Consider the following 209,917-nt stretch of genomic DNA (forward strand, 5'->3'; position numbering starts at 1 on the left):
GCTACGTCGGCCACTGTGGGTACGTCGGCTACGTCGGCCACTGTGGGTACGTCGGCTACGTCGGCCACTGTGGGTACGTCGGCTACGTCGGCCACTGTGGGTACGTCGGCTACGTCGGCCACTGCGGCCACGCCGACCGCTCAGGCCACTGCGGCCACGCCGTCCGCCGCAGTCCGGGCTCACACCAAGTTTGCGCCGCGTGCACCGCTGACCCGCGAAACTCTCCTAGGAGAGTTTTCGGCACGACAGTGGAGGATTCTGCCCGCCATACGGAGGAAAACCCTCCACTGATGCGGCTCCAACAAGCCTAGGCCCCATCGCCCCGGGCCTTCATCGCTCCGGGCCTTCATCGCTCCGGGCCCCCATCGCTCCACGCCCCCATCGCTCCACGCCCCCATCGCTCCACGCGCCCATCGCCCCACGCGCCATCGGCCCAGGTCCTCGTCGCCCCTGGCCACCATCGCGCAGGCCCCTAACGCCTGTAGGCCCTCAGCAGCGCAGCCATCTCTCATGCCGTCGGCTCACGAGCCTCCCACTTCCGGCAGGACCCACCCACACCTCAGTCAGACGAGGGGATATCCGGCTCTTGTGACCGATCCGTGGGTGGTTCTGGGTGCCCGAGTCGGCGCCCGCGCTCGACGACCGCGCTTGTCCCCGCGCGGTGGGTTCACCCATCGCGTTGTGGGTTCCTGACCCGTGTGAAGGGTGCGGAACCCACAACACCGTGGGTGAACCCACCGTGCGGCGGAAGCCCGGAAACCCCTTACGACCACACCGCGCCATCACGCCACGCCACGCCGCGACGCCGCGCCATCACGCCACGCCACGCCGCGACGCCGCGCCATCACGCCACGCCACGCCGCGACGCCGCGCCATCACGCCACGCCACGCCGCGACGCCGCACCATCACGCCACGCCACGCCGCGACGCTGCCACGCCGCACCATCACCGCGTGCTGAACACCGACCAGGTCGCCGCCGGCTGCTCCACGGCACGGCATACGAGCGGATAACCGCTGGTGTTGGGGGTCCTCTGCTCGTACACCAGCAGAGAACCCCCAACCCGAGGGGTTACCCCCTCGGGTTGGCCCGCACGATCGGCCGACGACCGCCGTACTCGACTCGTTGGCCGCCACCCAGGGCACGCGGGCCGGCGCCCAGGGCATACCGGCCGGCACCCAGGTCACGAGGATGGCCAGCCAGGTCACGGGGTGGCCGGTCGGGGTGTGGCGGCTGTGGCTCTTGGATGGGGCGGGTGGGTGGGGCGGGTGGGTGGGGTGGATTTCCACCGGGACAGGCGGGCGTGGCAGACTAGTTGGCTGGTTCCGGTTCACGTTCGCACCGTGCGGACGACCCGGGGCGCCTGAAACCTAGGAGACTGTTTTGAAGAGCGACATCCACCCGACGTACGTGGACACCACGGTGACTTGCACCTGTGGCGCCACGTTCCAGACGCGCTCGACCGCGGAGAACGGCGTGATTCACGCCGACGTGTGCTCGCAGTGCCACCCCTTCTACACCGGTAAGCAGAAGATTCTCGACACCGGTGGCCGGGTGGCCCGCTTCGAGAAGCGGTACGCCAAGAAGTAGCTGTCACGCCGCGCGCCGGTCCCGCCTCACGCAGGCGGGACCGGCGCGCGGTTTGTCGTCTGTGGGGACACTGGAAGGGAGGAGTGCGGTCGTGTTCGAAGCGGTGCAGACGCTGAAGGCGGAGTATGCCGAGCTCGAGCGGCAACTGGCGGAGCCGGAGCTGCATTCCGACCAGGCCAACGCCCGCCGGGTCGGCAAGCGGTACGCCGCGCTGGCGCCGGTGGTCCGGACGTACGACGAGTGGGTGCAGGCCGGTGACGACATCGAGGCCGCGAAGGAGCTCGCCGCGGAGGACCCGGCGTTCGCCGATGAGGCCGCGCGGCTGAGCGAACGGCGTGCCGAGCTGGCCGAGCGGCTGCAGACGCTGCTGGTACCGCGGGACCCCAACGACGACAAGGACGCGATCCTCGAGATCAAGGCGGGCGAGGGTGGCGACGAGTCTGCGCTGTTCGCCGGCGACCTGCTGAAGATGTACCTGAAGTACGCCGAATCGCAGAACTGGAAGACCGAGGTCCTCGACTCCGCCGAATCCGACCTCGGTGGGTACAAGTCGATCACGGTCGCGGTGAAGGCGAAGGGTACGCCGGAGCCGGGCGAGGCGCCGTACGCGAAGCTGAAGTTCGAGGGCGGCGTGCACCGTGTCCAGCGGGTGCCGGTGACCGAGTCGCAGGGGCGGATCCACACGTCCGCAGCCGGGGTGCTGGTGCTGCCGGAGGCGGAGGACGTCGACGTCGAGATCGACCCGAACGACCTGCGGATCGACGTGTTCCGGTCGTCAGGGCCGGGTGGGCAGAGCGTCAACACGACCGACTCGGCGGTGCGGATCACCCACCTGCCGACCGGGATCGTGGTCTCGATGCAGAACGAGAAGTCCCAGCTGCAGAACCGTGAACAGGCCATGCGCGTTCTGCGCGCCCGCCTGCTCGCCGCGGCGCAGGAAGCCGCCGACCAGGAGGCGTCGGACGCCCGCCGGTCGCAGATCCGGACCGTCGACCGGTCGGAGCGTGTCCGCACATACAACTTCCCGGAGAACCGGTTCTCCGACCACCGGGTCGGCTACAAGGCGCACAACCTCGACCAGGTGCTCGGGGGCGACCTGGAGCCGGTCATCAAGGCCCTCACGGACGCCGACCTGGCCGCCCGCCTCGAGGCCGTCGAGACGCAATGAGCACCAGGTCACTCGTCTCCGAGGCGGCCGCCCGGCTGCGCGAGGCGGGTGTTGCCTCGCCCGAGTACGACGCCGCGGAACTGCTCGCCTTCGTCACCGGCTCGAGCCGGTTGCACCTCAGTGAGCCCACGGAAGAGCAGCGGGCGCGGTACGACGACCTCGTCACCCGACGCGCCGGACGCGAGCCGTTGCAGCACCTGACCGGTACGGCGACGTTCCGCTACCGGGACCTGGTCGTCGGACCCGGCGTGTTCGTGCCGCGGCCGGAGACCGAGGTGATGGTCGGCTGGATCCTGGACCAGCTCGCCGGCGTGCCGAATCCGCTGGTGGTGGATCTGTGCACCGGGTCCGGAGCCATCGCGGGGGCGATCGCGACGGAGCGGCCGGACAGTACGGTCCATGCGGTGGAGCTGTCGTCCGAGGCGGCCCTGTGGGCCCGGCGCAACCTCGAAGGTACGGGCGTCGCCCTGCACGAGGGCGACATCGACGGGTGCTTGCCGGAGCTCGACGGCCAGGTGGACGCGGTCGTCTCGAACCCGCCGTACATCCCGCTCACGGCCTGGGAGTCGGTGACCGCGGAGGTCCGTGACCACGACCCGGCGCTGGCGCTGTGGTCCGGCGACGACGGCCTCGACGAGATCAAGGTCGTCGCCGCGACGGCCGCCCGCCTGCTGAAGCCCGGCGGCTGGTTCGCCTGCGAACACGCCGACGTCCAAGGCGAGTCCGCGCCCGCTGTCTTCACCGCGACCACCCTGTTCACCGAGGTCCGCGACCAGCACGACCTGGCCAACCGCCCCCGCTTCACCACCGGCCGCCGCATCTGACGTCAGCTCGGCTCGGCGTGGGCCGGCTCGGTCAGCGCGTGAGACCCCGGCGGCCGCTGGGGCCGGCGGGACGTGTGGGCGGCCGCGCGAGGTCCTGTTCCTGGATCAGGCCGATCGGGCGGGAGTCGGGCTGCCGGCGCGCGAGTCGGCAGACCACCGGGAAATGGTCCGCGCCGGGCACGGGGACCACCTCGACGTCGCGGGCCACCAGGTCCGGTGTGGAGAACAGGCGGTCGATCGAGCGACCGTCCGGTGTGGTGACCGGCGGCGGATCGCCGAACGCGTCGACCAGACCGAGCGGCTCACCGAAGACATCGCGTGGGTTGGGCATGTTCAGGTCTCCCGCGACGACCGCTCGCCGGATCCCGCGCGCCGCGAACTCGTCCCGCAAGTACGCCGACAGCTCCACGCCGTACTCGCGCCCCGGCCCCTCCTGATACGTGTACTCGACGCCCGCAGCGCTGCGGAACATGTGGATCGGACACACCTGCCCACCCACCAGATCGATCTCACCGAGCGCCCCGAACTCACCGCGCGCGACCAGGAACCCTTTCGGATGCGGATCCATCGGCGCACCGGTGCGCCAGTGCAGGAAGTCGATCGACGGGTCCGGGAGGTCGATCCGCTCGAGTTCCGTCAACGGGTACGTCGACGCGATCCCCACCCCCAACCGCGCCACACCGGGAATGTGCGAAGGTGAGAACCCGTGCCGCACGAACGACGCCGTACGCCCGGGCATCGCCGCGGCGGCGAGACGCTCGAGCTGATCGCCGTCCGAGTCGAGCTCGGTGACGATCAGGACATCCGGCTGCAGTCGCGCGAGCGCCTGGCCGAAGTCCTCCGTCCGGTCGGCGGCCTCGTACCCCTCGGGGCCGACGAGGCGGCCACCGGCCACGTTGACGAACGCGATCGAGATCATTCGTAGATCACCAGCTCCGGGCGCGGTTCGAGGGCAAGTACCTGGGCGGGCGTCATCAGCGGGCCGTGGCGGGTGTCTTCGGTGTAGAAGAGTTTGAAGCCGGCGTGGACGCCCGCGGGCAGCGTAGTGGTGAGCTTGGTCCACGTCTTGAGTTTGTCGACGCGGGCGCCGATGCCGTCGACCGACTTGATGATCACCACGCCCCGGTGCTGCTTCAGCGCCTGCTCGTTGGTGACGATCCGCGCCGACAGTTGATGGAACACGAACACCTTCTCCGGCAGGTCGTTCGCGGTGACAAGACCCGACAGGTACGCCGCGATGCTGTTCAGCTCGGCGCCTGTGGTGTGGCCGAAGACGCGGCCCGGGACCTGATTCGGACCGACCGCCCACTCGGGGTCGAACGCGAGGCCGACGTCCGGTTCCTTCAGCCAGCGCTCGAGGCGCTTCACCTCGGGCAGGATCTTCGCGCGGCCGGGCTGGACGTTAAGCAGCAACAGCATCTTGTGCTTGCGTGCGACAACCAGGTACTCCGCGATCTTCGCGTCGTCGAGCCGCCCGCGGTACAGCCGGTCCTTGCCCGGTGACGCCTTCGCGACCACAGTGATGAGTTCCATCACCGGCAACGGTGTGCGGCCGGCCGCGTACGAACGGGCGAGCTTCTCCAGCGCGGCCGCCTTCGCATCCAGGTTCTTGTCGAGGGGGCCGAGCGCCGGTGAACCCGGCAGGCCGACGTACCCGACCAGCTGGTACTTCGGGAAGATGACGCGACCACCGCGCGGCAACCCCTCCGGTGCCGGCGGGGGAGTGGGGACGGGAGTCGGCGTGAGACTGGGACTCGACGCGGCGCGGCTTGCCGAAGGCTGACCGCCGGGCGCCGGTTCGTCGCTACAGGCCGCCAGGCCGAGCAGTACGGCGGCCAGTGCTCCGCAGACTCTCCACACCGCACCAGCCAACCACACGCCGCACGCCGCCGGGACAGCTCGCCGCCAGCCGTCATCCCGTCGGTTCGTCACGCAGCCAGCCGTCATCCGGCCGGTCGTCACGCCGCGGGGGCGGCTCGCTCCAGTCCGGCTGCTGCACGCCGTACTGTCGCCTCCGCGCCCTCTTCGACCGCCAGCTCCAGCGCCCGCGCGAAGTGCGGTCGTGCCTGGGTCAGATCGCCCTTGGCCAGCAGCGTCTCCGCGAAGCGCAGATACGCGTTCAGCTGCGACTGCTTCGAGTCGCTGTCCAGCGCCAGCTCCAGCGACCGCCGCCCGACCTCTACAGCGTTGTCCCACCGGCGCTGGCGCGCGTACGCCGTACCCAGGAAGGCATATGTGTAGATCAGGCTGTAGTCGGCGCCACGGTCGACGCCAAGGTCTCTGGCCGTCGCCAGCGCGGCTACGGCTTCCTCCACGCGGTCCAGCTCGAGCAGGCACTCGCCGATCCCGTTCAGTACCTCAGCGCGTACGGCGGGATCGCCCAACGCCAGCGACTCCTCGTACGCCGCCAGCGCCCGGGTGAACTCACTGCGGTCCCCGTACGCGACACCGAGGTACGCCAGTACCCGCGACGCGACGCCGACCTCGCCGGCCTGCTTGGCGACTCGCAGCGCCTCCTCGAGTACGCCGAGTGCGTCGTCGTCCGGACGCAGCTTCGCCCGGCTGTACCCGAGCGACGCGAGCACCCGCGCCCGCAGCCCCAGATCTGCGTCTGGCGGCGTCAGCTCGCGGGCCCGCTCCAGCGCATGCAGACTGTCCTCAGCGCCGCGCCGGTACCGTCCGAGGCTGCCGATCGACAACAACACCCGTGCCTCGGCCGACGGGTCCGGAGCAGCACGCAGCGCCAGCTCCAGCGCCTCGTTCATCTCGTCGACCCTGCCGCGCTGGAAGAACCCGGACGCCACCACCACACCGAGCCGCCACGCATGCTGCGACGCGCCACTGGACTCGGCGTACCGGATCGTCGCCAGAACGTTCGCACCTTCGGTGTCGATCCACTCCAACCCGTCCGAGGCCGACGCGAAGGCAGGCAGACGCACCGGCGACGGCTCGTCCAGCGGCAGCACGGGGCTGCTGAAGATCGCAGTACTCGCGGCCGCGGTCGCGTAGAGGTAGTAGTCGAGCAGACGCCGTACGGCGACCGGTTCTGCACCCAGCGTCCGTGCGTACTGTCGCAGCAGGTCGTGGAACTGGAAACGCCCAGGACGCAGCTGCAGCAGCAGGTTGGCGTCGACGAGTTGTTCCAGCAGGTCCTCCGCCTCGAGCGGATCCACATCGGCCAGTGCAGCCGCGCCGTACGGCTCGATGTCCGGACCGGTCATCGCACCGAGCAGCCGAAACAGGCGCTGCTGCTCCGGCGGGAGGTGCTCGTACGACAAGGCGAAAGCAGGGGAGACCCCACCGCCGTCCGTGCTGAGCTCAGCGAGCCGCCTGTCCTCGGCGTCGAGTCGGCGACTGAGGTGCGCGATCGTCCAGCTCGGCCGATGACGCAGCCGCGAGCCGGCCACGCGAATGGCCAGCGGCAGGTGACCGCACCGGCTCACGACCTGCGCTGCAGCAGCTGCGTCACGGGCACGGTCCGGTCCGACGATCTCGGTCAACAACGCCTGGGCGTCTTCAGGCCGCAGGACGTCGAGTGCAACGCGACCTGTCGCGTCCAGACCGGTCAGCTGGCGACGGCTGGTCACTAGTACTCCACAGTCCGGGCTCCCAGCCAGCAGTGGCCGTACGGCGGCGCTGTCCGGTGCGTTGTCGAGGACAACGAGCACACGGCGACCTGCCAGCTCAGAACGCCACAGTGCGGCCCGCTCCTCGAGCTCTGCCGGGATGCGGTCCGCTGGAACGGACAGAGCACGCAACAGCCGGTCCAGGGCCTGTAGCGGCGACACCGGCTCGTGTCCGGGCGTATAGCCCTGCAGGTCGATAAAGAGCCGACCGTCTGGATACAGGTCCGCCAGCTGGCGTGCAGCACGGACAGCCAGCGCGGTCTTGCCAACACCTGCCATACCGTCGATCGCGACGACAGCAGGACCGGTGCGATGCAGTGCGTCGACCACCTCCTGCAGTACGTCGTCACGCCCGACGAAGGCCGCACCGTCGTACGGCAGCTCGTCACGGATCGCAGGACGGGCAGCGCGCTCGTCGTTGCGCAGGATGCGCTGGTGGATCTCGCGCAGCGCCGGACCGGGTTCCACACCGAGCTGGTCGATCAGCTCGCGTCTGGTACGCGTGTAGGTCTCGAGGGCCTCGGAGCTCCGGCCGCTGTGCCAGTACGCGAGCATGAGCTGTCCGGCGAACTGCTCCCGCAGTCGATCCGCCTCGACCAGTGCGACCAGCTCCGGCACCAGATCGGCGTACCGGCCGCGCTTCAGGTCGAGGTCGATCCGCTGTGCCAGCACCTTCAGGCGGCGCTCGGTGAGCCGGTGTCGCTCGACACCGAGGTAGTGCCCGGGCAGAGCGCTCAACGGCTCACCTGTGAACAACGCAAGGGCTTCCGACAGCAGTGCGGCCGCTTCGTCGAGGTCGTTCGACGCATCGGCCGCACCGACCAACTGCTCGAACCGCGCCAGGTCGAGCGCGTCCGGAGCGAGCTGCAAGCGGTACCCGCCCGGCGCGGTCACCAGTACGTCCTTGGGCAACAGCCGCCGCAGCCGGTACACGTACGTCGCGACGATCTGCGTTCCACTGCCCGGAGGTGCGTCGTCCCACACCAGCTGGAGCAACTCGTCGGCGGTGACCACCTGGTTCGGGCGGAGCGCCAGTACGGCCAGGAACGCCTGCTGCCGCAGCGGACCGAGCTCGAGCCTGCGCCCGCCCGACCAGCCGCGCACCGGACCAAGGAGGTCGATGCGCAGCTCGTCCGTCACACAGGACAGTCTTTCAGCTACACGGCGTTTTCGCTCAGGTAGGTGTCGATGTCGGACAGCAACGCCGACTTCACCGAGTCCTCGGCGAACGAGACGCGGACGGCGGTCTTCGCGAGCTCGGCGACACCGGCCTCGTCCAGGTCGAGCAGCCGCGCGGCGACGGCGTACTCGTTGGTAAGGTCGGTACCGAACATCGGCGGGTCGTCGGAGTTGATCGTCACGACCAGACCGGCGTCGGCCATCGCCCGCAGCGGGTGCTCGTCGTACGACGCGACCGCGCGGGTGGCGATGTTCGACGTCGGGCTGACCTCGAGCGGGATGCGGTGCTCGCCGAGGTACTCGACCAGCGCCGGGTCCTGCACGGCCGACGTCCCGTGGCCGATCCGCTCGGCCTTCAGCACCTGGACCGCGTCCCAGATCGTCTGCGGACCGGTGGTCTCGCCGGCATGCGGCACGCTGTGCAGACCGGCCGCGCGGGCAGCCTCGAAGTGTGGCTGGAACTGCGGCCGCGGGACGCCGATCTCCGGGCCGCCGAGACCGAAGCCGACCAGGCCTTCGGGGCGGATCTTCGTGGCGATCCGCAGCGTCTCGTCGGCGCTCGCGATGCCGTCCTCGCCCGCGATGTCGAAGATCCACCGCAGCACCAGGCCGAAGTCCCGCTCGGCCGCCACCCGGGCGTCCTCGATCGCCTCGCAGAACGCCTCCGCGGCGATCCCGCGGATCACCGACGTGTACGGCGTGACTGTGAGCTCGGCGTACCGCAGGTTCTGCTCGGTCGCCATCTCGCGGGCGATCTCGTAGGTCAGCAACCGGACGTCCTCGGGCGTCTTGATCAGGTCGACCACCGACAGATAGATGTCGATGAAGTGCGCGAAGTCACTGAACTTGAAGTACTCGGCCAGCGCGGCCGGATCGGCCGGCACCGACGAGCCGGGATGCCGGGCGGCGAGCTCCGCGACGATCCGCGGCGACGCCGACCCGACGTGGTGGACATGCAGCTCGGCCTTGGGCAATCCGGCCAAGAACTCACGCGACACGGGCATGGGGCCTCCCGGCCTGGACTGAGGAGCGGAGGGAGCGAAGCGACCGGAGCGACAAGGCAAGGCCGGGAGTCACAGCTCCAGGTCCCGTCGCGACGGAGCCGCGACCATTCAATTCGGTCATGGTCGGGATCCTAGGGAATGGTGGCCGGTGCCCGCTGGGAAGTTGACAAACGTTTGTCAGCTACAGCCCGGTTGGAGACGCGGACCACGCGAGTGGCACGATTCACTCCGTGAGTGAGCGCTTCGACTTCACCGGGGACGAACTGGCACCGGCCTACCGCGCTGCGGTGGACGCCATCGAGGCCGGTGACCTGGTCGTCATGCCGACCGACACCGTGTACGGCATCGCCGCGGACGCCTTCAAGGCCGACGCCGTCCAGCGGCTGCTGGACGCCAAGGGTCGTGGCCGGGACGTCCCGCCGCCGGTGCTGATCTCGGTCGTCGAGTCGCTGGACGCGCTCGCCACCGACATCCCGGACAGCGGCCGAAAGCTCTGCGAGGAGTTCTGGCCCGGGCCACTGACCGTCATCTGCCACGCGCAGACGTCGCTGATGTGGGACCTGGGGGAGACCCAGGGCACTGTCGCGCTGCGCGTCCCGAACCACGAGAACACCCGGGACCTGCTGTCGCGAACCGGTCCGCTCGCGGTCAGCTCGGCCAACGCGTCGGGCAAGCCGGCCGCACTGGACGTGTACGACGCCGAGGAGCAACTGGGTGACGCGGTCGCGGTCTACCTGGACGGCGGCGAGGTGGCCGGGGGACTGCCCTCCACCATCGTCGACCTGACCGGTGACACACCCCGCGTGGTGCGCATCGGCGCACTGTCGGTCGCCCAACTCCGCGCGATCGTCCCCGAAGTCACCGTCGACCCCGAAGCTGACCCGTCGGCGCAAACCGACGACGAGCCCGCCGAGCAGCCCGCCCAGCAGCCCGACGAGACGCCGGCGGAGGCCTCCGACGACAAGCCGGCCGCGGAGCCGGGGGACAAGCCGGCCGAGGTGGCGGCTGAGCAGGCTGAGCCAACCCCGAGCCCGGTTGAGGCGTCCAACCAGGACGTGGCGAAGAAGACCGAACCCGATACGAGGCCTGCCGACCGAGGCCATGACTCCTGAGTCCACAGCTACCGCGCGGCACTCGGCGCGGCGTCTCGCCGCACGAGCGCGAAGGGCAAGATGCTCCGCATCCAACCCTTCATCCTCGCACGCCGAGCTACCACACCGAGCACCTAGTCGCTACGGTGTGAAGTCAGGAGACATGGCCTAGTGCGCGAGTACCTGCTGGTCCTGTTCGTGGCGATGGCCACGACCTTTCTGCTGACCGGCGTCGCCCGGCAGATCGCGCTGCGGTACGGCGCGGTCGCGAAGGTCCGGGCCCGTGACGTCCACAAGGTTCCGATCCCGTACTTCGGCGGCCTGTCCATTCTCGGCGGCCTGATCGCGGGCTTCGCCGTCGCGTCCAGCCTGCCGTTCCTCGGCAACAGCTTGCAGGTCGCGCACGACGCCCGGGCGATCCTGGTCGGCGGCGTGGTGATCTGCGCGGTCGGCGTGGTCGACGACCTGTACGAACTCGACGCGATCACCAAGCTGGCCGGCGAGGTGCTCGCGGTCGGCGTACTCGTTGTCCAGGGCATCCAGTTGTACTGGCTCCCGCTGCCTGGCGGCGTGATTTCACCGTCGCCCGCGCAACTCGCCGTGCTGACCGCGGGCATCCTGCTGGTGTCCTGCAACGCGGTGAACTTCGTCGACGGCCTGGACGGTCTCGCAGCCGGCGTCACGGCGATCGGCGCGACCGCGTTCTTCACGTACTCGTACCTGCTGAACGTCCACGAGAACCTGGACCGCGCGACCACCTCGACGCTGATCACGGTCGCGCTGGCCGGCGCCTGCCTCGGCTTCCTGCCGCACAACTTCTTCCCCGCAAGGGTTTTCATGGGCGACTCCGGCGCCTTGCTGATCGGCCTGATGCTGGCCGCGTCGACGATCAGCCTCACCGGCCAGATGGACCCGAACGCGGTGCCGTACGAGGTCGGCGGCTCGAGCCTGCTGCCCGCGCTGCTCCCGCTGGTGCTGCCGATCGCCATCCTCGCGATCCCCGCGCTGGACCTCACGATGGCCTACATCCGCCGTACCAAGGCCGGCCGCTCACCGTTCGCCGCGGACAAACAGCACCTCCACCACCGCCTCATGCAACGCGGCCACTCGCACCGCCGGGCCGTCCTGCTGATGTACCTGTGGACCGCCCTGATCGCGTACGGCGTGGTCGTCCTGGGCCTCGTCCTCACCTGGTGGACCGCGCTGATCGTCTTCGCTGTCGCGGTGACCGCGGTACTCCTCACCACCGGCCTCCCCAGACGCCCCGGGAAACCGCTCGCCAAGGTCTGACTGCCGCGAACGGGGACCAGACCACTCGCGTGCGTGGGCTACCGATAGGGTGTGCTCGTACAGCGGGAGATGCCCCGTTTTGCTGACTTTGCAGACTTTGTGCTAGTTTTCACAAGCACCAGCGAAGAACAGTGACACCCCTGACCCCGCCCACCCGACGAGTTGGCCGCGAGACCAGCCCGCCTGCAGGACGGAACCACCAGATGGCTTCCACGGCCCACAGCCCCGAAACCGCCGGACAAGCGACCAGGCATCCGGCGCTGGCGATGTTGCGTGGCGCTCTGGTCGCCGCCGTGGTCGTCGGGGTCAACGCCGCCGCGATCTCCGCGGTCGCCGCCGGTCTGCGCGGTCTGTGGGGTGCGTTGCTGGGGTTGTTGATGGTGGTCGTCTTCTCCGGCGCCGGTCTGTTCGCGCTGCACCTGTCCCGGAAGACCTCGCCGACGATGCAGCTCGCCGTCGCGATGGCGTCGTACACGGGCCGGATCGCGATCTTCGGCGGCTTCCTGGCGATCGCCCTGAACTCGGACGGCCTGGAAAAGCACGTGAATCTGACCGTGCTCGGGCTGTCCGCGATGGTGGTCGTGATGGGCTGGATGGCCGGCGAGATCTGGGCCTGGTCCCGGCTCCGGGTGCCGATCTACGACCTCGACCGCGAGGTGACCGCGTGACCACGGCTGGTAACAACGCCCTTGCTGTGGTGGACGTTACGGACCCCGATGTGACCACAACTGTCGCTGACTGGTACGTTTCGGGTGCCAATGAGCGAGCATCAGGATCCGAAGCCATCACCCGGAGGGGGCGACGGCTGGCGGGTCCTGTCCTACTTGATCGGCGGTCTCGTCGTGTACGGCGGGATCGGGTTCGGGCTGGATCGCTTGTTCGGCACCCAGTTCTTGCTTCCGGTGGGCATCGTGCTCGGTGCCGGGCTCACCATCTTGATGTTGCACTTCCGGTACGGGTCACGGTCCTGACCTCGGATCCGATCCTTACCGGGTCTGACGTTGTTGACCGCCATGCCCTGAGCCGCCCTGCCCTTAGCCACAAGGCGTCCGACTTGAGCACGACGCGAGAGGAGACCCGGTGACCGCCGGCGTTCCGACCGAGTTCATCGCACCCGGTCCACAGAGCTTCGACACCCCGCCGATCATCGACGGCGTGGACTGGTTCACCAAGCCCGTGCTGGTGGCCGCGCTGTCCGTCGTCGTCATCGTGTGGTTCTTCTGGGGTGCGTCCCGCAAGGCCGCTGTCGTCCCGAGCAAGCTGCAGTTCGCCGGCGAGCTCGGGTACAACTTCGTCCGCAACTCGATCGCCCGCGACGCGATCGGCAGCCAGGAGCACATGAAGTACGTGCCCTACCTGTGCGGCCTGTTCTTCTTCATCCTGCTGAACAACGTCGCCGCGACGATCCCGCTGATCCAGTTCCCGACCTTCAGCCACATCGGCTGGGCGTACGTGGCCGCGGTCATGAGCTGGGTCATCTACAACGCGGTCGGTATCCGCAAGCACGGCGTCTGGGGCTACTTCAAGCACCAGACGATGCCGGCCGGCGTCCCGGCCTGGCTGATGCCGCTGATGATCCCGATCGAGTTCATCTCGAACATCATCGTCCGGCCGATCTCGCTGAGCCTGCGGTTGTTCGCGAACATGTTCGCCGGTCACATCCTGCTGCTGGTGTTCGTGCTCGGCGGTGAGTACCTGGTTTTCGAGACCGGCAACATCGGTCTCGGCGGCGTCGGCATCCTGACGTTCCTGATGGGCATCGCGATCGCCGGCCTCGAGTTGTTCGTCCAGTGCATCCAGGCCTACATCTTCGTGGTGCTGACCGCGCAGTACATCGGCAGCGCGATCGCCGAGGACCACTGACCCGCAGTACCCCCAGACCCGTAGTAACGGAAACCCGGATAGCCCCTATCCGTACCGAAAGGAAACACCTGAAATGGCTCTCGAGATTGCCGGCAACATCGCAGTCCTCGGCTACGGTCTCGCCGCGATCGGCCCGGGCGTTGGCGTCGGCCTGATCTTCGCTGCGGTGATCAACGGCACCGCGCGCCAGCCGGAGGCCCAGAGCAAGCTGCAGTCGATCGCCTGGATCGGCTTCGGCGTGACCGAGGTGCTGGCGATCATCGGTATCGCGCTCGCCTTCGTCTTCCGCCAGTGACGCCCCTTTTCCTCTGACTGACAGGACTCAGATATGACGACGTTGGTGCTACCGCTCAGCGCAGCGGCCGGCGAGGAAGCCAACCCGCTGCTGCCGCACACTGCCGAGATCATCTTCGGTTTCGTCTTCCTGGTCCTCTTGGCCATCGCCTTCGCCAAGGTCGTCGTACCGAAGTTCGAGAAGGCGTACGCCGATCGGACCGCGGCGATCGAAGGCGGGATGAACGAGGCCAAGGCGGCCCAGGCCGAGGCGAAGGCGGCCTTGGAGAAGTACAACGCGCAGCTGGCCGAGGCCCGGCAGGAGGCTGCGAAGATCCGCGAGGACGCCCGCGAGCAGGGTGCGGTGATCATCGCGGAGATGCGCGAGCAGGCGAACGCCGAAGCCGAGCGGATCGTCACCCACGCCCGCGCGCAGATCGACGCCGAGCGGGCGCAGGCGGTGGCCCAGCTGCGCAGCGAGGTCGGCACCATGGCGACGACGCTGGCCGGCCGGATCGTCGGTGAGTCGCTCGAGGACGAGGCCCGGCAGCGCCGGACCGTCGAGCGCTTCCTGGCCGATCTGGAGGCGTCGGAGTCCGCTCGTCAGGCCGTCGGAACGGACGGCTGATGCGCGGCGCGTCGAAGGAGTCACTCGCCCGGGCCGAACAGGCCCTGGCGAGTACGGCCCCGGCCGAAGGGCTGGGCAGCGAGCTGTTCGCGATCGCCAAGCTGCTGGACGGCAACGGCGCGCTCCGGCGCGCCCTGACCGACCCGGCGCGGCCGGCCGAGACCAAGACCGCACTGGCCCGGCAGCTGTTCGCGGGCAAGATCTCCGACAGTGCGCTGGAGATCCTGTCCGCCGCGGTGGCCGGTCGGTGGGTCAGCGGCCGCGACCTGGGTGACGCCCTGGACCAGCTCAGCGTCGAGGCCGAGATCGCGTACGCCGACTCGCGCCGGAAGCTGGACGAGGTCGAGGACGAGCTGTTCCGGCTGGACCGCGTGGTCGCGGCCGAGCGGGACCTCGCCGAGAAGCTGGGCGACCGGCGCCTCCCGGTCGACCGTCGGCAGGAGCTGCTCCGCGGACTGCTGCAGGGCAAGGCCGACGACACCACGGTGCGGCTCGCCGAGCGGGCCGTGGACGGTCGCGGCCGGAGCTTCGCGGCGTCGATGCGGGCCTACCAGGTCGCCGCGGCGGCCCGGCGGAACGCCAGCATCGCGACCGTGCGGGTGGCCGTCGACCTGACCGCGGCCGAGCGCGACCGGCTCGCCGCGGCGCTCGGACGGCAGTACGGCCGGGACATCCAGCTGAACGTGATCGTCGACCCGTCCGTGGTCGGCGGCGTCCGGGTGGACATCGGCGACGAAGTGATCGACGGAACCATCGCGGCCAGGCTCGACGACGCGCGACGGCGCATCGCGGGCTGAACGCCCCTTAACGACATAAGCGGCGCTAAGGGTCGGGAAAGCCTTTAGAGCCACAACAGGCCAGCAAGGGTCAAGGAAGCAGGAAACACAATGGCTGAGCTCACGATCAGGCCGGAGGAGATCCGGAACGCCCTGGATCGGTTCGTCACCGAGTACCAACCGGCCGAAACCGCTGCCGAAGAGGTCGGCACCGTCATCGACGCGGGTGACGGTATCGCCCACGTCGAGGGCCTGCCCTCGGCGATGACCAACGAGCTCCTCGAGTTCGAGAACGGCACCGAGGGCATCGCGCTGAACCTCGACGTCCGCGACATCGGTGTCGTCATCCTCGGTGAGTACGACGGTATCGAGGAGGGCCAGCAGGTCCGCCGGACCGGCCGGATCCTGTCGGTGCCGGTCGGCGAGGGCTACCTCGGCCGCGTGGTCGACCCGCTGGGCAAGCCGATCGACGGCCTCGGCGAGATCCAGGGCATCGAGGGCCAGCGCGCGCTCGAGATCCAGGCCGCCGGCGTGATGGACCGCCAGGAGGTCCGCGAGCCGCTGCAGACCGGTATCAAGGCGATCGACGGCATGATCCCGATCGGCCGCGGCCAGCGCGAGCTGATCATCGGCGACCGCAAGACCGGCAAGACGGCGATCGCGGTCGACACGATCATCAACCAGAAGGCGAACTGGGAGTCCGGCGACCCGAACAAGCAGGTCCGCTGCATCTACGTGGCGATCGGCCAGAAGGGCTCGACGATCGCGTCGGTCCGCGGTGCGCTCGAAGAGGCCGGCGCGATGGAGTACACCACCATCGTGGCCTCCCCGGCGTCCGACCCGGCCGGCTTCAAGTACGTGGCGCCGTACACCGGCTCCTCGATCGGTCAGCACTGGATGTACCAGGGCAAGCACGTCCTGATCGTCTTCGACGACCTGACCAAGCAGGCCGAGGCGTACCGCGCGATGTCGCTGCTGCTGCGCCGCCCGCCGGGCCGTGAGGCGTACCCGGGTGACGTCTTCTACCTGCACAGCCGCCTGCTCGAGCGCTGCGCGAAGCTGTCCGACGAGCTCGGCGGCGGTTCGATGACGGGCCTGCCGGTCATCGAGACCAAGGCGAACGACGTGTCGGCGTTCATCCCGACCAACGTCATCTCGATCACCGACGGCCAGATCTTCCTGCAGTCCGACCTGTTCAACGCGAACATCCGGCCGGCCATCGACGTCGGTATCTCGGTGTCCCGGGTCGGTACGGCCGCGCAGATCAAGGGCATGAAGAAGGTCGCCGGAACGCTGAAGCTGGACCTCGCGCAGTTCCGCGCGATGGAGGCGTTCGCGATGTTCGCCTCCGACCTGGACGCCACCTCGCGCCGGCAGCTCGACCGCGGTCAGCGGCTCGTGCAGCTGCTCCGTCAGCCGCAGTACTCGCCGTACCCGGTGGAGGAGCAGATCGTCTCGATCTGGGCCGGTACCAACGGGCACTTCGACGAGGTCCCGGTCGGCGACGTGCTGCGCTTCGAGCGGGACTTCCTGGACTACCTGCGCCGGGAGAGCAAGGTGCTCGACGCGATCCGCGAGTCCGGGCAGTTCGGCGACGACGAGGCGCAGGCCGTGACGGACGCGCTGAAGGCCTTCAAGCCGACGTTCCAGACCTCCGAGGGCACGCTGCTCGGCACCGAGGCTCCGGCCGAGGCGATGGACGAAGAGGACGTCGAGCAGGAGCAGATCGTCAAGCAGAAGAGGGGCTGACGCAATGCCGGCCAATCTGCGGGAGCTACGCGATCGGAAGGCTTCGGTCACCACGATCAAGAAGCTCACCCGTGCGATGGAGCTCATCGCGGCGTCCCGGATCGTCAAGGCGCAGCAACGTGCCGGGGCGGCCGCGCCGTACGCGCGTGAGCTGACCCGTGCCGTGTCGGCGGTGGCGACGTTCTCGAACGTCGACCACCCGCTGACCACCGAGAAGGAGAACCCGCGCCGGGCCGCGGTGCTACTGATCACCTCGGACCGCGGTCAGGCCGGTGCCTACTCGGCCAACGTGATCCGGGAGGGTGAGCGGCTGCAGCAGCTGCTGCGCGAGGACGAGAAGGACATCGTCCCGTACATCAGCGGCCGCAAAGGCATCGCGTACTACACCTTCCGGCAGCGCGAGATCGCGCAGTCGTGGGGCGGCGAGTCCGACAACCCGAGCTACGAGCGGGCCCGGGAGATCGCCGACGCGCTGATCGAGGCGTTCCTGACCCCGACCGAGGAGGGCGGCGTGGACGAGATCCACATCGTCTTCACCCGGTTCGTCTCGATGCTGACGCAGCGGCCGGACGTGATCCGGCTGCTGCCGCTCGAGGTCGTCGAGGGTGCGGAGCCGCCGGCGCCGGACGACGTCCTGCCGCTGTACGAGTTCGAGCCGTCGGCCGCGGAAGTGCTGGACGGGCTGCTGCCGAAGTACGTCGCCAGCCGGATCCACTTCTGCATGCTGCAGGCGGCGGCCTCCGAGCTCGCCAACCGGCAGCGCGCGATGAAGTCCGCGACGGACAACGCGCAGGACCTGATCGAGAAGCTGACGCGGGACCTGAACCAGGCCCGCCAGGCGCAAATTACCCAGGAAATCAGCGAGATCGTCGGTGGCGCGAGTGCGCTGGCCGACGCGACCGCCGGGAGCGAGTGAGAGAGATGACTGCCACGGTTACCGAGAAGAACAACGAGGCCGGCGCCGCGGGCGTCGGTCGCGTCGCCCGGGTGATCGGCCCGGTCGTCGACGTCGAGTTCGCGGCGGACGCGATGCCCGACATCTACAACGCGCTCGAGGTGGACATCACCCTCGGCGACGCCACCCAGACGATCACCCTCGAGGTGGCGCTGCACGTCGGCGACAACATCGTCCGGGCGATCTCGATGAAGCCGACCGACGGCCTGGTCCGCGGCGCCGAGGTGCGCGACACCGGCGCGGCGATCTCCGTGCCGGTCGGTGACGTCACCAAGGGCCGCGTGTGGTCCGTGACCGGCAAGTGCCTGAACCAGGACGAGTCCGAGTTCGAGATCACCGAGCGCTGGCCGATCCACCGCAAGGCGCCGGCCTTCGACCAGCTCGAGTCCAAGACCGAGATGCTGGAGACCGGTATCAAGGTCCTCGACCTGCTCACGCCGTACGTGCAGGGTGGAAAGATCGGCCTGTTCGGCGGCGCGGGTGTCGGCAAGACCGTTCTGATCCAGGAGATGATCTACCGGATCGCCCACAACTTCGGTGGTACGTCGGTGTTCGCCGGTGTGGGCGAGCGGACCCGGGAGGGCAACGACCTCATCAACGAGATGGAAGAGGCCGGCGTCTTCAAGGACACCGCGCTGGTGTTCGGCCAGATGGACGAGCCGCCGGGCACCCGGCTTCGGGTCGCGCTGTCGGCGCTGACGATGGCGGAGTACTTCCGCGACGTCAAGCAGCAGGACGTGCTGCTGTTCATCGACAACATCTTCCGGTTCACCCAGGCGGGTTCCGAGGTCTCCACGCTGCTCGGCCGGATGCCGAGCGCCGTCGGTTACCAGCCGAACCTGGCCGACGAGATGGGCGTGCTGCAGGAGCGGATCACGTCGACCCGCGGTCACTCGATCACCTCGATGCAGGCGATCTACGTGCCCGCCGACGACTACACCGACCCGGCGCCGGCCACCACGTTCGCGCACCTGGACGCGACCACCGAGCTCTCGCGTGACATCGCCGCTCGTGGTCTGTACCCGGCCGTGGACCCGCTGACCTCGACGTCGCGGATCCTCGACCCGCAGTACATCGGCCAGGAGCACTACGACGTGGCCGTCCGGGTGAAGCAGATCCTGCAGAAGAACAAGGAGCTGCAGGACATCATCGCGATCCTCGGTGTCGACGAGCTCTCCGAAGAGGACAAGATCACCGTCGCGCGGGCGCGCCGGATCGAGCAGTTCCTCTCGCAGAACACCTACATGGCCGAGAAGTTCACCAACGTGCCGGGTTCGACCGTGCCGCTGAAGGACACCATCGAGTCCTTCAAGAAGATCGTCGACGGCGAGTGCGACCACATCGCCGAGCAGGCCTTCTTCAACGTCGGTTCGCTCGAGGACGTCGAGCGCAGGTGGGCCGAGCTGCAGAAGGAAAACTGAGATGGCCGACGAGTCTGCCAAGCACCTCGAGGTCGCGCTGGTCGCGGCCGAGCGGACCGTGTGGCAGGGCCAGGCCAAGATCGTGATCGCCCGGACCACGGACGGTGACGTCGGCATCCTGCCCGGCCACGCGCCGTTGCTGGGTCTGCTGCAGGGCGGCACCGTCCAGGTGCGGACCGTCGACGACGAGTACTTCGTCGCGGCCGCGCCGGACGGGTTCATCTCGGTGGCCAACGACCGGGTCTCGATCCTGGCCGAGAACGCCGAGATGGGTCACGACATCGACCTGGAGGAGGCGCGCCGCGAGCTCGAGCAGGCGTTGGCCGCGGGTCTGGCCGACGTCGACGCCGACGAGCTGCGCCTCGCCGAGGCCAGGGTTCGGGCCGCCGAGCAGACCTCCTGACCGGACCTGCCATAATCGAATATCGTCACGCAGTACGGTTCTCCGGGGTGCCCGGGGCAGTACCGAACACGGGCACCGGAAATGAGGTCGGCAAGGTATGAGGGTAGTCCTCGATGTCGTCGGGGTCTGTCTGCTTGCCGCCGTACTGTTCATTGCGCTTGTCGCGTTCCGCCGTCGCTGGTTGTCCAGGGACGGCGGAACTTTTGATTGCAGCCTGCAACTGGCTCCCAAGGAGCACGGCCGCGGCTGGGCTCTCGGCCTGGCCCGGTACGTCGGCGACGACCTGCAGTGGTTCCGCGTCTTCAGCCTCGCCTGGTGGCCGAAGCTCGTCGTCAACCGCCGTCAGCTCGAGGGCATCACCACCCGCCGCCCGATGGGCAACGAGCCGCTGGTGACGTACGCCGGCCACGTGATCGTCGACGTCGAGCTCCGGGATCGCACCGTGCATTTCGCGATGACCGAGGAAGCCCTCACCGGCGTCCTCGCCTGGATGGAGTCCGCTCCACCCAGCACCCAGACCTACCTCTGAGATCTCACCCCACGCGGAGCCTCGGCGCGGTACCGGCCGGTTCGTGGTGGGCGCGGAGTGCCGCGGGGAGCTTGGCGGCAACCAGGACCGCACCAACCACTTGCCAACCGGCAGCGACCGCAAGCGGCTACTTTGGTCGCGTTGCGGCCGAAGCGTTCAGCTGCTCACCTTCCTGGAGTCGCGACCCGGCCGCGAGAGCTGCCTGGTCGTCACCCGCACCCCGGTCAGCTGACTCGGAGCGCTGTCAGCAGCATTGGGAGCGAGGCGTGCAGTTCGCGCTGCCAGTACGCCCAGGCGTGGGTACCCGGTCCGTAGAAGTTGGTGGTCAGGTGCTTGGCGCCGAGGCGTCGGAGCTCTGCGGCCAGGGCGTGGTTCTGACGGTTGAAGTCCGCCTCGAGCGCGTCCGTCTTGCCGGGCGGGTCGAGCGGTCCCGCCGTACCGTCGCCGCAGGACAGGTAGACCGGGATCGACTTGAGGCGGTGTGCCAGGTAGTACGGGTCGTGCGCCTCCCAGATCCCGCGCTGCGCGACCGGGTCGCCCCAGATGCGGAGCGGGTCGTTGCCCTGGCGCGCGAAGAACCCCATGATCCGGTTGGTCGCCTCGTCGTTCAGCAGCGGATGGGCCGAGCCCGAGTACGCCGCGGCGGCGCGGAACATGCCCGGATGGCGCGCGGCGTACAGCAGTGCTCCCTGGCCGCCCATCGAGAGACCGGCCACGACGCGGTTGGAGCTCGCGCCCCAGTCGCGCTCGAGCAGGTGCCGCAGTTCGACGGTGTGGAAGGTGTCCCACGCGGGGTCGCCGCCGGCGCCGTAGTTCCACCAGTTGCTGTACCAGCCCTGGTAGCCGGCCTCGGGCATCACGACGAGGACCTTGCGCAGGCTCGCGATCTCCGCGATGTCGGTGCCGGACCAGGACGTGTAGTCCCCGCAGCACCCGTGCAGCAACCAGAACGTCGGCCAATGCTGCCGGCGGTCCTCGGGTTTCCAGCCGTCGGGGGTGAGGAGGCGGACCGTCACTGTCCGGCCTCCCAACGCCTGAGACCGCACACTCAGATCCACCATCCGGTCCGCGACCTGCTCAACCCCCACGACCTCCGCCCCACGCGGACTAGCCTGACCGGCTTGGGCGAGCTGAGCCGTTTGGGTGGTTGGTGGGGGTGGGGCGGCCTGGGTGGGTGCGAGGGGCGAGAGTCCGAGCAGCAAGGCGACGCCGAGGACGAGCGATGGGCGGGCGACGCGGGACAGTTTCACGTGCACGAGCAACCTCCGAGGGCGGATGGACGGAATCCTGCTCACAGCAACGCCCAGCAGTTGAAACCTTCCAGCCTCCCTGCTCAACCCCTCGCCCTGCCGCGTCGACCGACGGCCCGAGATCTGCGCCGAACGGTCTTCCGGGGACCGGCGCACGCGTGGCTGGACGTGCAGGTATGCAGAAGTCGTGGTTTCGGGTGGTTGCAGCGTTGGAACGCGGGGTTCTGCATACCTGGAGGTCCCCGCGGGCGAGACCACGACCACGGCTGAGCGGCAGTAAACCGGTAGGCAGGCCTGCACGAGTTTGGGAGGATCCGCGCATGCAGAGCTTTTTCTTTCGCGTGGGCTGAGCTCCGTCGGCCCGTGTGTGGCGTAGTGCCCTTGGCCGGCGAGGCGGGGGCGGCTGTTCGGCTGCCTCCGGGTGCTCACCGGGAGATTTGGCATGCGCGCATCCGTGCTGGTGCGAACTGTGGCGGGACTGGAAGGACTGGCGGCCGACGAGGTCGCGGCGGCGGGGCACCGGGTGGTCGAGGTGTCCAAACGGCAGCTCATCGTCGAGGGTGAGGCGGGGGCGCTTGTGCGGCGGCCGCCGCGGGTGGCCGATGACTTGTTCGTGGTGGTCGGCTCGGCGCCGGACCCGGGACGGGCGAAGGCAGGGCTGGCTGCGGCGGTGAGAGCCGCGGCGCGGACTGCGCCGGCTGGTGAGGGTGCGTTGGCGGTGTCGGCGTCGTTTGTGGGGGAGCGGAACTTCAATCGGTATGACGTCGAGGACTGCGTCGGGGAGCGTTTGGCGAGGCTGACGGGTGGCGCGTACTACTCCCGCCGGGGTGGTGCGAAACCGCCGGAGCTGCGCACCGACTGGAGAGTGGTGCTCGACGGGAAGACGCTGTGGGTCGCCCGGCGCCCGTACGCCGAACCGCTGCATCGGCGCCCGTGGCGACGGCGGACGGTACAAGGCAGCCTGCATCCGCCGGTGGCGGCCGCGATGGCGCGGCTCGCGGACCTCGCGCCGGATCACGCCGTACTCGATCCGTTCTGCGGCGCGGGAACGCTCCTGCTCGAGGCGCAGGCGATCGAGCCCCGGGCGCGGTACGCCGGCGTGGACCGCGACCGCGAAGCCGTCGCCGCAGCCCGTGCCAATGCCGCCGCCCACTCCGCTGCTCGAGCCGGCACCTACGCCACTGACCGTGGCGATCGTGGCGACCGGGCGATCGACTGGGTCTGTGCCGACAGCGCGACTCTCACCGCCAGGGCGGACCGGATCATCACCAATCCGCCGTGGAATCGGCGGCGGTACATCGGGGATCTGGCACCGTACCTGCGTGCCTGGCGGCGGACGCTGAACGGGCTGCTGGTGGCGTTGGTGATGCCGGAGCAGGTGGCGGGACTGCGGCGGGGGTGGCGGGTTTGTGCGCGGTACGAGATTGCGGTGGCCGGGCAGCATCCGATCATTGTTGTTGCTGACTCGTCACGGTAATCGAAAATGGTTGACGGTTTCGGCCCGCACAGCCGACCCTTGATCACGGCCGTCGGTACGAGGGAGGGCGCGTGATTCGTTCCCGAGCAGCTCGTGTGGCCATTGCTTTGCTGGCCGGTGTCCTGGTGGTTCCGGTGGTTCCGGCGGTCGCGTCCCGTGAGGTCAGGCTCGAGGTCCTGTCCGGCCGGCCGGACATGGTGACCGGCGGCGACGCGCTGGTCCACGTCGCCGTTCCGGACGGAGCCGAGCGCGTTCGCGTGACCCTGAACGGCAAGGACGTCACGTCGACCTTCGCCGAGGACGGCACCGGTCTGACCGGCCTCGTCGGCAACCTCGAACCGGGCAAGAACGTGCTCCGCGCCGAGGTGGACGGTCACCGTACGACGCTGGACGTGCGGAACCACCCGCGCCAGGGACCGGTGTTCTCCGGGCCGCACGAGCAGCCGTTCCGGTGTGAGACCGAGAAGTTCACGCTTCCGGTGATCGGCGGGACGCTCGGCGCGCCGCTGGACGCGGACTGCACGATCACGCCGCGGGTCGACTACTTCTACCGCACCACGGCCGGCACGTACGCGAAATGGCCGGCCCGCGCGAGGTCGTACCCGGCGGACCTCGCCGAGACCGACGCAGGCGATCCGTTCATCGTGCGGATGGAGACCGGCAGCGCGAACCGTGCCGTCGTCCAGACCGCGATGTTGCACGACCCGTTGCGTGAGCCCGCGCCGACGCCGACGCGGCGCTCGTCCAGCTGGAACGGGCGGGCGGTGTTCACCCTCGGCGGCGGCTGTGCCGGCGGTTGGTACCGGTCGGGTACGACGACCGGTGGTGTCACCGACCCGTTCCTGCTCGGCCGCGGGTACGCGCTGATGTCCTCGTCGTTGAACGTCTTCGGCCAGAACTGCAACGACCTGACCGCGGCCGAGTCGGCCATGACGACCAAGGAACTGTTTGTCGAGCACTACGGCCGGCCGGAGTTCACGATCGGGTTCGGCTGCTCGGGTGGGTCGTACCAGGCGCACCAGATCACCGACAACTACCCGGGCGTCTTCGACGGTATCGTCGTCGGCTGCTCGTTCCCGGAGGTCGGCTTCGGGACGGTGTCGTTCATCAGCGACGCGTGGCTGCTGGACTCGTACTTCGACAGCGCGAAGATCGACTGGACACAGGAACAGAAGCGCAAGGTCTCCGGTTTCCAGACGTACGCGACGCTGCCGAGCATGGCGGTGAGCGCGAACCGGATCGACCCGCGCCGCAACTGCACGCATCTGCCGGTCGAGCAGCGCTACGACCTGGTGACGAACCCCCACGGCGCCCGCTGTGACGTGTTCGACCACACGATCAATGCCTACGGCAAGGACCCGTCGACCGGGTTCGCGCGCCGGCCGCTGGACAACGTCGGCGTGCAGTACGGCTTGAAGGTGCTGAAGTCCGGCGCGATCACGCCCGAGCAGTTCCTCGACCTGAACGCGCGGATCGGCGGCTTCGACGCGGACGCGAACCTGGTACCGTCCCGCACCGTGGCCGATCCGCAGGCGACGAAGGCGGCGTACCGGACCGGGCGGCTGACGTACGGCGGCGGCGGGCTGAAGGACGTGCCGATCATCGATTACCGGGCGTACTACGACACGCAGGCGAACGGCGACATCCACGTGCGGTACCACACGTTCTCGATGCGCGCGCGGCTGGAGAAGGCGAACGGTACGTCGGCCAACCACGTGAGCCTGCTCGAGGACGCGAAGTACGGGCTGTTCAGCACGAAGAGCCCGCTGCTGCGGCACGCGATCGACGCGATGGACGCCTGGCTGACGCAGCTGACCGCCGACACCACGCCGCGCCCACGGATCGAGAAGATCGTGGCGGCGCGGCCCTCGTCGCTGGTCGAGGGTTGCCGGGTGCCGAAGTCGACCGAGTTCGTCGAGCAGCCGCTGGATCGCAATCCGGCATCGCGCTGCGAGAAGCTGTTCCCGTCGGCGTCGTTCCCGCGCGAGGTGGCCGGCGCCGGTGTCGCGGCCGACATCGTCAAGTGCAAGCTCCGCGACCCGGTCCGCTCCGAGTACCGCGGTTTCACCGACGCCCAGTGGAGCCGGCTGCGCTCGATCTTCCCGCACGGCGTGTGCGACTGGTCCAAGCGCGGCATCGGCCAGGAACCGCTGGAAGGTACCTGGCTCAGCTTCCCAAGCTGAACCGGAAGCGGCACCGCTGGGGTTGGAGGTCGTACGGCGGGAGGATCGGCGCACCGCTGGTCGGACTGCCGAGACCGTGGTGCAAGGCGTCCACCGTGATCCAGACCTGGTCGCCCGCTCGCAGGTCGGCCGGATGATCGGCGGCGGCAAGTTGCGCCGTTGTCCACCGGCGTACGGTCAACGCAACACAGGGGTCGCCGGCGAGGTGAAGCCGGCCCGCTGATCCGGACAGCTCGGCCCACCGTACGTCGGCGCGCGCACCGTTCTCCTGCGGGTAGAGGTACGGGACCTGGAGGTCGTCGATCGTGCTGGTGTACCGCCCGACCCGGACGGCAGCGCGCGCATCGGGATACGCCTGACCCGGTCCCAATCCGTACCACGTCATCGTGTGAAACCCGCCCGGCACACCGAAGTCGACGCCGACGCGCGCCCACGGAACGGTCCACTCACCCAGCGGCTCGACCTCCACGTCCGCCACCAGTCGATGACCGTCGCTGGTCCAGCGGTACGTCGTCAGCACGCGAGCGTCGGTCGCAGCGGCGCCGACCATGGTCACCACTGTCAGCTCGTCGTCGGTCTGCTCCACGGAGACGGTGCGGTAGCGCAACCGATCGAGACCGGCGTTCGCCCAGCGCGTCATCCGGTCGAGTGTCGTGGCGTCCCAAGTCCGCGCGTCATGCTGCGTCGGAGCCCGCCACAACTCCAGTGGGACGTGTTCGACCGCCCATCCGTGCAGCCGCGTCAACCGCCCGGTCGCCGGATCGAACACACCCGGTCCCACGCGTACCCCCGGTCCAGGTGATCGCTGAACCAGGGGAGAGGCCAGGGCACGAGTGCCCGGCCGGAGCTGGCTCTGGGCGAAGGTCAGCTCATGACCGGCCTCCGACCACGCGGTCGGACGTGCCAGCACTGCGCGCACCGTCAACCAGCGCTCCCTGTTCTGAGCGGCCGGGAACTGCGGCAGCCGAACGGTCGCAGTGCCACCGGCAGGCACCACCGGCGCCGCAAGCGTGCCTAGGGCAACCACTTCACCTTCGTCTGCCACCTCCCAGTGCAGAGCAACGTGCGAGGTGTCAAGGGTGGAGTACCGATTGGTGATCGTGAGGATGTCGCCGCTCACCGACAGCCGGACGGGTTCGAAGGCCTTCTTCACCTCGGCAAGCACGGGTTGTGGTGTCAGATCCGGAAAGACCAAACCGTCCAGCACATACGTGCCGTCGTGCAGCTGCTCCCCGAAGTCCCCGCCGTACCCGTAGGAACCGTCGACCCGCAGGATCCCGTGCTCCATCCACTCCCACAGGAACCCGCCCTGGCAGCGCTCGTACCGGTCGAACAGTGCCTCGTACTCCGGCAAACCACCAGGACCGTTGCCACCGGCATGCGAATACTCACAGAGCACGAACGGCATCGCCCGGCGTCGCGCATCGAGCACAGGATCGGCCAGCGGCTTCTCCGCTCGCTTGCCGATCGCTTCGACCTCGGCGTGCGACGCATACATCCGGCTGTACACGTCGACGTCGGCACAGGTCGGATCGCCCTCGTAGTGCACCGGCCGGGACGGGTCCCGCTCTCGGGTCCAGGCGGCCATCGCGGTCAGGTTGGACCCGACGCCGGCCTCGTTCCCGAGCGACCACATCACCACGCACGGGTGGTTCTTGTCGCGCTCGACGGTCCGCCGCATCCGATGCAGTGAGGCCTCCAGGAAGCGCGCATCGTCGGCCGGGTTGCCGGCCCAGTCGAGCAGGTAGAAGCCGTGCGTCTCGTAGTCGCACTCGTCCATCACCCAGAACCCGAGCTCGTCGCACAGTTCCAGCAACCGCGTGTCCGGCGGGTAGTGGCTGGTCCGGATCGCGTTGATGTTGTGCCGCTTCATCCCCAGCAGCTCCGCCCGCAACCGCTCGTACGGTACGGCGCGACCGAACACCGGATCGTGCTCGTGCCGATTGACGCCGCGGAACACGATTCGCCGCCCGTTCACCCGCAGCACCCCGTCGACGATCTCCACGGTCCGGAACCCGATCCGCAGGAACACCTGCTGATCCGGCAACTCCACGACCGCGTCGTACAACCGCGGCACCTCCGCCGACCACGGCTCGACGCCCGGAATCCGCACCGCCTCCCCGACCGGTGTGACGACGTCGAGCTCCGGGATCCGTACCACTCCGGCCGCGGACGAGAGCCGCAGTACGCCGATCCCGTCCGCAAAGCCGGCGTGCACGAACACGTCCACCGGTCGCGAGATCAAGCTGACGTCCCGGAAGATCCCCGGCAGCCACCACATGTCCTGGTCCTCGAGGTACGACCCCGACGACCACTGGTGGACCCGGACCGCCAGCACGTTCCGCCCCGGCCGCAGGGCGTCGTCAACCGCGAACTCGGCCGGCAGCCGCGAACCGCGCGTCACCCCGAGCTCGACCCCGTTCAGCCAGACGCGCGCGCACGAGTCCACCCCGTCGAACCGCAGCACCGTCGGTCCGCTCCACGATGCCGGCAGCTCGAAACACAGCCGATGATCGCCGATCGGGTTCTCGTCCGGTACGTACGGCGGATCGACCGGAAACGGATACTTCTGGTTGGTGTACTCCGGCCGCCCGAACCCGTGCAGCGGCCACGAGGAAGGGACGGGCAACCAGTCCCAGTCCGAGTCGTCGAAATCCACCGCCTCGAACCCCGCCGGAGCCACCGTCGGCGAAAACCGGAACCGCCACTGCCCGTTGAGACTCAGCCGCGGCGCCGACGACCGTACGGCGGCGCGCGCCGGCAGCACGCCGTACCCCGGACCGGGATCCTCCCAGTACTTCACCAGGCCTCCCGGATCCACACGGTCATCGGGCCGACCTGGCGGTTCGCCCACGCGAAGTACGGAATCGCGGTCAACGGACCGTCCCGCCCCGGCACCTCGACGGTGGTGACGCCGCCGAGGAGGCCGGGCCGTTCGCGCTCGGTCAACGGGCCTGCCACTACTGCGGTCGCGTCGAGGACGACGTTGGTGTCCTGCTGCTCGAAGCAGTACACCAGCGGTCCGCGTTCGATCGCGACACAGCCGCGGACCGAGTCGATCCGCTCGTCGGGAACGGTCCGCCGGGCCGCGACCGGCAGCTCGAGCACGACCTCGTCACCCACCGACCAGACGCGCCGCAGCGGACCTTCGTGCCCGTTGATCGTCAGCCGATGGCTGTCCGTCCACGACGGGATCCGCAAGCCGAGGGTCCACGGCGTCGCCGGCGACGCCGTGATCCGGACCCGGACAGTGCCGTGCCACGGATAGTCGGTCTGTACGTCGAAACCGATTGCCCCGACGCGCACCGAACCGGGCGCATAGAGCTGCAGTTGTACGCCGTCCTCGTCCGACGTGGCGATCAGCTGATCGAGCGACGACAGCGTGCGCATCACGTTCGGCGGACAGCACGCGGTATCGAACCACGGCTGCCGACCGCCGGCCGCGGAGCGCTGGTCGTCCGCGAAGGCGTTGTGTCGCACCTTGAGCGTGTTCACGTAGAAGAAGCGATCGCCGTCCAGCGACACCCCGGAGATGACCGCGTTGTAGAGCGTGCGCTCGATCAGGTCGGCGTACTTGCTCTCCCCGGTCGCGAGCAGCAGTCGCCAACTCCACTGCACCGACGCGATCGCGGCACACGTCTCGCAGTACGCCGCATCGGGTGGCAGCTCGAACGGATCGCCGAACGCTTCGCCGTACCACCTCGACCCGGCCCCGCCGGTCAGGTACAGCTGGCTCTCGACCATGGCCGCCCACGTTGCCTGCAGCGCGTCGAGCAACTCGGTGTCCCCAGTCTCCACCGCAACGTCCGTGGCGCCCGCAGCGAGGTAGAGCGCGCGCACCGCGTGCCCCGCGATCGTCCGGACGTCGCGCACCGGCAGATGGTCCTGGAAGTACGCCGGACCGTGGTGACCGGGCGGCGTCAGCAGTCCGTGCCCGCGCGCTCCGACGAAGTACGACGCGAGATCGAGGTACGACGTGGCGCCGGTCTCGCGGTACAACTCGACGAGCGCCATCTCGATCAACGGATGCCCGTCGATGCCCTCGCGCCGCCCCGGTCCGAACGTCTTGCACAAGTGGTCGGCAAACCGGCAGGCGACGTCGAGCAGTGCGCGATCCCCGGTGGCCCGGACCTGCGCCACGGCAGCCTGGAACAGGTGCCCGGCGCAGTACAGCTCATGCCCCTTCTCCAGGTCGCCGTACCGCTGACCGTTCAGCGCGAGCCGCGTGTGGGTGTTGAGGTAGCCATCGGGTTCCTGTGCCGACGCGACCAACGCGGTCGCGTCGGTCTGCCATCCGGCCAGCCGCGCGGACGGTTCACGGGCCTGCTCCCAGGCGATCGCTTCGAGCCACTTGTAGACGTCGGTGTCCGCGAACAGCTTGCCCGCGAACGTTGCGCCCGGTTGCTGTCCCGCGGCCCGGCGGAAGTTCGCCAGCGTGCCGGTTTCCTCGAGGCGTCGCGCGGCGGCCGGGATGGTGATGTCGCGGTTGACGCGCTGGCGTTCCAGCCAGAATCCGCCGTTGATGGTGGTGCTGCCGTGGGGGAGTGGGCGCAAGGGCATGGGCGCAAGGTAACCACCACCGGCAGCCTCCGGCAAGATCTCGTGCAAACGATTGCGGCTTGAAATCGCGCAGAATGCAAACGATTGCAACTTCTCCGCGTCACGCCCTTGACATCCCGTTGTCACCTCCTCGACCATGAGGCCGTCGTTCCATTCGGACTTGACTAGATATTCAGCTGCGCGATCTGTCAGCAGCCGCCCCCTGCCGAGAGCGAGGCCTGTGCGATGAGACCTGGACGAACGACCGAGACATCCCCTCCGACCCCTTCCGGGTGGTCGCGCCGTGGCTTCGTCGGCACCGGTGCGGCGGCGGTCGGCGCCGCCGCCTTCGGGATCACGCCGATGGGCGTTGCGAACGCCGCCACTGGCGCTGCGGCGGGCGACGACGATCGCTTGCCGGCGTTCCCCGGTGCCGAAGGTGCGGGCAAGTGGTCCAAGGGTGGCCGCGGCGGCAGCGTGTACGAGGTCACCACGCTGGCCGATTCCGGACCCGGGTCGCTGCGCGACGCGGTGTCGGGCTCCGACCGGACGGTCGTGTTCCGCGTCTCCGGCACGATCCAGCTGGAGTCCGGACTGAAGATCGCCGGCAACAACCTGACGATCGCCGGACAGACCGCTCCCGGTGGCGGGATCTGCGTGGCGGGCTACGGCACCAACATCGCCGGCGGTGCGCACGACATCGTGATCCGCTACCTGCGCTTCCGGCTCGGGGACGCGAACGCGGTCGCGGACGACGCGTTCAACACCAACGTGCCCGGTTCGGTGAGCCCGCAGATCCGCAACCTGATCATCGACCACTGCTCGTTCAGCTGGGCGGTCGACGAGTGCCTCTCGCCGTACGGCAACTTCGACGTCACGGTCCAGTGGTGCATCGTCGCCGAAGGCCTCGCGTTGTCGGCGCATCCGAAGAGCCGGCACGGGTACGGCGGCATCTGGGGTGGCGAGCGGAACACCTACCACCACAACCTGATCGCGCATCAGGGCGGCCGGCAGCCGCGGTTCGGGTACACCGAGGGCATCAACCTCGAGGTCGACCACTACAACAACGTGGTTTACGACCACGCGTACACCTCGGTGTACGGCGGCGAGTGGGCCAACGGCATCAACATCATGAACAACTACTACAAGCCGGGCCCGACCACGCTGGACGAGGTCGCGCCGGTGGTGGTGAGCGCGAACCGCGGCGGCCAGTGGTACATCGCCGGGAACCATGTCGACGGTCGTCCCGACGTCACCGCGCACAACCGCCGCGGTATCCGCTACCCGATCGGCGGCATCGTAGAACTCGCGCAACCGCAGCCGATCCCGGGCCGCGGTGCGGTCGAATCGGCGCGCAAGGCGTACGACGCCGTACTGGCGAACGCCGGCGCGATCCTGCCGAAGCGGGATGCGGCCGACGCCCGCGTGGTCGCCGAGGTCCGCAACGGCACCGGGCGGCTGATCAACTCGCAGAAAGAAGTCGGCGGTTTCCCGGAGTTGGTGCAGACCGAGGCGCCGGTGGACTCCGACCACGACGGCATCCCGGACTGGTGGGAGGAGGCGAACGGCCTGGACCCCAACGACCCGTCCGACGCGCAGCGGATCGCCCCGAACGGCTACACCTACCTGGAGAACTACCTCAACTCACTGGTTCCGGACCCGGTCGGCAACCCGACCGTCCGGATCACCGGCCCGGCGTACGACCAGGTGATCGCGGGCCGGACCGCGCCGACCGTGACGCTCAAGGCCGACGCCGCGCCCGCGAAGGGCGGCCGGCTCGCGAAGGTCGAGTTCTACGTCGGCGATCAGCTGGTCGGCACCGCGACCATGGCGCCGTACCAGGTCCAGTGGAAGAACGTTGCCGACGGCTCCTACTGGCTGACGGCACGAGCCACCGACGAGAACGGTACGGCGACCCAGTCGAGCGCGATCCAGGTGCACGTGAACCGCCAGACCGGATCTCCCGGCTGGACGTCCGCGTCGGTCGGCAAACCGCCGCTGCCGGGATCGGGCAACCTGGACAGCGGCGTGCTGACCATCAAGGGGTCGGGCCGCATCTACGGACGGACGAGCAACTTCCACTACGTCTACCGCAAGCTTCAGGCCGGCGGCGCCGGCGCGGTGTCGCAGCTGACCGCCCGGCTGGACAAGATCAGCAAGATCGCCAACGGCCTGACCGCGGGCCTGATGATCCGCGACTCGCTGGACCCGGCCGCCCCGTACATGTACGGCGGGATCGGCTTCGGTGTCGGCGGCGGGTACGGCACGGTCAACGACAACGCGAACGCTTCGCCGACCGCCACCGACGACGGCGGGATGAAGGCGCAGGCGATCCGGATCCAGACCCACGGTGCGGTGCCGAGTGTCGGCCCGTGGCCGTGGGACGACAGCTACCTGGACCCCGCGAAGGTGTACTGGCTTCGGCTGCTGCGGCGCGAGCGCCCGCAGGCCCGCGAAGTCGAGTTCGAGGCCTTCATCTCCACGGATCAGGTCACGTGGGACCGCTTCGGCTACGAAAAGATCATGATGCCGAGCCGGTCCTTCTACATCGGTTTCGCCATCGACGGCGGCCAGGCCGGCAACGGCCTGGTCGACTACGGGACCGCGCAGTTCAGCAACATCACGCTCGAGCAGCAGTGAGGTGGACGCCATGTCCGACAAGATTCAACGCACGATCGACCGGCGCCGGCTGCTGCAGGGCGGACTCGGCCTGCTGGCGGTCACGGCCGCCGGCGGGTGCAGCTTCTTCGACACCGCGCCCAGCGGCGGCGGCGCCCAGGCCGCCGCGACCGGCGAGAAGGAGTCGCCGATGCTGAAAGCTCTGGTGGACAAGGGATCGCTGCCCGCACTCGCGGACCGGCTGCCGAAGAATCCGCCGGTGATCACACCCGTCGAGGGCAAGGCGCAGTACGGCGGAACCTGGCGATCCGCCATGCTGACGCAGGAGGACACCCAGTGGCTGTGGTACGCGATGAACTACGAGCCGCTGGTGCGCTGGAAGCCGGACAAGACCGGCAAGCCGGGGTACGACGAGATGGAGTCGAACGCCGCCGAGTTCACCGTCGATGCCGACAGCAAGGTGTTCACCTTCACGCTGCGCGAGGGCCTGAAGTGGTCCGACGGGAAGCCGTGCACGGCCGACGACATGATGTTCACGATCCTCGAGGTGCAGTGTGACGCGGGTCTGCACCCGGACGGCATCTACGACGCGTTCCTGTCGCCGGACACGCAGAAGATCGCCACGGTGGAGAAGGTCGACGCGCGCACCGTCCGGCTGACCTACACCGCGCCGCAGCCGTCGCTGCTCGGTCAGATCGCCGACGGCATCTTCCTCCGCGAAGGCGCCTACGGGATGCTGCTGCCGAAGCACTACTTCCAGCAGTTCCACCTGAAGTACAACAAGGACGCGAATGTGCTGGCGAAGAAGGCCGGCGTCGGCAGCTGGACCGACCTGTTCAACCAGAAGCAGAACCCGTGGACGAATCCGGACCAACCGACGCTCGGACCGTGGCACGTGACCACGCCGCTCGGCAAGGGCTCCGCGGTCACCCTGACCCGGAACCCGTATTACTGGAAGGTCGACGACCAGGGGAGGCAGCTGCCGTACATCGACAGCTGCCGCGTCGAGGTCGTGCAGGACGCCCAGGTCGAGCTGCTCAAGGTGATGAACGGCGAGTTCGGCATGCAGTACCGCAACTTCGGGACACCGCAGAACAAGCCGGTCGTCGCGCAGAACCGGGAGAAGGGCAACTACCGGATCTTCGAGGTGCCGACGGTGCTGACCAACACGATGGTCATCGGCATCAACATGACGCACAAGAACCCGGCCAAGCGGACGCTGTTCGCGAACAAGGAGTTCCGGGCCGGCCTGTCGCACGCGATCAACCGCAAGGAGGTCATCGACGCGGTGTACGCGGGGCAGGGCGAGCCGTGGCAGGGCGCCCCACCGAAGGATTCGCCGTACTACAACGAGCAGCTGGCCACCCAGTTCCTGGAGTACGACGTCGCGAAGGCGAACCAGCACCTGGACGCGGCCGGCCTGACGAAGAAGTCGCCGGACGGCAAGCGGCTCGCGGCGGACGGCAAGCCGGTCTCGGTCACCGTCCTGGTCAGCGAGTCGTTCCCGGATCACGTCGAGGCGGTCGAGTTCGTCAAGAAGCGCTGGGCGGCGGTCGGGATCGAGCTACGCACGCAGGCGGTCAGCGAGGACCTGTACAAGGAACGGGTCAAGGCCAACGATCACGACGCCGGGACCTGGACCTGCGGCACCTTCGTGCTGCCGACCGGCACCGGTGGTGACCACTACTGGGTGCCCACGAACGACGGCAGCGCGCGGTACGCGATCGAGTGGGCGCAGTGGTACCAGTCCCGCGGCGAGGAAGGCACCGAGCCGCCGGCGGAGGTGCAGAAGCAGATGGAGCTGTTCACCAAGGCGCGGCAGGAGCCGGACCCGGCGAAGACGCTGGAGCTCGGCAAGGAGATCCTGCAGATCGCGGCCGACCAGTTCTACTACATCGGCATCAGCTCGGTCCCGAACACCTACGGTGTGGTGAAGAACGACTTCCACAACGTGCCCGAGACGATGATCGAGGCCGTCGCCCCGGGCATCGTCCACCCCGAGCAGTTCGCGATCGGGCAGTAATGCTGCGGTTCGTGGCCCGGCGGCTGGTCTGGATGGTGATCACGCTCGCGGCGATCTCGTTCGTCACGTTCGTGGTGATCAAGTTGCCGCCGGGCGACTACACCACCACGGTGATCGCGAACGCCGAGGCGCGCGGCCAGGACATCCCGGACTCGCAGATCGCCGAGCTGAAGCGGCACTACGGGCTCGACAAGCCGTTCCTGGTGCAGTACTTCACCTGGATCTCGGGGGTGGTGCTGCACGGTGACCTCGGGCAGTCGTTCGCCTGGAACCAGTCGGTGGCCAGCCTGATCGGCAACCGGGTGCTGCTCTCGATGGTGCTGTCGCTCGCGAGTCTGTTGTTCGTCTGGTCGATCGCGTTCCCGATCGGCATCTACAGCGCGCTGCGGCAGTACTCCGGCGGCGACTACGTGGCGTCGTTCCTCGGCTTCATCGGGATGGCCGTCCCGGAGTTCATGCTCGCGCTGGTGATGATGTACATCGGGTTCCGGTACTTCGGCCAGAGCGTCGGCGGACTGTTCTCCCCGGAGTACGCCGACGCGGCCTGGAACCTGGGCAAACTGCTCGACCTGCTGTCGCACCTGTGGATCCCGATCGTGGTGGTCGGGGTCGCCGGGACGGCGGGGCTGATCCGGATCACCCGGGCCAACCTGCTCGACGAACTCCACAAGCCGTACGTCGCGACCGCCCGGGCGAAGGGTCTGCCGGAGTGGAAGCTGTTGCTCAAGTACCCGGTCCGGATGTCGCTCAGCCCGTTCTTCAGCACCGTCGGCTGGTTGCTGCCCGGGCTGATCAGCGGCGAGACGATCGTGTCGGTCGTGATGAGCCTGCCGACCAGTGGTCCGCTGCTGCTCGGGGCGGTGAAGAGCCAGGACATGTACCTGGTCGGCAGCTTCGTGCTGATCCTCAGCACGCTCACGGTGATCGGCACGATGCTCAGCGACCTCGCACTGGCCTGGTGGGATCCGCGGATCCGCGCCCGGTTCCAGAAGGGATAGATCCGCATGGCGCAGCAGACCGAGACGATCGCTCCGGCTCCGCAGGAAGAGGTGGTCAAGAGCCTGCGGGACCACGGCGCGCTGCCGCAGTGGCGGCTGATGTGGCGGCAGTTCCGCCGGCACCGGCTGGCGCTGATCGGGTTGATCGTGCTGGTCCCGATCTACTTCGTCGCGATCTTCGCCGGGTTCTTCGCACCGGCGAACCCGGACACCGCGCACACCGCGTTGCCGTACGCCCCGCCGCAGCGGATCCACATCGACGCCGAGCACGGCATGTTCGTGTACGGGTTCTCGTCGACACGCAACGCGGAGACCTTCGAGCAGACGTTCACCGTGGATCGCTCGAAGATCGTCGACATCGGATGGTTCGTCCGCGGTGACGAGTACTCGATCCTGGGCCCGATCAAGTCCGACATCCACCTGATCGGTCCGGCGACGGCCGGCGAAGCGTTCTTCCTGGTCGGGGCGGATCACTCGGGGCGGGATCTGTTGTCCCGGCTGATCCACGGCGCCCGGGTGTCGTTGTCGATCGGTCTGGTCGGGGTGTTCGCGAGCTTCGTGCTCGGGATGCTGATCGGCGGCATCTCCGGGTACCTCGGCGGGACCACCGACAACATCATCCAGCGGGTCATCGAGTTCATCATGTCGATCCCGACGCTGCCGCTGTGGATGGCGCTGTCGGCCGCCCTGCCCGGCAGCTGGGGGCCGTTGACCAGGTATTTCGCGATCACCGTGATCCTGTCGCTGATCGGGTGGACCGGTCTGGCCCGGGACGTCCGCGGCCGGTTCCTGAGCCTGCGCGAGGAGGATTTCGTGATGGCGGCCCGGCTGGACGGGGTCGGCCGAACCGGGATCATCTTCGGGCACATGGTGCCGTCGTTCGCCAGTCACATCATCGCGTCGGTGTCGATGGCGGTGCCGCGGATGATCCTCGGCGAGACCAGCCTGTCCTTCCTCGGCCTCGGGCTGCAGCCGCCGGCGGTCAGTTGGGGGGTGCTGCTCGAGGGTGCGCAGAACGTACGCGCCATTGCCACCGCGCCCTGGCTGCTGACCCCGGGCCTCGCGGTCGTGGTCGTCGTGCTCGCCATGAACTTCGTCGGTGACGGCCTGCGCGACGCCGCCGATCCCTACAAGTAGGAGCTCCCATGCAACCGTTGTTGGAAGTCCGTGAGCTTCGGACGCATTTCGAGCTCGGGGACGGTGTGGTGAAGGCGGTCGACGGCGTCAGCCTGACCGTACGGCGCGGGCGCACGCTGGCCGTGGTCGGTGAATCGGGCTGCGGCAAGAGCGTCACCGCACGGTCGATCCTGCGCCTGGTCGAGAAGCCGGCCCGGATCGTCGGCGGCGAGGTGCTGCTGTACGACGACGCGAGCGGCGAGCCGCTGGACCTGCTCGCGGCCAAGGACAAGCGGCTGCGGCAGGTGCGCTGGGCCGACATCGCGATGGTGTTCCAGGAGCCGATGGCCTCGCTGAGCCTGGTCCACACGGTCGGCGACCAGATCGTCGAGGCCGTCCGGCTGCACGAGAACGTCGGCAAGCAGGCCGCGCGGGAGCGGGCGATCGAGATGCTGCAACGCGTCGGCATCCCCGATCCGCAGCGCCGGGTCGACTCGTACCCGTTCGAGCTCAGCGGCGGGATGCGGCAGCGCGCGATGATCGCGATGGCGCTGTCCTGCCGTCCGCGGTTGCTGATCGCCGACGAGCCGACGACCGCGCTCGACGTCACCACGCAGGCGCAGATCCTGGACCTGCTCCAGGATCTGCAGCAGGAGCTGGGGATGGCGATCATGCTGATCACGCACGACCTCGGCGTCGCGGCGCAGGTCGCGGACGAGGTCGCGGTGATGTACCTCGGCGAAGTGGTGGAACAGGGGCCCGCGTCCGCCGTACTGAGTCGGCCGAAGCACCCGTACACGCAGGCGCTGGTGCGCTCGGTGCCGCGGCTCGGCCTGCGCGGGCGGGAGCGGCTGGTCGCGGTGCGGGGGACCGTGCCGCCGCCGTACGAGCGTCCGTCGGGCTGCCGTTTCCACCCGCGCTGCGACGCATTCATGGCCGGCACCTGCGACACCACGGTCCCGGCCCGGGTCCGCAGCGACGGGATCGATGTCGCGTGCCTGCTGTACGGCGAGGAGGGGCGATGAATCTGCTCGAGACCCGTGAGCTGTCCATGCACTTCCCGATGCACGGCGGGTTCTTCGGACGCAACCGCGGGGTCGTGAAGGCGGTCGACGGTGTCGACCTGTCGATCGGCGCCGGCCGGACGCTCGGGCTCGTCGGCGAGTCGGGGTGCGGCAAGACCACGCTCGGTCGCTGCATCGTCCGGGCGTACGAGCCGACCGCGGGCAGCATCATGTTCGACGGTGTCGACCTGGCGCCGTTGAGCGAGAAGGAGTTGAAGCCGTACCGTGCGCAGGTCCGGCTGATCTTCCAGGACCCGCACTCGTCCCTCGATCCGCGCAAGACGCTGCGCGACATCATCGCCGAGCCGTTGAAGGTCCAGGAGGCGGGTTCACGCGACGAGATCGACGACCGGGTCGCCGCGCTGCTGCGTCGCGTCGGGCTACGGGCGGAGTACGCGCACCGCTACCCGCACGCGTTCAGCGGCGGCGAGCGGCAGCGGGTGGTGATCGCGCGGGCGCTGGCGACCGAGCCGCGGCTGGTGGTCGCCGACGAGGCCGTCAGTGCGCTCGACGTGTCGGTCCGGGCGCAGATCCTGAACCTGCTGCGCGACCTGCAGGAGGAGTCCGGGCTGACCTACCTGTTCGTCTCCCACGATCTGGGCATCGTCGAGCACGTCGCCGACGACGTCGCGGTGATGTATGTCGGCAAGCTCGTCGAGAGCGGCTCGACCGAGCAGCTGTACGCCAAGCCCTTGCACCCGTACACCGAGGCGCTGCTGAGCGCCGTACCGGATCCGGATCCGGCGTCGCGCGGTCTGCGCGAGCGGATCAAGCTGCGCGGTGAGATCGCGGATCCGTCGAAGGTGCCGGCCGGCTGCCCGTTCCATCCGCGGTGCGGGTACGCCGAGCAGCGGTGTGCGACCGAAGTCCCACAGCTGCGCGAGCTCGGCGGCCGCAAAGTCGCGTGCCACCTCGCCGAACAGCTGGACCTGAAGGGTGTCCTCGCGGACACCACCGCCCCGTGAGAAAGGTCCGTCCATGTCCGAAGGAAATCTGTCCCGTCGTGGTCTGTTGCGCAACGGCGCACTGATCGGCGGCCTGGCCGCGTTCGGCGGCGCGCTGCAGAGCACGGTGCAGGCCACGCCCGCCGCGGCCGGTTCGACGACCGCTGTCCCGCGCGCCGGTGCGCGGTCGGCGGCCGGTGTGGTGGAGATTCCGAACAAGTACGGCAAACCGTTCTCGGTGGCCGACGACGAACTGTTCGTGTTCGCGGCGAACTTCAAACCGTTCGAGCTCGGCGGTGACGACGACGGCCGCGAGGCGACCCGGTTCTTCGACGCGGTGTTCGGGGACGCGATCCGGGCGAAGTTCCCGGACGTCAAGCTGAAGTACGCGACCTGGGACTACCCGATCCGCTACGAGGACATCGCCAAGGCCGGCCGGGTGCCGGACCTGATTCTGGAGGACCCGCGGCTGCGGATCGACCGAGATCTCGAACCGCTTGGCTGGACCCAGGACATCACGGCGCTGGTGCAGGGCGCCGGGATCGACCTGAACGCCCTGAACCGCGGCGCGGTCGAGCAGATCAGGTCCCGCTCCGACGGCGGACTGTACGGCGTCCCGCTGTGGATCGACGAGAGCCTGCTGTTCTACAACAAGCTGATCTTCGACAAGTTCGGCGTGCGGTACCCCTCGGTGGGTTCGACGTACGACGAGATCTACCGGCTCGCGCAGAAACTCACGCGGCAGGTCGGGATCGACCACTACAAGGGCTACATGCAGCACCCGGACAACTATCTGGCGATGAACCAGCTGGGGCTGTACCCGTTCGTGCCCGGCGACAGCGAGCAGCCGGCACCCGAGGACGTACGGGTCAACCTGACCAGCGCGGAGTGGAAGCAGGTCGCGAACAACCTGTACCGCTTCCTGATGATCCCGCGGAACAACTTCACCACGGTGGACGACTTCTTCAAGGGCGACATGAGCTTCCCCGGCCATCTCGCGATGGCGGTGAACAACCTGTCGAAGCTCAACGCCTACGCGCTCAGCCCGTACTACGTCGAGGAGGACGACGCCGAGCAGTTCGCCGAGTGGGCGAAGAGCGTCAAGATCGGCGTCACCTCGATGCCGGTGCTGTCCCGCGGCTCGACGACGATCTACCAGCCGGACACCCGGGCGGCATTCATCCCACCGCAGTCGCAGCACCAGGCGCAGGCGCTGGACGTGGTCAAGTACCTGGTCTCGGAGGAGATGCAGACGCGGATCTCGTCGTACGGCATGAAGTCCGTGCTCAAGACCGACGCCGTCGTGGACGCGTTCGGTACGGCGATCCCGGAGCTGGCGAACATCGACACGTCGGCCGTGTACTGGGGGGAGAACGCGGTGATCAAGAACTACCGGAACACGGAGTTCTGGGACATCCCGCTGTACAAGGTGTTCCGGCAGCACGTCCTGAAGGACGGCATGGACGTCGACTCGTCGCTGCTGGTCACCGAGACCCAGGACGTCCCCGACTACATCCAGGCGCAGGTCGCGCGCGGGCTGACCTGGTGACCGAGCCGATGACGACCGATCCGAGGTTCGACGGCCGCATCCGCGACGACGCGGCCCTGCTGCCCACGATCCATCCTGGCGACAGCCACGCCGCGACGCTGGTCGAGACCGCGGCCGGTGACCTGCTGTGTGCCTGGTTCAACGGACCGGGGGAGGGCGAACCGGACACCAACATCGTGCTGTCCCGCCTCCCCGCGGGGTCCGGCACCTGGCAGCCGCCGGCCCAACTGTCCAGCGATCCGCGCCGCTCCGAGCAGAATCCGCTGCTGTTCGTCACGCCGGAGGACGACATCTGGCTGCTGCACACATCGAACGAGCCCCATGACCAGTCGACGTCGCGGGTGATCCGGCGGATTTCGCGGGACGGGGGGATCAGCTGGGACCGCAGCGAGGTGTTGTTCGACCACCTCGGCAGCTTCATCCGCAACCCGGTCGTGGTGTTGAGCAACGGTGACTGGTTGCTGCCGGCGTACGACTGTGACAGGACCGCCGAACGGACGGTGCTGAAGCTGAGCACCGACCGCGGCGAGACCTGGTCGACCGTCGAGGTGCCGGACGCGGTCGGGCAGGTGCAGATGAGCATCGTCGAGCTGACGCCCGGCGAGCTCGTCGGGTACTTCCGCAGCCGGGCCGCCGACCGCATCCATCGGTCGGTGTCGAAGGACAACGGCCGCACCTGGACCTCCCCGGAGCGGACCGCGCTGCCGAACAACAACTCCGCGATCCAGGCGCTGCGGCTGGCCGACGGTCGCCTGGTGATGGTGTTCAACGACTCGTCGGCCGAGCGGGACCAGTTCCGCTGGGTCGACGACGGGCAGGGCGGCGTCCGGCGCAAGACGCTGCGCACCCCGTTGACGCTGGCGATGTCGGAGGACGACGGTGCGAGCTGGCCGTACTGGCGGAACCTGCAGGTGCAGGACGAGGAGTACCGCGAGAACGAGTTCGGCTACTCGTACCCGACGCTGCTGCAGACCCGGGACGGCCGGCTGCACGTCGCGTACTCGTACCTGCGCAAGACCATCAAGCACGTGATCTTGGCGCCCGAATGGATCCAGGCAGGAGACCGACTGCCATGACGATCGAGAAGTGGGGCCTGCACGAGCTCACCCTGACCGGCCCGTCCGGCACTGCTGGGGGCAACCCGTTCGCGGACGTCGAGTTCCAGGTCACCTACCAGTACCGGAACCGGAGGGTGACCGTCGACGGCTTCTACGACGGGGACGGGACCTACCGGGCCCGGTTCTCCCCGGACCGCGAGGGTGAGTGGTCGTACCTGACATCCAGCTCGGCCGCCGAACTCGACGGCCACCGCGGAGTGTTCGAGTGCGTGCCGCCGGCCCCCGGGAACCACGGTCCGGTCGGGGTGCTCGGCAGGCACCACTTCTGCTACGCCGACGGCACGCGGTACGACTGCATCGGGACGACCTGCTACCACTGGACCTACGAGTCCAAGGACCTGCAGGAACTCACGCTCGCATCGTTGCGCGCGGCACCGTTCGACAAGGTCCGGATGTGTCTGCTGCCGACGGACGGGATGCGCCCCGAGCGCACCCCGTTCGCCGGGGCGGCACCTGGTGCGGTCGATGTCGAGCGGTACGACCCCGACTTCTTCCGGCAGTTCGAGAGCCGGGTCGCGGAGCTGCTCGCCCTCGGCATCCAGGCCGACCTGATCCTGTTCCATCCCTACGACCGAGGTGTGTGGGGTTTCGACCGGATGACGCCCGCGCAGGACGCCGCCTACCTGCGGTACGTCGTCGCGCGCCTGGCGGCGTACCGGAACGTCTGGTGGTCGCTGTCGAACGAGTACGACTTCAACCACGAGAAGACGATCGCGGACTGGGATCGGCTGTTGCAGCTGGTGCAGCGGTACGACCCGTACCAGCGGCTGCGGTCGATCCACAACGGCACGAAGATGTACGAGGTCTTCACGCCGTACGACTTCGGCAAGCCGTGGATCACGCATCAGAGCGTGCAGCACTGGGACGGCGCCGAGACGGCAACGTGGCGGGACTGCCCGAAGCCGGTGGTGATCGACGAGATCGGCTACGAGGGCAACGCCGGCCGCCGCTGGGGGAACTTGACCGCGGACGAGTTGGTGCACCGGTGCTGGCAAGGCATGGCGCTCGGCGGGTACGTCGGGCACGGCGAATCGTTCGTCGATCGGGAGACGCGCGCGTGGATCTCCGTCGGCGGACGGCTGTACGGCGAGAGTCCGGAGCGGATCGACTTCTTGCGCGGTGTCTTCGCCGGACTGCCCCGACGACCGGACGGCGAGATCGACCGCGAGCGCTGCGTCCTGCACTACCTGGGCGATCGGCAGCCGGCCGCGGTCGAGTTGGCGTTGCCGGACGGCGATCCGTTCCAGTTCGACCTGATCGACACGCGCGCGATGACCATCACGCCGCTGTCGGAGTACTCCGGGCCGAGCCGCATCCCGCTGCCGGCCACGCCGTACCTCGCACTGAGAGGCACCCGATGACGTCAGTAGCTCGCTGGGACGTTCTGGAACTGCCGGTCGCCGGTCCCACCACTGCCCACTTCCGGCACGCGACCGGCGCGTCGGCTTGGGTCGAATCCTTCCGCTCTGGCGACGGCTGGCTCATCAGGTTCAGCCCGGACCTCGAGGGGCGTTGGACGTACGACGGTGGTGAGGTGGAATGCACGCCTGCCACGTCCCACGGACCGGTGCGCCGCGCGGGGACGACGGTTCGCTGGGCCGACGGCACGCCGTACCATCCGCTGACCACCGAATGGTTCGGCCGACCGGACCAGTGGCCGGCTGCTCGCGCCGCGCTCACGGCCTCGTCGTTCAACCGGGTGCGGCTGCGAGCGTCCGAGGCCCTGGAGCAACAGGTGCACGACCTGCTGGCTGCTGACATGGTTGCGGACGTCCTGCTTCCCGACGATGAGGACGTGATACGGCACGTGGTCGTCCGGCTGGCCGCGTACCGCAACATCACCTGGTGCCTGGAGTCTGGCTCGCGCGCGCCGGCCGAGCTGATCGCCGAACTGGACCACGGCCACCATCTGATCTCGTTGCATGAGGCAACCGATCCGGGACCGCCGTGGCTGACCCATCTCAGTGTGCGGCTGGAGAACCTGCGCGCCGTCTCGGCCTTGCGCCGCGACCACGCAAAGCCGGTGTTCGTCGACGCCTGCGGGCGCGAGGGCGACGGTACGACGCCCGACACCAGCCTCCGGCCGGAGGAACTGCTGACGCGCATCTGGGAGGGCACGGTCCGCGGCGCATACGTCACGCACGGAGAGTGGTACGTCGAAGCGCCCTGGTCCGGCGGCGGGAGCCGGCCGACGGGGGTGGTCGCGCAGCGGCTGCGACTGCTGCGGGAAGTGCTCGACGAGCTTCCGGACGGTGCCGAGCCGATCGACGACTACCGCGACGCACCCACCCTCGCGGTGCCGGGGACCTACTACCTGCAGTACCTCGGCGAGCATCAATTCCCCGACCGTACGTTCACGCTCCCGAAGGGGGTGTACGACGTCGACGTGCTCGACGTCTGGAACCACACGGTCCGCCGGACCCGGGAAACCGTCTCGGACACGCTGACGGTGCGGCTGCCGGGAGCGCAGTACCAGGCCATCCAGATCCGCCGGGCCTGCTGATGCCCGCGCTCACCTCGGGTCCGCGGCAGGCCGAGCTCCGACGAACGCCGGACGGCGTCGTCCTGCACCTCGGGCTCGTGGCGGGACCGGTGTATCTGGAACGCCCAGTGGCCGACCTGCTGACTTACTCGATCGGACGTCCGTGGCAGGTGGCTGCGCCGGACCCGGACGGGTTCTGGATATCCCGGCGTCCAGGCGAGCATCGGGCCGGCTGCCGGACCGGACCGCTGGCGGTCGAGTTCCGGTTGGCCTTCGACGAGGGCGATCGCCTGCGACTCGACCTCAGTTGGCGCAACACGAGCCGGCGCCGGCTCGCCGACCTTGCCGTCGGGGTGCTGCTCGACCTCGGGCGGGTGAAGGACAGCCAGTTGACCGTCCCGGGCCTGATCTACAACGACAACCCGTCCGCCGACCCGGCCCGGCCCGTTCCGCGGGTCGGGCACACACCCGGCGGGGGATTCGTCGCCGAGGAGGATCGGCTGCCGATCCCCGGCGTCAACCTGGAATGGCGCGAGGGCCGTGATCGCCGGCAGCTGTCGGTCTTCTCCCGGCCACAGGCGCGGCGCTCGGCGGACGGGCAGGTCCGGTACGGCTCGCTCGGTGTGATCCGGCAGGACGGACCTGTCGTCGCGGCCCTGAGCGGCGTACTGATGTTCGACGGCAAGCAGGACGTCCGGTACGTCAGCAAGGCGGCGACTGAGGCCACCGACGACGGGTACCTGACGTTGCGGCCGGGTGAGGTCTACACGCAGCAGTTGGTGCTCGACTGGGGACCGCAGAGGATTCGCGGTCATGCATTCCGTGAATTGGTTGCCGGCGGCCGGGCGCTGTTCGCCGAGCCAGGTGCGAGCGCGCTGACGACGGCCGAGCTCGTCGCACTCAAGACAGTTGCCCTCGACAACAGGTGGTATCAGGCCGGGACCGTTGCCGGGTACACCAAGTTCAGCGAGATCCCGGGCAACGGGCCGCGCAAGACGGCGCACTTCCTGTACGGCTGGACCGGTCAGGGGCTGAAGCTGGCCTGGTGCGACGCACAGCTCGGCTTCACCGCCGGCGACCGGTTGCGGATCGATCGCTGCCGCGCGGCCGTCGAGTTCTACCTGGGCGGCAGCTCGACGCCGACGCCTGGCTTGCGGCACAACGCCTACCAGGTGACGACGCGCCGCTGGACAAGCTTTCGGACCGGCAGCCGCCCGATGATCGCGAGTCGCGCGTACGGCGAGACGCTCAGCGACCTGGCTGACATCGTCGCGCTGTTCCGCCGCCACGGCGAGCCCGTGCCGCCGTCCTGGCCGGCCGCACTCACCGAGGCCGCGGCGTTCCTGCGGCGTTCCCAACTGCCGGACGGGACGTTCCCGATCGGCTGGCGGCTCGACGGCACGCCCGCATCGACGGCGATCTCCGCTGCCGGTCTTCCGTGTGTGCTGGCGGCTTTGAAAACCGCCGACGTCCTCGACGCCGACGATCTGTTGGCCGAGGCAACCACCTGGATGTCGCGGTACCACGACCAGCACGCGCGGACGTTCGACCGGCCGTTCGCGCGCTCGACGCTGGACGCGGCCTGCGAGGACAAGGAGGCCGGCATGTATTACTTCATGGCGGCCTACGAGCTGTTCCGCCGCACCGGCGATCCGCTGTACGCCTCCTGGTGTGAGGTGGCGGCCGACTGGTTGCTGACCTGGGTGTACGTCTGGTCGCCGGAACAGGACGAAGGTACGCCACTTCACCGGTCCGGCTTCAACGCGATCGGCTGGCCGTCGGTGTCGGTCCAGAATCACCACCTCGACGTGTTCTTCCCGACGTACGAACTGCTGTCCTTCGGCCTCCTCAGCGGCCGGCCGCACTATGCGGACGCGGCACGGACGACGTTGCACGCCCTCACGCAGGGCGTCGCGGTGAGTCCGGGCGATTGGGACTTCCCACTGCCGGGCGAGCAGGGCGAGGCGGTCTTCCAGACGTACTGGCAGCGCCGGGGCCACACCAACACGTGGAACCCGAGCTGGGTGATCGCGGTCCCACTGGCCAACGCGTTGCGGATTCAGGCCGATGGCTGACTACGTCATCACCGACTACGGAGCAGCTGCCGGCATCGACAGTACGGTGGCGATCGCGAAGGCGGTCGAGGCGTGCGCACTGACCGGTGGACGGGTCGTCGTACCTGAAGGCTCGTTCTTGACCGGACCGATCCGGCTGCGCAGCAACGTCGAGCTGCACGTGTCGGCCGGCGCGATACTGCGCTTCCTGACCGACGCGTCGGCGTACCCGATCGTGCGGACGCGCTGGCAGGGGATCGAGTGCTTCAGCAACTCGCCGCTGATCTACGCCCACGACGAGACCGACGTCGCGGTCACCGGCACCGGGACACTGGACGGCGGTGCGAGTACGGCGAACTGGTGGAGCAGCACGAAGCCGCGCGCGGACTGGGAGCGGCTGCTGCGGATGGTGGCCGACGACGTACCGGTCGAGCAGCGTGTGTTTCCGCCGGGGCACGGGTTCCGCCCGAGCTTCATCCAGCCGTATGCGTGCCGCCGGGTCCGGATCGAGGACGTGCGCATCGTGGACGCACCGATGTGGGTGGTGCATCCGGTGTACTGCAGCGAGGTCCTGGTGCGCGGCATCACCGTGCACTCGCTCGGCCCGAACAACGACGGCTGCAACCCGGACTCGTGTACCGATGTCGTCATCACGGGGTGCTCGTTCAGCACCGGCGACGACTGCATCGCGATCAAGTCGGGGCGAGACGACGACGGGCGTCGCGTGGGACGCCCGTCGCGCAACATCCTGGTCGAGTCCTGCCGGTTCACGGCGGGCCACGGCGCGCTGACGATCGGCAGCGAGGTCTCCGGCGGCGTCCAGAACGTCCAGGCGCGCGAGCTGCACATCACCGGGTCCGCGGTCGACTACGCGATCCGGATCAAGACCAACTCCGAGCGCGGCGGTCTGATCGAGGACGTCACGGCGTCCGACATCACGGTCGACGCCGTCACCACGTCCGCGGTCTTCGTCACCACCCGGCACGCGGAGCCGGACCAGTTCGGCGGCCACGCTCCCGTCGTCCGCAACCTCACCGTCAGCAACCTGACGGTGGGATCCGCACCGGCCCACGACAACGGAGGGTTCCCATCGTGATGCTTCCGGCGACGCTGCTGCTCGAGGAACGGGCGGCGCTGGCCATGAACGCGGTCACCGGTCTGGCCGACGACGACCGGGACGGCATCCCGTTCTTCAGCGCGAACCTGCTGGTCCGGCCGGCGCGGATGGATCACGGCGACTGGGACTACGGCTCCAGCCACGGCCGGCTCACCGACGCTGCCCTGCTGGCCCGGCAGATGACCGGCGGCAAGGACTGGGACGCGCGGTGGACCACGATCGCGGACGGCTACCGGCAGCGGCTCTTCACGTTCCTCGGCGAGGACGGCCTGACGTATCGGCAGACCCATCCGAAGGGACACTGGCTGCCCAACGCCAACCTGATCGACCAGCGCGCCACCCTGCTCGCGCTGACCACCGCGGTCGTCGCCGAAGACGACCCGCGGGCACGACGGGCCGCGGACCGGCAGGTGGCGGCTTTGAAGCGCATCGCGATCAAGGAGCGCGACGTCTGGTTCTACCCGGCGTCGGAGTACACGAAGACCGGCTGGCCGTCGTCGAACGCGATCGACCTGCACCTCGCGCCGGACCCCGCGTCGTTCTCCGGCCGCCTGATCATGCCGCTGCTGCGCTATCACCAGGCGACCGGCAACATCGATGCGCTGGAGCTGTGCGAGTGGTTCGCCCGGCTGATCGTCGAGAAGAGCGGCGTCTTCAACGAGGACGGCAGCTTCAACGCGGCCCGCGCGTACCGCAGTGGTCACTTCCACACCCGCGTCGGCACGCTGGAAGGTCTGGCGCGCCTGGCCCGGCACACCGGCGATCACGGTCTGACGGAGTTCGTGCGCCGCAGCTACGACTGGGTGCTCGGCGAAGCGACCGGCTTCGGCTGGACGCCGGGTGACCTGGCCGATCAGCAGTACGAACACGAGACGTGTTCGCTGGTCGATCTGATCGGTTTGGGTGCGACTCTCGCCGGGAGCGGCCGCACGCAGTACTGGGCCGTCGTCGAACGTTTCGTGCGCAACCACCTGGCCGCGTCACAGTTGCAGGACGTCAGTTGGGTCGAGTCGGCGCCGGATCGCTCTCAGGACGAGCCGGGCTGGCGAACCTACGCGAACGTGGGGGAGCGCGTGCTGGGCGCGTTCTGCGGGTACGGCGCTCCCAACGACTACGTGTCCGACGTGCCGCTCGGCCGCGGGCACACGAACGACGTCCAGGCCTGCTGCGTCGGGTCCGGGGTTCGCGGGCTGTTCTGGGCCTGGAACAACATCGTCACCGCCGACCGCGGCGTGACCCGCGTGAACCTGCTGCTGACCCGCGGGCAGCACGCGGTCGACGTGATCAGCCACCTACCGGTCGAAGGCACCGTCGAATTGCTGGTCAACGAGCCGATGGACGAGCTGCGGGTCCGGATCCCCGAGTGGGCCGGTTACGCCCGGCTGCGGCTCCGGCGCGGCCAGAGTGAGCGCAGCGGTGCCGAGCGGATCTGGGCTCCCGACGGCTACCTGTCGATCCCGAAGCCGCGGCCGGGCGAGCGCATCACGGTGACGTTCCCGATGGTGGAGCAGACCACCGTCGAGACCGCGGCCGGCAGCGAGTTCCGGACGCGCTGGCGCGGTGACGACGTGATCGCGATCGATCCGCCGGGGACGTCGCGCCCGATGTACGGCGACCGCCCCGAGCATGCCGGCGGTGTCCGTGAGTACGAACTCCATCGACCCGAAACGGAGTGGTCCTGGTGACAACCGAACCTGAGTGGGTGCTGGCCGAACCGCCCGCGGCGGCAGCACTGACGGCGTACGACCTGCGCTGTGAGCATCGGGTCGGGCCGATCGGCATCGGTACGGCGCGACCACGGCTGAGCTGGCGCCTGGCGTCGCCGATCCGCGGTGACCGCCAGGACGCGTTCCGCGTGCAGCTGCTGCGCGACGGCGTACAGGTGTGGGACAGCGGATGGCGGACCGAGCCGAACACGTACCTCGACCACGGCGGCGCACCACTGACGTCGCAGACCGACTACGTGTGGCAGTTGTCGATCCGTGATGCCCGCGGCGTGGTGTCCACGGCGGAGTCGACGTTCGCGACCGGGCTGTTCCACGACGACGAGTGGGAAGCGCACTGGATCGAGCACGACTACGAGACCGATCCGTACTTCGAGCCGCCGGTCGACCGCGCCGAGCCGCGAACGGTGCGGCAGGCAACCATCGCTCCGCCGCGCTACTACCGGCGGTCCTTCGAGCTGACGCAGCCTGTCCGGCGCGCCCGGGTCTACGTGACGGCCCACGGGCTGTACCAGTTCAGCGCGAACGGGCAGCGGGTCGGCGTCGACGAGCTGACGCCGGGATGGACCGACTACCGCGCGCGCGTCACCTACCAGGCCTACGACGTGACCGGCCTGCTCCGCGAGGGCGAGAACGTGATCGGCGCGATCCTCGGTGAGGGCTGGTGGTCCGGGTACGTCGGCTGGGACACGCGCAGTCACGCGCACCACTACGGCAAGAAGCCGCAGTTGCTCGCGCAGCTGGTCGTCGATCATCCCGACGGTTCGCGAACTGTGGTTGCCACCGACAACCGCTGGGTCGAGCACGTCGGGCCGATCCGGTTCGCGGACCTGCTGATGGGGGAATCGTACGACGCCCGGCTCGAACTGGACGGCTGGTCGAGCCCGGGGTACGACGCGAGCGACTGGGCGCCGGCCGGTGACGTCGGCGGCGACGTGTCGACGGTGATCGCCTCGACGACCGAGCCGGTCCGCGTGACGTCCGTCCTCCCGGCCGTCGAGGTGACGACGCTGGGGGCCGGCCGGTTCATCGTGGACCTGGGACAGAACCTGGCCGGCCGGGTTCGGCTCCGGGTGCGTGGGGCCGAGGCGGGTGATCGGATCCGGCTGCGGCACGGGGAGATGCTCCAGGCCGACGGCGAGCTCTACACGGCCAATCTGCGGACCGCCGACGCGACGGACTACTTCGTCAGCGCCGGCGTCGACGTGGAGTACTTCGAGCCGATCTTCACCGTGCACGGCTTCCGGTACGTCGAGATCGACGGGTATCCGGGCGACTTGACCGCCGAGGACGTCGTGGGCCGCGTGCTGCATTCGGACACGCCGGTGGCCGGCCGCTTCGACTGCTCGGACCCCGGAGTGAACCAGCTGCTCAGCAACATCCGGTGGGGCCAGCGGGGCAACTTCGTCAGCGTGCCGACCGACTGCCCGCAACGCGACGAGCGGCTCGGCTGGACCGCGGACGCGCAGATCTTCCTGCCGACCGCCGCGTACCAGGCCGACGTGCTGACCTTCTTCGAGAACTGGCTGGCCGACCTCGCGGTGGCGCAGACCTCCGAAGGCGCGATCCCGGACGTGATCCCGCACGTCATCACCGGTCGGCACGGGACGCCGGCCTGGGCGGACGCGGCCACGATCGTGCCGTGGACCCTGTACCGCATCTACGGCGACGAGCGCGTACTGCGGTCCGCCTGGCCGGTGATGCGCCGCTGGGTCGATTACGTGCACCGGGCGAATCCCGATCTGATCTGGCGCAACCGGACGAGTGGTCATTACGGCGACTGGCTGCAGGTCGGCGTACGAACGGATCGGGATGTGCTCGCGACGGCGTACTTCGCACGGAGCGTCGAGTTCACGGCGGCAGCGGCTCGGGTGCTGGGGTACGTGGACGAGGCGGCGGCGTACGGCGAGTTGTGGGAGCGGATCGCGGCGGCGTTCGTGGCCGAGTTCGTGGATGCCGAGGGCAAGGTTCGCGGTGACACGCAGACCGGGTACCTGCTGCCGTTGGCGTTCGGACTGCTGCCCGTGTCGGCCGAGCAGGTCGCGGTGAAGCATCTGGTGACCGATCTCGAGCGGCGCGATCGGTCCCTGACCACCGGATTCGCGGGCGTCGCGTTGCTGTGCCCGATCCTGACCCGGTACGGGTACTCCGAGCTCGCGTACGACCTGTTGCACGACGATCGGTATCCGTCGTGGGGGTACTCGATCAAGCACGGCGCGACCACGATCTGGGAGCGGTGGGACGGGTGGACCGAGGAGAACGGGTTCGGTCCGGTCGCGATGAACTCGTTCAACCACTACTCGCTCGGGTCGGTGGGCGAGTGGCTGTACGCCGATGTCGCGGGTATCAGCCAGGCGCCGGACTCGGTCGGCTTCGGCTCGGTGGTGATCAGACCGACTCCCGGCGGCCGTCTGACCTGGGCCGAAGCCGCGTACGACACGCCGACCGGGCGCATCAGCACTCGCTGGTCGGTTGCTGACGCGACGTTCGCTCTGGACGTGACCGTCCCACCGAACACCGAAGCCACCATCCACCTGCCGGCCGGCACTGCCCTCGAGTCCGGCCGCCCGCTGTCCGACGCCGAGGGTGTGACGCCCCTGGAGTCCGAACCGAACGTCACCTGCCGGGTCACGTCTGGCAGCTACCACTTCACCAGCCCCGTCAGCGCGAGCGGCGAGATCCCCAGTTAGCGCGAGGAGCCCCATGCGAATCCGCCCCCTGAGCTTGTTTCTGAGTCTGTGCCTGGCTGTGCTCGCCGGAGCTTCGCTGCCGGCCACTGCCTTGTCCCCGAGCAGCGCCGTCGCAGCGGCCGCGGCGAATCCCGCCACCTACGGACCGTTCGACCCACGCGTCGAGCTCGACGGCCATTGGGGTCGCGACGACGACGTGGCGATCACCGTGAACTCCGGCTCGACCGCCCGCTTCCGGTTCACCGGATCGCATCTCGGCGGCCTGTTCGACACCGCATCGATCACCGTGCCGGCCCAGCTGTCCGTGTCGATCGACGGGGCCGCGCCGACAGTGCACTTGGTCGACGCCGGCCACAAGGTGTTCGCCGGCAACCTCGATCCGGCGGTGGCGCACACCGCCGAGATCGCGGTGAAGGACGTGAACGAGTACGAGAACCGGTGGAACCTGCCGCTGCAGAGCGGCGTGGTGTGGGAGAAGATCGAGCTTGCGCCTGGTGCGAAGCTGATCCCGCTGCCGACCACGACCGAGCGCCGCATCGAGTTCTACGGCGACTCGATCACCCAGGGTGTGATGGCACTGTGCCCCGAGCTCGGCAGCGACTGCGCGGACGGCACCAAGGCGTACCCGCACCTGGTCGGCGCGGCGTTCGGTGCCGACACCAACCAGGTCGGCTTCGGCAAGCAGGGCATCCTGCAACCCGGCCACGGCAACGTCGGCACGGCCGAGGAGTCGTACGGCCGGCATCTGGCCGGCTTCCCCGCCACCGGGTTCGACCCGGGCGCGATCGTCGTCAACTTCGGCACGAACGACGCGGCGTACAGCAGCGCCGAGTTCACCCCGGCGTACCTGCGGTACCTGCGCATGGTCCGTGCAGCCGAACCGCAGGCACTGATCGTTGCCCTCCGCCCCTTCAACGGCACGCACGCCGACGACATCAAGACCGCCGTCACCGCCGTGAAGGACCGCAGGATCGTGTACGTCGACACGACCGGCTGGCTCGGCCCGGACGACTTCAACGGCACCACGCATCCGAACATCCGCGGCCACCAGGTCGCCGCCGCCGAAATGACGGCGGTCCTCGAACGCCTGACGGGCTGGCGAGGCTCCCGGCCCGGCGACGCGACCCGGCCCACGCTGTCCCCGAGCGGTCCCGCCGATGCGACCTGCACGGACACCCCGCTGACGATGACCTTCCCGGGCCCCGTGCGCTTGGGCACCAACGGCAAGCTCCGGATCCACGCCGCGAACGGCGCGGTCGTCGACACGATCGACCTCGCGGACCTCACGACGTACCAGCGAACCGTCGGCGACGCGCGCACCGACTTCGACCAGCTCCACGTCTGGATGTACCAGGCCGTCATCGTCGACGGCCGCACGGTCACGATCCATCCGCATCACCGGCTGGCCCCCGGCCAGGTGTACTCCGTGACCGTCGACCCCGGTTTCGTCGTCGGCAACCCGGGCATCACGAACTGGCGCATCCGCACCCGACACGACCCCAAGACCGACACGAAGCTGCACGTCGACGGTCGCGGTGGCGGAGATTTCTGCACTGTCCAAGCGGCGATCGACTTCGTGGCTGCAGGGCACAAGGCGACGATCGACGTCGCGGCCGGGCGGTACCGCGAGCTGGTCTGGGTGCCACCCACCAAACCGGGCCTGACCATTCGCGGCGCCGGCGCCCACCGCACGACAATTGGATACCCCAACAACAACCTGCTGAACGGCGACTCCGCGATGGGCAGCGTGCCCGAGGAGCAGTCGTTCTGTCAGCGCCGCGTGATCCCGCAATCGGACCGGTTCAACTGCTGGCGCGCCGCGATGGCGGCGTTCGCGGACGACTTCACGATGACGGACCTGACCGTGCAGAACCTCACGCCGTACCGCGGCTCGCAGGCGGAGGCGTTCTTCGGCAACGGCGACCGGATCGTACTCGCACGGGTCCGCATCGTCGGGTACCAGGACAGCCTGCGCCTGCAGGGCAAGGCCTTCGTGACCGACAGCTTCGTCGAGGGTGACGTGGACTTCGTCTGGGGGACCGGTGGTGTGTTCATGCAGGACTCGGAGCTGAAGGCACTGCACGAGGGCTACTACAACCAGGTCCGCAACATCGACGACGGCCCCGGCAACATCTTCGTCCGCGTCCGGTTGACCCGCGCGCCCGAGGTGCCCGACGACAGCGTGTTCCTGGCCCGGGCCGAGCTGAGCAGGTTCCCGACCAGTCAGGCCGTCTTCATCGACTCGGCGATGGACGATCACGTCAAGCAGACCGGCTGGCAGATCACCAGCCCCAACGACTGTGCGGCCGCCCCGCAGCTCCGGTTCTGGGAGTACCGCAGCACCGACCTGGCCGGCCGTCCGCTCGACATCAGCGCACGACTCACGTGCTCCCGGCAGCTCGGCGACGAGGAGGCCACGCGGCTGCGCGACCCGTCGCTCGTGTTCGGCGGATGGCACCCGGTCGTACCCCGCCCCGAAAGGTGATCCATGATGAACAACGTCAACCGTCGCGCCGTCCTCGGAGGTGCCTTCGCCGTGACCGTCGGTTCCGCCACCGGCTGGCCCACTCCTGCCGCCGCCTCGACCGTTCCGACTGCTCAGGCCGCTGAGGTTCCGGCTGCTGAGGTTCCGGCCGGGGGAGTGCGCCCGCACCCGGCGCCGCGGCCGGTCGCGCCGGTCAATGCGGAGATCGCAGCTGCCCACGCCGCGACGTACAAGACGCTGCCGCAGGTCGTCGTCGGTGTGGACGTCGAGGACCTGATGAAGATCCACACGGCGGCCGACGCGGACGCGCTCCGCCCGCAGTTGGTCGCGCAGGTGTGGAAGGACACCGGCAAGCTCCCGACGCAGTTGCCGACGGTACGACGCGACATCGGTGTACCGCCCGAGTTGCCGGCGTTCACCGGCGTACGGCGCTACGACAAGCTCGACGTGGCGATGGAGTTCGGGTACGTCGCGTCGGTGTTCGTGCTCGAGCCGACGCAGAGCACGCACCGGCGGGTCGCGTTCTACCACAACGGTCACGGCGAGGGCCCGGAAACCATGCAGCGGGTCGCGCAGGGTCTGCTCGACCACGGGTACACCGTGCTGCTGTTCGCGATGCCGTTCTACCACTGGAATCCCAAGACACTGCAGAACCCGGCCGACCCGACCGAACAGCTGCAGCCGTCGCACAACGACCTGCCGGACTGGGAATCCGACACCTACTCGCCGCTGTCGCTGTTCCTCACGCCGCTGGCCGTGGCGATGAACCACGTCCAAGCGACCTACCGTCCCTCGTCGGTGCAGATGGTGGGACTGTCCGGCGGCGGCTGGGCAACCACGGTGTACCCGGCGCTCGACATCCGGATCACGCGCTCGTACCCGACGGCCGGCTCGCTGCCGTTCTTCGTCCGGCCCGGTTCGCCGAAGCCGAGCCCGACCCGCGGCGACTGGGAGCAGCGGCTGGACATGCAGCCCGGGCTCTACGGTCTGGCCGACTTCCCGGACTTCTATGCGCTCGCGTCGATCGGCCGGCACCGGCGGCAGCTGCAGATCCTGAACCGGTTCGACGACTGCTGCTTCAACGGCGTCGGACATCGGTCGTACGAGGCCGTGGTCCGGCAGCGGATCGCGGTGATCGGGACGGATGCCGTGAGCAACGAGTCGAACGGTCACTGGGAACTGCTCGAGGACGCGACCCACGAGGACCACACGATCAGCCCGTACGCGCTGTCGGTGATCCTGTGGGACCTCGATGTCCACTGCGCCCACCTGCCGTGAGCCTGCGTCGACGGGCGGCCCGTCAAGCAGGCGGGCCGCCTGTCGACGTCACCTGATCTGGTGGACGTCCTTCACCAGGTGCCCGTTGACCGTCACGTTGTCGAAGCTGAGCGCGGCGTGCTGCACGGTACTCGGCTGGTCGACGGTGAAGGCGCAGTCGACCAGCCGGAAGTCCTCGATCCGCGAGTCACGGTAGCCGCGGACCAGCAGCGCGTTGCGGGCGTGTTCCACCCGCACGTCGCGCAGTTCCACGTTCTTGACGTACGGCGTCAGCGGACCCGCCGTACCCTCGCCGCGGTAGAAGTTGCACTGTACGACCTCCTTCGTGACCTCGGTGACGGTGAGGTCGCGTAGGTGCACGTTCTCCACGAAGCCGCCGCGGACGGCGTTGGTCTTGATGTACAGCGCGAAGTACGGTCCGCCGATCCGGCAGTCGCGCACGTACACGTTCCGGATGCCGCCGGTGAGGTCCGAGCCGAGCGTGATCGCGCCGTACTTGAGGCGCAGGGCGCAGTCCTGGATCAGCACGTCCGCGGTCGGTACGCCGACGCGCAGACCGTCGGCCTCCCGGCCGGACTTGAGCGCGATGCAGTCGTCCCCGGCGGTGATGTCGCAACCGGCGATCACCACCCGCCGGCAGGACTCCAGGTCGATGCCGTCGTTGTTGGGCCCCTGCGAGTCGAGGACCAGGTCCCGGATCGTCACGTTGGTGCACAGCACCGGATGGATCTGCCAGAACGGTGAGCGCACCACGGTCACGCCTTCGATCAGCACGTTGGTGCAGTCGTACGGCTGGACGAAGCTGGAGCGTAGTCGGGTGCCGACAAGGCGTTCCTCGAGCGGTACGCCGTACCAGCTCTGCTCGCGAAGCGTCGCGAACTCGTCGTCGCACTCGTGGAACCACTGCCACCACGTGTCCCACGAGCCCTGGCCGTCGAGGGTGCCGGTTCCGGTGATCGCGATGTCCGTACATCCGTTGGCGTAGATCATCGGCGCGTGGTTGAGCACCTCGAGACCTTCGTAGCGGGTCTCGACGAGCGGCAGGTAGTCGGCCGGGTCGGTGCTGAAGACCAGCGTGGCGCCCTCGCTGACGTGCAGCTCGACGGACGACAGCAGCCGGATCCCGGTGGTGTGCCAGCGCCCGGGCGGTACGACGACGCGCCCGCCGCCGGACGCGTGACAGGCGGCGACGGCGGCCGCGATCCCCGGGCCGGCGTGCGACTCGACGGCGCCGTACGCGGTGATCGGAAAGTCGACGGCCGGAAAGACGGGCGGCCGGACGTCAGCCAGGAGGCGTTCGGCGGCCGGCCAGACCGCCCGCTGCCCGGTGTCGTGCTGCCCGGTGTCGGGAGCGGTCACGTGTCGACCCGGGAGCCGTTGATCCAGACCTGGTTCAGGTGCAGACCCTCGACGTGCTCGATCACGTTCGGCTCGGTGATCGCGTCGAAGCGGCACTGGTGCAGGTGGATGTCGCGGAGCGGGTTGTCGGGCAGGCCGAGCAGGTTCAGCGCCACCGGCGCGGACGCCACAATCAGGTGGCTGATCGAGATCCCGCGCACGTCCGGCGGGTACTCCCCGGTGGTCACGTTGGCGTAGTTCAGCACGATCTCGATCGCCGAGTCGGCGGCCTGCCCGACCTCGACGCGGCGTACGTCGATGTTCGCGATCGTCCCGCCGCGGTCCGGGTTGCTCTTGATCCGGATCGCCCGCTCGAGATGCGGACTGCTCATCGTGCAGTCGCGGACGTAGATGTCCAGCACACCACCGCTGGTCTCACTGCCGGCCGTGACGCCGCCGTTCCCGTCGGCCATCTCGCAGTTCCGGACGACGGCGTACCGCGCGGGCACGTTCACCCGCCGGCCGTCCGCGTCCTTGCCGGACTTGAACGCGATGCAGTCGTCACCGGTGGAGATCGTGCAGTTCTCGATCAGGACGTCGGTGCACGACTCGGCGTCGATGCCGTCGTTGTTCGGTCCCTCCGGGCTGTGCACCGTGACGCCGCGGATCGTGACGTTGCGGCAGAGCACCGGGTGCAGGTTCCACATCGGGGAGTCCAGCACCGTGAAGTCCTCGAGCAGGACGTTCTCGCAGCGGTTGAACTGCAGGAGGTTGGGACGCAGGTAGTGGCCGGCGCCGAACACCCGCTCCTCGACCGGCACACCGTCGGCCGCCAACTGGATCAGCAAGGCCTTGTCGGGCCCCTCGGTGGGTGGCGGGTTCCCGGCCCAGTCCCACCAGTGCGTCGCGTCGGCGCGGCCGTCCAGCACGCCCTCGCCGGTGACCGCGATGTCGCGCTGGCCGTACGCGTAGACGAAGGGCGAGTAGTTGTAGCACTCGGTCCCCTCGTAGCGCGTCGCCACCACCGGGAGGTAGTCGGCCGGATCCTGGCTGAACGCGAGCCGAGCTCCCTTCGCGAGGTGCAGGTCGACGCGGCTCAGCAGATGCACCGCACCGGTCCGGTAGTCGCCGGGCGGTACGACGACGTGACCGCCGCCGTCGCGGCGGCAGGTCTCGATCGCGTGGCGGATCGCTGCGGTGCAGTCGGTCGCGTCGTCGCCGATCGCGCCGAAGTCGCGGACGTCGTACCGACGGTCCGGGAACCTCGGTGGCCGGATCCGGCGCAGGATCGCCGCGATCCGCGCGTCGGCCGCCGCCTCCTCAGCAGGCCCGCAAGCCGGCGCAGCAGCAGGCTCGGCGGCGGCCGGGGCGGTACCGCCGCCGAGCACGGTGCCCGCGGTGAGGGTGCCCGCGCCGGCGAGCAGGACGGTACGGCGACGAACTGGGGCGGTCATCCGCGTCCTCCTTGATGCAAACGATTGCAGCCGATCGTGCCCGAGTGCCGCCGGTGTGTCAACGGCTGCCCTTGACCGGCCCGGAATCTCTTGGATACTTGCGGACAGAGCCTGATCTCGTCCGCACCTGTGTCCGCCCCCAGGAAGGTGTTTCGTCATGCGCCCTGCTCGTCGTCAAGTCCTCCGCCTCGGCACTGGCGCATTGGTTGCCGCCGGCATCGGCCTTCCGTCCGTCCCGGCCGGCGCGCGGCAGACCTCCTGGATCGGCGGCGAGGGCGCGGTCCGCGGCCGGATCCGGCCACCGCGATTCCGCGCCGAGCGGTTCCCGATCACGCGGTACGGCGCGACGCCCGCGGATGCCACCGCGGGCATCGCGGCGGCGATCTCCGCGTGCCACCAGGCCGGCGGCGGTCATGTCGTCGTACCGCCCGGGCTGTGGCACACCGGAGCGATCCACCTGCTGAGCCATGTCGACCTGCACCTGGAGGAGGGCGCCACGCTGCGGTTCAGCACCGACCCGGCGGCGTACCTACCCGTCGTCAGGACCCGCTGGCAGAGCGTCGAGGTGTACAACTACTCGTCCCTGATCCGCGCCGACGGGCAGACCGACATCGGCATCACCGGCAAGGGAGTGCTCGATGGTGCCGGCGACAACGAGCACTGGTGGTACTGGATCGGCAGCGGTCAGTACGGCTGGCACGAAGGCCTGCCGAACCAGCGCGCCGACTGGGGTGAACTCGAGCGGATGAACAACGAGCAGGTCCCACTCGGCGAGCGCGTCTTCGGCGCCGGGCACTACCTGCGGCCGAGCTTCGTGCAGCCGTTCCGCTGTACGAACGTGCTGATCGAAGGCGTCACGATCAAGGACTCGCCGATGTGGACGATCCACCCGCTGGAGTGCCGCAACGTGACCGTCCGCGGCGTCACCGTCGAGAACCTCGGCCCGAACGGTGACGGCTGCAACCCCGAGTCCTGTACGGACGTCCTGATCCGCGACTGCACGTTCGCCACGCACGACGACTGCATCGCGATCAAGTCCGGCCGGGACGCCGACGGCCGCCGGCTCGGCCTGCCGTCGCGCGGCATCATCGTCGAGAACTGCCACTTCCTCAGCGGTGGCGCGGCGGTCGCGGTCGGTAGCGAAATGAGTGGCGGTGTGCACGACGTTTACGTCCGGCGGCTGACCGCGCCCGCCGACCCGGCCGCGGACGAGGCGTGCCTGCAATGGCTGCTGTGCGTGAAATCCACGTCGACCCGCGGTGGATACGTGCACACCGTCGATGTCCGGGACGTGGATTCGGGCGCCTGGATGTATCGTCCTTTGGAAATCACTTTCAGCTACCAGGGAGGTGGCGACCAGTCGCTGTTCCCCGATGTGCACGACATCCGTCTCGACCGGATCCGGGTGGCCCGGGCCGAGCGGGCGTATCGCATCGTGGGTGCGGAGAGCCGGCACATCCGCTCGGTGGCGATCACGAACAGCCGCTTCGGCCAGGTGGCCGCGGAGGCTGTCGTACAGTACGCCGACGACGTGACGATCCGGAACGTTCGGATCAGTACTTCTTTAGGGGATTCAGAGTGGCGGAACGGATTCGCTTGATCGACGTGGCTCGCGCGGCCGGTACGTCGGTCTCCACGGTGTCACGGGCGCTGAACGGTTCCGACCTGATCTCGCCCGAGGTGGTGGCCCATGTCCGCGACGTGGCCGGCAAGCTCGGGTACCGCGCGGACAAGCGGGCGCAGGAGTTCAAGCTCGGCCGCCCGCTGACCGTCGGTGTGACGGTGCCGGACCTGGCGAATCCGTTCTTCTCCGAGGTGCTGAAGGGCCTCAACGCGGCCGCGCGCGCCGGGGGCTACCGGTTGCTGATCGGTGAGAGCAGCGAGGATCCGGCCGAGGAGCTGCGGCTGGTCGACGAGTTGGTCGACTACTCGGGTGCGCTGGTGCTGTGCAGTTCGCGGCTGACCCGAGCGGGCCTGGAGAAGGCGCTGGCGCAGCCGGTCCCGGTAGTCTGCATCAACCGCAACGTCAAGAATGCGGGCGTCGTCGCCATCGACTACCGCGTCGCGAGCCGCCTGCTGCTGGAGCATCTGACCGAGCTGGGTCACCGACGCGTGCTGTACGTCGGCGGCCCGCCTGCGTCCTGGTCCGACGGTGAGCGTCGGCGGACGCTGCGGCGGACGGCGCGCGCGATGGACGTGACGCTGGACGAAGTCGACGGCGGCTGGTCCGGCAACCACGGGTACGACGCGGGACCGACCGTGCTGCACAGCCGGGCGACCGCGGTGATCACGTTCAACGACCTGGTCGGGATCGGGCTGCTCAGCTGGATGTACGACAACGGCGTCGAGGTGCCGGCCGAGCTGTCGGTCGCGTCGTACGACGACATCCCGATCGCGGCGTACTCGCGGCCGCCGCTGACCTCGCTGCGGAACGAGCGGGCGAAGCTCGGCGAGCTCGCCTGGGAACAGCTGACGAAGCGGCTGGGCGGCGCGGACTGGCCGGCGCCGGACCTGCTGTCCCCGGAGTTGGTGGCGCGCGCCAGCACCGGCCCGGCGCGCCGCCGGGCGCGGATCCGCACGACCTGAAATCGCTGCGCCCTGAGAACGCTGTTCTGCACTCGCGGTGCTGGATCTGCGGTGCTGGATTCGCTGTGCGCGATGCACTGTGCTGGATTCGTTGTGCTGGATTTGTTGTGTGCAAACGATTGCACGAACCGCGGGGTGTCGATTACTGTTGGCGCATGCTGCCGCCACGTGTCGTGCTCGGGACGGCGTACTACCCGGAATACCTACCGCGCGCGGCCGGTGAGCGGATCGCGGTCGACCTCGACCTGATGGTTGCGGCCGGCATCACCGCGATCCGGGTCGGCGAATCGGTCTGGTCCACCTGGGAGCCGCGGGACGGCGTGTTCGACCTGCACTGGCTCGAACCGGTGCTGGACGCTGCCCACGACCGCGGGATCGCCGCGATCCTCGGGACGCCGACGTACGCCGTACCGCCGTGGCTGCAACGAGCCCACCCGGAGCTCGCGGCCGAGCGCAGCAGCGGTGTGCCGGTGCCGTGGGGGATCCGGCAGGAGATCGACTACGGGCAGCCGGCGTTCCGCTTCCACGCGGAGCGGGTGATCCGGCGGATCGTCGAGCGGTACCGGGACCATCCGGCGGTGATCGGCTACCAGGTCGACAACGAACCCGGCGTGCTGCTGGCGCACAACACATCCGCCTTCAACGCGTTCGTGGCCGAGTTGCAGGAGACGTACTGCGAAGTGGACGCGCTGAACGAGGCGTGGGGCCTGACGTACTGGTCGCACCGGCTGAGTGACTGGTCCGAGTTGTGGCGGCCGGACGGGAACAGTACGCCGTCGTACGACCTGGCCTGGCGCCGGTTCCAGGCTGCGCGGACGACCGAGTTCATCGGATGGCAGGCCGAGTTGGTGCGGTCGCTGCGCAGGCCGGGCCAGTTCGTGACGACCTGCCTCGCCTACGACCGGCCGGCCGTGGCCGACGTGCCGCTGACCGCGGCGCTGGACGTTGCGGCGGGCAACATCTACGTCGATGTCCAGGAGGGCCTCACGCGACCCGCGCCGCCGTCCCGGTCCGAGCCCGGGTGGATCGCGCGATCGGTGACGGAAACGCTCCTGGCAGCGGATCGAGCGTACGGATCGCGGGGTGAGCCGTTCCTGGTGACCGAGACGAACGCGACGTCGATCGGCGGCTCGCACCAGAACCGGCCGCCGTACCCGGGCCAGCTGCGGCAGCTCGCGTGGACGATGGTGGCGCGCGGTGCGCGGATGGTCGAGTACTGGCACTGGCACTCGATCCACCACGGCGCCGAGACGTTCTGGGGCGGCATCCTCGGGCACGGCCTCGAGCCCGGGCGGATCTATCAGGAGGTAGCTGATCTCGGCGCCGAGCTGACCGCGGCCGGCTCGGCGCTGGCCGCGTTGGCGCCGGATGTCGACGTCGCGGTGCTGTGGTCGACCGAGAGCGACTGGGCGCTGCAGTTCCAGCCGCCGTTGGCCGACGCGGGCGGCGCGCCCGACAAGGCGTCGTACCGGACGATCGTCGGCGCGTTCCATGCCGGGGTGGTGGATTCGGGTCGGCAGCCGGGGATTGTGCCGGTCGAGCGGTTGGACGCCGCATTGTCGGCGCCGGTCGTGGTTGCCGCGGGGATGTACATCGCTTCGGACGCGACGTTGGAGCAGTTGGTCGCCTATGCGCGCGGCGGCGGGCATCTGATCATTGGGCCGCGCACCGGCTATGCCGACGAGGAGGCGCGGCCGCGCGTCGCGGTCGCGCCCGGTCCACTGCGCGCGGCGGCCGGTGTCGGGTACCAGGAGTTCGAGAACCTGGACTCACCGCGGCCGGTGCGCGGGCTCGCGGGATGCGCAACGCGGTGGGCGGAGACGTTGATCGTCGACGATGCCGACGTGCTCGCGTCGTACGAGCATCCGGGTGGCGAGCGGCGGCCGGTCGTGACGTCCAAGCGCTTCGGCGGCGGGCGGGTGACGTACGTCGGGACTGTGCCGGATGCTGCGCTCGCGGCGGCGTTGTACGGCAAATCGCGGCTGTGGGCTCCGTCGGTGACCGCATTGTCGGCGGTGAACGCGGCGGGGGAGCGGTTGTGGTTCGTCCACAACTGGTCGGGGACCGCGGTGACTGTCACTCCGCCTCGTGAGGTTGCCGGACCGGTCCAACTGGGGCCCTGGGACGTCCGAGTGCTAGGGGTGTCGTGAAGTACTTCGAGGATCTGACACCGAGCACCGGTGCCCGCGAGCCACGAGCCTGGTTGCGCTCGTCGCGCCCGCGGATCGAGTTGAACGGTCGATGGAACTTCAAGCTGTGGCCCGGCCCGCCGGACGCAGTACCGACCGTCGCCCCGGACTGGTGCGAGCTGGAGGTGCCGGGGCACTGGGTGCTGCAGGGCCACGATCGGCCGCGGTACACGAACACGGCGTTCCCGTTCCCGATCGATCCGCCGTACCCTCCGGACGCGAACCCCACGGGCGATCACGTGCGGCACTTCGACGTACCGCACGACTGGCCGGCCGACGGCGCCGTACTGCGGTTCGAGGGCGTCGACTCGTGTTTCAAGGTGTGGGTCAACGGCGTCGAGGCCGGGACGGCGAAGGGCAGCCGCCTGCCGAGCGAGTTCACCGTCGGGCACCTGCTGCGGCCGGGGCGGAACACGCTGGCGGTCCGGGTTCACCAGTGGTCGTCGGGGTCGTACCTCGAGGACCAGGACATGTGGTGGTTGCCGGGCATCTTCCGCGACGTCACGCTGCGCGCGCGGCCGTTGATCGACGACGTCTTCGTGCACGCGGCGTACGACCACCGGACCGGCGCCGGGACGCTGCGGGTCGAGACGGTGCCGGACGCTGTGGTTCGGGTGCCCGAGCTCGGGATCGTCGCCGAACCCGGCGTGCCGGCGGAGATCGCAGCGGTCGAGCCGTGGTCGGCGGAGACACCGCGGCTGTACGACGCGACGGTCGAGGTGCCGGGGGAGACAGTCACGCTGCGGATCGGGTTCCGCACGGTGGCGATGGTGGACGGGCTGTTCACCGCCAACGGGCGGCCGCTGTTCTTCCGCGGCGTCAACCGGCACGAACACGACGAGCGGCGCGGCCGGGCGATGACGGTCGAGGCGATGCGGCAGGACCTGGTGCTGATGAAGCAGCACAACATCAACGCGGTCCGGACCGCGCACTACCCGCCGCATCCCGCGTTCCTGGACCTGTGCGACGAGCTGGGGCTCTGGGTGATCGACGAGTGCGACATCGAGACCCACGGCTTCATCTACACCGATTGGCGCGGCAACCCGGCCGACGACCCGGCGTGGGCGCCGATGATGCTGGACCGGATGCGGCGGATGGTCGAACGGGACAAGAACCATCCGAGCGTTGTGATCTGGTCGCTGGCCAACGAGAGTCACCGCGGCCGCAACTTCGGCGAGCTGGCCGCCTGGACGCGGCAACGGGATCCGTCGCGGGCCGTGTTCTACGAGCGGGACCGGACGTACGAGTTCTCGGACTTCTACAGCCTGATGTACCCGCCCCTGGAAGATCTGGAGGCGATCGGCACCCGGACCGAGGACGTCCCGGAGGAGACCGCCGAGCACCCGGAGCTGGAGGCCCGGCGTCGGGCGCTGCCGTTCGTCCTGGCCGAGTACGCGCATGCGATGGGCAACGGTCCTGGCGGGCTGGCCGACTACCAGCGGGTGCTGGAGCGCTACCCGCGGCTGCAGGGCGGGTTCGTCTGGGAGTGGATCGACCACGGGCTGCTGTTGCCTGGTGCAACGGATCATGTGTACGGCGGGGACTTCGGCGAACGGTTGCACGGGACGAACTTCTGCATCGACGGGCTGCTGTTCCCTGATCGGACACCGTCGCCGGGGTTGCTCGAGTACAAGAAGGTCCTGGAGCCGGTGCGCATCACGGGACCGCTGGTTGTCGAGAACCATCGAACGTTCACCGGGGTGGACGACCTGTCGTTCCTCTGGTCTGTCGCGGCAGACGGCATCGAGGTCGCTGCCGGTCCGCTGGACGTCCCGGAGATTGCGCCGGGCGCCTCTGCTCAGGTCCCGTTGCCGGCCGCATGTGCGCTGCCGGCTGATGCGGAGCGCTTGCTGACCGTGCGCGCGGTGCTCGCGAAGGACACGGCGTGGGCCGATGCCGGTCACGAGGTCGCCTGGTCGCAGTTCGTCTTGCAGCCGGCGCCGGTGCTGCGTGTGGAGCCTGTGGTGGCTCCTGCGGTTGTCGGCGACGTGGTGCGGCTTGGTGGTGCTCAGTTCGACAGTGGTACCGGCCGATTGACTCGCCTGTACGGCCAGGAGGTCGACGGGCCGCAGTTGGACCTCTGGCGTGCGCCGACCGACAACGACAACGGTCAGGGTGGGCGCAACGGCGTCACCCAGGAGTGGCGGTCGGCCGGCCTCGACCGTCTCCTGCATCGCGTCGACAGTGTCGACGTGGTGGACAACCAGTTGATCGTGCGTGCACGCGTCGCTCCCGAGGGGCTCGGTGTCGGCGTGCGGACGACGTACACCTGGGCGGCTTGCGACAAGGGCCTTCAACTGACGGTCGATGTCGAGCCAGAGGGGGAGTGGGGCGGTACTGCGGTCACACCGCGCTGCAGTAGCTGGCCGCGCGTCGGCGTACGGATGACGCTGCCGCGCGCTCTGGACAACGTGCACTGGTACGGCGGCGGTCCTGGTGAGGCGTACGCGGACAGTCGCGACGCGGCGCGTGTCGGACGGTACGCACGGACCGTGGACGATCTGCAGACGCCGTACGTCGTACCGCAGGAGAACGGTGCCCGCATCGACGTACGGTGGGCCGAGCTGACCGATGCGTCAGGCAACGGGCTTCGCGTGACCGGCGTGCCGCACTTCCAGCTCACCGCCCGCCGCTGGACCACCGAGGACCTCGAACAGGCCCGCCACCGCTCCGACCTCACACCCCGCGACCACATCTACCTCAACCTGGACCTGGCCCAAACCGGCCTGGGCTCAGCCTCCTGCGGCCCACCCGCCACTCCCACCCACACCCTCCCCCCAGCGCCCTACGCGTTCACTGTCGTCTTCAGCCCAACGCAGTGAGCAGCCGCTGGCCTTCTGACTGATGTGTGGGTCGGGTTGCTCTGCTGGAGCAGGGCGGTCGGTGGCCGTCTGCGTGCGGGACGGCCGGGGCGGAGACGGCGTGGCGTGGAGACAGGGTGGGTTTACCCACCGTGTTGTGGGTTCCGCACCCTTCAGACGGGTCAGGAACCCACCACACGGTGGGTGAACCCACGGTGTGGGGATGCGTGGTCGTCCAGTGCGTGGTCGTTCAGTGCGTCGTCGTTCAGTGCGCGGTCGTTCGGCGCGCGGTCGTTCAGCGCGGGCGCCGGACTCGGTCACCCGAGCCCGGACCCATCCACGGATCGGTCATGAGAACCGGATATCCCGCCGGCGTGCGTGGCCTCGCGGCCGGCTCGCCAGACCTCGACCGCCGGCCGAAGCGCGTGCCAGGTCCAGTCCCAGTCACTACGCACACATCAGTCACAAGAGCCGAGCAGACGCTGAATGTACGGCTCCCGCTCCGCGGCCGTAGCCGGAGTCGGCAGCCGCCTGCTGTTGTAGAGGTTGTCGTCGGGGTAACGCGGGAAGACGTGCACGTGGTAGTGCCACGCCGTCTGGTAGCCGTCGGGTTCGTTGTGCTGGCGGGTAGAGATGCCGGTGCAGCCGTACGACGTGCGCATGGCGATGGCGACCTCGCGGACGACGTCGTGTACCGCGTGGCCCGACTGGGCCGGCAGGTCGTACAGGTTCTCGTGGTGGGCGGTGGGGATGACCAGGACGTGGCCCAGGTTGTTCGGCCACCACCAGGAGGCCACGAAAGGCCAAGGCGTGCTCACGGCGCAGCACGATGTCGTGCTGCGCCGTGAGGTCGTCCTCCGCGCCGGCGACCAGACGGCAGAACGGACAGTCGTAGTCGTCGGGAGCGTGGTTGAACATGCTCAGCTTGGTATCACATCAGCTGGGTGTCACGAAGGTGATGTAGCTGGAGTTGCCTTGGCCCGGGACGGCGGAGTTGGCGCCGAGGAACAGCTCGCCGGGTGGGACGTCCCGCTCGAACAGGATCAGGCGTTGGTCGGTGGTGCCGACTGTCTCGCCGGTGCGGGTGTACGAGGACAACCACGCCGGCCACCACGCGTTCTCGCCGCGTGGGTCGAAGGCGACGTACACCTTCGCCGGTCCGGTCAACCGCAGCCGCAGGTAGTCGTCGGGTCCGGTCGCCTTGGAGTCGTCGTTCGAGCCCTGCACCAGCGCCTGACCGCTGAGCTCGTCCGGCAGGTCGGTGATCGTGTAGCTGCGGTCGACGTAGATCGGTGCACCGGGCTGCGCCTTCACCAGGTTCGACAGCTTCTCCGGCGACTCGACGGACACCAGGTTGCTCAGCAGCGGCGGCTCGCTGGCCCTGATGCCCAGCACCCGGTTCCCGACCGTCTTGACCGACGTCGCGGCCTCCCCCGTCAGTGGTGCGTAGGTGAACGACGACAGCGGTACGGCGACCCGCTCCAGCGTGTACGAACTGTTCGGAGTCACCGCCGCGGTCAGCACGTCGTCGGACGTCGTTGCAACGACCACCCGACCGCGTGTGTCGACCACCCGGACCGCCTCACCCGGCCACGGGTTCCGCAGCTTCAGGGTCTCGCGACTACCGGCCTGGATGCCAACCACGGTCGGTACGCCGTCACGGACCTCCGTGCTGATCCGGTGCCCGCCCTCGATCTCTACGGAGCCGGCCACGTCCCAGTCCTTCGGCCATGCGGGCGCGACGTCGACAACGCCGTCGTACGACTGCACCAGCGCCTCTTGCAGACCGGTGCTCAGCACACCGCCCCACTCGTTGTAGAAGCTCCGGTTGCGCACCGGCTCCTGACCGGTGCGGTGGACGGTGAACCCGTTCGGGAAGATCTGGAAGTCGGCGATGCCCTTCAGCAGCATCCGCTTCACCTCGTCCGGCAGCCCGAGCCGTGCAGCCCAGGTCGCGTCCATGCCCCAGTCCTTGTCCTGCGGGTACACCCGCTGCCGGTACGTCGCCTGCATCAACTCCGATGTCTCGTGGAACAGTCCCCACGGCCAGAGCGCCTCCAGTTCCGGGTTCTGGGTGTTGTGTGCCTCCTCGTCGGTACCGGACCACGCCAGCACCTCCTCACCGCCACGCTGGACGGTGCGGAACGGTGGCAGCTTGCCGACCGCGTCACGCAGCTGCTGGGCCAGCGCGGTGTCGCCACGCGACGCAGCCAGGTCGGCAACGATCGGGAAGATCACCCGCATCGCCGCCAGATCGGGCACCGGGTCGCTGGTGTCCCACTGAACCTCCAGCGCGTTCACGTGCTCGAGGTGCAGCAGGCCGTCCGCCCCGGTGGTCATCGCGGACAGGTAGAACCGCGCCACGTCCCGCATCAGTGGGTAGCTGCGGTTCAACAGGTCCTTGTCACCGGTGTAGCGGTACTGCTGCCAGATGTTGTTGACCAGCTCCGGCCCACTCGTCAGGATCCGCCGCGTCCAGCTGGGCTCCTGCTTGTTGTCGCAGCCGTCGCCGGTCCCGTCGTACCGCATGAACTCGGGCAGGCACAGTCCCTCGCCGCCGGTCCAGTGCGTCCGCGTCCACTCGCGCATCAGCTCCGCCCGGTCCAGGTAGAACTTGAAGTACGGCGCATTGAGCTCGCCGATGCCTGCACCGAGGTTGGCCGACACGAGCATCCGCAGGTTGAAGTGCCAGTACGCGTCCTGCGCCCAGTCCGCCTGGTCCCCGGACGACGAGAACATCCGGACGACGGCGCCGTGCGTGCTCGGTACGTCGCCGCGCATCGACGCGGCCATCGTGTACAGCTGCAGCGTGCGCAGGTTCTCGACGTACTCACCGGAGCCGTCGGCCGATGTGATCCGCAGCGGGGCCGCCTTCGCCCAGAACGCGTGCCACCACTGCAGGTGGCGACTCGGCGTCTCCTGCACTGCCTTCTGGACTGCCTGGTGCGCAATGGTCCGCAGCTCACCACCGCGGTACGACGGGACGCCGACAACGATCCGGTAGCTGCCGTCCGCGCGCGGGCGGAAGGTGAGCCGTACGGTCAGCGGATCGACCACGGCAGCCTTCACACCACGCGCCTGTGCCGTCAGCGCGGCTACAGCTCCGGTGACGCTTCCGGACGCCTCGTCGTGGAATGTCTCGGCCAGAGCAGCAACCGCACCTACTGCGCTGGCAGAGGGCGTGCGACCGGGCCACAGCTTCAGGTCAGCTGTCTGCGCACGTGACGGATCAGCGCCCGTCACTTCCAGAACGAACTGGTCGGCGTCAGCACGCACGTACGAGCGCGCTGTCATCCCGCCACCGCTCTGCACCAGCTGCCCGTCGTACAGCGCCAACCGGCCGCTGTAGTCGTCGGCACGCATCAACGGGTCCAGACCGGGGACAACGAGGCGGCCTGCGGATTTGAGGTCCGGGAAGGTGTCCACCCGGTTCAGCTGGGCGCTGTACCCCTTCTCGGCCCACACTGCGGCGCCAAGCACGCCGTTCCCCAGGGGCATCGCCTGATACGTCCGCCACGCCGGCCCCTCCTGCACGAGGTCGGAGCGCGACACCAGCCCAGCGGTGTCGCCCTGCAGCGCACCGTCGTGCCAGGCGGTCGTCTCGTCTTCGGCGGGCGTGCTGCTGACAGCAGGCAGGGAGGTGGCGCCCACGGTCAGCAGAGCGACCAGCAAGGGTATGGTCAACCGGAGCGCGTTCATGACCGCGCCTCGATGAAGTAGTCGACGCCGCGGCGGGTGCGGAAGTCGACCACACCGTCCTCGGGCCGGGCGAACGCCACCGGACCGGCGGACGACTTCACGTCGGCCTTCACCCCTGTCCGCAGCCGGAGCCGATTGCCGAGCAGCGACCTGATCGTTGCCTTGACCAACTGCCCGTCGGACCACGAAAACTCCAGGTCGAACCCGCCGCGGGCGCGCATGCCGCGGACCCGGCCGGTCGGGAACGCCGACGGCAGCGACGGCAGCAGCGCGACCTCGCCCGAGTGGCTCTGCATCAGCATCTCGGTGATGCCGGAGACACCGCCGAAGTTGCCGTCGATCTGGAAGGGCGGATGCAGGTCGAACATGTTCGGAGCGGTCCGCCCGGGAGCGAGCAGCTGGGTCAGGTGCTTGTAGGCGTTGTCCGGCTCGAGCAGCCGGGCCCGCAGGTTCAGCTTCCACGCCAGCGACCAGCCGGCCGTCACCGCCGGTCCACGCAGCTCCAGCGACTTGCGGGCCGCGTCGGCGAGCTCCGGCGTCCTGCGCGGTGTGATCTGGTCACTCGGGAACACCGCCCACAGGTGCGAGACGTGCCGGCTCGACTCCAGCGCGGCTTCCTCCCAGTCGATCAGCCACTCCTGGAGCTGGCCGAGGTACCCGATCTGCAGTGGCGGCAGCTTCGCCTTCGCCGCCGCGGCGGCTGCCGCCATCGCCGGGTCCTTGCCGAGCAGGGCCGCCGCCTGTCCGAACACCTTGAACAGGTCGTGCAAGATCTCGACGTCCATCGTCGGACCGGCGCAGGTGCTCACACCCTCGTCGTCGATCTCGTGGTGCTTCACCTCGGGTGAATGCGACGGGCTGGTCACCAGCCATCCCGTTGCCGCGTCCGTCTGCAGTTGGTCGAGGAAGAACTCCACCGACCCACGCAGCACCGGGTAGTACCTGCGCAGTGTCTCCAGGTCGCCGGTGTACTCGTACCGCTCCCAGAAGAGCAGGGACAACCAGGCCCCGCCGGTCGGCCAGACGCCGTAGTACGCGAAGTCGACCGGTGCGGTGCCACGCCAGCCGTCGGTGTTGTGGTGCGCGACCCAGCCGGGAGCGTCGTACATGGCGGCGGCCGTGCGGGCGCCGGACTCGGCCAACTCGGCGGTCATCGCGAACAGCGGGTCCCAGCACTCGGCCAGGTTGGCGGGACCGGCCGGCCAGTAGTTCATCTCGCAGTTGATGTTCAGCGTGAACTTCGACTGCCACTCCGGGAGCATCTTGTAGCTCCAGATGCCCTGCAGGTTGGCCGGTTGTCCGGGGCTGCGTGAGCTGGAGATGAGCAGGTACCGGCCGAACTGGTAGTACAGCGCCGCGAGCTGCGGGTCGCCACCGTCGCGGAACGCCGCGATGCGCTGATCTGTCGGCAGGGCGATCGCGTCCGACGTACCGAGGTCGACGTCCATCCGGCCGAACAGCCGCTGGTAGTCGTCGACGTGGTCGTGGCGCAGGCGCCCGTACGCCGGGCGGCCGATCGCGGTCAGCGGCGCCGCGGCCCGGGCGACCTGATCCGCGCTGACATCGAGGTAGTTGCGGTAGCTGGTGCCGACGGACAGCAGCAGCGTGACCTCGTCCGCGCCTGCCACCGACAACGTGCCGTCCGCGACCGTCGTCGTACCGCCTTCGGTGAATGCCCGCAGCAACGCGCAGAACTTCACTGAGCCGGTCAGCCCTTCGGCGTCGCCGCTGATGCCGTTCAGCGCCAGCGTGCGCTCGTCGTACGTCGCCGGCGTTGCAGCCTGCTCCGTGCTGTACGACGTGGTGAAGGTGAGTGCACCACGCCTGCTCGCGGTCATCCGCAGTACCAGAACCTGTGCGGGATGGCTGACGAACACCTCACGCGTGTAGCGCACCCCTGCGTGCTCGTAGCTGACCGAGGTGATCGCAGTGGTGAGGTCGAGCTCCCGGCGGTACGACGTAACCGCCGCGGCGTCGATGCCGGGAAAGGCGAGGTCTAGGTAACCAACCGGTTGGTACTGCATCTGCTCGGTCGGACGGCCCATGAAGTGTTCTTCGGCGAGGTTCTGCGCGTCCAGGTACTTCTCCTCGGCGATCAGTCGCCGGATCTCGGGCAGTACCTCCTTGCCCATCGGGTCGTCGTACTGGTGCGGGCCGCCGGCCCAGATCGAGTCCTCGTTGAGCTGCAGCTGCTCGGCGGCGGTTCCGCCGTACACCATGGCGCCGAGGCGCCCGTTGCCGACGGCAAGGGCTTGCAGCCACTCGGTGGCGGGAGAGGTGTACCAGAGTTTGAGCGGGTTGGTGTCACTGCCAGGCGGCGGCCCGGCGGTAGCAGCAGGAGCAGCTGTGGCCGTGAGTGGTGCGGTCAAGGAGCCGGCGACCGCTGCGGTGCCGGCTGCGGCGCCTGCGGTCCGGAGGACCTGGCGTCTGGTGTATTCGGACATGGGGCGGTCTCCCTGGGGCGGTAGATGCGCTGGGCGGTGCCACGGAGCACGTCGTTGTGCGTCGCGGGTGGGAGCAGTGCGGTGGTTCGGCGGAGCACCTCCGCGCGGGAACGGGCCGGCGTGCACACCGGCCAGTCCGAGCCGAACAGCAACCGTTGACTGCCGAAGAGTTCGAGGGCGACGTCGACCAGTGCGCGGAGGGCGTCGGTCGCGAGGTGGGCGGTGCCGGAGAGCTTGACGGAGACGTTCGGGCACTCGGCGAGCGCCCGCATCCCGGTCAGCCAGTCGTCGTTGGCGGCTGCGGACGAGGGGTCGGGGTTACCAAGGTGGTCCAGGACAAGACGGGCGCCCGGTACGGCGTTGGCGAGCCGGGCGGCGCCGATGAGTGCGGAGGGCCGCAGCAGAAGGTCGATCGCCAGCCCGGCCTCAGCGGCAGCGCGTACCCCACGCAGATGCGCGGGAGCCGTCATCGACTCAGGATCGGTTTGATCGTGCGGCGGACTCCGGACGCCGACCAGCAGTTGGTCGTCCGGCCAGCGGTCGGGTACGTCGAGCAGGTCGAACCAACCCACCACGCCCACGACCCGCTGGTCCTGCTGCCCCAACGCCAGGAGATCCCAGACCTCTGCGGGATCCGCGTCCGCCTGCACGAGCACGACATCGGTGGTGAAGCCCTCGAGCGTGAAGTCGCGGCGCAGCGGATGACCGGACGGCAACCAGGCAAGCGCGCGCCGGGACAGCTCCCAGACGTGCACATGCGCGTCGAGCACGGCGCCGTCGATCGCTGGGCCGTCGATCTCTGGGCCGTCGATCGCTGGGCCGTCGATCTCTGGGGCGTCGATCTCTGGGTCGTCAGTCATGGTGGGCGGCCGGGCGGGTGATGGAGCTTTCGCCCCGGGCGTGGGCGGCGAAAAGCCGGGCGGAGTCCTCGGGGTCGGTGCCGGTCAGTACCTCGATCAGGTCGACGTGGCGGCGAGCCATCAAGCCCCAGTCGCCGGCGTACATGGCGTTCGACACCACCTGCAGGTTCCACAGGGCCGGCTCCAGCGTGCGCCAGACCTTCAGCAGCATCGAGTTGCCGCTGGTGGCCAGCACCTGGCGATGGAACCGCAGGTCGGCCTCGCGGAACGCGCCGATGTCGTGGTGCTCGGCCGCCTCGCTCATCCGCTGAACCTCGATCCGGAGCAGATCCAGCTCCTCGGTCGGCACATGTCCGGTCGCCCGCCGGGCCGCTGCGGACTCGAGCAGCACCCGAACCTCCCGTGCCTCGCGTGCCTCGACCTGTGAGATCTCGGTGACGAAGTTCCCCAGCCGCGGCCGGTAGGTCACCAGCCCCTCGTGCGCCAGCCGGCGGACGGCTTCCCGCGCCGGCGTCTGGCTGGTGCCGAGCACCCGCGCGATCTCGGACTCGACCACCCGCATCCCCGGCGCGAGCTCGCCGGACAGTATCCAGCCGCGGATCGCCTCGTAGACCCGGTCGGACAGCAGCTCCGGGTCGGGCGACGCCGGCGCGGGCGGCCGGCCGCTGCCGACCACGATGCCGGTGCCGGAGCGGTGGTGCTGGATCTCCTCCCGGCGCCGCCGCGAAACCGTCGACTGCGAGACGCCGTACGTCGCCGCCAGCTCGCGGGTCGAGGGCCGGTGTCCGGAATCGGCCATCGATGTTGCCGCGACTGCACCGAGCTGGACCCGGTCGACCATCCGCGGCCGGCCGCTGCGCATCCCGTCGTCCAGACCGGCCATGCCCATCCGGAGAAACCGGCGCCGCCACTTGCCGACGGTGCCCGGCGTGACCTGGAGGAGGTCCGCGACAGCCTTGTTCGAGCGGCCTTCCGCGCTCGCGAGCACGATCCGGGCCCGCAAACGCATCGCGTCACTGGTCCGTGGCGCGGCGGCCAGCTGGCTCAGTGCGGTCCGCTCGGCCACCGACAGGGTGAGCGGAGACTTCGGTCTTCCGGCATCGGGCATGGCTGCATCGTGTCCCCGTTCACAGGGTTCTGCCAACCCTTTCATTCACGGACTTCTGACTCACGACGTCCACTTTGCCGCGTAAACGTTGACACCTGTCCGCCGCGCTCTGCATCGTCACTCGATAACGACGCCCGGCCGCCCCCGACGCCGGGACGATCCGAGGAGGACCCGGAATGGCTCGTTCGGTACCGCGCACGACACGGCGTTCCGCCCGTCGCACGCTCGGTCTGCTGGCCTCCGCCGCGATTCTGGTGAGCGCGGCGGGGTGCGGTGGTGGCGGCTTCAGCGACGACAAGGGCGCTGCCGGCGGCAGCACCGGCGAAGTACGCATGCTCGTCAACATCACCCCCAACCTCACCAAGAGCTACTGGGAGGGGCTGGTCAAGCCCTTCGAGGACGCCAACCCGGGCGTCGACGTGAAGATCGAGGCTCCGACCGGATCCGGCGTGAAGGACACGCTGCCGCAGTTGCTCGCGGCCGGCAACGCACCGGATGTCGTGGAGACGTTGATGGCCGACAAGGTGCTGGCCCCGCAGATGCTCGACCTGACCGACCAGGCGTGGACGAAGGACACGCCGCTGGTCGAGCAGGCCGCGCTCGACGGCAAGGTCTACACCGTCGGCGTCGGTCAGCAGGCGCAGTCGCTGGTGTTCTACAACAAGGACGCGTTCGCCAAGGCCGGCATCAGCGCACCGCCGAGGAACCTGGACGAGCTGACCGCCGCGATGGGCAAGCTCAAGGCGGCCGGCTACCTGCCGCTGCAGACCGCCGGTGACTACGTGACCGGCCTGCAGTTGCTGCAGCTCAGCGATCCGTCCATTGCCACGAAGTACCCGGACTGGTACCAGCAGGTCAACTCCAAGCAGGTGAAGCTCGGCGACACCATGCTGCCGCTGCTGGAGCGCTACGAGTCCTGGATCAAGAACGGGTACGTCGACAAGAACGCACTGGGGCTGAAGGACGTCGGCGCGCAGACGAACTTCCTGTCCGGCAAGGCCGCGATGTACATCATGGGCAGCTGGTTCGTCCGGACGGCGGACGAGGCGAAACCGTCTTTCGACCTCGGCGTGTTCGCCGCACCGACCGAGCCGGGGCAGCCGTCGCCCGGACCGCAGGGTGTCACGATGGCCGCGCCGTACATGGTGCTGAAGTCGACCGAGCAGCGGGACCTCGCGGTGAAGCTGGTGCAGTACCTGGTCACCGACAAGGACGCGGTCCAGAGCCAGCTGGCGCAGGACGGCAACTTCCGCAAGGGCTTCACCGACAAGTTGTCGCCGCTCGGCAAGCAGGTGCAGGAGATCCTCGACCAGGCGCCGAAGCACGTCGCCCAGGGTGAGGGGTACGGCGCGAGCACGCTGCCGTCCGGCTTCAACGGTGAGTGGAACAAGGCGGTCCAGAGCCTCTACACGGGGAAGAGCGCAAAGGACGTCGCCACCCGGATCGACGCCTGGATGGGCTCGAAATCGTGAGAGCCCGCCTGACGACACTCAGTATGGTCGGCCCCGCGCTGGTGCTGTTCGTCGTCATGCTGGTCGTCCCGGTCGGTCTGTCGATCTACCTCAGCCTGACCGACTGGAACGGCTACAGCGCGAACCCGGCGTTCGTCGGCCTGAAGAACTACGTCAACCTGACCCAGAGCGAGGAAGCGATCCGCGCCGGGTGGGTGACTCTGCTGATCGCCGTGGTGGGCACGATCCTGCTCAGCGTTCTCGGCCTCGGTTTCGCCCTGCTGGTGAACGGCGCGTCCCGGCTGAACGCGCTGTTCCGGATCGTGCTGTTCTACCCGCACGTGCTCAGCGCACTGGTCGTCGGCTTCCTGTGGAGCGCGGTCCTCGGTACGTCGGGTGTGGTCAACGGCTGGCTCACGTCGAAGGGCGCCGAGGTCCTGCCCTTCCTCTCCGACCCCAGATGGGCGCTCGCGAGTCTGATCGCCGTACTGGTGTGGGCCGGGTTCGGGGTGAACGTGGTGCTCTACCTGGCCGGTCTGCAGACCGTGCCGAAGGATCTGCTCGAGGCGGCGCGCATCGACGGGGCGTCCAAGCGGCAGACCTTCCGCAACGTCACGCTGCCCGCGCTGGCACCTGTCGTCACTGTCAACCTGGTGCTGTCACTGGTGACGCTGCTGAAGACCTACGACCTGGTGGTTTCGCTGACCGGCGGCGGCCCGGCCGGATCGACGCAGACCGCGGCGTACCTGATCCTGTGGGACTCGTTCCACAACAACGCACTGGGCTTCGGGTCGGCGCAGAGCGTCGTACTGATGGTCATCACCGCCGGGCTCGCCCTCACCGTGGCGAAGCTGCGCTCGCGCGCCGACCAAGGAGTGCAGACATGAGCGCACTCCGGATGCCGCGCGTGGCGACGATGCAGCTGAAGCCGCTACGGACCAGGGGGTGGGGACGGATCGCGTTCCTGCTCGTGACCAGCGTGCTGATGCTGGTGCCGATGTACCTGCTCGTGGTGAGCGCGTTCAAGTCGCAGCGGGACATTCTCACGCACCCGTTCTCGCTCGCGCCCGATCAGCTGACCACGGAGTACCTGCGCAAGGCGGCGACCAACCCCGACTTCAACATCGCCAAGGGGTACGCCGTCACGGTCCTGTTCGTGGTGTCGGTCAACGTGCTGTCCGTGGCGCTGGCCGGCCCGGTGTCGTACGTGATCGCCCGGCGCAGCGAACGCCGGTACCGAATGCTCCTGCTGCTGTTCGTCGCCGGGACCTTCATCCCCAGCCAGGTGCTGGTGATCCCGGTCGTCTACACGCTGAAGTTCCTCGGGCTGATGGGCACGATCCCGGGCTTCGTGCTGTTCGAGACCACGCTGACGTTGCCGTTCTCGATCTTCCTGTACGCCGGGTACATCATGACGATCCCCGCGAGCCTGGACGAGGCCGCCGCGGTCGATGGGGCCGGCAAGCACCGGGTGTTCTGGTCGATCGTGTTCCCGCTGATGAAGCCGGCGGTGGTGACGATGGTCATCCTGAACACGTTCTCGGTCTGGAACGACTTCGTGAACCCGCAGATCATCCTCGGCCCGGGCAGTGGTCTCTACACCGTGACGACCGGCGTGTACGCCGCGGTGAGCCAGTACTCCACCGACTACACGGTGGTGTTCCCGACGCTGCTGCTCGCAGTGGCTCCGTTGCTGGTGGTCTTCGTGCTGCTCCAGCGGCACGTGATCAGCGGCCTGACCGCGGGAGCGACCAAAGGATGAACCAGACAACGCAACGGGTCGTCGCGGAGATCCCGATCGGGGTACCGCCGGCCTGGGCGATCATGCAACGCCGCCTGTTCGACGTGATGGACGAGGGCTGGTGGCTGTTCCGCGAACGCTACTGCCTGCCGGACGGCGGCCTGCGCTACGCCGGACCGATGCAGAGCCGTGACGGCGCGGACGACTTCTACGAGGCGTTCGTCAACTGGCCGGTGCTCTACCAGTTGGGCGGCGCCGACGATCTGATCGACGTCTCGAAATGGCACTGGGAAGGTGTCACCCGCCAGCTCACCGACCTGGGCTTTCTGGTCGACGAGTTCGAGCGCGGGTACGACTGGTTCCACATCGGCGAGTCGATGATCTTCTTCTACTCGCTGTGCGCGGCCGACCCGTCCGACGAGGTGTTCCGCGAGCGTGCCTACCGCTTCGCCGAGCTGTACCTGCCCGGTTCGCCGGCCGCCAACTACGACCCGCGAACCCGGACGATCCGCGCGCCGCACAACGGCGCCGGTGGTCCGCGGTGGGGCATCAACGACGAGTGGCGGACGTTCGGGGCCGACCAGGACAAGATGAAGATCTTCGGGCTGCCGCTGTCCGGTGTCCCGGGGATCAGCGGCTGGGACGACCTCAAGGACCCGGCGAACGCGGAGCTGATGGGCGCGGAGATGATCCGCCGACTCGGTGCTGGTGACACCGCAGTCAACCTCGCCGCGACCAGCCTGACCGCGAACGCCTGGCTGTACGACCACAGTGACCGCTTCGCCGCCTGGACCCTGGAGTACCTGGACGCGTGGGAGGAGCGGGCCGCGGCGAACGGCGGCCTGCTGCCCGACAACGTCGGTCCGAACGGCATCATCGGGGAGTTGCACGACGGACGCTGGTACGGCGGCAACTACGGCTGGAACTGGCCGCACGGTGTCTACAGCGTCGGCTCCGCCGCATGCGTCGCGGCGCTGAACGGCGTCGTACTGACCGGTGACTCGCAGCGGCTGGACTTCGCGAGGCAGTTGCTGGACCACCTGTACGAGCGTGGCATCGACGGCGCTGTGGACGAGACCGAGCTGAGCATCCGGGACCGGTGGGAAGCAGAGCTGGGGGAGGACTGCGCCAACCCGACGCTGCTGATCCCGAACCGCCACAACGACGACGGGTGGTTCGACTACCAGCCACCGCAGCTCGGGCTACCGATCTGGCTGTGGCAGGCGGCGTTCGACGCGGCGGACCGGGACCGATTGTCGAACCTGCGCCGACGCAGTGGCTACGACTGGCGGACTGTGCGCGACTTCCGCAACAAGGAGGACGCTGGACACGAGGCGCCGTGGCTGGCGTACCTGGTGGGCGACAACCCCGGGTACCCGGAGGCGATGCTGGGTGTCGCGCTGTCGCAGGTGCAGCGCCGGATGGACCTGATGGCTGTCGACAAGGTCGACCCGGCCGAGCTGAACATCCATCACTGGCAGCGCCACAATCCGGTAGCCACCGAGGCGCTGCTCCAACTGACCACGGGGACCCCGCAGCTGCTCTACAACGGCGGCCTGCTCCCGTTGCGTGTCCTGTACCTGGACGCGGATCGTGGACGCCCCGGCCTCCCTCCGGACGTCGCCGCACTGGTCGACACGGTCGAACCGGACCGCACCGGGCTGGAACTGGTGAACCTGTCCGCGACACAGACCCGGCGGGTCGTCGTCCAGGCAGGCAGCTTCGGTACGGACCGCATCGACGAGGCAACGGTGTCGACGGCGACAGGCGAGTACCCCGGGCCGTCACCGGCGTACACCTCGACACCGCCGGCCGTCGGCAGGCGCACGGTTGTTGTCGGCGGCAACAGGCTCGAGGTGACGATGCCGCCCGGCCGGAAGATCCGGCTGGACCTGCGGCTGACCAGAAACACCTACCGCGCCACTCATCTGGCGCTTGACTGATCGAACACCGAGGAGATCTATGAGCAGCACGGAACAAGCTCCGGTGACACCTGTCTGGGATCTGCCGGTGCGCGGCGACACCCCGCCGGCGCCGGACCCGGACCTGGTGTCGCGGCTGTCCGCGATCGGGTCGGCCACCGCCTGCGCCCGGTTGCACAACCAGGGCATCCGCCGGACCTTCGTCGACGGTCCGACCAGCATGTTTCCGGGCAAGAAGGTGGTCGGCCGCGCGCTGACCCTGCAGTTCATGCCACAGCGTGAGGACATCGCCGACGGGCAGAGCCAGGAGTACATCGAGCGCAGTACGGCGCTGTGGGCCGTGCTCGACGAGATCCAGCCCGGCGACGTCCTGGTGGTCCAGGCCTACGGCAGCCACACCACCGGCTGCTTCGGCGACATGCTGGTCCGCTACTTCAAGCTGCGCGGCGGCGCCGGCATCGTCGTCGACGGCCGGATCCGCGACGTCCCGCGGGTGTCACAGCTGGACGTCCCGATCTGGTCGACCGGAGCCACCCCGCACTACGCCTCCCAGTCCGAACTGTTCCCGTGGGCGTACAACGTCCCGGTCGCGGTCGGCGGCGTCCTGACGCTGCCGGGAGACCTGGTGCTCGCCGACGACGACGGTGCCGTCGTCGTTCCCCGCCGGCGTGCCGAGTCCGTCGTCCAGGCGGCCGCCGAGCACGACGAGTGGGAGAAGTTCAGCCGGCGCCGGATCGACGAGGGCGCCCCGTTGCGTGACTACTACCCCCTGACCGAGAAGACCCGTCTCGAGTACGAGCGCTGGCGATCCGAGAACGGCAACGCCGGCGCCTGACCTCCCCGAGAGAGGACCCCGCCCACCATGTCCACACGAACCAGGCGATCGCTCAGCGCGGTCGCCGGGGTGGTCGCTGCTGCCCTGGTGACAGTAGCCGCCGTCCAGCTCAACGCCCAGCCCGCCGGTGCCGCCGACTGCAAGACCTTCTGGGTCGCGCCGACCGGCGACGACACCGCCAAGGGAACCGAGAAGAGCCCGTGGAAGACCGTCACCCGGGCCCGTGACGAGATCCGGTCCAAGCACCTGAACGATCGGATGAACTGCGACCTCACCGTCAACCTGAAGGCCGGCGACTACCCGGTCGGCAGCACGATCGACCTCGACCAGCGGGACTCCGGGAAGAACGGCCACCGGGTCGTCTACCGCAGTGTCGACGGTCCCGGCAAGGCGAACCTCCGGGGCGCCGAGGAGCTCACCGGGTGGACGCCGTACCAGGACGGCATCTACAAGACGACGTTCGACAAGACCAAACCGTTCTACACGCTGTTCGAGGACGGGAAGCGCGCGACCAACGCCCGCTACCCGAACCGCGGCAGTGACGAGCAGTGGTCGCCGTACCTGACGTCGATCCTCTACGAAGAGGACAAGATGGACGTCCGGAACTGGCTGTGGGGCAACCCGGGCGACTGGGACGCCACCTGGGACCTGAGCCAGGCATCGGTGACGATCTGGTCGGGTGGCTCGTGGTCGTGGTTCACCGACACGATCCCGCTGCTGGACACGAACTTCAAGAAGACGCAGACGACGCTGAAGTACTGGACCCGTTACGCGATGGTGAACAGTCGCGGCGGATCGCGGTACTTCTTCCACAACTCACTGAGCTTCCTCGATCAGCCGGGTGAGTACTACGTCGACTTCAAGGCCGGTGAGGTCTACTACAAGCCGCGCAACGGCACCATGGACGGCGTCAAGGTGCTGCGGCCGACGGTGAAGACCGTGCTGAACCTGGCCGGCAAGTCGCCGGAGGACCGGCTGCGCGACGTGACCTTCGACGGCATCGGCGTGCAGTACTCCGACTACGTCAGTTGGTACCGCAACGGCTGGGTGTCGGCCGGTGACGCCGGGCTGGAGCACAAATACCCGGAGTACGACCGGCAGATCGAAATGCCACGAAACCGGTTCGGCGCGATCACGCTGACCAACACGAGCAACATCGACCTGAGCCGGCTGCACCTGTCCGACACCGGCTTCACGGGGATCTACCTGCTGTTCGCCAACGACCACACCACGATCACCGACAGCCTGCTGGAGAACCTCGGTGCCGACGGCATCAAGGTGGAAGGCGGCTGGCCGGGTGAAGGTGACCTGAGCAACCACCACACGATCTCGAACGTGTTCATCGACCACGTCGGCGAGCTGGTCCCGGGCGACGCGGCCGGTATCGAGCTGATGGACACCGGCAACAACACCGTCACGAACGTCCAGGTGCAGCACAGTGCCCGCTACGGCATCAGCCTGGAGTCGCGACCCGAGGTAGTCGACGGCGACCAGTACGCGAGCGGCAACACGTTCAAGTACATCAAGCTCGAGCAGGTCGGCCTGGACAGCGGTGACATGGGCGCCTTCTACACCTACGGCGTGGACAACCAGGATCCGCACCCGGTGACCAACACCGTCGACCAGATGGTGATCGGCGACGTCGTCCCGGACCCGTCGATGCCGGACGCCGGCGGGACACGCGGCGTGCACATGGACGCGGGCGGTTGCGGTTTCGCTTTCAGCAACGTCCAGGTGGGACAGGTGACCGACCAGAAGTACCAGTCGTACCAGTGCAACGAGGTGACCAACGCCGACTGGGCCGAGGGCTTCGACGCATCGAAGATGGAGTACGACAAGATTGGCGTACTGCCCACCTTCCCGTACGACGTGGAAGGGCGGTGACTAGATGTCGACACGATCAGGACTGATCATCGGACTGGCGGTCGGGGTGATGGTGCCCGCCGCGGTCTTCGGCGGGTCGGCGCTCGGAGCAGGTGCGGCGCCGACCGGGCAGACCGGGTGCTCGACGTACTGGGTGGCTCCGAACGGCAACGACTCCGCCGCGGGCACCGAGCGGAAGCCGTGGCAGACGATCGAGCACGCGCGGGACACGCTGCGGCTCCGAGGGCACTCCGGATGTACGCCGGTGGTGAACCTGAAGGCCGGCACCTACCGGGTGGACAGGACGATCACGTTCGACGCGCGCGACTCGAACGTGACGTATCGCAGCGTGGACGGGCCGGGCAAGGCCGTCTTCGAAGCGGGGCAGGAGGTCACCGGGTGGACGCCGTACAAGGACGGCATCTTCAAGACCGCCGTCGACGTCGACCAGCCGTTCTACACGCTGTACGCCGAGGGCAAGCGCGCCACGACGGCGCGATACCCGAACCGGGAGTCCGACGACAAGTGGGCGCCGTACCTGCGGTCGATCCTGTTCGACCCGACCAAGGAGGCGGTGCGCGACCAGCTCGGGTTCAACACCGGCGACATCGACCCGTCGTGGGACCTGCGGCTCGGGACGTCGTGGCCGGCGCAGGTGACGGTGTGGTCGGGCGGCTCGTGGTCCTGGTTCACCGACACGATCCCGATGCTGGACATCAACTTCACCAAGCGGCGGACCACGCTGGTGTACCCGGCACGCTACGGCTTCATCAACTCCGGCGGCGGGTCGCGGTACTTCGTGCAGAACTCGCTCAGCCTGCTCGACCAGGCCGGCGAGTACTACCTGGACCACCCGGCGAAAACGCTGTACTACAAGCCGTCCGGCGGGACGATGGACGGCGTGACGGTCTATCGGCCGACACAGACGCAGGTGTTCTCGATTGCGGGCTCCGCACCGGCGAACCGGGTGCAGAATCTGACGCTCGACGGCTTCACGATCCAGCACACCGACTTCATGGAGTGGTACCGGTACGGCTGGAACGGGACGGGCGACTCGGGACTGAAGCACAAGTACCCGAAGTACGACACCCAGATCGAGCTGCCGCGGAACCGCTGGGGCGCGATCACGCTGACCAACACGCGCGGGGTGAAGCTGACCAGGTTGCACCTGCAGCAGACCGGGTTCACCGCGATCGAGTTGCTGTTCGCGAACGAGCGGACCACGGTGTCGGACAGTCTGTTCGAGCACCTCGGGAACGACGGCATCAAGGTGGAGGGCGGCTGGCCCGGTGAAGGTGATCTTGCCCAGGGCAACACGTTCACCAACAACTACATGCACCACATCGGTGAACTGGTGCCGGGCGACTCGGCCGGCGTCGAGATCATGAACAGCGGCGGCAACGAGGTCAGTCACACCGTCGTCGAGCACGGCGCGCGGTACGGCATCAGCATCGAGTCGCGGCCGGAGATCCCGAACGCGGACAACTACACCGGTCGCAACACGGTGAAGTACGTGCGGCTGTCGCATCTGGCGCAGGACAGCGGCGACACCGGTCCGTTCTACGCGTACGGTGTCCGCAACGAACCGCCGTACCCATCGGACGCGGTGGTGTCGCAAATGATCATCGACGACGCGAACGCCGATCCGTCGATGCCGGACTCGAAGCCGTACGGCGTGCACATGGACTTCGGCGGCTGCGGGTTCGCGTTCTCCGACATCAAGGTGACGAACACCGCGAACGACCCGTACCACGGGCCGTCGGCCGGGCCCTGCGACACGTTCTCGAACGTCAGCTGGGAGGACGGCTTCGACGAGTCGAAGCTCGAGTACGACCGGATCGGGGTCCTGCCGTCGTTCCCCTACGAGAAGCCCTGAAGGTTCTGAGGACTGTATGGATACCGAAAGGTTCAAGGGCAAGGTCGCGCTGATCACCGGAGCTGCCTCCGGGATCGGCGCGGCCACCGCCCGCCGGCTCGCCGCCGAAGGCGCCCAGGTCGTCCTCTGCGACCGCAACGCCGCGGCCGCACAACGATTGGCCGGCGAACTGGACGCCGCAAGGGCGTTCGAGCTGGACGTGACCGATCTCGAGCAGACGTTGGAGGTGGTGGCGGCTGTTGGTGCGGTGCAGGTATTGGTGAGTGCGGCGGGGGTGGACGTTTGTGACACGGTGCCGAACACCTCGCCGGAGGAATGGCGGACGATCCTGGACGTCGACCTGACCGGTGTGTACAACTCGTGCCGCGCCGTCCTGCCACGGTTCGTCGAGCAGGGTGGTGGGGCGATCGTCACGATCTCGTCGGCGATCGGCACGGTCGGGGAGCGGAACAGGTCGGCGTACTGCGCGGCGAAGGCCGGCGTGGAGAACCTGACCCGCGCGATGGCCCTCGACCACGGCCGGGACGGCGTTCGCGCGAACTGCGTCGCGCCCGGCCTGATCGACACCCCGCTGATCCGCAACGGCAAGGTCGGCGGTGCTGACGACCCGGGCGCGATGCAGGAGATGGTCGACCGGCACCACGCGCTCGGCCGGATCGGGCAGCCGGCCGAGGTCGCGGCGGCGATCGCGTTCCTGGCCAGTGACGACGCGTCGTTCATCACCGGTGCGGTGCTGCCGGTCGACGCGGGCTGGACGGCGCAATGACCATCCTGGACGGGTACCGCGTGCTCGACGTGTCCGTCGCGATGGCCGGCCCACTGGCCGCGATGCGCCTGGGTGACCTCGGTGCGGATGTGATCAAGGTCGAGCCGGTCAACGGTGAATGGCAACGCCACACGGCGGCCGGTGGTGCCGTCGGCAACGAGGTCAACGCGTCCTTCCTGTCGCTGAACCGCAACAAGCGCAGCCTGGCCGTGGACCTCAAGTCGGACGCGGGGCGTCTACTCCTGTACGACCTGGTCCGTACCGCAGACGTCTTCCTGCAGAACTACCGCCCTGGCGTGGCTGCCCGGCTAGGCGTCGACTACGACACCCTGCGTGCTCTGAAGCCGGACCTGGTCTACGTGTCGATCTCCGGGTACGGCGAGAGCGGTCCGTACGCCGACTGGCCCGGACAGGACCTCCTGGTGCAGGCGATGAGCGGTGCGCTGTTCAGCGCCGGTCACCCCGACGAGCCGCCCGTAGCAGCGCCGTACTTCCTGGCTGATGCGGTCACGGCGTACAGCGCGTTCGAGGGTGTCCTGGCGGCTTTGCTGCACCGCGAGCGCACCGGCGAGGGACAACTCGTGCAGGTCAACATGCTGGACGCCGTGATCGCCCTGCAAATGCAGGAGCTGTCGGTTCACGCCGTCGGCGGTGTGCCGCAGACGCGGTCGGCACAGGTCCATGCGCACAGCTACATCCGCGCGCCGTACGGCATCTTCACCACCGCCGACGGGTACCTCTCGCTGGCCTTCGCGAACCTGCCTGTGCTGGCCGAGGTCCTCGGTGCTCCCCAGTTGGCCTTACTGGACGCCGAGCGGGACGGCTTCACCCGGCGCGACGAGATCGCCGCGACGGTGTCGGCAGCGCTCCGCCGCGAGTCGACGGAGTACTGGCTGCACAAGCTCCGGGAACGCGGCGTCTGGTGCGGGCCGGTCCTGTCGTACGACGACGTACGCACAGATCCCCAGGTACTGCACAACGAGTCCTTCGTGACCTACGTCCATCCGACGGAAGGCGCTGTCACGACACCCGGTTTCCCGTACCGCTTCAGCCGGACACCGGCCGAGGTGCGACGGCCGGCACCACTGGTCGGCGAACACACCGACGAGCTGTTGACGGAGCTCGGCATACCGCCGGAGCGGAGGCAGGCGCTGCTGGAGCAGGGCGCCGTGGTGACGCCGTGACCGCAGTACTCAAAGGACTGACTTGGGACCATCCGCGCGGCTTCCGGCCGCTGGAGGCGTACGAGCATCCTGAGGTCTCAGTGAGCTGGGATCGCCAGCCGCTGTCCGGCTTCGAGTCGACGCCGCTGGCCGAGCTGGCCGACCAGTACGACCTGCTGGTGGTCGACCACCCCGGCCTGGGTGCGGCGATCGAGGCAGGCGCGCTCCTGCCCGTTGACGACGTGTTCGCCCAGGACGACTTGGCGGTGTGGGAGTCGCAGGCCGTCCAGCCGACCTGGGCGAGCTACCAGTTGGAGGGGCATGGCTTTGCGCTCCCGCTGGACGCTGCCACCCAGGCGTGCGTCTACCGACCAGACCGACTCGCTACGCCACCAGCGAGCTGGTCCGACGTCCTGCAGACGCCAGAGGTCGTTCTGTGCGTTGCAGGTCCGCATGCCGGCCTCATGCTGCTGGGACTCGCCGGCGACCGCAGCGGGCAGCACCTGCTCGACAAGACCCGCGCTGTAGAGGCACTGTGCGTCCTACGCGCAGTCTGGTCCAGCAGCCGCCCGGAGCCGCTGCTGAACCCCATTGGTGTGCATGAGCTGCTGGCAGCCGGCGAGGCGACGTATTGCCCGCTCGTCTACAGCTACGCCTCCTACGGGCAGGCAACGAGCGGGCGGGCTGCATTGGCCTGGGGTGCCGCACCGAGGCTGCGCCCGGATGATGCCGATGGCAACGCCACCCTGGGCGGTACTGGGCTGGCGGTGACGCCCCGCGCGTACTCGAAGGTGCTGGCGGTGACGAAGTACGCACGCGGCCTGCTCGACCCGCGCACCCAGCTCGACGTCGTCTCTCGCGTTGGCGGCCAGTCGGCGACACAGGCGGTGTGGGAGTCGCCCGAGGTTGATCGCGCCTGGAACGGCCACTACGCCGCCACGCTGACGACTTTGCGGACGTCGTACATCCGGCCGCGCTTCGACGGCTGGATCGCGTTCCAGGACGACCTGTCCGAGCGGGTCCGCGGGCTGCTCGGCAACGACGACGATCCGGCCGTCGCGGTGGACCGGATCGAACACGACTATCGGAAGGTACGCCATGGCTGACGGGCGAATTCGCTTCGAGCAGGACGGGAACGTCGGCGTCCTGACGCTGGATCGCCCCGCGAAACTCAACGCGGCGACCCGCTCGATGAGCGCCGAGCTGCTCGAGCTGATCCCGCGGATCGACGCGGACCGCTCGATCCGCGCGGTCGTGGTGACCGGCGCGGGCGAGCGGGCGTTCTCGGTCGGCACCGACGTCGGCGAGCTCGACCGCTACGACGGGCCGTGGGACTTCCGGAACCGCCGCGACTACTGCGACGCGCTGCGGTCGCTGCGCACGCCGGTGATCGCCGCGGTCAACGGCTACGCGTACGGCGGCGGCCTGGAGCTGGCGTTGTCGTGCGACATCCGGATCGCCGCGTCGACGGCCACGTTCGCGGCGGCCGAAATCAAACTCGGGTGGATCGGCGGCGGGGGAGTGACGGCGTTGCTCGCCGGCTCGGTCCCTGCCTCCGACGCCGCGCTGCTGCTGCTCACCGGCGACCCGATCGACGCCGCCGAGGCGCTCCGGATCGGCCTGGTCAGCAAGGTCGTCGCGACCGGCGAGCTGTTGCCGACCGCCACCGAACTGGCCCACCGGATCGCGTCCCGCCCGCCGGTCGCCGCCGCCACGGCCAAGGCGAACCTGCGCGCCGCCCGCTCGATGGGTCTCGAAGCCGCGATCCAGTACGAACGCGAACTGCAGGCCGTGGCCCTCGGCACCCAGGACGCCGCCGAAGGACGAGCCGCCTTCGCCGAGCGGCGCCCCGGACACTTCGAAGGAAGGTGACGACCGTGCCCGCTGAGATCGCTCCCGGAATCCACCGCCTGGCCACGGCCTACCCGCACGTGTGCGGCCTCCCGCTCTGGCTGCACGTGATCGACGCCGGCTCCGAGCTGGTCCTGCTCGACGCAGGCATCGCGTCGACACCCGAGTCGGCCACGGCGCCGGAACTCGCGGCGCTGGCGCTCGGCCTCCAGGATCTGACGCTGGTGGTGAACAGCCACGCGCATCCCGACCACATGGGCGGCAACGCCGTACTGCGCAAGCACAGCAACCGCGCACGCTTCGCCGCACCCGCACCCGCGCTCGAGGCCGGCTGGCTGGAGGACAACGACCGACTCGTGACCGAGCTGTGGGGTTCAGACCCGGACGCGCTGGACCTGTCCGAGGCGCAGCGGTCCGAGTTGGCCGGCATGCTCGACGAGCGGGTGCGCATCGACGTACTGCTTCGGGACGGCGACCGGCTGCCGGGTGAGCGTTCGTTGCAGGTGATCATGACGAGCGGACACAGTCCCGGGCACATCGCCGTACTGGACGAGACGTCACGGACCCTGTTCACATTCGACGACGTGCAGGGGCGTGGACGCCCGTACCTCGGCAGTGACGTCTGGCTGGCGCCGCTCTACACCGACGTCGCCCGGTACACCGCCGGGCTGGCCCGGCTGCTCGACCTCGACTTCGACGTGCTGGTTCCGTCGCACGGAGACGCGATGGACGCGACCGCCGGCCGGAAGCTGATCGCGGAGAGCATCGAATGGGTCGACGAGGTCGAGACCTTGACCACCGGCCTGCTCCGGACGCGCGGCTCGCTGACTGTCCGTGACCTCGCGGATGCCATCGGTACCGAGCTCGGGGCTTACGGCGGGATCAACCTGCAGACCGTCCGGATGGCCCGGGCGCACCTGGAGCGGCTGGCCCGCTCCGGAGCCGCCGAAACCCGGTGGCACGACCGCGGGTGACCGGTTTCTGACAGACACTCCGACCGAAGCTGCGAAATTCCCCACGACACGACACAGTCGAACATCGGAGAACGGAAAACGCTCTCCGAGAGAGTGGGGGGTTACGACCCGGGAGTGTCACGTGGCTCAAACAGACCGAATCCCCAGCCGGCAGGTCACTGCCGGACCGCCGACCGGCTCCGGACCACCGGGCGCCGTTACGGACAGTAGAAGAAGGAGACGTCCGGAGCACAGCACGAACGGCAAGCCGCTGTCCTGGTGGGTGCGGATTCGCCGTGACAAAGTCATGCTGCTGATGGCCCTGCCGGGCCTGGCGCTGATGCTGGTGTTCCACTACCTGCCGTTGTTCGGGAACCTGATCGCGTTCCAGGAGTACCTGCCGTTCGTCCCGCTCGGCCGCAGTGCGTGGGTCGGCCTGGACAACTTCAAGGTCATCTTCAACGGCGACCCGGAGTTCCTGAACGCACTGAAGAACACCCTGCTGATCACGCTGGTGCAGGTGCTGTTCGTGTTCCCCGCACCGATCGCGCTGGCGCTGCTGCTGAACAGCCTGCTGTCCGAGCGGATCAAACGCGTCGTGCAGTCCGTGCTGTACCTGCCGCACTTCCTGTCCTGGGTGATCGTCGTCGCGATCTTCCAGCAGATCCTCGGCGGCAGCGGCCTGATCAACAACTTCCTGCGGTCGCACGGGATGGGGACGATCGACTTCCTCGGCAATCCGGACGGGTTCATAGCGCTGCTGACCAGCCAGGTGATCTGGAAGGACACCGGCTGGGGCACGATCCTGTTCCTGGCCGCGCTGACCCAGATCGATCCGGGGTTGTACGAGGCGGCCCGCGTGGACGGCGCGTCGCGCTGGCGGCAGCTGTGGCACGTGACGATCCCCGGGATCCGCGGCCTGATCATCCTGCTGCTGATCCTGCGGCTCGGCGACTCGCTGACCGTCGGCTTCGAGCAGATCATCCTGCAGCAGAACCTGGTCGGCCGCCCGGCCAGTGAGGTGCTCGACACGTACGTCTACAACAACGGCGTACTGGCCGGCCAATGGGGCGTCTCCGCCGCGGTCGGACTCGTGAAGGGTCTGGTCGGTGTCGCCCTGGTGCTCGGCGCCAACAAGATCGCCCATGTCTTCGGGGAAGCGGGGGTGTACAAGCGATGAGTCTGGCTCAGCCGAAAGGTATCGACGACGGTCCGGCGATGTCGGCGCGGATCGTCAAGGGCATCGTGCTGGTGATCTGCTGCGCGGTCGTGATCGTCCCGTTCATCGGCGTCATCTCGACCAGCATCGCCAGCCAGAACCACGTCACGAACTCCGGCGGCTTCGTGCTCTGGCCGGACGGCCTGAACCTCGACGCGTACGAGTCGATCTTCAACGGCGGCGTGGTCCAGCGGGCGCTGGTGGTCAGCATGGTGATCGCCGCCGGCGGCACGCTGGTCAGCCTGACCGGATCGACGATGCTCGCGTACGCACTCAGCCGGCCGGGCACCTTCGGGCAGCGGCCGATCCTGATGATCGTGCTGTTCAGCCTGCTGTTCAGCCCGGGCCTGATCCCGAACTACCTGGTGGTGAAGGAATTCGGGCTGCTCGACTCGCTGCTCGCACTGATCCTGCCGACGGCGATCAGCGGCTTCAACGTGATCGTGCTGCGGGCGTTCTTCATGGGCATCCCGGACTCGGTGCTCGACTCCGCGCGGATCGACGGCGCGGGCGACTTCCGGATCTTCTGGTCGATCGTGCTGCCGCTGTCGCGGGCCGTGCTCGCGGTCGTCGGCCTGTTCTACGCGGTCGGGTACTGGAACGCGTTCTTCAACGCGATGCTCTACATCAACGACACGGCGAAGTGGCCGTTGCAGCTGGTGCTGCGGACGTACGTCGTCAACAACACCGAGCTGAGCAGCGGCGATCTCGGCGGCGCGGCGGCCGATCAGCTGCCGCCGCAGGAGTCGATCCAGATGGCGATCCTGGTGGTGTCGCTGGTACCGATCCTGATCGTGTACCCGTTCCTGCAGCGGCACTTCGCCAAGGGCATGCTGACCGGGGCGGTGAAGGGATGACGATCAGCAGAAGGCGTTTCCTCGGCGGTTCGCTGGCCGCCGCCGCGACGGCCGGCGGCCTGAGCGGTTGCTCGACGGTGACTCGGTCGACCGACATCGCTGCGTTGAACAGGCCGGTCGAGTTGCCGACGTACAAACGGTTCGACGGTCCGCAGCCGGACCTGCCGCGCAGTCACCCGCTGATGCCGGACTGCTTCTACCGGTTTCCGGCGGATCCGGTGAAGGTGACCGGCGGCCCGCCGGGCGACGGCAGCGAGCTGGTGGGTACGGCGCTGACGTCGAACCCGATCCCGCCGACGGCCGACCGCAACCCGTACTGGCAGGAGCTCAACCGGCGGCTCGGGTCGAAACTGGACCTGACCATCACGGCGGCGACCGATTACGCGAACAAGTTCGCCACCGCCGTGGCCGGTGACACGTTGGGCGACCTGTTCAACGTCGACGGCGGGTTCGCGTACCTTCCGCAATTCCTGGAGGCGCGGGCGCAGGACCTGACCGAGTACCTGTCCGGCGACGCGATCCTGGAGTACCCGTTCCTGGCGAACGCGCCCCAGGCGTCCTGGCGCGGGTGCGTGTTCGCCGGCGGCATCCGCGCCGTACCGATCCAGCGCGGCGTGATGTCGTCGAACACGCTGCTGGTGCGGCAGGACATCCTCGACCAGCTCGGCGTCGAGATCGGGGCGGTGACCGTCGACGAACTGGTGCGGGTGGCGAAGGCGGTCACCGACGGCCGGAAGAACCGGTGGGCGTTCGCAGTCCCGCCGACGGCCCATGTGAGCGCGATGCTGCGGCTGCCGAACGGGTGGGAGGTTCGCGACGGGAAGCTCGTCCACAGCCGGGAGCTGCCGGAGCACAAGGAGCTGCTCGCGATCACCCGGCAGCTGGTGAAGGACGGCCTGATCCATCCCGACGGGGTGGCGAAGAACAACCAGAAGGTCTGGTTCAGCAACGGGTCGGCGGTGATGACGCAGGACTCGTACTCGTCCATCCAGAGCTTCTACCGGCGGGCGACGAACCCGAACTTCAGCATCACGATCCCGGTGCCGCGCTCGGCCGACGGCCAGGTCGGCCGGGTACTGCTGGGTTCGCCGAACAACTCGATCGCCGCGATCCGGCCGAGTTCACCGGAGCGGACGAAGATGCTGCTGGGGGTGCTGAACTGGCTCGCGGCGCCGTTCGGGACCGAGGAGTACCTGTTCCGCAAGTTCGGGCTGGCGGGACGGCACTACACGCTGAAGGGGACCGATCCACAGCTGACCAAGGACGGTCAGAGCGAAGTATGCCTCGGTGAGTTCCCGGTGCAGTACCTCGCCGACGGGCCGTACCCGGCGTACTTCCCGGGACACCCCGAGGCCGTGGACATGGCGTACAACCAGCTCAAGGCCGTGCTTCCGACAGCGATCCTGTCGCCGACGTACGGGCTGTACTCGCCGACCCAGTCGACCAAGGGCAAGGTCCTCGACACCCGGATGGACTCGCTCACCAAGGACATCCAGCTGGGCCGGGCCGACCTGAAGGCCTGGGACGAGGCGGTCGCCGACTACCGGAAGTCCGGCGCCGACGCGATCCGTGACGAACTCGAGCAGGCCATGTCGGCCAGGGGCGACAGCTGACCCGACCGGCCGTCCCGCCCGCCGCCTGTTGCGCGGCGGGCGGGACTGCTGTCACCGGCAGCTTTATTGGCAGCCTTCTACTGGCAGCGGAGGGCGTCCAGGTCGGGTGCCTGGCCCATCGCCGCGCTGCCCGCGTCGTTGGGGTGCAGGCCGTCGCCACCGTCGTACGCCGGTGCGAGGCGGGACGGATCGGCCGGGTCCCGGGTGGCGGCGTCGAAGTCGACGACCGCGTCGAATTCGCCGCTGGTGCGGATGAACGCGTTCACCGCCTGCCGTGTCGCCTCCTTCTCCGGCGTGTACACGAACGAACCGCCCACCGGCGTCAACGTCCCGCCGGCGATGCATCGACCGGACGCGTGCACCCGCGCGATCAGCTGCCGGTAGCCGGCAATCAGCTCGTCCGCGGTGGCTCCCGCGTAGATGTCGTTGATCCCCTCGAGGGCCAGCACCGTCCGTACGCCGGGTTTGGTCAGCACGTCCTGGTCCAGCCGGGCCAGTGCGCTGGCGCCCGCACTGCCGGCCTTCGCGATGCCGCCGAGCACGCGGTTGCCGGAGATGCCTTCGTTCGAGACCCCCAGCCGCCGCGGCTCCGGCAGTTGCGCGTACCGGTTCGCCAGGACGTCCGGCCAGCGACGGTTGGTGTCGATCGTGCTGCCGACCGAGGACGTGATCGAGTCCCCGAGCGCCGCGACCGTCTGCACCGGCCTCGGTGCGTCGACGATCGCCGCGTTGAGGAAGTACCACGCCGACGACTCCGTCCGGTACGGCGTACTCGACTCGTCGGCGGCGTGATCACCCGCGGTCGACTTGTAGCTGTGCTGCATCGCGCGGTTGTGTGCGGTGATCACACCGGTCGATCCGACCACGTGCAGGCTGACCGTCAGGCTTGTCAGGGCGGGCACCGGACCGGGCAACGGATCGCTGAGCGCCATCGCACCAGGCGGGATCGTGACCGTCGTACTCCCGCCGAACGTCAGCCGCCGGCTCGTTCCGGGGACCACAGCCGCGCCGATCGCCTGGCGGCCGACGTACACCGAGTCGGTGACCAGCGGCTGGTCCCCGTTGGCGTTCGAGATCCGGATCCGCAGGTCGGTCCCGCCGACACTGGTCCGGAGGATGTTCCGGACCGTCATGTCGCCGAGCGTGCCGCCCGCGATGTCGTCGGCGGCACCCCACGTCGTCACGGGACCAGTGCGCAGGCCACTGCTCGTGGTGTTGGCCGGACCGCCGCTCGCGGTCCCCTTCGGACCGGCGGGTGCGGCTGCCACCAGTCCTGCCGCACCCACCGCTGTCACCAGCAAACTCGCGCCCAACCGGCGCCACGTAGATGTCATGTCCCGCACCCCATCGCGGCGAACCACCGTATGCAATCGTTTGCACATTCATTGTCGCCGAGTGGTTGGAATCTTGAGGCGAATGGTTGGGGCCGGTGCGACAGGAGGTCTCCGCCCTGATGCGACGTCTGCACGCCTGGTGATGCCGGTATGATCAACGATTCAGCAGACACCTCCTGTCGTTCGGGCCCGCACGGCCTCCCGGACCGTCGCGACGACCCATTGCGGATCGCCAAGGATCTGTTGGTAGGTGAACCTGAGAACGAGCCAGCCGGCCGTCACGAGCTCGTCGTACCGGCGGCAGTCCGCGGCGAACGCGTTCGGCGACCCGTGGAACTCGAACGCCTCGGCCTCCAGCGCAACGCGCGCAGGCCGGTGCCCGAGATCGACCCTGGCACGGAACGCGCCGCAGCTCACCAGCACCTGCGGTTCGAACCCGTCGACGCCCGCCGAGATGAGCAGCGCACGGAGCATCGACTCGAGAAAACTGTCCGCGCGGCCGTCCGCCAGCGCCGCGACTCGCCGCGCATTCGGGCAACCCGGTCCGCGTAAGGTCCGGGCCGCGGCCACCAGTTCGTCCGGAAGAAGCAGCCTGCGGGCCAACGCCGCGTCGGCGACGGCGAGCGCTTCGCCGAACGGAAGGATTCGGGCGCAATCGCAGACAGTTCGCAGGGCGGACGTCACGCCGGTGCGTCGCTCGTCGGCCGTGGTGTGCGACCAGTGCAGGACCGCGGGCGGTCCGGGGCGGGGCCGGCGATGGGCAGGAAGGATGATGTGTGGCTTCTCCGGTGGAACCAGCAGTGGAAGGCCCCACACCCGGGCGGCGCTCACATGCGAGAGGACGCCGTGGTAGGCGAGAGCCGTCGTGTGGTCTGTCGCGGCGCCGGGCAGCACGTAGAGCCCGCGGGCCGCACGAGTGATCTCGCCGCGTCTGACGGCTGACGCGACAGCCTTCTTCGACGTTGCCGCTACCAGCTCCGCGGCCGTCGCTCGGCCGCCGTTGTGCCGGAGGAAATCAGCAACACACATCACCGACGCATGGTGCACCAGATGGCACCGGTGGCGGTCTGGGTTGTCCACAGGGGACCGAACAACAGGAGGTGTCACCTGAGGCGGGCCCCCGTCCCGTCGGCCACACCCGGCGGGTCGCCAATGGAGGGCGGTACCTCCTGTCCTTCGGGCCCAGGGACAATAGACAGTGATGACGCTGACTGAGAAGTTGCCGGAGACTGTTGAGCCTGACGACCTGTTCGACGCCTTTCAGGGGTGGGTGACCGAGCAGGGCATCTCGCTGTACCCGGCGCAGGAGGAGGCGTTGATCGAGGTGATGACGGGGTCGAACGTGATCCTGTCCACACCGACCGGCTCCGGCAAGAGCCTGGTGGCCACCGGCGCGCACTTCGCCGCGGTCGCGAACGGGCAGCGGACGTTCTACACCGCGCCGATCAAGGCATTGGTGTCGGAGAAGTTCTTCGCGCTGTGCGACGTGTTCGGGGCGGACAAGGTCGGCATGCTGACCGGCGACGCGGCCGTCAATGCCGGCGCCCCGATCATCTGCTGTACGGCGGAGGTGCTGGCGAACATCGCGCTGCGCGAAGGGGCGGACGCGGACGTCGGCCAGGTGGTGATGGACGAGTTCCACTTCTACTCCGAGCCGGACCGCGGCTGGGCCTGGCAGGTGCCGCTGCTCGAGCTGCCGAAGGCGCAGTTCGTGCTGATGTCCGCGACCCTCGGCGACGTCGAGCGGTTCAAGATCGACCTGTCCCGGCGGACCGGCCGGCCGACGGCGATCGTCGCTTCCGGCGAGCGCCCGGTCCCGCTGATCTACAAGTACGTCACCACGCCGCTGCACGAGACCCTCGAAGAGCTGCTCACCACCCACCAGGCGCCGGTGTACGTCGTGCACTTCACCCAGGCGGCCGCCCTCGAGCGCGCTCAGGCGCTGATGAGTATCAACGTCTCCTCGAAGGAGGAGAAGGAGAAGATCAACGAGCTGATCGGGCACTTCCGGTTCAGCAAGGGGTTCGGCCGGACGCTGCAGCGGCTGGTGAAGCACGGCATCGGCGTGCACCACGCCGGCATGCTGCCGAAGTACCGCCGGCTGGTCGAGCAGCTCGCACAGGCCGGGCTGCTGAAGGTCATCTGCGGCACCGACACGCTCGGCGTCGGCATCAACGTCCCGATCCGGACCGTCGTCCTCACCGCGCTCAGCAAGTACGACGGGCGCCGGCAGCGGATCCTCAAGGCGCGCGAGTTCCATCAGATCGCGGGGCGGGCCGGCCGGGCGGGGTACGACACCTCCGGTACCGTCGTCGTGCAGGCGCCGGACCACGTGATCGAGAACGTCAAGGCGCTCGCGAAGGCCGGTGACGACCCGAAGAAGCAGCGCAAGGTGCAGCGGAAGAAGCCGCCGGAAGGCTTCGTCACCTGGGGCGAGGACACCTTCGACCGGTTGGTCGCGGCCGAGCCCGAGGCGCTGCGGTCCCGGATGCGGGTCAGCCACGCGATGCTGCTCAATGTGATCGCCCGCGACGGCAACGCGTTCGAGAGCATGCGGCGGCTGCTGCGCGACAACCACGAGGACTCCAAGGCGCAGGTCCGGCTGATCCGCCGGGCGATCCAGATCTACCGCACGCTGGTCACCGCCGGCGTGGTGGAGCGCCTCGACGAACCGGACGAGAGCGGGCGCATCCTGCGGCTCACCGTCGACCTGCAGAAGGACTTCAGCCTCAACCAGCCGCTGTCCACGTTCGCGCTGGCAGCGCTGGACCTGCTCGACCCGGGCGATCCGTCGTACGCGCTCGACGTGGTGTCGATCATCGAGGCGACGCTGGAGGATCCGCGCGCGGTGCTCTGGGCGCAGGAACACCACGCCCGCGGCGAGGCCGTGAACGCGATGAAGGCCCAGGGCATCGAGTACGACGAGCGGATGGAGCTGCTCGAGGACGTCAGCTGGCCGAAGCCGCTCGAGGAGTTGCTGGAGGCAACCTTCGAGATGTACCGGCAGACGCATCCGTGGATCGCGGACACCGGGCTGTCGCCGAAGTCGGTGGTCCGGGACATGTTCGAGCGGGCGATGACGTTCGGCGAGTTCATCGGGTTCTACGGGCTGGCGCGCTCCGAAGGCATCGTGCTGCGGTACCTGAGCGATGCGTACAAGGCGCTGCGCCAGACCGTACCGCCGGACAAGGTGAACGAGGACCTCGCGGACCTGATCGAGTGGCTCGGCGAGGTCGTCCGGCAGACCGATTCCAGTCTGCTGGACGAGTGGGAGGAGCTCACCAACCCCACCGACGAAGAGGTCGCTGAGCCGACGCCGGCCGGCCCGCGCCGAATCACCTTGAACACCAGGGCTTTCCGTGTCCTGATCCGCAACGCGATGTTCCGCCGGGTCGAGCTGCTCGCCCTGCATCGCTGGGCCGAGCTCGGCGCGCTGGACAGCGAGTCCGGCTGGGACGCGGGGCGCTGGGCCGAGGCGGGTACGGCGTACTACGCCGAACACGACGTGGTCGGCACCGGCCCGGCCGCCCGTGGTCCGGCCCTGTTCCTGGTCGAGGAGCACCCCGGGTATTGGGAGGTCCAGCAGATCATCGACGACCCGGAAGGCAACCACGACTGGCGCATCACCGCCACCGTCGACCTCAACGCCTCCGACGACGCCGGCGAACTCGTCCTCGAACTGGTCTCCTTCAAAGCCCTGTAGCGTTCCGGAAGCCTGCCGTCCGGAACCTGCGGTAGACCAGGGGATATGAGCCTTCCGGAGGAGATCGTCGAGGCCGTCCGCGTCGAGGTTCGTCCCGGCCACCACCTGGCGGTTCGCCGGCGTGGCGCGGGCGGCGTACCGTTGCTGCTGGTCCACGGGTTCCCGTGCACCAGTCGTATCTGGGCGCACAACCTCGTCCCGCTGGCCTCGGCCGGCTTCGATGTCGTCGCGCCGGATCTTCGCGGCTACGGCCAGTCCGACTTCGCCCCCGACGGTTTCTACGACCTGAACGCGTTCGGGACGGACCTTCTCGGTCTGTTCGACAGATTCGACTGGGAGTCGGCGGTGGTCGCGGGCCACGATCTCGGCGCGTCGGTCGCCATCGATCTGGCCAACCGTCATCCGGAACGGGTCGACCGCCTGGTGATCCTGGACGACTCCACACCAGCGCTCGACGAGGCCTTCGCCGCAGCCGGAATCCCTGCGGGCAACGCGTCGTCGGCGGTGTACGACTACGTCCGCCGTCAAGGGCTGGCAGCCGACGAGCTGGTGGCGGAGCTCAGCACACCCGAGCAGCGACGGCGGTACGTCGCCGAGTTCTACGGGCACCGGCTGTGGTGCCCGCCGGACGCCTTCGACGAGGACGATCTGGCGTTCTTGACCGAGCCGTACGGCGACGCCGCGCGACTGCGTGCATCCTTTGCGGACTACGAGGTTGTCATGGGCACCCGGCCGCTGTCGGCGCCGGAGCTGCTCGACCGACCGGTCCGGCAACGCGCACTCGTCGTGGTCGGCGAGGACCAGGTGACGAAGAACCACCACGTCGAGGAGCGCTGCGCGATCGGCTTCCCGGAGGCGGTCGGCCCGTTCTGGGTCAAAGGCGCCGGCCACTTCCTGCCGTGGGAACGAGCTGAGCTGGTCAACCGCGCCGTCAGCTCGTTCTGCGGGGATTTGCTGGGCAGGTGATCAGCTCGGCCAGGCGATGTCGACTTCGGTTTCGGCTTCGTAGTCGACGGACGGTACGTCGAAGCCGTACAGGCGGCGTACTTCGGTGAAGAACCAGGCGGCGTCGGCGACCTCGGCGATGTTGTCCGGGGCGGCCCGCTCCCACTGGTGGCGTACGGCGGACTGGACGTCGTCGGTGAGTTCCCAGCGGTCGAGGCGGATGCGGCCCTCGTCGTCGAGATCCAGTGGGGTCTCGCCGGTGAGTTGCGACCACAGGGCGATGGACTGCTCCATCGGCGTCTGCAGATGGGTCACCTTGTGCAGCAGGCTGACGTAAAGACCGATGCCGGGGATGGCGGACGACGCCTGGGTCACGGCCGCGCCGTTCACCGAAGTCATCGCGGTCACGCCGTCCGCGGCCAGCTTCAGAGCGGTCTGCTCCAGGTCGGCCTTGGCCGCGCCGATCGAGCCCTGCCGGTACAGCGGCCCGGTCAACTCCGAGCCGATGTAGGTGAGCGCCACCGTGCTGAACCCAGGCTTGAGCAGGTCACGGTCGCGCAGTGCGGTGATCCAGCGGGTCCAGTCCTCGCCGCCCATCACCTTCACGGTCTGCGCGATCTCGTCGTCGGTCGCGACCTCGATGCCGACCTCCTGCAGCACCGGCGCGCCGTCGTCGAACGCGAGGCTCTTGGTGACGTGCTCCGTGCCGATGGCCTTGAGCACCGACTGGTAGGTCTCACCGGTCCGCGGGTCCGTCCGCCGCGGTGCGGCCACGCTGTAGATCAGGTGATCGATCCCACCCAGCTGCTCGGTGACCAGGTCGAGGACCTCGTCCTTGGTGGTGTCCGCGAACGCGTCGGCGTTCACGAACGACCACGAGCGGCCGAGTTCGGCCGCGAGCGCGGCGGTCTCGGCGGTGCGGTACCACCCGGCGGTCGCCGTACGACGGGCCGTGGCGGCCTTCTCGAAGCAGATGCCGATGCCGTCGACGCCGTACCGCGCGAGACCGGCGATCGTGGTCGCGAGCCCGTACCCGGAACTCGACCCGATCACCAACGCCGTACGCCGCTCCGCGGGCCGCTGCTCGACCTCCGCCGCCATGTCCCGCACGACCTGGGCACACCCGGCCGGATGCGAGTCGAGGAACAGGAACCCACGCCCCACCGGCCTCACCACACGCTGAGTCATGCGTCAGACCCTAACCCGCCGCCCGCCGACGGGGTGCTACACCACTGACCTGTTGCAGCGGGCCGGCGGCGAAACAACCGGTCAGTTCCAGTACATCTCCGCGTCGTCGGGCTCGACCACGACGTCGGCGCCCAGGCGGCGCAGGTTGCCGGCGAAGTCGGTGTAGCCGCGGTGGACGTGGTGCGCCGCCGAGACCAGCGTCTCGCCCTCGGCCGCGAGACCGGCCAGGACCAGCGCGGCGCCGGCGCGGATGTCGGAGGCGACCACCGGCGCGCCGGACAGCCGCGGTACGCCGCGGACCACGGCGTGATGCCCGTCGGTCTGGATCTGCGCGCCGAGCCGGGTCAGCTCCTGCGCGAAGGTGAACCGGCCCTCGAACAGGTTCTCGGTGACCATCGCGGCGCCGTCGCTGAGTGCGTTCAGTGCGATCACGAAGGCCTGCAGATCGGTCGCGAACCCGGGGTAGGGGAGTGTGACCACGTCCACCGGCTTCGGGCGGTCGTCCATCCGGACCCGGAAGCCCTGGTCGAGCACCGAGATCTCGGCGCCGGCCCGGTGCAGCTTGTCCAGCGGCAGTTCCAGATGCTCGGCGTGACCGTTCGCGATCGTGACGTCACCTTTGGTGATCGCCGCTGCGAACGCCCAGCTTCCGGACACGATCCGGTCCGGGACCACCACGTGCTCGACCGGCTCGAGCCGGTCCACACCGGTGATCTCGATCCGCGGCGACCCGGCGCCGACGATCTGCGCGCCCATGTCGACGAGCATCATCGCGATGTCCTGGATCTCCGGCTCGCGGGCGGCGTTCTCGATGATCGTCGTCCCGCGCGCGAGCACCGCCGCCATCATGATCGTCTCGGTCGCGCCGACGCTCGGGAAGTCCAGCCAGACCTCGGCGCCGTGCAGTCCCTGCGGCGCCTCGGCGATCACGAAACCGTGCTCGATGTGCACCTTCGCGCCCATCGACTCCAGGCCCGCGACGTGCATGTTCAGGCCGCGGGAGCCGATGTTGTCGCCGCCCGGCAGCGCGACCTCCGCCTGGCCGCAGCGGGCCAGCAGCGGTCCGAGCACCGAGATCGACGCGCGCAGCTTGCGGACCAGTTCGTAGTCGCACTGGTGACCGACGTCACCCGGGACCCTGATGGTCGCGAGTCGCTGGTCCGGATCGACCTTCACCTCGCACCCGAGGGTGTCCAGCAGTTGCGCCATGAACGTGACGTCGAGAATGCCCGGCACCTGCCGCAGCGTCGTCGTACCCTCCGCCAGCAGTGCCGCCGCCATCAGCTTGAGCACACTGTTCTTCGCCCCGGCCACCTCGACGGTGCCCTGGAGCCGTGCCTCACCCGCGATCCGAAACCGTTCCACCGGTCGACTGTAGCGTTTGGCTGTCACCGCCTTTGCGTAGAGTCCCTGGCATGGCTGTGAACTTGACGCGGATCTACACCCGCACCGGTGACGCCGGCGAGACCCGCCTCGGCGACAACTCGACGACGTCGAAGACGGATCCCCGGCTGGCGGCGTACGGCGAGGTCGACGAAGCGAACTCCGCGATCGGGGTGGCCATCGCGGCCGGGCATCTGAACAGTGCGATCGTGGTGCTGCTGACCAGGATCCAGAACGATCTGTTCGACGTGGGAGCGGATCTGTGCAACCCGATCACGCCGAACCCGGAGTACCCGCCGCTGCGGATCACGCAGGACTACATCGACCGGCTCGAGGGCTGGTGTGACGAGTACAACGGCCGGCTGACCAAGCTCCGCTCGTTCGTGCTGCCCGGCGGCACGGAGGGCGCCGCGTACCTGAACGTCGCCCGCGCGGTGGTACGGCGCGCCGAACGGGCCGGCTGGGCCGCCGTCGAGGCGCACGGCCCGTCCGTCAACCTGCTCGCGATCACCTATCTGAACCGGCTGTCCGACCTGCTGTTCATTCTCGGCCGGGTCGCCAACCTGTCCTCCGGCGGCGACGTCCTCTGGGTCCCGGGCGGCGAGCGCTGACTACCCGATCTCCCAGCTGAGCGGCATCCGCAGAACGCCCGCGGGCGGCAGCCCGAGCGCACTGTAGAGACCAGTGGTCAGACCGTCCAGCGTCAACGGCGCCGCGGAGACGGCCAGGTCGTCGGCCGTCGTCGGTGCCTTCAGCTGGCTGAGCAGGTTGCGGTGCGGCACCGAGACGAGCCCGATCTCCTCACGGTCCACGCCGGCCCGGTTGCAGGCGAGCGTCAACGCGTGCTGGAAGCCACCGAGCTCGTCGACCAGTTTGTGGCTGTGCGCGTCGGCCCCGGTCCAGACCCGTCCACGCGCCAGCGACTCCACGCGCTCCACGGGCAGTCCGCGGTCCTGCGCGGCCTTGGCGACGAAGTCCTCGTAGATCCGGTCGAGGGTTTCCTCCAGCCGCGCCCACTGCTCGTCGGTGAACTCTTCCAGCGAGGAGAACATCTGCGCGTTCGCGCCTTCGGACACGGCCTGCTGTGAGATGCCGATCCGCCCGAGTGTGTCCCGTACGACGCCCTTCCCGGTCAGCACGCCGATGGAGCCGGTGATCGTGCCGGGCTGCGCGACGATGACGTCCGCCGGCATCGCGACGAAGTACCCGCCCGATGCGGCCACTCCGCCCATCGACGCGATCACAGGTCGTCCGGTCGAGCGCAACCGCAGTACCTCGTTGCGGATCGCGTCCGAGGCGACGTACGAGCCGCCTGGGCTGTCGACGCGCAGTACTACTGCCTTCACTTGGTCGTTGGCCGCGACAGCACGCAATGCGGCACCGACCGTGTCCGAACCGGAGGTAGGGCCGCCCACCGGGCTGTTGGAGTTGCGTCCGACCGAGATGCCGCCGGACACGCGGACGACGGCCACCAGCGGCTTGTGCGGCCACGGCAGCGCTTTGCGTACGTCCTGCAGCGTGCGCGGACCACGCCGGATGTACCGCTCGGCCAGCAGCCTGTCGTCGTACTGGAGCTGTTTCTCCAGCTCGTCGTACACGTCGGACCGGTAGCCGAGTCGATCGACCAGTCCGGCGTCCAGACCTGCCTTCGCGGGCAGCGGCGCAGTGTCGATGAGCTCTTTGACCCGGGCGGTGTCCAACCGACGCCGTACGGCGATGCCCTCGACGATCTGCTCGTACGCCGACTCGGCGAGGCGTGACGCCATCTCCCGGGCCGGCGGGGTCATCTCGCGCTCGGTGAACATGTCGGCGGCCGTCTTGTACTCACGGCGCTTACCGAACTGCGGGATCACGCCGGCCTTGTCCAGCGCGCCGCGGACGAAGACCGCCTGCACGGACACACCGGTGATGGCCAGGTCGCCGGACGGCTGCACCCAGATCTCGTCGAACGCGGTCGCCAGGTAGTACGGCACGGTGCCCTGACCGGTCTCGCCGAACGACTCCGTCCACGCCACGGCAGGCTTGCCCGAGGTACGGAAGTCGGCGATCGCCTCCCGCAGCTCCTGCACCTGGGCGAGCGAGAGGCGATGTGCGCCGAGATGCGCCACGACGCCCACCACACCGTCGTCGCGGGCGCCCTTGCGCAGCGCCGCCACCAGCTCCCGCAGCGTCGGCAGATGCCGCGCCCGGAACGCCGCGATCGGCGACGAGGGCGGCGTCTCGAGCACGCCGCGGGTCAGATCCAGCTCAAGCAGAGTCCCCATACCCAGACCCTAGACCCCGGACCCCAGGGCGCGGAGGGCTCAACGGATCGACCTGGAAGGTGGCGTCGGTCGCTCGTCGGTCCAGCCGGACTCGAGGACGACAACGGAGCCCGACTTCACGCCGCGGATGGTCGAGCTGAGCAGGCGTCCGGTGACGGGGTCGATGACGTACGTCGCGCCGTCTGAGTAGAGCGTGGTGCGGTCGCTGCTCGGCGCGGTCGGGTCCGGGAGGATGCTCACCTCGGTCCCGACGCGGCCGATCGGGTCCTTGACGCCCGGGCGGATCTGCGTGCCGGGCAACGCGGCCAGCACCCGCAGCGCGGCGCCCCGGAGCTTCGGGGGCGAGGGCATCTCGAACAGCAGCCGGCCCGCCGCGGAGAACACCGCGTAGTCCCGTTCGGTACCGGTCAGGCCCGGCCCGGAGGCTTTGGCGAGAACCGCGCCGAGTGCCTCGGGGTCGGTCGGCAGCGCGGCGATCTGCTGCGCGCTGAGCAGCCGCTCGCCCAGGAAGTAGCCGGGCGGGACGTCGCGGAACGACATCTTGTTCACCACCGGTGCGTCGCGCTTGTGCAGGTCGACCCAGCCGAACCAGGACTCGGCACCCGGCTTCATCGGCATCCAGCTCTCGGTGATCGACCGGCGTGTGGACGCCGGCGTCGACGTCTCCTGGAGGCTGCGGACGCGGAAGTACTTCCCCGAGACCTTTTCGTCCTTCTCCTGCCGTACTGCGGTCGCAATGAGCACCTCGGCCGCTGTGGCGAGTCGCGGCGCAGTAGTAGTCGTCGGTCCGCCCGGTTCACTCGGCACGCCGCCGTTGTCGGCCCCTCCGACGAGCAGTGCGCCGCCTAGCCCCACTACGGCGACCAGTGCGGTCGCAGCAGTGATCGCCGTACCTAGCCAACCGGTCCGGAGCCGTGACATCGGACGCTGGTGCATCAGCTGCTGGAGCCGGCGTCGCGCGGCCTGAGTGGACTCAGGTGTCGGCGGCTCCTGCTCCGGGAACGCCTTCCGCAGTACGTCGAACTCGTTCACGACTGCTCCTCCGCAGGGTTCGTGACTGCCTCTCGTACCGCTTTCCGCGCACGGGACAGCCGCGAGCACACCGTCCCGTACGCAATGCCCAGCGCCGCCGCGACCTCGTCGTACGTCAACTGGCCCAGTGCGACGAGCAACAGCACCTCACGGTCCTTGGCGTTCAGCTTCGCCAGCGCGGCCGCCAGCTCACGCGAGACGCCCTGCGCTGTCACCTGTGCCGCTACCCGGTCCTCGTGCGCTGCGGCGGGCACAGGTGCCGGCAGTTTCGCTGCGGCCCGCCACGCCCGTACCTCGTCCCGCCGGTGCCGGCGGATCAGATTGGTCGCGATCCCGTACAGCCACGCCCGCACCACCCCACTGCGCCGGTCGAACCGCTCCCGCTGCCGGAACGCGATCAGGAAGGTCTCCGCGGCCAGGTCGTCCGCGACGTCCGTCCCCAGCCGCCGGGCCACGTAGCCGTGCACCTGCCCGAAGTACCGGTCGAAGACGACGGCGAACCGCTCCGGCTCGCCAACAGACGCCTCGAGCGCCAGCACGTCATCTGCCGCTGAGCCCGTCGCCGAGCCCGTCGCTGAGCCCGTCGCAGGTGCAGCGCCGGTGTCCGGGACAGCGCCGGGCCTGGGTACACCGGGCTTGGGTATGCCGGGCTTGGGTATGCCGGGCTTGGGTATGCCGGGCTTGGGTACGCCGGGACGGCGGGCCCGCCCGGGCAGGATCAGCGCGGCTTCGGGTGTCACACCCTCTTCTTGTCCGATGTCCCCAGAGCCCTTCTCGCCACCGGCTGGTACCGACAACAGCCGAGGGGCCGGCGAGTACCGGCCCGGTGAGAAGGACGTTTGAGAACGCTCTCAGGTGGACAGGCGCCGTCAGGGAGTTTCGAGCAGCCCGCGAGCTGCGGCCTCGTCCTGCGGCCAGACGTACACCGTCCAGCCGTCCTTGGTGTGCGCCGCCGTTCCCTTGATGCCGAACGTCTTCAGCCGGCTCACCAGCACCCGCGCCTCGTTGTAGCTGGGCACGGTCCGGATGTCGACCAGCAGCCCGAACGCGTCCCGCTCCGCCGGATTCCGGTCCACCCGGCGCACCAGCGAGCCACCCTTCGCCTTCGAGAACGCCCAGCGGCACAGCAGTACCGTCACGCCGGCCAGGGCGAGGGCCACGACCGGGAAGAGGAAGTAGTTCTCGGCGAACACAAGGTCCATTGTCGCGCGAAACAAAAGATCCCGAGGTCTTGGCAACCTTCGGTGTCTGCAGGGAGTCTTTACCAACACAGACGCTGTCACGCGGCCGATGGACTCGGGGGCCGCCGGAAGAGCGGAGGGCACGGACATGCTCGCACCGACCCACACCAACCCGGACGACTTCGTAACCAGTCACGACACCCGTCACCCCGCGCGGCCGGAGAACGTCGTGCATCTCAGTGGAATTCTGGACGTGCGCTCGGTCGGCGACGTCCGTCAAACACTCAACGAACTCATCGACACCTCCGACGGCGACGTGATCGTCGACCTGGAGCAGGTGGACGCTGTCGACGCCACCGGCCTCGGCCTCCTGGTCGCGACCCACCGCCGGACTCAGCTCCTCGGCCGCCAACTGGTTCTCTGGCACCCGATGCCGTCGGTCGTCCGCATCCTCGCGGTCACCCGCCTGCACCGAGTCCTCAACGTCGAACGCACGCCACTCCTCGCCTCCTGACCACCTCCGGTGCACACCCCGGACTTCTTCAGCGGATCTCTGGCTCTTGTGAGCGATCCGCAGGTGGGGTCCGGGTGACCGAGTCGGCGACCGCGCCGTACGACCGCGAGTACGACCGCGCGCGTTCCCGCCGCCGAGGCCCCTTGAGCCCCGACCAGGGACCGCGAACACCCATCCGGACCATGCACACCCGCCCGGGACCGTGCACACCCGCCCGGGACCGTGCACACCCGCCCGGGACCGTGCACACCCGTCCGGGACCGTGCACACCCGTCCGGGACCGTGCACACCCGTCCGGGACCGTGCACACCCGTCCGGGACCGTGCACACCCGTCCGGGACCGTGCACCCCATCCCGGGACCGTGCACCCCATCCCGGGACCGTGCACACCCACCCGGGACCGTGCACACCCGCCCGGGGCCTTGAACAAGCAATAACCACTCCACACCCACCACAACCTGTTCAAACCCCCGACTTCAGCCCGCACGACGACCGGCGCAGCCAACCACAGCCAGCCTCATACGAACGGATAACCCCGCCAGCTGGGGGTTCTCTGCTCTCATACCGACGAAGAACCCCCAACACGCGGGGTTATCCGCTCGTATGCCGTGCCGCGGATCAGCCGGTGGTGGATCAGCCGGGCGGTGGTCTGGTCAGCGGTGATCTGGTTGGCGGTGTTCGGCACGAGGTGACGGTGCGACGACGAGCGTGACGGTGCGGCGACGAGCGTGACGGTGCGGCGACGAGCGCGCGTCGACTTGGTCACCCGGCCCGCCACCCACGGATCGGTCACAAGAGACGGATTTCTCCTGCCGGCATGTCAAGGATGCTCGACCGGCGCCGACCGATCAGCGAACATCGTTGAGCCGGACAAGGAGAGGTCATGGCAATCACCAGTCAGTCCGCGAACAAGCAGACCGTCGAGCGGTACATCGACGGGTTCAACACATCCGACCACGAGCAGATCCTGTCGTGCCTGACCGAAGACATCGAGTGGACCGTCTTCGGCCACTTCCGGATCACCGGCAAGGAGGCGTACGACGCCAACATCGAGGGGCCGGACCCGGTCGGTGTGCCCCCGAAGGTCACGATCACTCGGATGGTCGAGGAGAACGACGTCGTGATGGCCGAGATGACCCTGGAAGCACTCCAGAAGGACGGCAGTGTGATGCGCGCCGCGATGGGTGAGGTGTTCGTGATGCGCGACGGTCTGATCTGCGAGCGCCGGGCGTACGTCGTGCCGCTGACCGAGAACGGCTACAAGTAACGCAAGGCCACCGAGCGGGCCGCACCGCCTCGCTCTGGCCCGATCCGCGTGCCTGGCGATGTGATCCATGCCCTTGGTGATGCCAGTCACGAGAGTAGGACTCACAAGGGCACAGAGTCCTACTCTCGGGTACATGGCGACCGAGAAGGATCGACCCTGGGTGATGCGGACGTACGCGGGCCATTCGTCCGCGGCCGAGTCCAACGCGCTGTTCCGCCGGAACCTCGCCAAGGGCCAGACCGGTCTGTCGGTCGCGTTCGATCTGCCGACCCAGACCGGGTACGACGCGGACCATCCGCTCGCGAAGGGTGAGGTCGGCAAGGTCGGCGTACCGATCGCGCACCTGGGTGATGTCCGGGCGTTGTTCGACCGGATCCCGCTCGCGCAGATGAACACGTCGATGACGATCAACGCGACCGCGATGTGGCTGCTCGCGCTGTACCAGGTGGCGGCCGAGGAGCAGGGTGCGGAGCCGTCCGAGCTGACCGGTACGACACAGAACGACATCGTCAAGGAGTACCTGTCCCGGGGGACGTACGCGTTCCCGCCGGAGGCCTCGCTGCGGCTGACCACCGACCTGATCGCGTACACCGTCGCCGAGATGCCGAAGTGGAACCCGATCAACATCTGCAGCTACCACCTGCAAGAAGCCGGCGCGACGCCGGTGCAGGAGCTCGCGTTCGCGCTGTCCACCGCGATCGCCGTGCTCGACCGCGTCCGCGACAGCGGCCAGGTACCGCAGGAGCGCTTCGGCGACGTCGTCCAGCGGATCTCGTTCTTCGTGAACGCGGGCGTGCGGTTCATCGAGGAGACGTGCAAGATGCGCGCGTTCGTCCGGTTGTGGGACGAGCTGACCCAGCAGCGGTACGGCGTCACGGACCCGAAGGCGCGGCGGCTGCGGTACGGCGTACAGGTGAACTCGCTCGGGCTGACCGAGGCGCAGCCGGAGAACAACGTGCAGCGCATCGTGCTCGAGATGCTCGGCGTCACGCTGTCGAAGAACGCGCGGGCGCGCGCCGTCCAGCTGCCCGCGTGGAACGAAGCGCTCGGCCTGCCGCGGCCGTGGGACCAGCAGTGGTCGCTGCGCATGCAGCAGGTGCTGGCGTACGAATCCGACCTGCTCGAGTACGACGACATCTTCGACGGATCGCACGTGATCGAGGCCAAGGTCGACGAACTGGTCGCGGGTGCGCGCGCGGAGATCGACCGGGTGCAGGCGATGGGCGGCGCGGTCGCCGCTGTGGAGAGCGGGTACCTGAAGCAGGCGCTGGTCGCGTCGCATGCCGAGCGGCGGCAGCGGATCGAGTCCGGCGAGCAGATCGTCGTCGGCGTGAACAAGTTCCAGAACACCGAACCGTCGCCGCTGACCGCCGATCTGGACACCGCGATCCAGACCGTTGACCCGGCCGCCGAGGCCGCCGCGGTGAAGTCACTCGAACAATGGCGCGCCGCGCGCGACGCCGAGGCCGTCGAAGCCGCACTCGAGAAGCTGCGCGCAACAGCAGCAACGACTCAGAACCTGATGCCCGTCACGCTGGAATGTGCCCGCGCCGGCGTCACGACCGGCGAGTGGGCAGGCGTGCTCAGGAAGGTGTACGGCGAGTACCGCGCACCCACCGGTGTCGCGGGATCGGTCGGTGTGACCGCGGGCAGTGCCGAGCTGGCCGCCGTCCGCGAAAAGGTCGAAGCCACCTCGAAGGAACTCCACGGACGCCTGCGGCTACTGGTCGGCAAGCCCGGTCTGGACGGGCACTCGAACGGCGCGGAGCAGGTCGCGGTCCGCGCGCGCGACGTCGGCTTCGAGGTCGTTTACCAGGGCATTCGCCTCACGCCGGAGCAGATCGTCGCCGCCGCCGTCGCCGAGGACGTGCACTGCGTCGGCCTCTCGATCCTGTCCGGTTCCCACATGGAGCTGGTACCGCAGGTGGTCGACGGACTGCGCGCGGCCGGGCTGGACGACGTACCGGTGGTCGTCGGCGGCATCGTCCCGGATGCGGACGCCAAGGCGCTGCGCACTGCCGGGGTGGCCGCTGTCTACACGCCGAAGGACTACGACCTCACCGGCATGATGTCCGACGTGGTGGACGTGATCCGCGACGCCAACCATTTGCCGCGCGTGGTAGAAGGGGTGCATGACCGCGAAGACTCGGCAGTTGTCCAACGGAACTGAGATCCCGGTGCTCGGCCTCGGGGTCTGGCAGGTGGACGACGGGGTGGAGTGTGAGCGGGCCGTCAGCTGGGCGCTCGAGGCCGGTTACCGGCTGATCGACACCGCCCAGGCCTACCGCAACGAGACGAGTGTCGGGAAGGCGATCCGGGAGAGCGGGATCCCGCGCGCGGAGATCTTCCTGACCACGAAGTTCTACCCCGGCGGCAAGGACGCGCGGGTCGAGGCGGAGAAGAGCCTCGAGCGGCTCGGTACCGACTACCTCGATCTGTACCTGATCCACTGGCCGCAGGGCGGTCCGACCTGGGCCTGGCCGGCGATGGAGGCGGCGGTCGACGCCGGGCTCACCAAGGGCATCGGCATCTCGAACTTCAGCTCCGCCGAACTCGCCGAGCTGAGCGATATCGCCCGGATCCAGCCGGTCGCGAACCAGATCCAGTTCAGCCCGTTCGAGTACCGCAAAGGGCTGGTCGAGGCCTGCGAGCAGGCGGGCGTCGTCGCGCAGGCGTACAGCCCGCTGGGTACTGGACGCCACCTCAACGACCCGGTCATCACCGGGATCGCGGAGCGCACCGGCCGGACGCCCGCGCAGGTGCTGATCCGGTGGGCGATCCAGAAGGGCCTCTCGGTGATCCCGAAGTCCACCCACCAGGACCGGATCGTGGAGAACTTCGCGGTCTTCGACTTCGAGCTCGACGACGCCGCGGTCGCGGCCCTGGACGCCCTCGACACCACCGGTCTGACCGCCGACGCCCTGTCGCAGAACAGCAAGTGGTGGTCCTGACCCGTTCCCTTGACGCGTGCGGTTACGGCTCGACCAGGCCGGCGCGGATCGCGTAGCGGGTGAGCTCGAGGCGGTCGCGCAGGCCGAGCTTCTGCAGGATGTTGGAGCGGTGCCGCTCGACCGTCTTGACGCTGATCGTGAGCAGTTCGGCGATCTCCTTCGAGGAATTGCCCTCGGCAACCAGTTTGAGGATCTCCTCCTCGCGCGCGGTGAGGATCTGCTGCGGCAGGTCCGCGCCGTGCCGGACCCGCTCCAGGTAGGTGCGCACCAGCCGCGTCATCGCCCCGGGGTACAGGAACGGCTCGCCGCGCATCGTCGCGCGGCACGCCTCGACCAGGTCGCGGTCCAGGACCGATTTCAGCACGTACCCCGAGGCGCCGGCCTTGAGCGCCTGGAAGAAGTACTGCTCGTTGTCGTACATCGTCAGCATCAGCACTCGCACGTGCGGCGCGACCGTGGAGAGCTCCCGGGCCGCCTGCAAGCCGGTCATCCGCGGCATCGCGATGTCGAGAATCGCCAGGTCCACCGGCTGCCGGCGGCATACCGCGACCGCTTCGCTGCCGTCGGCCGCCTCGGCCACCACCTGCAGGTCGGGCTGGTTGTCGAGGATCAGCCGGACGCCGCGCCGGACAAGTGCGTGGTCGTCGGCGAGCAGGATCTTCGTCTTGGCGATGGTCACGCCGGCGCCACCTCCGCTGCGCCGCGTGCCCGACCTCCGACCGGTACCCGCAGGCTGACCTGGGTACCACCGGACGGCGTGTCCCGTAGCTCGAGCGTCGCGCCGATCAGCAGCGCGCGCTCGCGCATGCCCCGGATTCCCGCACCCTCGTGGGCCGGTCCGAGCCCGCGGCCGTCGTCCTCGACCCGCAGTACGACGGCGTCACCGGAACGGACCAGGGACAGGTCGATCCGGCTCGCTCCGGCGTGCCGCGCGACGTTCGTGAGGCTCTCCTGCGCGACCCGGTACAGCACGAGTTCGGTCTGCTCGTCGAACTTCAGCCCGCTGTCGAAGCTGCGCCGGATCACCAGCCCGGTGTGGTCCGACAGCTCGTCCGCAAGCGCCGTCAGCGCACTGATCAGACCGAGATCCTCGAGTACGCCGGGACGCAGCCGGTGCGCGAGTCGCCGTACCTCGTCCAGACTCGCGCGCGTCGTTTCTTGCGCCTGCATGAGTTCGGCCCGCAGTACCGGGTCGGGGACCAGTTCGGCCGCCCGGTTGAGGTCCATCAGCACTGCCGTCAGGCTCTGCCCGACCTCGTCGTGCAGCTCACGGGCGATCCGCCGCCGCTCGGCCTCCTGCGCGGACAGGGCGCGCGCCGCGCTGGTCGCGCGTTCCTCCTCGAGGCGGTCGAGCATCGCATTGAACGCCCGCAGTACGTCGGGTACGCCGCCGCTGCCGCTCACCGGGAGGCGTTGACCGGGACGCAGTACGTCGACCGTGGACATCCGCCGGTTCAGCCGCGCGAGTGGTGCCAGGCCGACGCGCAGCAAGGCCGCGTTGGCCACCAGCATCACGGCGAGTCCGCCGATCAGGACGATCGCCTCGGTCAGCAGCACCGGCACCGAAACGGTCACCGGCGCCCAGAGCAGCAGGGCGGTCGCGGCACCGAGCACGACCGCGTTGAGCCCGAAGATGCGCCAGAACAACGACACCGTCGACACCTCTCCTCGCGTCGGTGGGAGTCCCGCCACTATGGCAGGCCGGACGACTTCGTGCCCGCCGAAGATGGGTGCTGATCCCCATAGGAAACCCCCGTTGCAGCGGCGATGGTGGGCCCATGAGGACGACACCCAACAAGACGCGGGAAGCGGCACCGCCGAGCCGCGTCGAGGAGACCCTGCAGCAGCTGCGCCACGAGCGGGAGAGCCGGCTGGCACAGCTGAGTGCGATGGATGCCGATGCTGCCGATGCTGCTGACGGTGAACTGGCCTCGGTGCAAGCGACCGCGATCCGCCGCGTGCTCGCCGAGATCGACGCCGCCGAGGAGCGAGCCTTGAACGGCACGTACGGCGTCTGCCTCGGCTGCGACGCGCGGATTCCGGTCGGGCGCCTGGAGATCCTGCCGTATGTGAGGTACTGCGTCCGCTGCCAGCAGCGAGCACTCTGAGGCCCGACGTGTCCAGCCGCACCCGCACCACCCCACGCAACGCGGGCCTACCGGACCACGAACTCGCCGCCCTCCGCGCATCCCTCCTGGATCAACGCGCCTTCCGCCAGGAACAACTCGCGACGCTCCATCGCCACCCACCAGCCAACGCAACCGGCCCGGCTGACGGCCGGACCGGCACCGGGTACGGCGTCACCGGTCGTGTGGGGGAGCAGGGGCAAGCGGCGCGCGACGAGGTGCGCAGCTACCTGGCGGTGGCGGCGCGGATCGTGCTGGCAGATGTCGAGGCCGCGCTGGACCGGATGGAGACCGGGCACTACGGCGAATGCCGCAGCTGCCGTGCACCGATCGACCTCGCCCGGCTCCGCGTCTGCCCGCAGGCCATGCACTGCGCCGAATGCCACCGCCGCCAGGAAACGGCCGCCGAATGAACCGCACCCCCCAACGGTCTGGCAATCGACCTCGGCAGCTCCACCGCGAAGTTCTGCCTGCCCCACGGGCGCCCACTCGAGGTCCCCACGCCGTACGCCGACCCGCGCGGAACCTGGCTACTCGGCGGGCGGCCGGTGATGCGGGGGCGGGTGCAGGATGTGGAGGGCGCCGCGTCACTGGTTGCCGAGGTGGTGAGCGGCATGCCGAGCACCGAGCTGATCGCGGTGGCCACGAAGCCGGTGCTGTGCGCCGACGTGGATCGAGCGAACCTGCGAACCGCTCTGACCGCTGCAGGCGCGACGCGGGTGGTGATGATCGACGCGGTGAAGGCCGCGGCGCTCGGGGCAGCGGCCGATCTGACCGAACCGCTGCTGGTCGTCGATGTCGGCGCCGAGCTGATCGAGGTGGCCCTGCTGTCCGACGGCGCGGTGGTCGAGGCTCGCTCTGCGCTACTCGGACTGGATGACGGCCTGCCGACCGCCGTGCTGGTGGACGAGACCGCCGACGCGATCGTGGAACTCCTGCGCGGCGATCGAGGCCCGCAGGTCGCCGACGCACTGGACCGACCAATCCTGCTGACCGGAGGCGGCGGACTCGACTCGGACATCGCTGCCGCACTCGGCGAGCGCCTGGCGGCCATCGTCCGCTCGGCGCCGGCTCCACTCACGGCCGCTGTGCGCGGCGCCGCCACCGTCCTCCAGTCCGCCTACCGTCACCCGGGCATCCACTCGGGCCTCCACCTGGGCGTCAGCCGGCGCTCTTGGCGTTGACCAGGTCCTCGACCGCTTTCGGGATGGTGGTTTCGAAGTCGAGGAGCTTGGCCCAGGTGAGCGTGACGGTGATGACGGCCATAGCGTCGTACAGGTACTGCACACCGGCGACCCATCCGGGGTACTGCTCGTCGGTCATCACCTTGTGACCGGCGACGAGGTACCCCTCGGGGACGCCGGGAACGACCGTGACCTCGGCCGTGCCGCGCAGCAGGAGCACCTTGGGCGGGAAGGCGCCGGTGTCGATCGTCAGCGCGACCTTAGGGTTCTTCCGCAGCGCCGCGACCTTGGCGGCCTTCGGAGCGGTGGCCATCTGAAGCTGGTCGCCGGACATCCAGAATCCGATCGGGATCACCCGCGGCGCCCCGTCCAGGCCGTCGTAGGCGAACCGGGCCGGCTCGGGGCCGTTGATGAGCTGCTGCGCGTAGGGCTCGGCGATGATCTCGGCGATCTGCTGCTTGTTCATGGTGATTCCCTTCCGAGGAGGAGGCCGGTTCTCATCAAGGGGACGAAGCCGCCGGACGACTCTCGACATCGATAGGTTGACGAATCATGGAGAGTTTCGACTTCGGCCGCGGAACGGTCCAGCTCGCCGACGACGGTTCGGTCGTGCAGGTGCTGCACCCGGACGGCCGCCGCATACTGCTCGACGAGGGTCGCGTGCACGACAGCCTGCACGCGTGGGGCAAGGGCTTCGTGATCACCGACCGTGGCGCGCACCGGTTCGACGCGCCGACATTCACGCGCTGGCGGAGCTCTGGCATCGACCTGCTCTACCGCTTCGGTGACCTGGAGTTGCGCGTCGGGCGCCGGTTCGGCGAGCAGTGGACCGAGACGTACGAGCTCCGCAACGTCGGTGCCGAGCCGGTCGAGATCGGCTCGCTGGCGATCAGTACGCCGTACCGCGACGTCTACGCGTCGAGCCACGAGAGCCTCACGGGCGCGGTGCACGCGCACGTCTGGACCGGCGGGGCGGACGCGTGGGTGTGGGCGGTGCCGATGGACGGCAGCGGTCCGGGCCTTGGTCTCCAGCTGCAGGAGGGTGAGCTCTGGGCGTACTCCGTCGAGTCCCGCGAGCCCAGCACCAGCAGCAACATCCGCGGCCACATCTACCTGCACGTCACCGATCACGCCCGTTCGCCGCACGCGATGGGCGGTCAGCCGACCGTCGTCCTGGCGCCTGAGCAGTCGTACCGCTGGACCTGGCAGCTCGGCTGGTACTACGACCTGCCCGCATTCCACGCGGCCCGGTCGCCACGCATCGGCGCCGACCGGCTCGCGGCCGAGGTCGGCGAGACGATCCGGCTGCACGACGGGCGCGACCTCAGTGCGGACGCGCCCGGTGTCCAGTACGTCGAGGCGATGGACGGCAAGGCGCGAATCGCGGTGCTGTTCCACGAACCGCTGCGGGTCATCGCTGAGCGCCGCGTGCGCTTCGTCCTCGATCGGCAGCGGCGACCCGAGTTGGCGGACAGCCGCCGGTACGCGTTCGTGCCCTACGACAACGACAGTGGTCTCACCGTGCTCTCCGGTGCATGGCGTGACTGGTCCGACGCTCGCGAGCGCGTCGGTACGGCGCTGCTGCTGCAGGAGGTCCGTGACCGCGGCTGGGGTGATCGCGCCGAACTGGACGAGGCGCTCGCCGGGTACGAGCAGTTCGTCCGCGACCACCTGCTCGACGACCAAGGCACCGTCCAGGACGACAGCATCCACCAGAACGAGGTCCGCCTCTACAACTTCCCCTGGTTCGCGCGCTTCCTCCTCGGCCAGGGCGACCGCGCCGGCGCCGCCCGCATCCTCGATCGGTACTACGAACTCGGTGGCGACCACTTCCTCGCCTTCGACCTCGGGCCGTTGCTCAGCGAACTCGGTCTGCACGAGCACCTGATCCGGCATGCGAAGACCTTCATCGCGTACGGCGACGAGCTGCCGCCGCACGAGGTCAACTACGAGCAATCGATGGTTGCGCCACTGCTCGAGCTACTGGTGGCGGCGTACCGGATCGCGCCGGACGAGATCGGCGGTGCCGAGTTGACCCACCGCCTGCCGTGGCTGACCGCGTTCGCCGCCGACCAGCCCGACGTCCGCCTCCGGCACGTCCCGATCCGGCACTGGGACGGCTACTGGTTCGGGCGGCTGCGGCTGTGGGGTGACGTCTTCCCGCACTACTGGTCCGCACTGAGCGCGATCGTGTACGGCGCCTGGCCGCGCGAACTCGTGTCGCCCGCGGAGGCCGCGTGGCTGGACCGCGCGGAGGAAGCCATCCTCCGCGCGAACCTGGTCAGCTTCGCCCCGGACGGGTCGGCGACGTGCGCCTTCGTCTACCCGAGCTGCGTCAACGGCCAACCCGCCCACGTCGCCGACCCCCTGGCCAACGACCAGGACTGGGCTCTCGTCTACGCCCTGCGTCGCCTAGATGATTGATGCACGGCCTGGTCTGGGTTCGTTGGTCGTAGTGATGGAGCAGCGGATGCTCGGGCGTGTGGCGTGTGGCGTGTGGCGTGTGGCGTGTGGCGTGTGTCAGGTCGACAGGACGTCTCCTGTGCCAGAGGTCACAGCTGAGCGTGAATCAGACACCGAACGCACCCGCCCCGCACCACACTAACTGTCGAGCGTGCACACCTTCGGGCCGTGCATCAATCATCTAGGGAGCCGGCTGGTCCACTCCGATTCAGCCGGCTAGTTCACCCCGAGGGAGGGGAGTAGCTCGCGGAGGCGGGTCATCAGGTGTTCGTGGACGCTGGTGCCGTAGGAGATCCGGGTGGCACCGGCTGCGGCCAGCTCGGCTGCGGTCGGGCCGCCAACCTTCGCGTGCCCGTTGACCGGCCCGCCGACCTCTGCGGCCACCTGGGCGAGTTGGTCGAGCGGGGCGAGGATCGGGTAGATGCAGTCCACGCCGGCGCGGCGGTACTCACGCCCTCGGCGTACCGCCTCGCCTACTGGGTCCTCGACGGTGCGGATGAAGGTGTCGATGCGGGCGTTGATGACCAGGTCGGCGCCGGCGGCGGCGCGGACCTCGGCCAGATAGTCCGCCTGCCGCGCGACGTCGACAAGCTCGCCACCGAGCGAGTCCTCGAGGTTGCAGCCGACCGCGCCGGTCTCCAGCAACCGCTCCACGAACTCCTTCGGCGACAGTCCGTACCCGGCCTCCAGGTCGGCCGTCACCGGTACGTCGACCGCGGCGGCGATCCGCGCCACCGCGGCGAACATCGTCGCGGGCGGAGTCAGCTGCCCGTCGTCGTACCCGAGCACACGGGCGACCGCACCGCTGCTGGTGGCGACGGCGGAGTAGCCGGCCTCGGCGACCAGACGGGCGCTCACCGGGTCCCAGGCGTTCGGCAGGACGAGGGGAGTGCCACCGTGGTGCAAGGCCCTGAACAATTCGGCAGTCATCGATGCGACCTCACGGCTTGTAGTGACCGGGCTCCATCTTCCCGGTCACCCCGACTCGGGTCCACATGTTGATGGTGATGATCAATGCGATCAATCGTGACAACTGTTGATCGTCGAAGGCGTCCGCTGCGAGTTGATACACCTCGTCGGGAACATGATCAACACTGATCAACGTGATCGCCTCGGTCAGCGCCAGCGCGGCCTTCTCCTGCTCGGTGTAGAACTTCTCCGACTCGCGCCAGACCGGCAGCAGGGCGATCCGCTGCTGCTGCTCCGGGCCGAACTCCAGCAGGTCGAGCGAGTGCATGTCGGTGCAGTACGCGCAGCCGTTGATCTGCGACGCCCGGATCCGCACGAGGTGCGCGAGTTTCGGGTCCAGCCCGGTGTCGGAGACCCGGTCCAGTTCGATCATCGCCTGGTAGAAGTCGGGGGCCAGGTTGGCGAGCTTGACCCGCCGCGTCGTTGTCGTCATGTGATCAACCTATGACCGAATCGGCCCAGGTGTATGGTCCACTTCTATGGGAGATCGAGGGGCCATTTCCGGCCTGTCCGGCCGCACCGACGGCGCGTTCAGTGGGGCGGACCTGCATCTTGAGCTTGGTGCGACTCGGGGGCGGGCCGAGTTGGTTCGGGCGTTGCACGAGTCGATCCGGAGTGGGCGGCTGATGCCGGGGACCCGGTTGCCGTCGTCGCGGTCACTGGCGAAGGACCTGGGGATCGCCCGCAACACGGTCGCGGACGCGTACGGGCAGCTGGTCGCCGAGGGCTGGCTGACGGCGCGGCAGGGCTCCGGTACGGTCGTCGCGAACCGGGTCGCCGTACCGCCGAGTGCGCCGGTCGCGCTGCCGGAGACCCAGCGGTTCCGGTACGACCTGATGCCCGGCGCGCCGGATGTGGCGACGTTCCCGCGCACCGAGTGGCTGGCGGCGGCGCGCAAGGCCCTGACCGCGGCACCGAACGAGGCGTTCGGGCTGGGCGACCCGCGCGGCCGGCTCGAGCTGCGCCGGGTGCTGGCGGACTACCTGGCCCGGGCCCGTGGCGTCCGCGCCGACCCGGAGCGAATCCTGATCTGCTCGGGCTACGTGCAGGGATTGAGCCTGCTGGCCGAGGCGATCAGGACACTCGGCGGTACGACCATCGCGGTCGAGGAGTTCGGCTACGGACTGCACCGCGACGTGATCAAGGCGCGCGGGCTCGACGTGGCCGCCGTACCGGTGGACGAGCTGGGCGCCCAGACGGCGCAGCTGACCGGGCAGGGCGTACTGCTCACGCCGGCGCACCAGATGCCGACGGGCGTTCCGCTGGCGCCGGAGCGTCGTACAGCGGCGGTCGAATGGGCACGCGAGTCCGGTGCGGTGCTGATCGAGGACGACTACGACGGGGAGTTCCGGTACGACCGGCAGGCCGTCGGGGCGCTGCAGGCGCTCGATCCGGAGCGCGTCGTGTACACGGGGACGGCGAGCAAGAGCCTCGCGCCCGGGCTGCGGCTGGCGTGGATGGTGTTGCCGCAGCAGCTCGTCGAGCCGGTCGTCGCGGCGAAGCGGACCGCGGATTTCCAGACCGCGACCCTGGACCAGCTCGTGCTCGCGGAGTTCATTGCCTCGGGCCACTACGACCGGCATGTTCGCCGCTCTCGCCTGCATTACCGGCGCCGCCGCGACCGCCTGGTGGAGCTGCTCGCCGTCCGCGCACCCACGGTCGAGGTCGCCGGGATCTCGGCCGGGATGCACGTGCTGCTCGACGTCGCGGGTGATGCCGAGGACATCGTCGCGCGCGCCGCCCGCCAGAGGCTCGGCCTCACGACGTTGACCAACTATCACTTCGACCCGACGCCGGCCACCCGCCAGGCCGTCATCGTCGGCTACGGCACCCCGCCCGACCACGCCTACCCCGGCGCCCTCGACCTGCTCTGCCAGGTCCTCGGCGTCTGAGTCAGCGGACCGCCTGAGTCAGCGGACCGCAGTGACGAGCGCGCGGATGTCGTCCGGGCCGACGCGGCAGCAGCCGCCGACGTAGGCGGCGCCGGCTTCGAGCCAGGAGCGCGCGTAGGTCGCCGGGCCGGTGCCGTTTCCGACCCAGCAACGGGCGACCGGGTCCCAGGACTCGCCGCGGTTCGGGTAGGCGATCGCGGCCCGGCCGGACACGGCGACGGCTGTCCGTACGGCGGGCAGTACGTCGGCCGGCGCGCAACAGTTGATGCCAATAGCAACCACCTGGTCGACGGCCGGGATCGCGAAGGCTTCGGTGAGCGGTTGGCCGGCGCGCGTGTGGTCGCCGTCGATCGAGTACGAAAACCACGCCGGGACGTCGAGTTCGCGGAGGAGTTCGACCAGGACCTCGGCCTCCTCGGTGTCCGGGATCGTCTCGACGGCGAGCAGGTCCGGTTCCGCGGCGGCGAGGAGTTCGAGGCGCGGTCCGTGGAAGTCGCGCAGTACGGTCGAGCTGACGCCGTACCGGCCGCGGTACTCCGATCCGTCCGCGAGCATCGCGCCGTACGGGCCGACCGACGCGGCCACCAGCCGCCCGGGGAACTCGTCGCGCACCTCGCGGGCGATGCGCACACTGCTGCGAATCAGCCGCTCGGCCGCCGCGCGCGAGACCCCGGCCCGCTCGAACCCGACCACGCTGGCCTGGTAGCTCGCCGTCGTCGCGACCATCGCGCCCGCCTCGTAGTACGCCCGATGCACCGCGGCGACCTCGGCGGGGTCGTCGCGCAGCAACCGAGCGGACCACAGCGCGTCGGACAGGTCGTGACCGCGGTCCTCCAGCGCGTTGGACAGGCCGCCGTCCAGGATGACCGGCTGGTCAGACGCTCTGGGCAAGCTGGAAAACCTCGTCCGCGCAGCCCCAGGAGATGGTGACGCCCGAGCCGCCGTGACCGTAGCAGTGGATGACCGGCTCACCGGCGCTCGTCCGCACCAGTTCGCAGCGGATCGCCGGTCGCGCCGGCCGCAGACCGACCCGCTGCCGGAGGATCTTCGCGTCGCGTAGCTGTGGCACCAGCTCGGCCGCGCGCTCGAGGATCTGCGTCGAGGTCTTCGGGTCGACCTGAAGGTTCCAGTCGCCGGGCTGGCTGGTGCCGCCGACGACCACGTCGTTGCGGCGCGGAATGACGTAGGTCAGCTCGTCCGGCGAGCGATCCGCGACCAGCCATTCGGTCAGCCCGCACGGCTCGACCGTCAGCACCTGCCCGCGCACCGGCGTCACGGTCGGATCGCTCGCAGTCAGCCGGGCGCCCAGTCCGGTGCAGTTCACCACCAGATCGGCGTTCGTCGGCAGCGCGGACAGCGCCGCGCGCGTCAGCGTCCCGCCGGCCGCCTCGAGCCGCTTCACCAGCGCCGGCAGGTACTGCGGCATGTCGATCACCGGCGCCGTGAACGACCACCCGTCCGCGAACCCGACCGGCGGCGAACCGACCCGCGCGAAGTCCGTCAGTACGTCGGCCCACAACGGATCCTGAGTCGGCTCGACGAGGAACTCGCGCCCGTGCGTCAGCTGCACCGACGGCTCGCTCGCGGCCAGTTTCGTGAACTCCTCGTACGACGCGCGCGACCAGGCGGCCACCCGGTCCGCGGGCGCGCACAGGTACGGGTACCAGATCGCGGCCGCGACCGACGAGGTCGTCTCCAGCGGCAGGTCGCGGGCGAACACCGCCACGTCGTACCCGCCCTCGGCGAGCCGGATCGCACAACTCAGCCCGATCACGCCCGCACCAACAACGATCACGCGCATTCACACAGTGTTACGCACAGCCGATGATCACGCCAGGGACGCAAGACAGCGGGCACAGGGCCCAGCGTCCGCTGTCGGTGTCAGTGGAGGTCGACGGCCAGCGAGTACAAGCGGGTGATCTGGGTGGCGCCGTTGTTGTCGTCCGACATCAGGTACAGCTGGCGGCGGCCGCCGGGCAGGTGTCCGCCGAGGGCGAGCGCCTCGACGTTGTCCAGCAGCGGGTTCGGCTGCGGCTGCTTCGCGACCGCGCCCGACGGCGGGCAGTCGACCAGGTCGAACAGCAGCTTCTTCCGGGTGTACGCCGCCGTCGGTACGTCGGCCAGTGACGCGACCTTCGAGACGTCCGCGGCCGTGCGCAGCGAGACCGTGAACACGCGGATCGTGTTCCCGAAGTCCGGGGTGTAGGTGCGCTCCATCGACACCAGCTCGGTCGGCCCGGCCCAAGCGAGCTCGACGAGCGCCAGCCCCGGGTCCGGCTGGTACGCATACTGCGCGACGGGGCGGTAGTCGCGCCCCGGCAGTCCGGCGTACCGGATGATCCGGTTCCGTGTACGGTCGTTCGCGTCGGTCCCGTCGGAGGCGAGCGGCCCTTCCATACCGGCGTACAGCGAGCGGCCGTCGCGACTCACCGCGAGCGACTCGAAGGTCGCGTTGCCGCTCGCCTCGCCCGCGGGCGAGGCGAGGAACCGGGACGGCACCGGCAGCTCACCGATCTGCCGGCCGTCCGACCGGCGGAAGCGGCGGATGGACGGTTCCCGCTCCGAGGTGGCCAGGATGGTCCGGTCGCCGCGCTCGACGACGAGTCCTTCGCCGTCGAAGTCGCCGCCGTTGTACGGCGTACCGTCCGGGCGCCGCAGGATCGTCATCCCGTCGACGCCGACCGAGGTCGGCCTGCTGTGAACGCGGAGATCGAAGACCCGCGCCGGCGTCGTCCCGACGTTATCCACCAGCGCGACCGCCTGATCCGTGCCGGTCAGGTTGAGCGCCGACAGCCCGGCCACCGGCTGCCCGTCGAACGTGGTCTTGTCCAGCGCATCGCTGAACCCGAGCAGCGTCGCCTTCGGGGAACAGACGCCACCGACGACGGCAGGGCGGCCCGGCGAGGCCTGGGCGGTGAGCGACGCGGTGAGGGCGGTCAGAACGATCGCTGCGGCCAGTGGCTTCTGCCAACGCATTCCGGGGCTCCTAGGAGTGACGACGAGGGCGCTGGACCAACCTACTCGCTGACGCCGCGGCTCAGCAGCACGGTCGCGATGAACGTCCGGTAAAGCTGCAGCGGATCATCGTTGCGCAGGGCAACCACCTTGTCCTCGCGGCGCTCGACGCCGCGCAGTTCGCAGGCGAGTTCGGCGTACGCGCGGTTGTGGAAACGAACCGTCAGCTCGGCCGGCAGCGGGATCGCGGGCGGCCTGATGTCGCTGACCCGGGCCAGTGCGCGGCGGGCGGCGTCGTGGATCAGCTCGCGGGCGCGTTCGGGATGCACCGACAGTGCGGCGTTGTGCGACACCGACTCCTTCACCACGACCGCTTCGATGTCGGGGCAGAACGCCTGCGCCTCGTCGATCGTGGTGCGGTCGCCGGTGATCAGTACGACCGGCACCTGATGGGCGAGCGCGACGAGCGCGTTGATCCCGGCTTCGCCGGTGACGGTCCCGTTCAGCCGCACCTCGGCGATCGCGCGCGGGTTGTACGTGTGGTGCAGTACGGACGACGTCGCGCCGGCCGAACCGTGGTACGACACGAAGAACACCGCGTCGTACGACTCGTCGAGACCCTGCATCATGTACAGCGGTTTGTGTTTGCCGGACAGGTAGCTCGCGTGCCCGTGCAGCTCGTCGGGGAGAAGGTTCTGCATGGTCGAGTGCGCGTCGTTGACGAGGAACTCGGTCCCGCCCGCGGCCAGCGCGCCGTCGATCGCGGCGTTCACCTCGGTCTGCAGCTGACGGCGGTAGTACTCGTACTCGGAGCCCGGTCCGCGGACCTGACCCCAGTCGACGACCCCCGCCGTACCTTCCATGTCCGTTGACAAGAAGACCCTCATTCAACGAACCCTACAAGTCACCGCACCAAGCAGGGCCGTTTCGGGTCGAACACCCAGTCGGCGACGAGGTACTGCATCGCGATCGCGTCGTTGCGCGCACCGAGTCCGTGCTCGAGGTAGAGCTCATGGGCGGCGTTCAGCGCGTCGCGGTCGAGTTCCACTCCGAGCCCGGGCTTGGCCGGTACGGCGATCTCACCGCCGCTGATCCGCAACGGGTTCTTCGTCAGCGCCTGACCGTCCTGCCAGATCCAGTGCGTGTCGAGGGCAGTGATGTCGCCGGGCGCCGCCGCGCCGACGTGGGTGAACATCGCCAGCGAGATGTCGAAGTGGTTGTTGGAGTGCGAGCCCCAGGTCAGCCCGAAGTCGTGGCACAGCTGGGCGACCCGCACCGAGCCGGCCATCGTCCAGAAGTGCGGATCCGCCAACGGGATGTCGACCGCGTCCGTACGGATCGCGTGCGCCAGTTCGCGCCAATCGGTCGCGATCATGTTGGTCGCGGTCCGCAGACCGGTCTGCCGCTTGAACTCGGCCATCGTCTCCCGGCCCGAGAACCCCGGTTCCGCGCCGCACGGATCCTCGACGTACGCGAGCACGTCGTGCAGCCCCGCGCAGACCGCGACGGCTTCGCGGACCGGCCAGGCGCCGTTCGGGTCGACGGTGATGCGCGCCGACGGGAATCGTTCGTGCAGCGCCCGGACGGCGTCGATCTCCTCCTCCGCCTCGAAGACGCCGCCCTTCAGCTTGAAGTCCGCGAACCCGTACCGCTCCTGAGCCGCCTCAGCCAGCTCGACCACGGCGTCCGGTGTCAGGGCCGGTTGCCTTCGGAGCCGGCTCCAGCGGTCGTTCCCGTCATCAGTGACGTACGGCAAATCGGTTCTCGCGGTGTCGCCGACGTAGAAGAGGTACCCCAGCACCGGGACCGTGGTGCGTTGCTGACCGTCGCCCAGCAGCTCAGCGACCGGTACGTCGAGGTGCTGACCGAGCAGATCGAGCACCGCCGACTCAAGTCCGGTCACGGCGTGCACCGTGGTACGGAGATCAAAGGTCTGCATTCCGCGACCGCCGGCGTCCCGGGCCGCGAACCTGGTGGCGACCGCGCGGAGCAGGCTGCGGTGTTCGGTGAGTCGCTGCCCGATCAGCAGCGGCGTCGCGTCCTGGATCGTGGCTGCGATCTTCTCGCCCCCTGGAACCTCGCCGAGCCCGGTGTTGCCCGAGCTGTCGGTGACGATCACCACGTTGCGGGTGAAGAACGGGCCGTGCGCGCCGCTCAGATTGAGCAGCATGCTGTCGTGGCCGGCGACCGGTACGACCTCCACGGCCGTGATCGTCGGCGTCATCGGATCTTCCCGATCAGCCCGGTGAGCTGCCTTTGCTCGTCCTCGGTGAGGTTCTGCAGTGGTGGACGGACCGGTCCGGCGGCGCGGCCGATCGCGTTCACACCGGCCTTTACGATCGAGACGGCGTACCCCTTGGTGCGGTCGCGGATGTCGACGTACGGCAGGACGAACTCGTTGAGCTTCCGGTACACCGCGTCGCGGTCCTGGGCGAGCACGTCGGCGTAGAAGCCGAGCGCGAACTCCGGGACGAAGTTGAAGATCGCCGACGAGTAGGTGCTGTACCCGAGCTGCAGCAGCGGCAGTGCGAACGTCTCGGCCGTGGGCAGTCCACCGATGTACGTGAGGCGCTCGCCGACGCGGGCGTACATGCGCGTCATCTGCTCGATGTTGCCGACGCCGTCCTTGAAACCGACCAGGTTCGGGTTCGTGTCCGCGAGCTCCGCGACGGCGGTGTCGGTGAGGATCGCGTTCGCCCGGCTGTAAACGATGACGCCCAGGTTCGTACTGCGGCAGACCGCCGAGACATGCTCGACGAGTCCGCGTTGACCCGCTTCGGTCAGGTACGGCGGGAACAACAAGATCCCGTCCGCACCGGCTTGTTCCGCGGCTCTGGCAGCGGCCGTCGCGGACGCCGTACCGCCCGTCGCGGGCGCGATCACCGGGACGCGCCCGTCCACCTCGGACACGGCCGTGCGTACGACGGTGTCGATCTCGTCCGGGGTCAGCGAGAAGCCCTCGCCCGTACCGCCTGCGGCGAACAGGCCCGCGACGTCGTACCCGCTCAGCCACGACAGGTGGTCGCGGTACGCCGCCTCGTTGAAGCTGAGGTCCGCGTGAAAGTGCGTGACGGGGAACGAGAGCAGGCCGGTCTTCAGCTGCGCTTGGAGCTCGGTCGGTTCGGTCACGCCCGCCAGCCTAGGAACGCCGGTGGATCCGTGTCCAAGATCGATTCTGGATCTAGTGATGCTCTGGGAGCATCGTCAGGACACGCTGGAGGACCTTGCTGGTCGAGTCACGGCGCCAGATCGCGCGGAGCTCGACCTGCCCCGGGTCCTTGAGAGCGCAGTACTTGACGCCGTCGATGCCGAGGTTCCGGGCTGCGGCGGGTACCAGCGCGACGCCGCGCCCGGCCGCTACCAGGAGGATGACCGTGAGGATCTGCTGGACCTGGTGCTCGATGCGCGGTTCCTGCAGGTAGCGGACCGTGAGGTCGTGGAAGTAGCGGGCCTCGACGGGGGAGTAGCCGATCACCTTCTCCGTGGTGAAATCCGTGGCGCGTAGCGGGCGGGTCAGGTCGGCGAGTCGGTGGTTGCCGGGGACAACGGCACAGAGCGGCTCGCGGAACACCGTGCGGGACGTCAGCGCTGCGGCGGTGTGGGTCGATGCGTCCAACGGCGGGCGGCCGAGTGCGAGGTCCAGTTCGCCGCGGAGCAGTCCGTCGAGCTGTGCGGGGGTGACTTGCTCGTGCAGGATGACGTCGACGTCCGGCAGTTCTTCGGTGAGGCGACGGAGCAGTGGGCCGAGTGTGTTGATGGCCGACGTGGCGGTGAATCCGAGTCGCAACGTACCCGCCGCGCCCCGATCCACGCGCCGCGCGAGATCTCCCGCTGTTTCCACCAAGGCGAGCATTCTGTGGGCCTCGGTGAGAAACGCTCGCCCCGCCTCGGTGAGTTCGACCTTTCGGTTGTCCCGCTCCAGCAGCCGCACGCCGACCGCGCGCTCGAGCTTCTGCACCTGCCGACTCAACGGCGGCTGGCTCATCCCCAACCGCTCCGCGGCCCGCCCGAAATGCAGTTCCTCGGCCACGGCCACGAACGCCGCGACCTGCTCCAAGGAGAACTTGGGCTGCCTCATGATGCTCTGAAGGTATCACTCACGTCTGCGTGATACCGACGGGCCAGGCCTGACAGTGCGCGCAGGCCGCACGGCGAGGCTGAGGAGGACCAGCGCCCTGTTGACGAGGGCGGTGGGGCGGACCTCCACCACTCACCAACCGCGGTTGACGGCGACTTTCGTGCGCTGTCTGAGCGTGGAGTGAGTCGACAGTGCGAGGTTAGTGAGTGGTGGAGGTCCGCGTTCGCGCGCCGGGGACCGCCGCGAGGAATCGCCGCGGCGCCCCTCCTCGACGCCGATGGTCAGCGCAGGGTGCTCAGTTCGTCCAGGGCGGTGTGGCCGCGGTCGACCAGGTCTGGGACGGCGTCGTGGCGGCCGTGGCGGATCGGGAACTCCAGCGACACGAGGATCTGGGTCGCTGTGAGGATCGCCGCGCCCTGCCGGCCGACCAGGTCGAGGATTCTTGTCCACAGTTGTTCGCGGGCGCCATCGAGCTGTGGGTTCTGGAACGTGTGCCACTGGAGGGTGGTGAGATCGGTCGCCCGCGTACCGCTGCCGGCGTTTCCGATGTCCACGACCGCCACCACCGCTCCGTCCCGGATCAGCACGTTGTCGGGCTTGAAATCGGCATGGACCATGTCAGGTGCTTCTCGTGGTCGTGGGACGTCGGCACACATCAGCCGCAGGCGCTCGACCAAGGCGGCCACCGCGGACGAATACGTCGAAAGCTCGGCAACAGCCCTTGACAGCCCCGGAGCCAAGTCCTGGCCGGAAGCTTGTCCCGATGCCTGGCCGGACTCTTGCAGGCCGGGTGGTTGACCGGTGGCGAGCCGCCAGGCGTACGTCCAGTGGTCGTACGGCTCGGAGCCTTGGCCGGCCTGGAGTTCGTTGATCTCCATGAGTTGCTCGACGATGGACGGGGTCAGCTCGGCGGGAGACGCATCAACGAAGTCCATCAGATGCCATACGTGCGTGGCCGTGGCTCCTACGCCGAGGCAGGCCGGGGTGGGGTAGCCGCGCCCACGCATGCGCTCGACGACTCTCTGGGTTCGCAGTGCCTCGTCGAGTTGGCCGGGGCGTTCCCGGGGCCAGGCTTTGAGAACTGCATTTGCCTCTCCGGCCAACTGGACGCGTACGGCACCTACGTCGAAGCCCCCGGGGAGGCGACCGAGCAAAGTGACCTCCGCCCCGGCCAGGCGCGCCACGTCGTCCAGAACCTCGACGGGCAGCACGTCGGGATGAGGGCGGCACATGCACCGGATCGTACGACTGAACCGGCCACGTCGCCTGCTGGTTTACGAGCGTTGACGCCGGACCGCGGCCGATCCGCGGCCGACGCCGGGCGGCCGTACAGCAGCCCAGCCACCGGCGAGGGCGGACCTCCACCACTCACTAACCATGGCAGCCGGGGGTTTCCGGGTGGTGTGTGAGCGTGGCGTGGCTCGGCAGCATGAGGTTTGTGAGTGGTGGGAGTCCGCGCCGGCGGTGACAACGGCGGAGGTGCGGGCGACGCCCGGCCAGTGGATGGCTCGCCTCGTCCGGGAGAACTGGGGTCAGCCCGGAGGTGGGGTCAGGCGGTGGCGGGTGTTGGTGAGGTGGAGGCGCATGGCGGCTCGGGCGGCGGCGGGGTCGGCGTGGGTGATGGCGGTGTGGATGTTTTCGTGTTCGTGGATGACTCGCGTGAGGTGGCTGGGGTCGGACATCTCGTACGACGGGTCGAGGCGGGTGCGGGGGAGCATGATCATCATCGGGCCGAGGTCGGCGATCAGGTCGGTGTAGAAGCGGTTGCCTGAGGCAACGGCGACCTTGCGGTGGAAGGCGAAGTCGGCCTCGACCGACCGGCTCGGGTCGTCGCCGACCCGCCGGAAGTCGTCCAACGCGCGTTCGATCGACTTCAGCTGCGCGTCCGTACGGCGGGCCGCCGCCAAGCCGGCCGCCTCGCTCTCGACGCCGATCCGGAAGTCGAGCAGCTCGAGCACGTCGCGGTGCGACCGCACCTCGCGCAGCCCCGCCGTGCGTTCCGGAACCTCCAGCACATAGGACCCACGCCCCTGGAACGTCTCCACCAACCCGGCCGCTTGCAGCCGTGAAACAGCCTCCCGCACCACCGTCCGGCTGACGCCGAACTCCTCGACCAACCCGTTCTCCCCAGGCAACTTCTGCCCAGGAGCAATCTCCCCGGTAAGAATCCGCTGCTTCAGCTCGGCAACGATCTGATCAGCCAGCCCGCTCACCGGAACTCGCAGCTGTCGACGGTCCACCGCGCGCACTGGTCGGTCGTGGTGAAGCCCAGGCCGGGGCGATCGGGGACCAGCATGCGGCCGTCGACGGTCTCCAGCCGCTCATTGAACAGGGGATTCAGCCACTCGAAGTGTTCGACCCAGGGCTCCCGCGGGTACGCCGCTGCCAGGTGCACATGGATCTCCATCGCGAAGTGCGGTGCGAGCTGCAGACCGTTGTGATCGGCGAGCGTCGCCAGCCGGAGGAACGGCGTGATGCCCCCGATCCGCGGCGCATCGGGCTGGATGATGTCCGCAGCCCGAGCCTCGATCAGCCGCACGTGTTCGCCGACGCTCGACAACATCTCCCCGGTCGCGATCGGCGTGTCGAGCGCCGCCGCCAGCTCCGCGTGCCCGACGGCGTCGTACGCGTCCAACGGCTCCTCGATCCAGACCAGATCGAACTCCTCGAGCGCCCGGCCCATTCGCAACGCGGTCGTCCGGTCCCACTGCTGGTTCGCGTCGACCATCAGCGGTACGTCGTCGCCGAGGTGTTCCCGAACGGCGCGCACGCGCTCGAGGTCGATGCGCGTGTCAGGCTGGCCGACCTTGATCTTGATCCCGCCGATGCCGTCGGCCAACGACTTCGACGCCCGCTCCTGCACCTCCGAAAGCGGTGCGTGCAAGAACCCGCCGGAGGTGTTGTAGGCCCGCACCGAGTCGCGATAGGCGCCCAAGAGCTTTGCCAACGGCAACGAGGCACGCTTGGCCTTCAGGTCCCACAGTGCGATGTCGAGAGCAGCGATCGCCTGCGTCGCGACCCCGGACCGCCCCACCGACGCGCCGGCCCAGAGCAGCTTGTCGTACACCTTGCCGATGTCCGACGGATCCTCGCCGATCAGATTGGCCGCGATCTCCTTCGCATGGGCGTACTGCGCCGGTCCGCCGGCCCGCTTCGAGTAGCTGAACCCGATTCCGTGCTGCCCCGAGGTGGACGTGATCTCCGCGAACAGAAACACCACCTCGGTCATCGGTCGTTGCCGTCCGGTCAGCACCTTCGCGTCGCTGACCGGTTGGTCCAGCGGGAGCACGACGGACGAGAGCTTCACCTGGCGGATGCGGTCCATGGCGAGTGATCGTACAAGTGTGCAACTTGTCCAACAAGTACTTGTTGACACCGACGTAATCCCGGTGAACCGGGCGTGAAACACCGGCACGACATCCTGCTGCACCGCCGACAGTGTCGTCGTGCGCTCACTGTCTGGGAAGGAAGCAGCGATGGATGTTTCGGATTCGGATTCCCTGCGGCCGTTCGCTCAGTTGGACCAGGACGGCGACGGGCGGATCTGGGCGTGGGAACTGCTGAGCGCGCTCGGCCGCGCGGGCATCCAGCCGGGCGATCCGCGGGTCCGGGCGGCGCTCGCCGATGTCCGGGGCGCCGACGGCCGGCCCGTGGGTGTCGATGCGCAGCCGGTGCAGCTGGACTTCGCGCAGTACGCCGCGGTCGCGACACACGGCGATGCGATCGTGCATCGGGCACTCAGCGGTCAGCTTGCCGTGCCGCCGGAGGAGTTCCAGGAGCTCGTCCGCGGGCTGCAGGCGATCTACGCCGACGTCCTGCCGAACCGCGACGGCGCCGTTGCGGACTACATCCCGACACTGCGGGACGCGGATCCGGAGAAGTTCGGGATCGCGATCTGCACGGCGGACGGGCAGACGTACTCGATCGGTGACGCGGACCTCGGGTTCAGCGTGCAGTCGACGTCGAAGCCGTTCAGCTACGCGATGGCGCTCGAGCAGCTCGGCCCGACCGAGGTGCACCGGTGGGTGGGGCAGGAGCAGAGCGGCGGGACGTTCAACGACTACAAGCTGTCGCTCGGCGAGGGTCGCCGGCCGCACAACCCGATGATCAACGCCGGTGCGATGGCGACGCTCGCGCTCGTCGACCACGGGAAGCAGACCAGCGACCGGTTCCGGACCGTGCGCGAGACCTGGACGGCGATGATGGGCCAGCCGCCTGGCTTCGACCAGGAGACGTACCTGGCGGAGCGGGCGACCGGTGACGGGAATCGCGGCCTCGCGAGCCTGATGAAGGCCGCGGACATGCTCAAGGCCGAGCCGGGCGAGGACGGCGCGGCGCGGACGGCCGACTTCTACTTCCAGGTGTGCTCGCTCGAGGTCGACGCACAACGCCTCGCGGCCGCCGGGGCAACACTCGCGAACGGCGGCGTCGCGCCGTACAGCGGTGAGCGGGTCTTCGCGCAGGAGACCGCCGGACGGGTGCTGTCGGTCATGGGCCACAGCGGCATGTACAACGACTCCGGCAAGTTCTCCGATCAGGTCGGGCTGCCGGCCAAGAGCGGGGTCTCGGGCAACGTGCTGCTGGTCGTGCCGTCGAAGCGGCTCGCGGTCGTCACGTTCTCGCCGCGCCTGGACGCGGCCGGCAACTCGGTGCGTGGCGTCGAGGTGTGCAAGCGGCTCGTCGAGGACTTCGGTCTGCACCCGTACCGCGGACTGGGAGCCGAGCGCGGCCGGCAACTGAGCGGTGGGCTGAGCGGTGGGCTGAACGCGGCCGACCGCCGGGCGGAGGCTGTCAGCGCGGCCGATCGCGCCCTGGCCGGTATCGCCCCGCCGCGGACCGGCGGCCCGACCACCACGACAGCGCCGACCGAGCGTCCCGCCGCCGGGACACAGCGCAAATCCACGCAACCGGGACAGCAGCTCTGAATCCCCAGACCATCACAATCCAACGGCCCCCGCCACGCTGAGCGTGACGGGGGCCGTGGTGCATCCGTGGCCGTGGTGACGGCCTGGGGATCCGCTATTCGACGGTGACCGACTTCGCCAGGTTGCGCGGCTTGTCGACGTCGTGGCCGAGCGCGACCGCGGCGTAGTACGCGATGATCTGCAGCGGGATCGTGAGCAGGATCGGGTCCAGCTCGGGCTCGTTCTTCGGGACGACGATCTTCGCCGCGACGCCGTCCGGAACCTCGACGCCCGGGTGCGTGACGACGTACAGCGGGCCGGAGCGGGCGTTGATCTCGTGCAGCGCGCCGATGTTGCGGTCGAGCAGCTCGTCGTCGGGGACGATCGCGACGCTCGGCACGTCCGGCGAGATCAGCGCCAGCGGGCCGTGCTTGAGCTCGGAGGTCTGGTACGCCTCGGCGTGCCGGTACGAGATCTCCTTCAGCTTCTGCGCACCCTCACGCGCGACCGGGTACCCGCGGGTCCGGCCGACGAAGAACAGCGACTCGTGCTTGGCCAGCCGGCCGGCGATCTCGGCCAGCTCCTTCTCCTGCGCGACGATCTGCGAGATGTGCTCGGGGAGCTTCTTCAGCCCGTCGATCAGCCGCCGGCCGTCGGCGGGGGAGACGTCCCGGATCCGGCCGAGGTGGATGCCGAGCATCGCGAACCCGACTGCCATGTTGGTCAGCGCCTTCGTCGACGCCACCGAGACCTCGGGGCCGGCGTGCAGGTAGACACCGCCGTCGACCTCACGGGCGATGCTCGAACCGACCGCGTTGACCAGGCCGATCACGCGACCGCCCTTGCGCTTCAGCTCCTGCACCGCGACCAGGGTGTCCAGGGTCTCACCGGACTGCGACACCGCGACGTACAGCGTGTCCCGCTCGACGACCGGGTTGCGGTACCGGAACTCCGACGCCGGCTCGGCGTCGGCGGGGATCCGCGCGACCTCCTCGATGAACTGCGCGCCCATCTGGCCGGCGTAGTACGCCGATCCGCAGCCGAGGATCTTGACCCGCTTGATCTCCCGGGCCTCGCGGGCGTCCATGTTCAGGCCGCCGAGGTGCACGGTGTGGAAACGCTCGTCCAGCCGGCCGCGGATGACCCGGCTGACCGCGTCGGGTTGCTCGTGGATCTCCTTCATCATGAAGTGCTCGTGCAGACCGCGCTCGTACTCGTCGGCCTCCCACTCGACCGTCTTCGCAGTCTTGGTGGTCGGGGACGCGTCCTGGGTGAACGTCCGGTACCCGTCGGCGCGGACGGTCGCCAGCTCGCCGTCGTCCAGGTACACAACCTGGCGGGTGTAGCGGATCAGCGCGGCCGCGTCGGAGGCGATGTGCATCTCGCCGTCGCCGATGCCGAGGATCAGCGGGCTGCCGTTCCGGGCGACCACGATCCGGTCCGGGAACTCCAGGTCGATGACCGCGATGCCGTACGTGCCCTCGATCCGGCGCAGGCTGGCCAGCACCTTCTCCTCGAGGGTGTCGCCGTCGGCCTGCTCGATCAGGTGCGCGAGCACCTCGGTGTCGGTCTCCGAGCGCAGCTTGACGCCGGCGTCCTCGAGCTGGGCGCGGATCGCGGCGGCGTTGTCGAAGATGCCGTTGTGCACGACCGCGATCCGCTCGTTGCCGCTGACGTGCGGGTGGGCGTTGTCCTTGCTCGGCCCGCCGTGGGTGGCCCACCGGGTGTGGCCGATACCGAGCTTGCCGCCGAACCGCTTCGGCAGCGAGGCCTCCAGCTCACGGACCCGGCCGGCGTCCTTGTGCACCTTGAGCTCGCTGGACCCGAGCACGGCGACGCCGGCCGAGTCGTATCCGCGGTACTCCAGCCGGGCCAGGCCGTCCACCAGGATGGGCGCGGCCGGCTTCGTGCCGACGTACCCGACGATTCCGCACATGTAGTGGTGCCCCTTCGTAGGTTCGGTTGAGCGGGCCCGTCAGCCGTAGACGATCCGTCGCAGCTGCCGGGCGGAGAGTTCCGGAGAGCGGACCGGCCAGTGCCGGAGCTCGGTGCCGAGGCGCGCGAAGATCTCGTCGTTGCGGGCGCCGTACGTCTGCAGCTCACGGTGCCGGCGCCGGACGTACTCCTCGGTCGTCTCGGTGAAATAGGCCAGGACGTCGGCGACCACGCGGCGCGCCACATCCGGCGACAGCCCCGTCGTCCGGCTGACCTGATCGGCCAGCTCGTCGACCGGTTCCACCGCCGCCGCCTCACTGATCACGCGTCAACCATGCAGTCTTTTCGGGGCCAACGCAAAGCTTCTGCCCGAAATCGGGCAAACTCACTTCTTTGTCAGGAGTTAAGCGATGCCGTCAGAACAGGCGGAGTACGTCGGACTCCATGCCACGGAGCGCGTCGTAGTCGACCGTGAGGCACTCCAGGCCGCGGTCGGTGGCGAGAAACTGGGCCTGCGGCTTGATCAGCTGGGCGGCGAAGATGCCGCGCACCGGGGCGAGCAGCGGGTCGCGGTTCAGCAGTTCGACGTACCGGGTGAGCTGCTCGACGCCGTCGATCTCGCCGCGGCGCTTGACCTCGACCGCGACGTGCTTGCCGTCGGCGTCGCGGAGCAGCAGGTCGACCGGGCCGATCGCGGTCGGGTACTCGCGGCGGACCAGCGTCCAGCCCTCGCCGAACGTGGTCACGTGCTCGGCGAGCAGCTCCTGCAGATGGGCCTCGACGCCGTCCTTGATCAGGCCGGGGTCCTGCCCGAGTTCGTACGCGGTGTCGCTGTGCACCTCCTCGATGGTGATGCGCAGCTCCTCACCCGCCTTGTTGGTGACGCTCCAGACGCCGTCCTCCTCCGTCAGCTTGCACGGCGGCGACATCCAGTTCAGCGGTTTGTACGACCCGCCGTCGGCGTGGATCAGCACGGACCCGTCCGCCTTCACCATCAGCAGCCGCGGTGCCATCGGGAGATGAGCCGTCAGCCGCCCCGAGTAGTCGACAGAACACGTAGCAATCACCAAGCGCACGACAAAGCACCGTAGTGCACCGGCCCGCCGCGGTGGCAAGGTGGTGAGCATGATGCCGAGAGTGAGTGACGCGGCGGCCGCGGCGTACGACCGGGTCGCGACCGGCCTGGAGCCGGCCGGCGTGGTGCGCGGCAGCATGTTCGGGATGCCGTGCCTGAAGATCGGCCGGAAGGTGCTCGTCGGGATGTACGGCGACACGATGACCTTCAAGCTGCCGCCCGAGCCGCGGGCGAAGGCGCTCGCGCTGCCCGGTGCGGAGGCCTTCGATCCTGGGATGGGACGGCCGATGAAGGAGTGGGTGCGGATTCCGGTGGATCAGTCGGACGTTTGGTCCGAGTACGCCGCAGCCGCGCTGGAGTACGTCCGCCCATGAATCTCATGTGTCCGGCCCGGATCGTGGTGCTGCCGGGGGATGTGCGCGAGGCCGTGGTGGGTGAGCGGGTGGCGCAGGTGTACGCGGGGCCGGCTGACGAAGCCGCGGGGGCTGGGCTGGCCGAACACCTCGGCGTCCGGCTCACCGTCGTACCGGACCTCGCCCGACGCCCGGAGGAAGAGCTGCAGTCCATCGCGGACCTCCACCGCGGCGAGACCGTCGTCGTCCTCAACCTGAGCCTCGGTCTCACCCTCCCCGCCGTCATAGAACACACCGGCGACGGGTGGACCCTGATCCCGCAACACCCCGAATCATCATGCGCGCCGGCTACATGACGGGTGGATGGAGACTCCGGTGATGCTGGAAGAGCGGCGCGGACGCTCAGCCAGGCAGCGTCAGTTCCTGTGTTTCCTCAGTCCTGCTAGCGGTCCAGGTGGAGGCGACGCTCAGTGCCAAGGGCGGCCCGGCGACAGCCAAGGTCAGGAGGGCGATGCGCAGCCCGTAGTCGTTGGCCGCCGAGCCGATGGCCGCGACGGTCACCACGGCGACGAAAGCGCCCCACAGGTACTTCCGCTCCGCGACGGCCCGTTCGAACCACGCGGGCGACAGTTGGCGGCGTGCGACTACCACAGCAACCAGGTACAGCAGCAGGGCGCCTGCCAGCCACAGGTGCGGTCCGCCGCTGAGTGAACCGAGGGCGTAGCCGGCCTTGCGCGTCACGACGTCCAGACCGTCGCCGTGGAGGAGGTCCTCGACAAAACGCCCGGCGTGGGAGCGTGACGCGGCTGGACGCAGCCAGTCGAGCACGCTGATCACGGCGACCGCTGCAACGGCAGCCACGCCGGTAAGCACCAGCCGTACCAGGCCGATCCGTCGGCCGAGTACGTCGAGTGTGAGCAGGACGAACGCCGGGACGATGGCAAAGCCGCCGCCAACGTCCGCACCCCACGTCGGCCAGGCGTCGACGACAACCGTGACCACGCCGATCGCTGCGACGGCACCTGCCGCGACAGACCCGCCGTACCGCGCACTGAGCCACCTGGCGAGGCCGGCCGCGAAGATCACGGCGTGGACGGCGAACACGACGAAGGTGGTGTTGCCGAACCCGTAGTACCGCCCGCCCGACAGCGGCGACGGCCCGAGCGGACTGCCGTGGTGCAGCACTGTGCCGGTGATCGCGTCGAGTGCGAGTACGGCGACAGTAAGGCCGGACAGCGTTGTGACTGGGCGCGGCAGGCGGCGGAGTACGAGGGCGAGCCCTAGCGCGCCGAGGAGCATTCCCAGCCACAACGCCACCAGCGGCACCGGCCAGCGCCACCACTGGATCAGGCGGACCAGGTAGGAGCACAACGGCAGTGCGGCGAGTACCAGCAGGGCGAACTCGGCCGGCCGCGGATCGCGCCCGGACCGCCGGAGCCAGGCCAGGGTGCCGATCGCCAGCAGCACGGCCGCGGCCAGTCCGTTGACGAACCAGCCCGAACTTCGGCGAAGGTCGCGGTCGCGTTGGGTGACGTCGCTGAGCTTCCTGGCGGTGTCGTCCGCGGGTGGGCGCTGCCCCGCGGCGATGAGCGGTGCGCCGGTGAAGTCGTTAGGCTCGGTCACGCCGACCGCGTCCACGATCGTCGAGGGGATGTCGAGCAACCGCACGATGCCCGGCCAGCGAGTGGACTGCGCGGTCAGCAGTTGGTCCGTGGTGCGTGGACCTCTGACCAGTGCAGCGCTCATCGCCAGCGTCGAGTGCAGCGGTTGGGAGACGCCGAGGACGATGACGGTTGCGTTGGAGGGCGCGCGCTCGAGTACCTCACGCACCGTGTCGTCTGCCTGGCGGAGAGCTCGTCCGGGGTCGCGGCGGCGATCCAGTACGCCGGCGTCGACCATGGTCACCGGGCAGTCCCAACGGGTGGCCCGGACGGATTCGTAGTACCTGGCAACCCGGCCCTGGCGGTCGGCGAGGGCCAGTGCCGCGCCCGGGCCGACGGCGGCGGCGCAGACGTTGCTGTCGGCAAGAGTCGTACCGAGGAGGCCCAGCGTCGGGTCGTACACCGAGGCGCGTTGTGCCGCGACCAGCCCGGCCCAGCCGTCGACGGTACCTCGGTTCAGGGGCGGGATCGCCGTACAGTCGCGACCGCGGTGCAGCTGAGGGTCGGTGGCGGCTCGCCCGGCCGACAACGACAGCCAGCCGTCCAGCGGGCACGGTGGCGAGTGCACAGTGCGCACCGTCATCGCCGCGGCGCTGGCCCCGTCCTCGAGCATCCGCCACAGCGTTGGGGCGCCGTCCGCGGTCAGGTTGTCCCAGGTCAGCCCGCCAACACCTACAACTACCACCGGCGCCTCCACCACGCCGGAGTCCACCAGACCGGAGTCCGCTGCGCCGGTGCCCGAGGTAGCTGCGGCCGCCGTACCCGTGGCTGTGGTGGTGAGCAGGCAGAGGCTGGCGACTGCGGTCAGCACCCGGGCGAGCATGAGTACCACTATCGGCGGGGGCGAGGTCAGGGGCGGGCGGTGTGAGGTTGACCTCGGCGGTGACGCAACTCATGGGCGGACCAGTGTCCGGACTGGCATAGTGCAGAGCATGGCTCGGGAATTGACGACGGTCGGTGTGGTGGGTCTCGGCACGATGGGCGCCGGGATCGCCGAGGTGTTCGCGCGCAACGGCCTGACGGTCGTCGGCGTCGAGCGGGACGAGGAGGCGGTCGAGCGCGGCCGCGGGCACATCCAGCACTCGACCGACCGGGCCGTGAAGCGCGGCAAGCTGTCGGTCGAGGACCAGCAGGCGATCTTCGACCGGGTCACGTTCGCGACCTCGCTGGAGGCGCTGGCCGACTGCGACCTGGTTGTCGAGGCGGTCGTCGAGCGGCTCGAGCTGAAGCGCGAGATCTTCGCCGCACTGGACAAGATCGTTCGCGAGGACGCGATCCTGGCCACCAACACCTCGTCGCTGTCGGTGACCGAGATCTCGGTCGCCACCCAGCGCCCGCGCCGGGTCGTCGGCATGCACTTCTTCAACCCGGCTCCGGTGCAGGAGTTCGTCGAGGTGATCAAGACCGTGGTCACCGAGCCGGACGTGGTCGAGGACGTCCAGGCGCTGGCCCGCCGGCTGCACAAGGTGCCGGTCGTCGCTGCCGATCGGGCCGGGTTCATCGCGAACGCGCTGCTGTTCGGGTACCTCAACCACGCGGTCTCGATGGTCGAGTCGAAGTACGCGACCCGCGAGGACGTCGACGCGGCGATGCGGCTCGGCTGTGGCTATCCGATGGGCCCGCTGGCGCTGCTCGACCTGATCGGCCTCGACACGACGTACGAGATCCTCGACACGATGTACAAGCAGGGCCGCAACCGCCTGCACGCGCCGGCCCCCATCCTCAAGCAGATGGTCACCGCCGGGCTGCTCGGCCGGAAGACCGGGCGCGGCTTCTACACTTACGAGGCGCCGGACTCGCCGGTCGTGGTCGACGACGAGCACACGCCACGGCCGGCCGCCGGCGGAACCGCCGTACGACCCATCAAGCAGGTCGGCGTGGTCGGCTCCGGGACGATGGCGGTCGGCATCGTCGAGGTGCTCGCCAAGGCCGGGTACGACGTGCGGTACGTCGCCCGGGGTACCGAGAAGGTCGAACGCGTCCGCGGCGTCTTGGAGCGCTCGCTGGAGAAGGGCGTCCAGCGCGGCAAGCTGTCGTCGGAGGAACGCGACGCGGCGCTGCGCCGGGTGACCGGTACGGCGAAGCTCGACGACCTGGCGGGCGCGGACCTGGTGATCGAGGCCGTGGTCGAGGAGCTGAGCGTCAAGCAGGCGCTGTTCGAGACGTTCGACGAGATCTGCAAGCCAGGCGCGATCCTGGCCACCACGACGTCGTCGCTGCCGGTCATCGACCTGGCGATGGCGACCAAGCGGCCGGCCGACGTGGTCGGGCTGCACTTCTTCAACCCGGCGCCGGTGATGCAGCTGGTCGAGGTGGTCAGCACGGTCAGCACCGCTCCGGAGGTCGCCGACACCGTGGCCGCCGTTGCCGTTGCCGCGGGCAAGCACCCGGTGCGGTGCGGGGACCGGGCCGGCTTCATCGTGAACGCGCTGCTGTTCCCGTACCTGAACGACGCGGTCCGAATGCTCGAGGCGCACTACGCCGGCGTCGACGACATCGACGCCGCGATGAAGCTCGGCTGCCGGCTGCCGATGGGCCCGTTCGAACTCCTCGACGTGGTCGGGCTGGACGTGGCGCTCGCCATCCAGCGCACCCTCTACCTGGAGTTCCGCGAGCCCGGCTTCGCGCCGGCGCCGCTGCTCGAACACCTGGTCACCGCGGGGTACCTCGGCCGCAAGACCGGCCGCGGCTTCCGCGACTACAGCAGCTGACCGGAACCGACAGAAACTGGTACCGACGGACTGAGCCGTTCGGCTACCCTGCCGCCATGTCGGACGAGTCGAAGAAGCACCTCACCGACGCCCTCGGCGGGCAACCGATCCCACCGCCGAGCGCAGCGGAACGGGTCGAGCGCGAGCGCGTCTACAACCTCGTCCGCGGTGTGCTCACGTGCTACAACTCGCTGATCGCGCGGGAGACCGACGAGGCCCGAAGGGCCGAACTCGAGGCCGAGCAAAAGATCTACACCGACGAGTTCCGCCGGCATGCCGCGATGACGGCCGCGGAGCGGCGGGTCGTGCTGGCGGAGTACCCGGAGCTGCTGGCGCGGTTGCAGGCCGAGCTCGACGGATGATCGAGAGCAGGCGGCTCGAGCTGTCGCCGTCCGAGGAGCGGGCGGTGCTTGCGCGTCGGCTGGCGCAGATCACGCCGGTCGAGGCGCCGATGCGGCAGCCGGGTCAGCGTCCGCTGGTGGTGCTGATCGGTGGTCCGCCCGGCTCGGGGAAGTCGACCACGCAGTGGTTGCTGCAGCAGTCGCTCGGACCATCGGTCGCGGTGTACGACTTCGACGACGACATCACCGCGCACCCGCGGTACGACGCGATCATGCGATCCCGCGGGCTCCGCGCGGCCGACGACCTTGCGCAGTACCTCCCGCGCGGCATGATGGTGCGCTGCCTCCAGCACCTCCGCGCCGGCGAGCCGCAGTACGACGTGATCGCGAGCGCACCGCTGCATCGGGTGCCGGTGGCGAAGGGGTGGATCGACGGGTTCCGGGCCGTCGACTACCGGGTGGCGTTGGCGTACGTCGTGACGCACGAGGCGAACTGCCGGCTCGGCCGCGCGAGCCGCTACCAGCAAGCAGTGGACGACACGGGAGCCGGCCGCTGGGTGCGGACGGACCTCGCCGAGCTGGCGTACCGGCTGGTGCCGGACACGGTCCACGAACTCGAGGCGACCGCGGCCGTCGACGACCTCTACATCGTCGATCGCGACGGCTACGTGCTGTACGAGAACCAGCGCGCGGACGACGGGCGCATGCCCGGGCCGTACCAGGCGAAGGACACCGTCCTTGCCGAACGCAACCGTCCGCCGACCCCGGCCGAACACGACCAGTTCCTGGCCACCGCTCTACCCCTGCTGGACCGCGGCGACAGGCTGCCGGCCCCGGTGATCGCCGAGGTCCGCGCCGCGATGACGCGCCACGAGGCGCGCGGCGAACCCAGTTCCCATCCGCAGGCCGCCCCCACCCACCTCACCGATGTGGGCCGCCGACTCGCCGATGCCGGTCGGCTCGACGCCCGGTTGACCGACGTACAGCGGGTCGCGAGCGCCGGCATCGCCGCACCCGGAGCCATCCGGGCTCCTGAGACCCGAACGACGCCGGAGGTTGCCGGCGGATCGCCCAACCCCGGCGGATCGCCCAACCCCGGCGTCGACCGACCGGCCCGCGGCGGTGACCTGACCCGCTGAGGCCTCCCGCACGCGGTGGGTTCACCCATCGTGTGGTGGGTTCCTGACCGTTCGGGAGGGTGGGGAACCCACAACGCGGTGGGTGAACCCACCGTGCGGGCAGACTCGGACGGGTGCGGAGGAGTTCGTGGCGGCAGCGCCTGGTGTCGGTGGCGGCCATGTTGTTGGTGGTGGTGACCGGTCTGGGACTGATCACGATGCCGGGGGTGGTCGGGGTCGAGTGGCCGGGGTGGACGTCGTTGATGTTCCTGGTCGCGGTGCTGGTGATCCCGGCGGCGTGGGTGCTGCTCGGGATCTCGACGGGTACGGCGACGTTCGCGCGCTGGATCGCGGTGTTCGGGGTCGGGGTGGTCGCGGCGCGCATCGCGTGGTCGACGTACGACGCGGGCCCGGCGGTGTTGCTCGCCGTACTCCCACTGCTCGCGACCATCGTCCTGCTCGGTGTGGTCATCGCCTACTCGTGGCCGCGGGCAACCACCCGCGCGATCCGGGACGCCGCCCAGCGCAACGGATGGCGCGTCGTCGACCCGCGCGAACTGCGGTTGCCGCAGCTCCCGCTGCCGGTCGGCCGGACGTGGTCGGCGCGCAATGTCGTCCAGACGCCGCAGGGCATCGCCTTCGAGGTGCAGTGGCTGCGCTGGCACGGGTTGCTGTGCCGCCGGGACCGCCTGAGCGCCTTTGTCACCACGCTGCCTGTCGCGCTGCCGCCGCTGCAGGTCCAGCCGGGCGGGCTGACAAGATCGGACGTCACGCTCGAGAGCGGCGAGTTCAACCGCAGCTTCGACGTGATCGGCGACGAACCGCGCTACCTCACCGCAGTCCTCCATCCACGCACGATGCAGACACTGCTCGACCTGCGCCCGATCGCACTCGCCGTCGCGAGTTCGGCGCTGGTCCTGTCTCGTAGCCAACCGCTCACCCCCGGGCTCCTGACCGAAGGCATCACGGCGCTCGACCGCGTCAAGATCCCGCAGTACGTGTACGACGACTACGGCCGGTACGCCCCGGAACCGAGCCCGGGGCTACGGTTCCAGGGCCGCCGCTTCGACCCGTCACCCACGGCGACTCTGCTCCGCATGACCACACTCGCCACCGGACTGCTCGGCTCGACTCTGCTCACCTGCCTCGCCGCGGCAGCGACGCAGTCCGATTTCGACCCGCCGAACCCGGTCGCCAAGATCGTGGCCGGAGGAGCGGTACTGCTCGCGATCTCCGTCGGCTGCGCGCTGGCCCGGAAGGTTTACGGCTCGGCCATGGCGTAGTCGCCGCACGGGCCGCCGCCGATGGCCTCGGGCAGGACGGTTTCGCGGCGGTCCGGCCGGACCAGTGGGTTGTAGAAGGCGGCGATCTCGACGCTGTCCTCCGGGATGTAGTGGAAGATCAGCGACCGGCGGAAGCGGTCGGAGGTGGAATTCGGCCGCGAGCCGTGGACGACACTGCCGTGGAAGAACAGCACGTCGCCCGCCCGCATCCGCGTCTGCACCTTGGTGAGTCCGTCCGGCACCGGCACCTCGACACCGGTGAACGACTCGGTCAAGTCGGCCGGCTCCGGGCAGACCAGCTCGGTCTGGTGCGAACCGGGCACGACCGCCAGTCCGCCGTTCGCGGCGTCGACGTCGTCGATCGCGATCCAGGCCGCGAGACAGGTCTCCGGGTCCGCGCGCAGGAACGTGTTGTCCTGGTGCAGCGCCTGCCCGCGGGCCCCCGGCGGCTTGAAGTAGAACATCGACTGGGCGCCGAGCGCCGGCCCGATCAGCGCCTGCACCACATCGAGGATCCGGCTGTCGAGCATCAGTTCCAGCGAGAGCTTGCCCGCCTCGGTGCCGAGCGCGCGATGCGGATGCACGAACCGCGGGAACTTCGCCAGCGGGTCGTCGTCCGGTACGCCGTCGTCGATCGCGAGCGAGTGGTCGACCGCGACCTGCTCCATGAAAACGGTCTTGATCCGCTCGACCTCGGCAGGTTCGAGCAACTGCGGGACCTGGACGATGCCGTCCCGCCGGTAGATGTCCAGCACAGTCTGCGTCATAGCTTCAGGATGTGGGCGCAGCGGGCGTGACAGCGATAGCCTATTGCGCTGTGAACCTTCGAGATCCTGCTGAGTCCCCGAAGCCGGTCGTGCGCCGGCTGGCGACCGGTGAGTTCGACGAGGGGGCTGAGTACGCGACCTTCCGGCGGCACGGCACCACCGACTGGCTGCTGGTCCAGACCCTCGACGGCCGGGGACGATTCGGTCCGGTCGCCGCCCGTCCGGGCAGCATCACGCTGGTCCGTCCCGGCACGCTCCACGATTACGCGACCGTCGGCGAGCGCTGGCACTTCCTGTACGCGCACCTCAACCCGAAGCCGGACTGGTTGCCTCTGCTGGACTGGCCCGAAGTTGCCCCCGGCACCCTTCAGCTCGAGCCGGCAACACCCACCTTCGAGCGGATCGCCGACCACCTGAGGGACGCCGTACGCCATCAGCGCAGCGTCCTGCCGCAAGCCGAACAGCTCAGCGCGAACTCGCTCGAGGCGGCGTTGCTGTGGTGCGACACGCAGAACCCGAAGGCGGTCCGGATCGACGATCGGCTGCTGCGCGCGATCGAGTTGATCGATCAGGACCTGACCGCGCACCTCGACGTACCGCGGCTGGCCCGCGCGGTGAACCTGTCGGTCTCCCGCTTCGCGCACCTGTTCCGCGAGCAGCTCGGCGTCACGCCGCAGCAGTTTGTCGAACGCCGGCGTCTCGACGCGGCCGCCAGGCTGCTCGAGCTGACCAGCCGTTCGGTCGCGTCGGTCGCCGCCCAGGTCGGGTACGCGGACCCGCTGTACTTCGCGACCAGATTCCGTCTGCACACCGGAAAGAGCCCCACCGCGTACCGCCGCAGGCCCGAGCTGGAGATCCGCAGTCAGCGCGACGAAAGGTAAGTGAGCACTGCCATGACGCGCCGGTTGTCGTCCTCGGACGGCGGCAGGTCGAGCTTGGCGAAGATGCTGTTGGTGTGCTTGCTGACTGCCTTCTCGGTGACGAAGAGCGCACTGGCGATCGCTGCGTTCGAGCGGCCCTCGGCCATCAGCCCGAGCACCTCGGACTCGCGCGGGGTCAGTCGGCTGATCGGCTCGTCGCGGGTGTTGCGGGCCAGCAGCTGACCGATCACGTCCGGGTCCATCGCGGTGCCACCGGCCGCGACCCGGCGGACCGCGTCGAGGAAGTCGGCCACGTTCGACACCCGGTCCTTGAGCAGGTACCCGACGCCGCCTCCACCGCCGGTGAGCAGCTCGCGCGCGTACAGCTGCTCGACGTACTGCGAGAGCACCAGGATCGGCAGGCCCGCGATCTTCCCGCGGGCCTCGATCGCGGCCTTCAGGCCCTCGTCGGTGAAGGTCGGCGGCAGCCGGACGTCGACGACCGCGACATCCGGCCGGTGCTCCACCAGCGCGGGCACCAGGCGGGGCCCGTTGTCGACCGCCTCGACGACCTCGAAGTCGTGCGCTTCGAGCAGCCGGATCAGGCCGTCCCGGAGGAGGGCGTTGTCTTCAGCGATGAGGACTCGCAAGGTAGCTCCATGATCACGGTGGTCGGCCCGGCGCTCGGGCTCACCACGGTCAACGTACCGTCGAAGGCGGCCAGCCGCCGCTCGATACCGTACAGACCGCCGCCGGGTTTGACGGCCGCGCCTCCCACGCCGTCGTCACCGACGATCATGTGCAGCTTCTCATCCTCGTGCGTGATCTGCACCCAGGCGTTCGTCGCGGACGAGTACTTGACCGCGTTCGCCAGGCATTCGGCAACCGCGAAGTACGCCGCCGACTCGACCGGCGCGGGCGGGCGGGCGGGAACGTCGTAGCTGACGTCGACCTTGAACGGGCAGGTCAGCGCGAGCGCCTTGACCGCACCTTCCAGGCCGCGATCGGCGAGCACCGGCGGGTGGATCCCGCGGACCAGATCGCGCAGCTCCGACAGCGCCGTACTCGCCGACTGCCGCGCTTCGGTGAGCAGCGCCGCCGCCTGGGCCGGGTCCCGCGCCACCATCTCCTCGGCCATACCGAGGTTCATGCTGAGCGCGGCCAGCCGGGCCTGGGCACCGTCGTGCAGGTCGCGCTCGATCCGGCGCAGCTCGGCCGCCTGGGTGTCGACGGTCTCGGCGCGGGACTCCTTCAGTTCGCGGACCCGCATCGCCAGCTTCGCACTCTCGGTCGGGCCGAGCAGTGAGCGGGCGACGTACGCGTTCGCCTTCAGCAGCCGCTCGCCGGCGGCGTACCAGATCATGAACGCGAACAGCGCGACCGGGAGCAGCAGGAAGCTGGTCCAGAAGTTCACCGTGAACAGCCCGCCGAACGGCTCGGTGAAGATGCCCTCCGGCGTGACGCCGACGAGCAGCGGATAGACGGTGTAGAACAGCGTGGCCAGGAACAGCACCGCGCTCAGCAGACACAGCGTGAACCCGATCACCGCGTTCACCAGCAGCCAGATGATGTCGCGCCAGGTCTGCGGGTCGGTGAGGATGGTCCGCAGCCGCATCAGCATGCCGGGCATCGGCGGCTTCTTGTACGGCCGCGGGATCCGCTCGCCGAGGAAGCCGGCCAGCATCGTGCGGTGACAGTTCGCGAACCAGCGCGCGGCCGGAATCACCACCAGCAGCAGCGGGATGCCGACCCAGACCGCGATCAGCGGCACGGCGACCACGCTGAGGACGAACAGGGCGATCCCGAGCTCGGCCAGGATCGCGAGGAACAGCGCGATCCACGGCTGCGCGACCTTCGGGTAACGCAGCGGCGGCGCTTCGGTGCTGACCACGGTGCTCATGTCCACCATCATGACCCAGCGTGAGAGTCCGGGCAGTGGGGTTATCTCCACTTTTCCCCGGGCACTGGGTCCCCGACAGATCGGGTATTAACTCTCATGTTTTCGGCCGTAGGGGCACGGAGGCTGGATGCCGTACCCTTGGCCGTGGCTGAACGCCTTGGCCTCCACCCGCTTACGAGACGAGGTCCTGATGGCTCAGCCGTCTGTGTCACCCACTGCTACCCGCCGCTCCGAATTCTCGCCGCTGCTGCGCGAGATCAAGGCCGCCGGACTGCTCGAGCGCCGGACCGCGGCGTACGTGATGGCGATCGGGATCAACGTGGCGCTGACGGCGATCACCTGGGCGGCGATCGCGGTCGTCGGCGCGTCCTGGTGGGTGCTGCTGCTCGCCGTACCATTGGGCATCCTGACCACCCGCGCGGCCTTCTTCGGGCACGATGCGGGGCATCAGCAGATCGCCGCCTCGCGCAAGCTGCACGACTGGATCGGGATGCTGCACGGCAACCTGCTGCTCGGCATGAGCTACGCCTGGTGGAACGACAAGCACAACCGGCATCACGCGAACCCGAACCACACCGACAAGGACCCTGACGTCGGGGAGGGCGTTCTGGTCTGGACCCTCGAGCAGGCCGCCGGCCGCAAGGGGATCGAAGGCTGGCTGTCCCGCAACCAGGCGCGGATCTTCTTCCCGTTGCTCACCCTCGAGGGCTTCAACCTGAAGGTGTCGAGCGTTCGCTTCCTGCTCGGCCGCCGGCGGACGGAGAAGACCGAGCTCGGGCTGCTGGCGGCCCATCTGGTGCTGTACTTCGGCGCGCTGTTCCTGATCATGTCGCCCGGGCAGGCGGTGCTGTTCGCGCTGATCCATCACATGGTGTTCGGCCTGCACCTCGGCAGCGTGTTCGCGCCCAACCACAAGGGCATGGAGATGCCGGACGACGACACCAACTGGGGCCACCTGGAGAAGCAGGTGCTGACGTCGCGCAACGTCAACGGTGGTCTGGTCACGGACTGGATGATGGGCGGCCTGAACTACCAGATCGAGCACCACCTCTTCCCGAGCATGCCGCGCGCCAACCTCCGCTTCGCCCAGCCGATCGTCCGGGCGTACTGCGAGCGCATCGGCATGCCGTACGTGTCCACCAGCCTGCTCGAGTCCTACCGCCTCGGTCTCCGCCACATGCACGACGTCGGCGCGGAGTTGCGCGCAGACGCCAGGCAGTGACCTAGGTCATACGACTAGCCTTAAGGGGCTATGTCGCGCAGAAAGCCTTCCAAGTGGCAGCGGCCGGTCAGCGACCGGCCGCTGTTCGGCGGTTCCCAGACCCGTGAGGTGAAGGCCGACGGTGAGTGGATCGTCCGCCGGATCTCCGGGTCGGCGTCGGCGAAGTCGTACCGCTGTCCTGGCTGCGACCAGCTGATCCCGCCGGCGACGCCGCATGTGGTGGTCTGGCCGGAGAGCCCGAGTCTGCTCGGCGCGATCGGCGGTAGCCAGTCGCTGGACGAGCGGCGGCACTGGCACACCGCCTGCTGGCAGCGCAGTCGATGAGAAGGGGCGCTCGATGAAGCTTCCGGTCACGTCGTACGGCGACGCCGGTACGCCGGTCGTGGTGATGCACGGGTTGTTCGGCTCCGGGCGGAACTGGATGACCGCGGCGCGCCGGCTCGCGGACCGGCATCGGGTGTTCGCGTTCGACCTGCGCAACCACGGTACGTCGCCGCACGTCGGCACGATGAGTTACCCGGAGATGGCCGACGACGTCCGCGAGACGATCGACTCCCTCGGGGTCGGACCGGTCGCGCTCGTCGGGCATTCGATGGGCGGCAAGACCGCGATGCTCACCGCGCTGCAGTACCCGGCGGTCGTCGAGCGGCTCGTCGTGGTGGACGCCGCACCGGTCGCGTACCCGCCGGCGTTCGAGGCGTACGCCCGCGCGATGCGTACCGCCGACCTCTCGTCGGTGACCCGTCGTGCCGAGGTCGACGCGCAGCTCGCCGACGCCGTACCGACACCGGGGACGCGCGCGTTCCTCCTGCAGAACCTCATCCTCGACGCCGACGGCGCCCGCTGGCGCCCGAACCTCCCGGTGATCGAGGCCGCATTGCCGGCCATCTCCGGCTGGCCCGATGTCCAGGGCCGCTACGACGGACCGACCCTGTTCATCTACGGCGGTAAGTCCGACTACGTCCAGCAGGACCACCGCGCGACCATCGCGGCGTACTTCCCGCACGTCCAGTACGCCGTGGTCCCCGAAGCCGGTCACTGGGTCCACGCCGAACGCCTCGACGACTTCCTCGCCGCTCTCACCCCCTTCCTGCCCTGACCTGCTGCCCGCTGCCGCGGCCCCGCTACGCTGACCCGCAGCGACTTGGTAAACGGTTGTCAGTTATCCATTGACCTCTGAGTCCTTGCGTCGGTAAGTTTTCAACCCAGTTCCTGCAGGATCCACGATCTGGGTTGGATGTGGTGACGAATGGCGGTCCGGACCGGTGCGCAGCGCCTGGCGGAGGACCCGAGGCTGGTGCCCGACGGGCGACTGGGGCTGATCACGAATTTCACCGGCGTCCTGCCGGATCTCACGCCGACCTCGGTCGCGCTGCGTACGGCCGGCCTCCCGCTGACGGCGTTGTACGGACCCGAGCACGGCCTCCGCGGCACGGCGCAGGCGGGCGACAGCGAGGGCGAAGGCGTCGACCCCGACACCGGCCTCCCGGTTTTCGACACGTACCGCCGCAAGGACCAGGCGCTCGACGACCTGTTCGCCGATGTCGACGTGCTGCTCTTCGACATCCAGGACATCGGCACGCGGTTCTACACCTACATCTGGACGATGTACGACTGCCAGCAGGCAGCCGCCCGCCTCGGCCTGCCGTTCGTCGTGCTCGACCGCCCGAACCCGCTCGGCGGCGTCCGCGTCGAGGGACCGATGCTGCAGCCCGGCTTCGAGAGCTTCGTCGGCCGCGCGCCGATCCCGCTCCGGCACGGCCTGACGGTCGGTGAGCTCGCCCGACAGTTGGGTACGGCAACAGTCGTCGAGGTCGAGGGCTGGACCCGCACCGAGACCGCCACCGGTCTGCCCTGGGTGCCGCCGTCGCCGAACATGCCGACGCCGGACACCGCGCTCGTCTACCCCGGCACCGGCCTGTTCGAGGGCACCAACCTCAGCGAGGGCCGCGGTACGACGCGACCGTTCGAGACGATCGGAGCGCCGTACGTCGACGACCGGCTGCTGTCCGCGCTGCGTGCGTGTGAGTTGCCCGGCGTGATCTTCCGGCGCACGTGGTTCGAGCCGGTCTTCAGCAAGTACGCCGGCGACACGGTGTCCGGCGTCCAACTGCATGTCGTCGACCGGGAGGCGTTCGAGCCGGTCCGCACCGCGCTGGTCATGCTGGGCGTGCTCAACGAGCTGTATCCGGACGACTTCGCGCTCCTGCCGTCGCTGGACAAGCTGTGGGGCTCGGACTCGTTGCGCAAGGCACTCGAGGCCGGTGACGACCCGGCCGAGCTCTTGCCCGCGGCAACCACACCGGCCGGGTGGGTGCGCCCGGACGTACTGCTCTACGAGGAGGTCGGATGACCGACGTGACGATCCGCTCGTTCCAGGTCGGGGACGGGCCGCAGCTCGCCGACGTGTGGACCGCGGCGGCACCGGCCGACCCGATCTCGTACCAGCGGCTGCGCGACCTGTTCCTGCTCGACCGCAACTTCGACGCGGCCGGCCTCCAGGTAGCCGTGAGCAACGATCAGATCGTCGGCGCGGCGTACGGCGTCCGTCGGCTGGTCGCGGCCGACGCCGACGACCTGGAGCCGGCGTCCGGATGGATCCCGTTCTTCTTCGTGCATCCGGAGCACCGCCGGCGTGGCATCGGCCAAGCCTTGGTGTCGGCGGCAATGGACTGGCTCCGGTCGCACGGACGTTCCGAGGTGTACTTCTCGTCGTACACCCCGAACTACTTCGTGCCCGGCCTCGACACCGCCCGCTACCCGGAGGCCGCCGGACTGCTCACCGGGCTGGGCTTCGAGCGCCGGTACGACGCGGTCGCGATGGACCGCAGCCTTGTCGGGTACGCCGTTCCGGACGACGTCCGCCGCCGCATCGAGGCCCTGACGGCCGAGGGCTACAGCTTCGGCACACCGTCGGGCGACGAACTGACCGCGCTGATCGCGATCGCCGGCGCGGAGTTCAACCCGGACTGGGCACGCGCGATCCGCGAGGGTGCCGTGTCCGGACTGCCACTGGACCGCATCGTGGTGGCGCGAGACCCCGGCCGGGAGATCCTCGGCTGGGCCATGCACGGGACCTACGAAGGGGTCATCGACCGGTTCGGGCCATTCGGCGTACTGCCGGCGTCCCGCGGTACCGGTCTCGGCAAGGTACTGCTGCACCTGACCCTCGAACGGATGGTCGCGGCCGGCGCCCATGGCGCCTGGTTCCTGTGGACCGGGGAAACCTCCGCGGCCGGGCAGCTGTATCTCAAAACGGGGTTCGACATCACGCGCACGTTCACCATCCTCCGGGCGCCCCTGCACCCGGACGGCGGGAAGGAATGACATGAGGATCTCGAGGGGAGTGCGGCTCGCGGTCGCACTCGGCATGCTCGCGACGGCCGCGGCCTGTGGCGGCGGCAGCGGTTCGGGCGGCAGCGACGACAAGGTCGAACTGACGCTGCTGAGCCACTACAGCGACGGGCCGTCGAAAGAGGGCTTGGACAAGATGATCCAGCAGTGGAACAAGGAGAATCCGAAGATCCAGGTCAAGGCGCAGGTGGTCAAATTCGACGACCTGCTGACCACGATGACGGTCCGCCAGACCGGCGGCCGCGGTGCCGACATCGTCAGCGCGTACGGCCTGTGGGGCGGCCAGCTGATGAAGGCCAACGTGGTCGCGAAGGTGCCCGACGATGTCGCGGCCAAGATCAAGGCGGAGTACAGCCCGGCCGCGCTCGGCGCGGTCACCACCGGTGACTCCCTGCTCGGCTACCCGACCGAGCTGAACACGTACGTGCTGTTCTACAACAAGAAGATCCTCGCCGCCGCGGGCATCACCAAGCCGCCGACGAGTTGGGCCGAGCTCGCGGACGCGGCCAAGAAGACGGTGAAGCGTGATGCCAAGGGCAACATCCAGGTCGAGGGCCTGAGCCTGATCCAGGACGGCGACAACAAGTCCGTGCATCCGTTCCTGTCGCTGCTGGACTCTGCCGACGGAAAGTTCCTGGGCGAGGACGGCACCGCGCAGTTCGACCAGGAGCAGGGCAAGGCGGCGCTGAAGTTCGAGTCCGACTTGGCCGCGGCGAAGGCGACGAACCCGTCGATCTCGCCGATCAAGCAGTTCCGCAGCGGCGGTGTCGCGATGGCGATCCAAGCCGGCTGGTGGATCGGCAGCCTGAAGACCCAGATGAAGGACAAGTACGCCTCCGAGGTCGGTGTGGCCGCCATTCCCGGGCCGACGCCGGGCAGCAAGGGCTCGCTCGCCTACGGGTTCTTCATGGGCGTGAACGAGCGCAGCAAGCACCCGGACGAGGCCTGGAAGTTCCTCAGCTGGATGAACGAGCACAAGACCGCCGACGGCAAGGTCACGGAGGTCGGCCAGTGGATGGCCGGTCAGGGCCTGATCCCGCCGCGCACCGCCGACCTGGCCGAGTACCAGAAGTCGCTGTCCGACCCGAACCTGGCGCCGATCTACGAGGCGGCGACGTACGCGATGCCGGAGCCGAACCAGCCGGGTGCGTACGAGGCGAAGACCGCTCTGCACAACGCGATCATGGGCGTACTTGCTGATGGCAAGAACTCCGACGACGCACTGGCGCAGGCGGCGAAGGCGGTCAAGCCGCAATGACCACCGCGGTCGGCCGGGTCGGCGCCGTGGTGGCGCCGGCCCGGGACACCGGCAAGCTGCACCGCGAGGGACGGGCGGCCTACCTGTTCCTCGCACCGGCGCTGCTGTTCTTCTGCGTGTTCCTGATCCTGCCGTTCATCTTCTCGATCGTGCTCGCGTTCTCCGACTGGGGCGGCTTCGATCTCGGCACGCTGCAGTGGGCCGGTACGGCGAACTTCACCGACGTACTGAACTTCGACGGCACGTTCGTGAAACCGATTCTGGTGAACACGCTGCTGTTCGCCTTCGGCGCGGTCTTCCTGGCCACGTTCGGGTCCGTGCTTGTTGCCTATTGCATCGACCGGCTCGCATTCCAGGGCTTCTGGCGGATCCTGTACTTCCTGCCCGTGGTCGCCACGGTCGTGGCCATCGGCAACGTCTGGAAGATGATGTACCAGCCGGCCGGGTTGATCAACGGCGTGCTGAACAAGCTCGGCGTGAACAGCATCGGCTTCTTGTCCGACGCGTCGTACGCGCTGCCGTCGGTCACCGTCGTTCAGGCGTGGGCCTCGATCGGCGGCGCCGTGTTGATCCTGACCGCCGGACTGAAGGCGATCCCGGACACGTACTACGAGGCGGCCGCGGTGGACGGCGCGAACTCGTGGCACATGTTCTGGTCAATCACGCTGCCGCTGCTGCGGCCGGCACTGCTGTTCGTGCTGATCACGCAGTTCATCGGCGGTCTGCAGTCGTTCGCGCTGATCATCGTGATGACCGGCGACGGCGGCCCGGTGAACGCGACCAACGTCGCGGCCTTCGAGATGTACCAGCAGGCCTTCAAGTACGGCGCCTGGGGGACGGCGAGCGCGATGGCGATGGTGCTGTTCGTGATCATCCTGGCGATCACGCTGCTGCAGCTGTGGATCGCGCGGCGGCGCGGAGAGGAGACCTCGTGAAACGACGCTTCCCGTGGTTCGCGTACCTGGTCGTGGTCCTCGGCGCCGTGGCGATGGTGATGCCGTTCCTGGACATGGTGATGAGCTCGTTCAAGGGCGCGGGCGAGTACGGCGTGATCCCGTACAAGTTCCTGCCCGAGTCGTTCAACCTCGACAACTACCGGGAGGCGTTCTCGCAGCTGGAGCTGCCGCGGCTGTTCCGCAACAGCGTGATCGTCACGGTCAGCGTGACCGCGTCCGTGCTCGTCACGTCGGCGTTGGCCGGGTACGCGCTGGCGAAGCTGCGGTTCCGCGGTCGGGCGGTGATCTTCCGGTTCATCCTCGCCACGATGATGCTGCCGCCGTTCCTGCTGCTGATCCCGACCTTTCTGATCATGCTCAACTGGCCGCTGGCCGGCGGCAACGACATCCTCGGCCGCGGCGGCGACGGCGGGCTGACGACCAGCCTGCTCGCGCTGATCCTGCCGTTCACGGTGTCCGGGTTCGGGATCTTTCTGATGCGCCAGTTCATGGTGTCGCTGCCCGACGAGATGCTCGAGGCGGCCAAGATCGACGGCGCCAACCAGTGGCAGATCTGGCGGCTGATCGTGTTGCCGCAGACCAAGCCGGTCGCGATCACCCTCGGGCTGATCACGTTCATCGGCACCTGGAACGAGTACATCTGGACGCTGCTGATCTCGTCGTCCGACCCGTCGCTGCAGACGCTTCCGGTCGGCATCCAGTTGCTGCAGAGCTTCCTCGATCCGGATCGCACGATGCCGATCGTGATGGCCGGGCTGGTGATCAGCACGCTGCCCGTGCTGGTGGTGTTCCTGCTGCTGCAGAAGTACTACGTGCGCGGCGTCGTACTCAGCGGCCTGAAGTGATGACCTGCCTCGAGTTGAAGGAGAAGTTGTGACCAAGTCAGTGCTCGCCATCGGGGCGCACATCGGCGACATGGACCTGACCGCCGGACCGACGCTGGCCAAGCTCGTCCTCGAGGGCGCGTCGGCGACGATCGTCGCGCTGACGCCGGGGGAGCGCGGCCACCCGCGGATGACGGCGGCCGACTACAAGAAGCAGAAGATCGCCGAGGGGGAGTCGTTCGCCGAGGCGATCGGCGCCGACTTCGTGGTCTTCGACCACAGCGACGGCTTCCTGCCGAACACCGACGACGTCGCGCTGAAGCTCGCCCAGCTGATCCGGGACAAGCAGCCCGACACGATCATCACGCACTGGAAACACTCCATCCACAGCGATCACGAGCACGCCGCCGCCCTGTCCGAGCGGGCCCGGTTCCTGGCCGGTCTGCCGATCGACCCCGACGACGACTTCCCGGCCGTGACGGCGTACCCGGAACTGGCCGCGAAGCTCGCCGCGCTGCCGCGGCACGGCGTGCGCTCGTTCCTGCACGCCGAGAACTGGGAGGACATGGAGGGCTTCACGCCGTCCCTGTACGTCCCGATCCCGGACGAGGCGTTCCACCGCTGGGTCTCCGCGATCCGGCACCAGGCGTTCGCGCGCGGCGAGACGTACGGCTTCCGGTACATCGACTACTACACCGCGCTGATGACGATGCGCGGCTGCTTGGCGTCGTACCCACGGGCTTGTGCTTTCCATGCCAGTCAGACGCCGGAGGTCAGTAAGCTCGCTGGGCCGTAGTCGTCTCGTCTGATCGGAGCTGGGTGTGGTGGCTGGAGTGCAGTTGGTCGTGCAGTCGGACGACTTCGGGATGTGTCATGCGGTGAACACCGGGACCGTGGAGGCGTTCCGGTCGGGCATCGTGACGCAGGTGTCGACGATGGCGGCGTGCCCGTGGTTCACCGAGGCGGCGGCGCTGGCGCGGGAGTACTCGATCCCGGTCGGCGTGCACCAGACGCTGACCTGCGAGTGGGATTTCCTGCGGTGGCGGCCGTTGACGGACGGTACGTCGTTGGTGGGGGCGGACGGCACGTTCCGCCGTACGGTGGCCGAGGCGGCGGCCGGTGTTTCGCCTGCGGACGCCGTACGGGAGTTGTCGGCGCAGGCCGCGCGCTTCGCCGCCGAGGGGCTGTCGGTCGAGTATCTCGACTACCACATGGGTTCGTCGGTGCCGTCGGCGTACGACGAGGTGTCGACGGCGCTCGGGAAGCCGTTCATCTACGGGTCGTTCGCCGCACGCTTCGCGTCGATCGAGATCCTGAGTGACCGGGATGCGGCGGACAAGAAGCCGTGGGTCCTCGAGTACTTGGACAAGCTCGCGCCCGGCGTCCACCTCCTCGTCACCCATTGCGCCGCGGCCGACCCCGAGCTGGGTGCGCTGCACCGGCCTGGCTCCGACACCTACCGCTGGGCCGAGGAGTACCGCCTCTCCGACCAGGCGGTCGTCACCGACCCCGACATCCACCAGGCGATCAAGGACCACGCCATCGAACTCACCACCGTCGCCAAAGCCTTCACCCCCTAGCCCGACCCCGGCCCCGACCCCGCGGCCGGCGTCGTCGAGTCGTGGAAAGTGGTCGTCTGGCGCGACCACAATCCACGACTCGACGGAACCCTCGGGGAGCCATTCGCCACGACTCGGTGCAGCCGCGGCGTTGGGGTGCCTCAGGAACGGACTCCCGGCGTACGCAGCGCGCCGGGCGGCGAACCGGTGGCGGCCTTGACGTGGCGAGTGAGGTGGCTGACCGAGTGGTACCCGGTGAGTTCGGCGATGGACTGCAGGGTGAGGGTCGAGTTGCGGATGTGAGCGAGGGCATGACGGAGGCGGACCGCCTGCAGCGCCGCTTGCGGACTGGTGTTGCGGACCTGGGTGAACGCCGCTCGCAGTCCTGACGGCGAGATGCCGAGATCCGCGGCGACCCGGGTGATGCGGAGGCCGGTGGCGAAGCGTTCCTCGAAGAGTTGCTCCGCCTGCGCGACGAGTTGCTCCGCCGGACTCGCCGGAGTGGTCGCGGCGGCCCGACGCAGCCGAAGGTCCAGCTCGGCGAGCAGGATCGCGCGCAGCTCCTCGCTCTCGGTCTCGCGCACCAGTGCGTCGAACACCCGGCGCAGCGTCTGATCCGGGTCGTCGTACACCAACCGCGGCCATGGCTGCTTCGGCGGGGCGGCGACCTGAAGGAAGCGGTTCGCGTACCCGGTCCGGCTCAGCTCGGCGTGCCAGGTGTTCGGCGGCGTCAGCAGTACGGTCCCGGGCGTGGCGTCGTACGTCGCATCGCCGATCGGGCAGGTGATGCGCCCGCGAACGTAGTACACGAGCTCCCACGACGTGTGGGCGTGCGACGGGTAGTCCTTGCCGGGCGCGGCGGTGTGGACGCCGGCGCCGAGGAGTCGTGGCGATCTGTGCACAAGCCTTGTCGCCTTCTGCATTGTTTCGCGGGTGGGTGCGTTCGATGCTGTCATCGATTCGTGCATCTTGTGAAGGAGCAGCTATGGACATGGCAACCGCGCTGCGCGACCTCGGCGTGACCGACGACGTACTCACGCCGGACGAGAAGGACCGACTCGACCGCGACGGATTCCTGCCGCTGGAGGGGATCCTGTCGACCGAAGAAGTGGCCGCGATCAACAAACGCCTCGCCGAACTGACCGCTGCCGAAGGTGATCGGGCCGGCCTCGAGGTCCATCAGGAGAAGGGCACCGATCGGCTCGCGGACCTGGTGAACAAGGACCCGCTGTTCGAGGTCTGCTTCAGCCATCCGCGCGTGCTGGCGGCGATGCGGCACGTGCTCGGGGAGTTCAAGCTGTCGTCACTGAACAGCCGCGCGGCCCTCCCGGGTGAGGGACATCAAGGCCTGCACGCCGACTTCGACCGTCCGGTCGCGCCGGGGGAGTACCAGGTCTGCAACTCGATCTGGCTGCTCGACGACTTCACCCCCGAGAACGGCGCCACCCGCGTCGTCCCCGGCTCGCACCGCCGCGGCACCATGCCGGCCGACGAGATGCCCGACCCTGCCGCCCCACACCCCGAGCAGACCCAACTCACCGGCCGCGCCGGCACCGTCGTCATCTTCAACAGCCACCTCTGGCACGGCGGCACCAGGAACGAGACCGACGAACCCCGCCGGGCCCTGCACTCCTACTTCGCCCGCCGCCACCTACCCCAGCAACTCGACCAACAGACCTACCTCCGCGTCGACACCTACAACCGCCTGACCCCCGCCCAGCACTTCGTCCTCGACGTCACCGGCGGCCGCCCTTGACCTACGAGCCGTGCTCTCAGGTCACGGCGCAATTGGCCTGACACCAGTCAGGTATCGCGAAATGTTCGCACGGCGAGACCGCCGTACGAACATTTGATCCGATGGCGTGAACCAGGAAGACAGCGCCTGGATGATGTGGCGCAACGCGCTCGAGCTTGTGAGGGTTACGAGGCGTCGGCTTTGCGGACCCAGACTTCTCGGATGATGAGGAGGATGGCGGCGGCGGAGGGGATGGCGAGGAGGGCGCCGACGACGCCGAGCAGCGCGCCGCCGAGGAGGGCGGCGATGACCGTGACGGCGCCGGGGATGTCGACGGCGCGGCGCATGATCCGCGGCGCGACGACGTAGTTCTCGACCTGCTGGTAGATGACGCCGTAGATCAGGCAGGCGATGCCGATCCAGAGGCCGGCGGTGAAGCCGATCAGGGACACCACGACGACGCCGATCAGACCACCGACCATGGGGATGAACGCGGTGAACATCACCACGATCGCCAGCGCCACCGAGTACTCGTGCAGGCCCACGATCTGCAGGAAGACGAACATGCACACGCCCGCGCACAGCGCCACCAGGAACTGTCCGCTGACGTAGCCGCCGACCCGGCTGAGCACCTCGTCGCCGAGGATCGCGACGCGGGTACGGCGAGAGCTCGGGACCAGGCTGTACGCCGCGCGCTTCACCGACGGCAGCGAGGCGAGGAAGTACAGCGTGAGGATCAGGATCGTGAACGTGTTGAACAGCGCGTTCGCGACCACCTTGCCGACGCCGAGGATGCCGCCGAACGCGCGTTGCGCGAGCGCCGGGTCCTGGACGTAGTCGGTTGCCTTCTTGACGAAGTCGTACCGGTTGTCGAGTTCGTCGAACGTCTCGGACTTCTTCAGCAGCTGGAACCAGTCGGGTGCGTTCTTGATCAGGTTGTTGATCTGTTCGGTGACGACCGGGACGATCGCGAACCCGACCCCGGCGACCGCGACCAGCATCAGCAGGAACACCAGCCCGACGGCCAGCCCACGCCGCAACCCGCGGCGCATGAACCACTCGACCAGCGGGTTCAGGCCGACGGCGATGAACATCGACACCAGCAGCAGGATGAGGACCGAGCGGGCCTGACCGAGCGCGTTCCACAGACCCCAGGCGACCAGTACGCCGAGCGCCGCGAAGAAGCCGAACGTGAACGGGTTGCCCCGGCGCAGCGGCGGACCCGGCGTCCCCATGCCGACCGACGGGTGCCGTTCCTCGATCAGCAACTCGTCGGCGAAGTTGGTGTCCGCGTCCTTGCCCCGCCCTCCCCGCCTCGCCCACTGATCCGCGCCCGCACCAGCCTCGTCCGCGACCGCACCAGCCTCGTCCGCGGCTGCCTCGGCCTGGTCGGCCGAGCTTTCAGCTTCCTCGGCGGAGCCGTCAGCCTGGTCGGCAGCGGCGTCGGCTTCGGCGGCGTTCGTGTCGGCCTGGTCCGCGGAGGCTTCGGCGTTGTCGGCTGAGGTTTCGGCCTGGTCGGCGGCGGCCTCCGCGGTGCGTGCGGACTCGGCAGCCCGGTCGGCTGCGGTGTTCGCTCGGCGGGTGGCCTGCTCGAGGTCCTCGTCGTTCGCTGTGGAGGTGTCGTCGCCGGAAGGCGTCACATCTTGTCCTTCGGGGATCGTGCGCCCGAGGCGGCCGCATCGGTCTTGTCAGCCGCGGTCGACGTACCCCGGGAGGACGTACCCCCGGAGGTCTTCGCCGGGGCGGACGGCCGCGCCTGCACCCGAGTGTCCTCGGTCGCGAGGTCATTCAGCCGGAACTCGTCGACCTTGGTCGCCTCCGCCGGCTCCTCGTCGTCCGCGGCTCGGGCGTCCGATGCGGTGTCCGACGTGGTGTCCGACGTGGTGTCCGACGTGGTGTCCGAAGTGGCGGGGGAGGAGAAGGCAGGACCGCCGGCCGTCCGGCTGGTCTTGTCGGCGAGGCCGTCGGTGTCCTCCGGCGCGACGCGCAGGTCGGTGTCGATCCGGGTCTCGTCGACCCGCGCATCCCCGGCGCCCGCACCGACGAACGGGCTGGCGCCGGTGAACGGAACTTCCTCGTCCTCCTCGTCGTACGCCGACTCGCTACCACCGGCCGGAACCGGAGTAGCACCCGCGAACGGGTTGTCCGCGATCGCCGACGCATTCGCATCCCGAGCGACCGCATCCGCCGAAGTGTCCACCGGAGCTTCCACCGAAGCATCCGCCGCGTCCGCCGTGGACTGCGGAGCGAACGGGCTCTGCGGTTCCGCGGTGAACGGGTTGTTCGCGGGGCGCCCGGCGTCAGCCGGGCGGGCGAAAGGGCTGACGTACGGCGTCGGCGTGGCGGTCTCGTTGTCGAGCTCGGCCGCCTGCCGCGCAATGTTGCTGGCGATCTCGTTCAGGCCGGCGATCTGGGTCAGGATGCCGTCGCGGCGCTTGGCGAGCCGCTCGGTCTCGCGGGCGACGACGGTCCGGGCGCGCTCGGCCTCGTCGGCGGCGTTCGCCAGCTCAGCCTCGGCGCGGGTCCGGGCGGTGGTGAGCAGCTGCTCGGCCTCGCGGCGGGCGCGGGACAGGGTCCGCTCGGCCGACTCCTCGGCCTCGGCGCGGATCTTGCGGGCCTGCTCGGTCGCCTCGGCCACCCGGCGCTCGGACGCCTCGGCGGCCTCCTTCATCTGAGTGGTCAGGTTCTCGGTGTCGGCGGCGATCTGCGCGTGCTTGTCCGCGAGCTCCTTCGCCTGCTGCTCGCGCTCGTCGGCGAGCCGGGCGCGCAGCGCGGCCGACTCCCGCTGGATTGCCGTCCGGATCTTCTCCGCCTCGTGCAGCGCGCCGTTCTTCAGCGTGCTGGCCTGGGACTCGGCCGTCAGGATCAGCTGCTCGGCCTTGCGCTGCGCCGCCTGCAGCACCTCGGCCGCCTCGGTCTCCGCGGTCCGGCGGATCTCGGCCGCGTCGCCCTCGGCGGTCCGGCGCATGCTGTCGGCCTCGTTGAGCGCGACGGTGCGGATGTCCTCGGCCTCACGGTCGCCGGTCGCCCGCGCGGCGGCCGCCTCCTTGGCCGCGTTCGCGCGCAGTTCCTCGGCCTCGCGCTTGGCCTCTTCGAGCGCCTCGGACGCCTGGTCCTGGGCGAGCCGGAGGATCTGGGCGGCGCGGTCGCCGAGCCCGGCGTACGACGGGTTCGCCGCGGCGTCGAGCTGGCGGCGGGTCTCCTCGAGTTGCTGCTGCAACGGCGCGACGCTCTGCTGGAGCGAATCGGCGCGGTTGCGGGCCTCGACGAGTTGCATCTCCAGCGCGCGGACGTAGTCGTCCACGGCCTGCTTGTCGTACCCTCGGCGGCTGACCGGGAAGCCTCCGGCAGCGGTCGCAGTGCGGTCGAAGAACGGCAAGCTCGACTCGTCAGGCATTGTCCCCGGGTGTCCCTTCTGGCGGCTTACTGTGAATCCCCCACGATAAGCCTGTCAGAACCCTGTTCAAACGCCCAAACGAACGGCCGGTAGCCCCGTCTGGAACTGCCTGGGCCGGGTGAGAGCGGACCTGCACCACTCACCAACCCAGCCGGCCCGCCTCCCGTGCCGCCTCGCGCCGCGTGAGCGGGCACCGGAACGCGAGGTTGGTGAGTGGTGCAGGTCCGCTCAGCGGTTGCGGAAGCGGTTGATGGCGGCGAGGTGCCGCTCGCGCAGCTCCGGGTCGCGGACGCCAAGGCCCTCCGCCGGCGCCAGGGTCAGGACACCGACCTTGCCCTGGTGCAGGTTGCGGTGCACGTCGTAGGCAGCCTGCGGGGTGTCCTCGAGCGGGTAGACCTTGCTGACCGTCGGGTGCACCATGCCGCGCGCGATCAGCCGGTTCGCCTCCCAGGCCTCGCGGTAGTTGGCGAAGTGCGAGCCGATGATCCGTTTCAGGTTCATCCACAGGTACCGGTTGTCGTACTCGTGCAGGAAGCCCGACGTCGACGCGCAGGTCACGATCGTCCCGCCGCGCCGGGCGACGTACACCGAGGCGCCGAACGTCTCCCGCCCCGGGTGCTCGAACACGATGTCGGGGTCGTCGCCGCCGGTCAGCTCCCGGATCCGGGCGCCGAACCGCTTCCACTCCTTCGGGTCCTGGGTGTGCTCGTCCTTCCAGAACCGGTACCCCTCGGCCGATCGATCGATGATCAGCGAGGCGCCCATCGCCCGGCAGATCTCCGCTTTCTCCGGTGACGACACCACGCAGACCGGGATCGCGCCGCCGTTCAGCGCGAACTGGGTCGCGTACGACCCGAGACCGCCGGACGCGCCCCAGATCAGCACCACGTCGCCCTGTTTCATGTTGGCCCCGTTGGCCGACACCAGCTGGCGGTACGCCGTACTGTTCACCAGCCCGGGCGACGCGGCCTCCTCCCAGGTGAGGTGGGCCGGCTTCGGCATCAGCTGGTTCGACTTCACCAGCGCGAGCTCGGCCAGACCGCCGAAGTTCGTCTCGAAGCCCCAGATCCGTTGCTCGGAGTCGAGCATCGTGTCGTTGTGCCCGTCCGGCGACTCCAACTCGACCGACAGGCAGTGCGCGACCACCTCGTCGCCCGGCTTCCACGCGTTCACGCCGGGGCCGGTGCGCAGTACGACGCCCGCGAGGTCGGAGCCGACCACGTGGTACGGCAGATCGTGGCGGGCGGTCAGCGGCGACAACTTCCCGTACCGCTTCAGGAACGTGAACGTCGACACCGGCTCGAAGATCGACGTCCACACGGTGTTGTAGTTGATCGCGCTGGCCATCACCGCGACCAGTGCCTCACCCGGACCGAGCTCCGGAGTCGGGACGTCGTCGAGGTGCAGGCTCTTGCGCGGGTCCTTCTCCTTCGTGTCCAGACCCTCGAACATGGTCGCCTCGTCGGCGTGCACGGTGATGCCCCGGTAGTGGTCCGGTACGTCGAGTTCACCGACGGCGGCACTCTCGCCGGCGAGGATCGCATCGAGGATCTGCTTCACGAAAGTACCTCCTGCAGCGGCGGTCTGTGTGAGCGGAACTTACCGTCGAGTATGCACGGGTAGCTGTGCCCTGTGACACAGTCGGCGACGGTTGAGACGACCGTCACTTTTCCAGTCCACCGTTGTCAGTGGTCTTATCCCGATCCGAGGTCCGGTCGGCTACCTCAAACGGGTGTGCAACCGCACCTGGGTGAAGTCGTCACCCGACCGCAGCTGCACCAGATCGCACAGCTGGTTCGCGAGCCAGACGCCCCGTCCGCCGAGCCCGTCCAGCGGCGGCAGCACCCGCCCGACGAGCAGGTCGTCGATGCGACCGCGGTCCCGGACATCACAGATCAGCGTGCCGTCGGCGATCCAGACCGCGAGCCGTCCGCGGCCGCCGCCGAACCGGATGCTGTTCGTGCAGACCTCGTGCAACGCCAGCGACAGGTCTTCGAGCCGGTCCCGCGACACCCCATGGGCCGCGGCGTGTCCGGCCAGCCATTGCCGGATCTGTCCGAGCTCCTCCGGCCCGAATTCCCACCGCTCGGCCCGGTCCGGTACGTCGTCCAGCGCGGTCCGGAACGTCTTGTCCGCAAGCGCTTCCGCCCCGAAGTGCGTCACCGTCGGGTCGATACCGACGGACGCCTCGTACGCGCACCACAACCGGAACGTCTTGTCCCGCGCGAAGGCGATGTCGAGCAGTTCCTCGTGCAGTTGGACCTCGTCGAGCGCCGCTGCGCTCCAGCCCGGGTACGCCGGTTCGCCGAGGCCGCGGACCGGACCGGGACTCTCCTCGAGGGCTGCGCGCCAGAACGGGATCAGCCGCGCCGGGTTGCCCCCGGCAACAGTCATGTCGTGGAACCGGACGTCGTCACGCACCGGGCCCAACGCGTCCCGCAGTACCGCGATCCGCTCCGGTGGCAGCGCGGCCACGATGGTTTCCCCCGCCTCCAGACCCGCTCGCACGTAGGCGACCGCGCGGTGCACGAAGTCCTCGTCCGAGGTGTGGACGAAGGCCTTGTGCTCGAACCCGGCCGGCGCACCGTGCAGGGAGTCCGTGGCGCTGTCCCTCAGCACCCGAACAGAGTAGCGGCCCGACCCGGTCGCCCACCCCACTTTTCGCGTGCCGTCACGCCGGGTGGGAAGCCGGTGGCTCCACGAGTTCGACCAGGACGCCGCCGGCGGACTTGGGGTGGACGAAGTTGACCCGCGAGCCCGCGGTGCCGCGCTTCGGCTCGTCGTAGAGCAGCCGGGCGCCGCGGTCGCGGAGGACGGCGGAGACCGCGTCGAGGTCATGGACGCGGTAGGCGAGCTGCTGGATGCCCGGCCCGCGCTGGTCGAGGAACTTGGCGATCGGCGAGGCGTCCGACAACGGCGCCAGCAACTGGATCGAGGAACCCGAGTCGCCGACCGAGAGCATTGCTTCCCGGACGCCCTGCTCCTCATTGATCTCCTCGTGCGCCACGGTCATGCCGAACACGTCGGCGTAGTACCGGACGGCCTCGTCGAAGTCGGGTACCGCGATGCCGACGTGGTCGATCGCGTCGAACAACTGATCCATCAGCCCAGCGTGGCGTACGGCGGTCCGCGCGGGCCATCGAAAGTGGCCCAGCCGACACCTGTCGTGTGACCCGTCTGACGCTTGCGAGCAGCGGCGTACCAGTGCTGTCGCAGGTATCGTGACGACATGTCTGACACGCGGAACCACAGCGTCATCGTCGCCGGTGCACGGACCCCGATCGGGCGGTTGCTGGGTGGCCTCAAGGGCTTCACCGGCGCCGACCTCGGCGGGTTCGCGATCAAGGGCGCACTGGAGAAGGCCGGCATCGCGCCGGACCAGGTCGAGTACGTGATCATGGGCCAGGTACTGCAGGCCGGCGGCGGTCAGATCACCGCCCGCCAGGCCGCGGTCAAAGGCGGGATCGGCATGGACGTACCGGCCATCACGATCAACAAGGTCTGTCTGTCCGGACTCAACGCGATCGCACTCGCCGATCAGCTGATCCGCGCCGGTGAGTACGACGTCGTCGTGGCCGGCGGGATGGAGTCCATGACCAACGCGCCGCACCTGCTGCCCAAGTCCCGCGAGGGCTTCAAGTACGGCGACACCACCCTCGTCGACTCGATGGCCTACGACGGGTTGTGGGACGCGTTCACCGACCAGGCGATGGGCGCGCTGACCGACCAGCAGAACAACGCCGTCGAGAAGCTGACCCGCGAGGAGCAGGACGCGTTCAGCGCCCGTTCGCACCAGCGCGCCGCCGAGGCCTGGAAGAACGGTGTCTTCGCCGACGAGGTGGTCCCGGTCGAGGTGCCGCAGCGCAAGGGCGACCCGATCGTGGTCGACAGCGACGAAGGTGTCCGCGGTGACACCTCGGTCGAGGTGCTGGCCAAGCTGCGCCCGGCGTTCGGCAAGGACGGCACGATCACCGCCGGTTCGGCGTCGCAGATCTCCGACGGCGGCTGCGCGGTCGTCGTGATGAGCAAGGCGAAGGCCGAGGAGCTCGGGCTCAGCTGGATCGCCGAGATCGGCGCGCACGGCTCGGTCGCCGGCCCGGACTCGACGCTGCAGAGCCAGCCGGCCAACGCGATCGTCAAGGCCTGCCAGAAGGAAGGTGTCACGCCGGCCGACCTCGACCTGATCGAGATCAACGAGGCGTTCGCCGCGGTCGGCATCGCATCCGCCCGCGAGCTCGGCGTCAGCGAGGACAAGGTGAACGTGAACGGCGGCGCGATCGCGCTCGGCCACCCGATCGGGATGTCCGGCGCGCGACTGGTGCTGCACCTGGCGCTCGAGCTCGGTCGTCGCGGTGGCGGCGTCGGTGCCGCGGCGCTGTGCGGCGGCGGCGGTCAGGGTGACGCCCTGATCGTGCGGGTACCGAAGAGCTGATGTCACGACGTACGGCGCCTGTCGGAGAACTGGTCGAGCGGGCCCGGGACGGTGATTCCCGGGCCGTCGCCCGACTCATCTCGCTGGTGGAGGACGAGTCCCCGCTGCTGCGGGAGGTGATGACGGCACTGGCGCCGCACGCCGGCCACGCGCACATCGTCGGGATCACTGGGTCGCCCGGCGTCGGCAAGTCGACCTCGACGTCGGCCCTGGTGACGGCGTACCGCGAGACCGGGAAGCGGGTCGGCGTCCTCGCGGTGGACCCGTCGTCCCCGTTCTCCGGCGGTGCGCTGCTCGGCGACCGGGTCCGGATGCAGGACCATGCGACCGATCGCGGTGTGTTCATCCGCTCGATGGCGTCCCGCGGGCACCTCGGCGGCCTGTCCTGGTCGACGCCGCAGGCGTTGCGGGTGCTGGACGCGGCCGGGTTCGACGTCGTCCTGGTCGAGACCGTCGGGGTCGGGCAGTCCGAGGTCGAGATCGCCGGGATGGCCGACACCACGCTGGTGCTGCTGGCGCCCGGGATGGGCGACGGGATCCAGGCGGCCAAGGCCGGAATCCTCGAGGTCGGCGACATCTACGTGGTGAACAAGGCCGACCGGGACGGCGTCCAGTCGGTCACCCGGGACCTGCGGGCGATGCTGGCGCTGGCCGAGCGGCCCGAGGGTGCGTGGGTGCCGCCGATCCTGAAGACGGTGGCGTCGCGGAACGAGGGCGTCGCCGAGGTGGTGCAGGCGATCGAGGACCGGCTGGAGTGGATGCGCGGGAACGGCGTCCTCACCGAGCGCCGGCGCAGCCGCGCCCGCGACGAGATCGAGTCGATCGCGACGACTTCCCTGCGGGCCCGCTTCGCGCACCTGCACGGCGACGCCCGGCTCGACGTCCTGGCCGCCAAGGTCGCGGACGGGGACACCGACCCGTACTCGGCGGCCGACGAACTAATCGCGGCGCTGTGATGATTGTCTCGCTGTGGAACAGTCGACCACGCAGTGTCACATTGTTTCTTTCGCATTCCGGCTGCTGAAAACCGATCCGATTTCGGGCAAATACGGCGCGTTGCGGCCGTTGTGCGGGGATCCTTGTCTCAGGGCGGCGCGCCGGTGGCTGCCGTGCCCCCGAATCCGTTACAGAATGGGACTTGTAGCTGGTGAGCATTGTGCGGTGGGCTGTGTTCAGTCAGTGACAATTGGTGACAGTCCGTGATACAAATCCAAGCACAGTCGACCGATGTGGGTTAGGAACCAAGGAGTGGCGACATGCCGAAGAAGCTGTTGATCTGGTCGCTCATCGCCTTTGCCGGCTTCTATCTGTTCACCCAACCGGCCAACGCAGCCGGAGCGGTCGGGGGCGCGTTCTCCGCCGTGGGTGACGCGTTCGGAAGCGTCATCACCTTCCTGACCGCGCTGTTCAGCTGATCTGCGGCTCGAGTGTCCCGTTCCGCGTCGTCGTGCGGGACACTTGGACGTACGGGGTCACACAACAGGGTGACAGGGGAGTGAGTGGATGGCCGGAATAGGCCTGTTCCGGATCTTCGACCCGAAGGTCCGGCGCCATCTGATCTCGGACGAGGGCGAGATCGTCATCGACGAGGTTCGGCAGCACTGGGTGGTGTACTCGGTGCCGATGCTCGAGGTCGCGCTGGCGGCCGCCCTGCTGGTGACGATGGCCACCACCACGATCGGTGGGCAGCCGGTGCTGCTGGCGGTCGTGCTGGTGCTGTTGGCGCATGCCTTTTGGCAGTTCCTCACCCACCACCGGGACCGGTTCGTGGTCACCAACATGCGCGTCATGCGGATCCGCGGCGTCTTCTCGCAGACCGTCGCGACCACCCCGATCGCGCGAGTTCTCGACATCACCCTGCAGAAGCCGATCATCGGGCGGATGCTCGGCTACGGCCACTTCGTCTTCGAGTCCGCGGCGCAGGACCAGGGCTTCCGCGAGATCAAGTGGGTCAGCCGCCCCGACGACCGTGACCTCACCATCCAGCGCGTCATCCAGCGCACCGGCCTGCGCGCCTCGGCGAGCGTCGACGTGCTGGCCGGCGACGAGGACTCCGACGACGACGGCACCGGCCCGGTCGGCATGGACTCGGCGCAGGAGGTTGCCGGTTCCTACGCGCCGGTGACGACGACCACCTCCAGCGAAGCCCGCCCGGCACCGCCGCCGCAGTCCTCCGGCGCCAAGTCGATCTTCAACAGCGAACGCGGCAACTGGACCGACGACGACTAGTGCCCTGAGCCGGACCCTAATGCTCTTCGTGTAGCCGTCTGAAGTGGTCGCGGCGGCGTTCTCGGTGCGCGCGTTCGGGGTGACTCGGCGGCGCGGTGTCCAGCGCGCGCTGCAGTTCGTCGGCTGCTTCGTCGTACCGTGCCTGGCGGGCGAGCAGTTCGCCGCGTACGGCGTGCCGTCGTGAACTGGGCGGGATGGCCTCGAGGAGGATGAGCGCTGCGTCGACGCGACCTGTCTCGGCGATCGCGACGACGCGAGCCAGCTCGGCCGCGGGGCTGGGGGCGACCTCTACCAGCAGGTCGTACAGGCGGACGATCTCCTGCCAGTCGGTGGCCGGGTAGCTCGGTACGCGGGCGTGCTCGGCTGCGATCGCCGCCTGCAATTGGTACGCGTCGGCTTTCCGGCCGGACTGTTCGAGGGATGTGTTCAGCAGGGCGATGCCGCGGGTGATCATCGCTTGGTCCCAGCGCGTGCGGTCCTGGAGGTCGAGTGTCACCACCGCGCCGCTCTCGTCGAGGCGGGCCGGTCGTCGTGCCTCGGTGAGCAACAGCAGGGCGAGGACGGCGGTCGGTGTCGGTTGCGTGGGAAGCAGTGTGTGCAGCAGTTCGGCGAGGCGGATCGCTTCGGCGCACAGGTCCACGTCGTACGCCGCGTCGCCCCCGGCCGGCGCGTGTCCCGCGGTGTAGAGGCTGTGGATCACCGCGCACACGGCGGGAAGGCGCTCGGGAAGCTCAGCCTCGGACGGGACGCGGTACGGGATGCGGGCCTTCGCGATCTTCTGCCGTGCCCGCACCAGCCGCTTGGTCGTCGCGACCTCGGTGGTGAGCAGAACGGCGGCGATCTGTTGCGGCGAAAGACCGCACAGCGTGCGGAGGGCGAGCGCCACGCGGGTCGGCTGTGACAGTGACGGATGACAGCAGGTGAAGATCAGCCGGAGCAGGTCGTCGTGGACGACCTCTTCGGTGTCGAGCTCGCGCCGGGTCAGGTCGAGCAGGGCGGCGCCGTCGCGTTCCTTCGGACCGCGGGCCGCTTCGCGACGCATGATGTCGATCGCCTTCCGTCGCGCCGTCACCGTCAGCCAGGCGCGCGGCTCGGGCGGTACGCCGGTCACCGGCCAGGCCTTGAGCGCCGCCAACGCGGCCTCCTGGACGGCGTCCTCGGCGAGCTGCACGTCGCCGACGGTCCGGATCAAGGTCGCCAGAATCCGGGCGCCCTCAACCCGAACCACCTCCGCCACCGCCCCGAACCGCCCGTCACGAACCCGTCCGTCTACCGCCCGGTGGGCGTCGACCGGATGGCTGTGCGTGGGTTCGGCCGGGCGATGCGGCGCCGGAGGTCTGGTCACTGTGGTGGGTCCCGGCCGGCTACTTGGCAGCGATCACCGGGCGGACTTCGACCGCGCCGTTCCACGCCGCGGGGATCTCGGCGGCGATCTTCACGGCCTCGTCGAGGTTGTCGGCCTCGATCAGGTAGTACCCGGTCAGCGCCTCCTTGGTCTCGGCGTACGGACCGTCGGTGGTGACGACCGGCCCGCCGCGCGCCCCCTCGACCCGGACGACTGTCGCCGTCGCGGTCGGATGCAGGACCGCACTCGCGCCGATCTGTCCGGCGTACTCGACGCCGAAGCGCCGGTACTCGGCCAGCTCATCGGCCTGCTCGGGCGCCCACCAGTCGACGTCCGCGGTGTAGGTCAGTGCGAGGTACTGCGCCATCGGAATCCTCCTTCGGATCGAGCGTTCTCGACAAAGGAACGAACGGCAACCCCTCCGGAGGACATCCGCAGCGGATCACTGCGCCGCCTCCGAGACCCGTCCGCGGAACGCACGCGCGACCGCCCGATCGCCGCCGATGTCGATCACGTCCTCGCCGACGCGACCCCACAGCCAGAGATACAGCTGCGCGGGCTCCGCGCTGATCGTCGCCGCCGCAGTGCCCGCAGCCCCTTGCCGTACGTCGACGCTCGTCGCGTCGGCCGACACGGTCCAGGAACGGTCCGCCGCGGTCAGGCGGACCGCCGCGTCCATCGGGTACTCGGTGTCGCCCTCCTCCCACCACGGGCCAGCCAGTGTCGGGTAGAGGATCTCGTCGATACCGTCGAGTGCGAGCGCGGGATCGATCGGGCTGACGACGTCGTGCGCCTGCTCGACATCGATCCGGTGGACGACGGTCTCGTGCGCCATCCGGCGATGCCAGAACGCCGAGGTGGAGTCGCGCGGGTCGAACGTCCACGTCGGCGTCGTCGTCCCGGCCGCGGCCAGCGCGTCGACGATCGCCGTGCGCGCCTCGTCGTACCACTCCAGGCTGACGAGGTCGGAGAAGTCCGGCGGCCAGGGGTCTGGTCGGGTGCCGCGCTTCAGCGCCTCGACCTTGTGCACGTACACCTGCGCGACGTGCCGCACCACGTCGTCCACCGTCCAGCCGGGGCAACTCGGCACGCTCGCGTCGAGCCCGGTCCGCGCCACCTCGCCGAGCCGCGCGCTCTCGGCCCGTACGTGCTCCAGGAAGTCCATGCCCGAACGCTGCCAGACCCCGCCGACAGTTTTCAGATGCTGCGGGCCTTGAGCGCGGCTTCCCAGTCCTCGGTCTCGCTGTGGCTGATCTCCACGACGCGCTCGGCGAGCAACTTCACCGGGTCGTCGGCGTCGGCGTACCTGGAAGCCTGCTGTGCGTACAGCCAGGCCTCGTTGCGCAGTTGCTGCGCGGTCCGCGTGTACGTCGGGTACGTGTCCTTGAAGCCGAACAACGTCCGGATCCCCTCGGCGAGTGCGATCACCCCGCCGAGCGCCGGCGCGAGCCACACGGGTGCCTTGATCGCGACCGAGATTGCGATCACGAGGGCGGCGAGCAGCTGTACGCTGCCGAGGGTGCGGTACCAGATGCGGGCGCGCCGGGCGTGCTCGGCGTACCAGCGGAAACGGATATAGATCAGCTGCTCGGCGGGCGTCTCGGACCCCAGCGACGGGAAGTCCTGATTTCTGTGTCGCGACATGGTCAGAACAGTGTGGCGTTAAGGTTCCGGGCATGGCCAGGAAGAGGGCGTTGCCGTTCGATCCGATCGACGAGGCGTCGCGGCAGTGGGGCCGTCGGTGGGGCGCCGTCGAGCAGATGCGGGCCGTCACGTCGCTGATGCGCGCACAGCAGATCGTGCTCAACGAACTCGACGAGATCCTCCGCAAGCACGGACTCACCTTCGCCCGCTTCGAGGCGCTGGTGCTGCTCACGTTCTCCCGGCGCGGATCGCTGCCGCTCGGCAAGATGGGCGAGCGCCTGCAGGTCCACCCGACCTCGGTGACCTCGATCGTCCGCCGACTGGAAGCGGCCGGCCTGGTGACCCGGACGCCGCATCCCGACGACGGCCGTGCCGTCCTGTGCGAGATCACCCCCGAGGGCCGCGAACTCGTCGAACGCGCCACCGCCGACCTGGTCGCCGCCGACTTCGCCCTCGGTGGCCTCACCGACGAGCAACTCAAGATGCTCTGGTCCGTGCTCGAACCGCTGCGCCACAACGCCGGCGACTTCGCCTGAACCTCCAGGTATGCAGAACCCCGGTGATCGGAGCGGGTAACCGATTGCCGGGGAACTTGTGCCTACCTGCAGGTCCGCCGCCTTGGAAAATAGTTGGACGTCCTAGTATTTTTGGACCAGTTCCTAGGGAGGTCTGACTGATGGATGCCGAGCAGATCGCGGCCGGACGGCGCCGGTGGCAGGAGCGGTACGACGCTGCGCGTAAGCGGGAGGCGGACTTCAGCACGCTCTCCGGAACCGAGGTTCAGCCGGTGTACGGGCCGCCCGAGGGCGCCGACGACCCGCGAATGGAGCGGATCGGCTGGCCGGGCGAGTTCCCGTTCACCCGCGGGCTCTACGCAACCGGCTACCGCGGCCGCACCTGGACGATCCGGCAGTTCGCGGGCTTCGGCAACGCCGAGCAGACCAACGAGCGGTACAAGATGATCCTGAACGGCGGTGGCGGCGGGCTGTCGGTGGCGTTCGACATGCCGACGCTGATGGGCCGCGATTCCGACGACCCGAAGTCCCTCGGCGAGGTCGGGCACTGCGGTGTCGCGATCGACTCGGCGGCCGACATGGACCGGCTGTTCAAGGACATCCCGCTGCAGGACGTGACCACGTCGATGACGATCTCCGGCCCCGCCGTGCCAGCTTTCTGCATGTACCTGGTCGCCGCCGAGCGCCAGGGCGCGGACATCTCGAAGCTGAACGGGACGCTGCAGACCGACATCTTCAAGGAGTACATCGCGCAGAAGGAGTGGCTGTTCCCGCCGGAGCCGCACCTGCGCCTGATCGGCGACCTGATGGAGTACTGCGCGAGCACGATCCCGGCGTACAAACCGCTCAGCGTCTCCGGGTACCACATCCGCGAGGCCGGCTCGACCGCCGCGCAGGAGCTCGCCTACACGCTCGCCGACGGTTTCGGGTACGTCGAGCTCGGGCTGTCGCGCGGCCTGGACGTCGACGTGTTCGCGCCCGGTCTGTCGTTCTTCTTCGACAGCCACCTGGACTTCTTCGAGGAGATCGCCAAGTTCCGCGCCGCCCGCCGGATCTGGGCGCGCTGGCTGCGAGACGTGTACGGCGCGAAGACCGAGAAGGCGCAGTGGCTGCGGTTCCACACCCAGACCGCGGGGGTCTCGCTGACCGCGCAGCAGCCGTACAACAACGTCGTACGGACCGCGGTCGAGGCGCTCGCCGCCGTACTCGGCGGGACGAACTCGCTGCACACGAACGCCCTCGACGAGACGCTCGCACTGCCGACGGAGGAGTCGGCCGAGATCGCGCTGCGCACCCAATCGGTGCTGATGGAGGAGGTCGGCGTCACGAACGTCGCCGACCCGCTCGGCGGTTCCTGGTACGTCGAGGCGCTCACCGATCAGCTCGAGGCGGAGGCCGAGGAGATCTTCGCGCGGATCAAGGAGATGAGCCCGGACGGCTCGATGACCGGCGGCATCCTGCGCGGGATCGAGGACGGCTGGTTCATGGCCGAGATCGCCGACGCCGCGTTCGAGTACCAGCAGAAGCTCGAGAAGGGTGAGAAGAAGATCGTCGGCGTGAACACGCTGACCGACACCGTGTCCGGCGAGCTGGAGATCCTCCGGGTCTCGCACGAGGTCGAGGTCGAGCAGTGCCGGGTGCTGGCGGAGCGCAAGGCGCACCGCGACGAGGACCGGGTACGGCGTACGCTATCGGCTCTGGTGGAGGCGGCCGGCGGGACCGGCAACCTCATCGAACCCATGCTGGAGGCGGTGCGTGCGGAGGCCACGATGGGGGAAATCTGTCACGTTCTTCGGGAACAGTGGGGAGAGTACCGAGAGCCCGCCCGCTTCTGACGAGCCGGCGCCGGACCGGCGGGAAGCCTCGCGAGCCGCGGCCGACGGACGCCCGGTCGTGGTCTGCGGCTCGGATCGCACCATGCTGCGGGTGGTCACCGAGCTGGTGAGCTCCGGCGAGCGGGTGACCGCGATCGTCAACCCGGCGTCCCGCCACTACGACCGGATCGGCGAGCTCGGCGCGACCGTGATGGGTGCGCGGGTGATCAGCGAGGGCCTGCTCCGCCGCGCCGGGATCGACGCCGAGCACGACGGGCTGCCGTCCACCGCGCGCGCCCTGGTCCTGCTGGACAACGACGACGTCCACAACGTCCATACCGCATTGACGGCGCGGGAGATGGATCGCGACCTGCGGATCGTCGTCCAGATGGTGAACCCGCGACTCGGCAACCAACTGCCCAGCCTGCTCGGCGACTGCGTGGTGATCAACGGGCCGTTGCTCGCGGCGCCCGCGTTCGTCTCGGACGCCCTCGAGGACGACGAACTCACCTGGATGGAACTCGGCGGCCGGCGCGTCGTCGTCGGACCCGCCGACCTGATCCGCGAACCGCATCTGACCGTCCTCGCGGACACCACGTCGTCCGAGACGCCGCAGCTGCTGCCGGACTCGAGCGCCGACCCGGAGGACGACATCGTGCTCGGCACCGGGGTCCGGCCGATCTGGCGCAGCCGCGACGTCCGTCCGGCGGGCTGGCTGGTGGCGATGCGCGACATCCTCGACAGCCGGGTCCGCAAGATCGCCGCCGTGATGGCGTTCCTGGTCGCGGCCGGTACCGGAATCATCCACTTCTTCGGCGGCATCGAATGGTGGCGGGCCATCTACCTCTCGGCCGGGGCGGTGACCTCGGCGGGAATCGAGGACGACGCGTTCTCCGAGGCTTCTCCTTGGGTCAAGGTCGCGGCGGTCGTGGTGCAACTGACGGGGATCGTGCTGATGGCGCTGCTCACCGCGGTCGTCGTCGACTCGCTGGTCGGCGCGCGGCTGTCGCGGATCATCGGCGGTGTGCGCGGGCGGCCGCACAATCATGTGGTGGTGTGCGGCCTCGGCACGGTCGGGGCGCGCGTGCTGGAGATCCTCACCGAGCGCGGTGTCGCGGCCGTCGGCGTCGACCACGACGAGGACGCGCCCGGCGTCCAGGTCGCGCACCGGCTGCGGATCCCGGTAGTGATCGGGGACAGCAGCAACGAAGAGACCTTGCGGTCGGCCGGCGTCCAGCGCTGCCAGTCGTTCCTCGCGATCACCGACGGCGACATCACCAACCTGGAGTCCGCGATGGTCGCCCGCGAGCTGAACCCGGACGCGCGCATCACCATGCGGCTGTTCGACCACGACCTCGCCCAGCGGGTCGAGCGTCAACTGCGCCTCGGGCACAGCCGGTCGGTGTCGATGCTGGTGGCCCCCGCCGTCGCGGCCGCGGTCGCGAACCGCCGCAAACAGGTCACGGTTCCGGTCGGTCGCCGCGTGCTGCTGCTCACCGAGGTGGTCATCGAGCCCGACTCGGTCGCGATCGGTCTGCGGCTCGGCGAGCTGGACGAGGAGGGCGGCCTGCGGGTCCTCGCCCGGCAGGACGCGGACGGTTCGTGGGACTGGAAGCCGGCACCGCTGCGGGTACTGCATCCAGGAGAGCGGATCGCGGTCGCGGGCACCCGGGCCGGGCTCGCCCGGCTGCTGATGGCGACCCGGGCGCAGCGTGATTCGGCGGCGTCGTAGAGGATGGACCTGTGAGACCGGGTGCTGCCCGCGGTCGTTACGCGGTCTCCCGGCGGTGCCCGGAAGGAATTCGAGGCCCGCTGGGCACGGTTGAACGTTTTGCACGGTTTGCGGTTTTTGCACGGTAAGCACGGAATGCGAGGACAGTGGTGAGCCAGTCCAACTTCTCCCGTCCCGGGGCGATCGATCTGTCGTCCCTGCGCAAGCCTGCCGGTGCTCCGGGGGCGCCGGGCGGTGCTCCCGGTGGCGTTCCTGGCGGTGCTCCTGGTGGCCCCGGTCGGCCTGCTGGCCCTGGTGGCGCTGCGGCCGGTGGTGCGGCCGCGGGGTCGTACGTGCTGAACGTGAGCGAGGCGACGTTCCAGGGCGACGTCATCGAGCGCTCCCTGCAGGTGCCGGTGGTGGTCGAGTTCTGGTCGCCGCGGTCGCAGGCGTCCGTCGGTCCGGTGCTCGCCGCGCTGTCGACGGAGTACGCCGGGAAGTTCCTGCTCGCCCGGATCGACATCGACGCGAACCCCCAGCTCGCGCAGGCGGTCGGCGTCCAGGCGGTGCCGCTGGTGATCGCCGTACTGCGCGGGCAGGTCGTGCCGCTGTTCCAGGGCGGGGTCGGTGAGCCCGAGGCGCGGCAGTACATCGACCAGCTGCTGACCGTCGCGGTCGCCAACGGCATCACCGGGCGCGCCGAGCCGGTCGGTCCGGCCGCGCCGGAGGGCCCCGCCGCCGAGGAGGACGCTCCGAACCCGCGGTACGAGAAGGCCGAGAACGCGATCGGCGCGGGCGATCTGGACGGCGCGATCGCGGCGTACGAGGAACTCCTCAAGGAGAACCCGAGCGACGCCGAGGCGAAGTCCGGGCTGGCCCGGGTACAACTGGTGAAGCGTACGCAGGACGTGCCGGCGGACGTCCGGACGCGCGCTGCCGAGAACCCGACCGACATCGAGGCGCAGATGCTGGTCGCCGACGTCGACCTGATGGGCGGTCACGTCGACGACGCGTTCGCCCGGCTCATCTCGACCGTCCAGGCGACGTCCGGCGACGACCGCAACGCCGTTCGGCTGCACCTGCTCGAGCTCTTCGACGTCGTCGGTGCCGACGACGAGCGGGTGATCAAGGCGCGGCGCCGCTTGATGGCTGCGCTGTTCTGATGACCCTGTTCTGATCATGCTGCTCTGACCGTGCTGCTCTGATCATGCTGTTCTGACCGCGCTGTTCTGACCGCGCTGTTCTGATTGGGCTCCGCGCCGGGTGGTGGTGGGCGGTGTGAATGGGGTGGCCGGAAGCGGACGCTGTGAATTCTTGTCATCGGTGCTGACGTGCTCTGAGAATTCTTCACATGAGCGCTGTCGAGTCGCCACCACCGAGCCTCGAGGCACGCATCCGCGGTCTGCTGCCGGCGCTCAGCCCGGCGCAGTCGCGGATCGCCTCCGAGGTGCTGCGCGATCCAGCGGCCGTGGCGTCGTCGACGATCGGTCAGCTGGCCGCCCGGTGCGGCACATCGCTGCCGAGCGTCACCCGCTTCTGCCTGGCCCTCGGCCTGTCCGGGTACGCCGAACTGCGCCTCGCGCTGGCCGCCGAGACCGGCCGCACCAGCCCGAGCTGGGAACGGGGGACCGGCTCCGAAGTAGGCCCTGACGACTCGCTCGACGACGTACTGCGCACCCTGCTCCGCGCGGACACCCGCGCGCTCGCGGACACCGTCGCGTCGCTGGACGTCGCCGCGCTGGAACGTGCCGTCGAGGCGATCTCGAACGCCCGACGCATCGACCTGTACGCCGTCGCAGGATCGGCCGCCGTCGCGGAGGACCTGCGGTTGCGGCTGCACCGGATCGGGCGCGGCGCCAACTCGTGGAGCGACGTACACACCGCGCTCGCCAGCTCCGCACTCCTCGGTACCGGCGACGTCGCGATCGGGATCTCCCACAGCGGCGAAACCCTCGAGGTCCTCGAACCGCTCACCCGAGCCGGCCGCCAAGGCACCACCACCGTTGCCGTCACCAACTACCCCCGCTCCCCATTGGCCCGTGCCGCCGACATCGTCCTGCTCACCGCAGCCCGCGACATCACCTTCCGCACCGGCGGCCTCTCCGGCCGCCACGCCCAAATGCTCGTCCTGGACGCCCTCTACCTAGGCGTAGCCCAACGCGACTACCCCCTCGCAGCCCAAGCCTTCGACGCCACCGCCGAAGCCGTATCCCTCCACCGCCACCCCAACGGACCTAGCCACTCATCCGCCGCCCACTACCCAGTTCGTCCGACCCGACGCTCGCCGTCCTGACCCCCGCGCCCGCTCGCCTTCCTGCCCGCCCACTTTGTGCACCGGATCCGTATTCCGGTGCCGTGAAAGTACGGATCTGATGCACAAAGTCGCTGTACGGCCCCGTTTGTACGGCGCGACGCTGGTCGTCCTGACCCCCGCGCGCGCCCGTCCGCGTTTCTGCCCGCCCACTTTGTGCACCGGATCCGTATTCCGGTGCCGTGAAAGTACGGATCTGATGCACAAAGTCGCAGTACCGCCCAGTTCGTACGGCGCGACGCTGGTCGTCCTGACCCCCGCCCGCCCGTCCGCGTTTCTGCCCGCCCACTTTGTGCACCGGATCCGTACGCCGGTGCCATGAAAGTACGGATCTGATGCACAAAGTCGCAGTACCACCCACCCGCATCGCCCGCGGTCGGCCACTGAGTGTCGGACCGCCGCCAACGACGAAAACCGCTCCGGTTGACCGCCCTTTCGGAGGAGAGATATGGACAGTCCGCACCAGACCCTTGCCCCGTCGCGCCGTACCTTGCTAATAGGCGCCGGTGCCGCGGCGATCGCCGCCGCCACGACCGGTCCCGCAGCCGCCACCACAGCCGCCGGCGCCGCCTCAGCCGCCGGAACCACGTCAGGCGGCGGCACCATGTCGGCCGCTATCATCGCGTCCGCCACCACCGCCGGCGCTACGTCGGCCGCCGGTGCCACGTCGGCGGGCGTCGGCGCAGTACCGGCGGACGTGGTCGTGCCGTCGCCCGACGAACTGCCGCTGACCGGCGGACCGGACTTCCCGATCGGACTGTTCTGGCCGCCGCACCCGTACGCGAGCACCCCCGAACGCTTCGCGGAGATCAAGAATGCCGGCTTCGACTTCGTCATCTCGGGCAACTACGCCGGCGACGGCAACATCTTCACGTACCAGCTCGGCCTCGCCCGCGACGCCGGTCTGCAGATGCTGATCTCGGACGACATCCAGATCCGCAACATGTCGCGCTGGTTCTCGATCTCCGACACCGGAACCGACTTCCTCAGCGTCACGCCGGCTGAAGCGCGCGAGCTGTACACCCGTGCCCGCAACGCGTACGGCCCGTACTCGTCTCTCGCCGGCTTCAACTTCTACGACGAACCCGGCGCCGGCTGGTTCGGCACCCTGGCGAAGACACTGGCGATCTCCCGCGAACTCGCCCCGCAGCTCCTGCCCTACATCAACCTGTTCCCGTCGAATGACCCCGCGTACTACCGCAGCTTCGTCGACGTCGTGAAGCCGTCGCTGATCTCCTTCGATCGGTACCCGCTGCTGTCCGAAGATCGCGAGGACGGGAACTACTTCCATAACTGGACGATCGTCCGCGACGCCGCGCTGCACGGCGACATCCCGTCGTGGGTGTTCATCCAGACGCTTGCCTACAACAGCCACCGCGAGCCCACCGCGGCGGAACTGCTCTGGCAGGTCAACATCAGCCTCGCGTATGGCGCAAAGGGCATCCAGTACTTCACCTACTGGACCCCAGAGGCCGCCCGCGGCGAAGGATTCGGCCCCGCGCTCATCACCGTCGACGGCACCCGTACGTCGCGCTACTACGCCGCGAAGCAGATCAACACCACCTGGCTCCACCAGGTCGGCCGTGAACTCAAACCACTCATCTCCGAAACCGTTGAACACGCCAACGAAACCCCGCTCCCGAACGGAACCGTCGGCTTCACCCCCACCAACCTGGTCCCAGCCATCTCCGGCGACCCGGTCGTGGCCGGCACCTTCCGACCCCGCGACACCACCTCAACGGACCGCTGGCTCCTGATCACCAACCGATCCCACACCACCCGCTCCCGAGCAGTCGTCTCGCTCAACCCCCAAGCCGTAGCCACAGCCGGCGTCTTCCACCCCGGCCGCCAGACCTACACCCCACACCGAGTAGGCCAAATCCCCATCTCCCTGGCCCCCGGAGCCGCCACCCTCCTCAAACTCACCGCTCAGTAGGCAGTGGCGATGCGGCAAGGCCTGGCCGCGTGGTGACTGCCTGCCAGCCCTCGGCCGGACCCGGCCGAACCTGTCCCGCGGTACCCGCGCTCGGGATGCCGGGAGTCGGCCGAACCCGCCTCGCGGGCACCGGCGCTCGGGATACCGACGGACCCGGTCCCCCGGAACGGGCGCTCGGGTGTCGGCGGACACGGCCCCCGGAACGGGCGCTCGGGTGTCGGCGGACCGGCCAATCTCGTCCGCGGCAGCCGAACCCACCCCGCGGCGCCGGTGCTCGTGGCGGCGACGGGTCAGGTGTTGCAGGCCTTCCGGATCTCCGGGCCATCACAATCGAAGGTTTCGCCGCCTGCCACGCGTGCGGCTGGGCGCGGGGCGGCAGTGTGATGGCCTGGGGATCCGCGTCGGACGCGCACCGACCGGGCGGGCTGGTGTGCTGGGTGGGCTGTGGAGTCAGGCGGATTGGCCGGTGTAGGTGCCCAGGGCGCGGAATCGGAGAGGTGGGGCGTCGTACTCCTCGAGGGCGTGCGCGGTCCAGCCGATCATTCGGGCCAGGGCGAAGAGGGCATCGCCGGCGTCGGGGCGGAAGTTGTGGGCGTGCATGAGTGCGGCGATCGCGAGGTCGCTGTTGGGGAACGTCGACGCACGTTCGGCGAGGGCGTTGACCGTGTCGAGGATGGGGTGATCACCGAGCAGTTCGAACAGCGCCAGGGCGCGCGGGTCGGAGCGTTGGTAGATGCGGTGACCGAACCCGGGGATCGGCTCGCCGGACCGTAGTTGGTCCGACAGTGCCTGCAACGGATCCTGCTTGGCCCGTTCGAGGAACTCGTACGCGAGCGTCGGCGCCGCGCCGTGGTACTGCCCGTCCAACGCGCCGAGCCCGGCCGAGATGACGGCGTACAGGTTTGCGCGGGCACTGGCTGCGACCCGAGCGGCGACTGTCGAGACGGCCAGGCCGTGATCCGCGAGCAGGATCAGTGCTGCTTCGAGCACCTCGGGACGCGGTTCACCGTCTGAGAGTTTCGGCCAGAGGGTTCCGCCGATCGTTGTACGGATTGCGGTCGGGCCTGGCAACGCGGCGATCAACGTACCGATCAATCTTCCGGCCGCTGATGTCACGGAGGCCCGTGAGAGGTCGAACCGCAACGGATCCGCGGCACCGAGTACGGCGACGGCCACCCGCAGCCGGTCGGTCAAGCGTGCGCCCTCCGGAATCACCTCCATGGCGCGTCGAGCCAGAAGTACGCCCTCCCGACGCGGTGTGAACACCTTGGTCGAGACTCCGTCGTTCGCCCCTGTCCACAGGAGGGTGGCGACGTTGTCCACAGCCGCGGTGGCGGCGAGGGTGCGGACGTTGCGGCCGCGGTAATACAGTTCGTCCTCGTCGATCAGGGTGAGTTCGGACTCGATGCGCTCGATGACGCCGGAGTGTTCGACCGAGCGGGCTGCCAGGCGTTCGACCTCGGAGGCGCGGAACAGGCTGCCGCGGCGGCCGCGCGCTCGGACGCTGGTGAGGAGACCGCGGCTGACGTAGGCGTAGATCGTCGCCGGCTTCACCTGCAGGCGACGCGCCACCTCGGCCGTGGTCAGGTAATCCTCGTCACCTTCTGACGGCATTCACGCTCCCCAATGTGTTGATGTTGACTGGATCAATATTGACAATAGTTGATTGCGTGTCAACTCTGAAGATATGTCAACAACGATCAATGTTCCGCCCGGCCTGCGCAACGTCGTCGTCACCGAGACGACGATCGGTGATGTTCGCGGTGACGAGGGCTTCTATCACTACCGCCAGTACTCGGCGATCGATCTCGCCAAGTCCAAGACGCTCGAAGATGTGTGGTACCTGCTGTTCGAGGGTCAGCTCCCGACCGACGCCGAACGCGCCGACTTCGTTGCCCGGCTCGCACCGTTGCGCGTGCTCCCGGACGAGGTCAGCGCGGTGCTGCCGGCGATCGCGGCGGCAGGTGCGACGTTCAACCCGCTGGCAGGTCTCCGTACGGCGCTGTCCCTGCTCGCGGCGGTACGTCGCCTTCCGCCGCTGTGGGACGCCGATGCGGATCGACGGAAGGCCGACGCGATGCTGGTCTGCGCGGTGACGCCGACGATCCTCGCGGCGCTGTACCGCCTCCGCGAAGGGCAGCAGCCGCTGGAGCCGCGGGCCGATCTGTCCGCGGCCGCGAACTGGCTGTACATGGTGACCGGCAGCGAGCCCAACGCCGTCCATGCCGCGGCGATCGAGCACTATCTCGTCGCAACTGTTGATCACGGTTTCAACGCGTCAACGTTCACCGCGCGGGTGATCGCGTCCACCGGGGCGGATGTGGTCGCGGCTGTTGCGGGCGCGATCGGGGCGTTCTCAGGTCCGTTGCACGGCGGCGCACCTGATCGCGCGCTGGCGAGCCTCGACGAGATCGGTACGCCGGATCGCATCGACGAGTGGGTGCGCGCGAAGGTGTCTGCTGGGGATCGGATCATGGGGTTCGGGCACGCGGTGTACCGGACGGAGGATCCGCGGTCGCTGATGCTGCGGGACATCGCCCGCGGGATCGGCGGGGAACTCGTGGACTTCGCGACGACCGTCGAGCAGCGGATCGTCGACGTACTGGCCGAGCTGAAGCCCGGGCGGAATCTGTACACGAACGTGGAGTTCTATGCCGGTGTGGTGATGGAGCTGTGCGGGATTCGGCGGGCGATGTTCACGCCCACGTTCGCCGTCAGCCGGATCATCGGCTGGACCGCCAATATCCTCGAGCAGTCCACCGACCCGAAGATCATCCGTCCGATCGCGACCTACGTCGGCCCGCAACCCCCGGTCCCCGTGCCCTGATCAACCTCGCCCCATCCGCTCACCCGCTCGCCCGCTGCCGCTCGCCCGCTGCCGCTCACGCGCTCGCCCGCTGCCGCTCACGCGCTCGCCCGCTGCCGCTCACGCGCTCGCCCGCTGCCGCTCACGCGCTCGCCCGCTGCCGCTCACGCGCTTACCCGCTGCCGCTCACCCGCTCGCCGCTTACCCGCTGCCGCTCACCCGCTCGCCGCTTGCCCGCCGCTCGCCCGCTCACCACTGCCGGGCACCCGTCCGGCCGGTCGCTCGGTGCTGTGGAGTGGGCGGCTCGGGGTTGGTTCGGTTGGAGGTGTAGTCGGAGGGGCGGGAGGTCAGGGGCTGGGGGTGGGGGCTCTGAAGTGCATGGTGCCGTCGGCGAGGGGGCGGTGGCGGAGCTGGAGGAAGTCTCGGGGGTAGTTCTGGCGCAGGCGCCAGGGGCCGTGGGTGCCTTGGCGCGGGAGGATGTGGGCGGCTCGGCGGATGTAGCCGGAGGTGAGGTCGACGACGGGGCGGCGTGGGGTGTCGTGTTCGGCGGGGTCGATCTCGGGGACGCAGATCCGGGTGCCGGTCCTGGTGAGGCGGTTGAGCAGGCGGCAGACGTACTGCGAGGTGAGGTCGGAGCGGAGGGTCCAGGAGTTGTTGGTGTACCCGATGCACCAGGCGAGGTTCGGTACGCCGCTGAGCATCATGCCCTGGTAGACGAAGGTGTCGCGTACCAGGACCGGCTGCCCGTCCACCGTCAGGTCGATGTTGCCTAGCGCAACCATGCGCAGACCGGTCGCCGTGACGAGGACGTCTGCCTCCAGTTCACCACCGGACCGCAGCCGCACCCCCGCAGGGGTGAAGCGGTCGATCTCGTCCGTCACCACCGAGGCCGAGCCGGACCGCAGCGCCTCGAAGAGATCGGCGTCCGGCACCAGGCACAACCGTTGGTCCCACGGCTTGTACCGCGGCGTGAAGTGCGGATCCACCGGCACCGACGCGGGCAGTTGCCGAGCCACGGCCGAGTTGAGCAACCAGGCTGCATGCGCCGGCCATCGCCGGAACGCACTGTAGACCGCACTGCTCGCCGCTACGTTCTTGCCGCGGATGAGCCGGTGCGCGAGGTGCTCCGGCAGTACGGCGCGGATGCGGTCCGACAGCGCATCACGGGCGGGGCGCGAAACGACGTACGTCGGCGATCGCTGCAGCATCGTCACGTGTGCCGCCGTACGGGCCATCGCGGGGACCAGCGTCACCGCGGTCGCCCCGCTCCCGATCACGACGACGCGCTGCCCGGTGTAGTCGAGGTCGTCCGGCCAGTGTTGCGGGTGCACGATGCGTCCTTCGAAGTCGTGCTGGCCCTCGAAGTCGACGACGTGCCCGGAGTCGTAGTCGAAGTAGCCGGTGCACACGTACAGGAACGAGCACGTGTACGTCGTGTCGCGTGTCTGCACTGTCCACAGCGCGTCTGTTGACGACCACGATGCGTTGACGACATGTTGATTGAACTGGATGTGTTGATCAATGCCGTACTTCGAAGCGGTCTCGTGCAGATAATCGAGAATGGCCGGCCCGTCCGCGATTGCCTTCGCCGCCTTCCACGGGTGGAACGGGAAGCCGAGCGTGAACATGTCCGAGTCCGACCGCACCCCCGGGTACCGGAACAGGTCCCATGTCCCACCGAGCGCGTCGCGGGCTTCGAGAACGGCGTACGTGCGGTCCGGACACCGCGTCTGGATCCGGTACGCCGCGCCGATGCCGGACAGGCCCGCGCCGACGATCAGGACGTCGAGGTGCTCCATGTACTCCACGGTAGTAAGAAAACTTGTGGAGCGTTGTCGATTCCGTGTCGCGCGGTTCGTCAGCAAGATGTTCATCGAGAAGCGCTAGACAAGGGAGTCCGAGATGGCGCAGTACGTGTTCCTGCTGTACGACAGCGAGGACTGGTACGACAAGGTGACCCGCGAGGAGTGGGAGCAGCAGATGAAGCTGCACGGCGAGTTCGCTGCTGCGGTGGAAAAGGCCGGGGCGCGGATTCTGGGCGGGGAGGCGCTGGAGCGGTCGAGTACGGCGAGCACCGTGAAGAACCGTGAGGGCGCGGATCCGCTGGTCACCGACGGCCCGTTCATCGAGACGCGCGAGGCGCTCGGCGGGTTCTACGTGGTGGAGGCGCGTGACCTCGACCAGGCACTCGAGCTCGCCAAACTGTGCCCGTCGGGCAACATCGAGGTTCGCCCGGTGATGCCCACCGGCCCGGACGACGCCCCACCCGCCTGACGGCGCTCCGCGGGACGAGATGTCCAACCGGGTACGCCGACGCCCCGTCCCGTCGGCGTACCCGATCGCCCGCCGGCAACAAGGAGTGCGATCCCGGCGGGAGCGCGAGGGGAGAGCAATCTCGGCGAGTACGAGGGGTGCGATTCCGGCGAGTGCGAGGGGTGCGATTCCGGCGGGGGCGAGGGGCGTGATGCCGGGCGAGGACCAGGAGGGCGAATCGGCGGGAGCCGGCCGTGCGATTGCGGCGAGTACGAGGGATGCGAATCCGGCGAGTGCGAGGGGTGCGATTCCGGCGGGGGCGAGGGGCGTGATGCCGGGCGAGGACCAAGAGGGCGAATCGGCGGGAGCGAGGGGAGTGATCCCGGCGGGAGCGAGAGGCGTGATCCCGGAGGAAGGGTGAATCCGTCGGGACCGAGGAAGAGGGCGATCCCGGCAAGAACTAGGGGCGCGAGTCCGGCGGGAACGAGGAAGGGCGATCCCGGCAAGAACTAGGGGCGCGAGTCCGGCGGGAACGAGGAAGGGCGATCCCGGCAAGATCTAGGGGCGCGAGTCCGGCGGGAACGAGGAAGGGCGATCCCGGCAAGAACTAGAGGCGCGAGTCCGGCGGGAACGAGGAGGGCGGATGGGCGAGCGGGTGGCTGATGCCGTTGCCGTGACGCGCGTGGTCGAGGAGGTCCATCGGGAGAGCTGGTCCACTGTGCTCGCGTCCGTGGTGCGGTTGACTCGGGATCTGGATCTGGCCGAGGACTGTACGCAGGACGCGTTCGTGCGGGCGTTGCGGACCTGGCCGGACGGGATCCCTCACAATCCTGCCGGATGGCTGACGACCGTGGCCAAACGGCTGGCGCTGGATCGGCTGCGCCGCGAGACGACGCTGCGGCGCAAGCTGCCGCTGCTGGTGGAGGAGCCCGGCGAGCTGGAGCAGCCGACGGATCCGTTGCGGCTCGTGTTCACCTGTTGTCACCCGGCACTGGCGCGGGAGTCGCAGGTCGCGTTGACGCTGCGGCTGATCTGCGGTCTCACCACGCGCGAGGTCGCCGCCGTACTGCTGATCAGCGAGCCGACCGCGGCGGCGCGGATCACCCGGGCGAAGAAGAAGATCGCGGCGGCGGGCATCCCGTACCGGATCCCGTCCGACCAGGAGTTGCCGGCGCGGATGGATGTCGTGCTCACCGTCGTCCACCTGGTGTACACGGCCGGGTACGTCGCGACCGGCGCGGAGCTCACGCGGACCGATCTGACCGGACGGGCGATCGAGTTGGCGCGCATGCTCGTACGGCTCATGCCCGGCGAACCGGAGCCGCAGGCGCTGTTGGGGCTGCTGCTGATGACCGAAGCGCGCGGCGACGCGCGGGTCAGCGCTGACGGTGAGCTGGTGTTGCTGGCGGATCAGGACCGAACGCGCTGGGACGTGAAACTGTTGGCCGAAGGGGTGTCCCGCGCGACGGCGGCGCTACGGCAGGGCAATGGCCGGTTCGCGTTGCAGGCGGCCGTGGCGGGGCTGCATGTGACCGCGGCGTCTTGGGAGGAGACGGACTGGCGGCAGGTGGTTCGGATGTACGACGCGATGATGGTGAGTTGGCCGACGCCGATCGTCGCGCTCAACCGGCTGGCCGCGCGGAGCCTGGTTCCGGGCGCCGATCTCGAGGCGGTGCTCGAGGAACTGGATGCCTTGAGCAAAGAGTCGGTGCTCGCGGGGTACGCCTATCTGCCTGCCACCCGCGCGGACGTGCTGACCCGCCTGGACCGCCCGCACGAGGCTGTGGAGGCCTACCGGCAGGCGATAAGCCTGACCGCCAACGAGACCGAACGCCGCTTCCTCAGCAGAAAGCTCGAGGGTCTCCACCAGCGACCCGAGGGTCTCCACCAGCGACCCGAGGGGCCTCCGCCCGTGCCCCGAGCGCCGCGCGCCGGTACCTGATCTCAGCTCGGCCGGCCTCCGGCCGCGGAACGGAGTCAGCGGGTTCTGGCCGGCCCAGGTGACGAATTGATCGCGAGATCTTCCGGATCCGCAACGGGTGTGGCTTGACTTGAGTATGAGTTCGCCGCACGCGGGGTCGTCGTTGCCGGCATCGGAGGAGCGCACCTGGGCGATGGCAGCGCACATCGGGGTGCTGATCGCCGCCTGGCTGGCGATGGGGTTCTTGTGCCCGCTGATCATCTGGCTGGTCTTTCGGGGCCGTTCGGAGTTCGTCCGCCGGCACGCGGTGGAGTCGCTGAACTTCCAGATCTCGCTGCTGATCTACGCGGCGATCGCGGCGGTGCTGATCTTGATCACGTTCGGTCTCGGCGTGGTGATCGTCGTACCGCTCGTCATCATCGGCGCGATCGCTGCACTGGTGTTGATCGTGCGGGCCACCATGGCCGCGTCCACCGGAGGGGAATACACGTACCCGTTGACCATCCGCCTGATCCGCTAGGGTCGGCCCGGTGGAACTCATCGGGCAGGGGATGGAGGGGGCTGTCTACGACCTCGGTGACGGGACGGTCCGCAAGGTCTGGTTCGACCGGCGGCCGGAGGACGTCGAGCCGTTGCAGGCGTTCCTCGACGAGCTGCCGGAGCTCCCGTTCCGGACGCCGCGGATCCGCGAGATCACGGCGGGGGAGGACGGGCTGGCAGTCAGCGTCGAGGACAAGCTGACCGGTGTACCGCTGCATGAAGCCGGCCTCCCGGAGGAGACTGCGCTGGACGCGTTCGTCACGGTCGTCGAGGCGCTGCGGGCGACGCGGCCGGGGCCGGCGAGCAAGCGACTGCCGGTTCTCGGCCAGCAGCTCTGGCGACACGAGTCGTGGGGGAGGAGCCTGGGAGACCTGGTACGGCGTCGCGCGCGGGCGTCGGCCGCCCACTTCGAGCGCGACGTACCCGGCTTCCGCAAGCTACTGGACCGCCTCACCGCCGAGCTCGACACGCTGGAGCCGGAGCTGAGCATGGTGCACGGCGACATCTGCCCGCCCAACCTGCTGATGGACGGACCGCGGGTGGCCGCCGTGCTGGACTGGGGGTTCGTGTCGACGGCCGGTGACAACACCTTCGAGGCCTCGCTCGCGGCAGGCTTCTTCGACATGTATTCACCGGACGCCCGCCGCCTCGATGATCTCCTCACCGAGCGATTCGCGGCGCTGGGCCACGATCGCGACTGCATGCGGCTGTACCGGCAGGCGTACGCCATCCTGACCGCGACGATCTACGACGAGAACGCCGGCGACGGCCACTACGCATGGTGCGTCAACCAACTCAAGAGTTGATCAACCTGAGTAGTTGATCAACCTGAGTCAACAGTTGACTGGTTGGGTCAAGTGGCTCGCCGAGGTCAACAGCCGATCAATGTGTTGATCGCTGTGCTCGACGCATTGATCACGCATTGATCGACGCATTGATCGACGCATTGATCGACGCACTGATCGACGCACTGATCGACGCACTGATCGACGCACTGATCGACGCACTGATCAACACATTGATCGGCGTCGTCAAGAGTTGATCGGAGACCCGTTGCTGAGGTTGTGCAGCTGACCGGGCGCGGCCAGGATCAACGGCAGCCGGCGAGCGTTCAGTGGCGACACCAGACCGGCCAGCGCGTCCGGCGCCCGCCAGGAGATCGACCGGATCTCGAACCCGTCCGGCCGCAACTCGTCGATCAGCGACGGGTCGTGCACCCCGCCGTTGTACAGGATCTCGACCGCGTCCCCCCAGCCTTCCCACCGCGGCAGCCAGTCGATCGCGAGGACGCCGAGCAGCGGCAGCGCCGTCCCGAGCTCCTCTTCCATCTCCCGCGACGCACCGGTCGCCGGATCCTCGTCCGGCTCGACCACACCACCCGGCAGTTCCAGGTCCTTCTTGTAGCTGACCTGGCACAACAGCACCCGCCCGCCGGTGTCACGGACCACGACGTGCGCGATCACCCGCTTCTTCGGCAGCGTCGAATCCATCAGCGCGGTCCAGCCTGTCACCGTGTCCGGCCGCGGATCGTCCACCCGCATCCCGTACACAGCGACGTCACGCCGCCGGCCCTCGACCAGGGCAGCGCCACGCAACACGCCCTCACGGCGGAACCCGGACCGGATCGCCACCCGGGCGGACGCATGCAGCTCCGGATCGACCTCGACCTGTAACCGCTCCAGACCGAGCTCGCCGAACGCGTACTCGGACACCAGCCGCAGTGCGCGCTGCGCCATGTCCGAGTTGTCCACAGCCCACACGACCAGTCCGGCACCCGGTGTGGTCCGCCGGACCTCGACCGTCCCCACCGGCCGCCCGTTCGAGACGTCGAAGCGGACGACCAGGTCGTCGTCGACGGCCAGTCGCAGCGTCAGGTCACCATCGGTCAGCGGAGCGGTCACGCCGTGAACGCTACCCCGTGAACCGCAGGTACAGCGTGGCCAGGGGTGGCACGGACAGCTCGGCGCTGGTCTCCATTCCGTGCCAGGCAGGCCCGTCGGCGTGCACCTCGCCGAAGTTCCCCACGCCGGAGCCGCCGTAGGAGTCGGCGTCGGTGTTGACGGCCTCCTCCCAGCGGCCGGCGTACGGCAGGCCGAGCCGGTACCCGTGATGCGGGATCGCGGAGAAGTTCGCGACGCATGCGACCGTCGGGTCGCCCTCCTCGCCGTACCGCACGAACGAGAACACGTTGTTACCGGCGTCGTTGGCGTCGATCCAGCTGAACTTGTCCTCGGCGTGGTCGGTCCGCCAGAACGCCGGGTTGTCCTTGTAGACCCGGTTCAGGTCCCGGACCAGGGACTGCAGGCCCTTGTGGTCGCTGTGCTCCAGCAGCCACCAGTCCAGCTCGCCCTTCTCCGACCACTCCGACTCCTGACCGAATTCGCAGCCCATGAACAGCAACTGCTTGCCCGGGTGCGCCCACATCATCGCCAGGTACGCGCGCAGGTTCGCCAACTGCTGCCAGCGGTCGCCGGGCATCTTGCGCAGCAGCGACCCCTTGCCGTGCACGACCTCGTCGTGGGACAGCGGCAGGACGAAGTTCTCGGAGTAGGCGTACATCATCGAGAACGTCATCTCGTGGTGGTGGTACTGGCGGTACACCGGCTCGTGCTCGAGGTAGCGCAGCGAGTCGTTCATCCAGCCCATGTTCCACTTGAAGCCGAACCCGAGCCCGCCGAGGTGCGTCGCGCGGGTGACGCCCGGCCAGGACGTCGACTCCTCGGCCACCGTCATCACCCCGGGCACCCGCTTGTACAGCGTCGCGTTCATCTCCTGCAGGAACGAGACGGCCTCCAGGTTCTCCCGGCCGCCGTACTGGTTCGGCACCCACTGCCCCTCGGGGCGCGAGTAGTCCAGGTAGAGCATCGAGGCCACCGCGTCCACCCGGAGGCCGTCGATGTGGAACTCCTCGGCCCAGTAGATCGCGTTCGCGACCAGGAAGTTGCGCACCTGCGGACGGCCGAAGTCGAACACCAGCGTGCCCCAGTCGGGCTGCTCGCCGCGGCGCGGATCCGGGTGCTCGTACAGCGGCGTCCCGTCGAACCGGGCCAGCGCCCAGGCGTCCTTCGGGAAGTGCGCCGGCACCCAGTCGACGATCACGCCGATGCCGGCCTGGTGCAGCCGGTCGACCAGGTACCGGAAGTCGTCGGGGTCGCCGAAGCGCGACGTCGGCGCGAAGTACGACGTGACCTGGTAGCCCCACGAGCCGCCGAACGGATGCTCCATCACCGGCATGAACTCGACATGGGTGAAGCCCAGCTCGTTGACATAGGCAACGAGCTCGTCGGCCAGCTGCCGGTACGAGCGGTCCTTGCGCCACGACCCGATGTGCACCTCGTACACGCTCATCGGCTCGGCGTACGGCTGCGACTCGGCCCGCTTGTTCATCCACGCCTCGTCGCCCCACTCGTACGTCGACTCGTGCACGACGGACGCGTTCGCCGGCGGTGTCTCGGCCAGGTTCGCCATCGGGTCGGCCTTCTGCCGCCAGACACCGTCGCGGCCGCAGATGTCGAACTTGTACCGCGTGCCGGGACCGACGCCGGGGATGAACAGCTCCCACACGCCGGAGCCGCCGAGCGAGCGCATCGGATGCGCTCGGCCGTCCCAGAAGTTGAAGTCCGCGGTGAGACGGATGCCCTGCGCATTCGGGGCCCAGACCGCGAACGACGTACCGGTCACGACACCGCCGGGACCCTCGTACCGGCGGACGTGGGCACCGAGCACCGTCCACAACTGCTCGTGCCGGCCTTCGCCGATCAGGTGCAGGTCGACCTCGCCGAGCGACGGGAGGTACCGGTACGGGTCGTCCACCTCGGTCGCGGGACCGTCGGTGTAGGTGACCTCGAGCCGGTAATCGGGAACCTTGTCGACGTCCAGCACACCGACCCAGACACCCTCGAACTCGTGCCGCAGGTCGAGCCGCTGGCCGTCGTACAGCACGGTCACGGTCTTCGCGTACGGGCGAAGCACCCGGACGGTGACGCCGTGCTCGCCGAGATGCGGGCCGAGCACCTGATGAGGATCGTGGAAGGTCCCGCCGACGAGTCGCTCGAGCACCGTCCGGTCGACCGGAACCGCTGTCACTACAGGCTCGTCCACCGGCATCGTCGGCTGCTCGAAAGGTTCACGCTCTCCCATGGCCCCATCCTGCCCGATTCCGACCTTGTTCATCGTCATCCCGTACCCGTCGATGCCGGACGTACACCAAAGATGTCCCGACCGGGATGCAACTGGGCGATGCAGCCGGGGATACGGCCGGGGATACGGCCGGGGACGCAGCGGACAGGCAGGAGTCAGGAACGCGGCGCCGCGGTCGACTCCCGGACGACCAGTTCGGGGCGGAACAGCAACGACTGGCCCGGCGCCGAACCGGAGTCCTCGAGCCGGGCGCGGAGCAGGCTGAAGGCTGCGCCGGCCATGTCCGGCATCGGCTGCCGGACGGTGGTCAGGGTGGGCGCGTACAGGTCGGCGAGCACGATGTCGTCGAAGCCGACCACCGACACGTCCCGGGCGACCTCGAGGCCGCCGTCGCGGATGCCGCGGCAGACGCCGAGCGCGCACATGTCGTTGATCGCGACGATTGCCGTCGGTGGCTCGTCCAGCGCGAGCAGTTCGGCGGCGGCCGCGCGGCCCAGCTCGGAGGCCTCGACATCACCGAAGGCCTCGCCGCCGCTACCGCTCGGCGCCAGCAGCGCCGTGGCCGGGTCGAGGCCGGCGGCCTCCAGCCCGGCGACGAAACCGCGATGCCGCTCCTTGCGGTTGATACTCGCCAGCGCCCCGGACACGAAGGCGATCCGGCGGTGCCCGAGGTCGGTGAGGTGCCGGGTGGCGAGCTCGCTGCCGATGGCGTTGTCGACGCTGATGCTCACCAGCGACGTCGGGTCACCTGCCTGCGCGGTCCGGTCGAAGGCGACCAGTTGCAGTCCCCGCTCGACCAACGGCATCACGTGCTCCAGCGAAGGCAGCGACGAACACAGGACGACGCCGTGCACACCGTCGGCCCACAACTCCTCGATGTACTCGCGCTCGCGGCGTGGATCGCGCTCGGAGTTGCACAGCAGCACGTGGTAGCCCTCGGCCAGTGCGGCCGACTCCAGGTGCCGGGCGAGGGCGCCCCAGAACGGGTTGCCGACCGACGGAACGACCAGACCGATGGTCTGGTTGCGGCCGGTACGGAGCTGTCGCGCGGCCCGGTTCGGCCGGTAGCCGAGCGTGTCGATCGCCGCCTCGATCCGCTGCCTGGTCGCCGGCAGCATCCGGTGACTCCGCCCGTTCAGCAGGTTCGAGACCGTGCTCGGCGAGACACCTGCCGCCGTGGCCACCTGCTGGATCGTCACCTCTCCCATGGTCACCCCGCGCATTCTTCCCTGAAGCTCACCCGTTCTGCCACCGTCCCGCAACCATGCGGTGCAACGATGCAGCAGATTCACCCGCAAGTCTAGAACACGATCGGCTGCACCCGAGGTCTTGACGTTCCAGAATTCCCATCTCTAGCATCGGTGCATCGTTGCACCAGACGCCGCCAACAGCGCCGGCGCTCGCGGTAGATCGTTGCACCACATCATTCCGGTCGCAGCACCACGAAAGGGCGCGCCATGGAGTACACCCGCAGATCAGTCCTGACGGCCCTCGGCCTCGGCGCGCTCGGCGTCGCCACCGGGTGCTCGGCCTCGCCGGAGTCCGGCCAGGCCGCGGCGGCCGACGGACCGGCCGAGGGCGAGATCACCCTGCTGACCCCGATCTACGAGGGCAGCACCGGCAAGCAGTTGCTCGAGGGCAAGCTGCTGCCACTGTTCAAGCAGCAGAACCCCAACGTCACCGTGAAGGTCGACTACACGACCTACAACGCACTGAACGAGAAGCTCACCACCGGCCTGGCCGGCGGCCTGATGCCCGATGTGGTGATGCTCGGCGTCGGCTGGATCCCGCCGTTCGCCCACAAGAAGGTGCTCGCGCCGCTGCCGGACTCGCTCGGCACCCGGTTCCAGTACGAGGACCGCGTCCTCGAGCCGTCGCGGTACGACGGCAAGCTCTACGCACTGCCGCTGGTCCTGGACACGCGGATCGTGACCTACCGCAAGGACATGTTCGCCGAGGCCGGGATCACGAAACCGCCGAAGGACTGGGCCGAACTGCGGGCGATGGCCAAGGAACTCGCCCGGACCGATGGCTCCGGCAGGCTGACCCGGGTCGGGTTCGATCCGTTCTCGATCGACCTGCGGCAGTGCTGGGAGACCTTCCTGTTCGCCAACGACGGCAACCTGTTCGACGAGTCCGGCCAGCAGGTGCGGTTCAACGACGAGCGTGGGGTCGAGGCCCTGCAGCTGTTCCTGGACGTGATCAAGGACAAATCCGGTGACTACTCGTTCAAGTCCGCGGCCGGGCAGCCGAGCACGCTGGCGCAGGGCCGGTCCGCGATGATGATGGCGAACAACTCCCTGTGGGTGCAGCTGGAGCAGCAGAACCCGGAGCTGCTCAAGGAGGACAAGGTCGGGGCGTTCATCCTGGCCAACAAGGTGCCGGCGATGTTGCAGGGCGGGACCCTGGTGGCCCGCTCGGCCTCGAGCAAGCACGCGGCCGCCGCCCAGAAGCTGGTGGAGTTCCTGGGCACGCCGGAGACCATCCTGCCGACCGCTCAGCAGCGCGGCTCAGTGCCGGGCGTGCAGGACCTGCGCACCTCGGAGTACGTGCAGCAGAACGGGTTCGTGAAGCTCGCGCTGGAGAACATGGACAAGGCCCGTTCCGAGGGCGGTACGGCGGCCTGGATGGAGATCCGGGAGAAGATCAAGACCACGCTGGAGACCGCGGTGGTGGGGCAGCGGACCGCCAAGGAAGCGATCGACGAACTGGCGAACCTGAGCAAGGAAGCGATCTCGCGACTGTGAGCGGAACGACAGCGACGCTGCCGGAGCGGGTCCGCGAGGCCGCACCCGGTCCGGCTACCACGCCACCACGCCGCCGGCTGCTGCGGAGCCGGCGCCGGGCCGGGCTGCTGATGGTCCTGCCCGCGCTGCTGCACGCGATCATCTGGATCGGCATCCCGCTGGTCGCCGCGGTGGTGCTGAGCTTCACGTCGTACGACGTGCTGACGCCGCCGCGGTTCATCGGCCTGGAGAACTTCCGCGACCTGCTCGGGGACGACGTGTTCCGCCGGGCGGTGCTGAACACCAGTGTCTACACGTTCTTCACCGTGCCGGTCGCGATGGCGATCGCGCTGCTGATCGCGTTGATGCTGAACACCAAGCTGACCGGCCGGGCGATCTTCCGGACCGCGATCTTCATCCCGCAGGTGACCGCGACGATCGCGGTCGCGCTGGTCTGGCTGTGGATCTACGACCCGCGCAGCGGCCTGGCCAACACGGTGCTGTCGTTCCTCGGGCTGTCCGGGCCGAACTGGCTGTCGTCGACCGACTGGGCGATGCCGGCGGTGATCGCGGTCGGCATCTGGCAGGGCATCGGCCTGAAGATGCTGATCTACCTGGCCGCGCTGCAGAGCCTGCCGGGCGAGCTGTACGAGGCCGCGTCGGTGGACGGTGCCTCGAAGGTCCGGCAGTTCTTCAGCCTGACCGTGCCGCTGCTGAAACCGGCGACCTTCTTCGTCTTCGTCACCTCGGTGATCGGCGCGTTCCAGTCCTTCGACCAGGTCTACATCCTGACCGACGGCGGCCCCGCCAACAGCACCACGATGATGACGTACGAGATCTACAAGTCGGCGTTCCGGGAGTTCCGGATGGGCTACGCCTGCGCGCAGAGCCTGGTGCTGTTCGCGCTGCTGCTGGTCCTGACCCTGGCCAACCGGCGGATCACCGGAGGCGACCGTGGCGCTCGCTGACTTTCGCCGGCCGAGTGCCGGCCGGATCGCTGTCTATCTGACCCTGACGGTGATCTCCGCGGTGATGATCGTCCCGTTCGTCTGGATGCTGCTCACCTCGGTGAAGACCCCGGCCGACATCGCCGCGGCGCCACCCCGGCTGCTGCCGACGGAATGGGCCTTCGGCAACTACATCGACGCGCTCGACGCCGCGCCGTTCGCGACGTACGCGCGGAACAGTTTCGTGATCGCGTTCAGCCACACCCTGCTGAACGTGGTGATCGCGTCGATGGCCGGGTACGCACTGGCCCGGCTGCGGTTCCGCGGCAGCACGCTGATCTTCCTCGGGTTCGTCGGCGCGCTGATGATCCCGACGTACACGAAGATTCTGCCGGAGTTCCTGATCGTCCGGTTCATGCCGCTGTTCGGCGGCAACGACATCACCGGTCAGGGCGGGACCGGCTGGCTGGACACCTGGTGGGCGCTGATCATCCCGGGCGCCGTGAGTCCGTTCTCGGTGTTCCTGTTCCGGCAGTTCTACCTCGACCTGCCGGTCGAACTGGAGGAGGCCGCCCGGCTCGACGGGCTCGGTGAGCTCGGGATCTACGCCCGGATCATGACGCCGCTGGTGAAGCCGGCCTTCATCACGGTCGCGTTGCTGACCTTCGAGGGGTCGTGGAACAACTTCCTCTGGCCACTGCTGGTGACCAAGTCCGACAGCCTGCGGGTGATCCAGGTCGGATTGTCGGTGTTCCGCACCGAGAACGACACCCAGTGGGCCTTCCTGATGGCCGGTACGACGCTGGCCACCGTGCCGATGGTGGTGCTGTTCCTGATCGGTCAGCGCTACTTCGTCCAAGGTTTCGCGACCGCGGGCATCAAATGACAATCATCGAAGGAGAACACCGTATGCCGCAGGAACTGCAGGGATCGCGGGCACTCGTCACCGGGGCCGGGCACGGGATCGGCCGGGCGGTCGCGCTCGGCCTGGCCGCGGCCGGCGCGGACGTCGTCGTGCACTACGGAAAGTCCGCGGACGCGGCCGCGCAGACGGTCGCCGACGTCGAGGCGCTCGGCCGCAAGGCGATCGCCGTCGGCGCGGACGTCACGAGTACGGCGGACGTCAACCGGCTGCTGGACGAGACGATCGCCTTTCTCGGCGGCCTCGACGTCCTGGTCTGCAACGCCGGGCACCTGATCGGCCGGGTGCAGGTCGCGGAGATGTCCGACGAGCATTTCGCCCAGGTCGTGGACGTGAATCTCGGTGCCACCTTCCGGACCACCCGCGCCGCGATCCCGCACCTCGCCAAGTCGGCGAACCCGCGGATCGTCACGATGGCCTCGCTGGCCGCGCACAACGGCGGCGGCCCCGGCTCGGTGGTCTACGCGGCGGCGAAGGCCGGGATCCGCGGATTCACCAAGGGGCTCGCCAAGGAGCTCGGCCCGCGGGGGATCACGGTGAACGCGGTCGCGCCGGGCTACATCGCCGAGACGGCGTTCCACCAGACGTTCTCCACCGAGCAGGCGCAGGCGGCGATGGTCGCCGGCACGCCGATCGGCCGGGCCGGTTCGGTCGAGGACGTCGCGAACGCGGTCCGCTTCCTGGCCTTGCCCGCATCCGGGTACCTGACCGGCATGACCATCGACATCGACGGTGGCACATGGCCCCGCTGACCGAACAACCACCGAGCGGACATCCACCGAGCGGTCGCGGCGGCTGGTGGCACCAGTACGTCTGCCCGGCGCATGGTGTGGAGCTCGACCACGTCGGCTTCGAGACCGGTGAGTTCCCGGCCGGTGGTGTGCCGTGCAAGTACGGCTGCCGGGTCGAGACCGAGGCTGTGCGCGGAGCCTGGCGGGTGCTGGCGCACCACTGGTGGGCTCGCCGGATCCGCCTGCTCTCGTACGACGGACAGGGCGCGGACCTGCTGACGTCGTACGCACGGCTCTACCTTGAGCTGACGAAGGAGGGTGAGCACGAGCAGGCGCAGGGCTGGATGCAGCGCGGGCGGCTGTTCCACCAGGCGCTGACCGACGCGGTCTGGGGTGTGCCGATCGCGCACGCCGTCCGCACGCTCGCCGGGACCGCGGACCTGAGCGAGACCTTGCCGATGCTCGACGACATGGTCGACGGCGCCCGCCGGGCCCGGGACGCGATGGTTGCCCAGGACAAGTTCTCGTCGAACTACACCGCGTGGTTCAACGCGCTCGGTGTCACCGCCGGACAGGCCGCGACGGCTGTCCGCGGTGAGGCGTGGGACGGCGAGAAGGAGTGGCTGACCGGTGAGCACGGGCAGTTCGCGCATCTCGAGGTCTCGACCGGCGAGGACGGCTGGGAGTGGGAGGCGAGCACGTACTACCACGGCTTCGTACTGCGGGCGTACCTGCTGAGCCTGCGCGGCCACGATCCGGCGGCCGTGCCCGACCGGCTCGAGGCGATGATCGCGGCGTTGGCCGGTATCGCCACCGACGACGGCATCCTCCCGGCGCTGCACGACGGTCCGTACCTGCGGGTGCCGCTCGCGCTCGAATGGCTCGAGATCGTTGCCCTGGCCCGGCAATTCACCACCGGCCACGGGCTCGATGCCGTCGCGTCGCGGGCTCGCGCCGAGGTCGGACCGACGTACGACGGGCTCGAGGACCGCTACGACGGTTGGTTCGCCGGCCCACCGCGCTCCGGCAAGCCGCGTGAGCCCGAGGCCGTCGAGCTGACCAACTCGTACGCCGTGATTCGCGCCGGCGGGATCCACGCGGTCCTGGATCACGGACCACACGGCGGATCGCACGGGCACCACGACAAGCTCGCGCTCTATCTGTACGGCGCGACGACCCCCTGGCAGCCCGACCCCGGCCAGGTCCCGTACGGCCATGCGGAATGGCGGCGGTACTACAAGTCGGCCGCCGCCCACCCGACCATCCGCATCGACGGCGTCGATCCGGCCGAGGCGACCGGTGTGGTCACGCGGGACGGCGCGTCGGTGAGCGCGGAGATCTCCGGGTGGTACGACGGCGTCCGGGCAATCCGGACGGTGACCGCCGGAAACGGTGAGCTGATCGACGAGGTCCGCGTCGAGGCCGATCGGGACCGCGAGATCGTGCTGCAGTTCCGACCGGACGTGGACTTCGCCGTGCAAGTCGTCGGCGACGAGGTCCACACGGTCTGGTCGGGTGCCGAGGTGCTGCACGGGCGGCATGTTGCCGAGGGCAACGCCGTATCCGTGACCCGGCCAGGTCCGGGACCTGCGGACGATCCGCAGCGGACCAGGATCGGCCTGGACTGGACGGTCGTCGGTACCACCGCGACGTTCCGGTCGGTCTACCGGGTCGGAGGTCACTGATGCTGATCGACCATCGGCTCGACGAACTCCGCGCGCAACTGCCGGGTCCGCGCTGGCGGCGGCTGGTCGAGCAGTGTGACTGGTACCGGACGCAGACCCCGCCGACCGAGCACCCGTCCGCGAGCATCACCTACTTCGGCCCGGCGGCCGCGAACCTCGCGCTCGCCTACCGATTGACGGGACACGAGCACTACCGGACGGAGGCGAAGCGCTGGATCTCGGCCGCGATCGGATTCCCGCACTGGGGCAAGGCGCAGCTGCCCGACCACGACCTCGACGCCGGCTGGCTGCTGCACGGTCTGTCGCTCGCGTACACCTGGCTGGGCGCCGACTTCGAGTTGGCCGCCGAGCTGCGCGCCAAGCTGGAGTTGCAGGGCAGCCGGCTGTACGAGTTCGCGGTCGAGACGGAGGGCCAGTGGTGGAGTTCGTCGTACTGGCAGAACCACAACTGGATCTGCTACACCGGCCTCGCCGCGGCGGGGTACGCACTCGGCCGGACCGAGTGGACCGAGCGGGCGAAGGCGAACTTCGCGACGGTGATCGACCTGCTGCCGGCCGACGGCTCCGACATGGAGGGCGTCGTCTACTGGCGGTACGGCGTGCCCTGGCTGGCGACGTACCTCGACCTGCTGCAGGACCGTGAAGGCCTCGACTGGTGGGACCGCTGCCGCTTCCTCGCGAACACGTTTTCCTACCGGTTGCAGCAGTGCGCACCGGGTTTCGAGGAAAACATCGATCACGGCGACTGCCACGACCGGCGCAGCGGGCACAGCGTCGCGCTGTACTACAAGCTCGCCTCGGCCTATCGCATCGGTGCGGCGCAGTGGCTCGCGGAGCAGGTGGCCGAGCGGTTCTTCTGGCGTGAGGCGTACGCGAGCGGCGTGAAGCCGGGCGTCATGCCCGAGGCGTACCTGGAGTTCCTCTGGTACGACGCCACCGTGCCGGCCGTCGACCCGGCGGAGTCGGCGCCGTTGTCGGCGTACTTCCCGGACCTCGGCCTGGTGACCGCGCGCACCGGATGGGACGACGAGGCCACGATGGTGTCGTTCAAGGCATCGCCGGGTGGCGGCCACCAGGCGTGGGAGACCTCGCACCGGCTGAACGCCGAACGCGGCTGGGACACGCTGAGCGCGGGGCACCACCACCCGGATTCGGGATCGTTCGTGCTGACCTCGCGCGGCGCGTTCCTCGCGGTCGACGAGGGCTACAGCAACCGCAAGCGGGCGGGCGACCACAACCTGATCCTGGTGGACGGGCAGGGGTTCGCCGACGAGGACCGCTACCACGTCTACAAGGGCGCGGCGTACGAGCGGCAGGCGCAGTTGGTCGACGTTCTGGCCGCGGACGGTATCGCGCACGCGACCGCCCGGATCGCGGCGATGTATCCGGCCGAGCTGGGGATCGAGCGGCTGGACCGGACGCTGGTGTTCACGCCGGCCGGCCGCCTGGTGCTCCTCGATCGGTGCGTGGCCGCGGCGCCTCGGGAGTGGACGTTCCTGCTGCACGCGGACTGGCCGCTCGAGTTCGACGGCGACGACGTCGTCCTGCGGGCGGGCTCCGCTCAGGCGTGGGTTCGGACGCACTCGCCGGTCACGGTCTCGTCCACGGTCACCGAGGTCGAGGCGAATCCGACCTCGAGTACACCGAGTCTGCGGCTGACCCGGACGATGCACACGCTGCGCGCGACCACCGAACGTCGGCCGGCAGCGACCTTGCTGACCACGATCGAGCCGACCTCGTCGCTGCGGCCGGACAAGGCGAGCGCCCGGCGGATCGAGCTGACCCGCGGCGTCGGCATCGCGTTCGACAACGAGACCGTGCTCCTCGCTGAAAACGACGGCGTCGTCGAAGGCGACGGCGTCCCGGGAGGTGCGAGCGTCCGGGCCAAGGCGGTGATCGTGTCCGCGGCCGGTACGACGTACGTCGGGCGCGAGAGCGGGTCGTCGTGATGCGGCGGGCGCTGGACTGGCTCGGCTGGCTGGCGAGTCCGGTGATGGCCGGTGCCGCGTTCACGATCCTGTGTCTCGGCCTGGTGACCTGGCTGCCCGCGCTGGCCGCGGTCGGGTTCGCCCTGAACCGCTGGCGGACGGACGGCGACGCCCGCGTGTTCACCGGGGTGTTCGCCGGCTGGCGACGGTACTGGCGCCCGCTGCTCCCGCACTCGATCCTGCTGACCCTGGCCGCAGTGGTTGCAGTCAGCAACCTGATGTTCCTGTCCGGCCGGTCGGGTCCGGTCGTCGTCAGCCTGTTCATGGTCCACGTCGGCCTGGTCGCGGCCGGCCTCACCTATCACCTCGCGGTGGCCGTCGCGGCCGGGCGCGACCCCGGCGGTACGGCGGCCGGCTGGCGGCGTACCGCGTTCGGGCTGGCCTTCACCTCCGTTCCGCGCGGTACGGCGCTGCTCGGCGCCGCGATCGCCGCGCCCGTCTTCTCGCTCGTCGTACCGGCGGGCCCGCTGCTGCTCGGCACCACCGTTCCGGTCCTGGTCGGACTCGTCGTGGCCGACCACACCGAACGCCGTACGTCCTAGTCCATTTGCTGGTCCCCGCACCGCCCGTAGGGAGGACACCCATGTCCAGACGTCTCGCTCCGATCCTGATCCTCGGCGCCGCGCTGGCGTTGCCCGCCGTACCCGCGCAGGCCGCCACCGACTACTACGTCGCCACCTCCGGCAGCGACTCGAACTCCGGCACCTCGGCCGGCTCGCCGTTCGCCACCCTCCAGAAGGCCCTCGACACCGCACCACGCGACGCGACCATCCACCTTGCCTCCGGCACCTATCTGCAGGACGCCGCGACGGTGCGATCCGGTGTCACCATCACCGGACCGTCCACCGCCGTCGTCAAGGGCGCCGGCAACTCGCGCATCCTGCAGGTCCGGCACGACGGCGTCACGCTGGACGGGTTCACCATCGACGGTCTGCACGGCTCGCCGTCCAGCGCCGCAGGCTACCGGGACAAGCTCATCTACGTGATGAGCACCAGCGCCGGCGACGGGGTCGGCAGGCTGACGATCCGGAACATGGCCCTGAAGAACGCAGGGGGTGAGTGTGTGCGGCTCCGGTACCTGGTGACCAACGCCGACGTGCACGACAACACCGTCGGCCCGTGCGGGATCTTCGACTTCAAGTTCGCCGGCGGCGGCAAGATCGGCGAGGGCATCTACCTCGGTACCGCGCCCGAGCAGCAGGGTGCGAACGGCGCGCCGGACGACCAGCCCGACCGCAGCCGCAACAACCGGATCCACCACAACACGATCGTGACCGCCGGCAACGAGTGCGTCGACGTGAAGGAGAACTCGACCGCGAACATCGTCGAGTACAACGACTGCAGCCAGCAGAAGGACCCCAGCTCCGGCGGCCTGGACGCCCGGGGGAGCGGCAACACCTTCCGCTACAACACCATCCACGACAACACCGGGGCCGGCGTCCGGCTCGGTGGTGACACCGCGACCGACGGCATCGACAACGACGTGTACGGCAACACCATCACCGGCAACGGTGCCGGCGGGATCAAGTTCATGCGCGCCCCGCAGGACCAGATCTGCGGCAACACGAAGTCCGGCAACACCGGCGGCAACTCGGTCGGCACGTACGGCGCCGGCTTCGACCCGACCGGATCCTGCTGATGAGCCAACTGTCCCGCCGTGGCCTTCTCGGCGGGGCGGCCGTCGGTACCCTGGCTCTCGCCGCGCCCGCCGTACCCGAAGCCTTCGCGGGCGGTCAGGGCCGGCGGGGCCGGTGGGCAGCGAGCTGGACGACTGCTCAGACTGCACCGACCCCGTCCGACGCGGACGCCACCGGCGGCTTCACCGACACAACCATCCGCCACGTCCTCCGCCTCTCCGCCGGCGGACCGATCCGCCTCCGCTTCAGCAACCCGTTCGGTACGACGCCGACCACGATCGGACCGGTCACGGCCGACGGGCAGCCGGTGCTCTTCGCCGGCCAGAAGGAGGTATTGCTGGCGGCTGGGGCGACCGTGCTGAGCGATCGTGTCGATCTGCACGTGCCCGATCACGGCGACCTTGTCGTGAGTCTGTATCTGCCCGGTCCGACCGGACCCGTCAGCTTCCACCGCAACGTCCACGCCACCGGCCTCATCGGCACCGGTGACCTGACCGGCGCGCCGAACTCGGCGTACACACGCCAGACTCGCTCGGTCTTCCTGCTCAACGGGGTCGACGTGCCCGGCGCCGGCCGGCGGTCGCTCGCGATCCTCGGCGACTCGATCACCGAGGGGGTCGGCACACCGGACGACGCGAACCTGCGCTGGCCGGACCAGTTCGCGGCCCGCTTACGGCGCAGCCCGGCGGTTGCGAACCTCGGGATCAGCGGCAACCGGCTGCTGCTCGACGACGGCCGGTTCGGCCCGAGCGGGCAGGCCCGGTTCGATCGGGACGTGCTGGCGTTGCCGGGCCTCGACACCGTGCTGGTCTTCCTCGGAGTCAACGATCTCCAGCAACCACCCAGTCAGCTCGACCCCACCGTCCTGCTCACGGCCTACGGCCAACTCGCGGCGCGTGCCCGCGACCACGGACTGCAGGTGCTCGGGGCAACGATCGGCCCGTTCAAGGGCTGGATCCGCTACACCGACGAGCTCGAGCAAATCCGGCAGCGCGTCAACGCCGGCCTGCGCACCGGTCGCGTCTTCGACACCCTCGTGGACGTTGACGCGGCGCTCCGCGATCCTGCCGATCCGGCCCGGCTCCGTCCGGGCTTCGACAGCGGCGACGGGCTGCACCCGAACGCCGCCGGGGCCGGCGCGATCGCCACCGCCCTCCTCGCCCGAAAGGTCTTCGATGCCTGATCACGCTCTTCACCACCGAGTAGGTCGCCGGGCCGTGCTCGGCGGCCTTCTCGGTGGCGCCGCCGCGGCCACAGCCGGCCCGTGGAACCTGCCCGCCTTCGCGGCCGATTCCACCGACGAACTCCGTCTCCGCTGGCACACCCTGCTCACCGGTGGTCCCACCGTGGATCCGTCCGACCCCGACCTCGCGGTGGCGATCGCGCGGATCGACAAGCTCGCAAAGTCCGCGCTGACCACCCTCGACCGGTCCGCGGACCGCACCACGCTCTGGCCCGATCTCGCCAGTACGACGTTGTCCAACCACGTCGCATCGAACTTCCGCCGGATCAAGCAGATCGCGGTCGCCTGGGCCACCACCGGTTCGACGTACGCCGGGAAACCGCAGGTCGCCGCGGATGTGCTCGGCGCGCTCGAGTGGATGCACACCAACCGGTACAGCCCGAACCTGCCGCGCTACGACAACGACTACGACTGGGAGATCGGCGGCGCGTCGGCGTTCGCGGACACGCTCGTCCTGCTGTACGACGTGATCGACCCGGGCCTGCGGTCGACCTACACGGCCGCGATCAATCACTACACGCCCGATCCGAACCTCTGGCGGGCCGACCGGCAGATCGCCACCGGTGCCAACCGGGTCTGGATCGCGACCGTGGTCGCAGTCCGGGCGGTGCTCGACGGCGACACCGCCGCGCTGGCCCGGGTCCGGGACGCGATCAGCGATGTCGAGGGCAACGGCGCGAACAGCGTGCTTGCCTTCAACGACGCGCCCGGCCGCGTCGACGGGACCGGTGAAGGGTTCTACAGCGATGGCGCGTTCCTCCAGCACTGGAAGCACCCGTACAACGGCGGCTACGGCAAGGAACTGCTCGGCACGCTGTCCTCGCTGCTTTACCTACTCGGTGGCACGCAGTGGTCGGTGACGGACCCCGACCTGGACAACATCTATCACTGGATCGATGACGCTTTCGACCCGTTGATGGCCCGTGGCGATCTGATGGGGTCGGTGTGTGGCCGCGAGATCGCCCGGCCGAGCAAGCAGAACCACGCTCCCACCCAGACGGTGATCGAGGGTGCGCTGCGGCTGATCCCGGCCGCATCGCCGGACCGGGCCGCGCACCTCACCGCGCTGGTCAAGCAGTGGATCACCGAGGACACCTTCCGCGACTTCCTGGCTGTCACGGACCCGGCCTCGCTGGTGGCGGCCCGGTCCGTGCTCGCCTCCGGTACGCCGGCCCGCGGTCCGCTCGTCCTGCACAAGCAGTACCCGCGAATGGACAAGGTCGCGCACCACCGGCCCGGATTCACGGTCGGGATCAGCGCGTACTCGTCCCGGATCTACAACTACGAGTCGATCCAGAACGAGAACCTGCACGGCTGGCACCTGTCCGACGGCATGGTGCTGGTGTACGACGACGACCTCGGCCACTACTCCGGTGACTACTGGCCGACCGTCGACCCGTACCGGCTGCCCGGGACGACGGTCGACACCCGGCGGCTGGCCGACTCGTACGGATTCCGCAGTACGAGTGCCGCCGACTGGGTTGGGGGAGCGGCGGTGCCCGGACGGACGATCGGTGCCTACGGCATGGATCTGCGTGGCCACGGCACCGGCCTGACCGCGTTGAAGAGCTGGTTCCTGATCGACGACGTGCTGGTCTGCCTCGGCTCGGACATCAGCGGAAGTGGGGCGGTCGAGACGATTGTCGAGAACCGCAAGCTCCGCAGCGGATCCGAGACGTTCACGCAGACACCCGGCTACTGTCACCTGGCCGGCACCGGCGGCTACGTCTTCCCGGACCGCACGCCGATCCAGGTACTGCGGGAGGACCGGACCGCGACCTGGCGCGAGATCAACCTCAAGTACGGCACCGACACCCCGGTGACCCGTCCGTACCAGACGATCTGGATCGACCACGGCACCGCACCCGTTGCCCAGGGCTACTACTACGTCCAGTTGCCGACGGCAAGCCTGGCCGCGACAGCCGCCTTCGCCCGGACGCGGCCGGTCCGCCGGCTGCGGGCCGACTCCGTCGTCCATGCCGTCCGGTTGGGTGAGGTCCTCGCCGCGAACTTCTGGCGGGCCGGGTGTGTCGACGAGCTCATCGTCGACGGCCCGGCCTCGGTCGTCGTCGCCCGCGGCACGGTCGCGATCTCCGATCCGACGCAGACCGGGACGACGGTCACCGTCGACCTGGCCAAGCCGCTGCGCTTCGTCCACGCCGACGACCGGGTGCAGGTGACCCGGCGAGGAGCCGGATGGCGTCTGACCGCCGACCTCACCGACAGCCACGGCAGCACCGTCACCGCCACTTTCCGATAGGAGAACCCTGATGCTGGTCGACATGCCCCTGGACCGGTTGCGTGAGTACCGGCCCGAGCCCGAGGAACCCGCGGACTTCGACGCGTTCTGGAAGCAGACCCTCGACGACGCGGCAGGGCACCCGATCGACGCCCGGTTCACGCCGTACGCCGCGCGGCTGGCGACCGTCGACGTCCAGGACATGACGTTCACCGGGTGGGGCGGTCAACCGGTCAAGGCGTGGTTGCTGCTGCCGCGGCATCGCACCAGGCCGCTGCCCGCGGTCGTGCAGTACATCGGCTACAACGGCGGCCGCGGCATCCCGTACGAGTGGCTCACCTGGAGCGCCGCCGGGTACGCGCATCTGGTGATGGACAACCGCGGGCAGGGTGGTGGCGGCAAGACCGTCGCCGACACCGCCGACCTCGCGCCGGACGGACACGGGTCCTCGTCGCCCGGGTTCCTCACCCGAGGGATCGAGGACCCGCGCCGGCACTACTACCGGCGACTGATCACCGACGCCGTCCGGGCCGTCGACGCGGTGCGCGCGAGCCCGGATGTCGATCCCGCCCGCCTCGCCGTCCTCGGCGGCAGCCAGGGCGGCGGCCTCGCCCTCGCGGTCGCCGGGCTTCGCGACGACCTCGCCGCGGCGATCGCCGACGTACCGTTCCTGTGTCACTTCCGGCGCGCGTCGCAGATCACCGACAACGGCCCGTACGCCGAGATCGGTCGCTGGCTGAAGGGTCACCGGTTCGAGGTGGAGAAGGCGATGGCGACCCTGTCGTACTTCGACGCGGTCAACTTCGCCGCCCGCGCGACCTGTCCGGCGTGGTTCTCGGTCGCGCTGATGGACAACATCTGCCCACCCTCGACCGTCTTCGCCGCCTACCACCGCTACGGGGGCGAGGCGCACCTGGAGATCTTCCCCTACAACGGGCACGAGGGCGGCGCGGAGTACGACGTCCCGCGCAAACTCGACGCGCTGGCTTCGGCTCTCCGGCAGGGCTAGGGCGTGTCGACGGGTCCGCGCCGACGCGACCTCTACTGCTCGGCCAGCTGAGCGGCTGCGGACAGCGGGATCTGCAGCCAGGTCGGGCGATTGCGGGCCTCGTAGAGGACCTCGTAGATCACCTTGTCGGCCAGGAACGCGTTCAGCAGCACTTCCTGGCTGCGCGGGTCGGTGCCCGCGACCTCGGCGTACCCGTCGCAGAACGCCTGCTGGTTGCGGGTCGCCCACTCGGCCGCACGGTACGCGATCTGCTGGTCGCCAAGGTGGTCCTCGAGCAGCGACCGGGCCGCGTAGTCGAACGAGCGCAGCATCCCGGCGATGTCCTTGATCGGGGTGTCCAGCGCCCGCCGCTCGACCAGCGACTTGGCCGGCTCGCCCTCGAAGTCGATCAGCTTCCAGCCGTCGATCGTGCGCAGCACCTGTCCCAGGTGGTAGTCACCGTGGATGCGCTGCACGGTGACCGGCTGGTCGTACGCCGCGAGCGCGTCGAATGCCCGCGCCAGACCGCCGGCGTACGGCTGGAGCTCCGGGATCGCCGCCGAGGCCGCGTTCAGCCGGCGCCGCATCGCGGCCGCATGCTCGACCAGCTTGGCCGGCTCCCACACGTCGGTGCCGAGCGCCTTGGCCAGCTCCGAATGCACCTGCGCCGTACTCGCGCCGAGCCGGTGCGACTCCGGTGCGAAGTCGCCGCCGACCTCCTCGGCGTGCAGGTCCGCCTCGGCGTACAGGTCCCGCACCGACGAGGTCGCGAACGACCAGCCGTCGGTGGAGTTGTTCTGGAAGGCGGTCATCATCGCCAGTTCGCCGCTGTCGGTGCCGCCGCCCGGACGCGGCCACCGACCGCGTGCGGACCCCAGCACCTCCGGCACCAGCTCCGACCCCGCCTCGGTGAGCGCCGACTCGATCTCGACGCCCGGGTTGCTCCCGGGCTCGAGCCGGCGGAACACCTTCAGCAGCGCCACGTCGCCGAACACCAGCGACGTGTTGCTCTGCTCCACGGTCAGCACCAGCGACTGCGCGTCCGGCGGCACCTCGATGTGCCGGCCCGGCGCGTGGACAGGATGGAACTCCAGCCCGTCCAGCTGCCGTCCGTGCGTCAGCCCGTCCAGCCAGTACGGCGTCGCTTCCTTGTCGTGCAACGCGTCGTACACCCAGACCTCGGTGTCGCCGAGGTCCGGTTCGACCCACTCGCCGACCAGCGCGTGGCCGAGGTTCTCGACCGGTTCGCGGTGGTAGCTGAGCGGCAGCTGGTACACCCGGATCGGGATCTCGACCCCGGGCGGGCCCGCACAGTAGACGAACCCGATCCGGACCGCGGGCCAGGCGTCCGTGTCCGACAGCCAGACCGAGGTGGCCATGGCTTCGACATGGACGTCGTGTCCCTTCTCGCCGAACCACCGCTGGCCCGCGCAGAAGGACTGGACCTGGTCCAGATGGGAAGTCACTTAAATGCTCTCCTCATGCTTTTCCGGCTGGCCGTCCGCCTTCGCCACCGGCAGCCGGAACCAGTAGAAACCGTGCGCGCCGAGGGTCAGAAGGTAGGGCAACTCACCGATCGTCGGGAAGTGGACACCGCCGAGCAGCTCGATCGGCTCGACGCCCTGCCACTGCCGCAGGTCCAGCTCGATCGGCTGCGGGAACCGGGACAGGTTGTTCACGCACAGCACCACGTCGTCGCCGAACTCGCGGACGTAGGACAGGACGCTCGGGTTCGAGCCGCCGAGGTCGGTGAACGTGCCCATGCCGAACGACGGGTGCTGCTTGCGAATCTGGATCATCCGCCGGGTCCAGTGCAGCAGCGACGAGGCGTTCTCCATCTCGGCCTCGACGTTCACCGCCTGGAACCCGTAGACCGGGTCCATGATCACCGGCAGGTGCAGCTTGCCCGGCGTCGCGGTGGAGAACGAGGCGTTGCGGTCCGGCGACCACTGCATCGGGGTCCGGACGCCGTCCCGGTCGCCCAGCCAGATGTTGTCGCCCATGCCGATCTCGTCGCCGTAGTACAGGATCGGGGAGCCCGGCAGGCTGAGCAGCAGCGCGGTGAACAACTCCATCTTGTTGGTGTCGTTGTCCAGCAGCGGCGCGAGCCGGCGGCGGATGCCGATGTTGGCCTTCATCCGCGGGTCCTGCGCGTACTCCGACCACATGTAGTCGCGGTCCTCGTCGGTGACCATCTCGAGCGTCAGCTCGTCGTGGTTGCGCAGGAAGATGCCCCACTGGCAGGTGTCCGGGATCTCCGGGGTCTGCGCCAGGATCTCCGAGATCGGGAACCGCGACTCGCGCCGGACCCCCATGAAGATCCGCGGCATCACCGGGAAGTGGAACGCCATCTGGCACTCGTCGCCGCCGGAATCGCGGTCGCCGAAGTACTCGACCACGTCGGCCGGCCACTGGTTCGCCTCGCAGAGCAGGACGCGGTCCTCGTAGTTCGCGTCCACCTCCTTGCGGACCCGCTTCAGGAACTCGTGGGTGCGTGGCAGGTTCTCGCAGTTCGTCCCGTCGGTCTCGAACAGGTACGGCACCGCGTCCAGCCGGAAACCGTCGACGCCGAGGTCCAGCCAGAACTTCAGCGCCTCGATCATCGCGTCGCCGACAGCCGGGTTCTCGAAGTTCAGGTCGGGCTGGTTGGAGTAGAACCGGTGCCAGAAGTACTGCCCGCGGACCGGGTCCCAGGTCCAGTTCGAGGTCTCGGTGTCGACGAAGATGATCCGCGCGTCGGGGTACTTGTCGTCGGTGTCCGACCACACGTAGAAGTCGCCGTACGGGCCGTCCGGGTCCTCCCGCGACGCCTGGAACCAGGGGTGCTGGTCCGAGGTGTGGTTCATCACGAAGTCGACGATCACCCGGATGCCGCGCGCGTGCGCCTGGTTCAGGAACTCCTGGAAGTCCGCGATCGTGCCGACCTCGGGCATCACCCCGGTGTAGTCGGAGATGTCGTAACCGCCGTCCCGCAACGGCGACGGGTAGAAGGGCGGTAACCAGAGGCAGTCCACGCCGAGCCACTCGAGATAGTCGAGTTTCTCGGTGAGGCCCTGAAGATCGCCGATGCCGTCGGCGTTCGAGTCCTTGAAGGACCGCACGAGGACCTCGTAGAAGACGGCCCGCTTGAACCACAGCGGGTCACTCTTCGTCAGTCCGTGGTGCTGCTCCGGCAGCATGTCGGTCACGCTCACCTCCATCGGGTGTCTCCAAACCTAGCGGTACTGCAGCTTGACTTCAGCCTGTCGTCACGGCGTGACGACAGTGTGGGGCCGCCGGCTCGGGCACTTGCTCCCGGGTACCCCGTCGGGGCGTACTCGAAAAGGAGGGCAGCGTACGAAGCCGGACGACGCCGGTGGGGGGGACGCCGTCGGCCGGACGGTTCCGCAAGGCGTTTCGGACAGTCTGGCGGCCCTTTGGCAGTACAAGCAAATAGGGCTCGCAATGCGGTCGCATGGCAGTTTCGTGACGACTGCCGCAGGGGTTGTGACCGCGTCGGCCGCCCGGGTTCCGGACGGTCGGCGGGTCAGCGGCGGCGGCCCTCGTTCTGGCGTTCGGCGCCTTGATCGCGCCGTACCCGCCCACCGCCGCGCCACAACCGCGGCCGGCGTCTGACCGCCCCGCGGGCGTCTGCGACACCTTCGCGTGGATCCTTCAGCCGGTCGTCCGGGGTGATGATCCGGTCCGGTTCGACGGGTGTCTCGTCGCTTTGCTCCATACCGCCCCCAGTCACACCGCCCCCAGTCCTACTGCCACTGTCGAAGAGACCGATCGGCGTTCGATGTGAACGCCGACCGGCAGGTCATCTTCCGCCGCGACTCTTGCCGCGGTCCGGCTTCTTGGCTGCCTTGCCGCCTTGCTGAGCTGAGCCGCTCCGCCCTCCACTGCCGGCAGGTGGAATACCCTGACCCGCCAGCCGCTGTGCCTCCTTGGCCTGTTTGGCAGCCTCTTGCTCCGCGGCCCGTTGCTGGGCGGCGGACGTCTGGCGCTCGATGGAACGCCAGGTCCCGGCCGCGATCTCCTTGCCGTGGTTGGGCACGGTGACCGAGTTGCCGTTGGAGTCCTTCCACACCTCGTGACTGCCCTTGCCACGGCCGGGCTGCTTGGTGAAGCCCTTCGCCTTGAGGTCTTTCTCCGCGTCGCTGCGCTTCTTGGGCGCAGCCATCAGCCCTCGACCTCGACGGTGACCGTCAGCTGCTCAGGTACGCCGTTGGTCTCGATCAGAACCGCGAGAGCCTGCTTCAGGTCCTCGATGGCGTCCTCACGGGTGGCACCCTCGCCGTTCGCGAACGACTGCGGGTCCAGCGCCGCCTCGGCCGACCACGCGCCGTTCTCGTCCTGTTCGACACGGTAGGAAACGGTGATCTCGCGCAGCACGAAGGCCTCCTGTGGTTACTCAGTGTTTCGGTGATCGTAGGACGGCGCCGGGGTCAGGCCGGCGCCGTTCTCCAGGTGTGATCAGGACCTGCAAACAGCGCGTCAGGTGCTCTTGCGGGGGCGGCGGACGTACTTGGTGAAGCCGGCGCGTTCGGCGTCGGCCTCGGTGCGGAACCAGACCTCCGGTTTGGTGCGGCCGTAGTACGGCGAGTCCGGCGTGTGGAACAGCATCGACTGCCCGTTGCCCTTGATCGTGAAGCCGTCCGGCGGCCCCTGGTGCGGTACGGCGTCGGCCGAGCCTTCGCCGTACTTTCCCGGCGGTACGTCGACCACGGGCGCCGGTGTCTCATCCACGTCGTCGAACAACGTCGGCTCGCCGTCCATCAACCGCGAGAACTCCGCCCGCCGCTCCGAGACGACCTCTGCGGCAGCCGGCTCGGTGGAAGGCGCGTCCTCCCCACTCGAGTCAGTGTCACCAGCCGAAGGGGCCTCATCAGTCGGTGCTGCGTCGGTGGGCGCGTCGACCGGCGGGGGAGTGGCGGCCGCCGCGGTTACCGGGGTCGGGTGCGCAACAGACGCCGTCCCCGTGTCCAGCTCCGGCACCGTCTCCAGCGCCGTCTCCGCATCTGGGGCCGGATGGGGGGTTGGGGTCGCTGTTGCCGTCGGGGTGGTGGCCGGGGGTGCCTGGTCGGGCGCCGGAGCTGGAGGGGTGGAGGCGGTGGTGGTCAGGGCGGGGCGGCGGTCCAGGAGGTACCAGGTGAGGCCGGCGCCTACCAAGAAGGCGAGCAGCGAGCCCAGCCAGTTGTCGCGGAGGAGCCAGCTCATCGGCGGGCTCCTCTCGCGGGGGTGCGGACCAGGCGGTGCACCAGCCAGGCGGCGGTGCTGCCCAGGACGAACGCGACCAGCAACAGGACCCAGGTCTCGGCGATCAGCCAGCTCATTCAGTTCCCCTGCAGTACTCGGATCTCGGCCCGGCGGTTGGCGATCCGCCCGGCGCCGGTGGCATTGGATGCGATCGGAAACGCCTCGCCGTACCCGTTCGCGACGATGCGGCTCGCGTCGACGCCGCGGCGGACCAGTTCGGCCTTGAGAGCCGCGGCGCGGCGTTCGGACAGCGGGAAGCTGGTGCGGGGCGAGCCGAGGTTGTCGGTGTGACCGGCGATCTCCACCCGCACCGTCGGGCACGATTGCAGTACGGCGACCGCCTGCGCCACGGACGGCTTCGACGCGTCGTTCACGGTCGACGCACCGGACAGGAAGTTGATCGGGTACCGCCGGGTGAACTCGGCCAGCCGCGTCGGGAACGTCCGGCACGGCTCACTGACCGTGCTCTTCGATGGCGCCGGCAGCTCCAGTTCGTTCGCGACGACAGCACCGGGTACGGCGGTCGCGGCGGCCCGCGCCACGGTCGCCTTGGTCGCCTGGTCCGGCACCTCACCGGACAACGTCACGGTCTCCCCGTCGTAGCGCACCGATGCGTCGCCGGTACCGATCGCGAGCGCCCGTAGCAACGCGGACAGGGACGCCGCGTCGGCCAGCCCGTTCGCCGCGTCGATCGTCGTCCGGTCGTCGTACGAACGGTCCGGCCCGAGCACCGTGTCCACCTCGGCGGCGATCGCGTCCTTGACCTCCTGGCTGCGTACCGGCGCCTGCACCCGGATCGACCGGTCCGTCCGTCCCACCTCGAACGCCGGTACGTCGGCCTGCGGCGCACTGCTGCTCGCCGACGTCGGTGTCGGCACAGGACTCGGGGCTGGTGTCGGTGTTGGTGTCGGGGTACTGCCGGCTGCCTCCGCACCGCCGGTTACGTCGACCGAGCGCACCCCGTCGACTTTGGCGACAATCTCCCGGACCGCCTCCGGATCCGTGCCGGCCGGCACGGTCACGCGGGCGTTGCGTCCGTCGAACTCGACCCGGCTTGACTCGATGCCACGGGCCTTCAGAGCGGCTTCGGTGCGTTCCCGGAGGTCGTCCTCCGTCGTCCCGGCCTTGGCCGGAATCAGCACAGCTGCCAGCAGTACAGGGACTGCGAGGGCCGCGAGCAACCAGATGACAAGCGGCCGCCGAACCAGACCGGGCACTGTTCCTCCGTGGATGCGGTCAGAGTGGCCGTGCGCGAGGAGACTACTCCGCTTGGTGCACGAAACGCACACCCACTGGGGGAGCGTCGTGCGTTTCCGCGGGTTTCCGGCTCTTGTTACTGATCCGCCGGTAGGTCCGGGTGACCGACACGGCGCCCGCGCTGGACGCCGCGCGCGTCCCCGCCGCCGAAGGCCCCTTGAGCCCCGACCGGGGACCGCGAACACCCGTCCGCGACCGCGTACCCCCCCCGGGACCTTGGACCCGCGCCCGGGACCGTGGACCCGCGCCCGGGACCGTGGACCTCCGCCCGGGACCGTGGACCCGCGCCCGGGACCGTGGACCCGCGCCCGCCCAGGCGATCGCGCTGCTGGCCCGCCAGGAACCGGGCCGAAAGCAACGAATCGAGGAACTGGAGGCCGCCGGCTACCCGTGCTACACGACCTCGG

At 69.1% G+C, this 209,917-nt stretch carries 178 protein-coding genes; 111 read left to right on the forward strand and 67 right to left on the reverse strand.

Going from position 1 to position 209,917, the window contains the following annotated elements; genetic code table 11:
- The first annotated feature begins 1,382 nt into the window (after positions 1–1,382).
- The 3 genes from rpmE to prmC all read left to right on the forward strand — a co-directional run bounded on the left by rpmE (position 1,383) and on the right by prmC (position 3,581).
- Positions 1,383–1,589, forward strand: coding sequence for a 50S ribosomal protein L31 (gene rpmE, locus AB0B82_RS00240; RefSeq protein WP_145813862.1), 207 nt, complete (start codon positions 1,383–1,385; stop codon positions 1,587–1,589).
- 91 nt (positions 1,590–1,680) lie between these two features.
- Entirely contained in the window at positions 1,681–2,757 is a 1,077-nt protein-coding gene (gene prfA, locus AB0B82_RS00245) for a peptide chain release factor 1 (RefSeq protein ID WP_360160752.1), read from the forward strand.
- The gene (gene prmC / locus AB0B82_RS00250; RefSeq protein ID WP_360160754.1) at positions 2,754–3,581 is read left to right on the forward strand and encodes a peptide chain release factor N(5)-glutamine methyltransferase; all 828 of its coding nucleotides are present in this window, start codon (positions 2,754–2,756) and stop codon (positions 3,579–3,581) included. Before prfA ends, prmC begins: the two co-directional genes overlap by 4 nt.
- Before the next feature lie 31 nt (positions 3,582–3,612).
- On the opposite strand, the gene AB0B82_RS00255 is transcribed toward prmC, so the two are convergent.
- The 4 genes from AB0B82_RS00255 to AB0B82_RS00270 form a co-directional block, all read right to left on the reverse strand.
- On the reverse strand, positions 3,613–4,500 hold the full coding sequence (locus AB0B82_RS00255; RefSeq protein WP_360160756.1) for an endonuclease/exonuclease/phosphatase family protein: 888 nt from the start codon (positions 4,498–4,500) through the stop codon (positions 3,613–3,615).
- Positions 4,497–5,441 (reverse strand): hypothetical protein, encoded by a 945-nt coding sequence (locus AB0B82_RS00260; protein ID WP_360160758.1) that lies wholly within the window; start codon positions 5,439–5,441, stop codon positions 4,497–4,499. Before AB0B82_RS00260 ends, AB0B82_RS00255 begins: the two co-directional genes overlap by 4 nt.
- Positions 5,442–5,539: 98 nt before the next feature.
- Entirely contained in the window at positions 5,540–8,347 is a 2,808-nt protein-coding gene (locus AB0B82_RS00265) for a BTAD domain-containing putative transcriptional regulator (RefSeq protein WP_360160760.1), read from the reverse strand.
- A 17-nt stretch (positions 8,348–8,364) separates the two neighbouring features.
- Positions 8,365–9,390, reverse strand: a complete 1,026-nt coding sequence (locus AB0B82_RS00270; protein WP_360160762.1) for an adenosine deaminase — start codon at positions 9,388–9,390, stop codon at positions 8,365–8,367.
- A 230-nt stretch (positions 9,391–9,620) separates the two neighbouring features.
- On the opposite strand from AB0B82_RS00270, the gene AB0B82_RS00275 reads away from it, so the two are divergent.
- The 13 genes from AB0B82_RS00275 (at position 9,621) to AB0B82_RS00335 (ending at position 20,368) form a co-directional block, all read left to right on the forward strand.
- A complete protein-coding gene (locus AB0B82_RS00275; protein WP_360160764.1) occupies positions 9,621–10,502 on the forward strand; it encodes an L-threonylcarbamoyladenylate synthase in 882 nt (293 codons plus the stop codon).
- A gap of 150 nt (positions 10,503–10,652) precedes the next feature.
- Positions 10,653–11,771, forward strand: a complete 1,119-nt coding sequence (locus tag AB0B82_RS00280; protein WP_360160766.1) for an MraY family glycosyltransferase — start codon at positions 10,653–10,655, stop codon at positions 11,769–11,771.
- A 203-nt stretch (positions 11,772–11,974) separates the two neighbouring features.
- Positions 11,975–12,439 (forward strand): hypothetical protein, encoded by a 465-nt coding sequence (locus AB0B82_RS00285; protein WP_360160768.1) that lies wholly within the window; start codon positions 11,975–11,977, stop codon positions 12,437–12,439.
- A 90-nt stretch (positions 12,440–12,529) separates the two neighbouring features.
- Positions 12,530–12,742 carry a hypothetical protein gene (locus tag AB0B82_RS00290; RefSeq protein WP_360160770.1) on the forward strand — a complete coding sequence of 71 codons (213 nt, stop codon included), beginning with the start codon at positions 12,530–12,532 and terminating at the stop codon, positions 12,740–12,742.
- Between the two features lie 109 nt (positions 12,743–12,851).
- Positions 12,852–13,634: a F0F1 ATP synthase subunit A gene (gene atpB, locus AB0B82_RS00295; RefSeq protein ID WP_360160772.1), complete on the forward strand. Its 783-nt coding sequence runs from the start codon at positions 12,852–12,854 to the stop codon at positions 13,632–13,634.
- 73 nt (positions 13,635–13,707) lie between these two features.
- Positions 13,708–13,929: an ATP synthase F0 subunit C gene (gene atpE, locus AB0B82_RS00300; RefSeq protein WP_360160774.1), complete on the forward strand. Its 222-nt coding sequence runs from the start codon at positions 13,708–13,710 to the stop codon at positions 13,927–13,929.
- Between the two features lie 33 nt (positions 13,930–13,962).
- The gene (locus AB0B82_RS00305) at positions 13,963–14,535 is read left to right on the forward strand and encodes a F0F1 ATP synthase subunit B (RefSeq protein ID WP_360160776.1); all 573 of its coding nucleotides are present in this window, start codon (positions 13,963–13,965) and stop codon (positions 14,533–14,535) included.
- Positions 14,535–15,332, forward strand: coding sequence for a F0F1 ATP synthase subunit delta (locus AB0B82_RS00310; protein WP_360160778.1), 798 nt, complete (start codon positions 14,535–14,537; stop codon positions 15,330–15,332). The genes AB0B82_RS00305 and AB0B82_RS00310 overlap by 1 nt, the downstream gene beginning before the upstream one ends.
- Before the next feature lie 90 nt (positions 15,333–15,422).
- The gene (gene atpA / locus AB0B82_RS00315) at positions 15,423–17,060 is read left to right on the forward strand and encodes a F0F1 ATP synthase subunit alpha (RefSeq protein ID WP_360160780.1); all 1,638 of its coding nucleotides are present in this window, start codon (positions 15,423–15,425) and stop codon (positions 17,058–17,060) included.
- Between the two features lie 4 nt (positions 17,061–17,064).
- Positions 17,065–17,976 carry a F0F1 ATP synthase subunit gamma gene (locus AB0B82_RS00320; protein ID WP_360160782.1) on the forward strand — a complete coding sequence of 304 codons (912 nt, stop codon included), beginning with the start codon at positions 17,065–17,067 and terminating at the stop codon, positions 17,974–17,976.
- Positions 17,977–17,981: 5 nt separating this feature from the next.
- Complete coding sequence (gene atpD, locus AB0B82_RS00325) at positions 17,982–19,436, forward strand: F0F1 ATP synthase subunit beta (protein ID WP_360160784.1); 1,455 nt, start codon at positions 17,982–17,984, stop codon at positions 19,434–19,436.
- Position 19,437: 1 nt separating this feature from the next.
- Positions 19,438–19,839 (forward strand): F0F1 ATP synthase subunit epsilon, encoded by a 402-nt coding sequence (locus AB0B82_RS00330; protein WP_360160786.1) that lies wholly within the window; start codon positions 19,438–19,440, stop codon positions 19,837–19,839.
- A 97-nt stretch (positions 19,840–19,936) separates the two neighbouring features.
- Positions 19,937–20,368, forward strand: coding sequence for a DUF2550 domain-containing protein (locus AB0B82_RS00335; protein ID WP_360160788.1), 432 nt, complete (start codon positions 19,937–19,939; stop codon positions 20,366–20,368).
- 224 nt (positions 20,369–20,592) lie between these two features.
- On the opposite strand, the gene AB0B82_RS00340 is transcribed toward AB0B82_RS00335, so the two are convergent.
- Positions 20,593–22,170, reverse strand: coding sequence for an alpha/beta hydrolase family protein (locus AB0B82_RS00340; protein WP_360160790.1), 1,578 nt, complete (start codon positions 22,168–22,170; stop codon positions 20,593–20,595).
- Here AB0B82_RS00340 and AB0B82_RS00345 point away from each other — a divergent pair.
- Together AB0B82_RS00345 and AB0B82_RS00350 are read left to right on the forward strand one after the other, a co-directional pair.
- Positions 22,061–23,095, forward strand: coding sequence for a methyltransferase (locus AB0B82_RS00345; RefSeq protein WP_360160792.1), 1,035 nt, complete (start codon positions 22,061–22,063; stop codon positions 23,093–23,095). The genes AB0B82_RS00340 and AB0B82_RS00345 overlap by 110 nt on opposite strands.
- A 95-nt stretch (positions 23,096–23,190) precedes the next feature.
- Positions 23,191–25,278, forward strand: a complete 2,088-nt coding sequence (locus AB0B82_RS00350; RefSeq protein WP_360160794.1) for a DUF6351 family protein — start codon at positions 23,191–23,193, stop codon at positions 25,276–25,278.
- On the opposite strand, the gene AB0B82_RS00355 is transcribed toward AB0B82_RS00350, so the two are convergent.
- Together AB0B82_RS00355 and AB0B82_RS00360 are read right to left on the reverse strand one after the other, a co-directional pair.
- Positions 25,262–28,081: a glycoside hydrolase family 2 TIM barrel-domain containing protein gene (locus tag AB0B82_RS00355; protein ID WP_360160796.1), complete on the reverse strand. Its 2,820-nt coding sequence runs from the start codon at positions 28,079–28,081 to the stop codon at positions 25,262–25,264. The two genes, AB0B82_RS00350 and AB0B82_RS00355, sit on opposite strands and share 17 nt — an antisense overlap.
- The gene (locus tag AB0B82_RS00360) at positions 28,078–29,838 is read right to left on the reverse strand and encodes a beta-L-arabinofuranosidase domain-containing protein (protein ID WP_360160798.1); all 1,761 of its coding nucleotides are present in this window, start codon (positions 29,836–29,838) and stop codon (positions 28,078–28,080) included. Before AB0B82_RS00360 ends, AB0B82_RS00355 begins: the two co-directional genes overlap by 4 nt.
- A gap of 225 nt (positions 29,839–30,063) precedes the next feature.
- Here AB0B82_RS00360 and AB0B82_RS00365 point away from each other — a divergent pair, with 225 nt between their 5' ends.
- The 16 genes from AB0B82_RS00365 to AB0B82_RS00440 are packed head-to-tail and all read left to right on the forward strand — an operon-like array spanning position 30,064 to position 55,078.
- Positions 30,064–32,457 carry an Ig-like domain-containing protein gene (locus tag AB0B82_RS00365; protein WP_360160800.1) on the forward strand — a complete coding sequence of 798 codons (2,394 nt, stop codon included), beginning with the start codon at positions 30,064–30,066 and terminating at the stop codon, positions 32,455–32,457.
- Positions 32,458–32,467: 10 nt separating this feature from the next.
- Complete coding sequence (locus AB0B82_RS00370) at positions 32,468–34,459, forward strand: ABC transporter substrate-binding protein (protein ID WP_360160802.1); 1,992 nt, start codon at positions 32,468–32,470, stop codon at positions 34,457–34,459.
- Entirely contained in the window at positions 34,459–35,457 is a 999-nt protein-coding gene (locus AB0B82_RS00375) for an ABC transporter permease (protein ID WP_360160804.1), read from the forward strand. Before AB0B82_RS00370 ends, AB0B82_RS00375 begins: the two co-directional genes overlap by 1 nt.
- A 6-nt stretch (positions 35,458–35,463) precedes the next feature.
- On the forward strand, positions 35,464–36,594 hold the full coding sequence (locus AB0B82_RS00380) for an ABC transporter permease (protein ID WP_360160806.1): 1,131 nt from the start codon (positions 35,464–35,466) through the stop codon (positions 36,592–36,594).
- A gap of 8 nt (positions 36,595–36,602) precedes the next feature.
- On the forward strand, positions 36,603–37,598 hold the full coding sequence (locus tag AB0B82_RS00385) for an ABC transporter ATP-binding protein (protein WP_360160808.1): 996 nt from the start codon (positions 36,603–36,605) through the stop codon (positions 37,596–37,598).
- Positions 37,595–38,602: an oligopeptide/dipeptide ABC transporter ATP-binding protein gene (locus tag AB0B82_RS00390; RefSeq protein ID WP_360160810.1), complete on the forward strand. Its 1,008-nt coding sequence runs from the start codon at positions 37,595–37,597 to the stop codon at positions 38,600–38,602. Before AB0B82_RS00385 ends, AB0B82_RS00390 begins: the two co-directional genes overlap by 4 nt.
- Positions 38,603–38,615: 13 nt before the next feature.
- Positions 38,616–40,130 (forward strand): extracellular solute-binding protein, encoded by a 1,515-nt coding sequence (locus AB0B82_RS00395; RefSeq protein ID WP_360160812.1) that lies wholly within the window; start codon positions 38,616–38,618, stop codon positions 40,128–40,130.
- An 8-nt stretch (positions 40,131–40,138) separates the two neighbouring features.
- Positions 40,139–41,206 carry a sialidase family protein gene (locus AB0B82_RS00400; protein ID WP_360160814.1) on the forward strand — a complete coding sequence of 356 codons (1,068 nt, stop codon included), beginning with the start codon at positions 40,139–40,141 and terminating at the stop codon, positions 41,204–41,206.
- A complete protein-coding gene (locus tag AB0B82_RS00405) occupies positions 41,203–42,609 on the forward strand; it encodes a DUF5060 domain-containing protein (protein WP_360160816.1) in 1,407 nt (468 codons plus the stop codon). Before AB0B82_RS00400 ends, AB0B82_RS00405 begins: the two co-directional genes overlap by 4 nt.
- Positions 42,606–43,751, forward strand: a complete 1,146-nt coding sequence (locus tag AB0B82_RS00410; RefSeq protein WP_360160818.1) for a DUF5605 domain-containing protein — start codon at positions 42,606–42,608, stop codon at positions 43,749–43,751. Before AB0B82_RS00405 ends, AB0B82_RS00410 begins: the two co-directional genes overlap by 4 nt.
- A complete protein-coding gene (locus tag AB0B82_RS00415; protein WP_360160820.1) occupies positions 43,751–45,805 on the forward strand; it encodes a hypothetical protein in 2,055 nt (684 codons plus the stop codon). Before AB0B82_RS00410 ends, AB0B82_RS00415 begins: the two co-directional genes overlap by 1 nt.
- Complete coding sequence (locus tag AB0B82_RS00420) at positions 45,798–46,880, forward strand: glycoside hydrolase family 28 protein (RefSeq protein ID WP_360160822.1); 1,083 nt, start codon at positions 45,798–45,800, stop codon at positions 46,878–46,880. Before AB0B82_RS00415 ends, AB0B82_RS00420 begins: the two co-directional genes overlap by 8 nt.
- Positions 46,877–48,586, forward strand: a complete 1,710-nt coding sequence (locus tag AB0B82_RS00425; RefSeq protein WP_360160824.1) for a hypothetical protein — start codon at positions 46,877–46,879, stop codon at positions 48,584–48,586. The genes AB0B82_RS00420 and AB0B82_RS00425 overlap by 4 nt, the downstream gene beginning before the upstream one ends.
- A complete protein-coding gene (locus AB0B82_RS00430) occupies positions 48,583–51,315 on the forward strand; it encodes a glycoside hydrolase family 78 protein (protein WP_360160826.1) in 2,733 nt (910 codons plus the stop codon). Before AB0B82_RS00425 ends, AB0B82_RS00430 begins: the two co-directional genes overlap by 4 nt.
- Positions 51,316–51,328: 13 nt before the next feature.
- Complete coding sequence (locus AB0B82_RS00435) at positions 51,329–53,800, forward strand: pectinesterase family protein (RefSeq protein WP_360160828.1); 2,472 nt, start codon at positions 51,329–51,331, stop codon at positions 53,798–53,800.
- A gap of 6 nt (positions 53,801–53,806) precedes the next feature.
- A complete protein-coding gene (locus AB0B82_RS00440) occupies positions 53,807–55,078 on the forward strand; it encodes a hypothetical protein (RefSeq protein WP_360160830.1) in 1,272 nt (423 codons plus the stop codon).
- A gap of 48 nt (positions 55,079–55,126) precedes the next feature.
- Here AB0B82_RS00440 and AB0B82_RS00445 read toward each other — a convergent pair whose 3' ends face one another.
- Together AB0B82_RS00445 and AB0B82_RS00450 are read right to left on the reverse strand one after the other, a co-directional pair.
- Complete coding sequence (locus AB0B82_RS00445) at positions 55,127–56,437, reverse strand: glycoside hydrolase family 28 protein (RefSeq protein WP_360160832.1); 1,311 nt, start codon at positions 56,435–56,437, stop codon at positions 55,127–55,129.
- Entirely contained in the window at positions 56,434–57,870 is a 1,437-nt protein-coding gene (locus AB0B82_RS00450; protein ID WP_360160834.1) for a glycoside hydrolase family 28 protein, read from the reverse strand. The genes AB0B82_RS00445 and AB0B82_RS00450 overlap by 4 nt, the downstream gene beginning before the upstream one ends.
- 157 nt (positions 57,871–58,027) lie before the next feature.
- Here AB0B82_RS00450 and AB0B82_RS00455 point away from each other — a divergent pair, with 157 nt between their 5' ends.
- The 4 genes from AB0B82_RS00455 (at position 58,028) to AB0B82_RS00470 (ending at position 65,467) form a co-directional block, all read left to right on the forward strand.
- Positions 58,028–59,470 (forward strand): glycoside hydrolase family 28 protein, encoded by a 1,443-nt coding sequence (locus AB0B82_RS00455; protein WP_360160836.1) that lies wholly within the window; start codon positions 58,028–58,030, stop codon positions 59,468–59,470.
- Positions 59,449–60,456 carry a LacI family DNA-binding transcriptional regulator gene (locus AB0B82_RS00460; protein ID WP_360160838.1) on the forward strand — a complete coding sequence of 336 codons (1,008 nt, stop codon included), beginning with the start codon at positions 59,449–59,451 and terminating at the stop codon, positions 60,454–60,456. The genes AB0B82_RS00455 and AB0B82_RS00460 overlap by 22 nt, the downstream gene beginning before the upstream one ends.
- A gap of 155 nt (positions 60,457–60,611) precedes the next feature.
- Positions 60,612–62,606: a beta-galactosidase gene (locus tag AB0B82_RS00465; RefSeq protein ID WP_360160840.1), complete on the forward strand. Its 1,995-nt coding sequence runs from the start codon at positions 60,612–60,614 to the stop codon at positions 62,604–62,606.
- A complete protein-coding gene (locus AB0B82_RS00470; protein ID WP_360160842.1) occupies positions 62,603–65,467 on the forward strand; it encodes a glycoside hydrolase family 2 TIM barrel-domain containing protein in 2,865 nt (954 codons plus the stop codon). The genes AB0B82_RS00465 and AB0B82_RS00470 overlap by 4 nt, the downstream gene beginning before the upstream one ends.
- Before the next feature lie 437 nt (positions 65,468–65,904).
- Here the strand turns inward: AB0B82_RS00470 and AB0B82_RS00475 are convergent, their stop codons facing one another.
- The 5 genes from AB0B82_RS00475 to AB0B82_RS00495 form a co-directional block, all read right to left on the reverse strand.
- A complete protein-coding gene (locus AB0B82_RS00475; RefSeq protein WP_360160844.1) occupies positions 65,905–66,264 on the reverse strand; it encodes an HIT domain-containing protein in 360 nt (119 codons plus the stop codon).
- 118 nt (positions 66,265–66,382) lie between these two features.
- A complete protein-coding gene (locus AB0B82_RS00480; protein ID WP_360160846.1) occupies positions 66,383–69,145 on the reverse strand; it encodes a hypothetical protein in 2,763 nt (920 codons plus the stop codon).
- Positions 69,142–71,589, reverse strand: a complete 2,448-nt coding sequence (locus AB0B82_RS00485) for a glycoside hydrolase family 95 protein (protein WP_360160848.1) — start codon at positions 71,587–71,589, stop codon at positions 69,142–69,144. Before AB0B82_RS00485 ends, AB0B82_RS00480 begins: the two co-directional genes overlap by 4 nt.
- Entirely contained in the window at positions 71,511–72,449 is a 939-nt protein-coding gene (locus AB0B82_RS00490) for an amidohydrolase family protein (RefSeq protein WP_360160850.1), read from the reverse strand. Before AB0B82_RS00490 ends, AB0B82_RS00485 begins: the two co-directional genes overlap by 79 nt.
- Entirely contained in the window at positions 72,442–73,557 is a 1,116-nt protein-coding gene (locus AB0B82_RS00495; protein WP_360160852.1) for an FCD domain-containing protein, read from the reverse strand. Before AB0B82_RS00495 ends, AB0B82_RS00490 begins: the two co-directional genes overlap by 8 nt.
- Before the next feature lie 176 nt (positions 73,558–73,733).
- On the opposite strand from AB0B82_RS00495, the gene AB0B82_RS00500 reads away from it, so the two are divergent.
- The 15 genes from AB0B82_RS00500 to AB0B82_RS00570 all read left to right on the forward strand — a co-directional run bounded on the left by AB0B82_RS00500 (position 73,734) and on the right by AB0B82_RS00570 (position 91,667).
- Positions 73,734–75,029 carry an extracellular solute-binding protein gene (locus AB0B82_RS00500; protein ID WP_360160854.1) on the forward strand — a complete coding sequence of 432 codons (1,296 nt, stop codon included), beginning with the start codon at positions 73,734–73,736 and terminating at the stop codon, positions 75,027–75,029.
- Positions 75,026–75,895: a sugar ABC transporter permease gene (locus AB0B82_RS00505; protein ID WP_360160856.1), complete on the forward strand. Its 870-nt coding sequence runs from the start codon at positions 75,026–75,028 to the stop codon at positions 75,893–75,895. The genes AB0B82_RS00500 and AB0B82_RS00505 overlap by 4 nt, the downstream gene beginning before the upstream one ends.
- On the forward strand, positions 75,892–76,770 hold the full coding sequence (locus AB0B82_RS00510) for a carbohydrate ABC transporter permease (RefSeq protein WP_360160858.1): 879 nt from the start codon (positions 75,892–75,894) through the stop codon (positions 76,768–76,770). The genes AB0B82_RS00505 and AB0B82_RS00510 overlap by 4 nt, the downstream gene beginning before the upstream one ends.
- Complete coding sequence (locus AB0B82_RS00515; protein WP_360160860.1) at positions 76,767–78,692, forward strand: hypothetical protein; 1,926 nt, start codon at positions 76,767–76,769, stop codon at positions 78,690–78,692. The genes AB0B82_RS00510 and AB0B82_RS00515 overlap by 4 nt, the downstream gene beginning before the upstream one ends.
- A 19-nt stretch (positions 78,693–78,711) precedes the next feature.
- Entirely contained in the window at positions 78,712–79,506 is a 795-nt protein-coding gene (locus AB0B82_RS00520) for a hypothetical protein (RefSeq protein ID WP_360160862.1), read from the forward strand.
- Between the two features lie 27 nt (positions 79,507–79,533).
- A complete protein-coding gene (locus AB0B82_RS00525; RefSeq protein ID WP_360160864.1) occupies positions 79,534–81,390 on the forward strand; it encodes a right-handed parallel beta-helix repeat-containing protein in 1,857 nt (618 codons plus the stop codon).
- 4 nt (positions 81,391–81,394) lie between these two features.
- On the forward strand, positions 81,395–83,245 hold the full coding sequence (locus AB0B82_RS00530) for a right-handed parallel beta-helix repeat-containing protein (RefSeq protein ID WP_360160866.1): 1,851 nt from the start codon (positions 81,395–81,397) through the stop codon (positions 83,243–83,245).
- 16 nt (positions 83,246–83,261) lie between these two features.
- Positions 83,262–84,011 carry an SDR family NAD(P)-dependent oxidoreductase gene (locus AB0B82_RS00535; protein ID WP_360160868.1) on the forward strand — a complete coding sequence of 250 codons (750 nt, stop codon included), beginning with the start codon at positions 83,262–83,264 and terminating at the stop codon, positions 84,009–84,011.
- The gene (locus tag AB0B82_RS00540; RefSeq protein ID WP_360160870.1) at positions 84,008–85,195 is read left to right on the forward strand and encodes a CoA transferase; all 1,188 of its coding nucleotides are present in this window, start codon (positions 84,008–84,010) and stop codon (positions 85,193–85,195) included. The genes AB0B82_RS00535 and AB0B82_RS00540 overlap by 4 nt, the downstream gene beginning before the upstream one ends.
- Positions 85,192–86,280: an extracellular solute-binding protein gene (locus AB0B82_RS00545; protein ID WP_360160872.1), complete on the forward strand. Its 1,089-nt coding sequence runs from the start codon at positions 85,192–85,194 to the stop codon at positions 86,278–86,280. The genes AB0B82_RS00540 and AB0B82_RS00545 overlap by 4 nt, the downstream gene beginning before the upstream one ends.
- Complete coding sequence (locus AB0B82_RS00550; protein ID WP_360160874.1) at positions 86,273–87,046, forward strand: enoyl-CoA hydratase/isomerase family protein; 774 nt, start codon at positions 86,273–86,275, stop codon at positions 87,044–87,046. Before AB0B82_RS00545 ends, AB0B82_RS00550 begins: the two co-directional genes overlap by 8 nt.
- 5 nt (positions 87,047–87,051) lie before the next feature.
- Positions 87,052–87,999: an MBL fold metallo-hydrolase gene (locus AB0B82_RS00555; protein ID WP_360160876.1), complete on the forward strand. Its 948-nt coding sequence runs from the start codon at positions 87,052–87,054 to the stop codon at positions 87,997–87,999.
- A 286-nt stretch (positions 88,000–88,285) separates the two neighbouring features.
- Positions 88,286–89,158 (forward strand): ABC transporter permease subunit, encoded by an 873-nt coding sequence (locus AB0B82_RS00560; protein WP_360160878.1) that lies wholly within the window; start codon positions 88,286–88,288, stop codon positions 89,156–89,158.
- Positions 89,155–90,054: a carbohydrate ABC transporter permease gene (locus AB0B82_RS00565; RefSeq protein ID WP_360160880.1), complete on the forward strand. Its 900-nt coding sequence runs from the start codon at positions 89,155–89,157 to the stop codon at positions 90,052–90,054. Before AB0B82_RS00560 ends, AB0B82_RS00565 begins: the two co-directional genes overlap by 4 nt.
- The gene (locus tag AB0B82_RS00570; protein ID WP_360160882.1) at positions 90,051–91,667 is read left to right on the forward strand and encodes a hypothetical protein; all 1,617 of its coding nucleotides are present in this window, start codon (positions 90,051–90,053) and stop codon (positions 91,665–91,667) included. The genes AB0B82_RS00565 and AB0B82_RS00570 overlap by 4 nt, the downstream gene beginning before the upstream one ends.
- Positions 91,668–91,744: 77 nt before the next feature.
- On the opposite strand, the gene AB0B82_RS00575 is transcribed toward AB0B82_RS00570, so the two are convergent.
- The gene (locus AB0B82_RS00575; protein ID WP_360160884.1) at positions 91,745–93,001 is read right to left on the reverse strand and encodes an SGNH/GDSL hydrolase family protein; all 1,257 of its coding nucleotides are present in this window, start codon (positions 92,999–93,001) and stop codon (positions 91,745–91,747) included.
- A 162-nt stretch (positions 93,002–93,163) separates the two neighbouring features.
- Positions 93,164–94,030 carry a hypothetical protein gene (locus tag AB0B82_RS00580; RefSeq protein ID WP_360160886.1) on the reverse strand — a complete coding sequence of 289 codons (867 nt, stop codon included), beginning with the start codon at positions 94,028–94,030 and terminating at the stop codon, positions 93,164–93,166.
- Positions 94,031–94,202: 172 nt separating this feature from the next.
- Between AB0B82_RS00580 and AB0B82_RS00585 the strand changes: the two genes are divergently transcribed.
- Both AB0B82_RS00585 and AB0B82_RS00590 read left to right on the forward strand, forming a co-directional pair.
- Positions 94,203–96,704: a DUF3516 domain-containing protein gene (locus AB0B82_RS00585; RefSeq protein WP_360160888.1), complete on the forward strand. Its 2,502-nt coding sequence runs from the start codon at positions 94,203–94,205 to the stop codon at positions 96,702–96,704.
- Between the two features lie 45 nt (positions 96,705–96,749).
- On the forward strand, positions 96,750–97,670 hold the full coding sequence (locus tag AB0B82_RS00590) for an alpha/beta hydrolase (RefSeq protein WP_360160890.1): 921 nt from the start codon (positions 96,750–96,752) through the stop codon (positions 97,668–97,670).
- On the opposite strand, the gene fabV is transcribed toward AB0B82_RS00590, so the two are convergent.
- A complete protein-coding gene (gene fabV / locus AB0B82_RS00595; protein WP_360160892.1) occupies positions 97,671–98,837 on the reverse strand; it encodes an enoyl-[acyl-carrier-protein] reductase FabV in 1,167 nt (388 codons plus the stop codon). It abuts the gene before it with no gap.
- 81 nt (positions 98,838–98,918) lie between these two features.
- Positions 98,919–100,202: a UDP-N-acetylglucosamine 1-carboxyvinyltransferase gene (murA, locus tag AB0B82_RS00600; protein WP_360160894.1), complete on the reverse strand. Its 1,284-nt coding sequence runs from the start codon at positions 100,200–100,202 to the stop codon at positions 98,919–98,921.
- 50 nt (positions 100,203–100,252) lie between these two features.
- Between murA and AB0B82_RS00605 the strand changes: the two genes are divergently transcribed.
- Positions 100,253–100,831: a cob(I)yrinic acid a,c-diamide adenosyltransferase gene (locus tag AB0B82_RS00605; protein WP_360160896.1), complete on the forward strand. Its 579-nt coding sequence runs from the start codon at positions 100,253–100,255 to the stop codon at positions 100,829–100,831.
- Here the strand turns inward: AB0B82_RS00605 and sppA are convergent, their stop codons facing one another.
- The 4 genes from sppA to AB0B82_RS00625 all read right to left on the reverse strand — a co-directional run bounded on the left by sppA (position 100,832) and on the right by AB0B82_RS00625 (position 104,718).
- The gene (sppA, locus tag AB0B82_RS00610) at positions 100,832–102,484 is read right to left on the reverse strand and encodes a signal peptide peptidase SppA (RefSeq protein ID WP_360160898.1); all 1,653 of its coding nucleotides are present in this window, start codon (positions 102,482–102,484) and stop codon (positions 100,832–100,834) included. It lies immediately after the preceding gene.
- 39 nt (positions 102,485–102,523) lie between these two features.
- Entirely contained in the window at positions 102,524–103,516 is a 993-nt protein-coding gene (locus AB0B82_RS00615; RefSeq protein ID WP_360160900.1) for a CU044_5270 family protein, read from the reverse strand.
- On the reverse strand, positions 103,513–104,055 hold the full coding sequence (locus AB0B82_RS00620) for an RNA polymerase sigma factor (RefSeq protein WP_360160902.1): 543 nt from the start codon (positions 104,053–104,055) through the stop codon (positions 103,513–103,515). The genes AB0B82_RS00615 and AB0B82_RS00620 overlap by 4 nt, the downstream gene beginning before the upstream one ends.
- Positions 104,056–104,385: 330 nt before the next feature.
- A complete protein-coding gene (locus AB0B82_RS00625; protein ID WP_360160904.1) occupies positions 104,386–104,718 on the reverse strand; it encodes a hypothetical protein in 333 nt (110 codons plus the stop codon).
- A 127-nt stretch (positions 104,719–104,845) separates the two neighbouring features.
- Between AB0B82_RS00625 and AB0B82_RS00630 the strand changes: the two genes are divergently transcribed.
- Positions 104,846–105,211, forward strand: a complete 366-nt coding sequence (locus tag AB0B82_RS00630) for an STAS domain-containing protein (RefSeq protein WP_360160906.1) — start codon at positions 104,846–104,848, stop codon at positions 105,209–105,211.
- Between the two features lie 559 nt (positions 105,212–105,770).
- On the opposite strand, the gene AB0B82_RS00635 is transcribed toward AB0B82_RS00630, so the two are convergent.
- Positions 105,771–106,004 carry a hypothetical protein gene (locus tag AB0B82_RS00635; RefSeq protein WP_360160908.1) on the reverse strand — a complete coding sequence of 78 codons (234 nt, stop codon included), beginning with the start codon at positions 106,002–106,004 and terminating at the stop codon, positions 105,771–105,773.
- A 90-nt stretch (positions 106,005–106,094) separates the two neighbouring features.
- On the opposite strand from AB0B82_RS00635, the gene AB0B82_RS00640 reads away from it, so the two are divergent.
- The 3 genes from AB0B82_RS00640 (at position 106,095) to AB0B82_RS00650 (ending at position 109,429) form a co-directional block, all read left to right on the forward strand.
- The gene (locus tag AB0B82_RS00640) at positions 106,095–106,478 is read left to right on the forward strand and encodes a nuclear transport factor 2 family protein (RefSeq protein WP_360160910.1); all 384 of its coding nucleotides are present in this window, start codon (positions 106,095–106,097) and stop codon (positions 106,476–106,478) included.
- Between the two features lie 133 nt (positions 106,479–106,611).
- On the forward strand, positions 106,612–108,648 hold the full coding sequence (locus AB0B82_RS00645; RefSeq protein ID WP_360160912.1) for a protein meaA: 2,037 nt from the start codon (positions 106,612–106,614) through the stop codon (positions 108,646–108,648).
- Positions 108,611–109,429, forward strand: a complete 819-nt coding sequence (locus AB0B82_RS00650; RefSeq protein ID WP_360160914.1) for an aldo/keto reductase — start codon at positions 108,611–108,613, stop codon at positions 109,427–109,429. Before AB0B82_RS00645 ends, AB0B82_RS00650 begins: the two co-directional genes overlap by 38 nt.
- Positions 109,430–109,451: 22 nt before the next feature.
- Here the strand turns inward: AB0B82_RS00650 and AB0B82_RS00655 are convergent, their stop codons facing one another.
- Together AB0B82_RS00655 and AB0B82_RS00660 are read right to left on the reverse strand one after the other, a co-directional pair.
- Positions 109,452–110,108, reverse strand: a complete 657-nt coding sequence (locus AB0B82_RS00655; protein ID WP_360160916.1) for a response regulator transcription factor — start codon at positions 110,106–110,108, stop codon at positions 109,452–109,454.
- Positions 110,105–111,082, reverse strand: a complete 978-nt coding sequence (locus AB0B82_RS00660; RefSeq protein WP_360160918.1) for a HAMP domain-containing sensor histidine kinase — start codon at positions 111,080–111,082, stop codon at positions 110,105–110,107. Before AB0B82_RS00660 ends, AB0B82_RS00655 begins: the two co-directional genes overlap by 4 nt.
- 125 nt (positions 111,083–111,207) lie before the next feature.
- Here AB0B82_RS00660 and AB0B82_RS00665 point away from each other — a divergent pair, with 125 nt between their 5' ends.
- From AB0B82_RS00665 to AB0B82_RS00675, 3 genes are all read left to right on the forward strand, one after another.
- The gene (locus AB0B82_RS00665; protein ID WP_360160920.1) at positions 111,208–111,537 is read left to right on the forward strand and encodes a TraR/DksA C4-type zinc finger protein; all 330 of its coding nucleotides are present in this window, start codon (positions 111,208–111,210) and stop codon (positions 111,535–111,537) included.
- Positions 111,538–111,545: 8 nt separating this feature from the next.
- The gene (locus tag AB0B82_RS00670) at positions 111,546–111,968 is read left to right on the forward strand and encodes a TraR/DksA C4-type zinc finger protein (protein WP_360160922.1); all 423 of its coding nucleotides are present in this window, start codon (positions 111,546–111,548) and stop codon (positions 111,966–111,968) included.
- A 138-nt stretch (positions 111,969–112,106) separates the two neighbouring features.
- Positions 112,107–112,739, forward strand: a complete 633-nt coding sequence (locus AB0B82_RS00675) for a rod shape-determining protein (protein ID WP_360160924.1) — start codon at positions 112,107–112,109, stop codon at positions 112,737–112,739.
- On the opposite strand, the gene AB0B82_RS00680 is transcribed toward AB0B82_RS00675, so the two are convergent.
- Positions 112,717–113,205 carry a pyridoxamine 5'-phosphate oxidase family protein gene (locus AB0B82_RS00680; RefSeq protein ID WP_360160926.1) on the reverse strand — a complete coding sequence of 163 codons (489 nt, stop codon included), beginning with the start codon at positions 113,203–113,205 and terminating at the stop codon, positions 112,717–112,719. The genes AB0B82_RS00675 and AB0B82_RS00680 overlap by 23 nt on opposite strands.
- Before the next feature lie 86 nt (positions 113,206–113,291).
- Here AB0B82_RS00680 and AB0B82_RS00685 point away from each other — a divergent pair, with 86 nt between their 5' ends.
- Entirely contained in the window at positions 113,292–115,163 is a 1,872-nt protein-coding gene (locus AB0B82_RS00685; RefSeq protein ID WP_360160928.1) for a hypothetical protein, read from the forward strand.
- 255 nt (positions 115,164–115,418) lie between these two features.
- Here AB0B82_RS00685 and AB0B82_RS00690 read toward each other — a convergent pair whose 3' ends face one another.
- Entirely contained in the window at positions 115,419–116,132 is a 714-nt protein-coding gene (locus AB0B82_RS00690) for an isocitrate lyase/phosphoenolpyruvate mutase family protein (RefSeq protein WP_360160930.1), read from the reverse strand.
- A 10-nt stretch (positions 116,133–116,142) separates the two neighbouring features.
- Positions 116,143–116,604, reverse strand: a complete 462-nt coding sequence (locus AB0B82_RS00695) for a carboxymuconolactone decarboxylase family protein (RefSeq protein ID WP_360160932.1) — start codon at positions 116,602–116,604, stop codon at positions 116,143–116,145.
- Between the two features lie 46 nt (positions 116,605–116,650).
- On the opposite strand from AB0B82_RS00695, the gene AB0B82_RS00700 reads away from it, so the two are divergent.
- Positions 116,651–118,063 (forward strand): PLP-dependent aminotransferase family protein, encoded by a 1,413-nt coding sequence (locus AB0B82_RS00700; protein ID WP_360160934.1) that lies wholly within the window; start codon positions 116,651–116,653, stop codon positions 118,061–118,063.
- 18 nt (positions 118,064–118,081) lie between these two features.
- Here AB0B82_RS00700 and mmuM read toward each other — a convergent pair whose 3' ends face one another.
- The 10 genes from mmuM to AB0B82_RS00750 form a co-directional block, all read right to left on the reverse strand.
- Positions 118,082–118,954, reverse strand: a complete 873-nt coding sequence (gene mmuM / locus AB0B82_RS00705; protein ID WP_360160936.1) for a homocysteine S-methyltransferase — start codon at positions 118,952–118,954, stop codon at positions 118,082–118,084.
- Complete coding sequence (locus tag AB0B82_RS00710; RefSeq protein WP_360160938.1) at positions 118,938–119,864, reverse strand: FAD-dependent oxidoreductase; 927 nt, start codon at positions 119,862–119,864, stop codon at positions 118,938–118,940. Before AB0B82_RS00710 ends, mmuM begins: the two co-directional genes overlap by 17 nt.
- Positions 119,865–119,944: 80 nt before the next feature.
- On the reverse strand, positions 119,945–121,039 hold the full coding sequence (locus tag AB0B82_RS00715) for an esterase-like activity of phytase family protein (RefSeq protein ID WP_360160940.1): 1,095 nt from the start codon (positions 121,037–121,039) through the stop codon (positions 119,945–119,947).
- 41 nt (positions 121,040–121,080) lie between these two features.
- Positions 121,081–121,905: a M55 family metallopeptidase gene (locus tag AB0B82_RS00720; RefSeq protein ID WP_360160942.1), complete on the reverse strand. Its 825-nt coding sequence runs from the start codon at positions 121,903–121,905 to the stop codon at positions 121,081–121,083.
- A 17-nt stretch (positions 121,906–121,922) separates the two neighbouring features.
- A complete protein-coding gene (locus AB0B82_RS00725; protein WP_360160944.1) occupies positions 121,923–123,242 on the reverse strand; it encodes an enolase C-terminal domain-like protein in 1,320 nt (439 codons plus the stop codon).
- Entirely contained in the window at positions 123,239–124,147 is a 909-nt protein-coding gene (gene kdgD, locus AB0B82_RS00730; protein ID WP_360160946.1) for a 5-dehydro-4-deoxyglucarate dehydratase, read from the reverse strand. Before kdgD ends, AB0B82_RS00725 begins: the two co-directional genes overlap by 4 nt.
- A gap of 52 nt (positions 124,148–124,199) precedes the next feature.
- Positions 124,200–125,096 (reverse strand): LysR substrate-binding domain-containing protein, encoded by an 897-nt coding sequence (locus AB0B82_RS00735; protein ID WP_360160948.1) that lies wholly within the window; start codon positions 125,094–125,096, stop codon positions 124,200–124,202.
- Between the two features lie 281 nt (positions 125,097–125,377).
- Positions 125,378–126,328, reverse strand: a complete 951-nt coding sequence (locus tag AB0B82_RS00740; RefSeq protein WP_360160950.1) for a phosphotransferase — start codon at positions 126,326–126,328, stop codon at positions 125,378–125,380.
- Between the two features lie 300 nt (positions 126,329–126,628).
- Complete coding sequence (locus AB0B82_RS00745; protein ID WP_360160952.1) at positions 126,629–127,309, reverse strand: FadR/GntR family transcriptional regulator; 681 nt, start codon at positions 127,307–127,309, stop codon at positions 126,629–126,631.
- Complete coding sequence (locus AB0B82_RS00750; RefSeq protein ID WP_360160954.1) at positions 127,306–128,421, reverse strand: mandelate racemase/muconate lactonizing enzyme family protein; 1,116 nt, start codon at positions 128,419–128,421, stop codon at positions 127,306–127,308. Before AB0B82_RS00750 ends, AB0B82_RS00745 begins: the two co-directional genes overlap by 4 nt.
- A gap of 151 nt (positions 128,422–128,572) precedes the next feature.
- On the opposite strand from AB0B82_RS00750, the gene glsA reads away from it, so the two are divergent.
- A complete protein-coding gene (gene glsA / locus AB0B82_RS00755; protein ID WP_360160956.1) occupies positions 128,573–130,021 on the forward strand; it encodes a glutaminase A in 1,449 nt (482 codons plus the stop codon).
- Positions 130,022–130,115: 94 nt separating this feature from the next.
- Here the strand turns inward: glsA and glmS are convergent, their stop codons facing one another.
- The 3 genes from glmS to nucS form a co-directional block, all read right to left on the reverse strand.
- Complete coding sequence (gene glmS, locus AB0B82_RS00760; RefSeq protein WP_360160958.1) at positions 130,116–131,936, reverse strand: glutamine--fructose-6-phosphate transaminase (isomerizing); 1,821 nt, start codon at positions 131,934–131,936, stop codon at positions 130,116–130,118.
- 39 nt (positions 131,937–131,975) lie between these two features.
- A complete protein-coding gene (locus AB0B82_RS00765; protein WP_360161098.1) occupies positions 131,976–132,257 on the reverse strand; it encodes a hypothetical protein in 282 nt (93 codons plus the stop codon).
- A 94-nt stretch (positions 132,258–132,351) separates the two neighbouring features.
- The gene (nucS, locus tag AB0B82_RS00770; RefSeq protein WP_360160960.1) at positions 132,352–133,011 is read right to left on the reverse strand and encodes an endonuclease NucS; all 660 of its coding nucleotides are present in this window, start codon (positions 133,009–133,011) and stop codon (positions 132,352–132,354) included.
- A 49-nt stretch (positions 133,012–133,060) separates the two neighbouring features.
- Here nucS and AB0B82_RS00775 point away from each other — a divergent pair, with 49 nt between their 5' ends.
- Both AB0B82_RS00775 and AB0B82_RS00780 read left to right on the forward strand, forming a co-directional pair.
- Entirely contained in the window at positions 133,061–133,384 is a 324-nt protein-coding gene (locus AB0B82_RS00775) for a hypothetical protein (RefSeq protein ID WP_360160962.1), read from the forward strand.
- Complete coding sequence (locus tag AB0B82_RS00780; RefSeq protein WP_360160964.1) at positions 133,381–133,719, forward strand: hypothetical protein; 339 nt, start codon at positions 133,381–133,383, stop codon at positions 133,717–133,719. Before AB0B82_RS00775 ends, AB0B82_RS00780 begins: the two co-directional genes overlap by 4 nt.
- 46 nt (positions 133,720–133,765) lie before the next feature.
- Here the strand turns inward: AB0B82_RS00780 and AB0B82_RS00785 are convergent, their stop codons facing one another.
- Positions 133,766–135,847, reverse strand: coding sequence for a hypothetical protein (locus tag AB0B82_RS00785; protein WP_360160966.1), 2,082 nt, complete (start codon positions 135,845–135,847; stop codon positions 133,766–133,768).
- A 109-nt stretch (positions 135,848–135,956) separates the two neighbouring features.
- Here AB0B82_RS00785 and AB0B82_RS00790 point away from each other — a divergent pair, with 109 nt between their 5' ends.
- From AB0B82_RS00790 to AB0B82_RS00805, 4 genes are all read left to right on the forward strand, one after another.
- Positions 135,957–137,735: a 3-hydroxybutyryl-CoA dehydrogenase gene (locus tag AB0B82_RS00790; RefSeq protein ID WP_360160968.1), complete on the forward strand. Its 1,779-nt coding sequence runs from the start codon at positions 135,957–135,959 to the stop codon at positions 137,733–137,735.
- A 56-nt stretch (positions 137,736–137,791) separates the two neighbouring features.
- Entirely contained in the window at positions 137,792–138,097 is a 306-nt protein-coding gene (locus AB0B82_RS00795; protein WP_360160970.1) for a hypothetical protein, read from the forward strand.
- The gene (locus tag AB0B82_RS00800) at positions 138,094–139,215 is read left to right on the forward strand and encodes a zeta toxin family protein (protein WP_360160972.1); all 1,122 of its coding nucleotides are present in this window, start codon (positions 138,094–138,096) and stop codon (positions 139,213–139,215) included. Before AB0B82_RS00795 ends, AB0B82_RS00800 begins: the two co-directional genes overlap by 4 nt.
- 113 nt (positions 139,216–139,328) lie before the next feature.
- A complete protein-coding gene (locus AB0B82_RS00805; protein ID WP_360160974.1) occupies positions 139,329–140,477 on the forward strand; it encodes a hypothetical protein in 1,149 nt (382 codons plus the stop codon).
- Here AB0B82_RS00805 and AB0B82_RS00810 read toward each other — a convergent pair.
- The gene (locus tag AB0B82_RS00810) at positions 140,456–141,244 is read right to left on the reverse strand and encodes a phytanoyl-CoA dioxygenase family protein (protein ID WP_360160976.1); all 789 of its coding nucleotides are present in this window, start codon (positions 141,242–141,244) and stop codon (positions 140,456–140,458) included. The two genes, AB0B82_RS00805 and AB0B82_RS00810, sit on opposite strands and share 22 nt — an antisense overlap.
- A gap of 50 nt (positions 141,245–141,294) precedes the next feature.
- Between AB0B82_RS00810 and AB0B82_RS00815 the strand changes: the two genes are divergently transcribed.
- On the forward strand, positions 141,295–142,125 hold the full coding sequence (locus AB0B82_RS00815) for a helix-turn-helix domain-containing protein (protein ID WP_360160978.1): 831 nt from the start codon (positions 141,295–141,297) through the stop codon (positions 142,123–142,125).
- Here the strand turns inward: AB0B82_RS00815 and AB0B82_RS00820 are convergent.
- The gene (locus tag AB0B82_RS00820) at positions 142,107–142,754 is read right to left on the reverse strand and encodes a response regulator transcription factor (protein WP_360160980.1); all 648 of its coding nucleotides are present in this window, start codon (positions 142,752–142,754) and stop codon (positions 142,107–142,109) included. The two genes, AB0B82_RS00815 and AB0B82_RS00820, sit on opposite strands and share 19 nt — an antisense overlap.
- Complete coding sequence (locus AB0B82_RS00825) at positions 142,706–144,004, reverse strand: sensor histidine kinase (protein ID WP_360160982.1); 1,299 nt, start codon at positions 144,002–144,004, stop codon at positions 142,706–142,708. The genes AB0B82_RS00820 and AB0B82_RS00825 overlap by 49 nt, the downstream gene beginning before the upstream one ends.
- Before the next feature lie 190 nt (positions 144,005–144,194).
- Between AB0B82_RS00825 and AB0B82_RS00830 the strand changes: the two genes are divergently transcribed.
- The 10 genes from AB0B82_RS00830 to AB0B82_RS00875 all read left to right on the forward strand — a co-directional run bounded on the left by AB0B82_RS00830 (position 144,195) and on the right by AB0B82_RS00875 (position 153,198).
- Complete coding sequence (locus tag AB0B82_RS00830; RefSeq protein ID WP_360160984.1) at positions 144,195–145,226, forward strand: acyl-CoA desaturase; 1,032 nt, start codon at positions 144,195–144,197, stop codon at positions 145,224–145,226.
- 30 nt (positions 145,227–145,256) lie between these two features.
- A complete protein-coding gene (locus AB0B82_RS00835) occupies positions 145,257–145,550 on the forward strand; it encodes a hypothetical protein (protein ID WP_360160986.1) in 294 nt (97 codons plus the stop codon).
- Between the two features lie 13 nt (positions 145,551–145,563).
- A complete protein-coding gene (locus AB0B82_RS00840; protein ID WP_360160988.1) occupies positions 145,564–146,325 on the forward strand; it encodes an alpha/beta fold hydrolase in 762 nt (253 codons plus the stop codon).
- Positions 146,326–146,475: 150 nt separating this feature from the next.
- The gene (locus AB0B82_RS00845; protein WP_360160990.1) at positions 146,476–147,579 is read left to right on the forward strand and encodes a DUF1343 domain-containing protein; all 1,104 of its coding nucleotides are present in this window, start codon (positions 146,476–146,478) and stop codon (positions 147,577–147,579) included.
- A complete protein-coding gene (locus AB0B82_RS00850) occupies positions 147,576–148,553 on the forward strand; it encodes a GNAT family N-acetyltransferase (protein ID WP_360160992.1) in 978 nt (325 codons plus the stop codon). The genes AB0B82_RS00845 and AB0B82_RS00850 overlap by 4 nt, the downstream gene beginning before the upstream one ends.
- A 1-nt stretch (position 148,554) precedes the next feature.
- The gene (locus AB0B82_RS00855; RefSeq protein ID WP_360160994.1) at positions 148,555–149,838 is read left to right on the forward strand and encodes an extracellular solute-binding protein; all 1,284 of its coding nucleotides are present in this window, start codon (positions 148,555–148,557) and stop codon (positions 149,836–149,838) included.
- Positions 149,835–150,773 (forward strand): sugar ABC transporter permease, encoded by a 939-nt coding sequence (locus tag AB0B82_RS00860; RefSeq protein WP_360160996.1) that lies wholly within the window; start codon positions 149,835–149,837, stop codon positions 150,771–150,773. The genes AB0B82_RS00855 and AB0B82_RS00860 overlap by 4 nt, the downstream gene beginning before the upstream one ends.
- A complete protein-coding gene (locus tag AB0B82_RS00865; protein ID WP_360160998.1) occupies positions 150,770–151,639 on the forward strand; it encodes a carbohydrate ABC transporter permease in 870 nt (289 codons plus the stop codon). Before AB0B82_RS00860 ends, AB0B82_RS00865 begins: the two co-directional genes overlap by 4 nt.
- 28 nt (positions 151,640–151,667) lie before the next feature.
- Positions 151,668–152,414 carry a PIG-L family deacetylase gene (locus AB0B82_RS00870; protein WP_360161000.1) on the forward strand — a complete coding sequence of 249 codons (747 nt, stop codon included), beginning with the start codon at positions 151,668–151,670 and terminating at the stop codon, positions 152,412–152,414.
- Positions 152,415–152,451: 37 nt separating this feature from the next.
- Positions 152,452–153,198 (forward strand): ChbG/HpnK family deacetylase, encoded by a 747-nt coding sequence (locus tag AB0B82_RS00875; protein WP_360161002.1) that lies wholly within the window; start codon positions 152,452–152,454, stop codon positions 153,196–153,198.
- A 140-nt stretch (positions 153,199–153,338) separates the two neighbouring features.
- Here the strand turns inward: AB0B82_RS00875 and AB0B82_RS00880 are convergent, their stop codons facing one another.
- Complete coding sequence (locus AB0B82_RS00880; protein ID WP_360161004.1) at positions 153,339–154,133, reverse strand: AraC family transcriptional regulator; 795 nt, start codon at positions 154,131–154,133, stop codon at positions 153,339–153,341.
- A 29-nt stretch (positions 154,134–154,162) separates the two neighbouring features.
- Here AB0B82_RS00880 and AB0B82_RS00885 point away from each other — a divergent pair, with 29 nt between their 5' ends.
- Positions 154,163–154,933: a phytanoyl-CoA dioxygenase family protein gene (locus AB0B82_RS00885; protein ID WP_360161006.1), complete on the forward strand. Its 771-nt coding sequence runs from the start codon at positions 154,163–154,165 to the stop codon at positions 154,931–154,933.
- Between the two features lie 164 nt (positions 154,934–155,097).
- Here the strand turns inward: AB0B82_RS00885 and AB0B82_RS00890 are convergent, their stop codons facing one another.
- The 5 genes from AB0B82_RS00890 to mce form a co-directional block, all read right to left on the reverse strand.
- A complete protein-coding gene (locus AB0B82_RS00890) occupies positions 155,098–156,552 on the reverse strand; it encodes an AI-2E family transporter (RefSeq protein WP_360161008.1) in 1,455 nt (484 codons plus the stop codon).
- A complete protein-coding gene (locus AB0B82_RS00895; RefSeq protein WP_360161010.1) occupies positions 156,549–158,309 on the reverse strand; it encodes a transposase in 1,761 nt (586 codons plus the stop codon). Before AB0B82_RS00895 ends, AB0B82_RS00890 begins: the two co-directional genes overlap by 4 nt.
- Before the next feature lie 228 nt (positions 158,310–158,537).
- Entirely contained in the window at positions 158,538–159,869 is a 1,332-nt protein-coding gene (gene ccrA, locus AB0B82_RS00900; RefSeq protein WP_360161012.1) for a crotonyl-CoA carboxylase/reductase, read from the reverse strand.
- A gap of 159 nt (positions 159,870–160,028) precedes the next feature.
- A complete protein-coding gene (locus tag AB0B82_RS00905; RefSeq protein ID WP_360161014.1) occupies positions 160,029–160,928 on the reverse strand; it encodes a sensor histidine kinase in 900 nt (299 codons plus the stop codon).
- Between the two features lie 52 nt (positions 160,929–160,980).
- Complete coding sequence (gene mce, locus AB0B82_RS00910; protein WP_360161016.1) at positions 160,981–161,412, reverse strand: methylmalonyl-CoA epimerase; 432 nt, start codon at positions 161,410–161,412, stop codon at positions 160,981–160,983.
- Between the two features lie 126 nt (positions 161,413–161,538).
- Here mce and AB0B82_RS00915 point away from each other — a divergent pair, with 126 nt between their 5' ends.
- The 4 genes from AB0B82_RS00915 to AB0B82_RS00930 all read left to right on the forward strand — a co-directional run bounded on the left by AB0B82_RS00915 (position 161,539) and on the right by AB0B82_RS00930 (position 164,970).
- Positions 161,539–162,741, forward strand: coding sequence for an acetyl-CoA C-acetyltransferase (locus AB0B82_RS00915; protein WP_360161018.1), 1,203 nt, complete (start codon positions 161,539–161,541; stop codon positions 162,739–162,741).
- Positions 162,741–163,697, forward strand: a complete 957-nt coding sequence (gene meaB / locus AB0B82_RS00920; RefSeq protein WP_360161020.1) for a methylmalonyl Co-A mutase-associated GTPase MeaB — start codon at positions 162,741–162,743, stop codon at positions 163,695–163,697. Before AB0B82_RS00915 ends, meaB begins: the two co-directional genes overlap by 1 nt.
- 300 nt (positions 163,698–163,997) lie before the next feature.
- The gene (locus AB0B82_RS00925) at positions 163,998–164,156 is read left to right on the forward strand and encodes a hypothetical protein (protein ID WP_165546737.1); all 159 of its coding nucleotides are present in this window, start codon (positions 163,998–164,000) and stop codon (positions 164,154–164,156) included.
- Between the two features lie 88 nt (positions 164,157–164,244).
- A complete protein-coding gene (locus AB0B82_RS00930; RefSeq protein ID WP_360161023.1) occupies positions 164,245–164,970 on the forward strand; it encodes a PH domain-containing protein in 726 nt (241 codons plus the stop codon).
- Positions 164,971–164,986: 16 nt separating this feature from the next.
- Here the strand turns inward: AB0B82_RS00930 and AB0B82_RS00935 are convergent, their stop codons facing one another.
- The 4 genes from AB0B82_RS00935 to AB0B82_RS00950 form a co-directional block, all read right to left on the reverse strand.
- The gene (locus AB0B82_RS00935) at positions 164,987–166,198 is read right to left on the reverse strand and encodes a sigma-70 family RNA polymerase sigma factor (protein ID WP_360161025.1); all 1,212 of its coding nucleotides are present in this window, start codon (positions 166,196–166,198) and stop codon (positions 164,987–164,989) included.
- A 136-nt stretch (positions 166,199–166,334) separates the two neighbouring features.
- A complete protein-coding gene (locus AB0B82_RS00940; protein ID WP_360161027.1) occupies positions 166,335–166,682 on the reverse strand; it encodes a YciI family protein in 348 nt (115 codons plus the stop codon).
- A gap of 75 nt (positions 166,683–166,757) precedes the next feature.
- A complete protein-coding gene (locus tag AB0B82_RS00945; protein ID WP_360161029.1) occupies positions 166,758–167,480 on the reverse strand; it encodes a maleylpyruvate isomerase family mycothiol-dependent enzyme in 723 nt (240 codons plus the stop codon).
- Positions 167,481–167,512: 32 nt separating this feature from the next.
- Complete coding sequence (locus tag AB0B82_RS00950; RefSeq protein ID WP_360161031.1) at positions 167,513–167,959, reverse strand: DUF4231 domain-containing protein; 447 nt, start codon at positions 167,957–167,959, stop codon at positions 167,513–167,515.
- Positions 167,960–167,991: 32 nt separating this feature from the next.
- Between AB0B82_RS00950 and AB0B82_RS00955 the strand changes: the two genes are divergently transcribed.
- The 7 genes from AB0B82_RS00955 (at position 167,992) to AB0B82_RS00985 (ending at position 176,246) form a co-directional block, all read left to right on the forward strand.
- Positions 167,992–168,495: a MarR family transcriptional regulator gene (locus tag AB0B82_RS00955; protein ID WP_360161033.1), complete on the forward strand. Its 504-nt coding sequence runs from the start codon at positions 167,992–167,994 to the stop codon at positions 168,493–168,495.
- Between the two features lie 140 nt (positions 168,496–168,635).
- A complete protein-coding gene (locus tag AB0B82_RS00960) occupies positions 168,636–170,309 on the forward strand; it encodes a methylmalonyl-CoA mutase family protein (RefSeq protein WP_360161035.1) in 1,674 nt (557 codons plus the stop codon).
- Positions 170,230–172,020, forward strand: coding sequence for an NAD-binding protein (locus AB0B82_RS00965; RefSeq protein WP_360161037.1), 1,791 nt, complete (start codon positions 170,230–170,232; stop codon positions 172,018–172,020). The genes AB0B82_RS00960 and AB0B82_RS00965 overlap by 80 nt, the downstream gene beginning before the upstream one ends.
- Before the next feature lie 341 nt (positions 172,021–172,361).
- Positions 172,362–173,162, forward strand: a complete 801-nt coding sequence (locus tag AB0B82_RS00970) for a tetratricopeptide repeat protein (RefSeq protein ID WP_360161039.1) — start codon at positions 172,362–172,364, stop codon at positions 173,160–173,162.
- A gap of 188 nt (positions 173,163–173,350) precedes the next feature.
- Positions 173,351–174,292, forward strand: coding sequence for a MurR/RpiR family transcriptional regulator (locus tag AB0B82_RS00975; protein WP_360161041.1), 942 nt, complete (start codon positions 173,351–173,353; stop codon positions 174,290–174,292).
- 217 nt (positions 174,293–174,509) lie between these two features.
- Positions 174,510–174,632: a hypothetical protein gene (locus tag AB0B82_RS00980; protein WP_360161043.1), complete on the forward strand. Its 123-nt coding sequence runs from the start codon at positions 174,510–174,512 to the stop codon at positions 174,630–174,632.
- A gap of 126 nt (positions 174,633–174,758) precedes the next feature.
- Positions 174,759–176,246 (forward strand): hypothetical protein, encoded by a 1,488-nt coding sequence (locus tag AB0B82_RS00985; protein WP_360161045.1) that lies wholly within the window; start codon positions 174,759–174,761, stop codon positions 176,244–176,246.
- 450 nt (positions 176,247–176,696) lie between these two features.
- Here the strand turns inward: AB0B82_RS00985 and AB0B82_RS00990 are convergent, their stop codons facing one another.
- Positions 176,697–177,860 carry a citrate/2-methylcitrate synthase gene (locus AB0B82_RS00990; RefSeq protein ID WP_360161047.1) on the reverse strand — a complete coding sequence of 388 codons (1,164 nt, stop codon included), beginning with the start codon at positions 177,858–177,860 and terminating at the stop codon, positions 176,697–176,699.
- A 73-nt stretch (positions 177,861–177,933) separates the two neighbouring features.
- Here AB0B82_RS00990 and AB0B82_RS00995 point away from each other — a divergent pair, with 73 nt between their 5' ends.
- A complete protein-coding gene (locus AB0B82_RS00995; RefSeq protein WP_360161049.1) occupies positions 177,934–179,073 on the forward strand; it encodes a citrate/2-methylcitrate synthase in 1,140 nt (379 codons plus the stop codon).
- 326 nt (positions 179,074–179,399) lie between these two features.
- On the opposite strand, the gene AB0B82_RS01000 is transcribed toward AB0B82_RS00995, so the two are convergent.
- On the reverse strand, positions 179,400–180,926 hold the full coding sequence (locus AB0B82_RS01000; RefSeq protein WP_360161051.1) for an NAD(P)/FAD-dependent oxidoreductase: 1,527 nt from the start codon (positions 180,924–180,926) through the stop codon (positions 179,400–179,402).
- 28 nt (positions 180,927–180,954) lie between these two features.
- Between AB0B82_RS01000 and AB0B82_RS01005 the strand changes: the two genes are divergently transcribed.
- From AB0B82_RS01005 to AB0B82_RS01020, 4 genes are all read left to right on the forward strand, one after another.
- A complete protein-coding gene (locus tag AB0B82_RS01005) occupies positions 180,955–181,326 on the forward strand; it encodes a YciI family protein (protein WP_360161053.1) in 372 nt (123 codons plus the stop codon).
- A gap of 622 nt (positions 181,327–181,948) precedes the next feature.
- The gene (locus AB0B82_RS01010; RefSeq protein WP_360161055.1) at positions 181,949–183,247 is read left to right on the forward strand and encodes a sigma-70 family RNA polymerase sigma factor; all 1,299 of its coding nucleotides are present in this window, start codon (positions 181,949–181,951) and stop codon (positions 183,245–183,247) included.
- Positions 183,248–183,362: 115 nt separating this feature from the next.
- On the forward strand, positions 183,363–183,746 hold the full coding sequence (locus tag AB0B82_RS01015; RefSeq protein WP_360161057.1) for a DUF4870 domain-containing protein: 384 nt from the start codon (positions 183,363–183,365) through the stop codon (positions 183,744–183,746).
- A gap of 10 nt (positions 183,747–183,756) precedes the next feature.
- A complete protein-coding gene (locus AB0B82_RS01020; RefSeq protein WP_360161059.1) occupies positions 183,757–184,572 on the forward strand; it encodes a phosphotransferase in 816 nt (271 codons plus the stop codon).
- A 225-nt stretch (positions 184,573–184,797) separates the two neighbouring features.
- On the opposite strand, the gene AB0B82_RS01025 is transcribed toward AB0B82_RS01020, so the two are convergent.
- The 3 genes from AB0B82_RS01025 to AB0B82_RS01035 form a co-directional block, all read right to left on the reverse strand.
- Positions 184,798–185,667 carry a GNAT family N-acetyltransferase gene (locus tag AB0B82_RS01025; RefSeq protein ID WP_360161061.1) on the reverse strand — a complete coding sequence of 290 codons (870 nt, stop codon included), beginning with the start codon at positions 185,665–185,667 and terminating at the stop codon, positions 184,798–184,800.
- Between the two features lie 10 nt (positions 185,668–185,677).
- Positions 185,678–187,906 (reverse strand): 1,4-alpha-glucan branching protein GlgB, encoded by a 2,229-nt coding sequence (gene glgB / locus AB0B82_RS01030; RefSeq protein WP_360161063.1) that lies wholly within the window; start codon positions 187,904–187,906, stop codon positions 185,678–185,680.
- A 155-nt stretch (positions 187,907–188,061) separates the two neighbouring features.
- Positions 188,062–189,114, reverse strand: coding sequence for a LacI family DNA-binding transcriptional regulator (locus tag AB0B82_RS01035; RefSeq protein WP_360161100.1), 1,053 nt, complete (start codon positions 189,112–189,114; stop codon positions 188,062–188,064).
- A 249-nt stretch (positions 189,115–189,363) separates the two neighbouring features.
- Here AB0B82_RS01035 and AB0B82_RS01040 point away from each other — a divergent pair, with 249 nt between their 5' ends.
- The 11 genes from AB0B82_RS01040 to AB0B82_RS01090 are packed head-to-tail and all read left to right on the forward strand — an operon-like array spanning position 189,364 to position 203,033.
- Positions 189,364–190,653: an extracellular solute-binding protein gene (locus AB0B82_RS01040; protein WP_360161065.1), complete on the forward strand. Its 1,290-nt coding sequence runs from the start codon at positions 189,364–189,366 to the stop codon at positions 190,651–190,653.
- The gene (locus AB0B82_RS01045) at positions 190,650–191,600 is read left to right on the forward strand and encodes a sugar ABC transporter permease (RefSeq protein ID WP_360161067.1); all 951 of its coding nucleotides are present in this window, start codon (positions 190,650–190,652) and stop codon (positions 191,598–191,600) included. Before AB0B82_RS01040 ends, AB0B82_RS01045 begins: the two co-directional genes overlap by 4 nt.
- Positions 191,587–192,465 (forward strand): carbohydrate ABC transporter permease, encoded by an 879-nt coding sequence (locus tag AB0B82_RS01050; protein WP_360161069.1) that lies wholly within the window; start codon positions 191,587–191,589, stop codon positions 192,463–192,465. Before AB0B82_RS01045 ends, AB0B82_RS01050 begins: the two co-directional genes overlap by 14 nt.
- Positions 192,466–192,488: 23 nt before the next feature.
- On the forward strand, positions 192,489–193,253 hold the full coding sequence (locus AB0B82_RS01055) for an SDR family oxidoreductase (RefSeq protein WP_360161071.1): 765 nt from the start codon (positions 192,489–192,491) through the stop codon (positions 193,251–193,253).
- Entirely contained in the window at positions 193,241–194,917 is a 1,677-nt protein-coding gene (locus AB0B82_RS01060) for a heparinase II/III family protein (protein ID WP_360161073.1), read from the forward strand. The genes AB0B82_RS01055 and AB0B82_RS01060 overlap by 13 nt, the downstream gene beginning before the upstream one ends.
- Positions 194,917–196,866: a heparinase II/III family protein gene (locus AB0B82_RS01065; protein WP_360161075.1), complete on the forward strand. Its 1,950-nt coding sequence runs from the start codon at positions 194,917–194,919 to the stop codon at positions 196,864–196,866. Before AB0B82_RS01060 ends, AB0B82_RS01065 begins: the two co-directional genes overlap by 1 nt.
- Entirely contained in the window at positions 196,866–197,447 is a 582-nt protein-coding gene (locus tag AB0B82_RS01070; protein ID WP_360161077.1) for a DUF624 domain-containing protein, read from the forward strand. Before AB0B82_RS01065 ends, AB0B82_RS01070 begins: the two co-directional genes overlap by 1 nt.
- Positions 197,448–197,488: 41 nt before the next feature.
- The gene (locus AB0B82_RS01075) at positions 197,489–198,544 is read left to right on the forward strand and encodes a right-handed parallel beta-helix repeat-containing protein (protein WP_360161079.1); all 1,056 of its coding nucleotides are present in this window, start codon (positions 197,489–197,491) and stop codon (positions 198,542–198,544) included.
- On the forward strand, positions 198,544–199,725 hold the full coding sequence (locus AB0B82_RS01080; protein WP_360161081.1) for a GDSL-type esterase/lipase family protein: 1,182 nt from the start codon (positions 198,544–198,546) through the stop codon (positions 199,723–199,725). The genes AB0B82_RS01075 and AB0B82_RS01080 overlap by 1 nt, the downstream gene beginning before the upstream one ends.
- Positions 199,718–202,045 carry a polysaccharide lyase 8 family protein gene (locus AB0B82_RS01085; RefSeq protein WP_360161083.1) on the forward strand — a complete coding sequence of 776 codons (2,328 nt, stop codon included), beginning with the start codon at positions 199,718–199,720 and terminating at the stop codon, positions 202,043–202,045. The genes AB0B82_RS01080 and AB0B82_RS01085 overlap by 8 nt, the downstream gene beginning before the upstream one ends.
- 10 nt (positions 202,046–202,055) lie before the next feature.
- Complete coding sequence (locus AB0B82_RS01090) at positions 202,056–203,033, forward strand: acetylxylan esterase (protein ID WP_360161085.1); 978 nt, start codon at positions 202,056–202,058, stop codon at positions 203,031–203,033.
- A gap of 32 nt (positions 203,034–203,065) precedes the next feature.
- Here the strand turns inward: AB0B82_RS01090 and AB0B82_RS01095 are convergent, their stop codons facing one another.
- The 7 genes from AB0B82_RS01095 to AB0B82_RS01125 all read right to left on the reverse strand — a co-directional run bounded on the left by AB0B82_RS01095 (position 203,066) and on the right by AB0B82_RS01125 (position 209,470).
- Complete coding sequence (locus AB0B82_RS01095; protein ID WP_360161087.1) at positions 203,066–204,478, reverse strand: aminoglycoside phosphotransferase; 1,413 nt, start codon at positions 204,476–204,478, stop codon at positions 203,066–203,068.
- Entirely contained in the window at positions 204,479–206,191 is a 1,713-nt protein-coding gene (gene treS, locus AB0B82_RS01100; protein ID WP_360161102.1) for a maltose alpha-D-glucosyltransferase, read from the reverse strand.
- Between the two features lie 347 nt (positions 206,192–206,538).
- Positions 206,539–206,730, reverse strand: coding sequence for a hypothetical protein (locus AB0B82_RS01105; RefSeq protein WP_360161088.1), 192 nt, complete (start codon positions 206,728–206,730; stop codon positions 206,539–206,541).
- Between the two features lie 84 nt (positions 206,731–206,814).
- Positions 206,815–207,177 (reverse strand): type II toxin-antitoxin system HicA family toxin, encoded by a 363-nt coding sequence (locus AB0B82_RS01110; RefSeq protein WP_360161090.1) that lies wholly within the window; start codon positions 207,175–207,177, stop codon positions 206,815–206,817.
- The gene (locus AB0B82_RS01115; protein WP_360161092.1) at positions 207,177–207,389 is read right to left on the reverse strand and encodes a hypothetical protein; all 213 of its coding nucleotides are present in this window, start codon (positions 207,387–207,389) and stop codon (positions 207,177–207,179) included. The genes AB0B82_RS01110 and AB0B82_RS01115 overlap by 1 nt, the downstream gene beginning before the upstream one ends.
- Positions 207,390–207,491: 102 nt before the next feature.
- A complete protein-coding gene (locus AB0B82_RS01120; RefSeq protein ID WP_360161094.1) occupies positions 207,492–208,214 on the reverse strand; it encodes a hypothetical protein in 723 nt (240 codons plus the stop codon).
- A 116-nt stretch (positions 208,215–208,330) separates the two neighbouring features.
- Positions 208,331–209,470: an OmpA family protein gene (locus AB0B82_RS01125; RefSeq protein WP_360161096.1), complete on the reverse strand. Its 1,140-nt coding sequence runs from the start codon at positions 209,468–209,470 to the stop codon at positions 208,331–208,333.
- Positions 209,471–209,917: the final 447 nt, after the last annotated feature.

Origin of the sequence: Kribbella sp. NPDC048915 (assembly GCF_040649595.1) — a bacterium.
In the GTDB taxonomy this organism is placed as follows: Bacteria; Actinomycetota; Actinomycetes; order Propionibacteriales; family Kribbellaceae; genus Kribbella.

Excerpts from the sequence above, each read along its gene's own strand:
- prmC (WP_360160754.1), top strand. The coding sequence starts at position 2,754 with ATGAGCACCAGGTCACTCGTCTCCGAGGCGGCCGCCCGGCTGCGCGAG.
- AB0B82_RS00255 (WP_360160756.1), bottom strand. The coding sequence starts at position 4,500 with ATGATCTCGATCGCGTTCGTCAACGTGGCCGGTGGCCGCCTCGTCGGC.
- AB0B82_RS00270 (WP_360160762.1), bottom strand. The coding sequence starts at position 9,390 with ATGCCCGTGTCGCGTGAGTTCTTGGCCGGATTGCCCAAGGCCGAGCTG.
- AB0B82_RS00285 (WP_360160768.1), top strand. The coding sequence starts at position 11,975 with ATGGCTTCCACGGCCCACAGCCCCGAAACCGCCGGACAAGCGACCAGG.
- AB0B82_RS00290 (WP_360160770.1), top strand. The coding sequence starts at position 12,530 with ATGAGCGAGCATCAGGATCCGAAGCCATCACCCGGAGGGGGCGACGGC.
- atpE (WP_360160774.1), top strand. The coding sequence starts at position 13,708 with ATGGCTCTCGAGATTGCCGGCAACATCGCAGTCCTCGGCTACGGTCTC.
- AB0B82_RS00305 (WP_360160776.1), top strand. The coding sequence starts at position 13,963 with ATGACGACGTTGGTGCTACCGCTCAGCGCAGCGGCCGGCGAGGAAGCC.
- AB0B82_RS00310 (WP_360160778.1), top strand. The coding sequence starts at position 14,535 with ATGCGCGGCGCGTCGAAGGAGTCACTCGCCCGGGCCGAACAGGCCCTG.
- atpA (WP_360160780.1), top strand. The coding sequence starts at position 15,423 with ATGGCTGAGCTCACGATCAGGCCGGAGGAGATCCGGAACGCCCTGGAT.
- AB0B82_RS00320 (WP_360160782.1), top strand. The coding sequence starts at position 17,065 with ATGCCGGCCAATCTGCGGGAGCTACGCGATCGGAAGGCTTCGGTCACC.
- atpD (WP_360160784.1), top strand. The coding sequence starts at position 17,982 with ATGACTGCCACGGTTACCGAGAAGAACAACGAGGCCGGCGCCGCGGGC.
- AB0B82_RS00330 (WP_360160786.1), top strand. The coding sequence starts at position 19,438 with ATGGCCGACGAGTCTGCCAAGCACCTCGAGGTCGCGCTGGTCGCGGCC.
- AB0B82_RS00335 (WP_360160788.1), top strand. The coding sequence starts at position 19,937 with ATGAGGGTAGTCCTCGATGTCGTCGGGGTCTGTCTGCTTGCCGCCGTA.
- AB0B82_RS00345 (WP_360160792.1), top strand. The coding sequence starts at position 22,061 with ATGCGCGCATCCGTGCTGGTGCGAACTGTGGCGGGACTGGAAGGACTG.
- AB0B82_RS00340 (WP_360160790.1), bottom strand. The coding sequence starts at position 22,170 with ATGAGCTGCCGTTTGGACACCTCGACCACCCGGTGCCCCGCCGCCGCG.
- AB0B82_RS00360 (WP_360160798.1), bottom strand. The coding sequence starts at position 29,838 with ATGCCCTTGCGCCCACTCCCCCACGGCAGCACCACCATCAACGGCGGA.
- AB0B82_RS00365 (WP_360160800.1), top strand. The coding sequence starts at position 30,064 with ATGAGACCTGGACGAACGACCGAGACATCCCCTCCGACCCCTTCCGGG.
- AB0B82_RS00370 (WP_360160802.1), top strand. The coding sequence starts at position 32,468 with ATGTCCGACAAGATTCAACGCACGATCGACCGGCGCCGGCTGCTGCAG.
- AB0B82_RS00375 (WP_360160804.1), top strand. The coding sequence starts at position 34,459 with ATGCTGCGGTTCGTGGCCCGGCGGCTGGTCTGGATGGTGATCACGCTC.
- AB0B82_RS00380 (WP_360160806.1), top strand. The coding sequence starts at position 35,464 with ATGGCGCAGCAGACCGAGACGATCGCTCCGGCTCCGCAGGAAGAGGTG.
- AB0B82_RS00385 (WP_360160808.1), top strand. The coding sequence starts at position 36,603 with ATGCAACCGTTGTTGGAAGTCCGTGAGCTTCGGACGCATTTCGAGCTC.
- AB0B82_RS00390 (WP_360160810.1), top strand. The coding sequence starts at position 37,595 with ATGAATCTGCTCGAGACCCGTGAGCTGTCCATGCACTTCCCGATGCAC.
- AB0B82_RS00395 (WP_360160812.1), top strand. The coding sequence starts at position 38,616 with ATGTCCGAAGGAAATCTGTCCCGTCGTGGTCTGTTGCGCAACGGCGCA.
- AB0B82_RS00400 (WP_360160814.1), top strand. The coding sequence starts at position 40,139 with ATGACGACCGATCCGAGGTTCGACGGCCGCATCCGCGACGACGCGGCC.
- AB0B82_RS00405 (WP_360160816.1), top strand. The coding sequence starts at position 41,203 with ATGACGATCGAGAAGTGGGGCCTGCACGAGCTCACCCTGACCGGCCCG.
- AB0B82_RS00410 (WP_360160818.1), top strand. The coding sequence starts at position 42,606 with ATGACGTCAGTAGCTCGCTGGGACGTTCTGGAACTGCCGGTCGCCGGT.
- AB0B82_RS00415 (WP_360160820.1), top strand. The coding sequence starts at position 43,751 with ATGCCCGCGCTCACCTCGGGTCCGCGGCAGGCCGAGCTCCGACGAACG.
- AB0B82_RS00420 (WP_360160822.1), top strand. The coding sequence starts at position 45,798 with ATGGCTGACTACGTCATCACCGACTACGGAGCAGCTGCCGGCATCGAC.
- AB0B82_RS00435 (WP_360160828.1), top strand. The coding sequence starts at position 51,329 with ATGCGAATCCGCCCCCTGAGCTTGTTTCTGAGTCTGTGCCTGGCTGTG.
- AB0B82_RS00440 (WP_360160830.1), top strand. The coding sequence starts at position 53,807 with ATGAACAACGTCAACCGTCGCGCCGTCCTCGGAGGTGCCTTCGCCGTG.
- AB0B82_RS00450 (WP_360160834.1), bottom strand. The coding sequence starts at position 57,870 with ATGACCGCCCCAGTTCGTCGCCGTACCGTCCTGCTCGCCGGCGCGGGC.
- AB0B82_RS00455 (WP_360160836.1), top strand. The coding sequence starts at position 58,028 with ATGCGCCCTGCTCGTCGTCAAGTCCTCCGCCTCGGCACTGGCGCATTG.
- AB0B82_RS00465 (WP_360160840.1), top strand. The coding sequence starts at position 60,612 with ATGCTGCCGCCACGTGTCGTGCTCGGGACGGCGTACTACCCGGAATAC.
- AB0B82_RS00480 (WP_360160846.1), bottom strand. The coding sequence starts at position 69,145 with ATGAACGCGCTCCGGTTGACCATACCCTTGCTGGTCGCTCTGCTGACC.
- AB0B82_RS00485 (WP_360160848.1), bottom strand. The coding sequence starts at position 71,589 with ATGTCCGAATACACCAGACGCCAGGTCCTCCGGACCGCAGGCGCCGCA.
- AB0B82_RS00490 (WP_360160850.1), bottom strand. The coding sequence starts at position 72,449 with ATGACTGACGACCCAGAGATCGACGCCCCAGAGATCGACGGCCCAGCG.
- AB0B82_RS00495 (WP_360160852.1), bottom strand. The coding sequence starts at position 73,557 with ATGCCCGATGCCGGAAGACCGAAGTCTCCGCTCACCCTGTCGGTGGCC.
- AB0B82_RS00500 (WP_360160854.1), top strand. The coding sequence starts at position 73,734 with ATGGCTCGTTCGGTACCGCGCACGACACGGCGTTCCGCCCGTCGCACG.
- AB0B82_RS00510 (WP_360160858.1), top strand. The coding sequence starts at position 75,892 with ATGAGCGCACTCCGGATGCCGCGCGTGGCGACGATGCAGCTGAAGCCG.
- AB0B82_RS00515 (WP_360160860.1), top strand. The coding sequence starts at position 76,767 with ATGAACCAGACAACGCAACGGGTCGTCGCGGAGATCCCGATCGGGGTA.
- AB0B82_RS00520 (WP_360160862.1), top strand. The coding sequence starts at position 78,712 with ATGAGCAGCACGGAACAAGCTCCGGTGACACCTGTCTGGGATCTGCCG.
- AB0B82_RS00525 (WP_360160864.1), top strand. The coding sequence starts at position 79,534 with ATGTCCACACGAACCAGGCGATCGCTCAGCGCGGTCGCCGGGGTGGTC.
- AB0B82_RS00530 (WP_360160866.1), top strand. The coding sequence starts at position 81,395 with ATGTCGACACGATCAGGACTGATCATCGGACTGGCGGTCGGGGTGATG.
- AB0B82_RS00535 (WP_360160868.1), top strand. The coding sequence starts at position 83,262 with ATGGATACCGAAAGGTTCAAGGGCAAGGTCGCGCTGATCACCGGAGCT.
- AB0B82_RS00540 (WP_360160870.1), top strand. The coding sequence starts at position 84,008 with ATGACCATCCTGGACGGGTACCGCGTGCTCGACGTGTCCGTCGCGATG.
- AB0B82_RS00550 (WP_360160874.1), top strand. The coding sequence starts at position 86,273 with ATGGCTGACGGGCGAATTCGCTTCGAGCAGGACGGGAACGTCGGCGTC.
- AB0B82_RS00560 (WP_360160878.1), top strand. The coding sequence starts at position 88,286 with ATGCTGCTGATGGCCCTGCCGGGCCTGGCGCTGATGCTGGTGTTCCAC.
- AB0B82_RS00565 (WP_360160880.1), top strand. The coding sequence starts at position 89,155 with ATGAGTCTGGCTCAGCCGAAAGGTATCGACGACGGTCCGGCGATGTCG.
- AB0B82_RS00570 (WP_360160882.1), top strand. The coding sequence starts at position 90,051 with ATGACGATCAGCAGAAGGCGTTTCCTCGGCGGTTCGCTGGCCGCCGCC.
- AB0B82_RS00575 (WP_360160884.1), bottom strand. The coding sequence starts at position 93,001 with ATGACATCTACGTGGCGCCGGTTGGGCGCGAGTTTGCTGGTGACAGCG.
- AB0B82_RS00580 (WP_360160886.1), bottom strand. The coding sequence starts at position 94,030 with ATGTGTGTTGCTGATTTCCTCCGGCACAACGGCGGCCGAGCGACGGCC.
- AB0B82_RS00585 (WP_360160888.1), top strand. The coding sequence starts at position 94,203 with ATGACGCTGACTGAGAAGTTGCCGGAGACTGTTGAGCCTGACGACCTG.
- AB0B82_RS00590 (WP_360160890.1), top strand. The coding sequence starts at position 96,750 with ATGAGCCTTCCGGAGGAGATCGTCGAGGCCGTCCGCGTCGAGGTTCGT.
- fabV (WP_360160892.1), bottom strand. The coding sequence starts at position 98,837 with ATGACTCAGCGTGTGGTGAGGCCGGTGGGGCGTGGGTTCCTGTTCCTC.
- AB0B82_RS00605 (WP_360160896.1), top strand. The coding sequence starts at position 100,253 with ATGGCTGTGAACTTGACGCGGATCTACACCCGCACCGGTGACGCCGGC.
- sppA (WP_360160898.1), bottom strand. The coding sequence starts at position 102,484 with ATGGGGACTCTGCTTGAGCTGGATCTGACCCGCGGCGTGCTCGAGACG.
- AB0B82_RS00625 (WP_360160904.1), bottom strand. The coding sequence starts at position 104,718 with ATGGACCTTGTGTTCGCCGAGAACTACTTCCTCTTCCCGGTCGTGGCC.
- AB0B82_RS00630 (WP_360160906.1), top strand. The coding sequence starts at position 104,846 with ATGCTCGCACCGACCCACACCAACCCGGACGACTTCGTAACCAGTCAC.
- AB0B82_RS00640 (WP_360160910.1), top strand. The coding sequence starts at position 106,095 with ATGGCAATCACCAGTCAGTCCGCGAACAAGCAGACCGTCGAGCGGTAC.
- AB0B82_RS00645 (WP_360160912.1), top strand. The coding sequence starts at position 106,612 with ATGGCGACCGAGAAGGATCGACCCTGGGTGATGCGGACGTACGCGGGC.
- AB0B82_RS00650 (WP_360160914.1), top strand. The coding sequence starts at position 108,611 with ATGACCGCGAAGACTCGGCAGTTGTCCAACGGAACTGAGATCCCGGTG.
- AB0B82_RS00665 (WP_360160920.1), top strand. The coding sequence starts at position 111,208 with ATGAGGACGACACCCAACAAGACGCGGGAAGCGGCACCGCCGAGCCGC.
- AB0B82_RS00675 (WP_360160924.1), top strand. The coding sequence starts at position 112,107 with ATGCGGGGGCGGGTGCAGGATGTGGAGGGCGCCGCGTCACTGGTTGCC.
- AB0B82_RS00680 (WP_360160926.1), bottom strand. The coding sequence starts at position 113,205 with ATGAACAAGCAGCAGATCGCCGAGATCATCGCCGAGCCCTACGCGCAG.
- AB0B82_RS00685 (WP_360160928.1), top strand. The coding sequence starts at position 113,292 with ATGGAGAGTTTCGACTTCGGCCGCGGAACGGTCCAGCTCGCCGACGAC.
- AB0B82_RS00690 (WP_360160930.1), bottom strand. The coding sequence starts at position 116,132 with ATGACTGCCGAATTGTTCAGGGCCTTGCACCACGGTGGCACTCCCCTC.
- AB0B82_RS00695 (WP_360160932.1), bottom strand. The coding sequence starts at position 116,604 with ATGACGACAACGACGCGGCGGGTCAAGCTCGCCAACCTGGCCCCCGAC.
- AB0B82_RS00700 (WP_360160934.1), top strand. The coding sequence starts at position 116,651 with ATGGGAGATCGAGGGGCCATTTCCGGCCTGTCCGGCCGCACCGACGGC.
- AB0B82_RS00710 (WP_360160938.1), bottom strand. The coding sequence starts at position 119,864 with ATGCGCGTGATCGTTGTTGGTGCGGGCGTGATCGGGCTGAGTTGTGCG.
- AB0B82_RS00715 (WP_360160940.1), bottom strand. The coding sequence starts at position 121,039 with ATGCGTTGGCAGAAGCCACTGGCCGCAGCGATCGTTCTGACCGCCCTC.
- AB0B82_RS00720 (WP_360160942.1), bottom strand. The coding sequence starts at position 121,905 with ATGAGGGTCTTCTTGTCAACGGACATGGAAGGTACGGCGGGGGTCGTC.
- AB0B82_RS00725 (WP_360160944.1), bottom strand. The coding sequence starts at position 123,242 with ATGACGCCGACGATCACGGCCGTGGAGGTCGTACCGGTCGCCGGCCAC.
- AB0B82_RS00735 (WP_360160948.1), bottom strand. The coding sequence starts at position 125,096 with ATGAGGCAGCCCAAGTTCTCCTTGGAGCAGGTCGCGGCGTTCGTGGCC.
- AB0B82_RS00740 (WP_360160950.1), bottom strand. The coding sequence starts at position 126,328 with ATGTGCCGCCCTCATCCCGACGTGCTGCCCGTCGAGGTTCTGGACGAC.
- AB0B82_RS00750 (WP_360160954.1), bottom strand. The coding sequence starts at position 128,421 with ATGGACCGCATCCGCCAGGTGAAGCTCTCGTCCGTCGTGCTCCCGCTG.
- glsA (WP_360160956.1), top strand. The coding sequence starts at position 128,573 with ATGGATGTTTCGGATTCGGATTCCCTGCGGCCGTTCGCTCAGTTGGAC.
- glmS (WP_360160958.1), bottom strand. The coding sequence starts at position 131,936 with ATGTGCGGAATCGTCGGGTACGTCGGCACGAAGCCGGCCGCGCCCATC.
- AB0B82_RS00775 (WP_360160962.1), top strand. The coding sequence starts at position 133,061 with ATGATGCCGAGAGTGAGTGACGCGGCGGCCGCGGCGTACGACCGGGTC.
- AB0B82_RS00780 (WP_360160964.1), top strand. The coding sequence starts at position 133,381 with ATGAATCTCATGTGTCCGGCCCGGATCGTGGTGCTGCCGGGGGATGTG.
- AB0B82_RS00785 (WP_360160966.1), bottom strand. The coding sequence starts at position 135,847 with ATGCTCGCCCGGGTGCTGACCGCAGTCGCCAGCCTCTGCCTGCTCACC.
- AB0B82_RS00790 (WP_360160968.1), top strand. The coding sequence starts at position 135,957 with ATGGCTCGGGAATTGACGACGGTCGGTGTGGTGGGTCTCGGCACGATG.
- AB0B82_RS00795 (WP_360160970.1), top strand. The coding sequence starts at position 137,792 with ATGTCGGACGAGTCGAAGAAGCACCTCACCGACGCCCTCGGCGGGCAA.
- AB0B82_RS00800 (WP_360160972.1), top strand. The coding sequence starts at position 138,094 with ATGATCGAGAGCAGGCGGCTCGAGCTGTCGCCGTCCGAGGAGCGGGCG.
- AB0B82_RS00810 (WP_360160976.1), bottom strand. The coding sequence starts at position 141,244 with ATGACGCAGACTGTGCTGGACATCTACCGGCGGGACGGCATCGTCCAG.
- AB0B82_RS00825 (WP_360160982.1), bottom strand. The coding sequence starts at position 144,004 with ATGAGCACCGTGGTCAGCACCGAAGCGCCGCCGCTGCGTTACCCGAAG.
- AB0B82_RS00830 (WP_360160984.1), top strand. The coding sequence starts at position 144,195 with ATGGCTCAGCCGTCTGTGTCACCCACTGCTACCCGCCGCTCCGAATTC.
- AB0B82_RS00835 (WP_360160986.1), top strand. The coding sequence starts at position 145,257 with ATGTCGCGCAGAAAGCCTTCCAAGTGGCAGCGGCCGGTCAGCGACCGG.
- AB0B82_RS00840 (WP_360160988.1), top strand. The coding sequence starts at position 145,564 with ATGAAGCTTCCGGTCACGTCGTACGGCGACGCCGGTACGCCGGTCGTG.
- AB0B82_RS00845 (WP_360160990.1), top strand. The coding sequence starts at position 146,476 with ATGGCGGTCCGGACCGGTGCGCAGCGCCTGGCGGAGGACCCGAGGCTG.
- AB0B82_RS00850 (WP_360160992.1), top strand. The coding sequence starts at position 147,576 with ATGACCGACGTGACGATCCGCTCGTTCCAGGTCGGGGACGGGCCGCAG.
- AB0B82_RS00855 (WP_360160994.1), top strand. The coding sequence starts at position 148,555 with ATGAGGATCTCGAGGGGAGTGCGGCTCGCGGTCGCACTCGGCATGCTC.
- AB0B82_RS00860 (WP_360160996.1), top strand. The coding sequence starts at position 149,835 with ATGACCACCGCGGTCGGCCGGGTCGGCGCCGTGGTGGCGCCGGCCCGG.
- AB0B82_RS00880 (WP_360161004.1), bottom strand. The coding sequence starts at position 154,133 with ATGACAGCATCGAACGCACCCACCCGCGAAACAATGCAGAAGGCGACA.
- AB0B82_RS00885 (WP_360161006.1), top strand. The coding sequence starts at position 154,163 with ATGGACATGGCAACCGCGCTGCGCGACCTCGGCGTGACCGACGACGTA.
- AB0B82_RS00895 (WP_360161010.1), bottom strand. The coding sequence starts at position 158,309 with ATGCCTGACGAGTCGAGCTTGCCGTTCTTCGACCGCACTGCGACCGCT.
- mce (WP_360161016.1), bottom strand. The coding sequence starts at position 161,412 with ATGGATCAGTTGTTCGACGCGATCGACCACGTCGGCATCGCGGTACCC.
- AB0B82_RS00915 (WP_360161018.1), top strand. The coding sequence starts at position 161,539 with ATGTCTGACACGCGGAACCACAGCGTCATCGTCGCCGGTGCACGGACC.
- meaB (WP_360161020.1), top strand. The coding sequence starts at position 162,741 with ATGTCACGACGTACGGCGCCTGTCGGAGAACTGGTCGAGCGGGCCCGG.
- AB0B82_RS00925 (WP_165546737.1), top strand. The coding sequence starts at position 163,998 with ATGCCGAAGAAGCTGTTGATCTGGTCGCTCATCGCCTTTGCCGGCTTC.
- AB0B82_RS00930 (WP_360161023.1), top strand. The coding sequence starts at position 164,245 with ATGGCCGGAATAGGCCTGTTCCGGATCTTCGACCCGAAGGTCCGGCGC.
- AB0B82_RS00940 (WP_360161027.1), bottom strand. The coding sequence starts at position 166,682 with ATGGCGCAGTACCTCGCACTGACCTACACCGCGGACGTCGACTGGTGG.
- AB0B82_RS00945 (WP_360161029.1), bottom strand. The coding sequence starts at position 167,480 with ATGGACTTCCTGGAGCACGTACGGGCCGAGAGCGCGCGGCTCGGCGAG.
- AB0B82_RS00950 (WP_360161031.1), bottom strand. The coding sequence starts at position 167,959 with ATGTCGCGACACAGAAATCAGGACTTCCCGTCGCTGGGGTCCGAGACG.
- AB0B82_RS00955 (WP_360161033.1), top strand. The coding sequence starts at position 167,992 with ATGGCCAGGAAGAGGGCGTTGCCGTTCGATCCGATCGACGAGGCGTCG.
- AB0B82_RS00960 (WP_360161035.1), top strand. The coding sequence starts at position 168,636 with ATGGATGCCGAGCAGATCGCGGCCGGACGGCGCCGGTGGCAGGAGCGG.
- AB0B82_RS00975 (WP_360161041.1), top strand. The coding sequence starts at position 173,351 with ATGAGCGCTGTCGAGTCGCCACCACCGAGCCTCGAGGCACGCATCCGC.
- AB0B82_RS00980 (WP_360161043.1), top strand. The coding sequence starts at position 174,510 with ATGCACAAAGTCGCAGTACCGCCCAGTTCGTACGGCGCGACGCTGGTC.
- AB0B82_RS00985 (WP_360161045.1), top strand. The coding sequence starts at position 174,759 with ATGGACAGTCCGCACCAGACCCTTGCCCCGTCGCGCCGTACCTTGCTA.
- AB0B82_RS00990 (WP_360161047.1), bottom strand. The coding sequence starts at position 177,860 with ATGCCGTCAGAAGGTGACGAGGATTACCTGACCACGGCCGAGGTGGCG.
- AB0B82_RS00995 (WP_360161049.1), top strand. The coding sequence starts at position 177,934 with ATGTCAACAACGATCAATGTTCCGCCCGGCCTGCGCAACGTCGTCGTC.
- AB0B82_RS01000 (WP_360161051.1), bottom strand. The coding sequence starts at position 180,926 with ATGAACATCTTGCTGACGAACCGCGCGACACGGAATCGACAACGCTCC.
- AB0B82_RS01005 (WP_360161053.1), top strand. The coding sequence starts at position 180,955 with ATGGCGCAGTACGTGTTCCTGCTGTACGACAGCGAGGACTGGTACGAC.
- AB0B82_RS01010 (WP_360161055.1), top strand. The coding sequence starts at position 181,949 with ATGGGCGAGCGGGTGGCTGATGCCGTTGCCGTGACGCGCGTGGTCGAG.
- AB0B82_RS01015 (WP_360161057.1), top strand. The coding sequence starts at position 183,363 with ATGAGTTCGCCGCACGCGGGGTCGTCGTTGCCGGCATCGGAGGAGCGC.
- glgB (WP_360161063.1), bottom strand. The coding sequence starts at position 187,906 with ATGGGAGAGCGTGAACCTTTCGAGCAGCCGACGATGCCGGTGGACGAG.
- AB0B82_RS01035 (WP_360161100.1), bottom strand. The coding sequence starts at position 189,114 with ATGGGAGAGGTGACGATCCAGCAGGTGGCCACGGCGGCAGGTGTCTCG.
- AB0B82_RS01040 (WP_360161065.1), top strand. The coding sequence starts at position 189,364 with ATGGAGTACACCCGCAGATCAGTCCTGACGGCCCTCGGCCTCGGCGCG.
- AB0B82_RS01055 (WP_360161071.1), top strand. The coding sequence starts at position 192,489 with ATGCCGCAGGAACTGCAGGGATCGCGGGCACTCGTCACCGGGGCCGGG.
- AB0B82_RS01060 (WP_360161073.1), top strand. The coding sequence starts at position 193,241 with ATGGCCCCGCTGACCGAACAACCACCGAGCGGACATCCACCGAGCGGT.
- AB0B82_RS01065 (WP_360161075.1), top strand. The coding sequence starts at position 194,917 with ATGCTGATCGACCATCGGCTCGACGAACTCCGCGCGCAACTGCCGGGT.
- AB0B82_RS01070 (WP_360161077.1), top strand. The coding sequence starts at position 196,866 with ATGCGGCGGGCGCTGGACTGGCTCGGCTGGCTGGCGAGTCCGGTGATG.
- AB0B82_RS01075 (WP_360161079.1), top strand. The coding sequence starts at position 197,489 with ATGTCCAGACGTCTCGCTCCGATCCTGATCCTCGGCGCCGCGCTGGCG.
- AB0B82_RS01080 (WP_360161081.1), top strand. The coding sequence starts at position 198,544 with ATGAGCCAACTGTCCCGCCGTGGCCTTCTCGGCGGGGCGGCCGTCGGT.
- AB0B82_RS01085 (WP_360161083.1), top strand. The coding sequence starts at position 199,718 with ATGCCTGATCACGCTCTTCACCACCGAGTAGGTCGCCGGGCCGTGCTC.
- AB0B82_RS01090 (WP_360161085.1), top strand. The coding sequence starts at position 202,056 with ATGCTGGTCGACATGCCCCTGGACCGGTTGCGTGAGTACCGGCCCGAG.
- treS (WP_360161102.1), bottom strand. The coding sequence starts at position 206,191 with ATGCTGCCGGAGCAGCACCACGGACTGACGAAGAGTGACCCGCTGTGG.
- AB0B82_RS01105 (WP_360161088.1), bottom strand. The coding sequence starts at position 206,730 with ATGGAGCAAAGCGACGAGACACCCGTCGAACCGGACCGGATCATCACC.
- AB0B82_RS01110 (WP_360161090.1), bottom strand. The coding sequence starts at position 207,177 with ATGGCTGCGCCCAAGAAGCGCAGCGACGCGGAGAAAGACCTCAAGGCG.
- AB0B82_RS01120 (WP_360161094.1), bottom strand. The coding sequence starts at position 208,214 with ATGAGCTGGCTCCTCCGCGACAACTGGCTGGGCTCGCTGCTCGCCTTC.